A 219,152-nucleotide genomic window follows, 5' to 3' on the forward strand; every position below is an offset into this window, starting at 1 on the left:
CGGTTCTGAGAGAGCCTGGGGGTGAAATCCCCCTGGGCTACTCACCAGAATAAATGACGAGGTTCGGGGTTGGTGGTTGCGGGTTGGTAAGAACAAAATATCAGTTGCAAGATGCAAGAATAAACGACGAGGTTGGGGGTTGGTGGTTGCAGGTTGGTAAGAGCGAGTGAAAAAGGATCACCGCTGAATGGTTATCCGTTCTCCGAATAAAAAAACCTTTTGTTCGTTCCAGAGCGAAGAGCAGTTCTTCGTTCCGACGCTGCGCATTCAGGTTACAGGAAAAACCAAGATCAGAAGGTTGAGGCGGGAGATTTACGCGAGGGGCAAGACGTTCGCTGCGCTCATGAGAAGACGAGAGCGAAAATAGGGACTGACGATTCTCCTCACGTCTGCCCCTTTTTCGCGAGGGATAGGGATCCTGACCACGAGCATTGTCAGGATGACGCGATGCAAGAGAAGGCTCTCATCACTAGCCACTCGTACAAACTACTTACTTCAGCACCCGTAAGGCTGCCCGAAATGTCTCTTTTTTGGGCTTACGTTAAGGGTCATCACGAACTTGTTTCGGGATCTGCTCTTGAACCGATCGAAGATGCGGGTTAGATGTTTCTGATTGAAGAAAACCTTGAGAGCGTAATTCTGAATCAAGTTCAGATGATAGTATGTGACGTTCTTGGAAAGTCCACATTTATTCCTTTCTACCGAAGCCGAGCATGAATCCCCGATGCTTCTGTTAGCTTTTCGACTTCGTTATTGAGAAAACAGCATTTTGCTATAATCTAGTGGAGTCGAGGAGGTGTAAATGTGGTCGATAATGATCTTAATCTATTACTGGATCAGATTGTTCAGCTGGCGTCTCCCTTAAGAGTACTGCTGTTTGGCTCGCGCGCCAGGGGCGAGGGTTCAGTCACGAGCGATTATGATCTCCTGGTTATTGTGAAGGATGGGGAAGGCCGCAGGAGAACGGCACAGATGCTGTACAGAGAAATCAAAGGTGTAAAAACTCCTTTCGACCTCATTGTAGCTACCGAGAGCGATATCGCAAATTACGCAGACAATCCCTTCATGGTTTTCAATAGTGCCCTGAAGGAAGGAATAGAGCTATATGCATCTTGACGAAGAGAATCGTGGTATTTCGAGAACATGGCTCAGTTACGCTGAAAGTGACCTTTCTTTGGCTTCCATAAAACCGGAAGGCGCGATTCTGCCGGGTACCCTGTGTTTTCTCGCACAACAGGCTTGTGAGAAGTCTCTCAAGGCACTGCTGATTTACTGCGGAATCCAGTTTCCGAGAACCCACAATATCAACGTTCTCATTCAGCATATACCCGACAGCATACAAATTCCGGAAGAAGTGTTTGAAGCGGCTAAGCTTACAGACTATGCTGTCTCTTCTCGATATCCCGGAATCGTTGAACCTGTTACCGAATCTGAATACAGAATGGCTCTCGAATCAGCCAAGTTCGTTTTCGAATGGGTTTCTGATTCGATTATGAGTTCAGAGTATTGATTGAGACCAGATCCGGGATCGAGTTCGGGATGACCTTTAACAGAGGCTCGAACAGGAGCCCAACAGGAGACCCCAAACAGGACCCCTGAACAAGAGCATTTCAGGGCAGGCTCATTGGTGCAGGCTTCAGGGCAGGTTCCGTGTAATGACAACGAATGCTTGTTCCGAAAGCGTAATAATTCGTCATGAACTTGTTTCAGCATCTCGATCCTGAGAGCCGCTGAGCGCTGCGAGGAGCTGTTCACCGTTGACCGTCCCAGATCATGAATCCGTTCACCTATAAGATCAAAGATTAGATCCTGATCAAGATCACATTAGGATGGCAAATTGAGTTGGTTCAAACAAGTTGATATTCTTCCGCGGGGTGATTGCTGTCTTCTCTTCCTTTAGCTCCAACCAACCACCAACCACGGCTCTTAGAACAGTTCTCAGTTCCAAGTTGCAAGTGCAAGAATTGCCCTAAGATAATTCTTATAGACTCGAGAATTAGGATGCCTTGTGATTTGCGACTTCTTGTTGGCTGTTTCCTTCCTTTTCCAAAGATAGAGTAATGGAATTTCCGCAAGCATTAACTGTCGATCGAAAATGCTCATATAGAAAGTTTAGAGGGACCGACTTTCTTCGGTCCCCCTCAAGCTTCAAAATTCAGAGAAATTTACCCTTTTATGAAATCTCTCCAATAACCATCTCATCTTCATCGAGTGCCGGTTTCCCTTGACCGGGACCGTTTCCCTCGCAGGAATCGTCTGGTGCTCCATAACCCGCATCGTCATCAGGGCCATCGGGCACACCGTCGCCCGGACCGCTGCCATTGATTGAAAGAGCGATTCCAAAGGCAAGTAACAAGAAAAGGACAATTGCGGTAATTCGTTTCATTTTCATCACCCCCGTTGTATTCAAATGATTAGATCCTATTTCTTACCTCATTAAAGAGTGATTAAAGACTTCGCTAATTGAACTGTCTGACCGTCTCGATAACGGAAGCTTCAGGAAGACAAGGCAGATTTTGAAACGACTCCACTCTTATCTTAAAGCAGACTCTCTATCCCGGGGGGGTTGACGCACCCTAATTTGCCTGCGCTCTATGATGCGGCTCGATGTTCAACAGTGACTACACATAAAAGAAAAGGCCGCCGCTGTCCTGGTAATACGGTAGCGGCGGTTTAGACTAGGAGTAAACAGGGGTAATAGGTTTTTATTTTGCTGAGAGAGCGGTACGCACTCTAAAGAGATTTCTCAACATGTTTCTGATCATTTCGACCAATCTATTCATTGAGCGGACAAGAACAGGCTCAGAACTCACGGTTTCTGCCTCCAGATTTTCCAGCAGCAATGTCGTGCTGCCTCCAGAGTCGACTTTACCAGCGCCGGGACCTTCTCCCTTTCCTGTTCCTGGAGAACCAAAACCTGCCCCGGGCTCCTGCCCATCGGGAATGCCATCACCGGGACCCTTGCCGTTATTTGCCAGGGTCAAGCCAAATATCATGGAGACGAACAGTAAAATCAGTAGAGTTTTTCTCATTACGATTCCCCCCTTCTCATATATTAGCATATTAGAGTATTCCTGATTAAAGAGAGATTAATGGTGAAGAACCTTCTGGGAAGCCGGCTATGCAGAATCGGTTGAGGAGGACTCTCCGATAAAATCAGGAATGAAATGAACAAAGGGAGGTACTGATCTTGCAATGTGAAGTCGACAGAAATCTTGAGAAATGCAACTGCACCTACCCGGGCTGCCCAAGAAAGGGAAAGTGCTGCGAGTGCATCGCTTATCACCGTAGAAACGGAGAACTTCCGGCCTGTTACTTCACTGAAGAACAGGAGAAAACCTGGGACAGAAGCATTGAGTACTTTGTGAAGGTCCACAGCAAAAGATAACATTCGGATAGTAATGAAGTCTTCAAGTAGCGGGCCAGAATTCCTCCTCCAGATGAGATGCATTATTAGATGCTAAAATGGAGTAGTTATAAATTGCCCAATCTCGATTTGGGATCGAGATTTCTCTGGAGGAAAAGTTGAATCAGAAGTTCTATAAGCGCTTCTTTACTATTAAGGAGTCTTACAAAATTCTCTTCGATGCGATGAGAACAATGAAATACATGAACCGTGCAAAGAGAAGCAAAGAGCTTAGCACCGAGTTGATCGAAAAGGTGATGCTTACCGTAACCGAAATAAACGGCTGCGAGGTCTGTACAGTCTTCCACAACAAGGTTGCCGAAAAAGAGGGAATAAAGGAAGAAGAGATTCAGATGCTCTTTGTGGCTGACGTTGAAGAGATCCCTCAGGAGGACGCTCCGGCTATTCTATTCTCGCGAGAATACGCAAACTCTTCGGGAAACCCTTCCGAGGATTCATGGAATTCTCTTAAGACCTTCTATGGGGAATCAAAGGCTAAGGGAATACTTGGTGCTGTCCGGACAATCATGATGGGAAATGCCCTCGGAATAGTGTGGGGCGCATTAGTAAACCGTATTAAGGGAAAGCCAGTTGAGGGGAGCAGCCTATGGTACGAAATCAGTATGCTTGTCTCTTTCATCTTCCTCATCCCCGTGGCGCTTGTACATGCCCTGCTCGTAAGTCTTTTCAAGAAGCCCATAATAACTTTCCAGGCGCAGGAAAGTCTTGGATAGAAGCCTTTTTTACGTGGGTTTAGGGTCTCGGGTCTAGGGTTTGGTGAACATAAGCAGTTGAATCATCATGCTCCTCAGTGTTGCTGAGGATGTCATCCAATAAGGACTTCTCGCAACCACTTATGTTGTCGTCCCGAAGTTGATCCGGGATCTGGTTCTAAAAATGAACAACGTGGACGCGGAGTGTCGGAACGAAGAACCGGTATTTTTCTCGGAGAACCTTTGATGGTGAACCTGAGAAGGCTTCCTGCCGAAGGCAGTATTGCGTCAACTGATGGTCTTCAGTGCATTGCGTCCCGGCACGATCTTTACCGGCATTGCGCGACCGCCGATCTTTTTCGGCGCTTTGCGTCTGATTGTAGTAACATCACTTCCGCGCGCTAGCGAGCCTTACTTCCAGCGATGCCCTTTGCCTCATCAATCTTTAAGGCAATATATTTACCTGGAGAAATTTGACTTAACCTAACGGTGCTAGAATTGGCTTGACTACCACGAGGAGGTGTTGACAGTGAAAAAGGGTAAATTCCTTTTACTGGTTGTTTTGCTTCTTTCAATCCTTTCGTTCTCAACGACCATCAAGATGTATCTCGTAACCGATTATCACTCCCACGCACTTCCCTTCTATTCTGAGGGACAACACGGGTTCGGGGGGATTGCCAAGATAATCGCTTTTCTGAAAGAGAAAGCCGGCGATGAAGACACTCTCGTTTTTGGCGGCGGAGACATGATAAACCTCGGGACCCCTGCGTGGTCCGACAAGTTCCACGCCATAGAGATGCCCTGGTTCAACAACATCTTCGATGCCATGGCTTACGGCAATCACGACTCGGAATACGGACCGGCAGATTTTCAGGAAGTATGGAAAAATGTCACTTATCCGATTCTTGGCGCCAACGTTCTCGATGCGAGTGGAGTACCTGTATTCCAGTACTTCGGGAAGAGGTATTTGATCCTAGAAGTTGAAGGCAAGAAAATCGGTGTCTTTGCTCTTGCAGGATCGGATTTCGATAGCCTTGTCAAGCCAGCTGCGAGGCCCGTCGAAGGAGCGACTTTCGGAGATTTTATGACGACTGCGGGTGAGATCGTTGACGAAATGGAGGCAGAGGGAGTCGATCTTATCGTTTTCATTGGACATGCAGAGTACGAGGAGACACTGAAATTGGCAAGAGAGATCGAAGGCATAGACCTGATCTTCGGTACACACAGCCATCTCAAGATCCCTCTTACAAAGATCGAGGGAACTGAAACATACTTCATTTCGCCTTACCAGTATGGGACATATGCGGCGGAAGTAGTGGTTTACTTTGGAGCCGACGGTCAGAAATCCGTCTCGGGGTCGCTAATACCCATGGATGATTCCATGCCAGAGGATCCAGTCATTGCGGATAAGGTAGAAAAACTTCAATACGAATTGGAAAGCGATCCTGAGTTCGCTCACCTGTTCGAATGGATCGGGGATGTTGAAACCGAACTATCTGTAGCTAATGTGAACACGGGAGAATCGGTGCTAGGCAATTTCGTGATGGACATCATTAGAGAGAAATCAGGGGCAAACGTCGCCCTTTCTACTTCGAGCAGCTTCAGGGCATCTATTGCACCGGGATCGACTGTTTACGAGGATCTGAAGAACGCCCTTCCTTATGTCAACACAATCTATGTCTACGAGGTAAAGGGAGAAACGCTTGAGAAGATTCTGAACCATTCAGTTAGCCAGAGCGGTACCGGGTTCTTCTCTCAGGTCTCCGGTGTGCGATTTATAATCAGCAACGGAAAGGCGACGTCAATTGAGGTCCAGGAAGACCCGGAATGCCCGGACAGCTTTGCTTTGCTGAATCCCGAGGCAACCTATCTGGTGGCCACAACGAATTATCAGGGCCTCTTCGCTCCCGGTTACAAGGATCTCTTTGCGGGGCTTCCATACACCGATACTGGACTGGATGTACAGAAGATAGTCAAGGAATACATGCAGAACAACAGTCCGGTAAGCGCCAGACTTGACGGAAGAATTAGGTAATAGATAACCGCAAGTACAAACCCCCACTCAGGTGGGGGTTTTCTCTTGTGCAAGAAATATAATCTCCCGAACTTCTGACCCGTTTCAGTTTAACTAACTGTCTCGTCCAGCGCAGATTTTCTATCCGCCGCGGCCTTCTTCCTTTTCTGGAGATTCCTGACTCTCCAGAGGAACAGTGATCCGCCGACCGAAACAAGCCCCATTACTAGATAAACGGAAATTGCGCCTGCCCTGTCCAGCCCCAACCCGATTAGCGGCGAAAAGACTGCAAAGGAGAGGCTGGCGGTTAGACTCACTATCGAGATTATCGTCGCCCTGAAGGCATCTTCTATCTGCCTGTTGATATAGAATCTCATGATGGGCTGGTATAGAGCCCTGACTATCTGACCAAGCGCTAGAAATGCAAGCGAACCGACGTTCAGAAGAATCAGAGGGATTAGATACGCGCCTCCCATAAGTAACCCAAGGAATGTCAGCGATTTTCTCGGTCTGACATTTTCGAAGAGCTTCATTAGATACCTTGACGAAAGCGCACAAACTACGTTGAACCCGGCAAAGACAACCCCGTAGAGGGCAATATCCAGCCTGACAAGTTTAAAGTACGGCTCATACAGCCAGAAGCTTGCCCTCAGCATCACTCCCATCAGCGCTGAGAAGTACAGGGCCCATCTGACTCTCGGCTTCTTTACGGCATCGCCGAAAGACCTAGCAACGTGAACCAGATACGACTCTCTTGATCTTTCTCCATGGTCAGGCTCTGTGAAGAAGAGGGAATAGCCGCTCGATAGAAACAGCATCCCCAGAGATATCCAGAAGGGAATGTAAGGTGAAACTGAATATAGAAGCCCGCTTGCTATCGATCCAACGGCCTGACCTACGAAGATATTTGACATGGCCTTCGCTTCTATCTTGCTGTATTCCTTCTCTCTTTCCATTCTTGAAAGACTCTCGAAAAGTATAGCCGAGTCCGCACCTGAGCTGAAAGTCATTCCAAGCCCAAAGAGCAGCTCTGCAAGGGCAAAGGCCAGAAAGCTTTCGCAGACAATATACAGAGACAGTCCGAAGGCCGTTATTACCGATGAAATCACGAGGGAGAACTTTCTTGAAACCCTGTCGGCTATCGAACCGGTCGGCACTTCGAAGAGAACAACTGCCACTGCCGAGATCGACTGCAGGAACATCATCTCCGAATAACTCAGCCCCTTGAAAAGCATATAAGGAACAAGAACCGGACCAATGATGAGCATGTTCTGTGAAAACTTGAAACGGTAGTAAACTGAGATGTTTCGATTCATCTTCTCCCTCATGAGATCATCTCCTAAACAAAAAGGGTGGCTCCCTGGCCACCCTCTCTTCGGTATTTTGAGATTTCTACAGTTTGTATTTTCTCAGTAGATCATCCAGCGCTTCCCGTAAGAGTGATGACTCGGTTCTGTTCAACAGTGCAGTTAGTTTTGCCAGTCCGTCGAGCTGCGATCTCAAGTAGTAGTTGGATTTCATAACCATCTTCGATTCCTTTTCAAGCGGTGCAAAGATTATCTGTGCTCTCCCTGTGACCTTTGCCTTTCTCATTCCCTCCGAAAGCAGGTTCAGCAGTTTCTCGATCGTCGACGCGTTCCTTGGAAACTCTCCTACCGCACCGCTGACGGTAAACCTAACCGTCTTTCCCTTGCATTCAAATGAGAGCTTCGAGATAGTCTGGGTCAAATCCTGCATCTCCATAAACAGAGTCTCAAGGGTGTACTCGCTGCTGTAGACAAAAAACTCGTCTCCAAATCTGACAAACGAGAGCTTCTCCGGGAGATTCTCCTTCAGCGTCTTGTCGAGAATCTCGAAGACCCTGTCTCCGCATTCTCTTCCATACTCCTTGTTCACAAGTGAAAACTTGTCGATATCTATATCTGCAATAGCAAAGGGGCCTTCGTTTGAGAGTTTTTCGAGCTCTTCTTTCCACTGGTCAAAAGTCATAAATACCCTCCTATATATAGTCATATATGTACGTCCCTATATTATCATGCAATATATGTATATTCCATTTTCGGAAGGTTAAATCCTGCAAGCCAGACGCGGGCAGATGATGAAAACGAGGTCAGTGGTTGGGGGAACGGGGTAGGTAGATCAAAGGCCGGAGTCAGAGGTTTGAGGATAGATGTAGGAAGATCCGGTCTGCCGTTGAATGGTTCTCCGTTCTCAGAAAAGAACGGTTGCAAGTTCCTAGATGCAAGTTGTGAGAAGAAGAAAGAAAACCTTTTTCTTAAGGGCTATTAAGTAAACTCATTACTGACACTCAAGAAGAGAGCATCGAGATTCTGAATCAAGTTCAGAATGACGGAATGTTGTGTTCTTAAGAATTACAGGACGCTGTCACGGAATGTGATGTTTTCGGTAAGCCTGCCGGGATGCTGAAGCACGAGCATGACCGATTGAGACGTTTTCGAAATAACCAGCGCTATCATTCCCGTCATCACTTCTCAGTCGTCCCTCTCATTGTCATCCCGAACTTGTTTCGGGATCCGGTTTTGATTTTATCAGCGCTGCGGCTCATGGGTATGAGACCCCGTACAGAAGCACTACGGGGTGGCAGCATGGGGGAATCACGGGATGACGCCGCTAAACGTCATCCTGACAATGCTCCTGGTCAGGATCCCTGCCCCTCGCGAAAAATGGGACCATGGGAGCCGGTCAGTCCCTATTTTCGCTTACAGCGATTAGCGGGTCTTCGTACTTAAGCGAATAGCGGTTCTTAGAACGGGATGCTGAAACACGAGCATGACCGATTGAGACGTTTTCGAAATAACCAGTGCTATCATTCCCGTCATCACTTCTCAGTCGTCCCTCTCATTGTCATCCCGATCTTGTTTCGGGATCTTGGTGTTGATCTTATCCAAAGACCGGTCCATGATTTGGGACGAGAAACGCTGGACAGGTCTTGTAAGCGTCCGTCGGATTTTTGATACTAGATCCCGGGCAGATCCCCTGAACAGAATCTTTTCAGGCCAGGCTCTCCCATCGCGTCATCCTGACAATGCTCCTGGTCAGGATCCCTATCCCTCGCGAAAAAGGCACAGACGTGAGGAGAATCGTCAGTCCCTATTTTCGTTCCCGTCATCACTTCTCAGTCGTCCCTCTCATTGTCATCCCGAACTTGTTTCGGGATCCGGTTTTGATTTTATCAGCGCTGCGGCTCATGGGTATGAGACCCCGTACAGAAGCACTACGGGGTGGCAGCATGGGGGAATCACGGGATGACGCCGCTAAACGTCATCCTGACAATGCTCCTGGTCAGGATCCCTATCCCTCGCGAAAAATGGGACCATGGGAGCCGGTCAGTCCCTATTTTCGCTTACAGCGATTAGCGGGTCTTCGTACTTAAGCGAATAGCGGTTCTTAGAACGGGATGCTGAAACAAGTTCAGCATGACAAATTATCGTGTTTTCAGAATTAGCAAACGCTGTCATACCCGTCATGACTTCTTGGATGTCCCTCACCTTGTCATCCCGGACTTGTTTCGGGATCTTGGTGTTGATCTTATCCAAAGACCGGTCCATGATTTGGGACGAGAAACGCTGGACAGGTCTTGTAAGCGTCCGTCGGATTTTTGATACTAGATCCCGGGCAGATCCCCTGAACAGAATCTTTTCAGGCCAGGCTCTCCCATCGCGTCATCCTGACAATGCTCCTGGTCAGGATCCCTGCCCCTCGTGAAAAATGGGACCATGGGAGCCGGTCAGTCCCTATTTTCGCTTACAGCGATTAGCGGGTCTTCGTACTTAAGCGAATAGCGGTTCTTAGAACGGGATGCTGAAACACGAGCATGACCGATTGAGACGTTTTCGAAATAACCAGTGCTATCATTCCCGTCATCACTTCTCAGTCGTCCCTCTCATTGTCATCCCGAACTTGTTTCGGGATCCGGGCTTTTGAAGGCCGTGGCCGGGGGTTGGGAGTTGGAAAGACCAGAGTGAAACCGTTGACGGCAAGTGCTTGACCAGTAACGAAGAACCTGAATGCGCAGCGTCGGAACGAAGAACCGGTATTTTTCTCGGACGGAGAACCTTTGACGGTGGACCTGAGAAGGCTTCCTGCCGAAGGCAGCATTGCCTCTTATGCCCCTTCTTCCTTAGTTGGCAGACCGTTCTTTTCCAAGAAAGTTAAGAAATGTTATGGCAGTTTCAAGTCATCGTAATGGTATAATTTCTACAAGTCATAAAATTCATCCTACTTTCATCTGAATCAACACTGGCAAACGTTTTCCAAAACCACACATCTTTCAAGGAGGTTTGTTTGCATGAGAAGATTTCTTATTTTGTTTACTATCATCTGCGCTGCCTTTTCGGTAACCCTTCTTGCCGCTGACTCTTTTACCGTTTACACTACTCTCGAGGAGCTTGCGGCAAAGCAGCTGTTTGACAAGTACGAGGAAGTAACCGGCATAAGGGTTGACTGGGTAAGACTTTCCGGTGGAGAGGCCGAGGCGAGAATGGAAGCGGAAAAGCTGAATCCACAAGCTTCCATATGGGTTGGAGGAGTGGGACTGAATCACATAAGCGCCAAGCTCAAAGGTCTCACCACACCTTATTTCTCCAGAGCCGCTGCAAACACGCCGGACCAGTACAAGGACCCTGAAGGCTACTGGATAGGACTTTATCTTGGGCCTCTGGCATTTGCGACTCACAATGGCCGAGCAGCCGAACTCGGTCTAGAACCCCCGAAAGGCTGGTTCGATATAATCGATTCCAAGTACAAGGGTTTGATAAGGGTTGCAAATCCAAATACGTCTGGAACGGCTTACAACCTCATAACCTGCATGATTTCCCTCTTCGGTCGTGATGAAGACCTCGCTTTCCTCTATCTGAAGAAGCTGGACGAGAACATCGAGATGTACACAAGGTCCGGCTCTGCGGGCGGTAAGAGCGTTGCGATTGGAGAGATCCCGTTCGCAATCGGTTATGCCCATGACATGGTAAAGCTTAAGGCCGAAGGTGCAGATATCACGATTACCGTTCCCGAGGAAGGTACGGGCTTCGAGATTGCATCTATGTCTTTGATAAAGGGCGGCCCGGATCCCGTAAATGCCAAGAAGCTGTACGACTGGATACTCACCGAAGAGGCACAGGCAATCATCGCAAGCTGGTACGTAATACCGGTTTCCAAGATCGCCCCAAAGCATCCGCTCTCATTCAGCATGGACGAAATCAAGACGGTTCATCAGGATTATGTCTGGGATGCTGAAAACAAGGAAAGACTGCTCGACCGCTGGACGAAAGAGATCGGCGGCGCTGCGGAATAAGTAATTGATTAGAGCAGGAGCCAGTCTCCTGCTCTTCTTCATTCTGCCTTCGACAATCAAGGTTACTCTTGGGGTGTGATCAAATTGTATTCCTGGAGAAAGCTCTTATCGTTCGGGTTCATAAGTATCGCTGTCTTCATTGCACTATTCTGGATCTTTGATACACTGAAGAACTCGTTTTTTGACGTTGTCAGAGAAAACCAGAGGCAGCTTGTCACAGTCATCGCGGAATCTGCACCAAGAGACGTGGAAACGGTGAAGGACTGGATAGTGGCCGTGAACGAGGAGTTCACAGAAGCCGAGATATTATATATAAATGGTGTTCCCGGCTGGGATGAACTGCAGGTTTATGCGCCTAACGAACAGCTGAAAGTCTTCTACGAATCCATCAGCAGCTCAGAGGACTTCGAAAAGGGGCTTGAAAGCGTTTATTACCTGGAAAACTATTACTCCTCCCTCGACTACACATTCGAGGAAAGGAATGTTTCGCTGGTGCTTGCACCACTAATAGATGAAACGCGTTACAATATGACCGGGTTCCTGGTTTTTCTAATGTCTGCGGAGGCCAGTGAGAACTACGCGAATCTACTGAACATCTTTATGTTTGGCGCTTTTGCTATCTTCGCGATCGTATTCTTTATTTCTAAGTTCTTCAGAGACCCGGTAATGGGATACATTATCCTCGGTCTCTTCCTTATGGTAGCTATATTCGTTGCTTATCCACTCTTTGAAGCCGTCAGGTTGACCTTTCTGGCAGACGGAAAATTCTCTATGCAGACCTGGGTGACGATTCTTTCGTCAAAGCAATACCTCAGTGCGCTATGGGGAAGCGTGAAGCTCGGTATCCTTACTGCCTCATTCTCGACGATCATCGGATTCATATTTGCCTTTGTGATAAACAGGACTGCCACGAGGGGAAAGAAGTTTCTCAGTACTATGGGCCTTCTGCCTGTAATCTCTCCTCCATTTTCGCTGTCTCTGTCGCTTATTCTTCTCTTCGGTAGTAACGGCCTAATTACCAAACAGATACTCGGGCTGAAGGACTTCACCATTTACGGGCTTGGAGGCCTAACGGCCGTACAGACTATCGGCATGTTCCCTATAGCATTCATGACTCTTTCGGGCGTCCTGCAGGCCATAGACTCAACTCTGGAGGAGGCCTCTCTCGACCTCAACGGAAGCCGGTGGAGAACATTCTCAAAGGTTACGTTCCCTCTCGCGATTCCTGGGGTTCTGAGTTCCTGGCTGCTCGTTTTTACAAACTCGCTGGCCGACTTCGCAAATCCCCTGCTTCTTGCAGGCTCGTACAAGGTTCTTTCAGTCGAGGCATATATTGAAGTTACAGGAAGAAACAGACTTGGCCACGGAGCAGCTCTTTCAATACTCCTGCTCATGCCCACGCTGACGGCCTTCTTAATTCAGAGATTCTGGGTGAGTAGAAAGTCCTACGTAACTGTAACCGGAAAACCCTCTTCAAGACTGAGCGATTTGGTTTCAAAGCCTGTGAAATTCGGTCTCATAACGTTTATTGTTATCTTGATCGTCTTTATCCTCGGACTTTATGGAACGATAGTGGCCGGCTGCTTCGTCGCCAACTGGGGTATAGACTACTCCTTTACCCTTAAGAACATTACCGAAGCGCTGCAGAGGGGAAGGGATGCAATAGTAGACACTTTCACACTGTCAGCGGTAGCGACACCAATTGCAGGGATTATCGCGATGATGGCGGCTCTGGTCATTGTGAGAAAAAAGTTTGCAGGAAAGAGGGTGCTTGAAGGGCTTATTCTTGCCCCGTTCGCTATACCGGGGACGCTTATAGGTATTTCGTATGTCCTGGCCTTCAACAAACCGCCCTTAATCCTGGTCGGTACTGGAGCGATAATCGTGATCAACTACATAATCAGAGAGCTTCCAGTTGGGGTTGAGGGGGGCGTAGCAACTCTACGGCAGATAGATCCAGCAATAGAAGAGGCCGCGCAGGATCTCGGCGCGGATTCAACCACGGTCTTCAGGACTATCGTCTTGCCTCTAATACGCCCGGCCTTCATTTCCGGAATGTCATACACCTTTGTCCGGTCAATGACTGCCGTTAGCGCAATCATATTCTTGATATCTGCGCAATGGTATCACATGACAGTCCTGATATACAACTTCTCCGAATCTATCAGGTTCGGCCTTGCCAGCGTTCTTTCCACGGTCCTAATAATCATTGTCTTTGGGGCATTCGGGCTGATGAGGGTTCTTGTTAGAAAGAACGAATACATGGAAAAGAACGTAACTCTTAACTGACACTAGGTTTGTGAGGTGGTTTGATGTCAAAGACTTCCGTCTCGGTTCGAATAGAAAACGTAACCAAAGTCTTCAAAGACGTAAAAGGAAAGGCAGATGTTATTGCCGTCAACAATGCCAGTTTCGAAATAGAACCGGGAGAGCTGGTAACCCTTCTCGGGCCTTCGGGATGTGGAAAGACCACTACCCTGAGAATGATCGGGGGATTCGAACTCCCCACAAAGGGAAAGATCTATCTAGGCAATGAGGATATAACTTATCTACCGCCCAATAAAAGAGATACAGCAACTGTCTTTCAGAGTTACGGGCTTTTCCCTCACATGAACGTTTTTGACAATGTGGCGTACGGCCTCAAGCTGAGAAAACTCCCCTCGAAACAGATAAAGGAAAAGGTAATGAGCACACTAGACCTCGTCGGCTTGAAGGATCTTGCCCAGAGAGCTCCCTCGAAGCTGTCCGGCGGCCAGCAACAACGAGTCGCACTTGCGAGAAGCTTGATCGTGGAACCTTCCGTATTGCTTCTAGACGAGCCTCTTTCAAATCTGGACGCCCTGCTGAGGGAACAGATGCGAGTCGAAATAAAGCGCATCCAGAAGGCACTGGGAATCACAACGATATACGTGACCCACGATAGGGTAGAGGCAATGAGTCTCTCTGACAGGATAATCGTCATGAAGAACGGGTTTATTAGACAGATCGGCTCGCCGAACGAGATTTACGAAGACCCGAACTCCAAGTTCGTTTCAGGATTCGTTGGAAAAGTCGCCTTCCTTCCAGTCGAAGTTCTGGAAATGAACGGCAAATGCAAGGTCAGATTCGAAGACAAAACCGTGGAGGTTGGAAAGTACTCTTCCGAGTTGTCTCCAGGAGAATCGGCCGTAATAATGGCGAGGCCTGAATCCCTCAAGCTGCTCGATCCCGGAGAAGGCATGATAGAAGGACAGGTGACAACTAATATCTATCTGGGCGGAAGCCTCGAGTCCTTCGTTACAACCGGCCACGGAGAGATACTGGTGCAGATAGACAACCCCGCCGAAAAAAAGGTCTATGCCGAAGGAGAAAAAGTCTCAATCGGAATCATCCCTAACCTGGCCAAAGTTCTGCCAGACAACGATGAATAACAGTTGTTGGAATCGTGGAAGCCCTTGATTGGTAGGCATTGCAAGCGAGGTTCGGGGTTGGTGGTTGCGGGTTGGTAAGAGCAAGAGTAGAAGTGATGCTGCCTCCGGCAGGAGGCGAGGCCGCCTTCGTCGGGAAGTGATGCCCGGAAGAACATCCGGGGAAGTGATGCCGCTTCCGCGGGAGGAATTCAGAAGCCAGTCTACTTTCGCAGGCCAGCTCCCACTATGTCAGGCGAAACGACTGCTGTTTGCTTGAAAGAAAGTGCTTCACGCAGTGAAAAACAGTCCATGCCCCGGATCAAGGGAGGATCCTCTAGAAACTGTTTGAGCTTCTGAATAAGGATTTTAATCCTCCCTTGAGGGAGCTCATCATTAACCATGAGTTAGGTAGTTAAATTCCATTAATATGCTGTTTCTCGTGCGAATGCTGTGTTTAACACTCGATGATCCTGATCTTAAGTCCTCCCTTGAGGGAGGAGGGCCACGAAGTGACGGAGGGTGTGAGTCTCCAACGTTTGGAAAAGTTGCTATCCTGACATAGTCCCCTGAGACGGTGGTTCGATGTTCATTCCTTGTTGCTTCTATGAGCATACCTATGGATCACAGACCAAACAACGTTAAGAGTGAATTTGTAGTTCAGTTGCGAAAAGGCCAACCTATTCTAAACGTTGTTCAAGGAGTACACTCCCCAACGCAAGCGGTCTCCCCCGCTCAAGCGGGGATTTAAGATCAAGAGCATTAAAAGCCGTCCTCCGTTGACCGTTCAAGAGCTAGGACCCGTTCGCCGAAAACAGCAGCCGAGAAAGTGCGTTGTCGAGACGTTCACTGCGCTCACGAGAAAGCGGAACTGGCCGCACGCAGTGCGCCGGTCCTGACGTTCTGCATCACTTGCGTTTCTTGGTTGTTCTCGCCACTGCTTGCAGTGACTGGCCTCAGCTTGAAGCTGAGACTGGCGCCAAGAAGTGGTACTGGCGAAGGCGGAGCCTTCACTGGCGGCGATGATTCTCGCCTTTTGACTGGTCTGCGAAAGCAGACTGGCTGTTCTTCCCTCACATTGCCTTGACTGAGTTTCCATAACACAGTAGAATGATCTCAGCGAAGTATTTTGCCGGGTTACGGAGGCGATCTGGATGTTTGTTTTAGCCCACAGGGGTATGGGGAAGGGCAGATACGAGAATACACTTAAATCTTTCAGAGAAGGGCTATCTTACGGTGCACATGGAGTAGAGCTCGATGTTAGGCTTACAAGGGATGGCGTGGTCATCTTGAATCACGATCCCGATCTCAAAAGGACCATGGGACTGGACGTAAAGATCTCGGAAAAGACGTTTGCCGAACTCGAAGAGATGGGGCTTGTTGGATTCGATGCCCTGAGCACTTTAGAAGAGATATACCGGGAGCTGCCCAAAGACATATTTGTGAATGTTGAGATCAAAGCCGTAGAGGCTGTACCTGAAGTGATTAAGATTGTCAAGAGATTCGACGCCCTCGAAAGGACTATGTTTTCTTCCTTCCATCATGATTGCCTTCAGGAGTTCAAAGAGGAGTTATGCTGCCCTATGGTAGCCCCTATAATAGATAAGGAGCTTCTTCGACCGGGTGGTGAAGAGTTCCTGTACAAAGTGATCGAGAGATACAGGCCTTATTCTGTTAATCTCAACAAGGATCTCTTCGAAAACATGGGCTTGGAGAAGGGGCTTTCATTGCTTCGAAAGATCCGCGAAGAAGGAACGAGAGTGGCTTTGTGGACGTTAAACGATTCGGACCTATTTCTCAAGGTCAGAGATGTGTGCGATTTTTTGATTACTGACCGCTCTGATGTGATGATGGAGGTAGTATGAAATTTGACAGCCGAAAGAGTCTGATAGTGGTTCTTGTTAATTTAGCCTTGCTGACAATTCTTGCCGTTTCCTCCTGTGGCGAGAAGCCCAATCCAGCCGAGGAAAAACTCACACTTTCCAGAGAGGAGATTCTCGCCCTTTGCGGACTGGAAGAAAGCGAGATAAGTTTCACCAAGATCAAGCTTGACGTTTCTGGAAAACCCCTGTTGACCGTGGCTGCCTACGACGGAGAGGGTAGACAGATCTTCTCGAAAGACTTTCCTCAGAGCGAAGTCAAGGGGGGATATGTGACGGTTGCTGTGATCAAATCAGAGATAATCGACGCGCTGAGATTTCTCTATGCCGTGACCGACTCGAAAGGTAGCGTTTTCTCTTTCGTTCAGGATCTCCCTTACTTCCAGTATCAGGAGGTAAAGGTCGAGAACGGCGACTATTCGCACATCTCTTCCAAAGGGGAATTCAGGTTGACAAGCGTCACATTTGGACAGGACAAGCAGGATATTTTCTTCAATGTGAAATAGACTGAACAATGGGGAGGGATTGAAATCAAAAGACTGATACTGGTGGTGATCATGATGGCCTCTTTCACGACATTTGGGGCAAGTTTACCAAGGGAACGGATCCAGAACGCCCTGGGCGTTCTTCAAGAGCTCACGCAAACGGAAGACAGCGGTTCTTTTGTTGAGTTGTTGAGCAAGTCAAACGGGATAGTTATTTACCCCGAAATGGTGAAGGCCGCGCTAGGTTTTGGCGGGCAGTTTGGAGAGGGCTTTCTGCTGAAGAGAGCAGAGGATGGGCGCTGGTACGGACCTCTTTTTCTGAAGTTATACGGTATCAGTTATGGATTTCAGGCCGGTGTTCAGAAGAGCGGGCTTGTACTCGTCATAATGAATGAGAAAGGTATAGAAGGTTTCCTGAGCAACAACGTTACCCTCGGCGGAAGCGCCTCTATCTCGGCCGGACCTACCGGAAAGACTCTCTCCGCCGACACCGATTACAAACTCGAAGCGGCTATCTACTCTTACTCTGTCAGCAACGGTATGTTCGCCGGTGTTTCCCTTGGAGGATCTATAATCCGGCAGGATTCGGATACGAACAGGGAGTATTACGGGCTGTCTTTGACTCCTCAGGAGATTATCGAGAAGGAAGCAATCGGAGACGATATAAATGAACTGATAAACTTTCTCGAATCTCTTATTGTTCGGTTGAACTAATCGTGTAATTGTTACGGAAACACCATTTATCTATTGAGATGCAACTGGAGCTCACGGAAAGCAATCTAATCTGTGAGCTCCTGTTCTTATGATATCCGACCTTTGCGTAATATAATCTCTTTGAGACTAGGTCACATTTCTTAACGTGAAGGAGAGATTAGGTTTTGAGGCTCGTGTTGATTGTCTTTGTGGTTATCGCATCTGTTGGTTTGTCTGTCGATATCCACCAGATCGAACCACTTATAGACAGCTATTCCGAATTGACTTCTAGACGGTACGAAATGGAAGACGGCAGTTTCACCACCGTAACCGCGATTCCATTCTATGCAATATCCGACCTCGATTTCCCGATAAAGGATGTTGTCGGTTTGTTATTCTTCGAGCTGCCGGAAGGAGCGACACGCGTATCGTTCCTGAATGTGGCCGTTACGGGGAAGTGTAAGCGCGGAGAACCCGTTGAAGGAGTCTGGGCCGATCTCTACATAATTGGTGAGGAATATATCTTCCAGACGGTGAGACATGATCCATATATTGCTACCGGCTCAGAGGGCCTGCTAATCGCGTTCTGTGTCTATCTCGATACGTCCATTTACTACTCCGTAACTCTCGAGGGTAGAATCATGGACGTACACTGGGAATTCAACGTCGGCAAATGATATTATGAGGCAGTCTTGTCCAATTGAGGAGGCAGAGTCATTTTATGAGAAAACTAAGTAGAAAGATATCGCTACAGTTTCTGCTCTTCGTCCTGGCAGTCTTGACTGTCCTTGTGGCTCTGCTTTCCGTTACATTTGTCCACACAGCGACCGACGAATACAAGAATTATCTAAGCTCAAAGAAGCAATCCGTCTTTCAGTGGTTCATCGACTTGCGCAAGGATATGAAGGTTTTTGTCGACGGTTATTCGCTTGAGGGAGTTATTGATGATGGTTGCGATATTCTCGTTCGACTTGGAGACGAGCGAAAGATAATTCTTAACAGGCCAGCCATCTCAGAAGGGCAGTTAAACGAAATCCAAGAAGCAGAAAACGGATTCAAAATGCTCGAGGGACAGCTCGTCTACTTCTCGACTGTAGAGAGCAACGAATCGCAATACGTTGCCGGAATTGTCTTCGACAATGAAGATGTGGAAGAACTGTCGGCATTCCTTGGGCAGGACGGAATCGCCTTCCTTCTGATCGATGATCACTTCGTAATCCCGAGAGAGTTCTCGGATTCCGGCCTCTATGTGAGAACCGTGCTGGATGAGGAGAGGTGGTCAAGTGAAATCCCATTCACCGTGAGCGAACCGAGGCCCGCCTTCTCCCTCTTCTCCTCGGGATCGCTGTTCTTGGCCGACAAGGTTTCGATTGGCGGAGCCGACATCTATGTGTTGCAGTCTGAGGGTCTAATGGTGATGCTCAGGAATAGGCTACTCCCAATACTCAGCATTGTGTTACTCGGGGTATTCGGCTTTTCCTTCGTGCTGTCCTTCACTCTCAACGCCCATATATCCAAGGCCCTGTCGGAGCTGCTGAAGGGTTTCGAGTCGATAAAGAAGGGCTCCTTTGTCAGGGTTAAACTCAATTCTAATGACGAGCTGGGCGAGATCGCCTCCGAACTGAACAACACGATGGTCTTCATTGAAAAGACGCTTGACAGACTGAAGAATTCGAATGAAATGCTCAGGAAGGTTTCGAAGGAGGCACAGCAGGCCAGCAAGATGAAATCGGAGTTTCTGGCAAACATGTCGCACGAGATGCGCACCCCTATGAATGCGATTCTCGGTTTTGCCGAGCTTTTGATGAACGATGAGACAAATCTGGAAAAGATGAAGTATCTCAAGACAATATACAGGAGCGGGGAACATCTTCTCAGTCTCATAAACGATGTTCTAGACCTCTCAAAGATCGAAGCAGCGAGATTCGATCTGATAATTTCCCCGTACAGCCCTGCAAAGCTGGTGAAAGAGATCACCGAAACATATCTGCCCATGGCGTATTCGAAGGGATTGCATTTCGCAAACAGCATTACAGAAAGGGTTCCAGAATACGTCGATGGAGACGAATTTAGGATGAGACAGGTCTTGACCAATCTGGTATCCAACGGACTCAAGTTTACTGACAAAGGTTACGTTTCAGTGCTTCTCGATTACGATGGCCACCACCTGATATACACGGTTCAGGATACAGGTTCGGGAGTCTCCAGAGAAGAGATAGACAAGATCTTCGAGCCCTTTATTCAGGCCGATGGTACGATGTCGAGGAAGTTTGGCGGAACGGGACTCGGTTTAACCATAACGAAGAAGATCGTTGAACTGATGGGCGGATCAATACGCTTCGAGAGCAAAGTTGGCGAGGGTTCGAAAGTCACAGTTAGGATTCCTTCTCACGTTTCTAAGGAAGTACCGAAGCAAAAGGAGAAACCCGAATTGCCGCCAACGGGAAAGGTTGTTGTTGCCTCTGACGACGAGGACTTCCTGACAATCGTCGGCGCGATGCTCAAGAGAAATGGAGTGCACTACGAATCTGTGAAAAACCTTTCGAATCTCTCGAGAGCTGTAAGGGAATTAGGTGCGTCCCTTGCAGTGGTAGACGCGCCAAAGAATGCCGATGATGCCCTTGCCGCGCTAGATGGGATCAGCGAAGCTGCCGTCATTGTGATCACAGATGCCACCGAGAACGAAATCCATTTCGGGAAGAAAGTAAACGAAATAATTCAGAAGCCCGTGAAGGAAGACGAGCTCATGAGCAAGATCAGCAACTACTTCGATCTCGGCCCCAGGCAGGACAACGTCAAATACAGGATATTGCTAACGGAAGACAACGAAGCCAATCAGCTGCTTATAAAAGAAGTTCTCGAAAAGGCCGGTTACTCTGTCGACCTTGCCGGAAATGGCAAGCAGGCGATCGAAATGGTGAGAAACTTCAACCAGTACAATCTCATCCTTATGGATATGCAAATGCCGATCATGGACGGATATGAAGCCACAAAGGCCCTTAGACAAGAGGGTTACAAGATACCAATCGTTGCCCTGACCGCACATACGATGCAGGGAGACGAGGAGAAGACGATCGAGGCCGGTTGTGACGGCTTTTTGGGAAAGCCGGTCAAGCAGTCGGATCTTCTCGAGATCGTGCGATACCACCTGGGCATATTCGGGAAGACCGGTAACAAGAGATCCGGAGTCCGTCCAGTTCAGCGAGATAGAAAGCATTCACCGGACAATATCACAGTCTTCGCGAAGGATATGGGGCTCTCTATGGAAGAGGCCTCGGCCATGTTCGAGGAGTACGGGAAACACATCGACAAGACAGTGGCTACTCTCGAAAGCGCTCTTGAAAGGAAAGACATGGGTTCGATCGCAAGAGAAGGCCACAGTCTTAAGGGTTCCGGCAGAATGTATGGCGTTGAAGAGATTTCCGAGGTGGGCTTCAAAATCGAGACGGCCGGGAAGAACGGCGATGAAAACCAGATATCAGACGGGATAGTAGAGCTAAAGAGAATTTATCGTAAGCTCTGGGAGTGAGGAGCGGCGACTGCAACAGAAGGTCTCTCACTTTTACCTGGGTTTTCAAGGATCGTCAATACTCCCTGAATTTTCTCAGCGAGATGATCCCATACAAATCTTTAGAATGCAATTTACTTCGCTAGAATCCGGTCTATGAAGAACCCTGAACCTCAGCTAGCAGAAATTCTCCGTTTAGAGAAGTACTGGAATTTTCGATATGATAACATTGAGATTATTGTCTCTAACGCCGAAAAACCTGTCCTGACTGGAAAGTTCTAGAACGTAGGCACTGGAACAGTCCCAGGCGAAAATCCTTTGGAAAGAGAGGGGAATAGTATGAGCAAGGTCTTCTTTACAAACATGGAGACGACTCCCGAAATGGGACTTCTGAAAAAAGTCGAGGCCTTACTTAAGAGAGCCGGACTTGAAGATGTGGTCCAGAAGGATAAACTTGTCGCCATCAAGCTTCACTTCGGGGAGTACGGAAATCTCGCATACATCCGGCCAAACTATCTGAGGGTGATCGCCGATCAGATCAAGAAACTGGGCGCCGTTCCCTTCCTCACTGATGCGAACACTCTTTACAAAGGGAGCAGATCAAACGCAGTCGATCATATCACAACCGCCTCCCTGAACGGGTTCACAATGGAGTCGGTGGGCGTTCCCGTGGTGATCGCCGACGGCTTGAGAGGTTCCGATGAAATAGATGTGGAAATTGAGGGAGATTACATAAAGAAGGCTAAGATCGCATCGGCCATAGCTCTCGCCGACTCGCTTGTAGTAGTCAGCCACTTCAAAGGGCACGAACAAACGGGCTTTGGAGGCGCTCTGAAGAATATCGGAATGGGTTCGGCGTCGAGGGCAGGAAAGATGGAGCAACACTCGGAATCGAAACCCGTAGTAAGAGAGAAGAACTGTGTAGCCTGCGGGATGTGTGAAAAGAACTGCCCTACGGGTGCTATTACTGTCGATAGGGTCGCAAGAATAGATTATGAGGTCTGTATCGGATGCGGCCAGTGTATAGCCATGTGCAATTATGGCGCGATGAGTGCAGGTGCCGGAGGAACGCCGGAATCTCTAAGCAAGAAGATCGCCGAGTACGCTCTGGCGGCCTCAAAGGGAAAGAATGCTTTATATATCTCCTTCATAAACAACGTATCGCCAGACTGCGACTGCTGGCACATAAACAGGCCTCCAGTCGTGGAAGACATCGGCATAGTGGCGGGCAGAGATCCCGTAGCGGTGGACAAGGCTTGCATAGATCTGGTAATTGGAAGGCTCGGATACGACCCCTTCGAAAGGGCCCATCCCGGAATTAGCTGGCACCACCAGCTTGAACACGCCGAAAAGATCGGCCTGGGCAAAAGGAGCTACAAACTCGAGAAAGTAGCCTGCTTCGGCAGATAGAAACTTGGATTCGCGTTAGCCTGATTACTTAGTCTAAACCAGATCGGTTATCAATCCCTTTACTATGTCGCCCAGCGTCTCGAGGCTGAACTTTTCTCTTCCTATCTGGAAGTTTTTCTCCGCGGTTTCTTCGTATTTCTCTCTGTCGAAGAGGAGTTCCGTGATCTCTTTAACGGCGCTACGGATAGTCTGCTCCGGCATTTCTGCCAGTCCGTCGCTGTAGATATACCTATCCCCCAGATCTACGAAAGAGATCCCGCTGTTCTGTATATCGCTCTTGAATACGCTGTATCTGAAGAGGGCGAGTGGCTTCCTGTACACAAGCGCCTCCAGAAGCTGGTTGCCCCAGCCCTCGAATACGGTTGGATATATAACGATGTCTGCGACGCCGTACGATTCGAAGAAGGCCGCCTGGCTCAAGGAGGATGAAGAGGAGATGTCGATCGCTTTTACTCCGAGCCGGTTCGCAAGTTCATCTAGCTTTTTCCTGTAGTCCATTGACTGCCTTTCGGTCAATCCGGAATACACGAGGACGGCCCTCCCGGTAAACGGCTCCCCGTTGTAAAGCTTTTTCCCCTTCAAAGATCCCGCGATATCATTGAAAGCTGCGATTAGCCTTATAGAGATCTCAACCGCCTTTCTCTCCGTTATCCTGGTTGCCTGGAGAAAGACGATATCCCCCTTCTCTATCCCGGCCTCGCTTCTGAGCGTTCGAATGCGCTCATCGGAGATAGAGACGGGCCCGCTGAAGTCCATCACATTCGGCACCACGGTAGCCCTGATACCCCTCCTCTCGAAGAGATCGGAAGCGGAGATCGAGTTGATCGTGAGATTCTTGACGTTTGGGAGATCGGGAGGAAAGTAGTTTTCCAGGAGCTCCATGACGCTTCGATAGGGACTGCTGTAATAGGGGCGGTCCCACCAGAAGTCATGGTTGTGAGAGATAAACGGCTTACCCGACTCCTCCGCGAAGTCATGCAGGGCCAGTCCCGCAGGTATAGACCATCCAAGCGACCAGATGTTGTTCGGTATAAGAAGATCGAAGTCGGAGAGAACAGATCTGAAGCTGCCTAGAATCTCGGCGGTTCTGATGGAGAGTTCATCGAGCAGTTCGCTCTCCGATGAAGGCGTCCTGCCGTAGAGCTTCGAATTCAGGATTTCATTTTTCTCGTCGTTGTATTCTATCTCCGGAATCACAATGTCGACACCGGGAGCGTTGTTTCCCGCAATGATCTCCACCGAGTGACCCATTCTCGAGAGAACCTTGCGCCACTTTTCCATTTCAAGGGAGACACCGTCCATCAGTCCGGCCCTGTAATGAATCAAACCCACTCTCACAAGAACACCCCCTTGCCGAATCGTCACAGGAACTCACTACTAATATCCAATAATCTTGCCGGCATGTCAATAGTTCAGATAAGCCATACATTAACGAGCCGTTTGGAACGGGGGGCAAAGATGATAAAATCCATTAATATTTCTATTTTCCTAAGGAAAGACGACTCTTGATGCTTCTATAAGGAGGGACCGAATTGAAGTGTGGAGTAGTGCTTACGGGTTGTGGCTCTGAGGATGGAACGGCCGTTGACGAGGCCATAATGACCTTCCTCGCCCTGGATAAGGCAGGGGTTGAAGTTGTTTCTCTGGCGCTGGACAAGGATCAATACGAGGTTATTAACCACCAGACAGGAAAACCGGCTGAACTTGAACAGAAGCGAAACCAGCTCGTAGAATCTGCAAGACTGCTCAGTAGACCGGTAAACAGCATCGATACCTTCACTGGGGAGGATCTGGACCTGCTCGTCATTCCCGGCGGGAAGGGAGTCTTGAAGAGCCTATCTACTTTTGAAGACGAAGAGGATCACTACAGAGTTAATAAGAGCCTTGAAAGGCTTATCGTGAACTGCTTCTTCGGTAAGAAGCCTTTGGGAGCGATCGGAGAAGGTGTTTTAATACTTGCAAGGGCTCTCGAGAACGTAGCCTCAAATCTTACCGTCACCGCTTCGGGCAATCCCGAAGATAGGATGACCGTCGTCGAAAAGCTGGCCATAGATCATGTCCCCTGTGAAGTCGGTGAAATGTGCGTCGATAAGACAAACAAAGTTGTAACTGCTCCGCTTCTTGTTCGAGAAGATGGCCTCATGAAAAAGAATGAGAGCGTCGAAACCTTCGTCAAGAGGCTGTTCGACCTGCTGCCAGGTTGAATCCTACCATAACGGTTCTCCACTAGGCCTTTTCAGAACGTCTGTAAAGGAGTTCGCTGGCCGTAAAAGAAATTATTGCGATAATGAAGGGAACTAGGTAGAAGATTATTCTGTAGAGTATCAACGCCGCCACAAGAATATCTGGCTTTAAGGAGGGCGAGAAAATTACTACTGTAAGCGCCTCAAAGACTCCCAGGCCTCCGGGAACCTGACTCGACAGACCCGCAAACTGCGACAGAAGGAAGACGCCCAGAACCTCAAGATAACCGATCTCCGGGGGAAGGAGCATGAAGAGAACTCCTGCGGAAAGCAGCCAGTCGAGAATGGATATACCAGTCTGGACCAGCGTGAAAGACTTCCCAGGAAGAGTGAAGCTCCTTCCCTTTATTCTGAACGGCCGTTTCCTGAAGCTAACCACTATCACGTAGAGAACATAGATCCCGGCAGAGGCAATTCCGATAGCCTTCAGTGATCCAAAGGGTACCGTTACGGCACTCTGAAGAACGGGCGGCCATAGTATGAACAATATGCCTGAAAGGGCGAAGAAACCAAGCCAGAAAGTCAGATAGTTGAGGATTATTATTGCGAGAATCTTACCTCCTGCAACACCCCACTTTCCGTATAACCTGAAGCGGACGCTTGTACCCGAAAGAAACGTGAAACCGATATTCTTGCTGAAAGTGTATCCAACGAAAGAAACAAGAGCGGTCGACGTAAATTTCAGTTTGACTCCCGCCCTTCTGGAAGCGATCAGATCATAGAGACTGAGATTGAGGTAAGTCAGAAAGGTCAGGAAGACTGCGATTACAAGCCTCGAAGCTGGAACCTCCCCGACCTTTGCAATGATATCATTTACAGTGTAGCGACTCAGCTCTCGAACGAGAACGTAGATCGAGACGCTGAACAGGATTATACCAAGAAAGGGCAGAAGCCTTCTTAAAGAGAGGAATACTTTTCTTATGTCTATCACTAGAGAATCTCTTTCGGCACTCTAACTCGCACAGTCACCAGTGGATTCACCACCTGGCTTATCATTAGGTCGCATGTGATGCTTGTCAGCATATAGGCTCTTTCAGCGGGGATAGACTTCCAGTCGGCGATGAATTCGATGGCCCTCTTCACCGCCCCGCGGCTCGCCTCTTCCAGAGTCTTCGCACTGAACAAGAGGTAGAAAGCCTCTTCGGTTTCGACGGTGGGACTTTCAACGGGCATCTTATCAATATCTACACTGAGTCTCACCAGGGCTCTTATCTCAACGCCTGTACCGCCGACTTCACCATCCCCCATCCTCGCATGAACGTCGCCGAGGGAGAGATTCCCTCCCTTCACGAAGACCGGAAGATATACTCTTGAACCGGTCGTTATATTTTTCGTGTCGAGGTTTCCGCCATGACTTCCCGGAGTCGTGCAGGAAACGGAACCTTCGGCCGGAGCGTTTCCGATTACACCTATCATAGGCTTTATTTCGATGCGCTCTCCCAGAAACGACATGAAATTGCCGTCAATCTTGACGATCTCGGTGACGCACTCCTTGGAAACGTTGCTGACCGGGCCCCAGAACGGGCAGGTCTCGACAACGCCCTGACTGTCCAGCTCTATCCTCTCTATACTGACTACTATCGTGTCACCCGGCATCGCTCCTTTTACGGCGATGGGTCCGGTGGCCGGATTTACATGAGTGAAGTCGAAGTCTCCTCCGACGGTCTGAGACTCTGAGACGATCCTGTGGCAGAAGCAGTCCTCCGTCTCCACTATTACAGTATCCCCCGGGCTCACTTCCAGAACGGGCTTGTGTTCAGGCGACATATCGTAAACTAATCTGTCTCTTCCAATTCTGTGTAACACGGGACGCACCTCCAATGACTGATATTGTTTCAATACTACCGCGATGTTGTTTTAATCCAAAGAGACATCATATGTTTATTATAATAAGGGAAATCAGCACCATGCCCAAGGAAATCATCTCGAGCTTCTTGAGCTTTTCACCGAAGAACAGCAGGCTTCCAAGACTTATCATCACAACGCTTCCGGCACTGTAAACGGGAAAGACCACGGAACCCTTCATTTCTTCGAGGGCCATTATGAGAAAGAAGGATGAGAAGAGGTTTGGCAGTCCCACGATCAGCCCTACGATTGCTTCCCTCTTATGGAAAGATTTACCGGACCTTTTCAGAAAGAACGCGCTTATCGCGAAAGCGCTTGCAAAGACGCTGAAGAGAAAGACATTCTTGTATCCGCTGACGGTGTAGTTCTGGAACAACTTGTTCATGAATTCGGCCAGTCCGCCGGTGATGAACAACATGATTAAAGCGGCTTTGAAATTCTGCCTCCCCGATCCGAAAGGGTTGTTTACGAGTACGATCGAGAAGATGGCAAGGCCGATCCCGACCCACTGCAGTGCTTCCGGATACTCCTTCCAGACTAGCAAAGAAAGAATCATAGGTATGAGAATCCCGAGCTTTCCGAAAGCTCCGGAAAGGCTTGCCCCACTTTCCCTGACGCTCTTCTGATAAAAGATAAAGGACAGAAAGAAGAAGAGACCGGAAACGAGTCCCAAAGACAAGCCCCAGACTACGCTGCTGGTGAGGCTGAAAAGACGCTCTCCCTTCACTATGACTTCGGCCAGAGATCCTCCCCCTGGACCTACGGCCGGTCTTTCAATCCCTATCATGACGAGCGCTACTAAAAACGCGCTCAGGTAATTGAACGTCGTAACCGCGAGCCTGTTGTAGCTTCTTCCCTCCGTTACCTTGAAAATCATTGCTATAGAGGAACTGGAAAGTATCGCCAGCAAAAGATAGAACACTCCGACCTCCCTGATCCGATGCCTTCTCTTCTTATTTGCAGGTGTAATATATTCTTGGCGACCAAAACAATTATGCCACAGTCTCTCTACGGGATGGTGATTAGATGGCCGAAAGACTGATAGAAGTATTCTCAGGTTCCGACCCCGAAAAAGACCTGAAGGAAATGCTGGAAGAGAAACAGATGATCGGCTACTGGACGGTTAAGACATCGGAAGAGCTTTGGCAGACGAAGATACTGGCGCTTGCCGAGAACAGCGAAAAGATCCTCGACTCTCTCGAGCAGCGCTTCACCCAGGATGAATCCTTCAGGGCAATACTCTTTCAAGTGGAAGCCTCGCTTCCAAGAGCTCAAGAAGAGGAGAAAGAAGAAAAAAATCAGGCCACAGAAGAGGAGAAGAAGCCCAAGAAGGGAATCTTCAAGCGAATAAGCAGAGAAGAGCTGTATCACGACATCTCGGAGATGATCTCGAACGACGCGGTAGACATAGCGATGATAGTATTGTCGGCCATCGTAGCCACGATAGGCCTGGTGAGAAACAGCCCCGCAATAATCATCGGGGCGATGGTGATCGCTCCGATGCTCGGACCAAACGTCGCGCAGTCCTTTGCGACGACGCTCGGAGATTTCGGGCTTCTCGCAAAGTCAGTGAGAACGAATCTTATCCGTATCGGACTGGGCTTTGCCTTCGCTCTTGTCTTCGGACTGCTGTTCAGACTAGATTACACTACTCACGAGATAACCAGTCGAACGGTGGCCAACCTGGGCGACATTGTACTGGCGTTCGCATCGGGAACGGCGGCAGCCCTGTCGATCACTTCGGGTGTTTCCACTTCGCTCATAGGGGTTATGGTAGCGGTTTCGCTTATGCCCCCTCTCGCTGCGGCGGGAATGCTGCTTGGAAGCGGAAATATAGAGGGATTTTCCGGAGCTATACTCCTGTTCTTTGTCAACATTGTCTGTATAAACCTCGCTTCAATCATAACGTTCAGACTTCAGGGGATAGAACCGCGCTCCTGGTGGGAAGCGAATAAGGCGGGCAAGGCAGTGAGGGTTACGATAATTGGCTGGGTAGTCGTTCTCGGACTTCTTGCGCTCTCGCTATTCCTGAGCGAACTTCTCTAGCACGGTAACATATGTTACCGATCGGGGCTCTTCGGTTTGCTAACATAGTACTAGCATTAAATACGAGGTGATGAAGTTGGTGAAGAGTTCAATCGAAAAGGGCAAGGTTGCACTTGACAGACCCGGACTAAAGGGACGGATAATCTACGACAGAGAGAATGCGCAGGCGGTCGTCATTGACATAGGCGAAGGAATGGAATTGGCCGAGCACAAGACACCGGTCGATGTTTTCATACTGGTGCTCGCCGGTAGAGGGATAATCACAGTCGGCGGAGATAAGCATGAAGTTATGAAAGATGACATTATAGACAGTCCAAAAATGATTCCGCACGGAATAGTCAACACCGGAGAGGAGACGATGCGGGTTCTTGTAGTGAAGGCGCCTCATCCATAGAGATTAAGGCCGGGTCTTAGCCTTTCCGACCCGGCCTCTCATTTACTAAGTCTTCAGTTCATCCGAAAAAAGAATTTTCAAGTTATATCGTCGGAGTTCTTATTATAGGTCTGATTCCTCTATTTATGCTGTTCTTCTCATAGATCATTATCTCAAAGGGGATCCTGAAACTGAGAGGGCCCACCGTACCCTTCATACTCCCGAGGCTTCTGTCCCTCGAGAAGTTGATCAGCGTTATGCCCTCTTCCCAGGCGCATCTATGGATCTTACTTACAATCCTTCTGGCACTTCGGATATCGTCCCAGCCGAAATGAAGGACATCCCAGGACCTCAATCGCTCATTCATTCTCGGGATCCTCACCAGAGGTGAAAGAGTCCCCTGAGCGAGCAGTTGAAATGCCCTCAATCCCTTTGGAAGGCGTGTGATTCCGAAGTCCTGCTCGCCGCTCGTATCGAGGACCAGGGCGAATGCTCCTTCCGTCTTGAATAACCTCAATCTCCTCTCTGTAACCATCACCTCGAAGGCCTTCGTACCTTGAAGGAGGAGGTCATGATCCTTCTCGAGAGGTTTGTACAGGTCCAATATCGTTTCGAGGTCTACCTCCCTTTCCACAAAAACCGACTTCTCCTGGGAGGTCTTCCTTACCGGACAGGCATAGAAGTCCAGTGTCGCCGTCGTGGAGAAACCCATGTGCTCGAGAATCTTCTTCGAGGCAATGTTGTCGGCTTTAACCGACGCATATCCGAAATCGAAATCCGTGGGGCCGAGCAGATTCTGCAGTTCCTGAATGATCGATTTCAGCCAGCGGGCGACTTTCAGCCTGTATTGCGGGTTCGTCCGAAGCCCAAAGAGATAGATGGCCTTTTTGATCTCTCCGTTTACGATCAGGTTGTCGATTCCAACACCGATACATCCGATGATGTCATAGGCGTCTTCGGCAATCATAATGAAACCCTCTTCGAAGTACTTCAGTCTTCCAAAGAAGTCCTCTCTGAAGGCGACTAGCCAGATACTCCCCTCCTGAGCCGACTCTCGCTCGATCTTGAGGAGCTTTTCGTTGTCATCGATTGTGGCGAATCTTACATGGATGTTTCCTGCCTTCTTGTCTTCCATCAACGGCTCATGTCTTCAGATGGGAATCGAACCATTCCAGTATTGCCCTTAAACGCTTTTCCCTGTGAATGGGAAGGCCACCTCTGGAAAGCTCGTGGTTCTCTTTCGGGAAGAGCACCATTTTGGCCTCTTTGCCGAGATACCTCAACGCCGTGAAGAACTGCATCGCTTCGGGAACCCAGCATCTGTAGTCTTCAAGGGAGTGAATGAAAAGAATCGGAGTGACGACGTTGGGCGCCGACATTAGAGGGGACTGTCTGAGATAACCCTCGAGGTTGTCGAAGAAATCTCCCCCGGTCTGATCGTTGGCAAAGTAATATCCTATATCCGTCGTGCCAAAGAAGGAAATCCAGCTCGAGATAGACCTCTGGGAGACGGCAGCCTTGAAGGCGTCAGTATGTCCCACAATCCAGTTTGTCATGAAGCCGCCGTATGAGCCCCCGGTGACACCGAGCCTCTCTTCGTCGACGAAATCGTATTCATTTATGACGTACTCGACGATCTCCATTATGTCTTCGAAATCCCTTTCCCCGTAGTGACCCCTTATATCGGCGAAGTCGGTTCCGTAACCGGCGCTTCCCCTCGGGTTACAGTAGATAACTGCATATCCTTCGGAGGCCAGAGACTGAAACTCATGTATATATCCGCCGCCGTATGCAGTCTTTGGCCCTCCGTGGATCTCCACTACGGCCGGGTATTTCTTCCCTTCCTCGAAGTCTACCGGCCTCATTATCCAGCCTTCGATCTTTTGCCCGTCAGAGGCCTCCACTTCGAAGCCCTCCGGTTTTGATAGCTTGATACCCTTCATCCACGAGTTGAAGCTCGTGAGTTTCTTCTTCTTGCCTTTGACAAGGGAGTAGATCTCCAGTGGCTCTGTCGTGGTCATCTCTGAAAGGAGAAGCTCCTCGCCTGCAACATCGAAGCAGTCTATGCTCCCCGAAGAGACAACGATTTCCTCTACCTTTCCTTCTTTATCCATAGAAATGAGTTTTATCTGCGACCCGGCAGTTACCAGCGAAAAGAGCTTTCCTTCTACAACCTTCATGGAAGTGTTTGGCGAGACACCCCTCACATCGCTGTTCAGGCTGTTGCCGAAGTACAGGTCCATTTCTCTGGCGATAGTAGTAAGAGTGAGGGATTCCAGATCAACGTGGACTATGAAGGGATTGGTTGGGAAGCCCTTTTTGAAGTCTGTCGCGACGGCGAAGAGTTCGCTATCGTCTGACCACTCGCAATGATAGAAAGAGAGACTGTCGTCTCCGATTCTCTTCGCAGTTCCGCTTTGTAAATCGAGGACGTATAGACTGCTCCATATCGGCCTCTTCTCCCTGTCTTCGGTTGTTATTACCGCGACGCTCTTTCTCTCGGGAGATAGAACGATGCTTTCGATATCGCCTCCGACGGCCGTAATCGGTTCCATCTTTCCACTTTCGAGTTTCATCTTATATAGATGGCCCACTCTGTTCTCGGTGAATCCAGCGCCGTTAGAGACAAATGGTATTCTGTCTATTTCGTAAACCTTCTTCTCTGGCGGGTCGTCTTCTTCGATCTTCTCGGGATCTTCCCCGGGGGCATGCTTCGTTATGAATAGAACCGTCTCCGAATCGATCCACGAGACAGAGGAGAATCCTCCTTTAAGAGTCTTCACCAGTCTGCTTTCACCGCCCTCAAGAGGCAGAAGATAAAGCCCGGTTCCTTTAGCCTCCTTGTCTCTTTTCGAGACAAAGAGAATGCTCTTGCCGTCTGGACTGACTACGGGAGAACCATCCTTCCCGCCCCGGGTCAGCTGACGGACTTCTTCATTCTTCATGTTGCCGAACCAGATGTTGCTTTCGTACTGGTTCTCCTTCTTGTTCATCATCTTTCTTACAAAGACAAAGTTTTCCCCGTCGGGAAAGATGTGAAGATCGCCCACAGCGGAGTATTTGTAGAGATCCTCAAGCTTCAGCTTCTTCAACTAGATCACCCCTTTCAGAATCATTCTACCAGAATGCGCGGCCTTTCATTCTCGACTTCCTTATGATGCTAAAATTATAGGGAATGAGAGGTGTAAAAGATGATACTCGTGACCCATTTCGACCCCTTCGGGGGAAGTAAAATAAACGCTTCGCAGATAGTCGTGGAGCTTCTAGCGGATATCAGGGAAGACATCGAGCTCATGAGCCTCCCGACGGTCTTCGACGACTGCTTTTCTCGACTGAGGCTGCGGCTTCTAGACAACGTCCCGGAGGCGTTGATCATGGTCGGCCAGGCGGCAGGAAGATCTCTCGTTACTCCAGAGAAGATTGCGATCAATTGGAAGGAATCCGCGACTCCAGACAACAACGGATTTATTGCGACCGGTGAGAAGATAATTCCTGCCTCTCCCGACGCATACTTTTCGAGGCTTCCGGTCGACGGGATCGTCTCGAAACTTAAGGACGAGGGTCTTCCCATCGAGAAATCTTTTTCAGCCGGCGCGTTTGTCTGTAACTACCTCTTTTACAGATGTATGGACTTTCTCACGAAGAGAGCCATAAACATCCCCGCCGGGTTCGTACACATACCGTGCATTCCCGAACAGATAGGTCCGGGAGAAAACAAACCTGCGATAGAGGCGGAAGTTTCGGCAAGCGTCCTTTCAAGGATAATTGATCTTGCAGTGGAGGAGAAAAGATGAAAATAGGGGGCGTTCCTCTCAACATAGTATGGGAGTCTCCAGAGATCAACATGAAGATAATCGAAAGAGTTTTCGCCGGGGCATCGGCAGCCGGTGTTGAGCTAATTGTCTTTCCCGAAACTACCTTGAGCGGGTTCACTAATAACGCCGAAAGAGCTTACGTGAAAGATGCGTGTGGTTTCTTCAGAAAGCAGGTAGATAACCAGGGTATTCCTGCAGTTTACGGCTTTATAGACAGAAGAGGCTCGAAGTTCTACAATTGCGCGGCTTTTCTCGCCCCGGGTTCGGAGCCTTTGATTTACCGGAAGAGAAAGTTATTTTCGTATGGAGGGGAGAATAACGTTTACAGCCCCGGTGACACTAATCTCTCCTTCGAGATGAAAGAGATACTGTTCTCCCTGAACATCTGTTACGATCTTCGTTTTCCGGAGCTCTTCAGGGCCAACTTGCCTGCAGAGGTCATGATAGTGATAGCCAACTGGCCGGAAAAGAGGGCCAATCACTGGCAGGCTCTTCTCAAAGCGAGGGCGATCGAGAACCAGTCATTTGTTCTGGGGCTAAACAGGACTGGGGTCGACGGTAACGGCATAGAATACGATGAGGCCTTTTCAGTACTCTTCGATCAAGATGGTAACGAAGTGGCCTTTGAAGCCGAGAAAGGATTGCTTCTCTGGGAACTGGACTATGAGAAAATGAGTATTCTAAGAAACTGGCGGGAGAGATTCCCCGCCCTAAAGGACATATGAGGCTCTAAACCTTATTAGAAGGTCTGATCCGATCCGCGTTTCAACACCTCTCTCATGAAGAAGTCGTCGACATTTTATATCGAGATCCTGGTGAATCTCTTCTCGTCTGAGTCAACGAAAACTCCGTCGCAACACGGTCCCGTACAATGGGGAGACTTTACAGTAGTAAGATTGCCTGAGCCATGTTCACTAACCAAATCCATAAGCTCCTTACTGACCTCGGAAGAGCATTACATAAGGCACACGCTTCCAGTGCAAACTTCGATAATCAAGGGCAATCTTCCGTTTATCACTCCTTCCACAACAAATTACAAACTTACAGAAGATGAAGCCTAAATCTAACTCAAAGGGAGGTGTTCTTAATCTCCTTCATCTCGACTTTAAGTAAATTCTATTTTGATGCATTAACTCTTTTGAGTAGACTTAATCATGATGCACTTCACCTGTGCAGAAGTTTTTTGGAAGATGATCTTCCGCAGCTTTCTCGAAGATTTCACACTTCTGCTGGTATGATTTCATAGTGGAGGAGAAGAGATGAAGATTCTGATTGTTGAAGACGAGCGTAGTCTGGGCAAATTGCTTAAGGAGTCTCTCGAAAGAGAGGGCTTTGTAGCCGAACTTGCAGTCGACGGGGAAGAGGGGCTTTATATGGCTCTCAACGGTCCATTTGACGTTATTGTCCTGGACATTCTTCTCCCCAAACTCACCGGCTGGCAGGTTCTTGAAAAGATCAGAGATTCGGGAAGCAGAATACCCGTACTGATGCTTACAGCTCTGGATAGCATCGAAGACAAAGTCCGGGGCTTCGACTTAGGAGCCGACGACTATCTTCCGAAGCCATTCGATATCCGGGAACTTGTCGTCAGGATTCAGTCTCTTTTGAGAAGGGCCCAGTTCGGCGGAACTCCTTCAAGGGTTCTTAGAGTAGGAGATCTGGAGCTTGATATGTCGCTAAAGACCGCCAGCAGGGGAAACGAGAAGATAGAACTTAGAAAGAAGGAGTACCAGATCCTTGAATATCTAATGTTAAACAGCGGCAGGGTCGTTCCGAAGAGCGAGCTCGAGGAACATCTCTGGAACGAAGACGACGAACTGTGGTCGGACGTAATCAGAAGCCACATAAAGAACATCCGCAAGAAAATAGACGGAGGGCGAAGAAAGAAGTTAATAAAAACGGTTAGGGGAATGGGCTATGAAATCAGTGACAGGTGAAGGGCTGTCATTCAGAAAGGCAAAGAGGAGATGGACGCTATTCTTCACGCTCATAGTCGTCTCTCTCGTCTCTCTTTTGAGTCTCTTCATTTTCGTCCTCTCCCTCAGGCTTGAAAGAGGGGCAGAGATAACCGCCCTCAACAGAGTTGCGGACAGGATCGAGACCAGAATCGGAAGGGCGCCCTTGATGGCCCTGGAGAGAATGCTCAGAAACTATTCCGGAAATTTAGACCTCTTCACCGCGGAGAATGAGATCCTCGAGTTCGTCACTCCTGACGGAGAGAGCGTTCTTCAGCTCGGAGGAAGAATAAAGAGCAGTGTGCCGTTAGTTGAGGGGACTTCGAAGGCAAAGGTCGTTGATTACAACGACTCAGAACTCGAGTACAACATTCTTACCAGAGCGATTAGAAACATGGCTGGACAGCCGGTCTTCTTTCTTCGCGTTGGAAGATCAACCGAAGGACTGAGCGAAAAATCTACTAGTCTTCTCTTTTCGCTTATTCTACTTATAGTGCTCGTTGCCGCAATCTCCTGGATAGTCGGTCTGGCTCTTGCCGGATACGTTCTCACACCTCTGAGAGAAAGCTACGATAGGCTTCAACGCTTCACCGCGGACGCCTCTCACGAGTTAAAGACGCCCCTTACAGTTATGAGGCTGAGCGTAGATCTACTCAAGAGCAGGCCACTGGAAGGGGAAGCGAGAGATAAGATCGATGCGATTGACGGTGCAACCCGAAATATGCAGAATGTTGTCAATCAACTCCTGCTACAGGCAAAGGCACACAACGATAGCACAGCGGTAATGTCTTCGCAGGATGTGAAACTGCTAGAGTTTCTCGAAGAGATGAAAGAGTATCACAGAACCTTCGCCGAGTCGAAAGATGTCCGAATAATCGTTGAGACAGATGAAGATCTCGTCGTCAAGACTTATCTAGACAAACTTAAAGTGGCGGTTGCGGCCGTGCTCGAAAATGCGATCAAGTTCACCGATGAGAAGAGCGATGTCATTGTTAGGGCTTTTGAGAGAGAAGGTTCACTCCTCATTCAGATCAGCGATTCGGGCCCCGGAATAGCTGACCCGGAAAAGGAAAGGATATTTGACAGATTCTACAAGATAGACGAATCTCACAATAGTTCGGGAAGCGGCATGGGTCTATCCATAGCGAAAGAAATGGTTGGCTCGCTGGAGGGTGAAATAACGGTCGAGAACCGCCCTGGCGGAGGAAGCGTATTTGAAATACGGATACCTTTAAGAAAGCACAAATAGGCTCTTCCTTCGCTGTGCGTGAATGATGCGGTTCGGGGTAGGTGGTTGCGGGTTGGTAAGAGCAAGAGTAGAAGTGATGCTGCCTCCGGCAGGAGGCGAGGCCGCCTTCGTCGGGAAGTGATGCCCGGAAGAACATCCGGGGAAGTGATGCCGCTTCCGCGGGAGGAATTCAGAAGCCAGTCTGCTTTCGCTGGCAAGTCTGGCTTCGCCTGGCCTGCTCCGTCAGACTTAGAAGATAAGAGTCACTTCGGGCTGCCAACGACGTTGTCCACAAACCAGTCCATGGTCAACAGCTCTTCATCGGTAGGTTTCTCGCCCTCTGAATATCTTAGTTTTCCGTCTTGATCTTGCAAAGGCCCTTCAAAGGGATGATAATCGTCCTCAATTATCCGGCTTCTTTCTTCACTGACAAGTTGCTGAAGATTGGCGGGAACTAGATTACTCATCACTATGTCGACTACACCGTCCTCTATTCCGCCCCAGTATTGATAGCTGGTCCACTTTCCCTCCATTACTTCTTTTACGACTCTCTCGTAAAAGACTCCCCAGTTCCACACGGGAGAAGTCAGAAAAGTGTCTGGACTGAAGGCACTCATATCGGTGTTGTAACCAATAGCGTAAGCGCCCCGTTGTCCGGCCGCCTGAACTGCAGCTGGCGAATCCTGGCTCTGAGCGATTACATCGGCTCCAAGATCCAGGAGGGCGTCGGCCGCCTCCTCTTCGGAAGAGGGATCGAACCAGGTCTCGGTCCAAATGACGTGCACGCGCGCATCGGGATTGACCTTTGCGATTCCAATCGCAAAAGCATTTATCCCCCTGATAACTTCCGGAATCTTGAATGTCGCTACATAGCCGATTATGTTGCTCTTTGTCATCTCCCCAGCGATGAGACCGGTCAAGTAGGCTGGCTCATATATCCTTCCGAAGTAGGTCCCGACATTTTCGGCAGTCTTATATCCCGAACAATGCATGAAGATCGTATCGGGATAGTTCTTCGCTATCTCCATCACATCGTCCATAAAGCCAAAGCTTGTACTGAAAAGGAGTTTGACGTTACGGTCGGCATAACTTCTAAGAACCTCCAGGTCCTGTTCTCCTTCAGTCACGTTTTCTATGAATGAAGTCTCGATTTGACTTCCAAACGTCTTTTCGAGATACCGCCTGCCCTCATCGTGTTTCTCTGTCCAGCCGCCATCATCGGCCGAACCGACATAGATAAAGCCTATGCTTAGAGGCTCTGAAGCCAGAATAACTGCGCACAGCATGAATAAAACGGTAATTATCCCTTTCATGAGACACCTCCGTAGGTAGCTCGATAGCTGAATAAGAGCATCTTAATGGCCTTCCAATTGCAAGACCGATGGAATTCCGGTCCTATGAATCCCATTATATCCCACACTTTTGCCGAATTCTCTCGCATATTACTTTCTATAATATTACTGAAACTAGATCTCAGAGACTTCTAAGGAGTTGAAGAAATGTTAGTCACAAGCCATGAGAAGCGATATTCAGATAAGACGGAAATGACTTTGGACGACCTTATCCAGAAGCTCAAGGACCTGGGCCTGCATTCTCTGAAGAGAGTTGTGGTAAGCGAAATCGAAGGAACTGAAACGCATCTCGTAACCGATAACCGCGTGATCGACCCTGACGATCTGGAGGAAACACTGCGTTCCTGGGAAGAGGAATCGATTGCGGAAGTAATGCTGCTCGATATGACACCGGTTCACAAGCATCACAACACATTCCCGTCTGCCGCGGAAGTTATCTACGAACCCCCCGAGTTCTCGATTCAGGTTACAAGGGTGAGCAATGGAGTTGAGACAATAGTTGTGGCAGTTAAGAGCGTTGATCCCGGTTAAGTTTCTATAAAGCTCTTAAACAAAGAACAGCGTGAACAATAGCAGAGCTACGATGACAGTCTGACATAGATTACTGGAACCGCCCCATTCGGTACGTGTAAAGGAGCGTGATAATCTGAGAACGGCAATAGATAGTGGCGAAGACTGTGCAGCATGTGATAGTGTTTTGTTGGTTACTCAGAAAAGGTAGTTCTTTGGAAAGGCCGGACTGCAATATTGAAAATGAGACATATCCTTGCAGTCCGGTTTATTGGTTAGTAATTCACAGAGTAATCTATTATTATTGAATGAGGCGGAAGTCACAGAGGTGTGATTCATGGGAACAAGGATAAATCTTGTTGAAGACGAGAAAAATCTGAACAGCGTGCTGACTTCCTATCTTGAAAAGGAAGGATGGGAAGTAAAGTCGTTCAAGAACGGCAGCGATGCATTCGATGAAATCGATGACTCTCCCGATATCTGGATTCTAGACATAATGCTGCCGGGAATCGATGGCTTCGAGCTCCTCAGAGAAATAAGAAAGAGGGATTCGATGATACCGGTGATCTTTATTTCAGCAAGGGACAAGGACATCGATAGAGTGATCGGACTGGAGATGGGAAGCGACGACTACTTGCCAAAACCCTTTCTTCCAAGGGAACTCGTCATTCGGGTCAAGAAGATTCTTGAACGCGTCCACCATTCCGGTGGAATCATATCCGTTCCACCATACAAGATCGACGAAGCGCGAAGAACGGTTACCGAAGAAATCGACGAGAATCAGTCAAAACTGATTGAGCTCACTTCTATGGAGTTCGATCTTCTCCTGCTATTTATCAGTGGCAAAGGCAAACCTTTTTCAAGAGACCAGATACTCGATAGAGTCTGGGGTTACGACCACTACGGAAGCGACAGGGCAGTTGACGATCTTGTACGGAGACTTAGAAAGAAGATGCCACATTTCAAGATTGAGACCGTCTACGGTTTCGGCTATAAGAGCGTGAACATATGAGATCATGGAGCCTGTCCGACAAGCTCTGGTTACTATTCGCAGCCGTTCTTTCAATCCTCTTCCTTCTTCTCGGTATAGTCTTCAGATGGTCTATAAGAGACTTCTTCACAACCGAAGCTTACAGAACGATAGAGTACGCTCAGGAAGTAAGGGTAATCGAATTGCAGGGAGGGTTCATCCCCTTCGAGGATATCGACCTCAACAGTCTTAGAAATGTCAGAGACGTTGGACACATAATCGTCTTTGACAGGGAGTTTGACCTAATAGATTATTACCTGAACAGATTTGGAACCCAGGATAGCTCAGACAAGATTTCCCCGTCTCCGGATTCCACTTCCAGGGACATCCTAATTAGCGGAACGATTATCCCCGAAATACTTCCTGCTATTCAATCCATTAGAGAAAACGCAGAAAAGCAAACGTCATCTTCTGAGAGGTACGAAACACTGCTTTCCGGCCGGAGTCTTTTCTATGTGATTCGCAATGAAGAGATTTCGGGAAGAGACGTCACGATGATTTCCTATATGTGGGATACGTACATGAACACTCTTTCATCGACTTTGTTCTCCAGACTGCTGCTCGTAATGGCTATAATGACAGTGGTCAGTCTAGTTTTCATAATAGTCTTTTCTAGATACCTGACTAAACCTCTCAAAAAGCTTTCAGAGGACGTGAGAATGATCTCAAAGAGAAACTGGGACAGGCCGATTTCTTTGAATAGAAGCGACGAGATCGGAGAGCTAGCCGATTCAATCGAGAACATGAGAAAGAGCCTCAGCGAGCAGGACAGAGAACAGCAGTCGATGCTCCAGTTTATCTCCCATGAACTAAAGACACCTGTCATGGTTATCCGAAGTTACGCACAGGCAATCAAGGACGGCATATATCCGGCGGGTGACCTGGATAGCGCTATAGACGTCATAGATAAAGAGATTCAGAGAATGGATCTGAGGGTAAAGGATCTCCTCTTCATAACCAGACTCGAATACCTGTCGCGTCACGACCTCGAAAAAGAGGAAGTCAATCTCTCAGAGCTCCTTGAAGACACAGTCGGGCGATTTTCTTTCCAGAGAGACGACATAGACTGGAATCTGAATCTTAAAGACTTCAAGACCGAGGTCAATGAAGAACAACTGGCGATAGCCATTGAAAACATACTTTCAAACCAGATCCGGTATGCGAAGAGCAGGATAGAGGTAACTATGGAAGTAAACGAGAGAGAAGAGAGTCTTTTGATACGATTCGCAAACGATGGAGAGAAAGTTGCCGAAACCAAACTGGAAGAGCTCTTCAAACCCTTCAACAAGGGGGTCGGAGGAGAAAACGGACTTGGCCTGAGCATAACGAGAAGGATTATCGAATTGCACGGTGGGGCTATTTCAATAGTTAATGAAGGTGAGTTCGTAGCAACGATCGTCACGCTACCTATTTAGAATTCTTTGTTGTTTCCGGAAAAACCAACAGTTAACCACTTTCTGAATTCAAAATGATCGAGACAAAACAAGAGGGCGCAAATCGTGCCCTCTTGTATTTCCGGCCAGTTAAGGCCAGCCTTCCATTTTCCGGAATCTCTCGTGCAAAACCGAGAAAGGGATCGAACTCCAGTTAGGCAGACAACTTCATTCAGCTCACTCTTTTCTTTTCTACTCCTTGCTGAGCCAACTAATAGCCTGATGCCAGAATTTTCCGTAGTACTCCCACTTCACGAAGTCTGTTCCCCAGTGGGGTGCAAGATCTGACGTGAAGGCCATCGATCTGCCCTTTCCAGAGTCACCAACTATTATGAACGGATCGCCGTCGATTTCGGCGAGAACTTCGGAACCTTCCTTTGGAAAGACCTTCTGATAGCCCAGGAATCTCGGCCACTTGGTATCTATGCCCTTCAGAATCTGATGATTCGGGTTCAATACTTTAACCGAGGCTCCCTGAGTTGCTTCTACCCTGTCGTCAGTCTCCATCATGTTGACAGGCATTACTTTCTCGATCGAGCTGCCGTGGTAGTTCCCCTTGCCCTGGAAGCCTTGGAAGTCAACGTATCCGCCCGTCATTATGAGCGATCCGCCTTTGACAACGTAGTCCGACAACATCTCGACCTTGTTCGGGCCCATAGGTACTTTGAACATATCGGGGTACATTGTAAGGGTGTTTCTTCCGCAGTCGCTTATGATTACTACGTTGAACTTTGCCAGCTCTTCTGCGGTCGACGGAAACATGCTGAGCACCTGATGATTGGGGATGTGTGTCACTTCTATGTCCTCAAAGGCCTTCATAGGCTCTTTGAAATACACAGAGTAATCATCGAAACCTCCGAGCTCCACAACATCAAACCCTTTTGTGTGAATCTTTGTTACTGTCCATGTTTCTCCAAGAAGCAGTACCTTTTTCTTCACGCTAACACCTCCATTTTCAATCGTTTATAATCAGTCTTCTAGCCTTTTACCGAACCCATAAGTAGCCCTTTCACAATTAACTTCAAGAAGAATATGTACACGATCATCACGGGTAGAACAGAGATCAACATCCCGGCCATCTGAATATTCCACGATGCGACAGTCGTCCCTTTCAGATTGCTTATCGCAACCGTAAGCGGCTGCGAGTCGGCCCCTCTAGTGAGGATCAGCCCGAAAAGGAATTCATTCCAGATATTTGTGAACTGAAAAATTGCAACAACCGCAAAACCTGGCAGTGACAGCGGAAGCGCAATCCTGAAGAAGGTGCCTATGTAGCTGCATCCATCTATTCGCGCACTGTCAACAACCTCGGTGGGTAGAGATTCGAAATAGTTCCTGAAAAGCAATGTCGTAATTGGAACCCCATAAGCAGTATGTGTAAGTATCAACCCCCAGTAAGAGTTGTACAAACCGATACTTCCAATGAATCGCAACAACGGTATGAGGATCGATTGGGGAGCTATATAGAATCCTAGAACGAGAATCAGAAAGAGAACGGAACTTCCCTTGAATTTAAGTTTGGAGTATCCGAAGCCTCCCCAGGCTCCAAGCGCGGAGGATATTGCCGTTGCAACCATAGTTATCACAAAGCTATTCCACATCGGTTTGTCTATCTCGGAAAAGGCCTTGAGATAATTCGCAAATTCGGGATTTCTGACTATACTGACGGGACCGTAGGCCAGCTCTTCATTGCTCTTCAGCGAAGTGTTAACCGCAGTGTATATCGGGAAGAGATAGAAAAAGGCAGCAGCTAGGAGCAACAGATAGATGATACCCTTCTTTGTTATATCTTTGACTCCTGAAATCGATTTCGATCTCGCCCTACTCATACTCGCTTCTCCTCAGTCTCGTGAAGAAGGGAATGACAATCAAGATCGATATGGCAAACATCACGATCCCGACGGCCGCCCCATATCCGAATCTATTTCTGTTGAAGGCAGTTCTGAACATGAAGGTCGAAAGTATCTCAGTAGAACTGCCCGGTCCTCCGCCGGTCATTAGCCAGACTAGATCGAATACTCTCAGTGAATACATGAGAAGAATCATAAGAACGGTCAAGGTTGCAGGCCTCTGCATCGGAATTATGACCTTCATGTACCTCTGAAAGGTTGAAGCTCCATCGATCTTCGCAGCTTCGCTTATCTCGGGCGCAACTCCGCTTATCCCCGCGTAGTATACCAGCGTTGAAAAGCCTGAAAACTGCCATACATAGGCTATTGCAATGCAGATCAATGCCTGTCTGTCAGATGTGATCCACGGCTGAGTAAGAGAATCCAGTCCGATTGCCCGAAGCAAGGCATTGACCGAGCCTATCTCCGGAGAGAACATCCAAGTCCACATTGATGCCGAGGCAACAAAGGAAAAGGATAGCGGGAGCAGAAATATCAGTCTAAACAACTGTTTTCCCTTCAAATTGAGGTCCAGAAGCACCGCAAGGAAGAGACCGAGCGGGATAGTTACGCCGATGAAAACCAGTGTAAGCTTGAGAGTGTTCACAAGCGAGGCTTTGAAAACCCGGTCCCTTGAAAACAGCCTTATATAGTTGTCCAGCCCTACAAAGTCTCCCGCAGATCCTACGTCTCGCCAGTTTGTCAATGATACCTGAAATGTCCATGCCGTAAAACCATAGACGAACAGACCGACAAGGATCAAACCTGGTAAAATGAAAAGTAGTATTTGTACTCTCTTGCTCAAATAATCCAACTCCTTAGTTTCGAAAAACATTTGAGCGCGAACGGCCGGCAGGTGCCCTCACACCTGCCGGTCTGTTTTAGAACAGGAAAACCTCTTCGTAAGCGTAATCAAAATTGCCGAGTGTGTTCTCGTTGATCTCGGGTGCATTGAAAAACTCACTAAAGGCCGTTCCAAAAATGTCGAGATACGATTCGGGCGGTGCTCCAAACTGGGAGAGCACTTTTGCAACTCCGTCATCACGGAAGTAGCCAAGGATCTCCTTTGTAATGTCATCATAGACATCGAGAGGAGCATCGAGAACAAATGGTGCCGCACCTTTGATAGGGCAGAACGTATTTGCTGCTTTGACTGTCGTTAGGAACTGGATCCAGTCCTTGGCGATCTTTCTGTCGACACCAATCGGAAGAACAAAACAGTCTGCGTGCCCGATGAAAACGTCGTCCGTTCCCGGGAAGGGCTGATAACCAAAATCTACGTTGGGAACCATGTTCATTGAAGTGAAATGGCCCTTTGCCCAGTCTCCCATGACGTAGAAGACGGCCTTTCCAGTAGCCATAAGATCGGAAGCCTGGTCCCATGTTAGAGCCGACCAGTCATTGTTTACGAATCCGTTAACGATAAGGGTTCTGAGAACTTTGAGAGTTTCAATGAAGACTTCGGATTCGGAAGGCATCGTCTTGCCGGCATAGTAATCGACTAAGAAATCCGCACCTCCGCCGGGAAGGGCGCTGTTTACTGCTTCGAAAAGGGTTCCAAGCCAGAATTGCTGTCCCATGCCAGCTCCAACTGCAAGAGGAATGTAGCCTTCGGCCTTTATTCTCGCACAGACTCCGAGGAATTCGTCAAGACTCTTGATAGGCATCTCGATCCCGAGCTCCTCGACGAGGTCGACATTGTACCAGAGGCAGTTGTTCTGCATCAGATTCAGAGGCACCCCGTACATGACTCCATCGACTCTTCCCCATTCGTAAACGTCCTCGGGGATGTTGTAACCCTTGATCAGATCATCGATCGGTTGGAGAACACTGACGAAGGAGCTTATCATACCGTGTCCGTAAGTAATCTGGAAAGTGTCTGGTGGATTTCCGGCCATGATCATCGTCTTGATCTGCGCGCGGAGAATACCACCGCCGCCTCCCGCTACCGGGTTCTGAACAATAGAATACTCAGGGTGCTCATCGATGAATGCTTCGAAGAGTGCATCGATTGCCTCTTTCTCTCCACCGGCAGTCCACCAGTGGTAAACAACCAGCTCGTTTGCAGAGCTGCCGAAAGCCGTTGCCCCGGCAAAGAGCAAGCAAAGTACCGTCAAAAGCACTACTCCACGTTTCAACTGTCATCACCTCTCTTCAAATTCGGGCTATAAGACGCCCGTTTCTATATCTAGATACTTTCTCAAAGCCATCAACGCTCCCCCGAAAATGGGCCCCTCTCTGTCATCAAGAGCGGATTTCATAATCTCCATAGAGGATTGATCAAAGAGAGCAATGCTTTTCAGCTTCGCTCTCAAAGACGGCAGCACTCTATCCCAGTATTCTTCGAGGGCACCACTGATTACCACTAGATTGGGATCGAGACCGTTGACTATGTTCATGAGGCCGACCGAGAAAAGCTCAATGTAATCCTCCAGGCGATTTTCGCGGACGAAGCCGTCCAGTTCTCTCGAGCCGACCATCGTCAGCCAGCAGCCTTTTCTTCCGCAGGAACATTCCGGACCATTGGGATCTATTGACATGTGGCCGAACTCGCCCGCAATATGATTGCTTCCCACGTACAGACTTCCATTTATGTAGAGACCAACACCAACCCCCTCCTTTACTAGAACATAAACGATGTTGGAGAAACTATCGGGAATGTCCTGATTCAGCGCAACTTCGGCAAGAACCCCCAGCTTCGCATCGTTGTTTATCGAAACTCCGCAAACAATACCGTTCAGCCTGAGCCGTTCCTCTACGAGTTCCGCGAGAGGGAGATCGGTCCAGTGGAGCAACGGGACGTTTATAGCAGTTCTGAGATCACTTCTAACGAGTCCGGGAACGGAGATTACCACCGAGACAGGCGATTCTTTCCCCGTTCCGCAGAAATCCGAAAGACAGTCCACCAGTTCAGAGGCGAATCTCTCGGGACTCTTTGATGTCGTTATCTCACACTTGTCAGTCATCTTCATCGAAAGATCTACCTTTGCTACGATCGTTGTCGCCAGTCCAACATCTACGGAAATGACGAAGGCCTTCTCGGGATTGAATGAAAGAAGCTCCTGCCTCTTGCCCAGCCCCGAAGAGGTCTTACCCGTCTTCACAATGTAGTTTTCGCTCATGAGTAATCCCACAAGCTTGCTCACGGTCGGCTTGCTTATCCCGGTCAATCGCGAAATGCTTGTTCTCGATACTGGCTGGTATCTAAACACTACGTCTATAATTGTCTTCAAATTTCTTTCTCTGAGTTCGGAAGGAACTCCCGCTGATCTTCTCTCAGTAAATGACAATGAATGCCTCCATATTAGTTAGTTTCTGAACCTAAATTATTCTAGCAAATTCCACGGTCTTTTCGAAAACACTCTTTTGGATAGAACGGATTAAACATCGGGAAATAAGGGAAGTTCATCGGGCGAGATCGCATCTCAGGAAGTCTGTTGAGGGATAAGAAACTATAAACTGAAGTTCCCGAACTAGATAAAGGAGAAAGCACTATCTGAAAGGATTTCAGAGAAATGAAGCGGTTATTTCTGTCTACGTTTGCTGAGTTGTTTCAATCCGACAAGTTCAAGAGCTTTCCTCTGTACCTCGTTGGGAGTTGTGATTATCGTGAATGAAGGTATCTCCGGTACAGCAGGTACCCTCGCATCGTTACAGACAATCGTACTCATTTCAGATAGAAGAGTCTGAAAGCTGTGTACCGGTGTTCCGTCACTCAGCTTCTTCTTTCTCGTCTTCTCAAGAGCGCTTTCGGATCTTGTAGCCTGTAGTACATGTTCTCTATCGGTATATTCGTCAGTGAAGATCATGCTCTTCCATGACTCTCTCAAATGCCATTCAACATAATACGCTAGCATGCAGAGAAATATGTGGGCCCTTACTCTCTTCTCAAGCCAGTGGTGTATTGGTCGTATCTTCAGATCCACTCCCTTTAGCGTCCTGAATGCCCTCTCAACTAATGAAACGGCGATTTTCTTGGAGAGATTGCCATTCGATCTGTCCAGAAAAAAGCAAGTCACCTCTAAGCAGGCGAGACTTTCTCAGAAGAATGAAGAGCAATTATTTGCGACAAACCCAGGAGGGCCATCGACTTTTCGTATTAGGAAATACTCTAGATTAACTCTCCACAAATATACATTGCAGTGCTGAAGCCTACCCCTTACGCAATAAGTATGACTTTATCGCCCTCGCCGAGCGTTTGCCGGCTCCCATCGCTTCTATTACCGTTGCAGAGCCCGTAACGATGTCTCCGCCGGCAAAGATGCCTTCGTCAACCCTGCCGCTGGCTTCATCGGCATCGATGTTGCCCCATTTGTTCAGTCTTATAGTTGGGAAACCGGCCTTCAAAATGGCATTTGGAGTCTGACCGATTGCTTCGATGACCATGTCAACTTCCATAATGAATTCCGATCCTTCAACCTGTATCGGTCTTCTTCTCCCCGAATCGTCCGGTTCTCCCAGAGTCATCTTTACGCACTTCATCCCGGTGACGTTGTTGTTTATATCTCCTATGTACTCAACGGGAAGGGTTAGCCAGTGGAACACGATTCCCTCTTCTACGGCATGGTGATACTCCTCTATTCTCGCGGGCATCTCTTCTTCGCTTCTCCTGTAGACCACATGGACCTCTTTGGCTCCGAGCCTCTTTGCAGTTCTTGCAGCGTCCATCGTCACATTTCCGGCTCCAATCACGGCCACTCTGTCTTTTATTTTTACTGGTGTGTCGTACATCGGAAAGAGATAGGCCTTCATCAGGTTTGTCCTCGTGAGATATTCGGAAGAGGAAAATATGTTGTTGAGATTCGATCCCGGAATCCCCATGAATCTCGGGGCGCCTGCGCCGATACCTATGAAGACGGCATCATATTCGTTTTTGATCTCTTCGAATGGAATCGTTCGGCCGACGATCTGGTTGAAACGGAATTCAACTCCCAGGCTCTTCACAAATTCGACTTCCTTTGCGACGATCTCTTTAGGGAGCCTGAATTCGGGAATACCATAAACAAGCACACCTCCCGCCGTATGGAAGGCTTCGAAGACTGTAACCGAAAAACCCTCTTTCGCGAGATCGGCGGCGGCCGTCAATCCGGCCGGACCTGCACCGATTACAGCAACTCTCTTGTTTACAGACGGCTTCACGGTGGTCTCGAGTGAAATATTCTGATCGGCAACGAATCTCTCCAGTCTCCCTATTGCAATGGGCTCGCTGCCGGGAATCTTTCCTACGACGCAGGCCAGTTCGCACTGCTTCTCCTGAGGGCAGACTCGTCCACAGATGGCCGGAAGGTTGTTCGCATGTTTCAAGATTCTCGTGCTCTTCTCGATGTCACCCTCTCTAAGGGCCTTGATAAAACCGGGAATATCTATTCCAACAGGGCAACCGGCCACACAGGGTTTGTGTTTGCACTGGAGACATCTATTTGCCTCAGCGATTGCCTCTTCCTTAGTGTAGCCGAGGGCAACCTCCTTGAAGTTGTTAACTCTCTCCGAAGGGTCGAGTTCTCTCATTCTTACTTTGAACTTCTCAACCATCCTTCTCACCCAATTCACGTACGTATTTCTCAAGAGCAAGCCGTTCCTCTTCTCTGTACTGATACTGCCTTTTGATCAGCTCGTCCCAGTTAACCAATCGGCCGTCAAACTCCGGCCCATGAACGCAGGCGAACTTCATCTCGCCTCCGACCTCAACCCTGCAGGCGCCACACATTCCCGTGCCATCAACCATTATCGGATTGAGAGACACCCAGCAAGGTATGTCATTCTGGGAAGCGAGAAGAGAGACGAACTTCATCATAACCATCGGACCGATTGCCCATATCGTTGCTGGCGTATAATCTGCGATTACCTCTTTGAGCGGGTTCGTAACGGTTCCCTTAACTCCGGCAGAGCCGTCATCTGTAGAGAGGTAAAGCCTGTCAAGAAAGGGTTTAAACTCGTCGACCATAATCAGATGATCCTTGTTCGCCGCACCCAGTATACCGATTACCTCGTTTCCGGCAGATTTGAGAGCCCTTGCAACGGGAAACAAAGGAGCTATTCCCACTCCTCCACCAACAACACAGACCGTTCCAAGTTTCTCGATCTCGCTGGGATTTCCAAGGGGGCCGACTATATCGGCTACGGATTCTCCTTCGTGCATTGCACAGAGTTTATAGGTGCTCTTTCCAACGGCCTTCACTATCACCCTTACCCTGTCTTTTTCTGCCGACGCTATCGTGAGAGGAATCCTCTCACCAAACTCGTCTATCCTTATTATCAGGAACTGACCTGGTTTTGCGTATCTGTAGATATCTGGATGAGAAAGCCAGATATCATACGTATCGGGAGCGATTCTTTTCTTTGAGAGAACTGCGTGCATTCAATCACCTCATCTTAATGATATCAGAATCCTTATCACAATATAGAAGTTATTAAACCTAACTAAAACTCTGAACTGGGGGAGATCCAGTAATTGAACTACCATCTCTACTTCCCTAAGAAGAAGTCAGCATAATGTCATGTCAGAATCATTAAAAGTAGGAATATCTAACGGTCTTGATTCTCCGATCGAACTCTTTTTTCTCTTTACAGCGCTTTCTCTAATTCAAAGTTGATTGTACTTCCATAAACTTAACCGCTAGATTGCCGAGAACCTAATTTAAAGCCTGCCCAACGTTGTACGCTCTTCGGTATTATCAAGGCAGGAGAAAAACATGGAAAAAGATCGAAGAAGAAAGTCAAACTCACTGCGCTGTCCCTATTTCTTGGGATAGCGAAAATAATTCTTCCTTTGCTGCCAACAACTCACTTTTTGTTGTTGACGGCATTTTGTTAATCTAGGAGCTCTGAAAAGCTTTATAGATGGCTGATCTGTCACAGGCTCTTCGGCGCATACATCTACAGCTATCTTCATTTCCGCGCAGTAAGGAGGAGAGGAAGGAACCTTGCCTTTCTATTGCTTTGGTCTACTCTCACCTTGACAATGATACTGATATCCAATACTGCCGTCACACTTATCCTCGTCGGAGTTGGCTCGGCCGTATCCATTCATCCGTTGAAACTGAAGATACTGACGGGCGAGATCCTTGAAAAAGTTAGGGAGGGCCTTAAGAATCCAGAGATGATCGACAAATACCCCGGCTCAAATGACTGAGGCAACTCCAAAACGCCGGTGTTTTTTCATATCTGAAAGGTCTTCTAGACATTTGAAAGCTTTTGAGGTCTTCAAAATGGGTCAGGCATATACTGTCTGATCAATTTCCAGATAACAAGGGTCTTTCAAATCAACATTACTCTCCGGAATCACGAATCTCTTCGAGAGTTCTACCGGTCTTTACCGAATCGGGTTCGGTGGCTGTCGGATTTCTCCGCGCATCGGCCTCCTCATCATTCATCTTTACGAGAAGCCATCTCGCTTTGCTACCTTTACCTGTTCTTATGAGAGCGTAACCGCCTCTAAGTTTCCGGCCTTCGAGCCATATTGTAATATGCCCGTCTTCTATCTGCTTTGAAATAGGATTCGATTCAGGGTCTTCCTTCAGATTTCTGTAGGTTCCCCGGTCCCATAGAAGGACCGTGCCGCCTCCGTACTCGCCTTCGGGGATATTTCCCTCGAAATCGCCGTATTCAAGGGGATGGTCTTCCGTGGGAACGGCCAGCCTCTTTTCCGATGGATCCGTTGAAGGTCCTTTGGGAACGGCCCATGACTTGAGAACCCCGTCGACTTCTATTCTAAAATCGTAGTGAAGTCTTGAAGCATCATGCTTCTGAATGACGAATACCGGCCTCTTTTTTACCATTCAATAGAGGCCTCTCTTCCATCGGGTTCCGATGTCTTGGTGAAATCTCTCTTTTTCGCGTATTTATCTAGTTTCTCTTCTCTTTCGCTCATAGTTCACCTCCCGATCTGGTGACTTACCTGAAAGTTCAAGTACCAAACCATTGAACAGAGGATATTCGGCCCAATTATACCAGCCGGAGATCGGCGGTTTCCAAAAGCTGAAGCTCAAACGGCTCATTGATTAAGGATTTTCGGCCTTTGAAAAGACTTATGGAACAAGATCTCTGATCTTCCCGTCGTCTTTCATCTTTCTGGCGAGATAAATGAACGGTGTGTCTAGAACGGCAACGACCCATTTCAGAATATAAGTGGACCAGAATATCTGCCACCAGACATCGGCCGAAAAGACCCCTGCAAAGGCTATGGTAGTGAAGATTGCCGTATCTATTAACTGGGAGACCATAGTGCTTGCGTTGTTTCTGATCCAAATGTGGCGCTTATGAGGAAACCTGTTTCTCCAAAACTCATATGCCCAGACATCATGCAGCTGAGAACACCAGTATGCGGCAAGGCTTGCAAGAGCGATACGGGGAAGGAAACCAAATACCACAGAAAGGTGTTCTTGCGAAAAGTCTGAAGGGTGGGGCTCGAAGGCGAGCGCAATCTGCATTATCACCGTAACGGATATTAGGGAGAAGAATCCCACGTAAACGGCCTTCCTGGCCTCTTTCTTTCCGTGGTTTTCCGATAGGATGTCTGTAGCGAGAAAAGATGTCGCATATACGATATTGCCGAGCGTGGCGGCCATCCAGAAGAGAGAGACTGTCTTGATAACCTGAACGTTAGCTATTATCGCGGCAATGGCTACCCATACGTAAAGACCCGTCTTTCCCCACCATCTGTATGCTACGGTAATCAAAGCGAAGTTCACTACCAGCATTAAGAACCAGAGAATCTCATTCATCTATATCTCCTTCTTCTCGTGATCTTGGAAACCTCAAAGCTCCCTTTCGCATTTTATCGCATAAAAGATCTTGAAACCACTGCTGTGAATCTTGGTTGAAATAAGAGCGAAAAGACGGGATTGCATTCACAGTGGAAGGAAAAACGTCACTAGAAGCGGGAAGCGCTTACTAAGACTATGCCAAGAAGCGGCCGGATCGGGTCGTCAAGAAAACACCGTACCCATGAGAACTTCGCGTGTTCAAGTGTATTCCTCAATAAATCGCTACCGGATGAGCAATTCAGTTGCGGTCGACGAGATCCGACGATTTAGGCTCATCCAAGATCTCCTCGATTTCTTCCAGTTTTTCGTTTACCTCGGCAAGTGCTTCTATCTCCCTGACTTTGGGTAGCAGTCTGCTTTCAAAGGAGCCCACCCCATCATTGTAGGCCTTTACGGCGTTTTTGAGATGGCCCTGTAATCTGCTGTAATGGGAAAAAAAGACCCGAAATCTTTCATAGAGTTCCTTAGAGGCTTGAACGAGACGCTCGGCATTTTCTGTAAGACTGTACTGCTGCCATCCATATGCAACGGACTTGAGCAATGCAACTAGATTGACGGGAGAGGCGATCAGGATCTTTCTTGAAACGGCATATTCGAAAAGTTCAGGATCTGCGAGAAAGGCGGCGTTGATTGCCGATTCCAGAGGAACGAACATGACAACAAAATCGGCCGTTCTACTGAAGGCCTCCGAGTATTTTTTACCGGCAAGCCTGTTGACGGTATCGCGGACATTCTTCGCGTAGTTACCCATGAGATGCTTTCTAAGAGATTCGTCTTCTTCTTCCAGCGCGGTCAAATAACTGTCCAGCGGCACTTTGGCATCGACGGGAATGAAGGCGTTATTGGGCAGCTTCACTATCATGTCCGGTCTACCGTTATCGATAGACTCCTGTTCCACAAAGTCAACATGTTCGGTCATCCCGCTGAGCTCAACAATGCGGCGAAGCTCTATCTCGCCCCAACGGCCGCGTGTCGATCTGTTCCTCAAGGCGCTCTTGAGATCCGTTACGCCCTGTCTGAGGTCGGTGTTGGCTTCGGAAAGCATTTTCAGCTGCTCTTCAAGAGCTTTATAAGCTCCTTCCCTTTTTGATTCAAGCTCATTAACATTTTTCTCGAGCTTTTCAAGATTGTCTCTTACCGGGCTGACAAGGCTCTCAAAATCCTTTTTCTGACTTCCCCAGTCTTCTTTCTGGAGTTTCAGTAGGCCAGAGAACTTGTCGTTTGCCTGTCGAATGAAGTTTTCAGTACTGGAATTCAAAACGTCCGAGGAAATAGCCTTGAAAGTCTCTTCAAGTTCCTCCTTGGCAGAAGTCAACCACTGGAGCTTCTCATCTCTATCCGAGACATCCCTTTCGAGATCCTTAAGGCTGAGTTGTAGCTCCTGGTTCTTCTTGATGCTCCGGGATAATCTTCTTATAGATGCAATTGCGAAGAGAAAGGAGATCAGTGTAACTATCGACAGAATTATCAGGGCGATAAGCATACTTAACCCTCCATCCGTAACGAGACGGTCTATCCGCCATCAAATAAAAACGTACAAAACAAATAAACGAATGAATACCTAAATATTATAGCAATTCACCTAGCTGCAGTCAAAACAGGCAAAAAGCTTGAAAGAGATAGAAGCGGGAAATCTCTCTTATTTTTCGTCTTCCCAACCTGTTAACTGTCGATCCTCATCAAGAAAAGAAACCAATGAACCACTCAAGAAACGAGTCTTCTTGCCAGTTCGACCGCTCCCGAGCTGTCTGGAGAATAGCCGTCTGCCCCAATCTCCTCGGCATAGGTCTGGCTGACAGGGGCCCCGCCTATCAAGACCTTCACACAGTCCCGAATACCTGCCTTCTTAAGTTCTTCGATAACTCTGGGCATATTCAGCATGGTGGTTGTCAACAGGGCTGAAACAACAAGAATATCGGGCTTTGCATCTCTGGCTGCCTCAACGAACTCTTCGGGCTTCACATCAACGCCGAGATCGATTATCTCGAAGCCCGCTCCCTTGAGCATCATACAGACGAGGTTCTTTCCAATATCATGGAGATCTCCTTCTATGGTACCGGCGACTACCTTCCCGATCTTCTTGACTCCCCCGCTTACAAGAAGCGGCTCGATAAGGTTCATGCACTGGTTCATCGCTTTGGCGGCAACAAGTACCTCGGGAACGAAATACTCGCCCTCCCTGAAGAGCTTCCCGACTTCGTCCATGCCCGGGATAAGTGCACCATCCAGGATTTCCTTCGCGCTGAGGCCTTCAGCCAGAGCCTCTTCAGTGGCCACCCCGGCCTCTGCCGGCATTGTCTCGATTATCGCGTTCCTTATCTTCTCCAGACTTTTCATTTTCAACCTCCCGTACATTTATCTATGATCAAAGAGCTTGTATCAAAAAACGCAGTGAAAAGAATCGCTTCAACGCTTTTCTCCAAACAGTCTATCTATTACCTTTTTCACGGTAGTGATACCGCTTATTCTGTGTACCTCGCTTCCGCAAAAGGCGAACCCGTTTTCGAGATCTCCCTTGCACGCATTCATAAGTGCCTCAGCAATGCAATAAGGCGCTTCTCTGTAATTACATGTCTTTATGCATTGAAAAGCACATTTGAAGGGCTTTCTTTTCCCCTCCTCGACATCTTCTATGAACTTGTTCCTGATCGCTCTTCCGGGCATTCCCACGGGACTCTTGATAATCGTGATATCTTCGCTGCGCGCATCGACGAATGCCTGTTTGAACCTGTAGTCTGCATCGCACTCTTCCGTTGCCACAAAGGCAGTTCCCACTTGAACGGCAGAAGCTCCCAGCTTGAAGACTCTCTCGACATCATCTCTGTCAAATATTCCCCCGGCCGCTATCACAGGTATGTTCTTCCCGGTATCCCGTTTCACTTGATCCACAAACCTTCTAATTTCGGGTACTGTCTTCTCGAGCGAACTCTCTTCAGAGAAAATCTCCTCGACTCTGTATCCGAGGTGGCCGCCCGCCTTTGGTCCCTCCACAACGAAACCGTCGGGGATGTACTTGTACCTGCTAAACCATCTCTTGAATATTACAGTCGCAGACTTCAGAGATGAGACTACAGGAATGATAGCCGTTTCCGATCCTTCCTCGAGATAAGAGGGAAGATCTAGAGGCAGTCCTGCGCCAGAAATGATTATGTCTATCTTCTCCTTCACGGCCGTTGCCACCATCTCTGCGTAGTTTGTGAGGGCCACCATTATGTTTACTCCCAGAACCCCTTTAGTCTTCTCCCTTGCCCTTCTTATTGTATTCTTCAGACCATCGATGCTTGCCTGCCTGAAATTTTTTCTGTAACCGTCAACCGTCATACCGATACCTGCCGTCCCAATAACCCCTATTCCACCTTCAGAAGCAACGGAAGCGGCAAGGTTGTCCAGAGATATCCCTACGGCCATTCCACCCTGAATAAGGGGTAGAGATGCCTCATGATTCTTTATCCTGAAAATCTCTATGTCGTCACATCCTCTCGATGCCAAAAACTGTGCATGATTCATAATAACCTAATTTGATGACCAAACTATTCTACTTTGAAAAGAATTCGATTAAGAACCTGCCGAATACTCTTTTTTCCATTTGACTCATCCCTGTTCCGATGAAAGATCGCAGAGAAACCTGTGAATCTCCACCATCGCCAGTGTATCCATCTTGCAGTATTCCAGCATATCTCTTCTTATTTTCTCTATCTCTGACTCTCTGTAATTTCCCAGAGCCATATTTACGAAAACATACCTGGCATCGTCACCGTTGTGGATAAACAGCCCTTCATAACCAACACCTTCCACAAGTGCAGGAAGAAGTTTTTTGATCGAGAAGCTGCCCCCGAAGTCGGGATGATATATGTGGTTTTTCACAAGGAGTTCTGAATCTACAAATATTTCCGAGAAGGATATGAGCTGTTCTGAAAGCTCTGGGAAATCCTTGTATCTGTTAGACAGCCATCTGAGAATATTCCTCTCGACGGAAGCATGGTGTGCCATAAGTGTTCTGCAGTCCTTCAGGTCCTCAACAAGCCTTTCGGCCAGCAGAAGACTCTCATCTCTCGAAGGATTGTTGAAGAGAAACTCCCTGTGTTCCAGGACGCCCGAGACTTCCCTTCGAATGTGCAGTGAATACTGATACGGAATCCCCTCGTAGGGAGCCAGTCCATCGTACAGGGGGATAACCGAGGCGGCAGTCTCGAAATCGAGATAACCTATCGGATACTTGAGACTGTTCAGCTTTTCACGCAGTTCTTCGGGTTCGTCAAAGACTATCCTTCCCGACTTGGCTCCGCGAAAGACTCTTTGCAGGAGTGGTTTGTCACCGAGTACCTCCTGAGGAAGCTCTTCTAGATAGAAGTATCCCTTCTCGATCAAAGCATCTGTCTTGTCGGCACCCAGTCTGGGAAGCTCAAAGATGCTTTGTTTCCTTTCCAGGCCGAAGCATCTTCGAAGATGCTCGCAGTCCCTGCATTTGTATCCCAGTGAGCCAGAAGGGATCAATGTTGAAGTCAGGATAGCTGAGGCAGATTCGAGTTTGGCCTTTATCTCGATTTTCTGCTCCGAGACCTCGCCAGTTACGTCTATTATCTCAAAAAGCTTCCGGTCGTCATCGCCCTTGCGATACATCCTTGAGATCATTATCAAACATGCTTTCTTGACTCTGTAACCCAAGTTTTCTATGACAGATACCGTGTAAGAGAGATCCCTTATGTAGTCCTTTGTGTTAGATGAACCGGCAAGGCTGGACTTGACCTCGAAGACATCCAGTGCCTCGCCCTCTTTTCTCACAACATCGGCCCTGGAGACGAAATCGCCACTGATAAAAGCAGGTTCGAAAAGAGTTACGGACCGCCTGTCACCGATAATCCGTTCGGTTATGAAGGAGGCCTCAAATGGATCCGGTTCTTCTATCAGAATGCCTTCAGGAAAGAGACTTCTCGCCCTTCTCCCGACATCGAGGCCTTCCTTCATCCTGAAATCCTCTGCGATGGTCGGCGTGAATTCCCGAGGTTCATTCCTCTCGATCCATCCCCTGACGGGGCAATAGTCGTACTCAAGAAACATCTTCTTAGTAATGAGTCTCATCTGGCTTCACCTCGAGGCATGAAGAGAGTTGAATGCGGGGCATCAGACTCATCTCATGATGATTATAACAGTACTGATCGGTACGGTTCTTAGGCTTTCTTTCGTAAGTTGATTATTCCCGTAAATGCAGGTACGCATCCGTCGAGGCCGTAATGCTTCATAATTAAATCCACTCAAGCGAGAGGCTTCATTTGAGATGTGAATTGATGCTAGAATGTTTTTGATGAATACTCGATATACTTGAATCCGATCGCAGCTTGAGAAGTTTTGAGCCTTTGGAAAAAATGGGGAGGGATCTACTTGAAACCGGCACCCGATTTCACAGTGATTCTGGACGTCTTCAGGCGTAACGGAGAACCTTGCAGAGTTCCTTTCTTTGAGCTCTTTGCCGACGATGAAATAATGGAAGAAGTGATGGGCTACAAACTTGCAAAAGTAGAAGAGGATCCCGACAGATACTTCGACCAGCTGGTCGGTTTCTATAAGGAAATGGGATATGACTACGTTCCCTTCTATCAGGCTCCGCGCTTTCCAACTCCCGATTACATCCATGGTGAAGACACGGCCACATACAGGAGAGAAAGCAGAAAGTGGATGAATGAAAAGGGTGGCCCTATCAAGACCCTGAAAGATCTCCAGGAAGCTGACTGGCCGAAGCCAGAGGAAGCTGTTGATTTCGACCTTTTCCGTAAGCTGGGAGACCACCTTCCCGAAGGAATGAAAGTAGTTGGAGGTGCTTCCGGTGGGCCATTTGAGCACTCCAGCTTCCTGATGGGTGTCGAAAATCTCTCCATGGCCGTTTACGAGGATCCCGAGCTGGTCAACACTCTCAACGAAAAGATCGGCAATGTTCTGGTCGGAGCCGCGAAGATAATCTCTTCGATGGACTGCGTGGGAGCATACTGTTTTGGAGACGATCTGGGATACAAGACATCGACCATCTTCTCTCCGAGACATCTCAGAAGACTTGTTTTCCCGTGGTACAAAGAGATAGCCAGTGTGGTACATGCAAACGGTAAACCCTTCGTCCTTCATAGTTGCGGAAACTTAACCACTGTGATGGACGATATAATAGACGCCGGAGTCGATGCAAAACACTCCTTTGAAGACCAGATAATGCCTGTTCCCGAAGTGAAGCGAAGATGGGGCAAGAGAATTTCGATCCTCGGAGGAATAGATGTTGATTTTCTATGCCATGCCTCCGTCGAGCAAGTGAGGAGTCGAACCCTCGCTACTCTTGAGCAATGCGCTCCGGGAGGCGGGTATGCTTTAGGCACCGGCAACACCGTCGCCAACTACATCCCGGTGAAAAACTATCTCGCAATGCTGGAGGCCGGAAATGAATTCAACTCTCGCTAGATACTTTGAACCGGTTTCCGATTCGGTTGGTTCATGGTAGAACGCGAGAAAAACGTCTCGGTTTTGAAAGGCATACCTTTCGAAATAAATGAGGCTTCGCTTGGTGAAAGCCTGCGTATCAGAGCCGGTTCTGAGGAAGAGGCTGCTTTCAAAGAGCTCGTCGAGAAAGCCCGTGAGACTGCAAACCCAAAGGCAATCTACAGAACCTGCTTCGTCGACAGCGTTAACGGCGACGAAGTTACGATAGACGGGGTTCGCTTCGAGAGCCGTCTCCTGTCGAAAAAACTCCATTCGGTGGGCAGAGTCTTCCCATTCGTCATAACTTCCGGACGAGAACTTTACGAGTACCCGCTCGATCGTGCAGACTTTCTCAAGATCTTTCTCTGGGATAGCTTGCTGGAGCACGTACTCCATGAGGCAGCCGGATTCATGAGAAGGGAGATTTCAAGGAACAACCTGATCGAGAATCTAGTCTGGATGTCTCCGGGTTCGGGAGATGCGGAAATCTGGCCTTTGCAGCAGCAGAAGGAGTTGTTTTCCTTGATTGGAAATGTGAAGGATGAAATTGGGGTCGAGCTGAAGGAATCTCTTCTCATGATTCCGACGAAGTCGATTTCGGGGATCGCCTTTCGATCCGAGAAGGATTACAGGAGCTGCATGGTTTGCAGAAGGGTTAACTGTCATTACAGAAGTGCCCCATATGATGAGAAGCTGAGGAACTCTTTTGAATAGAATAGCCAAATCTCGCCGCCAGGAAAGAGCCCGCTGCAATGGAGCTATCGAGTAAAGGGATAGGCCATATGGAATCGAGGATACCGATGAGGAGAGAAGATAGACAATGAAAGAAGCTGTGCATAAGGTCATATTCCTGCCTTCGCAAAGAACAGTGACGGCAAAGAGAGGCGAGATTCTGCTCGATGTTTTGAGAAGGGAGTCTCAGCCCATAAGTGCAGTATGCGGAGGAAGGGGAAACTGCGGAAAGTGCAAGGTCCTTTTAGATGAAGGAAGCGAGGCCTTCCCGCCGACCCTTACCGAGGCAAGACTTCTGACCCGAGACGAGATTGCGGCCGGATACAGGCTGAGCTGCCAGTTCAAAGTCATGACCGATGTCAGAGTCAAAACGGAGGATCCGGAAGTGGATTCTGCAGTTTCCAAGCCGGCTCTTCCGAAGATCATGATACGAGAGATATCCCCACAGGTTAGGCTCGAAGAGTTTTCTCTTTCAAAGCCGGATATCCATGACCAGGCTTCAGACTACTCAAGACTGATCAGTGCTCTCGTTACAGAAAGACCACGGATTGACAGACTGAATCTTCTTAGAAACCTTCCCCGCATCATAAGGGAGATAGATTACAGAGGCCGGGCCGTCATGTACGGAAGTGAAGTAATAGACATACTACCGTTCTCTGACGAAAGTGGAATCTTCGGTGTCGCTATCGACATCGGCACGACAACTCTCGCAGTTTACCTGGCGGATCTCAAGTCGGGAGAGATTCTTGCTGTTCGATCTGCCCCAAATCCCCAGTCTTTATATGGCCAGGATGTCATTTCCAGGATAGATTACACTATGAAGAGAGCCAAAGGAATCGATGAACTGAGAGCGGCAGTTCTTACCACACTGAACAAGCTGATCGACGATCTTTGTAGAGAAAGCGCAGTATCGAAGGAAAGGATCTACGACACTTCGATAGTGGGAAACACTACGATGATCCATATTCTTCTCGGAATAAGCCCCGAGAGAATCGCCTCCTCACCTTTCATACCGGCATTCACCGGAGGAAAGGTATTCGAATCACGGGAACTCGACCTAGAAGAGTCCATTCCAAATTCGAAAATCTACATAATGCCTGGAATCTCTGCCTACGTAGGCTCGGATATAACGGCCGGTATTCTCTCGTCGGGATTCGTCGAAGATTCCGGCAACGTTCTCCTCGTAGACATCGGAACCAACGGAGAGATGGCCCTCAAAAGGGGTGACCGAATCTTCACCTGCTCCACCGCGGCAGGTCCGGCATTCGAAGGAGGCAACATAAGTCAGGGGACTATTGCCAGGTCGGGAGCGGTCGATCATGTGTGGCTCAACGGAAGAGATATCGGGTTCAGTACGGTGAATGGGTCGAAGGTCTCTGGAATCTGTGGTTCGGGATTGATAGACGCGATTGCCGTGATGATAGGTGCGGGTATTCTTAGCGAATCGGGACGAATCAAAGGAGAGTACTTCGAGCTTGAAGGCCCTGCGGGCATAGTGCGTATAAACAAGAGAGATATTCGTGAAGTGCAACTTGCAAAGGCAGCCATTCGAGCGGGAGCATCCGTCTTGATGGACCGGGCCGGCATCGAGACGCGAGACATCGACAGGATCTTGCTTGCCGGAGCCTTCGGGAACTACATCGATCCCGAGAACGCTCTGCGAATAGGCATGCTTCCCAATGTCCCAGTCGAAAGAGTCTTGCCCGTCGGAAATGCGGCCGGTCTTGGGGCAGTTCTGGCAGTTCTGGACAGCGGAATTCGAGAGAGAGCGGAAGATCTTAGCTGCAGCATATACTATGTTGAACTATCTGGCAGAAAGGACTTCAACGAGATTTTCGTTGACAATCTTGCCTTGAGGGAGGGATGAGAAATGGCTTTCGATAGATCAATCATACCTTTGCTCGGCGCACCGGGCGCAAGACTGACGGGAACGAAGCTCAAAGAGAATCTCACAAATGCGAAAATCCAGTTTAACTCTCTTGCCAAGATTATGGAGGAGTTTCAGCCAGACGGGATCTTCTTCATGATGGACCTGACGGTCGAGGCCGAGGCGTTGGGACTGGAAGTCGGTTTCCCCGAGGATGACAATCCCTACGTGAAGGAACATCCAATAAAGGGCCCGGACGAGCTTTCCTCAGTGGCGAACTCCTGGAGGGGAGTATCCGGGAGAATGGGGGTCTTCGCAGAGATCGCAGATAAAATGGCAAGAGAATTGCCGGTAAAGAGGGGCAGCTACGTTATCGGTCCGCTCAGCCTAGCAGGAGAACTCGTTGGGGTTACAGACCTCTGTATGAAACTGATAGAAGATCCGGCTTTTGCAGAGAGCGTAATAGATTTCTGCTCAAGGGTTGTAAGTGAATACTCGAGAGCGCTAATCGACCACGGCGCAGATATGATAGCCGTGCTTGAACCGACGGCGGTGCTTTTGTCTAAGAGACAGTTTAAACGTTTCGTACTTCCATATTTTGAAAGGCTAAGATCCGACCTTTCAAAACCTTTGATTTATCACATCTGTGGAGACACGGAACACATAGTAGAGCCTATGGGCGCAAGCGGCGCCTACGGATTGAGCCTTGACAGCATGGTGGACCTGAGGGCTGCAGCGGAGAGAGTTCCCGAAGATGTTTTTCTTATAGGCAACATAGATCCGGTTAAGGTCTTTCTTCAGTCAAATGAAGAGGAAGTCGAAAGAGAGACTGCAATACTTCTCGAGAAAATGAAGGATGTTCCCAACTTCATCTTGAGTTCAGGCTGCGACATCCCACTGGAGACCCCTCCAGAGAACATCTCCGCCTTCTTCAGAGCCGGCAGGAATTATCGTTCGTAACAGAACGTCTCAAGTCTAGAACAAGAGCAGTTTCTTCAGCGGGTATTATCGGAACCGTATTCGTATGCGCACTCGAAAACTCTGAAGATCTTCTCGGGTGGCACTTCGGCCTGAATATTGTGGATGGGAGAAAAAACGAAGCCTCCCCCAGGAGAAAAAATGTCGATGCGGCGGCGAATATCGTCCTCAAGGTCCTTTAGTGTTCCGAAAGGCAGGACGTGCTGTGTATCGCATCCCCCTCCCCAGAAGACGATATCTCTTCCAAATTCATTCTTGAGCCTTTCCGGCTCCATATTCTTCGCGTTGGTCTGAACCGGATTCAGTATCTGAACACCGACTTCTATGAAATCTGGTATGAAGGTATAGACAGACCCGCAGGAGTGAAGAAAGATGAAAAGATCGGGTTTCTTCCTATGAATGAAGTCGCACAGGGTCTTAAGTCTAGGTTTGAAGATAGATCTGAAAATTCGTGGCGATATCGCGGTGTTCTCCTGGGTGCCGTAATCGTCGCCGATCTGAATAATATCTATATCGTCTCCCAGGGCAGAGAGATACTTCTCCAGATCTACAAGATAGGTCTCTAGAAGACGGTCAAGAAAGAACTCCATCAGAGGCCGATCGGTAATGAGCCTCTCCATGAACTCCTGGTACCCGAACATTGAATGGCCGGCCTCAAGGAAGTTCCCCCCGAAAGCCCCGATCACGGCGCAGTCTGTCGATTCGCGTATTCCCGTGAGCTGAGCCTTCAAAAACGCGATTTCCTCGCCGGTCAATCTTGGCAAAACAAGGGCCGAGATCTCCTCTTTTCTCCCGGCATGGGCCAGGGGAAAGTAACTCCTGTCGAAGTAGTGGCCGCCTCTGGGCATTGTCGCGACTTCGACACCGTCCCTCTCGATTACGAGCGAACCGTCCTCCTTCGCTTTCGGGTCGAATCCATCTGGAAAGAGGTATCTCGACCCATCATCGAAGATGTCTCGCCCTTTCCAGGAATCGATTCGAGTTCCAAAGCCTCCATTCAGTCTCTTGAGTTCAATCGCATCGGAATGGACTTCTCTCCTGATCTCCTCATCCACAAAGGCAAGCATCTGATGAACATCGAAAACCCTTACTGGAAGATCACAGTAACCAAGATAGTCGGCGAGTTTTCTGTAAGCCTTGACATGAATGCCGGTCGACCTCATTCCTCCCAGATCGATTGGAACACGATCAGGTTCGCAGTGTTTCAACGTTTTCAACACTCTATCTCGTGAAGTCATCTGGTTCCTCTCCTTTTAAATCTTTGTCCCCCTGAGATTCCACGAATCAATTATGCCTGAGATAGACTATATTGCGTCACTACTCCAGGATATACAAGGAGGGTTCATCTCTAAGCGCATAGTAGCAGGAACGAATGAGCGGTCAGTTTCTGAGACATCTTCTGAAGAACGTACAGCAACTCCCTGATTATTGCAAATCGACCCTAGCAGCTCAAATCTAAATAGAAAAGCAATATAGTGATTTTGATCAATTTGGCCAAGCTCAGCCGATCAAGTATAGCGAAGGCTCTATCAGTCTCTTCTCGCTCTTTTTGGCAATAGCTGGAGTCGTCTCAAAATATCATTCGCTATTCGGTGATGTACATGTCGATTTGCTTTTAATTTCAAACTTATTTAGTTAACCTAGTGGGTTTATTAACGAAATACATGTGACTCTTCCGAAGCAAATTCAGCTCACATTCTTATTCTTCTTAATCTTCTAATCGAAAGATAATGTCGTTCAGTCGTGAAGTAGACTCAAACAATAGAGATGCTGACTTCATATGCCACTGGAATGGCAAAGCATGGCGGTGTTCAAAATGCTTTTGAAAAAGAACCGTTTTGTCTTGCTGCCAGCAGTTTTCCTTATCCTTTTGCTTTCTGCGTGTCCATTCAACCCGCCAAACAAAGTTCCTGTTTGGTTTCTTCCGATAGGAGATCAGATTGTGGAAGAAACCAAGACTCTGGAAATTCTGCTTACAGACCACATTTCAGATGAAGATGGCGATATTTTAAGCTTCTCGGTAACTGGAAAGGGAAGTGTTGTTGGCGCTCTATATTCCTATACTCCGGACATCGGCGAATCTGCACTTGAATTCGAGGAAGAAGCGGTATATCCAGTTACGATCACTGCAGACGACGGAAAGGGCGGAACGGCAAGTGAAAGCTTCAACGTCACCGTTATGTCCACGAACAGACCTCCAAACTGGATAACGATTCCAAATAAAACTGTGCAGGAAGGTTCCACTCTTACAGTTCTGCTTACAACCTACGCCAGTGACCCAGATGGAGATGTTCTTACATTCGATATTCTTGAAGGTCCCGGTGAGATCAACGGAAACAACTATGAGTACTCTCCCTCCTATGAAGAAGCCGCGGTGAGGTTTGAGGAAGCAGCAGTCTATAGTGTTGTGCTAAGAGCTGTTGACACAAAAGGAGCAGAGGCGACGACAAGTTTTTCAGTAACCGTTACCAATAATAACAGAGTTCCCGTATTATCGATCCCTTCCCCGCAATATGTTACAGCCGGAACGACATTAACTCTGGACATCGCCACATTCGCAAGTGATCCCGATGGAGATTCGCTTACCTTCTCCAAAGTTGCTGGTGTTGGAGCTGTGGCCGGTAGCACCTTCACTTATTCTCCGTTGTTAAGTGACTCAGGAACAAGAAACGCGACGATCAGAGCAAATGATGGAAATGGAGGCCAAACCGACCAAACATTCGATATAATCATCAATCCAAGTGGAATAAACAACCCACCGAATACCCCTTTGAATCCCAACCCTGCCAGTGGGGCACTTACACAGCCAGCCAATCTTACACTCTCTTGGATCGGCGGAGATCCAGACGGCGATGTGGTTACATATGACGTGTATTTCGGTACCTCTCCAACGTCTCTTGTGTTCAAAACAAACAGGAGTACGACTACTTACCCTACCGGTGCACTGAGCAGTTCAACTTATTACTACTGGCGGATTGTTGCGATAGACAGTAAAGGAGCCACAAAGACCGGCCCTGTCTGGAGTTTTCGTACTGCGCCAACAAAAGCCTTTGAAGAGACTTTTGAGACATATTCTACAGGAACTATTACAGGTTCATTCGGGAAATGGCACTACATTGAGTCTGGTAGTGTGCCCAATCCTTTCATTACAACGATTAGCAGTCACGGCAAAGTCATCGGCTTCTACGGTGGAACCGGGGGTTACTCCGTGGTCTACACTTCATCGGTGAAACCCATAAAGCTTGGCTATCTAGAATACGACATCAGGTTGAGTTCCTCCACAGCACCCAAATGGGGCTGGATTGCGCCAAACAACACTAATGCATTCACAGGAATAGGATACTTAGGAGGAAGCCAGGCAATAATCTGCTGGACAAATTCAGGTGGTTCTTACCATTCCGAGAAAGTGATGAATATCTCACCTGGAGTTTGGTACAAAGTGAAGGTTGTCTTCAATCACACAACGGGAAATGCGGCAGTATATGTAGATGGCACATATAAAAGGAGTTTCGTCTATGGCACAGTATCTGCCGGAACAAATGGAGTCAGGATGACAACGAGCAATGGTTTCCTGTCATATATAATGTTCGACAATATTAGCCTGTGGGCAACGGATGCAGGGTATGTGCCATGACGAGAAACCCTCTTCTACTGATGCGAGGTGAAATAGCGAATTCCCAAGATAGACTCTAAATGATCTCCTCGCTCTTGAGAAGATAAAGGTAGTTTCTTATGAGTTCTCTGGAATTCTTTGCTATGCAAAATGGGTCTCTGGTTTTCCACATCTTGGTTGCCAGGACAGGATATCGTTCTGGCAACTTTCTGAACTTGAAACTCTCCTGCAGCCCTTCGAAGTAGTCATGGTTCACGTGCGTGCAATTCAAAAGGCAAAGAGCGATTTTCATTTCTAGCAGGGTCTCTATCACTGCGCAGTAAATATCCTCGTATCTCTTCCTTGCGATGCAGGAGAAGATTCTCCCGCTCGACTCGAATACGAGCTCCGAGAGATTCTCCTTCAAGGCCCTCCTGAACTTCTCTTCACGAACCCGGCGAGCGAGATCATAATACTGTTCGGGCTTCGATGCATCGCCCTCCAGTACGACAAGGTTCTTTACGAGTCCAGCATAGAATGGCCATTCAACTCCCGGTTCCTCGAGTATTCCGCAGAGTCTCTTTTCAGTTATCGAATTTGTAGTGACCGGGACCAAGCCTTTCAGAAAGGTTTTCTTTGGGACCTCTTCTTTGGTAATCATAAGCATTTCTAGATCGGACCAGAGAGTATCGGTCCCTCTTTAGGTAGAACCAACAGCCAGAAGCAAATCAGATTGCCCTTCATCTCTCTTGAAAGCTTTCCGGAAATCTCCAGAGCCAGGTTGAACCTCTCCTCATGTGTCAAATAATCTCCACACTTCTTATTCTCCAAAAAGGTATTTGCTGAGACTGCTTCACAGATCAAAGATTGTTAAGGAGGATTTCTTTCGGATTGTCATGGAGAAGCCGTTCGGCAATTCTTACCGCCTGTGAAACAGTAAGAGTTCTATCTCCTATCTTATCCGCAAGAACCCGGGCGATGTTTTCTCTCGCGATCTTGAGATGGCCGTAGATCGCGTCAACGATTGCATAGTCCCCGCCAAAACCGGATATCTTGTTGAACGGTACCGCATCCAGAAAATCGCTCAAAGCGTTCCGCGCAGAAACTGGCGATATGATGTGAGACCAGCACATGTCGATGAAGACGTTTGGATAGGTCTTGGCAAGAGCCGCAGTGACTCCCCAGTAAGGATATCCTATGTGAAAGAGATCGAATTTCACGCGCGGATATTTTGAAAAGAGATTTTCTAGTAGTTCGGGATTAGAATTGCTCAGTATTCCACGATTACCTTCGAGAAGCCCGGTGTGAAACTGAATGAAAAGACCCCGTTCATTTGCCACGGAAAGTATGTAATGCATCACATAATCCTGCACTATTTCGGGAATCAAGAGGCCTCTGTTACGATCGGGACTTCTTCTTCCCCTTTCTTCAAGGGCCTTACGAAATGCAGTTGCGGCATCGTCTAGACTTACTTCTTCGAATCTAATCGGCCTATGATACGCCAGAACGCTCTTCAGACCGACGATGCCGTTCGAAATATTCTCGTCTAGCTCCATTTCGAAGACTTTGAGCCAGTCGTTGAGCGATCTGATTTCTACGGCGTAGGTCTCCTCCAGCCAACCTACTATATCGAATTCCGGTGGCATGGGAATTATATAGTTTTGTGGTTGCCAGACCCTTCTGAAAAGGCTCCTGTCGGACTCGAATCAACCGGTCCATGGATCAATTATCGCGAGTTCTATGTTACATAAATCCTTCAGGATTTCTCTCATGTGCCCCGGTCTGTTTGCCTCCCTGAACTTTTTTCCTAGCTCCTCTATTGTTGAACCCCTTATTCCGTCGATCCCGTATATCTCTCTTATCGAATCATCTAGAGCCCTAGCGTAGCCGGTGTGCCTGCAGAACTCCCAGTAATCTTCAATTAGCTTCCATCGGTAAACGACATCTCTCTCACTATCTCTAGCGATTGCCAGGACCTCCGGGTCGAGCCCCGAAGAGATCAGGTCGGAGCTCATGTAGTGAATGAGAAACTCTTGAAGAACATCGTCGCGCCCCTGGAGCAAATCTTCCGAATGGACCAGGTGTTCATGTGTGTCGATCACCGGGATCTGCCTTACGTAATCTAGGATCTCTTCATATTCTTCCATCTCATTCCCCGAGTCCATATCTACGGATTGCTGAAGTAACGATCCTGTAAATGAGATCACCATAGCTCCACCCTCTGGCTTCGGCCATCTTAACGATATCGGAGTAGTCCGGAACAAGAAGAGGAAGAGAATTGACCTCCAGGAAGTAGATCTTACCTTCGTCGTCGATCTTCAAATCGATACGACAATAGTCCTTTAGATCGAGCACCTGGAAGACTCTCATCGATAACTCTCTTATAACTGTTTCCTCTCTCCGCGAGATCTTCGCGGGACAGATGTAGTTCGTCTCGTCACCGTGGAACTGTTTCACCCTGTAGGAATAGAAGGTTTCAAGGTGATCTGGCAGTGACGAGAAATCTATCTCCATGATTGGAAGAACTTCATTGCCAACAATCCCGACGGTGAACTCCCTTCCTTCAATGAATCTCTCAACGAGAGCGGGCTGTTGAAATCTCTCGTGAATACGTGAAACCGCTCTCTGCATGTCATCAACGCTTTCCACAACCGAGTCCTCCCAGATACCCTTTGCGCCTCCTTCCTTGACGGGTTTGACGATCGCCGGACTGAACGGAAGGTTGTCGGCAGTTTCTCCGGGACGTACCGAAAAGAATTCGGGAGTGGATATTCCATAGGCCTTCATGATTAACTTTGTGAGCGTCTTGTTTATACAAAGAGCGTTGGCCGTAGTGCCCGAGCCGGTGAAGGGTATGCCCAGAAGATCCAGCACGGCCGGAAGATGGACCTGCCTCTCGGTATTGCCCATGGCGGTAGTGAGATTGAATACGAGATCAGTGCCTCTAAGTCTGCCCACAGCATCGATCTCAAATGGTCTCGAATCAACTTCGAAACTCTTCTCGAGCGAGCTCACGACACTATTGACCATCTCTTGATGATGAAGATCGAGCGGCGTGTCATGAACGACAGTAATTCTCATAACATTCCTCCTTGGTATATCTTAGAAGTATCACCACAAAAGAATTGTACATACTCCAGATTTTTGACTTTTAAAATGAGTATCAGTGGAAGGGAAAAACCAGTCTAGAAAGTATGTTAGACTTTTATATATGTTGCTGATAATGCGCATCGCCTTAAGTCGTAACGTTTAGTATCTCTTCCCTGTCGAATTCTCTGGCAACGGCAAGCGCCCTTCCTCCGTACCATATGGAAGATCTCCCCTGCGCCCTGTCTCTGCCGACAATTCCAGTCGCCATTGGATTTACAAGATAGCGAATCTTCTCCCTACCTGATGTTGCTTTGATCGGCCCATCACGAAACCATATCCTCTCCTGCGTCGAGTCACTCAGTCTTCCCTTCCACAAGGCAAAGTTGCATGATGGAACAAGAACTGTATCACAGCCCGCGGCATCCAGTTTCTCTATTTCGCTCTGAAAGAACATGTCGTAACAGATTGCAATACCAATCACTCCTATCTCCGTGTGCACGACGTTAAGCTCTTGCTCTCCTCTGGAAAAGATAATGGAACTCTCGGCCTTGGTTAAATTGTGCTTGAAAGCCCTTGCTACAACCTTTCCCGAAGGGTTGAAGAAGTAGGCGAGGTTGTATAGCTTATCGCCCCAGATGAATCTCCCTTTCTCCGATTCCGTGTCGACAATCGGAAGCAGTATCGAAGGCGCAAGAAGATAGGCTCCAAATTCCTTTGCCACGCTTTGAAAGACATCATGATAGTAGGCTTCGATCACAAGAGCGTCCCTCAGAAAAGCCTTCTTGAGGGGGTTGAAGGAAAGTCCCATGTTCTTGATCGCATATAAGGCAAGAGTCTTTGCCGTCGTCTCCTCGAAACTCAGCTTCCTGAAGGATGGGTAAAGAAAGGTCGCAAAAAACTCGGGGAAGACCACAATGTGTTTCGTTCCCTTCCATAACAGAGAAGCCTCGGCCACATAGTCTCTCATCTTTCTGCGAAATGCCTCTTCTCCAAATGAATCCTGATCAAACCAGACCTGTATTGCAGTAAAATCAGTGTCTTTCATGACGCAAGTTTAACAATGACCAGTATTAGACCAACAACCAATAAGATCGGCAAGAAGAAAACAACAAGACCTGCCATGGCAAAAATCACTATCATTACCACTCCTACGCCGGCTACAATCATTATCAGCGCAGGGAAGAACCTAATTGCAAGATAAAGCAGGAACAATGCGCCAACAATGGCTAGAAAAGTGTTCAAGAGATCACCTCCGTTCACTAGTCATTGACAGTATAACGCATAAACTATATGATTCTCTAGGCAATGAAGCTTGCCTTCGAGAACAATCCTCCAGAACCGCCACCAGCTAATAGCTTCTACCAAAATTCCCAGCCTGGTTTTGCTTGACTCTGGAGGAGCATATGATTCTAAGCATCTCCCTTATAGTGATTCTCTCGATCGCAGTTCTTTCACTCTTTGAAAGAGTTCGTCCTCCCGGTCTGATAGGCCTGGTCTCGCTTGAGATAGCTTTGGGACCTGGTGGAATGAATCTCATAGACCCATCATTGCTCTCAATTTCCGATGAAGTCCGGCTGCTCGCACTGATAGTCATACTTATGCGTGCCGGTCTCGGATTGAACCGGAGAATTATCAAGAAGATAGGGCCCCTGGCTCTTCGTCTTAGTTTTCTTCCGGGCCTCTTCGAAGGTTTCTCAATTATGATAATGGCTCACTTCTTCCTGAAACTCAGCCTCATTCAAGGCGGAATGCTAGGCTTCATTATTGCGGCGGTGTCGCATGCGGTAGTAGGTCCCGAGATGCTAAGACTGAAAGAAAGGGACTTCGGAAAGAGAAACGAAATACCTTCTACAATTCTTGCGGCAGCTTCAATAGACGACGTTGTGGCCATTATACTCTTTACAGTGTTTTTGGGAATTGAAGGAGGACAGGACGTCGGTATCGGAATGTCCTTTCTTATGGTGCCGGTAGAGGTTATTCTCGGCATATCTCTTGGCGCGATAATTGGGTTCCTCTTCAGCTTGTTATTCAAGAGATTCCATATTAGGGGCACTAAGAAGGTTCTCTTGATCCTATCTGTTGCATTCGTTTTCCATAAACTCGAGGAAGTACTCCCTGTAGCGACTCTCCTGGGAGTGATGGCGATAGGTTTTGTACTTCGAGAGAGACTTCCGGTAACCGCCGACACGATTGCGGGGAAGATGGAGAGAATCTGGGTTGTCGCAGAAATATTCTTATTCGTTCTGGTTGGCGCAAGTGTCAACGTACGTGCGATAGGCGACTCATGGCTTATGGGACTGCTCGTAATTCTTCTTGGACTAACATTTAGAAGCGCAGGCATTCTGGCCGCCACTCTCGGTTCGCAAATGGATCTTCGCGAAAGGCTCTTCTGCATGATTTCTTATCTGCCAAAGGCCACAGTTCAGACTGCAGTTGGAGGAATACCCTTAGCAATGGGAGTAGCTTACGGAGATGTGATACTTTCGATTTCAGTACTCTCGATCCTAACAACGGCCCCTCTTGGCGCCATTGGTATAAGACTCGCTGCAAGAAGGTTTGCGAAAAACCAGTTGGGAATCGACTCAGTTTTCTCTTCGACTCTCTTTCTCGTTGTATGCAAATGTAAAGGCTGTTCTAGATTCGTCAGAAGCCGTCGGCTATCCTTTACCTAGTTACCATTTCAAGCCCAAAATAGAATTGAGTGGGTTCCCTTCAGTTTTCTTTTCTTCGCCGCGTCTTTCTGCCGGAACGATTCTGCTCGAAAAAAATCTCTTGCATTTCTATTCGGTGATAGGGCGGGGTCACGGCCAGTAAAGAACCCACAGCAACACGATGTGAATTTTCAGAGCGGTATTCGAATTTATCGAGCGGAATTATCTTCTGAGACTCCCCTGTTCTTCCAGTTGACAACGACAATACCAGCCGAAACCAATACGAGGGCAAATGCCATATACGAATTTAGCGCCTCTCCCGGAATAAAGGCTGCCGAGAGAAAGACACCGGCCACCGGGATCACGAAACGAAACATAGTGATCTCACCGGCTTTGTGAAAGCTGAGAATCGCGTACCATAAGGAAAAGGCTATGGCCGAAAGAAGCATAGAATATACCAGAAGGAGATCTCCCTTGAGCGTGAAAACAAGCGAATCCCCCTTCAACCCGGGAAAGCCGGCAATCAGGAGAAGAAAGCCGCCGATCGAAAGCTGCCATCCCGACACGAGAAAGGGAGATCGCCTAGATGACATCCATTTGGCATACATGGTGCCGAATGCACCGATTGTCGCCGCGATCAACATGAATCCGTCGCCCAGAAATACGAAGCTCAGAGTAAAGCCGACTTCAAAATTTGCAAGGAAAACACCGGCGAATCCCAGTATCATACCAAGCGTCTTTTTCCAGCTCAAACGGTCATTCTTGTATATGTAATGGGCAAGAAGAATTACGAGAAAGTTCTCTCCCGCCATTATTATCGAAGACTTCATACCCGTTGTGTAGCTCAGCCCGTTATAGAAGAAGAAATATAGCAGAAAAGTCTGCAGTATCCCGAGCGCCAGCAAATGGAGGTAGTCCTTCTTCGCGAATCTCGTTCTACCCTTTCTACCAAGGGGTATTGAAAGCATAAGCACCATGATGCCGGCCCCCAGAAACCGAATTCCCGCAAAGACAAGTTTGGCTGAAACGTCGTCCGGAGTGATAGACATTTCCTCGTAACTCAGTTTCAGCACCGGAAAAGCACTGCCCCAAAGAACAGAGCAGAATACTGCGGTCAAGGCCGCCATCCACTTCTTCTTCAAAATATCCATGAAATTAGTCTACACTAAAAATGTAGGTGAACTACAAAATGAGTGGGGCTAAACATGAACAATCATTGAGATGGTCACGAAAATTCTTTAGTGACACCCATCATATGAAATTCAAGATCCCGGTTTACGCAGCAATAAGGGCTTCGATGATATACTGCAGCACATGCATGAAGTTAGGGAAAGCTTTGCTGAAGTGTCATTTGATATCTGTTTTGCGTCGTTTTCTGCACTAGGCAAGTAAGAACTGTGATAGTTTGCCAACACGCATAACTATGCAATCAATTCCAAAGGCTGTCTCGCAACCACAGCAAAGAGGACCCTTGTTCAGACCTCTGCAGGATTTGCAGTAAGAGTTATGAGATGCTGATTCTTTTTTACACAAGAAGATAAGATCAAGAGTATTACCAGCAGTGTGATAATCAGTATGCGCTTCGTCATGCTTATCCCCCCTCAACCGTCCAGAAAGCCCAACAACCGTTTATGATAACTGGTTTTCCTGGCGATCTGGCAGACAAATATGACCTTGAAGGTTTTCATTCGAGGGATCGGAATAGAAGAACTGGAAAAAATAAGGCCTTTGCTGAATTTTATGATTTGATTATATCAGCACGGGAACCTCATCCAAAGAAAGCTCTTTTGAGTTTCTTATGTTTTGGAGAGCTTCTACCTTTTTATTTGGGCTTTGAAAAAGAACTACTCGGGGTTTTTCTGCCAATGAAGATACCTTCCCCTAACAAAAATACCCGGAGAGAAAATCATTTGTTTCCCTTGATGCAGTCCTGAGCTTTTCTCTACAAAGAAGGAAAGAAAATAAGCATTAAAGTCAAACGAATGCATAAGCATAAACGATACAGTTATTGGTTCTAAATGTTCTAAATTAGTTTTTGATAATCACTATCAACTGCAGTATAATGATAATGTTTCTGCCAGGTTCATCCGTTCTAGTTAATGCAGAAAAGAAGTGTGTGTTTTGCGGCTTTAAGCCGTTTTAGTTTTCTAAAAAGCTGTCTGGGTGATTCATTGTGAAGAAGAGAGATCGCGGGGCAATAAGCGTTGCATATGCCCGCAGAAAGGAAAAGGCTTACAAATACTTTACGGCCGCAGGTGTCATAGTTGGTTTGCTTTCGATAGTTTTGATAGTCACGGCAAACCAAATGTCGACTAACATTGTGCAAGATGCCGACTCGATTAGGCCTATCTTCATCGCAGGAATAGTGTTCGCGCCTATTTCGTTTTTTATTTACGTTTTTGCTTTGATAACTTCACTGAGCGCGGGAATAAGGAATTGGAATCTCGTTCTAGGATTCCTGTCTTCCTTTCAAGCCGTAGTCTCCCTGATTTTCGCAAGAGATATCCTTCTGCTGGACTCTTCTCTGAAGCTGAGCCTCCAGACTCCCAACTGGTCGTCATGCATTCTCTGGTCAATTCTAGTAGCCTCTCTCTTGCTCACATTCTTTGTAGGAGTCTTCTCAAGGAAGAGTGTATGAATCGGTAATTTCGCCGAAGATGAGCGAATGATAGGAATTATCGCCATAGAATGTGCTGGCTATACTACCATTCAGAGCTAAAGGCGTCAACGCTTCCTTTGAAACAACGCGACACTCCAGAACTTTGTCAGCCTCATCTACTACGACTATTGAAGGTGACAACCCCTCTCGAGCAGTCAATCCGGTTTCCTTGAACTTGTCGAAATACTTTCCGCTTCTTGTTCCACAGAAGTCCAAAGCCTCCTGCCACTTTGCTGACATGAAATTGACCGAGAATCCGTCGCTGCTTCTGAAAAAATCGTGCGTGAATCTGCTCGGCCTTATCATGGCAATGAAGACAGGTCGATTCCATGTGTAACCCAGGAAACCCCAGCCAACGGTTATCAAGTTCGTTTCAACGCCATCTGTCACTCCGATCAGAACTCTCCCGTCCCTCAGGGTTTCAAGAAGCTCCGTCGAGTGCTCCGGAAAGCTGAATTCTGTCATGCTAACCTCCTGTAACAAAGACGATTAGGGTTATCCCCCCATCGCTAAATCTTCTTAAGATGATTCGAAATTTCTGTGTAATCTGGCTCAACTCTGGGATCGTCTGAAACCCATGTGTAGGAAATTTTCCCGTCTTTATTCACAATGAATACGGCTCTCTTTGAAACAGTGAGACCCCTGACGCCGGCAAAGTCCTGATGCACGCCGCCGTACTTTCCGGATACTTCTCCTCCTATATCTGAGAGAAGCTGAAAAGAAAGGGAATTTTGCTCCTTGAAAGCTTTGTTGGCAAAAGGGCTGTCCATACTTATCCCGAGAATTGTAGCGTTAAGGCTCTCAAAGTTCGCAAGAGAATCTCTGAATGTACATAGTTCCTTTTGACATACACTCGTAAACGCACCGGGGTAGAAAACCAGTACAACTTTCTTTCCTAGATATTCGTTGAGTTTGTATTCCTTAAGATCCGAACCGAATAGTGAGAAGTCTATCGCCTTTTCTCCTTTTAGTAACATCCCATGTACCTCCTAAAACCGTCTATTATTGTCATATTAATTCTAGCAGATGATTAGGTGCGATACATAGAAGAAGAAACACCATGCATCCTTCATCGACATTCCCGACCTGGCCGCATTTGCCTTCCGGCTCAGACTGAGCAACCCCACGGCACACGGGAGCGCTCGCTTATGGCTGCTTCCTCCCGGACCTGACCAGGTTCGCAAGTTCCCGTTGCGCAGGACTCAATCCTCAACACCTTTAGACAAACCGACACCAAACCGGCAAAGCCTCAAAAGGCATTCGGCCCCGCGTATGGCGGATTTCGGGTACAGGGAACCGCCAGCTCCCCACCTAGCATGGTGTATATACATTATATATTCTGCTTTCTTAGCTTTCAAGTGATCTCTAGTTGTTCAGTCTGGTGAAGTCTATTCCAAGCACTAGAATGCTTCTGTTCGAATAGGTCCTTTTTGTGCCGGGAAGGATTATCTGTCTAACCCCGGAGGCAAGTATTCTTATTATCAGGTCGTCGGTCAAATCATTGTCAGAAGCCATTACAGAATCCCTCAAATCGTGACTGGCGAAATCGTAACTCTGAAGTTCTTCGTAACTCAAACCACTTTTTAGAAGCAGACTTTCACCGTCTTTGAAAACCGAGAAATTGTTCGCCCTGTTCACACGTGAACAATAAATAGCGAGCCTTCCGTCCGTATCAAGGTCATACTTCTTCATCTCGAATGTGAGTTCTCTTACAAAATAGTTGCCAAAGCCCGAATACGTTTCCTTCGATAGTGTCACCGCTTCATGGACCGGTACGGTCAGTATCATGATATCTCTCTCTCTTGCAGTGCGTATGGCATCGCGATCGAAAACGCCTCCAAAAGCTTCTACGCCATCGTCACTCAGTCTTTTCAAAGTATCACCATCGATGGCAAAGGTCGAAGCAAACATCGTATCGGGACCGCCCGTGGAAAAATCGTCCGGTACCTTGCCCGAAAAGACTTTTATGATCTTACCTTTATCAAGGAAAAGCGAAATGTTGTCGCTGTAGTAATAAAGCTCCATGAAAACATTAATGTTTCTAAGCTGAGACTTCTTGAGTCCAATGGCGGGATTACCGATCTGAACCTCATCAAGCAGACCAGGTTCCTTCGAAAGCTTTAGCAAATGAGCCTTCTGAGAGGGGTTATCCCCGTAAAGCAGCTGCATAACGTGTTCCATGACCGTATAGTCGTATTTCTCGGAAGCAAAAATCTGCGATAACGCCTTATGAATGGAAGAATTGTAAAGCAAAGCAGCGTAGATCGCCTTAAGAGCGTATCTTCTTCTTTTAAGAAGGGGAACATCTCCACAGTCCTCTAAACTGTCAATCACTTCATCATAATCCATAGGATCGGATATGACTACAATGTCCCTGTGGTTCTTGGCGCCCGCCATCAGCAGGGCCGGTCCACTGATATCGATCTCTTTTGAGAGATTAGACTCATCCGGTGATTCCTTTACAGCGGACTCGAAAGGCTTGAGATTCATAACTATCATGTCGAAAGGCAGAATCGAATGTTCCCTCATTTCCTCAATATGGGCAGGAAGATCCTGGATCGCAAGAATTCCACCTATAATCTTTGGGTGGATAGCTTTCAGCCTTCCGTCGAATATCGAAGGAAACCCAGTGTAATCAGCGACCTTTATTGCCTCGACACCATGATCTATAAGATATTCCGCAGTGTGATCAGTGGCGATGATTTCTACACCGTTCGAAACCAGATATCCAGCGATCTTTTCCACTCTTGACTTGTCATGTACGCTGACAAAGGCACGCTTTATGTTCATCAGGCACCTCCATGTGATTAGTTTATCATCAATCAATCCCTGAGAAATCCAACCAATGATTTATAATGTTATCAGTTTGGCGTATACTTTAGTATCTCATGCCCTTGGGTCGGGCAAGGATAGCGGGGGAGTAACATGACTGAAAAAGAATTGATTCAGAAATGCGAATCTGGGGAAATTGGTTTTGTCAGGCTTCAGATAACCGATATAAACGGTATGCTGAAGAATGTGGAAGTTCCTGCAAGAATGCTGCCTACAATTCTGGAAAAGGGTGCAATGTTCGACGGATCTTCAATCGACGGCTTTGTGCGAATCGAGGAGTCCGACATGTATCTACGGCCGGATCTTTCGACTTTCGCCTTTCTTCCCTGGGACAACTGTCAGGGAAAAACTATAAGACTCATCTGTGATGTCTACAAACCTGACGGTACACCATTTGAGGGAGATCCAAGATATGTTTTGAAGAGAGTCATCCAACGAGCCAAGAGTATGGGGTTCGAGACTTACGCCGGTCCTGAACCAGAATTCTTTATAGTCAAGAGAGACCATGACCGTGGAAAACCGATCGGAGCGTTTCTGGATACGGGAAGTTATTTCGACCTCCTTCCAGTTGACGGAGGTGAGGAGGTAAGAAAACAGATCGTGCTTTCTCTTCAGGAAATGGGGTTTGAAGTTGAGGCGGCACATCATGAGGTGGCCCCTTCACAACACGAAATTGACTTCAGATACACTGACATACTGAAGACCGCAGATAATATTCAGACATTCAAATGGGTTGTAAAGACAATAGCTATAGCCGACGGATTTCATGCCACGTTTATGCCGAAGCCCTTTTCGGGAGTCAACGGATCGGGAATGCATATCCACATGAGCCTCTTCTCGGACGGCAACAATGCCTTTTACGATTCCTCAAAAGATCACGGGTTAAGTGAAACCGCTCTGAGTTTCGTCGGGGGAATCATCTCACACGCAAAAGAGATTACCGCCGTCACAAATCCAACTATAAATAGTTATAAGAGACTTACACCTGGATACGAGGCCCCCGTGAATATCTCTTGGGCGCTGGGAAACAGGAGCGCAATGATCAGAATACCCAGCACGAGGGGAGAAGGAACAAGGCTGGAATTCAGAAGTCCCGATCCCACGTGCAATCCTTATCTTGCGTTAGCATTGACTCTTGCCGCCGGTCTGGACGGTGTTGAGAAGAGGATCGACCCGCCTAATCCAGTCGATGAGAATATTTTCAAGATGAAAGGTTCGAGAAGAAAGGAACTGATGATAGAAAACCTTCCAGGGACTCTGATCAATGCTCTTGAGTTTACCAGAAACAGCGAATTCGTGAAATCGACGCTAGGCGATCATATATTCAACACCTTTGTCAGATCAAAAGAGGGCGAATGGAGCGAATTCTGCGCTTCGGTCACCGACTGGGAGATCAGTAAGTATCTGGAGCTGTATTGAGGAAAGTCTCACCAAGAGGTTGGAAGGATAAAAGCAGTCTAACTTTTCTCGATGAATTTAGATTTTCAGTCAAATTATCCTGAAGTCAAGTGAATTCATTCGGATTTACTGAAACAGAAGTGCCCGGGCAGATTATCCGGGCACTTAAATGTCCGAAAGAATCAGTGTCCGCAGGTTGAACAGCTTCCGCCGGAGCATGAGCCGCAGCTATCGGAACTCGAGGATGATCCGAAGCTCGAAATATTAGTTATCTGCTTTGAGAGAATCCCCCCGCATTTTTCACAGGGAGGCACCGTAGCGCTCATCCCCAAAAGAAGACTCTCTTCGTGACCACATTTTTCGCAGACAAACCTGTATAAGGGCAAAAGAATCACCTCCGTAATTATTCAGAAGCCACATCGATCTCATCTATTAAGACCGAAGGAGAACTCACACGATAGATAGATGAAACCGAGTCGCTGCCAACTTCTAAAATGCCACTATAGACCTTCAATATGTTCGAAGATATCGTAAATTGCTCTATGGGATTACTTATCTTCCCGTCCTTCACGAAAAAGCCGCTCGCTCCAAGCGAAAATTCGCCCGAAACCTGATTCGTGCCGGAATGAAGACCGGTAAGATCAGTGACCAGAATGCCTTCGCCCATACTTTCGAGGAGTGCATCGAAACTCAAGTCTCCCGATCTAACAACAGTGTTCACTGGGGCTATTGAAGGCTTTGATCTGTAAGTACCCCTTACGGAGTTCCCCGTGGACTTCGTACCGTCTTTCGCGGCCGTTCTCAAGTCATACAGGAAAGTCTTCAACTCGCCTTTCTCAACAAGCGCTTTTTTACGCGTCGGCACTCCTTCGTCGTCAAATGGCTTACTGTAAGGACTCTCGGAAAGGAAGGGATCATCGTACACCGTAAGCTTGCTTGATCCAATTACGGTCCCCATTTTTCCTTTCAAGACGGAAAGGCCTCTTTGAACGTTGTCCGCCGAGTACATAGAGGTGAAAGTTCCGAAAAGCTGCCCGAAAACGTCGTTCCTGAAAACGACTCTGTACTTTCCACTCTTCACATTTCTCGCGCCAAGTTGATCTATGGCTCTTTTTGAAGCCTCTTCAGCGACTCCTTTCACATCCAGCTCTTCAGGCGTTCTGACAAGAGAGAAACTGAAACCCGTCTTCTTGGATTTCTCATCGCCTGCAAGACTCACGACAACTGCAAATCCGCCGTCGCTCTTGTACCGCCTATTCAGTCCAAGTGTATTGATTATGGTTACTTCCGACCAGGTATCGGCAGTCCTGCATGTCGGAACCATCACGATCCTTTTGTCGTATTCGAGAGCCAGCTTCTCCAGAGATACCACGGTATCGATCTTTTCCTTCACGGTCTTTTTCTGGAAGGCTCCTGAATAACCTTCAAAGTCACGGTACTCACCAGTTCCGTCATGGAAGATATAGACATCCTCTCCGCTCGCTATTGAGCAGTTCTCAAAAGCCTCTTCGACCAGCAGTGTCGCCGCCTCTTCGCTTAGAATCTCTGAAAATGCCGTGCCGATCTTTCCGTTCTTGAGGCCTCTGAAGTAAACCTCTATCGAACTGGCATCCGTGTATGAATCGATTTCTCCATTCAGAGAGCTTAACTGAAATTCTCCACCTTTCGAGTAATAGATCTCGGCTTCATCAAAGCCCTTTTCTTTGGAGATTTTGAAAGCCTTGTCGGCAAAGGTATTGAAATCCATCAATTTCGCCCCCCAACAATCAGTTCAGAAACTCTTACGGTTGGCTGGCCCACATCGGCCGGGATCGAACCCGAGATCGACCCGCACATACCCTGCCCCCGTTCGAGATCGTTGCCAACCATATCAATCTTCGTAAGGACCTCATTGCCCTTTCCGATAAGTGTCGCACCCCTTACCGCTCTGGTTATCCTTCCCTTCTCTATCATGTATCCTTCCTTTACCGCAAAGTTGAATTCACCCGTGGAAGGCATAACCGATCCCCCACCGAGAGACTTCGCGTAGAGACCGTAGTCTGTGGCAGCTATTATCTCCTCGGGATAGTACTCTCCGGGAAGAAGGAACGTATTGCTCATTCTCGATGTCGGCGCAAACGTGTAATCCTGTCTTCTTGCGCTTCCAGTAGGTTTCATTTTCATCTTTATTCCACCAAGGCGATCGATCATGTAGCTTTTTAGAACTCCTTTATCGATCAGTAAGTTTCTCCTTGTCGGAGTACCTTCATCGTCAACATTTGCCGATCCCCAGGCATTGGGAATTGTTGGATCGTCTACAGCAGACACACATTCATTTGCTATCTTCTGACCGAGCTTACCGGCAAATACAGATGCGCCTTTGGCTACTCCCGTAGCTTCGAGCGCATGGCCGCAGGCCTCGTGAAATATTACTCCTCCAAACTCGTTGGAGATTATCACAGGCATTCGTCCAGCAGGAGCAAACTCCGCCCTTACCATTCTGTCTGCGATTCTTGCGGCCCTTTCTCCGGCGGCCCTGGGATCGACCATATTAAACAACTCAAAGCCCATTGCTGCTCCCGGTCCGTAGAAACCACTTTCCATTTGTCCGTCTTTTGTGGCGACAGCCGATATCGCTAGTCTCGTCCTTACACGGCGATCATGCGCCTTCACGCCTTCGGAATTGTAGATCCAGACGTTCTGATCGTATTCAACGAAATTCACGACAACCTGAGATATTGTCGAAGCGAAGGTCGATGCTCCTTCATGGGCAAGTTGCATAACTCTTACCTTCTCTTTTTTCGGTACATTATTCGGTGAAAAGAGAACTGGACAGACGTCAACAAACTCTTCATTTCTAAAATCAATAACTGAATCCGCGACCCTATCCTGACTTATAACGGCCCTCAGCCTTTCTGCAACTTTCATGAGACCATCGAGCGAAAGTTCGTTTGTGTAAGCATAGATGCTTCTAGTACCTTTAAAGGCACGTAACCCCGCTCCGAATAATTTCCCCGACACGCTACCTTCTACTTCACCTTGAACCATGTTTATACTTCCCGTATATCTCTCTTCTAAAAAGATCTCTGCAAAATCCGCTCCGCCAGACAGTATCTTGTTGATAACTGCGGAGTATGCTTCATCTGAATGCATGATGCACCTCCAATCTTGTTAGGTATTCTTACAATTCTACAACATTTTCGAGATTTGGGTCTTAACAAAGGAAATGAAATATAAGGTTAGGTGGAATTTCTCCTTCTGGATCTCCTGGGAACTCCATATTTAAGAAAAATCGGTCTGCCGGCGAGATTTCTAAGAACAAACCTAATCGTAATGGCACCTATGACTACGGCTCCTCCAATCATGGGAAGCCTACCGGGAATCTCTCCCATGAACAAAAAGACCCAAACGGGACTGAGAATGGGCTCAATCATGAGAATCAAAATGGCCTCGAGGGCTGTGGAATGTTTGATTGCCTCAGAGTAGAAAACATACGATAATCCCAGTTGTGCCACGCCCAAAATAAAGAGGCTGATCCATCCGGAAGGACTCGGTAGAGATCCCACAATGAAAGGCACTCCGATCGCAGCCGTCAGTATGTTCCCCAGAAGCACTGACTCCAAAGGCGAACCATCCTTCTGAAGTCTCATGAAGATGTTGAAAAGAGCGAAGGTAACTCCACTTGCAACCGCCAGAATATTTCCCGCCATTCCCCTGCTGTCCAGGCTTTCAAAGAAGAAGAGGGCCATACCGCCAAATACCGCATTAATGGTGATCCAGTCGAGAAGCTTCGCCCTCTCCTTCAATATCCATACACTCAACAGAGCAACATATATAGGCGCAGTCGATTGAAGCAGAATAGCATTTGCAGCCGTTGTCATCTTGTTTGCCGAAACAAAGAGAATCACCGTGGCCGAGTAAGAGAGAGCAGAGGCTATCTGTGACAAGGACCATGTGAATTTCGGTCTTCCAAGGGCAATGAGTATTACCAGGGATGCAATCATGCTCCTGATCCCCGATATCGCAAGAGGGTTTGAGTCGACGTTCTTGATCAAGAGACCTCCGGTACTCCAAAGAAGACCGGTAAGAATCAATAAGATCACAGACTTTGTTCCAGAAGACTTCTCTTTACTCCGGTTCATAATTCACCTGCCGATTCTGCTTCAATCCCCATGGAAGAAGAATACATCAGATGATAGCAGTAGACAAGCATCCAGACCGTTAAGAGAAAGCGAGGTTAGAGGTTAGTCGTCAGAGGTTGGAAGAGCAGAAAATTAGCTGCAAGATGCAAGTTCCAAGTTGCAAGAATAAGAACCAAAACCTGAACGCTAGACCTAGATGCTGAAACAAGTTCAAAGAAAGACGAGGTTAGAGGTTAGTCGTCAGAGGTTGGAAGAGCAGAAAATTAGTTGCAAGATGCAAGTTCCAAGTTGCAAGAATAAGAACCAAAACCAGAATGCTAGACCTGGATGCTGAAACAAGTTCAGACGAATTATTTCGCTTTCGGAATCAGCAAAGGCTGTCATTCCAATCTCGCCTTCTCGCGTGTCTCTCACGTTGTCATCCCGGACTTGATCCGGGATCTGCACTTCTGAAGGCGTGGCTGGGGGTAGCGGGTTGGGGGTTGGAAGAGCAAGAGAAACGGTTGACCGTTGAGCGGTTCTCCGTTCTCAGAGAAGAACGGTTGCAAGTTCCTAGATGCAAGTTGTGAGAAGAAGAAAGAAAACCTTTTTCTTAAGGGCTATTAAGTAAGCTCGTTACTGACATTCAAGAAGAGAGCACCGAGATTCTGAATCAAGTTCAGAATGACAGGTTGTTGTGTTCTTAAGAATTACAGGATGCTGTCAAGGGATGTGATGCTTTCGGTAAGCCTGCCTGGATGCTGAAACAAGTTCAGATGACGCGGAGCGCAGGGTATCGATTACAGGGTCTGGGGTCTAGTGAAGAGAACCGGCAATCAGTTCAGGGTTTCAATACAACTGAGAAAGTTGTCCGGGCGGTTTGTGAAAGCCTCTCACTCTGTCATCCCGGACTTGATCCGGGATCTGCACTTCTGAAGAAGACGTGGCCGGGGGTAGCGGGTTGGGGGTTGGAAGAGCAAGTAATCAGTTCCATGTTGCAAGTTGTGAGTTGTGAGAGCAAAGGCCGGGGTCAGAGGTTTGAAGATAGATGCAGGAAGATCAAATCAGACCGGTCTGCCGTTGAATGGTTCTCCGTTCACCGAATGAAAAACCTGTTCTTCGTTCCAGAGCGAGGATCTGTCTTTGTTCTTGGTCAAGCGATAAAGCAAGAGCATCCAGATTCCGACCAGGAGCTTTGTCGGAATGACGGAATCTGGCCTTTTCGCAATAACCATTAATTGTCATCCCAAACTTGTTTGGGGATCTGGTCCCGAAGAACCAAGAACCTGGATGCGTAGCGTCGGAACGAAGAACCGTTCTTCTCCGAAGGACCAAGGACGGCTCTTTGCAGCGTTCAGCGGGTTATCCGCTTTTAAGCCCACAGCGGTTCTTTTGCTTGCAACTTGGAACAAGCAACTTGTAACTGCCCTTCATGAAGGACCAAGGACGGCTTTCCCCAGCGACCAGCGGGTTCTTGCTCTTAAGCGTACAGCGGATCTTTGGATCGAGATGCTGAAACAAGTTCATGACGATGTGTGCTTGACAAGAACGAACAACCTAGACGCGTAGCGTCGGAACAAAGAACCGTTCTTCTCAAGGGACGGTGAGACCACTGACGGGTAACGACTATCAATTCTCTTCTTCTGAAATCGGCACTACCTTCGCTGGGCGGAGCCGCTGCATTTGATACTATTTCGGACTATAATAGTTGAATGCGCAACCATCTGTGAGGTGAGTTATGGCAAAAGACATACACAAGATGCTTGGTGAAGAAAAGATTGGGAGGCTTCTTCTAAGTCTCTCTTTGCCTGCCACTATTGGGATGCTTGTCCAGGCTATGTATAACTTTGTTGACACAATCTTTGTTGGAAAAGGTGTCGGATCGATGGGAATCGCAGGCATCTCGATCTCCTTGCCTGTTCAAATATTCGTTATGGCATTCGCTCAAATGTTCGGAATCGGTGGCGCTTCCGTGATATCGAGGTCGCTGGGTGAAAGGGACCACGAAAAGGCGAGACGAGCCGCCGGAAACGTAATGGTCTTCTCGCTCGCCTTCGGATTGGTAATGACTCTCCTAGGACAGTTCTTTTTAGATCAGCTGCTTATAATGCTCGGTGCTAGTGAAGCCATAATTCCGTATGCAAGAGAATACCTGGGTATAATACTTCTTGGAAGCGCTTTCTTTTCTTTCGGCATGGCTATGAATCATGTGGTGAGGGCCGAAGGAAAACCGAAAATAGCAATGGCCGCAATGCTGATCTCTGCCGTTCTCAATATTATACTTGACCCGATTTTTATATTCTCTCTAAATATGGGAATAAGGGGCGCGGCTTTGGCGACCGTTCTGTCTCAAGCTGCCACTTCAATCTATGTTCTCTTCTACTTCTTAAGTGGGAAAAGCCTACTGAGAGTCTCTTTAAGATCGCTGATCCCCGAATGGAGAATAATGAGAGAGACTGTCTCGGTTGGACTCTCCGCCTTTTCAAGGCAGGTAGCCGGCAGCCTTCTGGCCGTGGTTCTCAACAATTCGCTGGTTTTCTACGGAGGAGATATTGCCGTTGCAGTTTATGGAGTGATCAACCGACCTCTGATGGTTTTTATCATGCCCATGTTCGGCGTAAACCAGGGATTTCTTCCAATTGTCGGATACAACTATGGTGCCAGAAAAATGAGACGGGCGAGAGAGTCTGTCAAACTTGCATCTGCAGTTACTACAATGATTGCTCTTTTCTCATCAATAGTCATGTTTCTGTTCGCGAGACAACTCATATCAATTTTCACCGATGAAACAGAGCTTATTGAGTCCACCATTTTTGCACTCAGAATAGTTATCCTTGCCACCCCCACGATAGGAGTTCAGGTTATTGCATCTGGAATGTTCCAGGCTCTCGGAAAGGCTTTACCAGCACTTTTCTTATCCCTCCTCAGGCAGATAATCATACTTATCCCTCTGATTTTAGTTATCCCGCGCTTCCTTGGGATTAACGGCATCTGGATATCCTTCCCTCTTGCCGATTTGATTGCTTTCGCAATCTCGCTGGTTTTCTACCTCAGAGAGTTGAAAATATTCCGTTCAGGCGAGCTCAATGTTGAGGAGGAATAACGGATGTCTCATGATCTATCCTTCAATGGGGAAGGGTACATAAGTCGCTGGATATACTGCATTTCACGCAGTGCAAACGTCTACTTCAGCAGGGAAATGCAGAAATATGGATTGGGAAGCGGGCACTTCTTCTTTTTGAGAGTTCTTATGTCAAAAGAAGGAATCAGCCAGAACGAACTTAGCGATATTCTGGGTGTTGACAAAGCCACAACCGCAAAGGCCATGAGCAAACTAACTGAAGCGGGTTACGTTAAGAGAGACATCGATTCTTTGGACACCCGGGTTTACAGGCTTTTTCTTACCGATAACGGGAAGAAGATCGGACAGAAACTCCGAAAACTTGGCTCGGAGCTTGAAGAGATACTAACGGAAGGCTTTTCAGACGACGAAAAGCAGCAACTGCTATCCCTTCTTGAGAGAGCAGCCACTAATGCGAAAAAGGCAAAGTAAGTTCATAACTATCTCCGGGTCCCTTCTCAGGCAATCAAAAAACACGGTCTCCGCAAACGCAGAGGCCATGTTTGTGGGACATATCGAAAAGCTTATCTGAATCTTCAGTAAAGAGTCTTCAAGAACTCTTTTATTTCTTCGGAAGCCGCGTAATCCTCTGGGGTCTTATCGGAGTTGTCCTTGACATTTGCTAGAAGGCCGAAACTGTTTAGAATTGTCAACATTTCGATTCCGTCCCATTCGTCCTGAACCGCATAATGAGCGGGTGTCATACCGGCATGGTCCCTATGATTTACGTTGGCCCCCTTCTCTCCGAGATGGGATATCGCCTCCATGTTGTAGTCTACAACAGCATAGAAAATTGGGGTTCTGCCTTCGTCATCTTCGGCGTCGATATTTGCCCCACTTTCCAGCAAGTAATCAACCATCTCCAGACTCCCATAACTACCCACCGCTGCATGGATTGGCTGAAGACCTCCCTGTGCTTTTATCGAGACGTCTGCTCCTTTCTGGATCAAAAGCTTTGCAATGTCAGTTTTTCCATATGCTGCAGCGATATGAAGCGGAGAGATCCCGGTCTCGACTTCGTTATTGTCTACGCTGATTCCTGCCGAAAGCAACTGCTCGATAACTTCTACATCTTCTTCATACACGGCTAGATGCAGATGGAACGGTAAATAGTTGTTGTTGTCCCTTGCCAGGACGTCCGCTCCAAGAGAGATCAACAGCTTGACATTCTTGAGGTGATCATCTTCGGCAGCGATATGGAGAGGTGTCTTTCCCTCGGTGTTTCTAGCGTTTATATCGATCCCAAGCTTGACAAACATTTCTATGTTTTTTGTGGAACCTTTTCCGGCAGCACGATGGAGGAGAGTATTCCCATCCTCATCTACAGCCCAGTAGTCCGCTCCAAACTCAATCAGCTTAATAGCGACATCGTTTTTCGACTTAGATACAGCCAGCTGAAGCGGCGTGTAGTACTCGTTTCCTACAGACACATCGGCCCCGTATTCCAGAAGAGCCTCTATGCCCTCAATTGGGAGACCTTCCGATATAGCTAGGTATAGCGGCGTTCTGCCGTCTTTGGCCGGTTTATTTGGATCGGCGCCGCTTTCCAGAAGGAATTTTACGGTGTTTGTCCCCTTCGAAAAGATCGCGGCGATCAGCGGAGACCGGAAAGCATATTCAACTCTCTCAAGATCGGCCCCCTTCTCTACAAGATACTTCACAACTTCCAGAGTAACGTCGTTCTTGGAGTTGTTGCATGCGAGGATCAAGGGCGTATAGCCTTCATAAAACATCGAACTTGCTGGATGAGCGTTTATATCCGCCCCTCTTTCAAGCAGTATCTTCACAACCTCGAGGAGGCCCTTTCTCGCCGCGTAATGAAGAGCGGTATAACCGTTGTCGTCAACAATGGAGATGTCTGCTCCGGATTCGATTAGAAAAACCGCAATATCCGAGTGGCCGGAATCTGCAGCAACCATAAGGGCCGATTTGTTTGCGTAACCCAGCTCATTGATGTCACCACCACTGTTCAAGGCTTCCTTAACTCCCTGCAGGTCACCGTTGGACGCACTGTTGTAAACGTTTGAAAATAAGACTACTGATAACAGCAATACAGACAAAAGCACTGACAAGATTTTTCTCATACTTGAATCCTCCTTCATGGATGTAAGCAATTTCAGTTATTTAAAATAGCTAATGATCTCCGCGAATGACAGTATCCAGCTGAAGTATTCCATTAACCTGTCGAGATCCATACAAGAGTGATCTTGAATCTAACACCAGGTTGAACTAATCGGTCAGAAACAGCCTCGCTTGTTCAATAAGCGACCTATTGCAGCATACGAAACTGTGAACGATCTACTATTCGCAGTCTCGAATCACGAAAGTGCATGTTCAACGGCCGCCCGGGCGTGAATGGCCGTCGTATCGAAAACGGGAATGTCCACGTCGGACTCTTTTATCAAAAGAGGTATTTCGGTGCAACCAAGGATCACTCCCTCTGCTCCGTTCATTTGCAACCCGTTAATTATTTTCTTATATGCCGACTTTGATTCTTCTCTAAAGATTCCTTTGCACAGCTCCTCGAAGATGATCCTATCTACTACTGCCCTTTCTTCTTCCGAGGGAACGATAACACTTATCCCAAATCCCGCCAATGTATCCCTATAGTAAGCTCTTTCCATGGTGAATCTTGTTCCGAGGAGTCCAACGGTTTTAAGTCCTCTTCGCTCGATCTCCTCACCGACAGCAATGCCTATTTCGATGACCTCGAGTCCGGATGCCTTTTCAATTTCCCTTGCTATGAGGTGCATTGTGTTCGTACAGATGATCAGAAAATCCGCACCCGCTCTCTTAAGATCTTGGGCAGCCTCGGAAAGGACTCTCTCTATGTCCTTCCAGTCATCCATCTTCATCATGTCCGAGACCGGTCCGAAGTCAACGGAAGCCATTATGCATTCCGCGGAATGCAATCCCCCAAGCCTGTTCTTAACCATCTCATTAAGCAATCTGTAGTACTCGAGCGATGACTCCCAGCTCATTCCTCCAAGTAAACCTATGCGCTTCATGTCTACGCTCCGAAGACCTCATCCAACCAGTCAAGAAGAACTGAATTGGACAAGGGAAGATTTGTAACCTGACAGTGGGAATCTGCGCCTTCTTCTCTAGTGAAGATCCTCATTGTTGACTTTCCCGAAACGCTATCAGAAGCTTCCTTCGCCTGGGAAAGCGCCTCTTCTCCTTCTCCCTCACTAACCATTGCAAGGAAGGGAACCTGGATATTCTTTATGCTATCACCGACCACAAAGTCCTTCATTCTCTCGAAAGCCTTGAACATTGAATGCCTTCCATATTTAAGCATTATGTTAACGAGCTGCAGTTTTTGGGCCTTCGATAGATACTCGGTCGGCACAAGATCGACTGTCTCAAGTGTAATGTCTTCGGGAGAATTGATCGCTTCTCCGGCAAATGCAGACATGTACTTGTACATATCAGTAATTGGCGAGTTAGAAATCAGGGCCCTTATTCTGGAATCGTTTGCCGCCGCCCTAAGCGAGAAGTATCCTCCCAGACTTATGCCGTACAGCGCAAGTTTAGAAGGGTCGACATCCTCCTTCGACAGGGCATAATCGACAACTTTGGAGATCGGGACTTCGTAGTCGGGACGCAACGGAGTCTCTGGCGAGAACCTTCTCATTCCCACCTGACCGGGACCATCGAAGAGAACAACCGCGTAACCCCTTTGCAAAGCGGCCGAGCCCGCCTGGAAATACATTTCTTCCGACGTCCCGTCAAAACCACTCATCATCATTATCGTCTTCTTCTTGCCGCCTGTTGTCGGAGCAATCCAGTACGCCGGAATAAAATCCTCGCCGTACGGTATCCTCTCCGCTTCAAATTGAATATCGGTGGTCCTGAAAGCATATACAAAGCAATCTCTGCTTTCCATTCCGAGGTATCTTGTCTTCGAGTCTCTGGGATCGCCAAAGTACTCGGCAGCTCTGAAATAATTTGCAGCCCTCAAAAACTCCTGTCTCGCGCTCTCGTTATTGCCTTTCTGAAGAACTATAAGGGCGTGATTTTTCAGCTTCGTCGCGAGCTCTTTGAATGACTTCACCCACGAGTCGGGATCGTCGCAATTTATATGTGGTACAAGAGAGAGGATCTCCCCAACCGTTCCCCCTTCGTAGGAAACCGCTCCGAGAGACCTGTAAAGTTGAAAATCGAATTCGACATCACGCAGTATTCTCACATCTAGCAAACCTCTTGAGACTCTCTTTGAATTGTCCCCCATTTCGCACCTCCTTTAACGCCTTTTCTCAATAATACTATCAGAAAAGAGTTCTAATACCGAAAGCGAAACGCTCTTGAGAAGGTAATAATGCAACATGAAATCTGATATTATCAGACTGGAGGTGATCACATGAAAAGAGTGACGGTGATTCTTATACTGCTTGTGACTGCGTTTGCTTTTTCGTGGTCGGGGCATGACGCGCTTACTTATATCATTGTTTCGCAGTATGAGGATGATTTCGATGAGTTTGTCCAAATTACCCCTTATACGTACGCCGATGTAGATACTCAGGAGTACAATCCGGCCATAGAGGGTTTCTACGATTATCTCGGTGAAAACTATCTGCCTGAAGAAGACCTCGATCTTTACACCTCGATCTTCCCAAACCCCAAACCCGTTGACAACTTGGCGCCCCTGTGGCAGATCCTTTCTGTCTATTCTTACGAGCCCGATCTAGGTATGGACAAGGGGCTTGAACTTAAAGGAATAGAGACACTCCTCGGAGACAGCCAGGGGTTGAGACACATGGAATACAGAATGCTTTTCTTCATTAGAATTGGTAAGGCGACCGACGTGGTTCAGTATTTCAGTGATCTCGCCGAGATTGCTTATTCGAGAGGAGACCGTTACTGGGCATACCGGTTTATGGGAAGAGCCATTCACTATCTTGAAGACGTCGGTCAGCCATTTCATACTTTCCCGGCGCCGTTTTTCGAGCTGGTGAAGCTACCATTCAATATAGCCAAGTGGCAGACTGTTTTTGCAAACTTTCATTTCGCATATGATTTCTACGGAGGATACCTGCTCTGGGAAGAATACGAACCGCTCGTTGAGGCGATCAAAGAGGTTTCACCCAAAGAGATTAAGGATCCGAAGCAAGCGGCCGTTAGTTTGCGAAGATACTCCAGAAATAAGCTGAGTTCAGTATATTACGAACTTAAGCGTACAATGGGAGACGAACTGGAAAATCCCGAGGCAGTCTGGCTAGGAAAAGCTTATTTCGACGATCTTCAAAACACAGGAGAAACGGCGAAGCTCGATGCGCTTTCAGTAGAGATTTTAAGAGAAACTGCCTCCTATGTAAAGGGTTACATAAACTATATGCTTGCGAGATTCGCCGAGATAGATTCCGAATCCTAGAAGAGCTGCTCTTAAAATCAAAACGGCGATAGTCAGAGGTATAATCTATCGCCGTTTTTGCTGGTTTAATGAAGTGGCCGGACTAATCGGCGTCCTTGCCGCTTCGATCATGTGTTCGAGAGGCAATCTCGTAGAACTTCTTGAGCCTGTCAACGACAAGTCGATTGAAACTGCCTGAAGAGTACTGCCCGTTCTTTCCGATTTTCCCCGGTTTCATTCCCGTGAGAATTTCTATAGCCTCGTCCACGGTTTCGATAGTCCAGACGTTGAATCTACCTTCTTTAATCGCTCCTATTATTTCGTCGTTTAGAATCACGTTATCGGAGTTCGCTTCGGGCACTATCACTCCCTGCTGGCCGTTGAAGCCCTTAATTTTGCAGAGATCATAAAAGCCCTGAATCTTGTATTGGACACCACCTACCGGCTGAACTCGTCCGCTCTGGTTTATTGAACCTGTTACGGCTATCGACTGTTTTATTGGAACTTCAGCAATTGCAGAAAGGAAGGCTATCGTTTCGGCAACCGAAGCGCTATCTCCTTCAACCGCCGAGTAAACCTGCTCGAAACTTATCGAGCCATTTAGGCTTAGCGGGAACTGCTGCGCGTATTTCGAGCTCATATATCCTTGAATGGTCAGACTGGCCTTATTGTGAATATGTCCACTAAGCTCGGATTCCTTCTGTATATCGACGATTCCGCTGTTGCCAGGTCCGACTTTGGCGGTAATCTTCACCGGTATTCCGAAAGAAAGATCTTCAGTCTGGATCACTGTCAAGCCGTTTATTTCGCCGACAAGTTCCCCCTCTGTTTGAACCATTAAAGTCGAGTTCTGGAACATCTCTTTAATCTTATCTTGATAGAGCGAAACCCTTTTGTGCATTTCTTCCCATGCAGTCGATACGTCATCGGCCTGTACCATCTCGTGACCACTGACTTCCGCGACGGCCGAGCTTTCGAGAAGGATCTGTTCAAGTGCACCGAACTGTGTAGAAACCTTCTTTCTACTCCCAGAAAGGAAGATCGCTCTTTTGATGACCTCTATTATTCCTTCTCTCCCTAGTGGCCTTAAGGAGTTCTCCTTAACAATATTGCACATGAGTCCGCAGAGCTTGTCTACAGTATCATTCTGTACAGTCATTTCCCAGTCGAACTCTGCCTTTACTTTGAAGAGCTTCTTAAAATCGGTGTCAAGGGTGCTAAGCATACTGTATATCCAGGGCTCTCCGATCATGACGATCTTTATGTCAAGTGGAATCGGCTCCGGCTTCAGACTCACAGTCGAAAGCAGGCCGATCTTATGTTCAAGATTCTCGATTCCCTCCAGGCCCGAAAAGAGAACCTGTTTCAGTGTTTGCCAAACATACGGTTCACTTAGCACGTTTTTAGCATCTAGAACAAGGTATCCGCCATTGGAACTGTGTATCGCTCCTGGTCTTATCATTGTGTGATCGGTATCGAGCATTCCCATCTTCGCTACGTACTCGATTCTTCCAAAGAGGGAAGAGTAATTGGCGTTTGTTACCTCTACAACCGGTTTTCCCTCTATTCCAGAATTGTCGACAAATAGGTTTACTGCGTATCTCTTGCCAAAAAAGGCCTTCGAATCGATCTCCTGGCTGAAGAAGACTCCAAGATTGTCAAGAAGATCCTTCTTCATGCTCTCAATAAAGTCCACAACCTCTTTACTTTCGCTGAATCTATCCTTCATCTCCCTTATGTGGCCTTCAACGGCAAATGAGGCTACTTTTCTGTTCAGTTCCTTATACTTTTCGCCGAAGTCTTTTTCCATCTTGCTCAGTTTCAGAAGATAGGAATTAACCAGCTCACGAACCTCTTCGCCCTTCTTCGTAATCTGCTTCTGATAATCTTCGGGAAGAGCCTCATATACTTCCTGCGTAAGTGGTTTTCCGTTCCATATAGGAATTGTTGCGACTCCGGTCTGGTTTATTTGAACGGTGTAGTCTTTCTCTTTGGCCTTCTCAACGAGTTCCTTCAGCATGTTTGAACGTTTCTCCGACTGTTCATTCTGTAAGGATGTAACTTTCTGCTGATAGTCCTCGCTTTGAAAGCTCTCACCAATGGAGTTTATAGCGATCTCTACAAAGTCATTCATTTCCTTCTGAAATATCTTTCCCGTTCCCGCTTCAAGGGATATTGAGTTTGGAGACCTTGGGTCGTCGAAATTGTAGACGTATATCCAGTCTCCGGGGGTTTTAGTGCCCTCGACTTTCTTTTTGAGATAGCGACTTACAAAGGTCCTTCTGCCAGTGTTGGTAGTACCCGAAACGAACACATTGTAACCCTTCGCATCTATGTGAAGTCCAGTCTCAAGTGCCCTTATGGCTCTTTCCTGACCTATAAACTCTTCCAGTTCGCCAATACACTCAGTAGATTTCACGTCTTCCGGTAGCGCAATCTTCAGATCTATGTCCTTCCAGCCAACTTTTCTCATGCATCTACCTCCTTCTTTGGATAAATTATAACAAACAGGTAATCTGGTAGCTGGATTTCTAGTTGTTTACCCTTTGAGAAGGGATTGTAAGAGCCAGATACAGGTCAATCTTTCTTCGACTGGCTGGCGAGCTTCAGCTTCTTCCTGACAACTATCCCTTCGTCGGGAACCTCTTCGAGTATGGTCAGATTGTCTATTGTAAACTCGTGATGAAAATCCCTGAAGGCAAGTCTCTCCATAACAGGACCTATGTTGGATCGTTTAAGATCATCTCCAAAAACAACTGTAATATGAGGTATCCAGTGGTCTTCATCATAAGCGATCGCTCTGTTGTTTACCGAATCGCGGAGTTCGGTCCATAAAGCATGGTGGAGAGATGCTAAACGCGAATTCCTTGCGAGTCCAATGAAGATCACGGGTTTCTCACCGGAGAAGACTCCTAGATACTCCGTTCTGGCCATCAAAGGAGGCGTACTGGAAGCTATGACCTCGATCAAAGGGTCGATTCCAGTCTCCTCCTCTTCCACAATGCAGAAGGTTATATGAGGAAAAGGGGTTAGAAAAACTGAATAAAAACCAAACTCTGTCTTCAGTTCGTCCCATATCCCTCTGACGAAACGATCCAAATCCTCTGGGAGAAGAGAAACAAGTGCCTTCAGAACCACGCACCTCCAGTTGATTATTATAAGAATTATATCAGTCGGAGTCTTTGCCCCTGCTCAAAAACCTTTCACTCCTCGATGCGATTTCGGGGAGAAGTATTAGGGTAAGAACCATTCCCACAGCTAGCCCGCTTACCATAAGTTTCGCAACATCCACATAAAGCAGTAATGGTGTGAGGAGCAAAACCGAGAAACCCGCTACAAGACTTATACCATTTGTAAGAATTGCCCTAGCCGTTTGTTCATAAGCCTTATGTGAATCACCAAATCTCCTAAACCAGATCGTGAAATGGATAGCGTAGTCGATTACCAGTCCCATCAACATCCCCGAAATAAGAGCTGTAGAAATGCTTAGGGGGATCCTGAAAACGGCCATAAAGACGAAGTTGAACAGTGCTGTCAGCAGAATTGGAATAGTAGCTATTATGGTTGATTTCAAGCTCCTGAATATAGAAAACAGAAGCAATATGATTAGCCCAAATGAGACAATTAGACTTTGAATCTGGTTCTTGACTACCGATGAATTGACGCTCTCCCATATGAGAGTTGTTCCAGCCAGAGTGAATTCGAAGTTCTTGTTCATTTCAGGGAATTTTCTTATGGCCTTTTCGACTGCGGCTTTCAATCTCTCAGCACTCAGGCTGTCGCTCTGAGATGAAAAGATGTTGAAACGGATCGCATTGTCACTGACCAGAAGTGAAGTAGAATCACCAAATGCCTCTGTAGAGTTGAGCACTCTGATCATCAAAGGTAAAGGTACGTTGGTCTCTCTCGAAAGGTCAAAGAGACTCAAAACCTTTGAAACTCCTTCAATCCCCTTCAGCTCCTGTTCGAAAGCTTCTAGATTCTCAACCTGGTCACCTGTGAATGAAATGCTTGCTCCCTTAACAGGTTCAACCATGAGAGTGTAATTCGTCAACCAACCGAAGGCTTCCTTCATCGTTCTTGCGCTTTCTCTGATCTCTGAATCCTCCTTGAAAAAATTATACTGATCAATCGTCATTGGAATAGTGATGATAAGAAAGGGAGAGGCGATGCTTGTGGCAACGACAACCCAGATAACCGCTCTTTTAACTAATGGATGAACATCCCTCGGTGGCAAAACCTCGCGTTTAGTGCCCACCTTAGGAGTAACAAGCCCCGGAAGGACAGTGATAGTAAAAATCGCCGATAAAAAGATCCCGGAGCAGACGAATATCCCCATTTCCTGAAAGGCCTTCATATCGAGTAGGATGTATGAAGAAAAGCCCGCCATAGTTGTAAGAGCAGAAAAGAGTATAGGCACTCTCTCTTCGTGGATGGTCCTTCTGACGGCATTCTTCATATGGATGTTTTCTTCAAATCTCGATAGAAAATGCATCCCGTAAGCACTGCCAATTATAATTATGAACGAAGGTATCATAACCGTAAGACTGTTTATTGAAAGTTTGAGCAGTCCCATTATTCCTACTATCACCATTACTGCAGCCAAAGGTGGTACAAGGGTTAAAAGTGATAGCGATATTCTTCTGAACTTGATCATGTAAACTGCCATGATGGCAAGCAGTATGAAGGGTGGATACTTGAAGGTGAGATCAAAGATCGACCTGAAGGTTTCGAAATTAGCAACACTTTCTCCGATCAATTTGTAGCTTTCTACGCCGGAAGAGTCCAGTACCGAACGCAGTTCCGGGATCATCATGTCACTTTTCAGCTCGTTCCCCTCTGCTATGGTAATCATGATCGCATAGTACCTGCCATCGGAAGAAACGATCAGATTGCTGTAAACGGGATCCGTGAGCAGTTCTTCATTAAGAACCAGTCGGCCCTCATCTTCATAAACGTAGCTTTCCGATGGAATACTCATCGTAAAAAGATTGAAGCTTCCCAGCTTAACGGCCTCGGTGGGAGACAAAGCGGATTTCACCCAGTCAAGAGAATTGATCTTCTCGGTGATGCTTTTCAAGAGCTCCAAAGAGGTTTGAGAAGCTTCAAGAATCAAAACTATCGATCCGGTATCGCCGAAAACTTCCGCGATCTTGTTGAACGCCTCAAGCTCCGAATCGTCGTCGCTCAAAAAGGCAGCAGGCGAGGGGTCGAAGCTAAACCCGTTTATTCCGGACAACAGAATCACGACTACTACGGCCAATATGATAAAGGATATCGCTCTTCTCATATTCACACCTCATGAACTCAGCCCATTATATCATCTGACTTTACGATTCATCGCCTATGTAGAGATTGAACGCCTCGCAGATGAATTGGAATCGTAATTTGAAATGCTTTGACTCTTGTCGTAAAATTGGGGCATATGAACAAACTGGCCGACATTTAGCAATAGAGTCTGGAGGGATCCAAATGATCAGCTGTAAAAAGCTTACCAAGGTCTTCGACAAAGACCCTGTAGTGAATGAGATAGATCTGTCTATTAGTTCAGGGGAGATATACGGCTTTCTTGGACCGAACGGGGCCGGAAAAACAACTACCATAAGAATGTTGACGGGCACTTTGAAACCCACTTCGGGAGAAGTGAAAATACTCGATATGGACTTTTCCAGAAACGAACTGCTTATCAAGAGCAGGATTGGCGTTGTACCCGATGAGCCAAGAATCTACTCTTACTTCACGGGTGCGGAGTTTCTGGAGTTCATAATGGACGTCTTCCCTGACAAGAAGCAAGAAGCGAAGAAAAGAGTCGGGGAGCTATGCGAAGCCTTTGGAATCGATTATCTAGGTAAGATGATCTCCGAGATGTCCCACGGTATGAAACAAAAGATAATGGTCATATCCGTTCTGATGAGACGGCCCGAAGTGATATTCCTGGACGAACCCACAGTCGGCCTCGATGCAAGAAGCGCAAAAATCCTGAAGATGCTTCTGGAGAAGTACAAGAATGAGGGATCTACGATTTTTATGACGACCCACGTGCTTGAAATCGCTGAAAAGATGTGTGACAGGATAGGAATAATCAACAAGGGGAAGTTGATTTCGGAAGGCACAATGAATGAATTGAGAAGGAAGGCCGGTGCCGATGAAAGGGAAACTCTCGAAAACCTCTTCCTTCAGTTAACCGGTGAGGATGAAGACATCCAGGAAATAGTAAGTGCACTGTGAGGTGACCCCTTTGAATGATCTAAAGCTATTCTTCAAACACAAGCTGTTTCTCTTCCCAGGCAAGAGAGGCAATAGGGGTGGCCTTTCCGGTCAATTATTTATTTTCGCCGTATTTGCGATTATGATCGGCACGTTTCTTTGGGAGGTATATGGATCTACTGCAGGGGTCTCTATCGAGGGAGTTGCTCTCGGAAAGGTTATGGCAGGTTTCTTCCTAACTATCTCAGGGTTCTTCTTCCTGATTTCTTTCTCTGCGACCTCATCATATCTCTTCATGAGAAATGAGGAGATAGATATGCTTCTCGTTCTTCCCGTGAAAAGAGTCAGCATAATAGCCTATCAAATAATGATATCGACTGTATATCAGGGTCTTACCTTATCCGTCTTCATCGGAATAGCTCTTCCTTTTCATCTGAGAGTCGATCCCAGTCCATGGATTGGGATTCCCGCGCTCGTTCTGGTAGTAATAGACACTGTGCTCTTGGCCTCCATAGTTTCAGTGGCTTTCGGAAAGTTCATGTCAAGGGCGGCAGCGCGAAAAGTGATGTTCGTTGTTCAGATAACCGCTGGTTTCATGTTTTTTATTATCGTTCAGCTGGTTCCGAGAAGCACGGACAATATACCGCTGTACTTGCAGAAGCTGGCGTCCGCATGGGGAGTTCTTTCGAATCCCATGAACGTTTTTACCTGGAGTGTGAAAGCTTCGGAGCAGCCGATTTACCTTCTTGTTGGCATTGGGGCAATTCCGGTTTTGGGATACATATTTTTCAGAGTAGCTTCATCTATTAAGTTCGAACCGGTTTCCTATACAAAAAGCAGGACGAAAACGGTCTCCTTTAATGGGAGATCGCGAGGGGTGTTGCTGAGAAGAGAGCTAAAAATCTATAAGCGTTATGAGCAACTTATATACTATCTTTTCTACCCCGTAGTGTTCGGTCTGATTTTCGGACTCATTTCAGATGACGCTGTTGCTTCGATATTTACTACGGTGCTCATAAGCACTATTTTTACAACAATTCAATCTGCATTTCTTATGGGAAGAGAGTTCCCTTTCATTGAAACGACAAAGACACTTCCCATCTCTCTGGGAAGAATGATAGCTCTGAAGGCAACCTTGCCCGTTCTGCTGGGGTCAGTTCTCTTCGTCGGGGTTCTCACAACCAGCATACTCGTGAAGGGCGAGTCATTCGGCTATTTTGTTGTAGTTCCCATAGTCTTCGTCCTATATATTACCTCTTCTCTATTAGGAATCAGGGGTGTCCTGGTATCCCCACCGGATCAGATGGATAATCCGAATACTTTTATGAGAACAAAGTTTGTCCTTCTGAACCAGGTGATCTGCATGGGCCTCAGCTTTGGTGCAATAATGCCACTAACAACAATACTGAGTGGCGCTTCAGAGAGCAATTCAAATATCTGGCTCATCCTGATTTCTCTAGCGTCGCTTGCGGTAGCTATCTTGATTTCTATCTTCAGCTACAAAAAGGTGAAGCTGGTAATCAACGAGATCTAAACAAGTTCATTGCTCACGATACTCTTAAACATTTGGACCAGTTTCGGGTCAAACTGGGTACCTGAGCAGTTCACTATTTCTTCAACTGCCTCTTCTTTGCTTATCGCCCTACTGTAAGGCCTGTCGTTTGTCATAGCATCAAAGGCATCGACAATCGAGAGAATCCGGCATTCTATTGGAATGTCTTCACCGCTTATGCCCAGCGGGTAACCCCTTCCATCCCATCTTTCGTGATGCTTGAGAATCAAATCCGCAACTGAAGAGAGGTCGGGAGATGAGATCGCTATCCTATATCCCTTTTCAGGATGTAGCTTCATTATCCTCCATTCATCAGCGGTCAAAGGACCTGGTTTAAACAGAATGCTGTCTGGAATTCCCACCTTTCCGAGATCGTGCACCTGTGCGAACAATGCAAGGTCGCTCAACTGCCTCGTGCTAAGTCTGGCTCTTCTTCCAAGTTCAAGGCAGAGTTTCTGAAGTCTCTTCGCATGCCCTCCTGAGATCTGGTCTTTTTCGGCTAGAGTTACAAGGAGTGTGTTGACCATCTGACTTCTAACGCTCGAACTTCTGTAAAGTTTATCGCGGTACATCAAGTCATCGGCTTGCTTAAGTGTTTCAACAAGTTCTTGTTCAGGGCCATTGCTCGTAGCAATACCCATCGAAACACTTAGAGGCGGTCCGGAGTTGTTCATGTTGAATTTTTCCACAATCCTTCTTACCCGCAGAGCGATCTTTTCTGTAATCTCCTCGTCCGTCTTGATCAATATTATTGCGAATTCATCTCCCCCAAATCTCGCCACAACATCCGTCTTTCTGAAGCAAGATCTCAATATCTGCGAAAGCTCGATGAGTATCTGGTCTCCTCTTGAATGACCCATCGTATCGTTGATCAACTTCAGTCCATCGATATCTGCCGAAACAATTGAGATGGGGTAGAATCTAGAGCCTTCAAGTCTTTTAAGCTCTTCCTCGAAGTACAACCTGTTGTAAAGGTCGGTAAGTTTATCGTGAAGAGACATGTAATTCATGCGCTCCTCTGTTTCAATCCTCACAATCGCTTCGCGGGCATGAGACATCAGGAGTTCAGCAAGACGCAACTCCTGTTCGCCAAAGATCGCCTTTTTCACGGACATTGCCTGAAAGACTCCGACATCTCCAACCGGTACACTGAGTCCAGCTCTATATATATCGTTTGTTCTAAGAGCACCGGGAAACTCCTGGATATCGTCGATTACATATGACTTCTTCTCTCTATAAGTCCTTCCTACAATGCCCTTATCGATCGACATTTCCAGGGGATCCCGTGGATTCAGGTTGGAAGACGCCTTTATTACGAGATTTTCTTCTTCCCTTACGCATATGAAGCAAATGTCGAATTCGAGAATCTCTTTTGCCGCTTCGATGACAAGGTCGTAGACGCTCTGCAGTTCACTGCACCTTTCGAGATTGAGAGCCGCCTCGTGGAGCCGTTCGATCCTGAACTTGTCTCTTTCAAGAATCTCAAAACTTTTTAAGCGGTCAGAAATATCCCGCGCAAACGTGAATTCATATTCTCTTCCATCGTACTTAAAATAGTTTCTGTTGATTTCAACGGGGAAAGTGGAACCATCCTTTCTCAGATGGTATGCCTCGAAATTGTCTTTCCCGTTTGATTTGAGCCTCTCCCAGCTGCTTTTTCTGTCATCAGCTTCTAGAGATTTGTCAAGATCATTGACCTTCATTGCAGTTATCTCTTCTCTCGAATACCCGAGACTCTTGCAAGCAGCGCTGTTTGCGTAGAGAATCGATCCGTCAGGGGCAATCCAGAAAGCCTCATCGTTTGCGTTGTCGAGCCCGAACTGGATGAGCTCTATTCTTCTGAGAGCCTTGCGTTCATCCGTTACGTCACATGCAGAGCAGACTACGGATTTTATATTACCGTTTTCATCGATTTCCGGAGTCTTGGTAACAATCAGAGTTCTAAGCTCGCCTTTCGAATTCCTGGTATCTTGCTCGTAAATGTGCTCCTCTTTGCCAGCAAAGACTAGTTTATTGGTTTCAATACTTGTTGAGAGGTCTTCTCCCGAAAAGATCTCGCGAATCTTCCTTCCTTCGATATCTTCCGGACGCATGCCAAAGAACTCCGCAAATGACTTGTTTACGATCCCGAAAGTCTCGGAATCTTTGAAGTACCAGATAAGTGTTGGGATGTGGTTTAGAAGCAACAGCATCTCGTTGTTCTTGGATGCTATAGACCTTTTGCCTTCCAAACGCTGAACAATCATAGTGAATGAAAGCGACATCAGGAAAACGAGACTCACAGTAGCATAATTGGCGGGAGACCACTTTCTGATAATAGAAAGTGAGATACCTTCGAACACGGAAGTCCCTTCTACACTCGATAATCTGTAGTCTTCAGTAGTCAATAATCTTAGAATCTCGTCTAGATTAAGTTTCAGAATAGCATATGAGTCTTTCAGACTCTCCAAGCCGGTGCTATCGGTAACTCTCATCGTCGCCAATAAGTCCTCTCCATTTGGAAAGATCTCGTAGAAGGCCGAAGCTCCAATCGTGTGATCTCTAAGAGTCTGAAAGCTTTCACCGGCAGATACGAATTCCTCGTTGCGGTACACGACAACGACACCCTCAATTAGGCTATTGTTCTTCAGCAGATCTTCTAGATTGTAGATAACGAAGTCGGCATCACCTGACTCCAAAGCCTCGTACATCGAATCCCAGTGGAAGTAACCGAGGAAGGCGGTCTTTGCGTTATTCTCCGTGATTATCCTGGCGGAGTTTGCGATGTGATTCTCTATTTTGGAATACCTTACTTCTGTCATCGCGAAAATTATGACAGCGGCGAAAACTGTAGCAATTGCAGCTAGGAAAAGAGAGATTAGCCGGTTCTTCATAAATACTCCAGTGTGAGACAATGTTTACTATAAAGTCTATCATCTTTGATATGAAGATCGGCAGTAACTCAATGACCTTCCCATGCTGAAGTTTTAGTGGATCTTCTGGGTCGTTCATTCAGAAGAGATCTTCATTGTCACTTCTACATTTCTAGCATTATCTATTCTTCTCTTCCTCACTGTAAACAAAGATATGTGGGTCGTGTAGAATTCTCCTATGGCGTATCCAACATTCGATCATCAGTGGGTGATGAAATGAAATCAGTCCTCTCTTTTCAATAATCCGGCGTCTGGGATAGCAGGTTCGAAAGAGCTGAAATTAGTTGCAAGATGCAAGTTCCAAGTTGCAAGAATAAGAACCAAGACCAGAATGCTAGACCTAGATGCTGAAACAAGTTCATGACGCGAAGAGCAGAGTATCGTTTACAGGGTCTGGGGTCTCGTGAAGAGAACCGGCAATCAGTTCAGGGTTTCAATGCAACTGAGGAAGTTGTCCGGGCGCTTTGTGAAAGCCTCTCACTCTGTCATCCCGGACTTGATCCGGGATCTTGCTTTTGATCTTATCCAAAGGACTGGACTTATCTTGCATCCCCTGCCTCTCTTATTCTAACAAACGACAACGAAGAACCAAGGACGGCTCTTCACAGCGATCAGCGGGTTCTCCGCTTTTAAGCGCTCAGCGGCTCTCATAACCGGGATGCTGAAACAAGTTCATGACAGATTGAGACGCTTTCGGAATAAGCATTCTTTGTCATTCCACGGAGCCTGCCCTGAAATGCTCTTGTTCAGGGTCATCCCGAACTTGTTTCTGGATCTGGTTTTGATCTTATCCAAGGACGGCTTTCTCTCAAACACGGCGAGATACGATTTTTGATCTTGATTTTCTAACCTCTATCCTCACACTACTAAACTCTTTGCGCATAACGTTTTCAAAGAACCTCCAAGATCATGCCACCGATGATTGCAATCATCACGCTAGCCAGTGTCCCGATAAGATAGTACTCGGCAAAGTCTTTGTTATCGAAGTTCTTGAATCTTGCCAGAGATTTCGCGGCAATGACAATTGTTATGGAAGCCACGTTTCCCGTGAGGTAAAGTGTTAGAACTAGAAGTCTTTCGAAGATGCCGATCGCTTTTCCCGTTCTCACATTATCTAGAGAGGAGCTGTTTCCAACGATTCTCTCAAGGTAGTCCGGCTGGTTCTTGTATATCAGGTCGAAAAGCTTTCTTATGAATACCGCTCCCGCAAAGAGAACATATAGATAGACAATAAGTACGGAAAGCATTTTACTAACCGGAAGTACGGCTAAATCTAGTCCTGTATGAAAATCTATCCAAACTATAAAGGCAGAAAAGCTTCTGGCTATTGTAAAACTGGAAATCGGAACAAGAAAGACGATCAACATTAGATGAAGAAGTTGGTCAATAATAAACATCGAAAACCTGGTAGCCGGGCCACGTTTACTTTCAATGCTGGACTTGAAGACGTCCAGAAGTATGTGGAACAGTGAAAGGACTACACAATACAGAAGCACATCCATGAGTCCGAAGGGCATCATCAAGACTAAAAGCGTCAAGAAAACAACGATCCAGTGTTTCAGGAAGCCTTTTGCCTGTTGCTCGCTTTTTTCCTTTGCAGTGTTGTCTGTTTGGAACAAGAAATCGGCGAGTACATGAGCCAAGATCGAAAGAGCTAAAGGTATCATGAATCCATTCATATTTGCCTCCATCCAGTTCCAGAAAGATACTCACTAATCATGATAAACACCGGGGTTAAACTTAACCGCTTTATTTAACTGAGATAAAGATAATTAACTTTAGTGTACACATATAAATCTATATAGGTTTATATTTTCAACGAAAGAGAGATCAATCTCGCCAGTTCCTTTTCCGCCACCCTGACCACGTTCCAGCCAGCTTTATCACAATGCTGCTGCACGGCCGGAGCAGTAACTCCCAGAACCCTGGCCGCCTTCTCGTAGGTCCCCTCCCTTTCATATACATGAACGGCCTGCCACTGCTTTTCAGTCCAGCCGCTTTCAATAGTCTCCAGTAGAGAAAGAGACGTGTTCAGTGCAGTGGATAAAAGTTCATCACTGCAAAGAAAGAACGTGTTAGAAACCCTTGATTTCTTTGCCATGTCAAGAGCGTCTCTTGCGCTGAAGAAAACCTCTCCGCTCAAATCCCACGAAGTGCCAGCCTTTTTAAGTTTGTCATCTTCTATTTCGCCGATGCTCATCCCCACCCTAAGGGCTAAAGGCCACATAACGTATCTTAACCTTCGCACCAGCGATACGATGACACTTAGATCAGATACTACGCCTTGAATTTCGTCGCCTCTTGACAGTGCGAACGACTTGACGAGATGCTCTCCTGCGAAGGAAGCAAGAGTCTGCTCAATTCTCTCAAATGGAAGCACCTGCTTTCTGGACTGAATAATGTCGGCGGTAATGACCGCATAAAGGCCCATTTATTTCACACTCCATTTATCGAAGAACGGATCCAAACTGATTGTAGCACAGTAGTCTCCAAGACCTGTACAGGAACGCTTCAATTGGGAAACTGGGTTCTCAGAGAAAAACCTGCTACGTAACGCTCACTCATGACTTTTTCGAGATATGGATCAGCAATCTAGAACCACCTAACATGACGACTGACAGACAGTGTATCTGCTGCCCAAAATTGTGAAAGCGTATGACAATCCGTAAAATTCATGCATAGAACCGCGTTGAACAGTTTACTTGAGGTTTCTAGTCTTCCCACCAATTTCATTTAGTGGACACGTAAAAACCTTCGCTCTTGAACTATTCGCGACAGGTACGCTTTCGATTTCTTGACTTCAATAACCCAAAGATCTTTAGTTTCCGAAGAAACGCCCGACCTTTCAAGAGATGTTGAGTATCCGGCGCAGGCCATAGTATCCCCTTCTGAAAAAGCGGAGAGAGTTAGATCGTCACCCGAACCCCCAGAAGTCATGGATATAGGAGAATTTTCTATAGAGAAGATTTACTGTATAATACGCCATATACTGTCAGGCCATTCTGAATGCCTTCTAATTTGGCCAGAAAGGTGTCTCAAATGAAGAAATCACTCAAGTTCTGGGATCTTGTTGCTTTAGAAGTAGGTATGACTATTGGTGCAGGCATATTTGTCTATATGCCGATAGCTTACAAAAGTGCCGGGATTGGGACCATCGTTGCCTTTATCTTTGCCTTTCTTCCTATGGCGATAATAATGATAAACGTCATGTTGCTTGGATCGACACTTCCCACGACCGGTGGAACCTTCAAGTACGGCGCTTTCCTCTTTTCACCCAAAGTTGCATTCCTTGGTCTCTGGGCCTATCTCTTCGGTGCATTTGTGGGACTTTTTCCGTTGAATGCTCTGGCACTGGCATCCTACATGAAAGGAATTTGGAATGGAATTTCTGTCGTACCTGTCGCTTTGATAATTCTCACATTCTTCTATGTAGTCAATCTGCTCGGGCTGAAAACGGCTTCTATAGTAGAGATAGTATTTGTTGCTCTCCTCTTTGTAGCGATTGCCATTTACACCGTTCCGGGCGTTGCAAAAATCGACCCGAGAAACCTTGAAGGACTCTTTTCAACGGGATTGGGTCCAATGATTTACGCTTCTGCGCTCCTTACATTTACTTTCGCCGGTTCAAATGCCGTAATAGAGCTGGGCGGAGAAGTGGAGAATCCCAGAAAAAATCTCCCGCTTTCAGTTATGTTATCTCTTTCAATTGTTCTGATCTGCTATCTTTTGATGGCAATAGTCTCTTTTGGAGTGGGAGAAGAGGTAATGGCTAACGGCACTCTTAATGATGTAGCTTCGAATTACCTTAGCGGATTTCTTTTCTACGTCTTTGCATTCGGCGGTCCGATACTCGCTATCGCCACAACGATAAACGCTACATACATGTGGGGTACTAGATCTTTGCTTGCGCTGTGCAAACTTCGAGTATTCCCCTCGAAACTCGGACTGGTCAACAAGAGAGGAACACCATGGGTTTTGCTGACAATTATTTGGCTTCTCTCTTCCATTATGCTGATTTCAGTCGGCGAATCCGGCCTAAACCTATTTGCAGCCTTCGCTTCGATTGGAGGAATCGCGGTGATTATTCCCACGATGTTTGCGGTTTTCAAACTGAAGAAAAATGAAACGCTTAGAAAAACGGCTCCTGCAATTGTTAAGAAGAAATGGTTCATCTTCATTCCCATTCTCGGTGTGGTGTTTTCAATACTTATTATGCTTATTCTTCTCTACCAGGTCGGAGTGGACTTTAGCACGTCTTTCTTCCTGTTCTTTATCGTCTGGGAAGTAATCGGAATGATATACTTCATCTTCAGACTGAAATACCTGGACCGTACTGAGAAGAATGTATTCTCCAGAAATGACCTTTCGGTCTTTGATGATTGAGCTGTTGGATTTCGCTACCCCAAACTTGATTCGGGATCCGAGCTTCTGAGGAACCGTGGTTGGGGTTAGCGGGTAAGGGGTCGGAAAGAGCAAAAGAACTGATACTTCGTTGAACGGTTCTCAGTTGATCGATAAGAAGAATCGAGATTCTGAATCAAGTTCAGATGAAGGATTGTGATGTCTTCTTGATTGATAGACGCCGTCATCAAAGAAGTGATTTCTCGAGGTAGAGTAATCTTTTGTAAAAAGCACCGGCAAAGATTTCCACCTTTGCCGGTGTTTTTGCGCGTCTTGCTCTGATAGCCGATTCAGTTTCCGCAGTATCTTAACGTTTCCATTATTCTTTCCAGTACAGGCTCGTACTGAGTCCAGAAGCCTGTCTTCGCAGCAAAACCGACTGAAAGACAGTATCCATCGTTTCCCGGTTCGTAGACGTGAGAGTAGATAGATCTCTCAACATTCCATTGCGCAGCCGTAAGCTCTATCCATATTCCCGGCTCCCCGGCGATTAGCCTTTCGAATTCTTCGACAACTTCCATGTTGAGTCTTGTTTCCTCTTCTTCTTTTTCGAGGAACTCCGGTTTCACTTTAGCGATGACGAAGAAGATGTTCTCTGAGCCGGGTTCAGCATCAAACCATCTGCTTACCGGCTTCGAATTCTCATCGCCCTCCAGTTCGAGTCTGTACCCCTCCGAATCATCGAACCAGGAAGAAGGTACTTCATAGCACAGTCCGTCCGAAGAGACTTCTATCCATTCCGCAACAACGGTCTCTTGAACTACCTCTTGAGCATTCTCAGAGGGCACTTCCTCACTTTCGGACTCATTCATGAGCTCTTCCTTTCCTATCCATGGATCGAATGATACATTGTCGCTAACGGGATTTCCTGTTCCCCGGTTGTTCAGAGAAGGATGATGCGGCCCCGATATATCGCCCCACCAGCAATCGACGGCGACGGCTTCAACCGGGCTATCGTTTCTAATACCATAAACGACGTTTCCCTCGAAGACGCAATCAACAAATTCCAGAGGAACTGTCTGCTGAGATGAGATACCCACTCCTGTCGAGTTTTCCAGGAATGATAAGCCGGAGACTTCCAGATGGCCCGAACTACTGCTTACCAGAAGACCATCACCGGCAATTCGAGAGATCACTGAATTTCTTAAGATTAGAGATCCTGAACCTGTCTTGAAGACACCTGCCTTGTCTCCGTAGCCTGCATACATTATTCTGGCCCATTCGAGTTCTGCGCTGCCCTCTTCCTGTATGTAGATCGACCTCCACCAACCGGGTTCAGGAAGCGAGGCATCACCATCATGATTTGCGTCTCCTCCCGTAGAATCGTCGCGCCAGTCGGTAAGTGTTATCGGTGCCTGTTCAGTTCCTAACATCTTAAGACTTCCCGAAATCCTTAGTCCCCTATTGGCGGCAAACTTTAGGACCGTTCCGGGTCTTATCTCGAGAACTGCCCCTTTTGTGAGAGTCAGTTCTCCAGAGATGTAGAATGAATAATCACTACTCAAGCCGAAAACAACATTACTGTTTATCTCGCCTCCATCTACGTACACATCGGTACCGTTTTCTTCAAATGCGGCGAGAGTGTCATCGAAAGAAACGTTTGTAGCCAATCGAACTGCAGCGCCATTTCTAAGGAACACGTTGTTTGACAGCTCCAGATAGGAGTATCCCGAAAGAAGCTTGAGTGCTTCTCCAGAAACATCATGGATATTGGAGTTGGTCAGTGTGAATGATCCCGAACCGGCTCTGACAATACCATTCTGCGAATAGCCGATATCGACGAAGTCCAATTCAGCCGATCCGGATTCTCTAATATTTATAGAGTTCCACCAGCCCTTGACCGGCAAGGTTGCATCTGCATCTCTATTTGAGTCGCCGCCTGCGGAATCATCACGATAATCAGTGAAGAAGACGGGTTCTTCTCCAGTTCCAAGCGCGATGAGCTCCCCATCGACAGTGATCAGAGAGTTTTGAGCCATCTTAACTACAGTTCCCGGCTTGATCTCAAGTCTCGCTCCCACTGAGATTGAGGTGCTGCCGCTGAGAAGTAAGGAGAGGTGCTTAGGGACTCTCCAGACAACACTACCGCTAATAGTTGCCGCTTCTACATAAATGTCTTTGTTGTTTTCAGAGAAGTAGGTTTCGTCATCTAAAATCAGAGAAGCGTTTGCGACTGTCCTTACACCAGTATCATTGGATAGGAAGACGGATTCTTCTACCGAAACCCCGTCCGTCCTGCAGTTCAATCCGGCTTCGGAGTTTTCAGAGAAAGTCGATCTGCCGATCTTCACTCCTCCGGCAGCATTATCTGCTCTGAAGCCATCCCCTGCAACCTTCTCAATTACCGTATCTGTCATCGAAACCGCGCCAGTACTGCTCTTTAGAACCCCAGATCGATCACCGTATCCGGCGAATCGAATCACACAATGTTCGAAAGTCGCCGTGCCGTCAGTCATAATACCTATCGATCTCCACCAGCCAGGAGCGGGGGTAGTTTCTCCACCATCTCTGTTCGCGTCTCCACCAACAAGATCATCCCTCAAGTCGGTGAAGTAGATTGGCAAATCCGCTTCTCCCAATGCCTGGAGACTTCCGTAAACAAGGATTCTGTTGTTCTGTCTGAATTTGATCACAGTTCCCGGAAGAATACTTAGCGAGGCACCGGCCGAGATGCTCACATCGCCTGTTATTACCATGGAGTAATCGCCATCCGATCCCCACGAAACTGTACCGGTTATGGCGCCACCGTCCAATTGAATATCAGTGGAGTTGCCTTCGAACCTTGTTGTTACATCGGCAAATGAAGCGTTTATGCCCAACCTGACTCCAATTGTGTTGTAAGAATACTCGTTCTGAAAGTGCTCAAAGGACGAATAACCCGAAGATAGGCGTAGACCATCTCCAGAAGTGTGCGACAGAACAGAATTCGATATTCTTAGAGAGCCTGCACCGCTCTTCAATATCGCAGCCCCGTCGGAACGACCGGCATATGCAATTGTGCACCAGTCGAAAATGGCCTTACCTTCATTACGTATGTTGATAGACCTCCACCAGCCCGCTTCTGGCAAAGAACCATCACCCGACAACGCCCCTCCAACCGAGTTGTCACGAGTCTCAGTGAAAAAGATCGGGTTATCCTCGGTTCCGCTCGCCATTAGTTCTCCATCTACTGCAAGGAATGCGTTCTGAGCTATCTTGATTACGCTGCCAGGCCTAATGGTAAGGCTTGCCCCCGATGCAACCGAAACACTGCCGTTCATCAATATGGATATATTACTGGGTGCCCCCCACGTTACTCTGCCTGAAATTGCGGCAGGATCGATCTGTATTGCAATATCGTTCCCATCAAAATAGGTCTGTTCATCAACCTCGACCGAACAGCCCGCCGGGAGTCTTATCCCAATTCCGTTGGAAGATATGGTCAGCGCCTCAATGTGGACGCCGTCGGTTTTGTAGTACAGTCCAGCACCGGTATTATAAGATAGTGTCGAATACTTCACTTCCGCACTTCCTGCGGAATTGTCAATCCTCAATCCGTCACCGGTAACGTCGTGAATCGTGCTGTTGAGAATAGAAAAGGTGCCAGTGCTGCTCTTTATCACTCCTGCCATGTCACTTACTCCAAGATACCCGATTGTACAATGCTCAAAGTTCGCGGTACCTTCTGTAAGCAGGCTTATGCTGCGCCACCAGCCGCTTGCAGGAACGGTGGCTTCGCCGTCTCTGTTTGCGTCCCCTCCGACAAGATCATTTCGAAAGTCTGTGAAGTATATGGGGGCGCTTTCTTGACCGGCTGCCTCAAGATGACCGTAGACGAGGATTCTGTTGTTCTGCCTAAGCTTGATTACAGTTCCGGGCATGACTTTCAGTGAAGCTCCCGCAGCGACAACTACGTCGCCGCCCGTTACCATTGAATACTCGCTGCTTGCACCCCATACCACACTGGAGCTAATCGTCCCGCCGTCAAGATGAACATCGAGATCGTTACTTTCAAAACGGGAAGTGAAATCAGAGAAAGATGAATTTATTCCCAATCGAATACCAATCGAGTTATACCCGAAATAGTTGTCCGAAGATTCAAATAGAGAGTACCCTGCAGCTACCCTTAGCCCGTCCCCGGAGCTTCTTACAATCGCTGAATTGGATATCCTGATAGAACCCGTCCCGCTCTTGAGCAGAGTTGCACCATCCGATCTACCTCCGTATGCAAGAGTACACCATTCAAGAACTGCCGAGCCTTCATTCTGGATGTTGATAGATCTCCACCATCCCTCTTCAGCGATCGTCTCACTGCCATCTCTATTAGCATCCCCTCCGACAGTATCATCGCGCAAATCGGTGAAGTAGATCTGCTGATCTTCTTTTCCTCTTGCCTGAAGTTGACCGTAAACCAAAAACCTGTTGTTCTGTCTCAGTTTGACAACCGTTCCCGGAGCTACTTCTAGCGATGCTCCTGCGTTTATAGAAATATCTCCGGTAACCGTCATGGAGTAATCACTACTGGCTCCCCATTTTACGATCCCAGTGATCGCTCCGCCGTCAAGATGGATGTCAACCTGGTTCGAAATAAAGGTCGAACTCTGATCAGAGTAAGATGCATTTATTCCGAGCCTAACCCCGTTTGTGTTATACATGAAGGTATTGTTGATACTCTCAAACGAGGAGTACCCTGCCGAAATCCGAAGGCCATCTCCCATAACCCTTCTAACAACGGAATTGACGAGTCTCAGAGAACCCGATCCCGCTTTGAGAATGCCGGCCCCCGTTGACGCTCCTGCAAAGGAGACTTCGCACCACTCAAGAAATGCCGAACCTTCTCCCTGAATGTTTATCGATCTCCACCAACCTGGTACCTGAGCAGTACCTGTGAAAACAATCGGGTTTGCCTCGTTGCCAACGGCCCTCAGTGTACCGTTAACGATGAAATCCTGATTCTGAACTATGAGGACTTCCACGCCGGGCTCTATTGTGAGGATCACATTTGGAGAAATCGTTATTGTCGCCCTAACCAGGTACGGGCTACGATCGATTGTCCAGACCGTGTCCTCGGCTATAGTCCCGGAAACCTCTGTGGGAGGTTTGTAATTGTCAGCAGGTGTTTCCATGTTCTCTGAGAAAAGTAATCCAAAAGGGATTAGAAGCATTATCAGCAGCCAAGATCTAACGGACTTTAAAACGTGCACAAAAACCTTCTTCATGCGGCACCTCCGAGATGTCCCTGGCTCTGTCGAGCTTTGATCGGAGAGCGACTGTATTCCTGCCAAAGCCATCGTATGAACAGATTATACATTCGTCTTGAAGCAATACCTTGCAGAAGTGAACAGATAAAACAACGCATGAAAGAAACTACAGAAGAAAGTTTTGCTGATAGCAAATGAAGCCAGACCCTCTGACTCAATCTCATTGCCACGTTCTTCTCTGCAGACTCGTTGAAAGGGAAATCGTAGTTCTATGGCGAAGCAATACTGATTCCGAAGAACCTGTGAATTCGTAATATTGAAACTCTACAGAAAGAATGCTTCTGTAGACATCCTCAATGCTCAGTACTGCCGCAAATTGAGAAGCTGATGTTAATCAAAGAGAACCGTTGAAATTATCGTCGTAACCAACTATTGTGTTTGCGTGATTAGTATCGGGATAAATGTAAGTTGATGTGTTCCAGACGTCTTTCTCTGTAAGGTTCTTGTACTGATTGGCGTCTACTGAAACAGATACCAGATAACCCGCGGCGAGATAGGACTTGATAGTCAGTATGTCCTGATCCGTCCTTACGGTCAAGTAGCTAATTACATTCATACCGTTCCTGTATCTTGGAGCTTCTCTCCATGCAGATTCGGAAGGCCATGAAGTGTGATCGCTCGTATCGTAAGGCATTTCTTCCCAGCTGCTGACTCCAACTCTCGACAACAGCTTCTGAGCATCGAGGTATGATGACCCCCCGTCCTCGCCATCATTTATCTGATGATAGATGAAGTCAGGACTGAATATTCTGTTCTGATACGAAGGAGTAGGTTCTCCTCCATCTGTCCAGTCTGCGCCGCTGAGATCCCAGCCTCTATCCCTGGCTTCATAGAAAGTGGAAATATAATACCCATTTGAAAAGGCTACACACGAGCCCTCGCCGCCCTGATCTCCCACGGGAGGAAAGTACATCGAAACGGAATGGTCTAAAGTCGATGGTAAGCTTCCCTGGACTGAGAAGCCGTCCATCAGATGCCAGGTCCTGGCGATTTCATCCCAATCGTCTTCAGAAGGAGGACGCAAACCAGTACCGTGTCCGTCAATAATCTCGTTGTAATTTCTTCCTTCTTCGAGGACGCCTAGGTCTGCTTTTAGAAGTTCGAGCATTTCCCGTGACAAACCCTGCCTTATGCTTGAAAGGTAGTATGAAGAGCCCTGTGCTGCGACAACATTATGAATCTGCACGTTTACGAATGAGTTGTTTACGGTATTCTTCGGTGTCTCGGTCGAAGTGTATATCGCCACAGGAGTTCCAGATTGATAATTGTCGAATACTTCCACGGAAAAGAACTCTATGCTTCCCGTGGTGAAGTCATTGAAGGAATCAAATACCTTCAGGAATAATGTCTCATCTTCAAAGGGTAGGAGATCGGTGATATCCAGCACCATCTTGTTGTCAGGGAAAGGATGCTGCCCTCCTCTATAGCTATAGTCATCGAATCTCTTTTCTCTTATGGGAGAAGAAGGGTTGCCTACCCCAACCGTTATCTCGCAATCATCTCTTATTCCATGCGAGATTTCGAATACTGCAATTGCTCTCGGTTCGTAGTCCTCTCTTGGGTCTATAGTGAAGCAGCGGACCTGGTTTTCCTTCATTGCTTCGTATGTAATGTACAGGAAGCCGTCCGGAACGTTCTCCCAACCACCGACTCCCCACGAATTCACGACCTTGAAGGCCCCCATTTCCTGCGGGGGAATACTGTATGTAAAACTCCAGAGAGCCTCTTCGGAATACGCACCCCTATCGTCCCGTCCTCTGACTCTGAATGAGTGGCTTCCCTCTGAGTAACCACTCCACGTATAGTTCGTCCCGAGTCCAAAATCGACCCAATCACCGTTGTCTTTGCTGTATTCATACTTTGCTATCGTGCCATCTGAGTCGCTGCCTGTCCATGAAAACGAGTTGCTTGACACGTGTATATCGCCTTCAAGACCGCCAGTCTTTGTAATCACCGGGGGCTGATTCGCATAGCTGTAAGTGAATGACCAGATAACTATCTGCGAATACGCGCCTCCATCATCCAGAGCGCGAACCTCGAAGACATGATTTCCTTCTGAGTATCCCCTCCACGTATAACTCAAGTCAGTACCTACACTTATCCAGTCACCGCGGTCCTTTCTGTATTCATACCGTTCAATCGATCCATCTGAATCGCTTCCGGTCCAAGTGAATGTATTGAGGTACCTGGTCGTATCGCCTTCAATTCCACCGGTCTTTGTTACTGTAGGAGCATTATTGTGCAGTACATATTCGAAATTCCAGACAAGAGTTGGAGAATATGATCCTTCATCGTCTCTAGCCCTAACCTCAAAAGAGTGATTCCCGATAGAGTAGCCGCTCCAGACGTATTCGTTTTCCATTCCGATGTTAGTCCAGACCCCTGCGTCTTTTCTGTATTCGTATTCAACTATTGTGCCATCGGGATCATTACCCGACCATGAAAAGACATTTGAGGCGTTATCTGTCTCTCCTTCAAGACCACCGGTCTTTGTCACTGCTGGTGGCACATTGGGAGGGTCGTAGTTGAACGACCACACGATTGTCTCCGAATAGGCCCCTTCATTGTCGAGAGCCCTTACTTCAAATGTATGCTCGCCTTCGGAATAACCGTTCCATGTGTATTCATCGGAAAGCTCTGTATCGATCCACTCTCCCGAGTCTTTTCTCAGTTCGAATCGCACTATTTCACCATCTGGATCGTTTCCGTTCCACGAGAAAGTGTTACTCGACTCTTCCGTTTCTCTTTCGACTCCTCCGGTCTTTGTTACTACTGGGGGCACGTTGGGAGGGTCGTAATTGAAGATCCAGATAGTAATTTCCGAATAGGCCCCTTCATTGTCGAGCGCCCTCACTTCAAACGTGTGTTCGCCTTCGGAATAACCGTTCCATGTGTATTCATCGGAAAGCTCTGTATCGATCCACTCTCCCGAGTCTTTTCTCAGTTCGAATCGCACTATTTCACCATCTGGATCGTTTCCGTTCCACGAGAAAGTGTTACTCGACTCTTCCGTTTCTCCTTCAACTCCTCCGGTCTTTGTCACTGCTGGAGGCACGTTGGGAGGGTCGTAATTGAAGATCCAGATAATAATTTCCGAATAGGCCCCTTCATTGTCCTGAGCCCTTACTTCAAATGTGTGTTCGCCTTCAGAGTATTCGCTCCAGGTATACACGGTTTCGTTTCCGTTGCTCTCCCAGTCAGCGGAGTCCTTTCTATACTCATATCTGATAATTGAACCGTCGGTGTCACTTCCCGACCACAGGAATGTACAGCTGCTTGTTGTCACTTTGCCGTTAGCTCCATCGAGCTTTACAACTTCTGGCGATTTGTTCACGGCCGGGCATCCGAACAGCAGGAAAATCAAAGACAAAGACAGAACGAATAGGATATATTTTTTCAAGTTGCTCTCCCCCTATTAAATGCTCCAAACAGAGCTGGCTAAATAACAAGTCTGCACATTCAAGAAACAGGTGAGGTAAATCCAATCGTTAATTACATAACATGACAGATGCAATACGAAAGAACCGTCAGAACGATTTCATATGAGTAGTTTATCATCTGAAGCATTCAACGGGTCTTCTCGAAATGTCATTTCAGCTACCGGTAGTTATCCGCCGTCGTTCTTGACGAAGGAATCCTCGCGTAGCTCCCTGAAAGCAAGTTCAAGTTCCTCATTTGTGTTCATAAATATGGGGCCTCCCCATGCAATGGGCTCTTTCAAAGGCTTCCCTGACAAAAGAAGAAACCTAATTCCCTCTGTCCCTGCTTTGATCCAAAATTGCTCACCCTCACCGAAGAGAACCGCGTTTTCGTTGGCTTCAGATTGGCCAGGATCAAAACTCCCACTACCTTGAAGAATACATATGAAAAGAGTGGTGCGATTCTCAGACTCGTATAACCATTCCTTCCCTGCATCGACCCGCACGTCAAGATATGTGGCTTTCACGTACCAGCCTTCAAAAGCTCCTGCCGATTCCTTTTAAGACCCGCCTATTACTAGTATTCTTACGCCTTCTTCAGTTACAATCGAACGTTTTCACTTCTTATATCACCGTATCTCTGGTCAGTAATCTTATCTTTTGTCGGAAGATTCAACCACAACTGAACCCCAAGCATCCTCTCAGCTGACTCAGGCATCTCCTGATGGATAATTCTCGAACCTGCCGTCATCCACTGACAGTCAACATCTAGTATCTCTCCTTTGTTACCAAGGCTGTCACCGTGTTCGATAATCTCGCTAATAAGATAAGTTACGGTCTCGATACCCCCTGTGAAGATGCCAAGGGAAGCCCTTGACATAATCCTCCGGATCAGTGGAATCAAAGGCATTCAGTAACAAAAAAAAGGTCGAAATCCTCGACATCTCTATGACCCAAAACCCTAACGAGTTTTACTCCGGCCCCATCAACGACAGCTTTCCCAGTCACGATCTTGCCAATTCTCCGTTTTCTATTCACTGGCATTCTCCTCTTTACTTCGCAACGGATTCTCATACATCAATACTCAGAAGCCTGTCGCAAAAATGGTATCTGAAGATCCCCAGTCATAAATGACTTCCATCTGAACCCCATGATCTATTATCCTAGATAAGCCTGCAAGAATATCCTTGTTTATCAGATCAAAGACAATAGGAAGACCGGACCTTGTTTTTTGGCCCGGCTTTAAGGGATGGGGGTGAGAAAGGTAATGAAGGTTTCCTCTGTCATTTCTGCGCCTGGTAATTAGTTGTCGCTAACTGTACTTCTATGTTTCATACTCGCCTTAGAGTTCTTCAGTTCATCTTCAAACAGATTATAAGAAAGGATTTTGGGAGTATTGTCGCAGAAGTATGGGAAAAGATGAGAGATAACCTGAAGTTGTTTTCTTTTCTCGGCAAACCTCGTTGAAACAGCACGGCATGCCCAGAAAGGGGAGATTGAGAAATCTGCAGATCACTGAGTGCATAATGATTCGATCTCTTTGGATTCACAGGAGATGATGATAGAATTCCGGTGTGCACTAAATATCTAGGATCAATTTTCCAAGGAAGATGAACCGGTCGGAAAGGTTCGTTGCCGGAGGTCATAGGCACCATCCGGATGCAGTTAATGCGAGTTGGTATTCGGCAACAGTTGCGATCTGCGAATTCTCTTCTGTTCAAACGTTATCCTTTCAGCGCTTTCATGAATCATATCCACTTACGTCGTTACTTGCCAAGAAGTTACTCGAAGTCCGTACGAAATCTCCTTTTGCTCAACGATTTTCTCTTTACCTTCTAGAAAACGAGATGTTTATGGAGAATCATCTGTTGAGAACAAAGAAAAAAGTACAGTTAACTATGAGCCGAACTTGCAGAGTATATTTTGAGATCGGTTGATAGTCTCGAAAACTTCGAGGAAGTATAAATATAAAACATTTCTTGGTCCTTCTTTTCGTAGTGCTTTCGGCGATAGTTTACTGCGACGACCCCTACTCCACCGAGGATAATGTAAACACATTAATCGAACAGCTCGAATCGTAAGGGTTCATCGTACTGCAAGTTACATTCTGCTCATTCGATATGCCCTATCTATTCTCAAACTACATTACGCCCAGGTGTTACGAAAACAATGTCGATACGCCTCGCTCTGTTTACTATATGCCGCCAGATCCCTCTCAAAGTACCAAGAATACCTTCCCTTTCACTTTCGGACTTAAGGAAGATCAAGTTGTCTTTACGGGGTAGGTGGGAGCGGGCTCGGGGTTGGAAAGAGCAAAGGCGCAGTTACAAGAAGCAAGTTGTCATTTGCAAGAATAGGAACCAAAGTCAGAATGGAAGACCTGGATTCTGAAACAAGTTCAGATCACGAAATGTGATTTTCATAATTTTCAAAGCTCTTTCCTCGCACCTCTACACCTTTTTTTGACGGGCAACGGAGCTCGTTGTTTTTCAAAGCATTAAGGACTTTTTCTAAAGCAGAATTTGGGCTTGTTCTTTGGTATCTCGATGGACAAATCTAAGATATACTAAATTATGTAACAAAATGAGTGATTGAATTACTATTTGGAATGAATCAAAATAAACAATTTTTTATGTTCACTGTGTTGAATAGCTAGAAGAATCGCAACTATATTCTTGTGGGTGACCGATGGGTGAAAAGAAGATAGTCTCGTCTATATTGTTCATTGCTGTGATCCTTTCGCTGGGTCTTGCTTTGACAAACTACATGGATCCCACGGGATATCCGGCAGCATGGCCAGATAATCCAAGCCCCGCACTGGCATCCTTTGAATTTTCCACAACAGCCGATTTGTTTGACTATCAACCCGCAGAAGCCTGGAGTGTGTGCGGTGGTTTACTGAACATAACAAGTAACGGACAGAGTAAAGCTATTCTTAATGGTAGTGAAGCATGGACTGATTACTCTTTAAAGGTTCTTGCAAGGGTGGTCGGTGAAGAGGCGGCGGGAGAGTCCAGCTACAAGGTATTTGCTCGTACAACTGGAGGAGCCAGTAGTTTGAATGGATACGCTTTCGAAATAGACACGAACTACTCAAATCGATTCGCCATAAAGAGAATTGTAAATGGAATAGAGTCGACAACCCTAATTACATCGGTAACCTCGACGGGTTTCGACTGGAATCAGTGGCAGGAAATCTCGGTAACCGTTATCGGAAATGAATTCGGCATGCATATCAACGGTATTGAGGTTCTCAGATACACCGATATGGAAGACCCCTATTTAAGCGGAAACGTAGGCCTCGGCTGTGACGGATTTATTCAGTTAGAGTTCGACTACGCAAGAGTTTACAAGGCAAGTGTTGACCTAAGAGAGTGGATCCCTTACACCTACTCAGGAGATCCGGTGTATGATAAATCAGGTAGTGTAGATAGTTCCAGTGGTGGATCTGTAAACCCGTCACACGTAGATATCGTCAGCACGCCTTCTCTCCCCTCTGTAATGGTCTACTTCGACTCCGGAGTAATGATGTTCAGAATAGTACTGGGCGGAAATCCTCTTTCATTATTCGGGAGGGGCACTCCATATACATCTTCAACCTGGGTGATTCTTATTGACTTTGACGGAGACGGATACAGAGACTTTGCGGTCGAACTTGACGGAACGGATTCAGGAAGCGCTCCTGATGATATAAGGGTCTTCTACGGAGATATCAACAACCAGTATCTTTATGACGGTGATATGCTCTGGAAGCAGGACAGCGCAAGGCACAGATACAATCCTACGGACAGCGACGGCGAGCCCGAAAGACCTGCGAACTGGGATGTAGATCCATCACCTTCTGTGTGGGATTTTTCGAGGACCAGGGTTACGGAATACAGTGATCCTTCCGCGGGAAAGGTGTACATTCTCGATATTCAGGTTCCTCTTTCGGCGCTTGACGCAACCGCAGTCGGCGGACCGAAGCTTACAACTAGCTCAGTCTTTCAGCTTGCTTTCACCACAAGCGCAAATACAAACAACCCAGTTCAAAAGGACCTGGCTTATCAGGGAATTTACAACATGGAGACAAATAGCCCTGTTCTATTTGGCGACCCTATAAACACTTCCGGGCAGATAAGTCAGATTCCTCTGACATCAAAGATTACTGTTACGGGATGCGGACCTTCTCTAGTCGAGGCCTTGGTACAGGATGCCAGTATTCTGGTCGATGGCCAGGTACGATCATCTGTTACGGGCGTGGAGTTCTTTTATTACTTCGATTTCAACGAAAACGGACTTGCGGATGACGGATTTGACTGGATATCAATTGGCAACGCTACGTCCGTTGATGGATTCAATCCATGGAGATTTAGCTGGGACACTTCACAGATTCCCAGGGGAAACTACTTAGTAAAGGCCGTGGTTGTCGATTATCAGGGGAACACAATGGATTCATATCTTCAGTACACTGACGGTGATCTGAGGCAGATAGCCCTCTTCGAAAACGTTTGCAGCAGCCTGAGCCTTTCGATTTCAGGGACTGTCTTTGAGGATTCACAGGCCGACGGCTACCCATTCTCCGCTGGCACCGATCTACCAAAAGAAGGAGTTCGCGTCAGACTGTACAGAGAACTCGACGACAATTTCATTCTTAGCAGCGGCGATTCTTTTCTTGGAGAAACTACCACCGATAGCAGCGGGCTGTACACATTCGGTTTTCTGCCTCCTTACAGATACTACGTTGTAGTCAACTCGAGAGATGTCTCTCCTTCGGGAATAAACTCTGGCTTCGCTGGAGATGTCGTCTGGGCCGAACAGACCTACAAGCGTGAGTTTTTCGACGGTGTCTATCTCGATTTGCAGGCCTTCGGCGGTATAGATCCAGAGGCATCTGATGCTTTTTCGATTAGCTCCACGGCTGTTGATGACAGCAACTTCGAGCATCTCTCCATTGTAGATATTACGGGAGTGACTGAAACTGTGTACGGAATCGACCACGGCTTTTCCTTCAACGTTGTCGTGAATAACGGAGATACAGGAGTTAATGATCCAGGAACAGAGGGAAACCAGGGAAGCCTCAGGCAGTTCGTATTGAATTCTAACGCGATTGCGGGAGAAAACACGATAAGGTTCGTATTGATGACCCCGCAGAACTCCTTTTCTGGTGAGAGTTCCTGGTGGACATTAAGACTGCTTTCGGTTCTTCCGGAGATTGTTGACACCGGTACTATTGTAGATGGCACTGTATTCAGCATTACTGGCGAAACCATTGACACTAACCTATCCTCATTCGGAGGCGGAGTGGCTGGAACGGACGGGATTGCTGTGCCGGCGGTCGCAGGTACTGAAGTTGAAATCGACTGCAACGATCTGGCTTATTGCTTCAAGACGATGTCGACAGCTTCGGGTTTCGAGCTTAGAGATGTCTCTTTCTTCAACGGAGGCGGTGCTCTGGGTGACCAATCGGCTCCAGTAATTATTGCAGGTCCTGACACGGATTTGAGTGGACTCGTGATTGGTTCCAGAGCAGACGGGGCGAGACCTCTGGATGACTACCTGAACAAGCGGTTTGGCATTGTATTTGGAAGCAACGGGAATCTCTCGAATTCGTACATCGCACACAATGGGTCGGGTCTCCTGTTGACAGGCAGCAACATAATTGTCACAAACATTCATACATATGACAACGCCATAGGTCCCTCCGGTACTGACGGAAATGGCATAACGATTCTGTTGCCAGCGAATCAGATAACAATAAGAAACTCGATTGTAGATCTGAACGGAGGAAGTCACTCTGGTGTTTCACATGGAAACGGTATATATACATCGGGTGATTCTTCTATTGCGATAGAGAATCTCACTGTAAGCAACTCATCGTCTTGCGGAGTATCGCTTAATCTCTCGGCCGGTGCAGAAGTTTATCGTACCGTAATCCACGGCTCTCTTTCAGGCCCAGGTATAAGGGTAAGCAACGATTCTTCAGAGGGGCAATTCGCCGAGAACTCTTATTACGAAAACAGAGGTCTTGCGATAGATCTTCTTAGAGATCCTTCGACTTCAGTTATTGAAGGAGTTAACGAAAATGACGGGCTTCTCAATTCGGGCTTCGGAAATGAGGGCATCGATCACCCTGTAATTACAGGTGCAAGCTACTCCGGCAGTTTACTTACCATAGAAGGATACGTTGGAGACGGTACCGGGAGTAGTGTTTTCTCGGGAGCTACAGTAGAAATCTACAGCGCACTGGCCGGCGAGGGAGATGCTCACCTCGGAGCATCTTACGGCGAAGGGTTAAAATACGTTGGTTCAGTCCTGGCAGATGCAAACGGAACCTTTAGCGGCACAATTGACACCGGTTCACAGGAGACTGTGATTAACGGAATCACGATACTTGGAAACTCTACTTCGGAATTCGGTCCAAACAAGCAGATTGGCGAGGGTCTCGCGATAGAAGGTTTTGTATTTGAAGACTCCAACAACAACAGGGTTTTGGACCCGGGCGAATCGGGAATAGCCGGCGTAAGAGTCGAGTTGTGGAAATACGAATCCGGTGCATGGTCGATGAGTGATTATGCAGAAACTGAATCGGATGGTTCCTATGGATTTTCCGTGAGCCAGGGATCATACAGAGTCGTTGAAGATGCTCAGAATCTCTATGACTCTTCTACGGGAGGCTCCGATCCATCTGGATATATCTCGACTACTCCGAACTGGATCGAGGTAATCGTTGATAGTAAGAATGGATCGGCCAGTTTCGGAGATTATGAGGGGTTCATCATGAATGGATTCGTTTTCGATGATTCGGGAGATGGCCTTCTTGGGAACGCGAACAATGCAGTCAAGGATCAGGGTGAATCAGGAATCGCAGGAGCTAAAATAGTCCTGACGAACGGCTTTGATTCCTACACAAGATACACCGATGAGGAAGGTTATTACAGATTCTTCGTCTCAGGCAGTCCAGATTATCCCATTACGATCACAGAATTAGATCCAGCCTCCTGCACATCGACCGGTGACTTCGATAGCAACGGTTCCGATCCTTACGATGAGCGAAATAGAATTTCGATTGGCTCGGGAATCGACTCAGATTTAGATTACAACTTTGCCGATGTGAGAAGACTCCTTCTTTCGGGAATCAATAGTTCTTCGGGAAGACCAAACTCAGTTGTTTTTTTCGATCACTTTTTAACTGTCTCCACTCCGGGTAGTGTATATCTTGAAGCTATCTCGGCCCAGGCTTTCGAAACAACTATCTACGAAGCCGATCAGTTCGGAGGGATTATTGAAGAGTGGGATCAGTCTGAAATCAGGAATCCGGGAATGTATTACATGAGAGTCGGCGTGACCGTTCCCTTAGATGTGGATAACGGAACTGTTGACAGCATTATTCTGAGAGCTTTGCAGAGCTGGGCGAACTCTTCCGGGACGGACAGCGCTGTGACATCCGATACGTTGACCGTCGGTTTTGATGGACTTGTGATATCCAAGGAGACAAGAAATTTCACTTTAGACTCACCATGGTCGTTATTCTCTGAAGGAAAACCAGGCGATACCATCGAATACAGGATCTCCTTCTCAAATAACGGAAGCGCTCCGATTAACTCGCTGAAGATCACCGATCCTCTCGACAGAAATCTTCTTCTTTTGCAGAACGGCTACACGATCGGTGAGTTTGAAGGAAACGTTCTGTTGTGCATCGGAGAAGACGATCATCTCCTGTTTGCGGAAGAGGGGGAAGATGCGAATCTCGACTACGCTTTTCTCAATGATGGCGTTCTTTTTATAGAAGTTAGTAGGATAGTTGGGGCACTTCAACCTGGCAGTTCAGTCTCTATTTTGTTCAAGGTCAGGATTAATGAGTAAGATCTGGGAGGGTTTTAAATGAAAAGGATATTGGTACTTGTTCTCGTTCTATTTTGCTTCGTAGGAGTAGTCGGTCTCTCGAATCAAGAACCTGTGAAAGTATCGATTGAGAGCTACAAGGTCTGGGATTCGAGAACGGCTACGGAGACACTGGAAATTCTTCAGGAGGTCTTCCCCGGTGATGAGATAATGTACATCCTTACCTATGAAAATGTTTCGGAATCCACTTTTGGGGGACTCCAGATGGTAGGGATGATACCGGAAGAAACCTTCTACATAAAGGGAAGCGCTACTGGAGAGAAGAGGAAACATGAAGAATGGGAGGCAAAGGATATCGAACTTCGTTTCAGCATCGACGGCGGTATATCTTTCTCCAAACCGCCTCTCTTTACAGAAGAAGTTGTCGGAGGAATAACTGTCAAGAAACTCGTAAATCCGATTACTTACACCAACATCCTGTGGATCTACTCCAAAGATTTCAAGCCTTTTGATATTTTGAAAGTATGTTACAGAGTGAAGGTATCCGAATGAAAACTCAGGAGGTGATTCTTATGAGAAGAAAACTACTTCTGGTTCTTATCGTGGCATTGGCTATGGCAGCCGCGATTGCCGTGCCACCCGCTGCTGGCACACAGATAAAGAACCAGGCTGCGGCAACGTACATCGACAACTCGGGCGTTGAAAGAACGATACTCTCAAACCAGGTGATCACTACGGTCTTGCCGGTCTACTCGGTCCAGGTAACACCGGACCTAATTGAACAGCCGGCCGCTGCCGGACAGACTTTGAACTTCCAGTTCAGAATCGACAATCTGGCAAACACGTCAGATAGTTTCAATGCGACACCCGTTATTGACGACGTGAACTCAACTTTCTTGCCGATCACTCCCGAAGTCTACTACGATGAGAATGCCAACGGACTGGTTGATCCTGGAGAGGTTCTCTGGAGCGCGGGTATCGTTATACCTTCAAATGACTTCAGGTACGCAATCTTAAGGTACAGAGTCCCTAGCGCGACGACTGCAGGGGCAACGGCAACCGTATGGTTAAACGTCGATTCGGCTAGCGATCCTGTAAGCGCTTATGATTACAACAACGCCGCAAACGCTACCGTCTACAACGATGCAGTAGTAAATCTCTACAAGTCAGTCGTTCCACAAGATGTAAGCGCAGGGGACACTGTCACTTATGTGATTTCCGGAAACAACTCCGGAAACAAAAGCGCCTTCAACATTGTAATAACCGATATTCTTGATGGAAACCTTACTTTCGTAAGCTCCGCTGACGCTCGACTTGAACATACGGCCGGTACGATAACTATAACTATCGGTGAGCTGCCTCCAGCAAACCAATTCCGCGTTGAGTTTCAGGTCACAATCAACGCCGATACTCAGTCCGGAATGATTGAGAATATCGCCACTATGCAATACGACACTAGTACTAGCGGATCCGTCAGTAGAAGCTCAAATGTCTCGGCTATAATGGTCGGCGGGCCCGGTTATGAAACCACCATGGTCTGGATCGGCCCCTCCGGAGACCCCCGGGCTCTAGTAGAGACTACGGACAGGTCTACAGAGTCGGGTGTTGCGGGCACTCTGGTCTCTTTTGTAAACACAGTGGAGAACGCAGGCCTCTCAGTTGATGTTATTGACGTGACGGTAGATGAAATCATACCTGCCGATCTCGAAGGAGTTGTGGCAATAGCCTTCTTCGCAGAAAACCTTACTCCGCTTCCGGACTCAAACAACAACGGAATGCAGGACTCCGGACCTCTCGCTCCCGGAGAGACCTTTGACGTTGTTGTCAAAGTTTTCGTCCCTTCGAGCATCTCTACGCCGGACGCATCGATAACGGCGATAGTCAGGGCGATTTCTTCGATCTCCAGTTCGGCTTCCGATACAACTCTTGACATAGTCCATCCTATAACTACACCGGAAATCGCCATAGGAAACGCTTCTGAAACTGCATTAGACAATATCTATGACAAAACTCCCGTTAACCTTACGGGCGACCCTGGAGCATACGTTTACTTCCCTCTGGACGTCGTAAACGAGTCTCAAGGGAGCGACACCTTCACTCTTTCCGCCGTTACACCAGCGGGATGGACAGTCAGATTCCACATCGATGAAAATGGAGACGGCATCCTGGATCCCGAAGAGATGTCTTCGGTGACGAATACCGGTGAAATCGGTCCAAACGCTGGAAAGAGAATCATAGCGAGGGTACTGATACCGGAAGGGACTCTCTGGACAGGTACTCCAGTACCGGTGAAATTCCATGCGACATCTCTGCACAACCCGACTGTCTCCGATTATCAGGAAAACAGTATTACTGTGAACAAGGTCTACAGCATTCTCTTGCAGCCTTCCAGAAATGGTTCGGCCGCCCCAAATTCTCATATAGACTACGAGCACACCCTGACAAACACCGGAAACGTTGCCGTTACCGTGATGCTATATCCTGATTCTTCCCGCAACTGGTCGTACGTATTCGAAGTGGGTGGAAACACTTTGCCTCTCGACTCTGCGTTCCCTCTGGAACCTGGTCAGAGCATCACGGGAATCTTCAGGTTGTTCGTACCGGGAGAACCCCTGGGAGTAATCGACGTATCTACTCTTAAAGCAGTGGTACAGGAAGACACATCAGTAACAGCTAAGATTATCGACGTAACGGTCGTTGTAAGTGCAAACATAAGGATTTCGAAGACCGTTGACAAGACAGAGGCAGAACCCGGAGAAGTACTGATATACACGGTCTCATACTCCAACATCGGCACGGAACCAGTGGCCTCCTTCACGGTCTACGATTCGATTCCATTCTACACGAAGCTCCACGAATCAATAACGGACGGGACCTTCAGTCCGCTTCCAACGGGAGTGAGCTACGACTTTGGAGCAACTTGGGAAACATTCGCGGACGCCGTCTTTGGAGATGTTACGACACTCAGATGGGAACTTAGCACATTAGATGCAGGTGAAAGCGGTACTGTGAGCTTCCCCGTCGTGATTGACGGATACGACAACTAAGAATCTCTCTAGCCATGGCCTTCGGGCCATGGCCTTCAGCTCTGCGATCACTTCCCCTGATCGTAGAGCCGAGGAAGTCGATGAGGTGGTTCGGTGAATAAGAGAGTACTCATTTCTATCATATTAATTGTCACGTCTGGAATTGCGCTGGCCTTAACACCGGCCGGTACAAAGATCGAGAATATTGCCTCGGCGAGATTTCACAACAGTGATGGCAACATGCTAACTGTCTTCTCTGAAAAGGTCTTTACAACTGTCATGCCTGTCTACGGTTTCACAATAAAACCGGACGGGACCTTCGAAAACCCCGGTCAGGAAATAGATGGTGTGGTGGGGAAGTTGGTCAACGCACACTTCACAGTGACAAATTACGGGAACAGCCCAACTGTGATTTCCCTTGCGGCTCTGCAGGTCTTCCGGGATGATGTTGAAGAAGAGATCCAGTTAGTGGCGGCCGATACCTCGAAAAAACCAGTTCTTAGATTCGAAGGGATCTATTACGATGAAAATGAGAATGGCTCCGTGGATAGTAACGAACCACTCATAGAAGAGATTGAGCTTGAAACGGGCGAATCGGCAAGGATAATTGCCGAGTTCGTCGTCGAGAGTGTTGGTGAAGAATACAACTCTTGTTTCTTGAATGTCATTGGAAGTGATCTGGCAGGAAATAAGGATGAGGACAACATTGTGAGAGTAAATGTTCGCGAGGAACAGCTCGTATCTGCCTCCAAATACCTTTCACAGGAGGAAGTTGTCCCGGGTACCACACAGTCCTACACGATAGAGTTCACGAACGGATACGACATAGATCTCCATTGGGTAAAGTTCACGGATTACATTGACTTCATAGGCCTTTCTCTGGATGGCATTCTCCTTCCAGACTCCATTTCTTCCAATCTCCAGTTCACAGCTCGATTCTTCGACGGTGAAAACTGGTCGGATACGCTTCCTGAAAGAGATGAGGACATTAAGGGATTCGAGCTGACATTCATTGATGTCCCGGCAAAAGGAAAGATAACGGCTGAATTTGATGTAATCTTTCCCCCGGGAGCCGAACCGGGCAACAGATCCAATGAAGGGACAATTGAATACTCTGTGCTCGGTGAAACGAGACAGATCGAAACCAACGAGGTTGAATTCGTAATTGTACCATTTCAATTACCCCTAATAGGCCCGCTCAACTACCCTGAAGCCGCAGAGATGACAGACGAAGACACTACCATCAGTACCGAAACGGTATATGAGGGCCAGTCGGTCATCTTTCTTCACACTGTCAAAAACGGAGGAAACGTTCCCGGTGTAATGGATCTTCTCGTCGGGAGCAGGAATTTCGAAGATACGGATTGGTCTTTTGTATTCTATGATGTTTCGGGAGAGCCCCTGAAGGACAGTGACAACAACGGTTTTGTGGATGTTGGAATAGTTCTGCCGGGAGACGAAGTTGACGTAAAACTGGAAGTAGTGGTTCCGACCGGTCTCACTGGAGACAATGACGGAAATACGTTTAAATTCCTTCCCGAGACGCGAGTCGGTGAGAAGGCAAACAGAACGATAGATATTATCCCAGTCTTGCTGGGAGCCGATTCGATTGATATAGAAAAGTCTTTGATATCTGGATCTCTAGTACTTCCCGGAGAGGAAGTTCATTATTCATTATCTGTACTCAATGAGAGCAATCGAAGTAGTGGGAAAATTGTGGTAACGGATCAGATCTCCGATATGTTGTCAGATCCGTTTGATATAGAGGTCACTACGGAAGCGACGGTTTCTTTCGACAACTCGAGCAGAACTTTGATCGTTGAATTCGAATCCCTTGACCCGCTTGAGAATGTTTCGATCTCCTTCAAATGCAGGACAATGGAAGATCTACCCGAAGGTTCAATAATCGAGAACTCTGCTTCGGCATTCGGAAAGGGTACAGAAGTAGTTTCAGGTACTGTGAGCGCAAAGGTTTATCACGGAAGGCTGGAACTGATAAAGTCTGTTTCGCCTTCCGTTGTGGAACTAGGTTCGGAGCTTACTTACAGGATCGAAATTTCGAACCCCAGTTCCATAGCCACAATCACTGAGCTCAAAATAACGGACGATATTCCAGAAGGAACGAAATATGTAATAGGAAGCACCACAATCGGCGGGGTCTCTTCCGAACCTGCAGTAACCGGCAATCGACTTATTTTCGATAGTCTTGGTTCTCTGGGACCCGGAGAAACGATCATCATTATCTACAAGTTGAAGCTCGAGGAGTTTTTTGGAGAGTCTCTGAAAAACAGGGTGACCGCTACCGGAAAGATGTTTTCGGAGGAGTTCGTCTCGGAGGTAGAGACAGAACCGGTCGTCTCTGAAGCGACCGTACTAAGACCTATGAATCAGGGCTCGGGTATTGTGGGCAGATTGTATCTTGACAACAACGGAAATGGATTTTACGATTCAGAGGACACGGCCCCTTCACCAACGAGGATCTTCCTTGAAGACGGTTCCTTCGTCCTCTCCGATGAAGAAGGGCTGTTCCATTTTGAAAGACTGAAACCGGGAACACACTCTATGAAGGTTGACATCGACGTTACTAATTACGAGCTTTCGACGATTCAGGACGGGCGTTCGTTACGTAACGAAAGATCTTTCATCTTCCAGTCTTTACCGGGTATCTATTCAATAATTGACATTCCTCTTGTAACGAAGCAAGTCCCGCTCGAATCAATAGATATTAAGGACCCCACGCTTCTGAAGGGAATCGATGGAAGGTCTGCCATAATCTCCTCTGTGATCTCTTCTGAGATAGTCGATGGTTCAGGTGACGGGTATATCTTCTATCCGGTGGATGGACAGGAATTTGTCGGTTCGGAGAGAATTCCTGTAGAAATCGCGGTCCCTTCTGAAAGCAGCTTCTCGCTTTATGCAAACGATGTGCTAATTCCGGAAAGCCAGGTTGGCCAGAGGGCCACCGATAAGCTGCAGGAATGGCTGTTTGTGAAGTACTACAACGTGAAGCTAATTCCCGGAACGAATTCTCTCAGAGTTGAATGGAAGGACAGAAACTACGAGGATAGCCACGAGATTCAGATCTACCTTTCGGGAAAACCTCAAAGAATAGAGATAGTAACTGAGCCAGGGATAATTACTGCCGACGGAATAACCGAAGCGGTATTGACTATCTCCCTTGTGGACGAGAAGGGAGTTCCTTCCTCAGTAGGCGGCACACTGATAATCGAAGGACTCGAAGCCGAGGAGGCAGTTGAGGAAAGCGGTGGCTGGGATGGTAGAGTTCTGAGACTGGAGAACGGTGTTGCCACTCTTAAACTTAAGCCCAGGTCAAAGGCGGGTTTATTGGAATTTACTGTCAAATATTCCGACCTCTCGGCCGATGCAAGTATAGAGTACCGGGTAGAAGAAAGACCCCCACTAGTAACTGGATTCACAGACCTGCAATACACACTTTCGACCGGCAAGATCGCGTTGAAAGGAAGTCTTTTCGGCCGTTTGAATTTGGGGGACTCCCTGCTAACCTTCAGAATAGGTGAAGAGGCGTCGGGAGATTTCGACTCGTACTTAACTCACGGAAACAAATCAGAGGCAGGAACTCTGGCTTCCTCAAACAAATGGTATTTCTTCCGTTTCGAAAAGGGCCTTTTCAATTTACAGCTCGGAGATTATTCTTTCGACGATCTGGCGGACTTCGGTCTCTCTTCCAGAGGCAACGGACTCTCAAGCGAGTATCACGGAGAGAGCCTATCATATTCATTCTTCGCAAACCCCGTCTTCGGAGAGGTGAAAAAGGAGGTATTCAGGGGCGAGGGAATAAGAGGCCCTTACTATCTGGAGGAATCTCCAATACAGAGCAGCGAAACAATAATGGTCGTCACCAGAGACAGGGACGGCGAAGTGATAAATAGCGAGCTCATGAAAAGCGGCAGAGACTACGTCCTCTACAATAGCGGGATGTTAATCTTCAGCAGTCCAGTGCCGTATTTTGACATCGATTTCAATCCAGTATTCATTGAAATCGAATACTATGTTGAATCTTCGCTGCCAGGCGATTTAGATTTGATGGGAAGAATGAATTATGAACTTGACGAATGGGAATTTGAAGTAGCGGGCATGGTCGAAGGATTAAGATCTGGACATCGGTTTGTGGTGCTTGACGTTTCAAAACCTATTTCAGAAACTATGCAAATGGATATGAACATGCAGCTTGCCTTCGATGACGGTAATGCGGGATTTAGAACCGATTCCTCTTTGAGATTTGGCAATGAATTTCTCGACGGGAGCCTTGCAGCCCATCTCGACAGAGAATTTGTTGCTCCAGGAAGCTCGAAGGAATCTTCCGGCTTTGGAATTGATTTATCACTGGCTCCGAAAGTTCTGGGATTGAAGATACTGTCAGGATACAACTATGATAAGAAGACCTCGCTCGGAACGCTCTCTTTTGAATTGCTAAAGGATTTCGTTCTTGGAGAAACGCTTCTTGAAACTTCTCTAAAAGAGACTTTGATACACCGTGATGGGAATATGGATAACGAAATCAGGGCAATCATGAAGCCAGTGTTCTCCGGAAAGGATTTCAAGTTCAGGGGTGAGGTCAGCATTGGACTGAAGAATCTCGATCCAATCATGGGAATGATTCTGGGGGCGGACTTCGGAGTGAATGAGACGCTCTTTGCCGGAGGAGATCTCGTCTTTGACTATTCAAGCGGAGAAGAAAACAGATTATCCCTTTCTCCCTATTTACTGAAGAGATTCGACGAGGTTTCACTGGTTGCCCGGGAGAAAATTGAGATCCTCCCTTCGCTTGAGTTTTCGACCGTCATAGGTTTTGGGTTAAATATGGATCACGGCAAATTCGATATTGAAGCAACCCTCGCCGAAAAGCTGTCAATAGGCGCGGGATATACGGCTTCTTTTTCTCCAGACATTGTAGATATCGAGCTTCTTCTCCAGGCTAATCACACGCTGGGTGGTACAGAAACCGAGAACTTCTACTCAATTCATTTCGGCGTTGAAAACAGGGAAATTGAAGATCTGAAGCTAGCCTTCGACGCAGACTTAAAACTCGATGGAAGCCTTAGCTTTGCGAGAATGCTTTTCGAGAGCAGCGGGGAGTACTCGGGATTCGAAAGACTAAGACCCGCTTACCATATGCTTTACTCAAACAGCCCTGCCGTTGAGACAAGCAGATTTGAAGCCCAGGCGGAGCTTGCCTATGTGCCCGATCTCAGAAGACCTCTAGTTCTACTCTTCCAGGCCGATTACTATTCCCAAACAAGAGAGGGGATAAAGGACACAGAGGGAAGCCTATCAATCGATTCCGCATTCTGGATGGACAAAACAATGAATTTTTCGCTTACTGGAGAGTTGTACCTGAAGAAGAGCTCACTCTACATGATCGGCGGCCTAAGGATAGAAAAGACACTCATGGATCTGCTTTCTATCTCCGGTTCGGGGTATCTTGTACTGGACAAATCAGGTAGACTCTACAACCGATACATAGTTGAAATGGGGATAACTCCCCTCCCCGACACACAGATTTATGCAGGATATGGCTGGGGCTCTCTAGAAGAAAGTTTCATAGGGAATCTCCAAAAGAACGGCTTCTATTTCGGAATGAGATTCAAATTCGATGACAGCTGGTTCTTCAAGAAGAAGAAGGAAGGAAGGTTGAACCTATACTTCTTCGAGGACAGAAACCTTGATCAAATCATGGAAACCAGCGAAAAACCCGTTCCAGTAAGAGTCAAAATCGGAGATACGGAATATCAAAGCGATGAGAGAGGCTTAATAGAGATCGATCTTCCCGCCGGTCTCCATACCGTAGAGTTGATCGAATACCCTTCGGGAATGATTTCTCTTGTCAGCGGCCCTTTAGAGATCAGCGTTCCCGAGTCAGGTGTCAGGAATTTTTACTGGCCCTTCATGAAATCTCCGGCATACTTGAACGTAGCGGTATTTGTGGATTCCAACACTTCAGGCCAGTTTGAAGAAGGAGAGGAATACATTGAAAGTTTTTCAGTAAGCGTTGGCGAGGAATCGATATTCACAACTTCGGGAACACTGACGGTGCCGATTACTCCTGGAGAGATGAAACTTTCACTCGATCTGGCTTCATTTGGAGAAGGAGTGAGCATCACTACTGGAGCAGTTGATATTAATGTAGAGCTTGAAGCCGGGGAGATAGAGAGCGTTCGTTTTGGAATCGCGTACGAGAGAAGGATGGAAGTCACGTTATTTGATGATCTCAATGGAAACGGCACAAGAGAATTGGAGGAACCTCTTCTCGATGCCTCGGGAGTACTTACGATCGGCGGCCGTCCCTTCAGAGTGAATTCGCAGACCATTCTAGAAGGAGTCCCTTCGGGAAAAAGCCAGGTGGTCCTTTCAATGGAGAAGGGATTCGAGCGGCTTTACTCACGCACGACGGAAATCGAGACAGTCGAAGTAGACGAAAAAGGCGATACTCGACTGGAAATTGGTTTCGCAAAACGAAGCTCGCTAAACATTTCCATAATTGACGAGTCTGGAGATTATCTGTACGAAGTCGTTAGCCTAAACGTCGATGGAGTCGAATTCCAGGTCTTCGGATTTATAGAACTTGTAGGACTTGTATTCGGGGAACATTTAGTTGAAGTAATCGACTTGCCTAAGGGATATGTAGTCTCGGACAATTTCAGGACTGTATGGCTCGAACCTGGTTCAAAGGGAGATCTATCCATCTCAGTCGAGAAAGAGTGAAGCTAACCTCTTTCTAAAAGCTTAAGTCATACACTTATCTAAATCAAAAACATGTCGGTGTACAGAATGATCGGTTTATAGACAGATGAAGAACATTGTAAATGAAAATCTTCAGCATGCGACAATGGTCTGAGTAAAAAAAATTCGCGATTTGTCACAATTGTTGCACTGTGCAAATCATTGCAGAGCAGCGTCCAAAAAAACCTGAATACTATGCTTTAATTGCTTTCCATAAGTGCTTCACTACAAAACCTTTCAGGAGCGAAACTCAAAAAGTCGCTAACTTAATGAAGAAAGAGCGTTGTCTATGATAATCAAAATTCTGAAACTAAGGATAGTACTTCGGAAAAACTTACTCCAATTATTGTCACTGAATTTCTGCGATTGGGCAAATGAATGGTTCTTTTGAAAGAGATGACTTCGAATACTTGCAGCAAGAAAATTCTATAATCATTCGTAAAAATCAACTCATGGGCAACACTCGAAAATCCCTTGTCCGCTTCCTGTGCTTCCCCAGCTGCTGACTTCGACGTCGAATTGCTCCGTATCTGGATTCCAGTCGATGCTTATTGAACCGGTAGGCGTCCTGTAGGCCCAGGCATAGTGAAGCGTGCAGCACTCCTCACCCTTAACTAGCTTTGTCTCAATGCGGGCTTCACCGGAGGCGATCTTTGCCTCTGAAGTATAACTGCATGCCAGTGGAGGACCACTACATTCAAGACTCCAGGTGATCTTGCCTCTCTCTGTTCCCCAGAGCCACTTGATGATAACGCTGCCAGACTGCTCTCCAGCAACAGGAGAGAATTCCTCTTCTTCTATAACAACGCTGCCGATTACGGAATCCCAGACCACATTGTCTTCATTGACGAGGGCAACGGTTGTGAATTCTGACCCAGAAGAGATTATCTTCCAGTTCAGTCTTATTCTATGTTGGCCAAGTTCAACAAGCTTCTCAACCGCTTCGGAAAAGTCGTCCTGGTCAGCAGAAGGAATTGAAGAGAGAAGAACTACGGATGCAAAAGAAGGATCTGTGATGTCTATCTGGAAAAGCCGAACGGAATCGTGATCAGTAAGCAGTTCAACCGTCTCCTTAAGGTCGTTATCATCGGCTATCGTTCCATGGTAATCCCAGGAGATCAGTTCCAACGAATTTGAGAACAACTGATTCCACTTATCCGAAACAGCTTCGACGTAATTTCTAACGTTCTCGGGAGTCTTTTCGGGTTTGAAACACCCGGCAAAGGCCGTAAGAACGATTAACGCCGCCACAGCCCCAAAGAGGTATCTCTTCATACCAAACGCCTCCTATATGCCGATAATCTTTCTCGTATTTTAGTCTACCATTACTCCGTTCGTTCTGCTTCTCAATTGCCGAGTCTGTATAAGGTGATCATCATGACCTTCACATAATCCATAACTCTCATGAAAAGACAATATGATGATTCTTGTCAATCCTCTTTTGCATCCCTGCCTAGAATATCTTTGTTCATCAGAACAGGGAGTGTCGAAGATCGGCTTGCAGGATCATCAAACAAGGAAGCAGCAGACTTTGAAGTTCGCTCTCTAGACTTCTTCAACCTCATATATCTCATCATAAAACAAACATCGACCGCAATGACTGTCGATTTTTGCTGCGTTGTGAAGAGAGAAGCATACTATCCATTCGCTTTCACATGAACAGCAAATCTTTCAAACAGACCTACCTCTCTCAACTTTTATTGCTTTTCTTGTCAAAAGTCGAATAGAATTCAAGTATGAAGAATCCAGCGCTGAAAGTAGCTTTTCTATACATATTGTTCGGAATCCTATGGATACTGTTGTCGGATATGGTTGTAGACTGGATGTTCGTTGAGAGAAGCACCTCAACGCACGCACAGACTTACAAGGGTTGGGCCTTCGTCCTTTTCAGCGGTCTTCTATTCTACTTTCTTATTTACCGTGAGTTCAAAGAGAAAAACAAGACACAACTCGAACTGGCAAAACAGAAAGACTTTTCCGACGCAGTTCTCGACACGGCAGGAGTTTTCGTTGCGGTCTTTGATAGTGAAGGGGTCATTGTCTTCACAAATGAGACTTTTGAGGAGATTCTTTCACTCAAATCGGAGGATATAATTGGAAAGAACTGCTCCGAAGTCTTCGCATCCCCTGATCTAGCAAACTGGATCGAGAACACCGCAAGCAAGACACTGGATAGAGAGATAGAGAACTTCTATGAGGCCGATTTAGAAACCTCGTCGACTACTCTACACATCCGATGGGCACTGAGCAATCTTACAAGCTGGAGAGGGGAACATGATTACTTCGTTTTGACAGGTGTAGATATAACTCAACTGGTAGAATCAGAAAGAAGCGCAACGCATAGACTGGCAAATATTCGCGCACTGCACGAAATAGATATGGCCGTCAGCTATCACCTCGAACTTGAAAAGATGCTGGATGTCTTTCTCGAAAGATTGATCTCGAGGCTTGGCGTAGATGGCGCCGATGTCTTCTTAATTGACGAAGAAAGAAGTGTTCTGAGATTCGCTCATGGAAAGGGAATAGTCACTGGAGAAATGGACTTCAGAGAGCTTCCAATGGAAGGAACTATACCTAGTTCGGTTGCTTCGTCGGGAAAGCCTTACTCCGGTCCGTTGGACACCTCTAGCAATCCCGAATGCCCGAGGCTCAAGAACCTGATAGATATGAAAGTGAAGGACTATCATGCCGTACCCCTTGAAACGAGAGGAAAAATTCTGGGAGTCCTTGAAACATTCGACATGATGCAAATTCACAGAGACAGTGAATGGAATGATTTTCTGCAGATGCTTGCGGCACAAGCTTCACTAGCGATAGATGTTGCTCTGATGATAGATAATTTGAAAGACAGCAACAGGAAGATCGCAGAAGCTTACGATCAGACTTTGGAAGTTCTTGCAGGAACACTGGAAATGAGAGACATGAACACCAAGAAACACTCAAGGAGAGTAGCCGATCTTACAGTTTGGCTTGCCGAGAAAATGGGGGCATCGGAAGAAGAAATAGAAAACATGTACAGAGGCGCCCTGCTGCACGACATTGGGAAGATTTCTATTCCGGACAGCGTGTTACTGAAGGAAGGACCTCTATCTGAAGACGAATGGAAGGTAATGAAAACTCATCCGACAACGGCGTATGAAGTGTTGTCGCAAGTCGAGTACCTTAGACCTTCGCTGGATATTCCTTACTGTCACCATGAACGCTGGGACGGAAGCGGATATCCCCGCGGACTCAAAGGAGAAGAGATCCCTCTCGCAGCGAGGATATTCGCAGTTGTAGATGTATACGACGCACTGACTTCTGATCGACCCTACCGAAAGGCCTGGAGCAAAGAAAAAACGATTGAATACCTTCTTGAGAACTCAGGATCTCAGTTTGACAGGCACGTCGTGAAAGAATTCCTCGAAATCCTTGAAAGTTATCCTCCACTATGATCTTCTACTACCAGGATCTCAATTTCACTCCTGATGAACCCCTCCACAATTACACCTAAAAGTGGCGATTGCAATAGTGTCCCATTCAAGAGTTATCGTTATGTCGGCAACCTCATAGGTAGTGCCATCAACAAGCCAATCTTCAAAATGATACCCGGCATCAGGCGTTGCGCTCAAATTGACCTCAGCACCCTTATCATAGAAATATATTCCGACATCGGGACTAACGGTTCCCCTTCCGGACTTATAGATTTCTAGAGTAACTTTTTCCACCTCTTGCACAAACGTGGCCGAAACTGACTTATCACGGTCCATAACAACTGAAACGTTCTGGCTATCTGAGTAATTAGAACCATCTAAGTACCACGCTTCAAAACCCCATCCTTCTGCGGGAGTAGCCGAAAGCAGGACGGTGGTTCCCTCTATGTAGTTGTGATTTCCGACTGAAGGACTAACGGAACCCTGACCGGTTGGTTGAGCCATTGTCAAGGTGAAAATCGTTGGAGGCTCTTCAATGAAGAAAGCCCTTGCCGTCTTGCTGGCATTCATTGTGATTGTTATCTGCTCAGAACCTGAGAAGAATTCCCCATCTATCTGCCAGAAATCAAAGTCCCAGCCGTCGGACGGTGTTGCAGCAAGGGAAACCTCGGAGCCCTCTTCATAAACACTGTTCCCGACGGCAGGTTCGACATCTCCACTACCTGAAGGTTCAAGCATTGTAAGTGTGTGAGTCTTACGAACAAAAACGGCCCTTACGTTTCTATCAGTGTTCATTGTAAGTTCGGCTTCATGTTCAGTGGAATAGACTGCATCTTCGACAAGCCAGTGTTCAAAGAGCCACCCTTCTGCCGGTGTCGCTTGAAGTGTTAAAGACTTTCCTGCATCATACTTGTGATCTCCGACAGCCGGAGCAACCGCTCCCTGACCAATTGGTTCGTGCATAGATAGAGTGACCGAAGCCACAGGCTCCTCGTTAAAGAACGCCTCTACTATCTTATCTGCGTCCATAGACAATTCCGTCTCTTCTTCACTCGAATAGAAAACGCCGTCAACCTGCCATCGGTCGAATTCCCAGCCTTCTGTCGGAGTAGCTGAAAGACCGACCAGGGTAGAATAATCAAACTGATACTCTCCCGGTACCGGTGAAATACTTCCCTCTCCTTCTTCATCTTCCATAGTTAAGGTAACCGGTTGTCTCGAGAAAAAAGCTTTGATTGTCTTTTCGGAATCCATTTCCAGTTTCGTCTCTTTCTCATTTGAATAGAATTCCTCATCTACCTCCCATCGGTCGAAGTCCCACCCGTCGTCCGGCACTGCCAGAAGATCTACAGACGTGTTGATCAAGTGTTTATGATTTCCGGGAAGGGGCTGAACCTCTCCTCCCTCATCTGGCTCGAGCATAGTTAGAGTTACGGTCTTGAAGATACACCCAGTAGATAGGAAGACAAAAGAAATTGCTGCAACGAAGATCATAAGTTTGTGAAACCTGAGTTTTCCATTCCTGTAGGTTCTCATAAAAAACCTCCGAAATACATATTTATGTTGCTCGGTTCATGGTCTTCTCTCAAACGTATTATATTCCCGAGCATTTGTGAAAAAATCATTATCAACAGTCATTCAGTCATTGGTTGCCCTTATCCATTAGTGGTTGCAATCCAATCTGTTCATAAATGCTCACGGGAAAGAGAAGAACGTCAGCGTCCACGCATGCTTTTGTAGAAGTCTTATAATGAAGGCAATCACAAGATATTTTAAGTTGAGAAGAAAGATAGGAGTTGATGCTCAGTTCTTTGTGGAATCTACCTCGGAAGAGAGAACCGATGTGCGTTTAGTTAGACTTTCATCCATTTTTTTTGATGAAGCAAGCCTCTTACAAAACTCTCTAATAGATCACTGCAGATATCTGATACTATGGAGGCTCGAACGAAGAATTATTGGCAATCAAGATTGTAGTAGGTGCGTTTGCTCGAACTCAGAACGGATTGGAAAACTGAGACCTCCAAAAGACTCGGGACGATCAATTTGTTGCGCCGGAGCGATTATCAAATCCACCAAGAGAAAGGATCGTCAGTCTATCCAGCTAGTACTGCAGGCTAATAACTGATTCTGATAGGGGCAATAGCTCGGGAAAATTCTGTTATAGCCTGAATATGGTGGATGTTGCCAGTGGTTGGAGTATCGTTGCACCGATAAGGAACAAGGCTCAAAGATGGACTCTCGAAGCTATAATTGCATTGAGAGAGTTACTTCCTTTTCCTCTTTTGGGAATTCATTCCGACAATGGCTCGGAGTTCATTAACGCTCATTTGTATAAGTATTGTTTGGATGAAAGATTGGTCTTTACCAGAAGCCGGAGTTACAACAAGAACGACAATCCTCATGTGGAACAAAAGAACTGGTCTTTGGTCAGAAGGGCCGTTGGCTATTACAGATATGACACTTTGGAGGAACTGAGTATCTTGAATGAGCTATATGAAAGCTTGAATCTCTACAACAACCATTTCCAGCCTACTCAAAAGATGATTGAAAAGACCAGAGATGGTACAAGGATAGTGAAGAAATACGACAAGTTCGCTACTCCTTATGAAAGAGTGCTTAACTCTCCCTGGATTGACTGTACAAAAAAAGATGAGCTTCGTAAGGTTCACGAAGCCCTAGATTTATACAAACTCAAGAGTAATATAGCACATTCTCAAGAATCACTGGTTGACATACAGATAATGAAGTCCAAATCTAACTCAAAGGGAGGTGTTCTTAATCTCCTTCATCTCGACTTCGAGTAGATTTTATTTTGATGCATTAACTCTCTCTTGAGTAGATTTAATTATGATGCATTACCTCATTGCTGTAATCCATGCCCAAGTGCTGAAGAGATCCTTGACACAACCTTCTTGAGGAGATCGGAGTATTTCTTCATAACTTCCTCTTCCATTCGGAAGATAGGACCGGATATGCTTATCGACGCTACAACTACGCCCGATGAATCAAATATTGGAGCTCCGACACATGCAATACCGTCTTCATTCTCCCCCTTATCGAAGGCCGTTCCTCTTGATCTTATCCTTTCCAGTTCTTCCCTGAGCTTGGCTTTGTCTGTTATTGTCTTCGAAGTCTGGGGAATAAGGTCAAGAGTGTCAATAAGCCCTTCGCGATCAGCCTCGGGAAGAAAGGCAAGTATCGCCTTTCCCACGGCGGTACAGTAGAGAGGCGCACGTTTTCCTATGTATAACTTGGTGTGGAGCGACTTAAAGCTTTCGAAGCCTTCAATCGAGACAACCTCCGTTCCGTCGAGTATGCCCATGTGTATCGTTTCTCCAGTCTGAAGGTGGAGTTTCTCCATTTCGGCAAAGGCCACATCCTTCAGTTTCATTGAAGAGAGATAAAGACTTCCCAGCTCAAAAAGCTTGATCCCTATTCTATATGTGGGAGTCTGGCTATCCTTTTCAAGAACATGTTCTTTGCAGAGGGCCTCCGCGATTCGATACACGGTTGCCTTGGGCAAACCGCTCTTTTTAGTCAGATCATCAAGACTCAGTCTCGATTCTTCAAGACTGAATGAACTGAGAATTTTGACGATCCTTTCAACACTCTGCATATAAACCCCTCGACTATGATCTGACCTTAATGCGCATACCCAAGCAATCTTGGAAGCCACAAAACGAAATCGGACCAGTAAGTAATTATTACAAGTCCCATAACTTCTATCGGTATCCAATATTTTAGCATCTCTTTGAAGACCTTTCCGACGGGAGTTTTGCTGATAGCACTAGTTATGAAACCGGTTTGTCCGTAAGGAGGCGTATCCAGCGCAAGCATAAGGTTGAAAGTGGTTACGATTCCGAAATGAACGGGGTCTATCCCTGCAGCCCTCACAAGTGGAAAGACGATCGGTATAATTACCAGCTGTATGACCGATACGTCGAAGAACATTCCAAGGATGAAGAAGAGAACATTAACACTCAAAAGAAGCACCCAGGCACTTGACAGAAGGCCCATATCCACGAATGCATTAGTGAGCAACAGCGGTATCTCTTCTCTTGCTAGGACATATTTCACAACAAAGGCGCCGGCAATCATGAAGCTTATTGCGCCAACGTTGTACACTGTCTTTAGCATTATCTTTCGTAGCTTCTTCAATCCAAGCGTGCGATAAATGAAGATGCTAACGAGAATTGAATATGCAGCCAGTACCGCCGCCGATTCAGTCGGTGTGAATATGCCGCCATATATTCCAGCAAGCAAAATGACTGGGGCGAGCAAAGCCGGGAACGACCTAACGAAACTCCTGGCAATTACCTTGAGTGGGTATCTCTGCCCTTTGGGATAGTTCCTTTTCTTTGAGAGGTACAAAGCCATACCGGCCTCGATAAAACCCAGAAAGAGCCCCGGAACAATTCCCGCCAGAAATAGGTATCCGAGCGAAGTCCCTGTCAGCATAGCATAGATAACCATGGGGATACTGGGAGGGATCAGCGGCGAAATCGTTGCCGAAGCGCACGTTACCGCGCAGGAGAATGGACCGTCATAACCATCGTCCATCATCGCTTTTATCTCTATTGTTCCGAGACCTGAAACATCAGCTATTTCCGATCCGCTCATTCCCGCAAAGATAATGCTGGCGCCAATGTTTGCGTACGCAAGTCCACCCCTTACACCTCCCAAGAGTTGCTTCAAAAAGCCAAAAAGCCTGTCAGTAATCTCAGTATCATTCATAACGTTCGCGGCAAATATGAACATGGGAACCGCAAGGAGAACGTCCTGGGCCCTCAGTTCGATTGCCATTATGTCTAGGAAGATTCCCAGATCCATTCCGGAAGTAATGAAGTAGGCAAAGCCCCCCATGATCATCCCAAAGGCTATCGGATACCCCAGAGCGAAGGTTGCACCAAATATAATAAAAAAGAGTATCAATCCCATGGTTCAACCTCCTTAGCAAATGTCTTCCCGGAAATGAGTTCCAGGAAGCTCTTCACTATCCAGATCACGTTGTGAATGAACGTCAATACCATGAAAATCGGAAAGCACATGAAGAGATATGTCCAGGGTATTCTGAGAACCTCTGATTTTATTATTTTGTAAAAGATCACATCGCCAAGCACTGGCCCCAGAGAGACCAGAAGGACTATGCAGAAGAAAAGGTCGAACACTATCTGGAGTATCAGCTGCACCTTCCTGGAAAACCTAAGGAAGAGAATATCGAACTTTATATGAGCATCGAACTTTCTTGCGTAAGGGGCGCCTAGGAATATCGTCCAGATGAAACTATATTGCGCTATCTCGAATAGCTCCGGGGAGGGACTGCTGAATACATACCTCAAAATCACCTGGAAGAAAATGCTGAGGAACAGAAGCCCGAGAAAAATAGTCCCGCCCCAAGATTCAATTAGATTCAGCAGAATTTGTAATGTCTTCAAAAGCGACAAGAATATCTTTTTCATGACAACCCCCAAAACGATACCCCGGACCGGTTGTCTTCCCGGTCCAGGGTAACTAGCTCATCTTTCTAGTTCAGAGGATACGACTGGATCGTCTCATACATTCCTTCGCCCCAGGCTTTGTCAAACTTCTCATCTGAGTAGAAATCCCTCGCCAGATTCATAAAGGCTTCTTTGTCGGGCACGATTATCTCCATGTTGTATTCATCTACAAACTGCTTCAGAAGCTTTGATTCCTGCTCCAGAACAAGATAGTTCATGTAGTAGCGGGCAACTTCAAGCGCTTTAATAATGTAAGTCTTGTACTCGAAAGGCAGAGACTGCCAGAACTTCTCGTTAATCACAGGGTTGATCATTCCTATAGAATGATCTGTTAGGATTATGTACTTCGTTACCTCAACAAACATTGCCGAGAGATCGGTGGGAAGCGGATTGTCTTGCCCGTCGATAGTACCTAACTTGAGTGCTAGATATACTTCTCCGAAGCCCATTGGAGTAGGATTGCTTCCGATTGCACGTCCCATGTCCATGAAGGCCTCGTTATTGGGCATTCTGATCTTCATGCCTTTGAGATCTTCCGGCTTGTAAACGGGACCCGCCTTTTCGGTCGTGTTGAGCTGCCTCATACCGAGATACCATGTATCCAGAACCCTCATTCCGGTGTTCGAGGCCAGTTCATCGAACCATCCCTTTACCATCGGACTGTTCATAACGGAATACATGTGGTCAAGGCTCTTGAAAATGTAAGCTGCATTAAGCACTCCCATCTTCGGCATATTGCCAAGATCGGCGAACCACGATGGCGCTCCATCGCCGGCCATCTCGAGGTCTCCTCTCATAACTGCCAGCAAGGATGTCTGTTGATCTCCAAGCTGGCCTGAATGGAAGACCTTCACAACTATTTTGCCTCCGCTAAGATTCTCGACAACTTCGGCAAACTTATTCATTGCAAGGACTTGCGGTTGAGTCGGTGCAGCTACCGTATTGAAGCGAATTGTATAGGTCTCCTCAACGGCAAAGCAAACGAACACTGTTAGCAGAAGAAAAACTACGATAAATGCCTTTTTCATCGCCAAACCCCCTTTCGGTTTTTTTGTTCCTGAAAGTCAGGAGATCTTTCCAAACTTTCTGAGTGTATCTTTCAATACTGCCACTTCATCTTCTTCGATTTCCATTAGTGGCGGTCTTACACGTGCGACATCTAGCCCGGAGTGCAAAGCAAATGCCTTCTTAACCGCCGGCAATGGATTCGTCAAACGCCTGTTCCTTCCAAAAAATGCGCTGAACAGCGAATACAACTCTTTGAAACTGCCGGTTGCCTTCGTGGCGTCGCCTGAAAGAAATTCTTCGATCAGATTTCTCATCATATCGCCGATAACGTGAGAGCCTCCGCTTATTACACCAATTCCTCCCTGGCTCATGACAGAGAGGATCATAAGATCATCACCGGAATAGACAACTATCTTTCCCTCCGTTGCCTTCAAGAAGGCAGAGGTTTGTAGAGGATTTATTCCCGCTTCATCCTTGACCGCCACGATATTCTCAAATTCGGTGAGTTTTGCAAGGGTAGAAGGATCAATATTCGAAGCAGTGAAGAGCGGGATATTATAGACCATTATGGGAAGGTCCGTGTTCTTGCATATCTGAGAAAAGTGATAATAAATTCCTTCCTGTGTAGGGTGACAGTAATAAGGCACAACAACCATAGCTGCATCATAACCGAGTCTCGCCGCTTCTTTTGTCAACTCAATTGTTTCGTGAGTGTTAGCAGTGCCCGTACCGGCTATAAGCGGCACTCTTTCTCCGACCTCTTGTTTAACCTCTGCGAAGAGTCTAACCTTCTCTTCAAAACTCATCGAGTAGAATTCCCCATTTGTTCCGGCTATCACCAGAGAATCGCAATAGTTCTTACTGATCAAATAACTGGCTATTCTTCTTGTCATTGGATAGTCAATGGAATAGTCAGCTGCAAATGCGGTGCTCATTGGTATGAGTATCCTTCCAAACTTGCCAACAACGTCCATAAATATGGCTCCCAAGATTTCATTTAATGAAACATGATTTCTTTCAATGAAATTTTATCCCCTTGTGGGTCATTTTTCTAAACTCGTTGAGGTCTATTCTGGACTGACTAGAATCGCAGGCGATCGATTAATCACAAAAGTTGTCGAATTCCTTTCCAGAGGCAGTCTTTTGTGATCGTTTTTTCATTCGAATAGAGCCTTTTCAACTCTTCGCGCTATTCACAGGAAGTTCAGTTTAAGAAACGTAAATCGAGGCACTGTTAGTTTTCTCAGTACCAAAAGTTGACTAGGCGAAATCAGTTTGCTCTAAATGAAGGACCGGCGTTTATGTGGAAATTTGTCGAAGGAATGGTTGCGGATCTGGTAAAGAGGTACAAAGAATTTCTTAGCTAGAGTGAAGCAGATATATACTTCCTGTCTTGTTTCTCCTGGAAGAAGGCTTTCTTCGAGTTCGACACGTCGCAAGATCTAAAAGACATGAAAACGACTACGGACTCCAATATGAAGATTGAGAGAGAAATTTATATGGAAGACATCGGGCTGCGTCTTTATCCAGCAACCAGACTAATCTGCCTTTCTCGAGAGAAATCTTTGAGACCGGCAGTTCGGAATCCTCGTCAAGAAAGACCTTCTTGACGATATCAGCCTTCGAGACTCCCGTGCCCAAAACGATGACATTCCTGGACTGATTCAGTACTCGAAGACCGAGAGTAATCCTTTTTGAAGGCCTTTCGTCATAAGTTCCTTCAGTGGGAAGAACAAGGGAACGGGCATCGCTAATTTCCTTCGACACGGGGAAGAAGCCCAGTGTGCCCATCCTCTCCAAACCCTAGTATGACAAGATCAAAACTTACGTCAACCCTCTGAAGTAGCTTATCAGCTCGTTTCTATATTCGGAGACAGCCTCTTATTGAGAGAGTTCATCTCTGATCCTGTGGATGTTTTCGTTGGAAATACAGATACTTCTCAGCAAGAGTTCATTTACTGCCGACATTCCCGGAAATTATAACGAGGGTGATTTCACCCCCAGCTTGGCATAGATCTCCTTCTGCTTTTTAGTGACTTCTCCGATCATGCGGCCGTGTTCGGGAGACTCAAACCTTTCAATGGTGTCCAGTTCGTCGAGGAGACCCTGCAATGTCCAGTTCTCGAAGAGACAGGTGTCCTGCATCTTCTTCTTTATGTAGAAAAGATAGATCAAGGCAACAAACTCAACAAACAGCTTGCCGTTTAGCGATAGTTCAGATGAAACCTGCATTCTACGGAAATTCAATCGGTCTTTTAGGTTCCCGAACCCCTTTTCCACTATGTCTTTACTGCGATAGAGAGATAAGGCCTCGAAGGGATCGTTGACTTCATTGGAAAGCAGTGCGAAATAGCCATAGTTTCTTGCCGCTTCACGCATCGCCTCTTCATTCGGTGTGATTTCCCTGGATTTACTGGTAACAGTAAAGTATTTGTCGTAGTCCTTCATGCGGTATTCTTCACGTGTGTTGTTCTTAAGGTCATTGTATAGTATGGTCAGATAATCGTTCATCTCTGCCTGATCTTTGGCTGCCTTCTCGCCATTGTAGAAAAGATGCAGATATGCTCGTCTTTTCGAGCTGAAAAGGAGATCACCAGATTCTTCAATCCGTGCTAAAACATTCAAAATGATCAATTAGAGATAACCTTGACAAAAAGCCCCAAAAAAGGATTCAACCTCGTCACCCATACTGAATATTGTTTTCAGTTGCTTTGAAGAGCCTTATCACGAATGAGGAATAAGAATGTTAAACCATTTCACATTCCTTCCACTTACAGGTTCTTATAATAGTCTTAGTCTCAAATGGAGGTGACAGAAATGAAGAAGATAGCAGTTCTTTCGATCCTTATGCTGATTTTAGGAGTAGTGGCCACAGCTTCTCCCGGTTTTAGAAATGATATGGACGGGGAGATTTTGGAACTACGTCTGCAAATCCAGATTGCAAATGCAATAAATGCAGCCAACCTCTCTCCTGAACAGCTGGGCCAAGTGTACGATCTCGCAAAATCCACCCGCGACGAACTCGAAGCTCTAAAGGAAAGAGTCACAAATACTCTTGAAGAAACTCTGGAAAAAGCAATCTCAGGCGAAGAAGCGACTTTTCCAGAAATTGATTCAACCAGGACAAGAATGCAGTCGATAGTCGAGAATTATCTGAACGGTCTGAAATCAATTATCACGGTCGAACAGGCCGAGAATCTTGCTGAATACTTCAGAGAAAGGCCATTAGCCAATCGTTCTGAAGTGTATGAGAAAAATGCACCCATTAGAGAGAGAATCGAAGAAAGACTTCCGGAGATTGAGGAACAGATGAGACAGCAGTTCAGAAATCTCCCTCCCGAAGCTCAGGAACGCCTCAAGAATCTCGATGTTGACGAAAGAATGAGAGTCATGAAAGAAAAAATGACCGACAGGCTCAATGCCAGCAAACCTGGCATAGTTGAGCGACCCGTTCAAAACAAATTCACTACTCAAAGACTCGCAATGATGCTTCTGTCTGACGAAGCGCTGGAAGTAATGGAGAAGATGCTCGGCCAGCAATAAAGGAAGATGGTTCCACAATTTGAACCCGGAGACATTGAGTCTTCGGGTTTTGTTTTGGAAAACCCTTTGTGCTGGTTCGTATCGGCGCATTACAGAAGTATGCAACAAAGGACTGTATTTGTTTGACCACTGTCACTTGACCTCTTTTTTACTACTTCTTTCTAAGGATTCTTTACTTTGCTTAATCATTACTCGCTTGAGCACACCGCCTTGACCTTAGCACGACTGATTTTAGCTGATGCGCTTCAAAACACTTTCAGCTTTACAGAGACTCTCTCGCATAAGATTCGCTAGGCCACCAATAAAGATCCTTGATTCTTTCTCATTTGTTGACAACTGATTTTGACTCTTTTCAAATCACATTTCTCTACTTCAATAATCGGCTAAATTCGATCCTAAGCATTAGTAATAGTCGGTAATGGCTCTAAGGAATTGACAAACTCAAATACTAAAATATGGTGAATGGTTGTCTTGTGAGTGGACAACAGATCAAGTTGAGGTGCCAAGCCAAGATGAAAACCAAGAGAAGAACTGCAGTGGATATTGTAAACAAACTGAAGAAGATGATAGTCCTCGAAGGCCTAGATAGATTGCCTGGAGAACTGGAACTGTCAGAACGCCTGGGTGTAAGCAGAGCAGTCGTGAGAGAAGCGCTAAGAGTTCTCGAATATGAAGGCATAACAAGAACCATCCACGGCAGCGGAACTTTCGTTTTGAAGAAAACGAAGCTACGGATTCAGTTCAACGTAAATTTTGAAATTGAGACAGACAGTGCCAAAGATATATTTGACCTGATAGAGGTCCGAAGCACTTTAGAAAAATCTGCGATAGCTCTCGCAATATCTAACTCGAGTCAGAGCGATATTGAAGAATTTTCTCATTGCATGGAAAAACTCTCAGAGGCAATCAAAACAAGGATTGAGCTTTCCAGCACAGATGCGAGATTCCATAAGAAGATCTTTGAAATATCACACAACCGTTTTCTGAAAGAGGTCTTTGACGTGGTGTTTGATGGTCTGGAAGTTCTATGGAAATCCCCTCTTGGACTGGAAACTTTTGGTGATGCTGGTCTACCGCTTCACAAAGATCTGTACGAAGCTATCAAATCCCGGGATCTGGAAAGAGCTTTCAAAGTTTATGATCGCATCATTGAAATAGACAGAGAAGATATATACGATCTTACCGGTTATGGCCGAAAACTCCTTCACGACTGTCAAGACAATAATGGGAGGAATGCCAATGAAGATTGATGTTCTTAAAATGCTCGAAAGAGATGACAAATGGTATTTGGGTGGTGGAAATAGACTTTTGTGGACCCCGCCATTTCCATTACACCTTGATAATCCAGGGGCGTGGGATTTTTTGAGCTATTTCGACATGAGAATTGATCCTGGGTACACAATCAGTGCCGTGATAGACGGTATTCCAATCGATTTCAAATGTACCGGCAGAACATGGAATCCAGCCGTTCTCAGGAGTAGTTTTTCAGCCAAGAATGTAGAAATGATTGAAGAAAAGTGCATGCTAGAACAGGATTTCCTTGTATCTAAAGTCAGTATCAAAAATAGCAGCAGAAAGCCAATTGAGATGGATCTCATAGTTTGGACAGCGCATAATTGTTCAGAGAATGATAGTGAGACTGACATCAAGTCTGTTGAACCAGTAGACGGAGGAGTTTTATTCAGGAAGAAGCTCATTAAGCCACATAGAAAGCCAATTGAAGCAGAAATGCTTATTGCACTTGGAGGAATGGAAAGCTACAATGTCACATTTTCTGAAAGAACGGCAAACATTCCGAATTTTAGGATGACCCCTTTCTATGAAAAATTGAATAGTAGGGGTCTTTTGATGGAAATAACAAACGCAGGAATTAATCGTGAAGGTCTTTTGTACATAGGAATTCAAAGAAGAATCAGCATCCCTCCTCTCGGTGAATCATTTATCGTTTGCGGTCTTGGAGCCGCTGAAAGCAAGAATGAGATTCTCAGTAACTGGGATAGTCTAATTAACGAAGACCCTGTAGAATGCAGTATCAACAATTGGAACAATTACTTTTCGTCACTCCCTCAGTTTAAAATAAGCGACCCATTTCTTCAGACTTATTACTACTATAGGTGGTACGGTCTTAGACTATTCAAGAACCAAGGCGGTGAATCATTTATGAAACACCCTGCAATATCTGAGGGACTCGATTATTTCAGGGCACTTATTACATATAGCGCTCAGTGTCACATGCTTGAAACGCGTTGGTCAAACACTCTGGAAATCGGTCAGGGTAGCTTGCTGAACTTTGTCGATAACCAGAAGGAGGATGGGTCCTTTGTAGGCCACATTTACGTTAACCAGATCCAGGAGAATGGATTTTATCACGCCGACTGGGGAAGAGCGGTTAAGGATCTTTTTATGGTTCATCCGGATATGAGTTTTATTGGAAAGATATTTGGACCCTTAAAAAGGTATCTTAAATATTTCGATGCGGAAAGAGATCCCGAAGAATCAGGTCTGTACGATGTGGTAGATCAATTTGAGACTGGCCAGGAATTCATGAGCAGATATACAGCAGTGGATCCGATGGCCGACCGCTATGGCTGGACTAACAGCATAAGATTGAAGGGTGTAGATGCGACTGTTTATATTTATAGTCTGAAGAAGGCGCTGTCCTGGATGGCACGGCTACTCGATTTTGAAGAAGAAGCAGCTCTGTTTGATCAAAGTGCAGAAAAAACGAAGAAGGCTGTTCTGAGTTTCATGTGGGATCCTCAAGAAGAAATATTTTCCGATGTCAACCCTGTTAATTTCAAAAGAACTGGAGTGAAAGCAGCAACTTGTTTCTATCCGTACCTAACAGATATTGTAGACGAATCACACCTTCCAGGACTTAAAAGGCATCTACTTAACAGTGAGGAATTCTGGACGAAGTTTCCTGTCCCAGCAACAAGCCTTGATGATCACCTATTCAGTCAGTGGGCCGAATGGAAAGGAAAGAGACACAATTGCCCCTGGAATGGCAGAGTTTGGCCAATGACTAACAGCCATATTATTGATGTTCTGGGTATATGCTCTAGACGATTCAAAGATTCTCTTCTTCGCGAGAAGACTGTCGAGCTTATACTCAAATTCGTTAGAATGATGTTCTTTGAAGGCGATCCAAAAAGGCCAAATTGCTTTGAACACTACAATCCCTTCAATGGAAAGGCAAGCGTTTACAGGGGTGTCGATGATTACCAGCATTCATGGGTAATTGATCTTCTCTTTAAGTACCTGGCAGGTATTAATGTCTCAGAAGATGGAATAGATTTCGATCCCTTTCCCTTCGACCTCGATTTCGAGATCGACAACTTGAAGCTTGCAGGAAAATCACTGAAAGTCGTTTCACGTCAAGGCGTCTTCAGAGCTAACTATAACGGGGAGCTAACGGTCAAAACTTACAACTCCGCTTCAAAAGCGGACAGGTAAAAAGAATGGAGGTGGAACTATGCGTCGGGCAAGATATTTGAAAGCGTTTCTGGTGATTGCTGTCATTCTGCTTTCTTCACTTGCGGTCGGAGTAACCAAGCTAAGAGTCACAACCTGGGCAGGAGCTGAAGAGGCTGCTCTTGACGAAGAGATTATTGCAGAATTCATGAGACTCAATCCGGAGTACGAGGTAACTTACGAACCAGTTCCCGGAGACTATTATCAGAAGATTCTTACTGACATTGGAGCTGGTACCCCACCTGATGTGATCCTTCTGGATGCAGAGATGATACCCGCTTTTGTGGAAGGCAACTACCTGACAGACATCAACCCTTTCATTAGCAGGCTAAACAGAGATGGTGCGAGTGGCACTGATCTCACGGAGTATTTTCCAGTGCTCGTTGACATATTCAGATCAGGTAGGAGCCTATACGCCCTTCCTAAGGATACAAGCCCGATAGGAATCTTCTACAACAAGAAAGTGTTCGATGAGCTGGGGGTTCCTTATCCCCCGCAGGACGGATGGACCCTGGAGGAATTTGCGGAAACCGCCAGGCTCTTGAGCAAAGACACTGATGGAGACGGAAAAAACGACGTTTGGGGATTTGCCTTCCCATCATGGGTTGGAGTCGTTGTACCACTCCTATGGGCAGGCGGTGGTGAAGTCTTCAGCCCAGACTTCACACAAACCTCGGGATATCTGAACAGTGATCTCAACGTTAAGAACTATCAATTCTTCATGGATCTTCTCTCGAAAGGATACGCACCATCACCTCAAGAAGCCAGTTCTCTCGGAGGAACTTCAGCGCTTTTCTACACAGGTAAGGTTGGCATGACAATAACAGGTAGGTGGTTCAACGTATCAATCAAAGGACAGATCGCGAAGGGTGCCGACCTTGATGTCGGAGCCGCACCAATTCCATACGCAGCACCCGAAAATAAGGCGACTGTTACGTATGCCTCTGGCTGGGCGGTTCCGGCAAATGCAGCTGACAAGTCAGGTGCAACTAAGCTCGCAGCGTTTCTGTCAAGCGAATATGCACAGAAAAAACGTTGTTTGGAAGGTGGGTTGGCAATATCAGCAATCAAGGAAATTGCCGAACTGCAGGCAGAGCGGGACGAACTTGACGCGGTTTTCATAAAGATGCTTGATTTTGCAAGAGTACCGGTCGGTTCTCAAACAAAGTATTACAGACCTCTGTTTGAAGACACCTGGGCTGAGGCTTTCGACAGAATGAACGTAGGTGGAGAAACTGTAAAACAAGCAATGGACTGGGCAGCCGAGACAATTGATAAGTACATTGAAGAAAGAGAGAACTGACCTGGAATGAAGAGGGGGGCAGTCTCGGCTGCCCCCCTTATCCCTAGGGAGGAATAACTTTGAGGCGGCACAAGACACTAGTTGGTTTGATTGTTTTTGCTGGTCTTCTAATTTTGTTAACATTTGCTATTCTAAGCATTTACGCGAAAAGTAGCTTCGAAAACTTCACAGCAGAGAGTGAAGCGGCTTTGCTTAATAGTTTCAAGCTCAATTACCAGAACCTTATGGCTGAAATCGATATGAGACTGGACATATTAGTTGACAACCCTGAACTCGTTAATGATGTAATCCAAAGTCTTTCAGATGAAATAGAGTACGTAGGTTTGTTCGACTACTCCGGCAACTTACTACATGACTTCGGTTATGCCTCTCCGGCCCATCTGTCATCCTCTGTATTTTTTGAGAACCTCACTTTTTCAAGTGGCTATCCAAAGACCGAGATGGGGTTGATTGATGGAAGACCATATATTCAGACGGGAATTCTTATGCTAAATGACACGATTCTTTTGGTCGTTCTAGATAGATTTGATGAAATAACGGACAAAGCGGATAGTATCTATGGGAGAACGCTCAATGTGTACTTCGGAAATGAAGATGATTTCACTTCTTTTAATGCTTATCCAGCGCTTGATTATGAGACTTTGAACGCACTTTTCACGAAGACAGTGAACAGCCAAAAACCTGAAACCGAGGAGATATCTATAGAAAATGAAAAGGCCATGGTGAATGCCGTTGCTGTTTACGACTCTGACAATTGGGATGTAATCGGATTCTTTACGACTATAACTAAGTCTTCGGAATGGTTTGAAGAAAGTCGTTCGTTGTTGTTATTTCTCTGGATTTCCGCTTTTTCGTCATCGGCTTTTGCTATGTTCTTTCTTTATTTGCTTTTCAAGAGATCACGTTCCTCAGTGAAAATTGGTAAACCTATTCGTTTTCTCTTTGGATTTATTGCGTATCTACCAGCTATTATCTTGCTTGGTTTATTTGCTTTCTCTTTTTTCGGGAACTCACTTAGCAAGGTTAGCAGCGAGGCGGCTCTCAAAAACGCAAAGGGTTGGTTCAGCGACGCAGATTCCTTATTAGAATACGAAAGCGAAAAATCGATAAAGGAATTCGTTGACAGATCTAAACTAGCCTTGACTGCCAGTTTCATAATACGGAAAGGAGACGACATTGTCGCTTCGAACTTGAGTGAGAAAAGAATTTCAAATTTGAAAATAATAACTTCTTCCACCAAGAATGATATGGAAAGCGGAAAGGCGAAGGTGAACGATGTAGTTCACACTTATGTGAAGAAGAACATTGATGGTTTTGAATTCACGATCTTGTTTGAGGAAACTTCTCGAGAGAACTCCATTCTCTCAATACAGTTCTTTGCGATAGGAGCTATTCTCGTACTTCTCGTAATGGTTGTAGTGAGCACCTTCATCATTTCAAACATAGAATCTAGAACACTCATAAATAGAACTTTCATTGGTTACGCATTTCTTCTCCCTGCGCTTGTCCATTTAGTGTGGTGGGCCGTTGGCCCCATGGGATTCGCACTGTTCTTAGCTTTTAGAAGATGGAGCATTGTAGATGCAGCTAAGCCTTTTGTTGGTCTTGAGAATTTCATCGAGCTCTTTTCGGACTTCAAATTCTGGAACGCAATGAAGAATACCGCCGTCTATTCAATCTATGTTCCTATTGGTATGTTCATATCTCTGCTCCTAGCAATCGCCGTCAACAAACTAGGAAAGCTTTCTATTGTATTGAGGGTTCTCTACTATCTTCCCGTCGTAACGGCTGGGGTAGCAACTACTATCGTATGGCGGTGGATTTTCAATCGAGACTTTGGTGTCCTGAATTTCATTCTTGGCCTTGTCGGTATTAAGCCGATAGCATGGCTTGAATCGCCTCAGTATGCGCTTGTCTCAATGATGATAATCGGTATTTGGTCGTCAATAGGAAGTCAGTTGCTAATCTTCTTGGCCGGTCTTCAAGGGATACCAAAGGACTTCTATGATGCGGCCGCAGTCGATGGTGCTAGCAAGTCAAGGATTTTTTGGAAAATCACTCTTCCACTGTTAAAACCGACCAGTCTCTTTGTTCTTGTTACTAGTGTAATTGGATCATTCCAGGTCTTCACTCCAATTTACGTTTTGACGCAGGGAGGCCCTCTTAGGTCAACCGATGTCGTCTTCTATCACATTTGGCAGTCTGCCTGGGTAGATATGAGAATGGGGTACGCGGCCGCACAATCGTGGATCTTGTTCCTGCTGCTGGCCGTGCTGACTTTGGTAGAGTTCAAGCTCTTTGGCAAAGAGAGCTGGCAGGCTTACTTCTAGAGAGGAGATGATGAGATGAACAAAAGAATCTTCTCCATTTTCATCAAAGTACTGATTATGACTTTGCTCATTCTTCTTGGGCTATCCACACTACTTCCTTATATTCTCATGATCTCCTTCTCTTTCATGGCGGAGTTTGAAATGTACAGACTTCCTCCGAAGCTGATCCCAGATGTCCTGCGTTGGGAGAATTACGTGGAAATGTGGCAGTCGCAACCTTGGGGCAGATATATCTTCAACACTTTGTTCGTAACAATCGCAGTTCTTATCGGCCAGATAATCCTAGTTTCTATGGGAGGATATGCTCTTTCAAGACTATACTTTCCTGGCAGAGATTTCATGTTCAAACTCTTCATAACTTTCATGTTGCTCCCGGGGGTTGTCACACTGATTCCGGGCTTTATAATACTCCACTCGCTAAACTGGGTAGATACATATTGGGCGATGATAATTCCTGCACTTGGAAACATATGGGGAATGTTTCTAATGAGGCAGTATATGCTCAGTCTTCCAAGCAGCATAGAAGACGCAGCCAGAATAGATGGAGCCTCATCGTGGCAGATATTCTGGAAGGTCATCATGCCACTGTGCAAACCGGTTATAGCTACTGTTGGAACATTTACTTTTCTGGGACAGTGGCGTTCCTTCTTCTGGCCATTGATTGTCACAAGAAGCAAAGAAATGAGGGTCATAGAAGTCGGTGTTGCAATGTTTTCGTCCCAGTACGTTACAAATTATCCGGCACAAATGGCTGCGGCCGCTCTTTCGTCAATTCCAATGATACTGATCTATATCTTTGCTCAAAAGTGGATTGTTCAAGGAATAAGGCTAACATCCGGTTATGAGAAATAGATAGACGTTGGTGACGGAGACTACTGGTAAACCGGGAGGTGATTTGATTGTATTTTTTGTTTGATGAAATTTACGAGCTCAGAAACGAGCTGTCCAGATCTATTTCAGCTGAAAATCCAGATGGAAGAGTCTCTGGTGCCGCTCTCGAGGACCCTTCTGGAATTGGACCCGCAAGGAGACTAGGAAAAGGTTGGAAGGTTAGGCCATGTATAGAGCTTCAACCGAACGCAAAAGTTGAACTGGCAAAAATCAAAGGGCCCGGTACTATAAGACATATTTGGATAACGGTTGATAGCGAGGCATATAGAAGCTGCCTAATAAGATTCTTTTGGGACAACGAGCTGTACCCTTCTGTCGAAGTACCTCTCGGTGACTTCTTTGCCTGCACACATGGTTTGAGGTATCGCATAAATTCACTCCCCGTATCAGTAAATCCATCCGGAGGATTCAACTGCTATTGGTCAATGCCTTTCAGAAGTGAAGCAAGAATCGAAATTGAAAACCTCTCTTCAAGATCATTCAAAGGCTTTTTCTATCAAATAGACTACTCTCTTGGACAAGTACCGGCCTCGGCAGCATATTTTCATGCGTCATGGAGAAGAACAATGACAACCCGGGACAATCCAGAACATGTAATCCTTGATAATGTGAAAGGCAAGGGCCACTATGTCGGTACAGTAGCAGCCTGGACTCAGTTCTCAAACGGATGGTGGGGTGAAGGAGAAGTCAAGTTCTTCCTTGAAGGAGAAGACACTCCCACTATTTGCACAACGGGGACCGAAGACTACTTTGGCGGCGCGTGGTGTTTTGGCGAAACCTTTTCCTCCCCCTTTTGCGGCTATCCACTCTGGAGCAAGGGAGAGGGTGAAGTTCCAAGACATGGGCTCTACCGTTGGCACATACCGGATCCAATTAGATTTAACAGCTCAATAAAAGTTACTGTTCAGGCTCTAGGTTGGTATAAAGACGGAACCTTTCAACCGCTAACGGACGATATTGCAACCGTTGCTTACTGGTATCAGGATGAACCTCACTCGAACTTCTCAAAAGTATATTCACAGGATGAGCTATGGGCAAGATGACCGCAGATCACATAATCTGTGTTTTAGAAAGAGAAGGAAAGAGGCTTTCAGATACCATTGAGAAGATCGGATATAGAACTGGGAATGATCTTCATTGCAAAAAGAACAGACTACTGATAATAGATGACTTTATTCCTGAAAGAAGAGATGTCTTAGCCGCGATCAGAGAATTACCGACCATTCTTATTGGAAAAGCAGTGAAAATCGTTGAGCTCATTGGACTTGACGAACCCGGGAAAATCGATAGACGGTTAACAATCTTAGGTGATTCTCCGTGGGACAAGAGGGGGTTTCAATGCTATAAGAACCATCCATTGTTTGAGGGTCTACATGGAGGTTTCTACAGCATTTATCTCAATGAATTTGAGAAGATGCCCGAAGTTTTCTACTATCTTGGCAGGAAAGCAAAAGTAATTGCAGTTGAGAAGCGCTATATCAGTTATTTGAGGAGCAACAAGCTCATCTGGTTTTATGAATCGGAGAACCATTCAATCTTGTCCATCGGAGGCTATCTTCCAGTTGGAAAAATCGACAATCCATATAAGGCAGAACTCGAAAAGTTCTTGGAGAATGCAATCAGTTGGATGCTTTCCGAGAATAAGACTGGAAACTACTGGAAAGACTCAGAATCAATATTCATTGAGGATTCGAACATGCAAGACATCATGTTGCCAATCATGTCTCCGGTTGAGGAATGGCCCTCTCCCTCGATGGAAATCACAGACGCTACTGGCTACATTAACTCAAGTGGCAGAAGAATACTTGCAAATGCTTCCTGCAGAAGAGTTGACGAGGTATGGGTGCATCCATTCAGGGTCTTAAGATACGTGGAAATTTCTATCGATGGGAAGGCTCTTTCATCATTGTCAAAGAAGATTTCTTATTCTCCCGAGAAGATAGTCTATACATTTGATAATGGGGAAGTCTTTGTTTTTTGCAGTTTGAACAAGCCCAACCTGTTCTTTCAATTTCATTTCTCGGATGGTGAAATACACGATATCGAAATTGGTTTTGAATCAGATCTGAGAATCATGTGGCCCATGGATGATTCCTTCAACGGATGCAAGACCTTCTGCAAACTAGAAAACGGATTTAGACTTAAGACAGAAGATGAACAGATAAGAACATTAATGGTCTTTTCTAGTCCAGTTTCAGCAACCGTTGAAAAGATTGATGAGCGAATTCGAGTTTCTTTCACAAGCAGGGTAACAGACCTCGCAACATTTTCGGTGCTTTCCAGTATAGAGAGCGAAGAATTTCCTACTGTGATCAATATGCAAGAGGAAATACGTGAGGCCAGAGAGTTCTATTCGAAATATCTTGAGAGAAGTCCCATCCTGACAGACAACGCAAGACTAAATGAAGCTCTCAATCTTGCAAAAGTATCAACAGTGAAGTTCAGAGTTTCAACACCAAGTATTGGCACTGGTATCATGGCAGGATATGCGTCAAGCAGACCAGGATGGTTCAGCGCAAGGCCGGGATACGCATGGTATTTCGGACGGGATAGCCTCTGGTGTTCGCTTGCATTATTGGATATTGGCGACTACGATACAGTCAAAGAGAATCTAGAATTACTAATAAATTATCAAAGAATCGATGGGAAGATATATCATGAACTCACTACCAGCAACGTTGTTCACTATGACGCTGCAGATTCGACTCCCCTCTTTCTTTACACAATGTATAGGTATTGCAAGCAAAGTGGTGATATAGGATTTGCCAGGAAAAACTGGGACAAAATCGAGAAAGCTCTAGACTTTTGCTCAAAAACCGATTCAGATGGTGACGGCCTTATTGAAAACACCATTGCTGGCCACGGCTGGATCGAAGGAGGAAAGCTGTACGGCGCAAAGGCCTCATTTTATTTGAACTGCATATGGATTGCAGCTCTTAGGGGCATAAGAATACTTTCCAGTTATCTTGGAGAGGAGAAGGTTAAGTCTCTTTCGTCAGATTTGCAAAAACGATGCTTGATTGGCCTCGAAAAACTATACGATCCCGATATAGGTTATGTTCTGGGAATAGATGAATCGGGAAAGCAAATGAAGTTCAGAACGATTATGTCTTCAATGGGTACGATATTTGACATCATTTCTCCAGAAAGAATAGTAGACCAGGTGAAGGAGTTTGCGAGTGACGACTTTTCATCTGACTGGGGAACTAGGATTATCGGGAAGAATTCCGGCATATACAATCCTACCGGTTATCATGAAGGCAGCGTTTGGCCTCTGTTTACAGGATGGGCATCGTTGGCCCAGTTCAAGCATGGAGCCGATCTCGACGCTTTCAATCATGTCCTGGCAAATCTTTATACTTGCAAAGACTTCTCATCGGGGTTCATTCCGGAAGTTATAAACGGTGAAGTTTATGAACTTTCAGGAGTTTGCGCTCATCAGGCCTGGTCTGAGACGATGGGCTTGCAGCCGTTTTATGAAGGTGTTTTGGGTGTTGAACCCGACATGATTAATGGTATCCTGAGTTTGAACCCATCAATTCCGCTATCAATAAAGTCTATTGAAGCTCCATCGTTGCCCTTAGGAAAGAGCAATTTTGAGTTTCATTACAACTGTACAGTTGAATATTGTGACTTGATTGAAGTGACCCAGTATTTCAAGATTCGTACTAACAGACAGGTTCCTGTACATTTCGCATCATGGGTACCTATTTATTCCCGTGATATTGAAATCAGCTCCAATGGTAATCGGCTGGCTATAAGAACTGAAAATGGTATCACATCAAAGAGAGTCGAGGTGATCGGTTCCCTTTCGGGTTTCACTCTAGATATTCGGATAAAATATAGGTCTCCTTTCTTATTACTTCCAATAGAGCCTTCGATGTATAAAGGAAAAGAGAGTTCACAGCCAAGAATTATGGGTATTGAAGAGCAGAGCCGTGGTTGCTGGAAACTTCATGTACGGGTGCGTGGTAAACAGTGCCAGATTCCCTTCATTGCTTCTAGACAAATCAAAGTGGAAAATTCAATTCTTGAAGAAGGTTTTCTCAAAATCCGAGGACACGGGACTGAGCGTTATGGGTCCGTATTCGTTCTGTTAAAAGAAAAAATTTCAGATTCGTAAGTTCATTTTCGATAATCAAGGTGTTGTGGCTAAGTGTGGTTTGATCTGTCCAGTTGATGCACAAGTTCTAACCTAAGGATATGTCCACCCTGCTGTCGATCTCGTGGAAAAGCAGTTTATCAACGAACTGAGAAGAGGGTTGATGCTTCTGCTATTAGTCATGCGTCCCATTAGCTTGAAAATGACCTTGTCATCAAAAGTTGAAAGAATGCAGAAAGTTAAATCCCTACAGCTCAGTTATACTGACGAACTATCAGATCGATAGGAACCCAGGAGCTTGAAGTAGCTGCAGCGACTGCTTATTGCGTTGACAGCTTCTCCAACTCTCTTTTCCGATACACTTCCTTCGAAATCAACGAAGAAGAGATAGTGCCACATTTCCTTCGTAAATGGCCTTGATTCTATCTTAGTCAAGTTCAAATTGCGATCCGACAATTCTCCAAGAACTTTGAACAAAGCTCCCGGCTTGTGCTCCGTGGTAAATATCATTGAAGTCTTGCACCTGCCCTCGCACTTTCCGGCTTCTCTTCCCATCAAGAAGAATCTCGTCGTGTTCGTATCAAGGTCCTCGAAACCCCTTCTAAGGATTTCCAGCCCATATGTTTTGGCCGCCAATTCGCTGGCTATTGCAGCCGTAAATGGCATCTTTAAAGCGGCCAAGTCCCTTGCCGCGCCAGCAGTGTCATAATACTCTTTCGCCTCAAAACCCTCCTCTTCAATATGCCTCATGCACTGTGACAAAGCCTGATGATGGGAGATCACGTATCTTATGTCCTCAATTTTTACCCCTTCTGGTGCCATCAGACAGTGCTCAATTCTAAGCATGACTTCTGCCTGAACAAATAGTTCGCTTTCTATGAGCGCATCATATGCTGGAATCACAGTGCCAGCAAGGGAGTTTTCGACCGGCAGCATTGCGTAGTCTACCTTTTCTTCGCTTACAAGTTTCAGCATCTCCCGAAAAGATCTGCATGGAGTAGTAATTGGTGATTCCCCGAACAATTTTCTTATAGCCTGTTCTGAATAAGCTCCGTGTTCGCCCTGAAAAGCGATACTCCTCTTCAAAGAACTCCCCTGTTCATAAGGCAAATCCAATGCCTGAATATATTCTGTTATTCATGATCCGATCTTTTAAATATGGATCATGCTTATAGCAGCTTCTGCGAAAGGTCGCGCAATCAGAAGCAAATCACACAATTATAGCTCTTCAATTGCAACGCTAAGATGAATTAGCCTGAACAAACTGGTCGCAACGCCTTCTGGTCAGGAGTTAGGAGTACCTCCTGAATTGTTTCTCACCTTGCATAGACAAAAGGCAAATCGAGGAGACCATTGGAAGCTTTCGAACCTATCTCAACAGCTAGCTTTGCTCTTGTTTGAAACTGTTCGATTCATTCGATAGTACCCATGATCATAGGTAACCAGTTTCATCACCGACACTTTCGGTCCATTCTTTGGATTGCCTGTCTGCGTACTACTGCATTGCTCTTGAAAGAAACTCCGATAACCTTTTACCGTACTTATCTATGTTTGCTTTGAACCGATCATCCATTACATACATGTTGCCTAGAGCAGCAAAAGATTCAAGGCTATAGTAATGTCCAAAGCTTTCGTTAAAGACCCTACACATTCTCTCCATTTCTTCTTTTGCAAGGTCTGAATCGGGATCTTCATCCCAATCTCTGCTAGTCCTCAAAAAAGCTCATCTAATATCTTCTCATGTCCTTCCTCTCCCGTTCGCTCTTCGAAGCGATAGAATCGTTACTTTTTTCGACTGTCTCATCACCCCAAAGTTGTCTCGCTTCTTCTTCATATGGGTTGTAAGAGAAATCGAATCCTTTGAACTTTTCTCTTTGACTCATCGAATCTTCTCCTTCCATAGTTTTGAGCGTCCTTTCCAGTGAGATGAGCATAGCTTCGATTCTCTCTTTCTCAAGAATCAAGTGTTTCTTCTGAAGCTCGAAGACCTTTGCTCTATCGAACCTTGGGTTGCTGAGAAGCTTCTTGATCCTACCCAGAGAGAAACCGCATTGTTTGAAAAAGAGAATCTGCTGAAGCTTGTCGAGATCGGCTTCTGAATACTCTCTGTATCCATTCTTAACATTACACTGGGACCTCAAAAGCCCAATCTCGTCGAAGTGATGAAGCGCCCTTACAGAAAGACCTGAAAGCTCGGCAGCCTGTTTTGCGTTCAAGAAATCAACTTCCATAATCACAAGGATATACTATTACGATGCTTAATAGTCAAGCCGCTTGATCATTGCATCGATTCTGGATTCCTTGAACGTATAAAAGTGACTCAAGAAGTTTACTATTACTTTTGTGCTGTCCTGATGTAAGTAAAGACTTCACTGTATTGTCACAGAAGGCCTCCGCGTACTGTAACCGTATATGAAAGCCTGTTTGGAAATCAAAGAGATGAGTTTGTTGGGGGATTGTCTTTCTGATCGAGAATAAAAGCAAACCCTTTCTTTCAATGGACAGTCAGACAAATTATAGTTCATATCTTACAAGTATCTTTTGCTGAGGTTTAAGCCCTTTGAACTCACTGACTATTGTAGGTTCAAAACCGGGAACCCAGAATAGCCATCGAAGAGCGGTTACGAGAGGAGATTGAGAAATGGGTATGAAAAAGTCACTGACATTAATATCTATGATTCTGGTTTTCGCTGTCATTATTGGTGCAGAATCGACTTCGGTAACAAGCAACTACGAAGAAGCAAGGGAAGTTGCAAGGCAAGCGTATATTTTCGCTTTTCCAATGCTTGAGAACTACAGAACTATGGTTCTCCAGGCAGTGATTCCAAATTCATTCAACGAGTTTGAACATCTTCAAGGATTACTGGGGCCGGAGTTCAGAGAAATAGCAAGACCAAACAACGATATGTTGTTCTCGGCTGCATGGCTTGATCTGAGGAACGAACCGGTAATAATAGAGATTCCAAGCATCTGTGAAAGATATTTCTCAGTCCAGTTCATCGACATGTACACACATAACTTCGCATACGCAGGAACGAGAACCACCGGTTGCAGGAAATTGACAGTAATGATCAGTGGCCCGTCCTCTTTCGTTGAGATTCCCAACGAAATCGATGAGGTATTCACCAGCGAAGGGAATTTCGTCTTCTGCATAGTAAGAATTTCCGTAAATCCTGAGTTAGAAGGTGATATCGATGCCGTTGCAAAGATTCAAGACAGCTTCAAAATCAGACCTTTTGGAACTTTCCGCGGTGGTCAAACTTCTTCAGCTGTCGAACCGATAGCCTTTCCGCCGTTCAGTCAGGAAAAAGCTGAATCGGCAGGCTTCATTTCGTATTTGAACTTCCTTCTTGGACAGCTTGAGATACATCCTTCTGAAAAGGCTCTCATTGAGCGTTTTGGTCTAATCGGCATAGGCCCAAACCTTCCATTTAGTGAGAACGACTTGCAACCTGAGATGATCATCGCAATTGAAAACGGAATCGAAGATGCGATGAGGATCATATTCCGGCCGTCCGAGAAGATGGGAGTTACAAAGAACGGGTGGAATTTGACGAAACGGATATTCGGTAGTCGTCAGCAAATGCAGGGAAAATACGAAATCAGGGCGGCAGCAGCATATATGGGTCTGTATGGAAATGATCTCGAAGAAGCATATTACCCCACAAGTTACGTCGATGCCGACAATGAAGCATATGACGGCTCAAAGTACGATTACAGGATTCATTTCGAAAGCCATGAAATACCTCCCACAGAACCCGGTGGGTTCTGGTCGATTACAGTGTACGGTGATGACGAGTTCATGGTTCCCAACCCGATAAACAGATATTCTATTGGTAATCGGTCGAGATTGTCATACAACGATGATGGATCTCTCGACATCTATATCCAGCATGATTCGCCCGGCATTGATCTCGAAAGCAACTGGCTCCCCGCCCCCAATGGACCTTTTTCTTTGTCCTTGAGAATGTACCTGCCTTCACCAAGAGCTCTTGATCCTCTGTACTGCCCTCCAGGAGTGGAGAAAGGAAGACCTCGAGATTAGTCTGGTGTGTCTTAATCCGAATATCCTAATGATATAGAGAATTCGAATCTTCGAATAAGAGGAGAAATGTGGAGACCTGAAATGAAACAGATAACCTGGTTAACACCACGAAATCTACGAAATCGTCTTCATTGGAATCCATTTTTTTGAAGATTAACCTTCTTGCAATAAAGTCCACTTAAAAAACTGTAAATCACATAGCGGAAGATTTTTGCGATCCTGAAATACAATAATCTCTGTCTATGCTATCATTGGACTGTTTAATGGTTTGAGGTGAACTTCTTGAATAGAATCGGACTTTGCATAGGCTCAAGCACTATTTCTTGGTATGATGGGCAATCACCCAGGCGACTCCTGCACGAAGGAAATCCACTGAAAGTACTCAAGGGCTTTCTTCCAGAGATTCTTGAAACAGGTTTGGTTGTAGCAACAGGAAAGAAGGGAAGAAAACTGTTGAATCTCCCCCAGATCCCCGAAGTTGAAGCTACTGAATTTGCCTACAAAGAACTGAAAAGCAAGTACGGAGATCATGAAGCGATTATGAGCGTGGGTGGGGAGAATTTTACCCTGTATAAGCTAAACGACAAGGGAAACATTACTGCCGTATTTACAGGCAGCAAATGTGCTTCAGGAACTGGCGAGTTCTTCCTCCAGCAAATGAAGCGAATGGATATCGACCTTGATGATGCAAACGCCGTTGAAACAGACGAGATTTACGAGCTTTCATCAAGGTGCACCGTATTCTGCAAGAGCGACTGTACACATGCTCTCAATAAGGGAACACCAAAAGAATCGGTCCTCAACGGTCTTGGAAAGGTCATGTCTGACAAGATCGGCGAACTCATGCACAGAGCTGGAGTAAAAAAGATACTTTTGGTTGGTGGAGTAACAAAAAACCGCCTTATGTTGAACCATCTGAAAGAAATCGCCGAAATTACCATACCGGATGAGGCTCTCTTCTTTGAGGCCTTCGGCGCTTATCTATATGCTAATACTCTCGAAGAAATCGAGATAGATAAAGAAAGTGTCTTCAAGGAAGGAGTAATGACTTTCCCAAAGAATGAACCTCTTTCGAAGTTCGTAAACATGGTTGATTTCAAGGATATGCCTTTCAAAACAGCTGAAAGCGGCGATTCTTGCATTCTCGGTGTGGACGTTGGCTCGACTACCACCAAGGCGGTTGTTATGAGAGCCAGAGACAATGCCATTCTAGCGAGTTCATATCTCAGGACTATGGGAGATCCTATAAAAGCTACTCGACAGTGCCTTGACGAAATCCGCAATTCACTAGATGTTCCCGTCGAGATAATTGGTCTTGGGGTCACCGGTTCCGGAAGGAAGATAGTCGGTCTTTATTGCGAGACGAGTGCCGTTTACAATGAGATTATGGCTCACGCAAGGGCTGCCTCATTCTTCGATAGAGAAGTCGATACTATATTTGAAATTGGCGGCCAGGATGCCAAGTACACTTTCTTATCCAATGGCGTTGCCCTAGACTACGCAATGAACGAAGCCTGTTCTGCAGGTACGGGTTCATTTCTCGAAGAGTCTGCAAAGGAATCTCTAAACATAGATTACAGAGAAATTGGAGAGTATGCGCTTAAAGGTCAATCTCCCCCAAACTTCAGTGATCAGTGTGCAGCCTTTATCAGTAGCGACATAAAGACTGCAATCAACGAGGGCATCTCCAGAGAAGATATCTGCGCCGGCCTGGTTTACTCTATCTGTCTGAACTACACAAATAGAGTAAAGGCCATGAGACCGGTTGGGAAAAAAGTCTTCATGCAGGGAGGTGTATGTCTCAATCATGCTGTCCCCGTGGCAATGGCGGCAGTTACTGGAAAGGAGATAATTGTTCCTCCTCACCCTGGACTCATGGGTGCATTTGGTGTATCACTCATGGTTAAGGAAAAGCTTCAAGAGGGTCAACTGGAAGAGGAGCGCTTCGAGCTAGGAGCCTTGATCTCAAAAGAAGTGCGCTATCTCAACACGTTCATTTGTAACGGTGGAGCAGAGAAATGCGACAGGAAGTGTCCAATCCGAATAATTGAAGTTGGAGGAAAGAAGTTTCCCTTCGGCGGCGCTTGCAACAAGTACGAAAATGTTCGTCTTAACCTTCCCATAAACAGAAACGAATACATATATACCACCGATAGGGAGAAGATAGTCTTTGAACTGCCAGAAGAAAAGGGCCTTGAGACTATAGGAATCAGCAAGTCTCTCTCAATGAATACTCTCTTTCCTTTGTTCTCGAATTTCTTCAGCAGTCTCGGGTTCAGAATTGTCGTACCGGAAAAGTCCGACCCCAGGGGCTGGGACAGAAAGAAATCCGAATTCTGTTTTCCAGTTGAACTGTCTCATGGTTATATTTATGATCTTCTGGAGAAGAATCCCGACTATTTCTTCATTCCAGCAGTCAAGGGCTTAGAGGTTGCGAACTCCGTTGAAAACTCGGTGTTCTGTCCATTTGTCCAGAGCGAACCGGACTGGCTCATGGGGAGTTTTGAGGAACTCAAATCGAAAAGAATTTTGACAGATTTCTTCGATTTCTCACTGGGCCTTGAGAAAGAGAAGGAGAAGTTCGTCTCGCTTGCGAAGTCACTGGGAAGGAATCGCAAAGAAGCTTTGACTGCCTTTTCTAATGGAGTAAGATCCTACGAAGACAGCGTAAGAAGGATTAAAGAAATAGGAGACAGATTTCTTGAGAACCTAGAGAAATCGGATTTCGGTGTCGTTATCTTCGGCCGAGCCTACAATGCCTTTTCCAGTGATGCAAATATGGGGATCCCAGAGAAACTCGCTTCACGTGGAATCCCGGTGGTAACTTTTGACGCTCTTCCTTATGAAAACGAAAGATCGTATGAGAAGATGTACTGGGCCTGGGGCGAGATGAACTTGAAAGCGGCCAGATATGTAAGAAGCAATCCAAAGCTATTCGCACTTTACATAACTAACTTCAGCTGCGGGCCTGATTCGTTCTTGATCTCCTTCTTCAGAGACATTATGGGGAAAAAGCCATCTCTGATTCTGGAACTGGATAGTCATACGTCAGACGCCGGAGTGGAGACAAGGATAGAAGCCTTCGCCGATGTCGTCAGAAGCTCCCTCGAAAGAAAGACGAATTTGGGCGAGAACAACAGGGCGAAACGGCCAAAACTGTTGACGAACAACGGGACTTTCAGTATAGAACTGCAGGACGGAAGACACATACCCATTACAGATCCTTCGGTCAAAGTAATCGTTCCCACCATGGGCGAGTTTGCGGCTCGGCTTATGGCGGCAGCATTCGAAAAAGTCGGTATAAACACTCACGTTCTCCCCAGGCCAACCGAACTGGAGTTTCAACTGGGAAAATCCAACTCATTATCCAAGGAGTGTTTGCCTTTTCACCTGACTTTGGGAAGCCTTATTCGTTACCTCGAGGAAAACAAGGACGACGAAAGCATACTTATGTACTTCATGCCCGATACTCGCGGACCTTGCCGATTTGGACAGTACAGCACTTACATAGATCTTTGGCTAGACAAGAACAACGCGAGCAATGTTCTCCTTTTCTCTCTCAATTCTGAAAATGGTTATGCAGGCATTGGACTCAAGGCAAAACTGAGAATCTGGGCGAGCATGATTATCGCAGACGAATTCTGCAACGTTGAAAATGCCTTGCTTACACTGGCATCCGACAGAGATGAGGCAGTCAAAGCGACCAAAGAGGCCCGCAAAATCATACTTGAGAGTGTTAGACGAGACTCCTTTAGTGAGATGACCAAGAAACTGGAGGAGATTTGCGAGAGTATCTCTCACATTCCTCTAAAGAGCGATTTCGAAAGTGCACCGAAAGTCCTTCTCTCGGGAGAAATTTACGTCAGAAATGACGAATTCTCAAGAAAGTCTCTGGAGCTATTTTTTGCCGACAACGGAATAATCATGCATGCCTCTCCAATTGAAGAATGGATATATTATCTCGACTACATTCTGCTGAAGAAATACGTTCCGACCGAACTCGGTCCACTCAAGAGGGGAACGAAACACGTTGAAATCCTTGTAAAACAGGCATTTGAAAAAAGAATCAAGAAGATTCTTGAAAAAAGTGGACTGTACAAATCACACTTTGTCGACATAGAATCCATGGTAAACACTTCGAAGGACTTCTTGAATCCGAAGCTTACCGGAGAGGCAATACTTACTCTTGGGGCCGTTTTGTTCGAATCGATAGATACTTACGATGGAGTTATTTCTATAGGCCCATTTGGGTGTATGCCTACAAGGATTGCCGAAGCTGTTGCTGAAAGAGGTCTGGAACACCTGAGAGAAAACTCCAGCAAGCTCAAGAGGGAGATCTTCAAGATCGCTGGCAACATTCCGATTCTGTTCTTTGAGTCCGATGGAAACCCGTTCACTCCGACGGTAGAAAGCCGACTTGAATCTTTTGTAGTACAGGTGAAGAGAGTCAAATCACTTTCGATGGAACTGGAAAGCCAGGAATTCAAATAACACTTAAGAGATCAGGAGTCGCATCGCAACATGAATGATCCATGATTCGAAAACCGAGTTTCCGGACGATACTTCCCACAAACGCATCGAGACTAAGGTCACACAAAGTTGTCGCGTGAATCAGATGAAACGGTTTTTTCTCTGAATTGAGTTGATTATCTTTGATATATCTTTAGCGATCATTCGGTTCCCATCTCCTTTTGGATTCTGTCTATAATGAACAAAATGTAAAGCAAGTACAGGAGCACCACCCCATTAGCAGCCAAAACCACGCCAACAACCAGTCCCGGCAAGAGATGAGAGATCAACATAGATAAACCGAATGCAATCGCAAGAACGTTCAGAATCAGCTGAGAGACGTTCAACTTCACCAGTATCTTTGGAATCTTACCTTTGTGTTGATCGGCACTGCTCGCCCGCTGTCCAAGGAACTTGCCAATTGAAATCGCTCCGCCTAGAATGTTTAGAACCCCAACAAGAACGGTCAGAGGATACACTAGAACCTCTGGGATGATGCACGACACAGTTCCCAGGGCAGCGAATACAAACCCTATAAGGATTACAGGTAGCGACCTTGGAAAGACCCCTATCGGGGTGCTTCCCGAAGCAATCATCTGGATTGCAAAAATCATCATCAGAAGGCCAAGCTGGGCACTTCCTGAGAACGGTAAGAGACCTAGATTTACCGGTATCAACAGGACGCCCAGAATAATCATAAAAACACTTGTAAATAGAATCATAGCCCTGTCGATGGGGAGTTCGACTTCTCCATCCTTTCTTTTCTGTTCTTGCGGGTAACTACTGTATATCTTTCTTAGGACAAACGAAAGATATGCGATAGCTGCCCCATAGATCAGAACAAAGATCGCCATCATCTGTACACTCAATAGGCTCTGATTCCAAAGAAGTATTGATATGAGAATCGATGAAACATATGCCACCGTGCATCCGGCAATCAAGTGTTTGAAGATTCCACCGTATTCAAACCAGGCTTTGAGCTTATCCTTCGACAGGATCATTTGAAGAAGCAATAGAGCTCCTCCCGGGCCGAAGAAAAAGAATAGCATAAATCTGGGAATATCGCTGAAGGCATCGGGAACAAAACAAGTTATCGTTCCAATCCCCCCAACGACAAGTCCCGCAAGCAAGACTAGCTTCGATCGTTTCAAGTCGCCAAAGGGAGTTTTCCCCATTGAGATGATCTGCAGGGAGAACATGACCAGAAGAAGTCCGTAAAGACCATTCTCATAATAGGGAAGTCCTCCGGTAGCCACAGGAAAGAGCAGTATCCCTGTAATAAGTAGGATGAGTCCGGCAATCATCAAGATTACTACTTCCAGAGACAGCTCCGATTCATCAAAAACCTTTGTCAGATTCATGGGCATCAGACCTTATCAATAATAAGTTCCTTTGGTTCTGTAGTTCTCCCGTCTTTCAACTGCCAAATTGAAAGCAAATTCATCAAATTTTTCTCTGTCTGTTCGATAAAGCTCGTCGAAATCGCGCATTTTCTGGGGGAAGACTATCAACAGATCTCCTTTCTCCATTTTTTCGACTATGTAATTCACCGCTTCTTCAACGGATACTGAGTCCGGTGGAGGAGTAAGCCCTCCGAAGATAGCCGTTCTAACATTTCCGGGGCATACAACGCTGAATTTCAATCCTTCATTGAAAAGCTCATAATAGAGGCTTTCAGTCATAGTTTTAACCGCGCTCTTTGAGCATGCATACAGCGCCTGATATGGGACCGGAACCAATCCAGTGATGGAAGCTGTATTAATTATGTGGCCCGACTTCTGCTCCCTCATAATCGGTATGGCGTGGTATGTTCCGTAGATCACTCCCCAGAGATTGATATCTATCACTTTCTTCCAGATCTCGAGAGTCACCATCTCAGTTGGAATAGTCATACCTATTCCGGCATTGTTGAAGACAAAGTCAAGATGGCCTTCGTACTTCCTTGCTGATTTGATGAGCTTCTCTACCTGCTCTTCTTTTGTCACATCGGTAAGGAATGGTACTGCTTCCCCTTCATACTTTGAACTCAGTCTTTCCGATTCTCTATCGAGATTTTCCTGACTTACATCTGCCATAAATACAGCCTTCGCGCCCCTCGAGAGCATCTCCTCGGTCAAACCGAGTCCGATTCCCGAAGCCGCTCCAGTAACAACCGCAACCTTATTTTCAAAGTATTCGTTCATCTCTTCCTCCTCCGGTAATTCATGGAAGTATCCTGGAATCGCCGACATTCAACTTCACAATTCCTTTTGCCATACTTGCCGATGTAACCCTTCTGATCGGCAAAGCCTCCAGTGACGTTATGATCCTTGTCTGCAACGGATGTTGCTCATAAGACAGGCCAGTCCACTCCACAGAGCCTGTACCATTCCACATTTTTTTCAGCACCATCTCTTGAGGATACAGAGTAGCATGGCTCAGAGTAGCACCACCCTTTCCCAAATTAGGCAGATATCTCCACCCAAACAGATTGATCTTCGGATCCTTGTTTAGCTCCGACAGATCCTCTTCACTTACCTCATCACCTCTCTGAAGATCGATTTTTAGGAATGTGAACTGCTCGTAGCTGGCCGCCACAAACCAGTGATTCTCCAGATGACGCTCAGACGAAATGTCTGCGAACACCTTCGGCACTCCATCCTCTTCACGTCCCCCGATTATCGGGCAGGTCTTGTTTTCCCACACTACAAGTGCGTAGACTCCTTCAAGACCCTCTGAGTTTCCAACATACTTTACAGGTGTCGTCACCTGAATGAGCCTGTACTCTCCCCCAATCATCCAGTCCACATCCCGACAATTGGTATACTGGACACTGACAACCGGCTCCTTAAGTTCGAAGTCCTCGGGAATGTAGCTTAATAGAGCATTTTCGTCTGTTTCATAGTCAACAGAGATAACTGTATTATCACCGTAGACAACTCTAACCGGGTAGAATGGGGCCCCACCGAAATGCACCGGCATCTTGTAGATAAAGTCCGCGTTAAACACGAATTTCCCTTTTTTCCCAGACACTTCACTTCCTCCTCTCATCATTATGGATGATGGAACTCAATATCCTGCCGCACGCATATTCTTCTAGATCGACAAGATTCTGGAAATCATCTCGGAGAATTTGCTCTATCATTGACCTTTAATGAATCTAAAACCGTCTGGCAATCGTCGAAAAACTGGTAGATGAAGTCAGGATGAATAGGGATTGTATGGGAAGCCCGGCCTCTAATTCATGTTAATTAGATCACAATATCTAATGAACTTCCAAGCAAAAATGAATCCATCACAACATGAGCAATAAGCGTAATGTTCAAGTAATATCAGCATAAATTATGTCGCTTCCACATGATATTGTCTCCGAGGCCTCTGCTTCATAGTTTCTTTTTAACTACACGGAATTGCTATATTTGATCAGTAGTGCTATCGTCTTTTCTCATAGAAAATCGCTGTTCAGCAGCGACGAAGATTCCCCTTTCAAAGCTTAATTCACTGTATAATTGGAGCAAATTCGCGCTCTTTGTAGATTCCGTAGTTAGCCCAAGAAAGAATGTGCTTTTTACACGGAGGGGATGGAGAATGAAGAAAAGCTTTTTGACCGCACTCTCGATATTGGCGATAATCTTCCTTGCATCTGGGTGTCTGTTCTTTGAACTTCCTAATTTGAATGGAAGCTGGGATGTTGTAATGACTTATTCTGGTGGAGCCTCGAAGACAGCTACTTTTCATATCGAGCAGCACATAATCTATAACTACAGGGGAAAATTCTGTCTTGATTCAACCTGTAAAGAGCTTTTTGGGATGATCTCCAACGATCATAAGGTAAATATCAACACCTGGACCTCTGAAAGCAAAATAGATTTCGCTGGAGTCGCTGAGAAAGGAACAATGTCGGGAACCTTCACTAGATTCGAACCTTCAGCCGAAGGAACATGGGAGGCAACTAGGCGTTAGGCCGACATATTCGTAAAATCAGCAAGAGGACAAGAGTTATCTTTCTAAAACTGCCTTAGAATCCATATATTCATCTCACATATTGACCTCTGGAACCCAAGTCTTATCAAAACGGGTCGAGCACTCTGAGTTATCGCATAATACTCTGTGAGTTTTGACCAAAAAACCTTCAGACCAAATCTGTTATCATCTTCTTGAGTAACTTCACGGAGGCAAAAAATGACAACAATATATCTCATGCGCCACGGCCAGAGTCAGGCAAATATAGAAAGGATATTCGCAAATGGCGATGAAGGATTTCCGCTTACAAAAGAGGGGATACGGCAGGCAGAAATGGCCGCACGCTATCTGCGTCTGAAAAATATATGCAGGATATATTCCTCACCTATATTGAGAGCAATGGAAACATCGAGTATAGTCTCTTCTGAATTGGAAATTGAGGTCAAGCCCATGGACGAAATCAGGGAGTTTCACGTCGGTGAACTTGAGGGCAAGTTGATTGAAGGCGAAGCAGCGGGCGCATTCCTAAAGCTTGTCAGAGACTGGATCGGCGGCAAGGAAGACATGCGAATTCCCGAGGGTGAGAGTCACAGACAAGTGATCGGACGGTTCTGGAAAGCAATTAATACTATCATAGATGAATGTCCAGAGGGAGAGGTTCTGGCCGTGAGTCACGGAGGCTTTCTGTCAATGACACTTCCCTTCGTCTGCAGCGGGATCGACCCTAAGAGTTTCTTCTCAAGATCCGGTATCTCGATAACCAACTGCGCCATTACCACGGTGAAGGCATGCAGATGTGGCGATTCGATTTCTCTGGAGCTTCTAGACTGGGCAAACACATCGCATATGGAACTGGATTTTGAAAAGGAACCGATAGAGAATATCTGGAACTCAGAAGATTGAATGAAAGATAATTTCGAAGGAGGCGACAGTAGTGAAGATTGGAATAATTGCCTATTCAAAGACCGGAAATACGCTGTACGTTGCCGAAAAACTAAGAGACAGGCTGATTTCTGCAGGAAAAGAAGCATCTGTGATAAGACTGAGATCGGAAACCCCCGATCTCGAAAGATACGAGGGCCTTATCTTTTGCTCTCCAGTTAATGGTGGAGCACCCGCTGATCCCATGAAGAGTTATCTTGCCAAAATGAAGTCCCTCCAGGGCAAAAAAGTTGCCCTTATGGCTACTGGTCTCTTTCCGGCCTCAATGGGAAGAAAACAGACATTAAAATACATGAAGAGCATCTGCAAAGACAAGGGCGCCGAAATAGTTGGACAGGGAAGCGTTGGCTGGTGGAGCTTCGGAAGAGAGAAGAAAATTGAGAAATTGGTTGAAGACCTTTCTTCTTTTTTTCTATGATAAATGCCGATCTTAGTGTGAGAACGAAAAGGAATCAAGATGCTTTACAGTTCAGCAAAAAAAAAGCCAGAAATCTCACTTGTGTAAACGGTATCTCCTGCTTCTTCTAACAAAGACGATTTTCTCAGGAGAATCCCAATGTATAGACTATTCGCGACATTCATAATTGCTCTTCTCGCCGCTTCTTTAAGCGCTTCAATGCCGGAACATATTCTTGTCAACGGCGGAAGCTTTCTCATCTGAACCACATGGAGAGAGGAAGGCGTTGATTATGAGCCGGTTCGACAAATTCATTTGAATTACGATTTCTACATCGGGAAGTTTGAAGTCACCTTCGAAGAATATGAGGCTTTCTGTGATGAAACGGGAAGAATACTTCCCGACGACTCCGGTTGGGGAAAAGGCGCCAGACCAGTTATGAACGTGAGCTGGTCGGATGCGATAGCTTATTGCAACTGGTTTAGCAATAAGCAGGGGATACCCCTTGCCCACGATTCCGAGGGCAATCTGCTTGATGTAAGTGGCGAAAGAACAACTGATCCCTCCGAAGTAGAGGATTTCAGGCTTCTGACTGATGCTGAATGGGAATTTGCGGTGAGAGGCGGTAACGCGAGTGAAGGCTACACAAGATCGTGAGGAAACTCAGTTGACCTGGTAGCGTGGTACAAATCTAACTCAGAGAACTTGACCCATCCGGTCGGAACCAAAGCTCCAAACGAACTGGGAATCTTCGATATGTCTGGAAATGTCTGGGAATGGGTTAGTGACTATCACACAGACTACTCCTCTTCAGAAGAAACGAATCCATATGTTGACAGCTTCTCAGCTTACAGAGTTAAGAGAGGTGCCAGCTGGATAGACTGCCCCGTCGGTCTCAGTATCGATGTGAGATCTAAGGGTTTGCCAGGTCACGCCATCACAAATGTCGGCTTCAGAATCTCTAGAACAGCAAAGTGAAGGCTTCTACAACAATCTTCATTCCATAATAGAACCGTGTCCCGAATCATCTGGTGTCAAAGCTAACCCATAACTTGATTATCTGCTGCAGCAGAAAAGAACGGAAATTGAACAGTAGCACACCTTCATGGGTCAAAACGCCGAAACCAATTTCACTCCTATTCCTAATTGTTCACCCAAAATAAAACTGCCAAATCCTTTGCTTCTGTTTTGTTTTCCTAAAGGAATGTACTATAATCTAGGTACATATGTTCTGAACAAATGATAGGAGAGATGTCATGACGGGAAAACTGATTAGAATGAACCGGATACTCAGAGAAGACGGAAAGACGGTGATCGTTGCTATGGATCACGGGCAGTTCCAGGGTCCGATAGAAGGCATCAAGGATGTCAGGAGGACATTAAGCAACATAGTCGCTGGCCGGCCCGATGCAATGATTCTAAATCCGGGCGTAATCGAAAAGAACGGAGATTTGCTTGGAGGAAAGGTTTCGATTCTATGCAGAATAACGGGGGCCTCTACTAACTACTCCACAAAGTTTGACTACCACAGAATCACTACTTCCGTCGAACATGCGTTGTCAATAGGAGCTGACGGTGTGGTTGTTATGGGATTCATGGGTGGAGACGGTGAAAACGCGTCGCTTGAAATTATCGGAAAAGTGGCAGAAGAATGCAGCAAGCTAGGAATGCCCTTGATTGCAGAAATGCTTCCTCAGGCCATGGACCACTTTACTGATCCGGAGTATATTGCACTGGGAACGAGAGTAGCGTATGAGCTGGGTGCCGATCTTGTAAAAGTCTATTATACGGGCTTTGAGTCATTCACGAAGGTTCTGGAATCAGTCCCTGTACCCGTCGTGATTGCCGGGGGACCGAAGGGAAAGGATGCCTTCGAAATGGCAAGGGAGGCTCTGGAGCTCGGCGCAAAGGGGGTTGCTTACGGCAGGAATGTATTTCAAGCCGATGACCAGACTGAATATGTCGAAAAGCTTCTGAAAACTGTTCACGGCTAGTCTGAAAAGAGGGGGCGTTTATGAAGAAAGCACTCTTGCTGGTTTTCTTATTTCTTTTTCTCGGCACTGTTTTCGGAATTGAGGGCCATGTGTTTGTTGATCTGAACTCAAACGGGATACTCGACTCGGAAGATCAGACCCTTCAGGGTTGCCTTATTTCAAACGGAGTTGAGATAGTCTCTTCAGACAGTGAGGGGGTCTATAGTATTCCCGGTTCAGATGGTTATGTATTCTTGATCAAACCTGACGGATATTTGTGCAGCGAATGGTATGTTAAGGGGCTTGAGAATCACGATTTCTTGCTGATGCCATCTGTGGAGAATGGTATCTTTGCCGTTGTAAACGATATTCACTACGCGGATGACCCCGACCTCTTCTATGAATCTCTAGGTGACAGAGAGATGATTGACAGTCCAGATGAATACATGACCAAGCTTGTTTCGATTCTCGAGACAGTCAAGCCCGATTTCATCGTATGCAACGGAGACATGGGAGCAAGCATCAAAGATATCGACGACGAAGTTGCAACCAGATGGGCTACAAAGGTTAAAGACTATCTAACCATCTCGAATATCCCTGTATATTACTCCGTTGGAAATCACGAGACAAACAAGAAGAAGGCCGATCCGTACGACATTTTTCACAACGTCTACGGGCCCGCGTATTACTCTTTCAACAGCTTTGGAACACACTACATAGTTCTTAACACTCACAACATCGTCGAAGGCAGTTTCGTTTACGAAGTCGATTCTGAGCAGCTTGAATGGTTGAAGAAGGACATTGAGCTAGTTGATAATAATAATAGAATCGTGATCTTTTCACATGAACCGGTGTTCAGTCTAGCCAAGACCGATAACTACTACGAACTGATGCAGATTTTTGCTGATGATTGTTCATACCACATTACCGGTCACAAGCACACAATGATTGAGTACTTCGATGCTCCATTTGTGGAACTAACCTGTGGTGCCGTTTCTGGAGCATGGTGGGAAGGCCCCTCTCCAACTGGTGATGAATATGGGTTCACACTTTTTGAGATGAAGAGAAGCGATTTGAATTACTGTTTCGTAACTCTTGCAGATGATAATTCCGGCTGGTTCGACATGAGCAGAGAGGCCCCCTATTCCGGAGTCGAGTACGTCAGATTCTGCACGTTTCCTTCAACAGAAGATATCGTAGTACTTCTCAATGACCGTATCGTGGAATGCGATGTTTTGAAGAAAGATATGAGATTCTGGAGCGAGTACTACTTCAATGTCAATCTTTCTTCCTGTGACGATGGGCTGAATGAGATAGTTGTTCGCTCTGGAGATAGAGAGTTCAGAAAGAAGCTCTTCGTTAGAAGCGCCCCGGTAGATATCAAATCTATGAAAACCAATCCAGAATACTTCGAGGGATCACTTGTGCTTGTTTCGAATTGTTCCAATACCGGTCAGTGGGGTAAAAGCTACACATTTAACGATGGTAGTGATACTTTCATGGTTCAAATAACCAATCTGGACGTTCCCTTCACCATTTCAAAAGACTATAAATACTCTCTGTACGGGATATTTAGAAACAGCGAGAGAGTGGTTGATCCGATCGAGCTGTTGGTCGCCGAGGGAATTGTTCAGGAAGAATAAGGAGGGGAAATACGTATGAAGAAAGCCTTACTGGTTGTTCTTGCGGCAATGCTTCTCATTTCTGCTGCGGTAATCGCAGATCCTGTAATCAAAATAAGTGGCGTGATCGCATTGAGAAATGAGGAAGGTGTCTGGCAACTCACGCTGGATGAGTTCAAAGAACTGCCCCAAACCGAGTTCTTTGTAACCGATCCGTGGATGGGAGACAAGACATATGTTGGAGTGACTCTCGCCGATCTTTTGAAGTTCGTGGGAGTTCCTTCCGGAACAAAGAATGTTGTTTTGGTATGCTCTGATGAAAAGGAATTTGCAATCTCTTACGAAGATGCATTGAAGTATCCGATAATGCTGACTCACTCGACCAGATCGGGCGAAAACCTCAGGGCTCTCCCTGCGAGCCAAGGCGGCCCCATAAAGCTTGCATATCCGATCAACGACTTCCCGGAGATCACCGACAAGTACCCGTCTGACAACTGGGCATGGTACGTAATCGAAGTTAGGGTTGAGATGTGATTTCGTGATGGGGGAGGCAACTCCCCCATTATCTGGGATAAGAGGTGGTTAATTTGAAGGCAGCAATCTACAAGGGCATCGGGAAGATCGAAATCGATGATATTAGCAAGCCCATTATCCAGGCAGATGAAGGTCTCGTGAAGATAGGTATGGTTGGCGTCTGCGGTACAGACATAAAGACATTCAACAAAGGGCATCACATGTTCAAACCGCCTTGCATTCTAGGGCATGAGTTCACCGGAAAGATAGTTGAAAAGGGAGCGTCGGTAGACTTCGATTTCGGTGATGCTAACTACGTGATAGCTCCGTACATAGAGTGCGGCAAATGTGAAATGTGTCAGAAGGGAGTTCCCGAGCTCTGTTCAAAGAAACATTGGGTTGAAGGAGCATTTACCGAGTATGTGAAAGTGCCCTTAGAGATCCTGAAAAGGGCAACTCTTGAGATCCCAGATCATGTCCCCGAGAGTACTGCAACCCTGACGGAACCGCTGGCCTGTGCAATTCATGGTATAGACAAAGCCAGGATAATCCCCGAAGATAGAGTCTTGGTTGTTGGAAGCGGTCCTATGGGGTTACTCCTTGGAAACGCTCTGAAAAACTTGAAATGTGAGACATACATTTCCGATATTGATAAGAACAGGCTATCTATGGCTGAGAACTGTGGTCTTAAAACGATAGACTTCAGTGAGTCTGGTTTCGAAAGCTTCAAGAACAGTGATCCTCGCTTCGATTCAATCATCCTTGCAAATGATAGAAAGGAACTTGTCAACTCGCTTCTGCCTTTCGTCCATCCAGGCGGAACATTTGAGTTGTTTGGCGGAATGTCGAGAGACACGGTCCTAGAGATAGATCCTTACTTCATTCACTATAGAGAGGTGGACCTCGTCGGCGCTTTTGGTTTTTCCGAGAAGGATTTTAAGAAGGCCTTCGGCTTCATCACCAGTGATCCAGATTCTTTTTCTAAACTGATTTCCAAAGTATGGGACCTCGATAATATCGTAGAAGCGTTCAAAGACGCCACAGACAAGACCAAAATCAAGATTGTCGTTAAGGTCTCAAGCTAGGAGGGATTTGAGTGAAGAAGATATTTATAATCTCACTACTTCTAATAATCACTTCGGCGGTCTTCGCCGTTACTCTGGACTTTTACTGTCTTGCCTGGCAACCTGCAACGGTTGACAAGATATACGATCTGGTCGATTTATGGAACATAAAGAATCCAGATATTCAGGTGAACATTATCTGGGGCACCTGGGAGTCTTCAGACCAGTATCTGCTGACAAGTTTTCAAGGTGGAAACGCGCCGGACATCTTCCACACTGACGCCGAGAAATTCCGAGAATATGGAATGATGGGGTATGCGGCCCCCCTTAACAGTTACGTCACTGACGATATGATTGGTGATATTCCGGCCCATATATTCGAAGACTGCTATGATTTTGCCGGAAATCTTTATGGGATCCCCTGGTGCCAGGAAACGCAAGTGATCTTCTACAACAAGGATACATTCGAAGAAAACGGAATTAGATTACCTCTCGACAGAATGATTTCGTGGGAAGAGCTGCTTGATATCGCGCAAAGAGTTACAAGGAAAGATGAGAACGGAAATGTAATAACCTGGGGAATCCTTGCTCCTCTAATGGAAAGGTTTCACTGGACCTTGATCGCTCAGAAAGATGGAACGATACTTACAAAGGACAGCAATCATAAATGGAAGGTTGAGATTAATGAGGGAGCTAGAGAAGCTATTGAGTTCTACCTCTCACTAATAACGGAACATGGTGTAATGCCAAAAGATGTTATAAGTATAGACTACACCTCTCTTATGCAGGGATTCATAAACGGAAAGTACGCAATGGTTACCTTTGGCTGCTGGAACAGACGTTTTTTGCTTCAGAATAAAGGCTTCAACTGGGGTATGCTTCTTGTCAAGAACGGAGATAACAAGGTCAATGCATCTGATCCTCAGGCTCTTGGTATCTCGAAACTCTCCAAACATAAGGATGAAGCTTTTGCATTCATAGAATTCATGACGAATACCGAGAACTCAGCAGAGATAAGTTTCAGCGACTATCTTTTCCCGGTAAGGGAATCGGCAATTGCTGACGCGCGATTTGATTCACCTGAGAACGAATGGGACATAGCAAAAGCCTGGCTCCAATACTCAGACAACGTTAAACCCGGAATGCCTGGATTCTATACTTTCGAATGGAAACTGTTTGTTCCCAATCTGGAAAAGGTGATTCTTGGGAGTATGAGTTTGGATGAAGCTCTAAAGGATACAGTCACTGAGGGAAACAAAATGCTGAAAAAGCTCGGGCTTCAGTGATTTGTTGCAACTGCAGTAAAATGAAAGAAATACCCTAAAAAGCCCTTTGCAACGCAGCTAGAGTTATTTGAGACGTTCATTTCACGTTTCCATATAACTGGAGTGTGGTCGCCAGTGTCCAGTAATACTGGCAATCGATGAGATACATAATACCGATTCACTCGGTAACTGCTGGGAGTGATGACCAATCAGAAAGAGCGAAACAGCGAAAGCACTGCCATATATACTGCCTGTACTGATAGTAGTAGCGCTAATAAGTGTATACCCATTTGTCAACGGGATATACAACAGTTTCTTCTCCGACGCTGTCTTCGGAGGAGGAAAGTACTTCTCCGGCCTTGATAATTTCAAAGACATGGTGTCAGACAATCTGTTCTGGACCGGGCTCAAAAATAACCTTGTGTGGTCTGCTGCATGTGTCGGATTTGAGCTTGTTCTAGGCATGTTGATAGCTCTGCTACTCAATCTGCCATACATAAGGCTAAGAGGTCTATACAGAGCACTGATCCTTCTGCCCTGGGCGACAACCCCCGTTGTATCGGCACTTATTTGGAGATACATCTTCGGAGTTATGGGACCACTTAATTCCTTTCTGAAAACGTTGGGCTTTGCAAATCCTCCTAATTGGCTGGTGACTCCCGGTTATTCTCTCTTCGCCTGTATAGTCGCAAACATCTGGATAGGCCTCCCGTTCGTTATCGTTACTCTCTTGGCGGGACTGCAGTCCCTACCTTCTGATGTGTACGAGGCTGCCGAGATAGATGGCGCCGGAGTATTCAAGAGATTCTTTTATCTCACTCTACCTTTAATGAAAAGTCTGATTCTTATCCTTGTTACACTGAATACGATCTGGACCTTCAACATGTTCGACATAGTCTACTCAATGACCAACGGCGGACCGGGGAACTCTTCAATGCTACTGTCACTATATTCTTATCAAAATGCTTTCGCGTATTTTCAGCAAGGATACGCCTCTGCAATCGGCGTCATATGTTTGCTTATACTCCTTCTACCTGTTGCCTTCTATATAAGGGAGGTAAGAAATGAGGCCTAAGAGAAGCGTAGTAATTACAATGAACATAGTAGCGTTTTTGGTGGTTTTGCTGATCCTTTCTCCTCTCTTAATGCTAATACTTAACTCTTTCAGAGAAACCACCGACATTTATCAGAATCCTTTGAAGCTTCCGGAGAAATTCTATCTGGGAAACTACGCGAAGATCTTCCATGAAACCAGTTTCGGCAGGAACTTCGCAAACAGTATGACGGTTACCCTCGTCACTGTTCTGCTCTGCATAATTATCACCACACTGGCAGGGTATGCGATGTCCAGATTTAATTTCAAGGGCAAGAATCTTTTGATACTATGGCTTCTAGCTTCTCAGGCCTTCCCAGGAATTCTTATGATTATCGGTCTCTTTTCTCTCCTGAACCGATATTCCCTTCAGAACAACCCTTTGGGCCTGATTATTCTATACACTACCTTTACTATTCCATTCTGTAGCTGGTTGCTAAAGGGATACTTCGATGAGATTCCCAAGGCACTTGAGGAAGCTGCAATGATAGATGGCTGTAATCGATTTCAGGCAATGAGGAAGATAATTGTGCCAATGGCAGTTCCGGGGATAGTCGCCGTTGGAACGTTTGCGTTTCTTCTCTCTTGGAATGAGTTCTTTTTTGCGCTTGTGATCATGAGAGAGAATGCTAATTATACCCTCCCCGTTTTCCTCTCGAGGTTCGTTGGAACTGGGGGTGCCGTAGAGTGGGGTACTCTGTCGGCCGGCGCCCTCATCACTGCTCTTCCTCCAATCCTTCTGTTTCTCCTATCACAGAAGTATTTAATCGGAGGCCTTACGAGAGGTGCGATCAAATGAGAGTCGCTGTTATCGGAGCCGCTTCTATCGACAGGTATGTGATTCTCGATTCATTTCCAGAAAGAGACTCTATGGTATTTGCAAGAAGCACACATGATTTCATCGGAGGCTCAGGAGCAAACATAGCTTTGAATCTCTCGCGTTGCGTTGAAACGGATTTCTACTTCGGAACGGGAAATGATCTATCTTCGAAGCAGATTCTAGAGAAGCTCTCTTTGTCAAGCATGAATCTTCGTTACGTCGTGGAAAATGGATCTGGCGCTGAGGCTTTAGTAATGCTGGATTCACATGGAGAGAGAAGAATCATATCCCTTGGAGGTCATGCTCTCTTTCGTGGTGTAATCGACGAAAAGAAATACAGTGCGATTTGCGTGGCGGACAGTTTCAGAGAAGTCGCACTTGATGCGTTCCGAAAGTCAGCCGAATCTCTGAAAGTCTATGTACCAGGTGGATGTGGTCTGTACTTTGGAGCCGATTCCGTTGTTGAGGTAGCTTGTTTATCGGATTTCACTATTTTGTCGGAAGGAGAAGCAGAGAACCTTCAGACAAGGATCAGTGAGATCTCTTCGAATATTATAATAACCAGAGGATCCGCTGCAACGATCTGGATAGACAGAAACAAGAATAGCCGCTCCTTCGAGGTTGAAGAAATCGCTGAAGAAATCCTGGATACTACGGGTGCCGGTGATGCTTTTGCCGCAGGATTTATTGAAAAGTTCACGAAGTGCGGTGATCCTGTCCAGAGTATCAATTACGGCCACAAGAAGGCGGCAGAAGCGGTTTCTGCAATTGGACCCAACCTCGTAGAAGGGAGGAAAGATTTAAGATGAAGGGGCTTATGGCCAATAGAGACACAATGATGAAAGTATGCAAACTCTACTATATTGAGGATAAGACGCAGAGCGAAATCGCCAGATTGGTTGGAATATCCAGACCCCAAGTCAGCAGGCTGCTCACTAAAGCCAAAAATGAAGGAGTCGTTAGGATAGAGATTGATTCGGGAAAAGTGGAAAATCTCGAAGAGATTTCGATAGAAATGAAAGAGAGATTCGGACTGAAGAACGTCATCGTTGCGGACGAAGCAGCAGATGGAGGGACTATCGCCTCAATTGCAGTTTCTGCAGCGAAATTTCTTTCAGATTACGTTAAGAATGGACAACTTGTGGGCATCTCCTGGGGTCGAACTCTGTACGAAACAGTTGAAAGAGTCGTATTCAATGGGGAGCTTCCAAACACAACATTCATACCCCTAATCGGCGGCGTAGGCCAGTTGCGTCATGAGTATCAGATGAATTCAATTGTTGAGAAGATTGCGAATTCCTTTCACAGTAACCGTTACTACCTTTTCGCTCCAGCCTTCATAGAAAACGCGAAAACTCTAAATATGATGCTTGAAGACAGTTCGATAAGATTCATGTCGGAGATGTGGAAGCGGTTAGATCTGGCCATTGTCGGAATAGGGGAACCCATATCTCTGTCAAATGCCTTCAAGAACATCTACGACAAGGAGTTCCTTGCTAACCTTATGAAACACGAGGCGGTTGGCGACATAGCAGCAAGATTCTTCAACGCGGACGGAGCGCCGTGCGTTTCCGGAAATGAGAATATCCTCGGGATATCTCTTGATCAGCTGAAGGAAGTACCCGAGGTTATTGGGATTGCAGGAGGCAAGGAGAAAGCTCAGGCGATTCATGCGTCAATAAAGGCCGGATATATCAATTCAATCGTAACGGATAGGAGTACTGCTCTTCAAATACTCCGAATGCAGAAGTAGTATGAGAATCGGATTAGTCTACAATCCAAACTCTGGTAAGCGAGAGAAAGATCTTGATCTCATGAAGACTCTTGCCAAGAAGCTTGAGGGATTGCGCCTATTCTGTACGAAATCTACCCATCTTTACCTGAAAGAGTATTTCAATCTAGAAGTAATCGGATCGGGGACGACCCACAACGATTACAGAGACACCGTAAACGCCGGTAACGCCCTTTCGAAAATGAATCTGGTGATATCGATCGGAGGGGATGGAACCGCATCCGATGTTGTCGCCGGCATGCGTCAGACCGGAAGGCTTGCGCCAGTTGCAGGTGTGGCTTCAGGAACAGCCAATTGCGGACCACTAATTGCTATCAGATCGGTTGCTGACATAGTAGACTTTGACTTCCTTAATATAAGGCCAAAATGGGTAATCGGACTAGACGTATTCGAAGAAGAATACATAAGTTCGGCATTCAACGATGTGGTCATTTCCGAAACTCTGATTTCGACAGTAGAAGGAAAGAGCTTAACAATCGACGCTTCGAACTTCTTCTACAGGAATGAGAGAACACCAAGAGAACCTGTATCAATCGCTTCAGAAGCAAGCAGATTGGAGATCAACGGAGAGGAGGTTTCACCTCATTTTCGTACATCACAAATCATTATCTCTCCATTTCCCAAAGACACAAAGGGATTGTTCGCCTATAAAGCAGTGAGCGGCCTCCTTTGCTGGCTGCCTTACTCGAGCTGTGACTCGGCAATGATTGTCTCTTCAAGACCGATAATAACTATGGTTGAACCGGACGAGACAGTCTCTGCGGATATCAAGCAGTTCATTCTAACTAACAGTGATACAGTAAGATTATCTGGCTTCGAAGCTTTCTGCGTGATCGATGGAAATCCAAGGGTAGATCTTTCAGCATCCGAGGGAATCGAAGTGAAAACAAATGGAAGGGCAGGACTTGGCGTGAAAAGACGTGATGAAGAATGAACAGGATTTTCAGGGCACTTGAAGCATTCACCGTTGGCGATGCGATGGGAATGGTAACGGAATTCATGACCCGCCGGCAAATCTCTACCAGGTTCGACTTCGTAAGTGATTTGCTAGAACCGGAACACTCGCTTATCCATAAGAATCTAGCAAGAGGTCAGATAACTGACGACACAGAGCAGGTGCTTTACTTAATAAAGCTCTACAATGAGAAAAGAAACTTCTCACAAGAGACGGTCAAGGAAGCTCTTTGCAGGTGGGTCGACGAGTGTGATCCTGTTGGGAAGGGTTACATAGGGCCAAGCACTAAGAGAGCAATCGAAGCCTTCAAGAACAAAGAGGAATTCGAGAGTCTGGGCACTACCAGTGGGGCCCCAATGAGAGTGCTTGCTCCAGTCTTATGCAGCCTCAACAAAAGTGAAAAGCATCTAGTTGAAGTAATAAGAGAGTGTACAGTTCCTACTCATAACACGAATCTCGCTCTCGAAGCTTCCCTCTCAGTCGGATTCGCCTACTACTATGCAGCAAATGGGCTGGGTCCCAACGGGATTATCGAGGCTGCTATCAGAGGCTCGAGATTGTCTGAAAGACTCTCCTGCGCCGAATTTGTGGGACCTTCAGTCGGGGAAAGACTATCTGTGATCAGAGATCACATCGGCGGCGAACTGCCTGACCATTTTCTCGACAGAATCTACTATCTGTTTGGCACAACTATGGAGGCGGTAGACGTAGCAGTTGCAGCGATTGCCATCGGGCTTTTCTGCAGAGATGATGTGTGGCAAGCAATAAGGATGGGTGCATCAATCGGCGGAGACACCGATACCATTGCAGCAATAGCAGGCGCACTGTCTTCTCTCCAAGGCGAAACTAACAATATCCCTCATTTCATAACTCAGAAAGTATCGAAAACAAACGAAAATCTTGATCTGCAGAAGTATGTAAGATACGTAGAGGAAACGAGTGATATAGATGATTAAACTATTGTCAGGAAGTGCCTCTGTGGGGATTATCTACGGGATCTTCAATTTCGTTCTAATACCGTATCTCAATGGCAAGTTTCACTCAACTGCTCTGGCTGGAAACCTGGTTTCAGCAGGAATGATTATAACGATCTTCACCGGAATGCTAATTGGCTATCTAGGCGACCGAAACAGGAAATACCTGTTCTTCATTAAAGGTCTCTTCATCATCGCAATTGCCAGCATGTTTATGCTTAGCACAGGCAATGAAATCTTGTTGGGAGTTGCTGCCGTCGTTTTCACCATGTCAATATTCAGTCTTCTTACTCCATACTCTGCCCTTGTCAGCAACGTGAGTAACCCCGGCAAAAAGGACAGAAACTATGGATTCATGATGGGTGTTATGAATATAGCAACCTTTCTCTGCTCCCTGTTCATTGGAGTTGCCCTTTCAAGAAGCGAAGAGACCACATTTGTGATTTTTTCGATTTCTGCAGCTGTCCTGGTTATTCCGATTTTCTTCTTTCGTTCTGGTTCTCAAGTAGGTGATGCCACTGTAGGTATTAGGGAAGAAGACTTGAGATTCAAAATTAATAGGAAGATAGTCTTTGTGATGATCTCTCAGTTTGGCTTATGGTTTTCCATGGGTGGGATACTTCCTTACCTGACCTCTTTCATCAGCAGTGATATTGGTGTGTCTCTTGGCACTGCATCGTCGATTATGGGAATATCAACTCTTGTAAGTGGCGTGACTTCTATAATGACTGGCACACTGAGCAGAAGGCTCGGACAGAAAAGGCTGCACATTACAGCGCTTTCTATCTTAACCGGCGTTTTCATGTTAGTGAGTATCTTCTACTCTGGATTCCTCGATCTTGGCCCATTTCTGATGCTGATCGTGTTGATTCTCTTTAGCTTTGCTTTAGGAATCGTTCTCGCCCTTAACGTGACAATAGTCTCAGATACGGTTTCCCTTGCAAATCAGGGAAAGATCTTTGGCCTGAATAACATAGTAATGGTGCTCTCTCAATCTCTTGCCTTAAGTCTCATAGGTTCTTTGATAGCCCTGAGTGGCTACAATCTGGCATTTGTTTTTGTGGCAGGAGGCTTTGCGGTCGCCATATTATTCTTCGTAATAAGCACGCTTGATTATCAAAGACCACTAAACGAACAAAAGGCAGGCAAGACCTAGAAACAGACCAAGCTATAAAACTAAACTAATCGTCCGGAAGGGTATTCACTACGTACTACTTTGCATCGGCTTCAACTCTTCGTGAAGACGTTCGCATCTTTCGTACCAGAGCATTCTGTAATCCTCGTGGATAATTATTCTGCAAACAAAGTCATAATGCGAAAATCCCTTTCTGTAGGCACCAATTCATACATTTCTTATTTGCCTCAAGGTCCTGCTTCTCATCTGTTATCTCGACGACCATCGAATCCTGACCTTCGATGATTGTTGTTGCCGCAACGGTTCTTGTATTCCCATGGGCCATAGCAAGTCTTTCATCAATATAAATGATCGGAAATGGAACACTTTTCACTCTAAATAGCTCTAAGTTTGGTAAACGATATATAAAGCTGACTGGGCTGCAAACCCCTGTTCGAATCATAAATCTTCTTGACATGACTACCCCATATAATTAATTCACAGCCGACAGACTTCACGACTTTCATGAGCATGGCGCTAGAGTGAGCCCTCCCCAACAGATACTAACTCCATAAAACACATCTTCAAGAAGGTGGAAGTGCTATTATTCTATTGTCTTTATCTATAGAGCTCATACTTATAGAGACGATATGAACAGGATGCCCAGGATTCGTTCCATAGAATGCGACTACAGATTTCAACTATCCCCAAGACAACCCTTCATGGCATCGACAATTAGTCTTGTAGAGTGAATTCAAAGGAGGAGAAAATGAATAGGAAGATACTGATAGCATTTGTAGGTCTTCTGGAGATTCTATTTCTTGTGAGCAGCTGCATCCCTTTTCCCAAAATGAAGAATTACCGCGCATAGGTAGTGGGGCAGACAGACTCAAACGGAATCGCAATGCTTTACTTCTCGGACGATTCCGGTGAAACGTGGACACGCCAGGCAATCGACACCCTGCCTGAAGGTAAGAGTTTGGAGGACGTTCTTTCCGTAGACCAGAATATAGTCTGGGCTTGCGGTTCAGACGGGTTATTGCTGAAAACGACTAACGGCGGCTCCGACTGGGAGATAGTTGGAGTATCGGAAGTTGCCACTGATTCTTTTTTCTCTTTCCTTTCGACTTTTGAAGATAGAATTTGGGTAAGCGGTGACGAAGGACTTGTAATCTTCTCTGATGACGACGGTGGAAGCTGGACAGTATGTGACCTTCCAGAAATGGCTTCAGAGTAAATTATTCAAGGAATCCATGCAATAAACGAGGACGTGATTTATGCTGTTGGAAACAAATCAACTCCCAGAGCCGGCATAGTTCTGAAGAGCGAAGACGGTGGCCAGACCTAGGAAGAGATTGAACTGCCAAACAATTACAATGACAATGGATGGATAGGTGTAAAGGCCACAGATGAAAACCACATAGTTATCCACGGTGGCCAAGGCCATTATGTGGTAACCGCGAATGGTGGGAAACAATGGGTTACGGGAGGTCCTCTTTTCGCTAAAGACCTAAACTCTCTGGTAATGCTGGATAGTTCAACTTACTGGGCAGCCTGCGATTTCGATACGATAATCCTTACTGAAAACAGTGGAATAAGTTGGGAGGAGCAGCCTCCGGCAGGAACGAGCAATTCCTTTCTGTTAGGAATAGATGCTCTCGACAGGAATAACGCGTTGGTTGTCGGCTCATCGGCCGGATACCCGCAGTTCGGAAAGATACTGCGCACAAAAGACGGAGGAAAGAACTGGGAAGTAGTTCTTAGTGCAGAGGAATGTCCAGTTACTTTAACTCATGTTTCGATAGCCGAAAAGAGAATGTGAAAACCAAGATTAGTTCCAAGATGCAAGTTGTGAGTTGTAAGACCGGCGTCGGGGGCTGGGAAATCAAGAGAAACTGGTTGAGCGTTCAGCGGTTCTCCGTTCTCAGAAAAGAACGGTTGCAAGTTCCAAGATGCAAGTTGTAAGGAGAAGAAGAAAACCTTTTTCTAAAGGACGATGAAGTAAGCTCGTTACTGACATTCAAGAAGAGAGCATCGAGATTCTGAAACAAGTTCAGAATGACGGTTTGGTGTGTTCTTAAGAATTACAGGACGCTGTCACGGTATGTGACGTTTTCGGAAAGCCCGCCGGGATGCTGAAACGAGTTCATGACGGAATTCTGGACAAAGAACCAGGAACCTGGATGCACAGCGTGGGAACGAATAACCGTTCTTCCCGAAGGACGGGTTTCTTGAGGATGACGGTATGTGACGTTTTCGTAATCGCCTAACACTGTCATCCCGAACTTGTTTCGGGATCTGGTGTTGATCCTCTCGGCGGCGGGGACGGAGGACCGTTGACGGACAACGTTGTCTTCACAGCGATCAGCGGGTTTTCCGCTTTTAAGGGCACAGCGGTTCTTATCCTTGCAACTTGGAACAGATAACTTACAACTGCTCTTTCGAAGGACGGGTCCACGATCTTGGACGGTTAACGAAAAACGGTTCTTCACAGCGTTCAGCGGTATTTTCCCCGCAAAGCGGGCATTGCGAACGCCAATGCTTTCCGGCGCACTGCGTCTAATGTTTTGTTCTTCCTCGCGCCAGCGAGCATCACTTCCCGACGAAGTCGGCCTCACTTCCCCGGATTTTCTTCCGGGCATCACTTCTTGAAATGTTCTTGCCCAGCCTTACTTCCACTGTGGTCTTGGGCTAGGAAGCAGTGATGGCTCCTTCTTCAGCATGAAAGATTGCAGATTCCCGTCCTCCTATTTCATTAATTCTTAACCCACATGATACTATCATGTTATTAGAATACTGTGTATCATACTATATGCTATTATCAACATAGTACAGAGGTGATGTTATGGACATAGGCAAACTGGCAACTGAAATGAACAGAGGCTTTATTCAACTCTTAGTCATGGTTATGCTTGACGAACCAATGTACGGCTACGATATCGTGAAAACACTTGGAGAGAGGAACTTCTCAATCGACGAAAACACTTTGTATCCCCTCCTAAGAAGGCTTGAGGAAAGAGAGATTCTTTCGAGCGAGTGGAGAGTCGAGGAGAACAAACCCAGGAAATACTATTTCGTATCGGAAACTGGACGACAGGTGAGAAAGGAATTGCTGAGAATTTGGAATGAGCAGGAACAACTTCTAAAAAGCTTCGTTGGGGAGGAATGAAAATGGAAAGACTGAAAAAGTATCTTGACGATGTGCGAACGTTCTTACCGGGAACCAATCCAAGAAAAGCGGATGAGATTCTTAGAGATATTGAAAGTCATGTACTGGAAAGAGCAGAGAGGGAACACGGAGAAATTAACGTCACTGCAGTCGCGATGTCGATCAAAGAATACGGTTCACCAGAAGAAGTTGCGGCAAGGTATTATGAAGGCGGTCCGATCATCGCCCCTCATCTTAAGAACTATCTCTTCATGTACACGGGAATTCTTTTCGCAATTCATCTTGGACTCATCTTATCGCTTTCGTTTTAGCGAGAATGGCGCAATCTTTGATTTCAGGGGAACGGACCTACTGAGCCTTCTCTCACAGCTTCCAGTGACTTTCATATTTGACTTCGGACTTGTCAGCTTGATTCTTTACTTCGTGACGCAGGCAAAGGCTACGGCAAAGCTTCCCCACTTCACATATTTCATAAGAGAAGAAAAGACACCCTCAATGGGCAAGAGAATAGGAGTGCTAATTGGCTCTCTTGTTGGGGCCGGGATAACCTTTCTTGCTTTCACTTATGGACCATTCTATTTCGGCGGCGGAGAGCTCACGGAGATCGCGATCATCGCGTTAGATTCCTTCAAGTTTGCACTATTCCTTGCTTTTGGGCTGCTCGTCATAGATTCAGTATCCAGCTTAATCAACATATTCAATTACTCTCGGTTCAGCAAAATCGTCTCGAATACTCTTGGCCTTGTCTTTCTATTCCTGGCCGTTTCACCTGATTACAAACCAGACATTGCGTCCTATCTGAGTTTGAACCCGGCAAGTATAGATCACCCACTTCTGGTAGCTATTCTATTCTTGATGGCGATTGTAGTAATTGTTGATCTGGTCTTTGAGACGATAAAGTTCTGGGTCAGCAGGATAGTACGAACAGACTGATTAGGCTCCTTTAGAAACTGGGAAGGGTGATACCTCTCCCTTTTTTCTACTGTTTTTAGAAACAAAACATACAGGCTATGAAGATTAGACGTTCACTCTTTCTAAGGCTTTTCCGTCACTGTCTTTCCAGTTCAGAATGAGGTTGTTTGGATAAGTCCACTTGTGATATCAACGGACTTCCGTCCTGCGCTTTAAATATACTGACACCCTCTCCTTGATGCTAAAATCATAATTGCGCTTCTAATCTAGCGGGAATGTCTTTGCTCAAAAGACGTGAAGTTGCAATTCAACTCTTTGATAAGTTGTTTTCCAAAACTAGGAGGGTCGATGTGGCCACTTTCATTATCAGAAGGCTTATGTTCCTGCCGCTTGTCGCCTTTGTAGTCACGCTTGTCGTCTTTGCAGTGATCTGGTCTATGGGGCCTGATGTCCTTCTTAGAGCCTATATGACGGGGAACGCCTCGAAATCACCAAACGCCGAGCAGAGAATAATTGAAAAGTACGGGCTTGACAGGCCCGCAGTAGTTATGTACTTCAAGTGGTTCGGAAACACTCTCAGAGGCGATATGGGTTACTCTCTTACTGCCGGCTCAAGAGTCTCTGAAGCGATCCTTGTAAGGCTTCCGGCAAGCCTCGAACTACTGATACTGGCCCTGATTCCCATAATACTCTTCGGTTCGAGACTTGGAATAAGGGCCGCAATGCATCCCGATGGATTTACGGATTCTGTATTCGGATTCCTTTCGATAATCGGATGGGCAACTCCCGATTATGTAATGGCGCTCCTCATTCTAGTCGGCAGTTTCACAATATTCGGATGGCTTCCCATTGGCAACCTGACCACTTCTCTTATCAAAGACTGGAACACTTACAGCAACTCTTTGATAATCGACTCAATACTTAATCTACGTCTAGATATCCTGCTGGCTCAGCTAGTCAATCTAATCCAACCTGTTTTGACTCTGTTCATTGTACATTCTGCTTATGTCTTTCAGATAAGCCGGGCAACTGCACTGGAAGTGAAGAAGAAAGACTTCATAAGGGCTGCTAGATCACGAGGTGTGAGCGAAAGGACCATCATGCTGACTCACGTAAGAAGGAATGCGCTTATTCCTGTAGTTACAGTGGGAGGAGAGCTCTTCGCTTCGCTTTTCGCAGGGCTCGCATTTGTTGAGACTATTTTTGCAAGGCCCGGCATCGGACGGCTGCTTACGGAAGCAGCAATAAGCTTTGAAGTTCTCACGCTCTCTGGTCTTGTTCTTCTTATTGCTGCCGTAATGCTGCTCGCGAGTATTGTCGTTGATATTATTTACTCTTATTTAGATCCCAGAATTCTTCTCTGGGATAATGGTAAGAGCACACGGGCACATTGATAGTATTAGAGCTTCATGTAGAATTCCCTTCAGCGAAGCAAACAGTCTGAAAATCAGATTCTTTTCTTGCATAGTGGACGTACAATGAACTTTAGGGGGTGAGATCTATGAAGAAAGTCGCTCTAGTCCTGTGTCTTTTGCTCGCCGGGTCCTTATTACTTGGAAATCTTTCTTTAGGATTGATAAATGTCGCAGCCAAAACTGAATCCCTTTCAAATACTCCTCTTTCCGGCTTCGTAGGAGTAGATGTGCTAGGTATTGACCTGCGCTATGATGTAGGACTTTTGTACCTTGGAGTGGCGACTCCGTTTCTCATGTTCACTCTTTCGGAAGATACAGGAGTGAAGTCTTCATTAATAATTCCCGGAATTGCATGGTATGGTTACATTGGATTGAAACTCGATTTTGGTGTTTTCTATTTTAAGGGGGATATCGGTCACACATTTGCTTTCGGCGAACAGCTACAGCTGGGTTTTTCTCCTCTAAGACTTGGGTTTGGAATGAACTTCAGTCCCAGTTACTACATAGAGCTAAGCGTCGATACTGTTCTGCAGAAATTCAACGAGACGGTCGGGAAGATCTTTGACTTTAAGATAGGTTACAGATTCTAGAAGATCAAAAGAGGTGTTCAGAGATGAAGAGATCTATTGCAACGGCCATTTTGGTAACTGTGCTGGCAATCTCTTGTCTTTCCAGAAATCCAACGATTGAGGCTTACAGAAATCATATCTACTCGATCAACTTCATGGATGTAGAAAACCTAAGTGTAAAACTTACTGCAGAAAAAATCGATATCTCGAGGAATGAGAAACGAATGCTCAAAGATGGCGATATTCTCGTCTACCTTACCAATGAAGATAGGCTTGGAAAGATGGTAATACTGGAGCTTGACAAGAATGAGAGCGGCATGCTCTTGTTTGATTTTGTCACGTATGATAAGGATGGAAAGGTCTTCGTTGAAAAGAAAGATGTCAAATTTCACTCCTCATATGTTTTTGATTTCGACAAAGGCATATTCCCTAAAGAGATAGAAGGGGTCAAACTGTGGTGGCACAGCATTGATGATATTGAAATGTATCTTGTCCCATGGGCCCCTACTAAGCTCTTGAAGTATCCCAATGCTGAAATGAACTGACCAGCGGGACATTAGTTCGAGAAGACATTTCATAGGGTCAGTAGATTCGTTCTAGAATTCAAGCTGAATGAGAAATGTCGGCACCAGCTTCATGGTAGCGTCAACAAAGAAGTCGCCAGGCAGGCTTATTGGAAGCCCCAGTTCTCCACCCACGAGAACTCTGCCGAAATCAGTCTTAAATCCATAACTAGCACCGGCACCGGCAAGCATTAGACATTCCATCTCTCCAAGATGAATCAAACCCTCGACGCCACCGTGAACTCTCCACGAAGCAATGTCTTTGTAGAGGTAGAGACCGGGAACTAGTACGATCGAATCTGTAGCAAAGATCACTCCTGCCTTCACCTGAAATCCAAGAAGCCATGTATCAAAATTTACGGCCGCAAAAGGCTCAAAATGGCCATGAATCTTCACTCCCACACTGAAATCTACACCGATCATCGACACCGCAAGGATCAATACTAAGAACACACAGATTATCTTCATCAATCCGATCACCTCCATAACAACCAATTCTACCTTAAGCTACGGAGATAATTTTCAGAGGTCGCTGAGTCAATATTCACCAATAGCGCTGAAAAGCGAGCATGTTCAAATTGGAGTGGTAGAATTGGCCTGAAGCCCGGGAGCTTCGATAAGTTCACTTTTCAACAATGCAGAGGAATTGGGTTTCCGGTTTTTTTGATTCTCGAGGTGGTGCAAATGTCGAAAATCGCAATTATAGGTAGTGGAATTGGGGGGCTTGCTGCAGGATGTTATGCCCGGATGAATGGTCTTGAATCGGTGATACTTGAAAAGGCCGATAAGCCGGGAGGACTTTGTACATCGTGGGGCAAGGGTGATTATATATTTGACGGCTGCATACGTCATCTTGCGGGGCTTAAGCCAGGCACCCCACTTAACAATATGTGGAAAGACATTGGAGCGATGCCTTCCGATATCTACTTTCCCGAAGAACTGGTGAAGGCGGTAGACGAAAAGGGTAACGAACTGACAGTCTTCTACGATCTGGAAAAGCTTGAGGCCGAAATGAAGAGAATCTCACCAGAGGATTCTAAGCCAATATAAGACTACATAAGGGCTATACGCAGGCTTTCCAACACCGATCTTATGGAGGTAGGCTTCTGGAGCTTCCGAGACTGGTTGAGGAATATCTCCGTATTGATTAAGAATAGAAAGGTTTCGAAATACTCCATGCTTTCATTCGCGCAGAGGTTCAAGAGTCCTGTTTTGAGAGCGTTCTTCCCGGTAATCCAGTACGGGTGGGCAAACATTCCACTAACTCTGAATCTAGGAGTGATGGCGGGATCGGCGGGCAAGAGATATGGACGATATCTCGGCGGTTCGGCCGAATTCATAAAGTCGGTGGCGGACAGATATACTTCGCTTGGAGGCGAGATACTTTACAACTCCGCCGTGGAGAGAGTCATAGAAGATAGTGGAAAGGTTGTCGGAGTGAGACTTGAAAATGGTACGGAGATCTCCGCCAATTATGTAATTTCAGACGCGTACGGGTATGACACTTTCATGAAAATGATAGATGAACGACACCTCACCGATCGGCTGCGCTCGATGTATTCGAAGCCAATTGACAGGATGATGATGGCTTTGCATGTATCTTTCGGTGTGAACATGGATCTTTCAGACAAACCAAACGCCATTTCCTTCTTCCTTGACAAACCGATCGAAATTGCAGGCGACAACTGCTCTATAATCAACGTTCTTAACTACAGCTATGACAAGAAACTGGCACCGAAAGGGAAGACCAGTATTAAAGTGATGTATGATACCTACTATTCTTACTGGGAAGAGCTATCGAAGGATCAGAAGAAATATGAGGAAGAGAAGGCGATGATCGCCAGTCGAACAATCGAGGCCATTGAAAGATTCATTCCCGGTATCGGAGAAGCCGTCGAAGTGACCGATGTGGCAACACCTATTACTACACAGAGATTCACGTCAAACGCCCGGGGATACGGGAGTAAAGAGGATTTTCGATTGAGAGACACCCTCAAAGGATTCCTCAACAAACCGATGACGCTGAAAAGCCTCAAGAACTTCTTTGTGATAGGACACTCCATAGGTGGAACAAATCTCTACGGCTGTGCGGCAATGGGCAGGAATACTATCAAAGGGATCTGTAAGAAGGAGAGAAGAAATTTCACTGCTTCCTGAGATTAAACTCCATTACCTAAAGCTTTTCATAAGAAATAAAACACCTTGATGTTCCTCAACCTCATAAGACACCGCTAAGAGATGAAAAAAGTATGGATCATGAATTGTCTTTGTGAACCTTTTGCTCTCTATGATCAAGTGAGAGCCTTAAACTGTCCGTTTTAAGCTCCTCGAACAGACGATCTGCAATATAGACAGATCTGTGTTTGCCGCCCGTGCAGCCAACAGCTATCTTCATGAAGTTTCTGCCGCTTCCGGCGAAACCTTCAATCGTCATCCTGCAGAGTTTCAAAACGGTCGAGAAGTAGGTTTCTATCTCAGGGTAGGTCTCCAGATAATCCTTCACTTTCTTGTCCATTCCTGTCAGTTCAATGAGATCCTCATAATAGTATGGGTTAGGAAGGAATCTCACATCGAAGATCAGGTTAGCATCGTGAGGAATCCCTTCACTGTATGAGAAACTCTCTATCTCAACCCTCATCGGAGGCAGTTTGTAACCCTTCCCTCTGATAATAGAGACGATTGCCTCCTTCATTTCTTTTATATCCATTCTTGACGTATCTATCACATGATCACAGTTCTTTTTGAATGGATCCATAATGCTTCTTTCCTTCTGAATTGCTTCTTCGAGACCTGTCTCTTCCTGCAGGGGATGGGCTCTACGGGTCTTCTGGTATCTGTAGTAAAGTACATCATCTTCTGCATCGAGGAATATTGAAACAATACCCAGTCCTTTTTGCTTCAGTGAGCTGAGGCTTTGATTCACTTCATCAATACCGCCAAATTTCTTGGCCGTACGGATATCGATAACAACCGCACTCTTGTCGATTTCTTGTGCACCGATAATGTTTACAAGTTCCTCGATTATTGAAGGTGGAACATTGTCCATACAAAAGAACCCGAAATCTTCAAGTACATCGATTGCCGATGACTTTCCGGCTCCGGACATACCGGTTACAACAAATATGTTTGAAGACATTCGTAGCATCACCGCCCAAATGGCAAATACTAATGAAGAAAGAGATAATGTTTACATTAATCAAATTATACAATAATCTGGAAGAATTCTACTTTAGAGATCAATGTCGAAGGGGCTGTCTCTTGTGAAGACCGGGGTTGCGGGTAGCAGTTTGGGGTTGGTCAGGAGCAAAAAAGAGATTGACCCAGTCCTCAAGAAGCAATTCAAAGCCATCTGATCAGAAACAACTTATTTCGTCATCCTGAAGCGCTCCTGTTCAGGATCTGGTCTTTCGAGAAGCCGTGGTTGGGGTCGGAAGATCAAGAGAAACTGGTTGAGCGTTGAGCGGTTCTCCGTTCTCAGAAAAGAACGGTTGCAAGTTCCAAGATGCAAGTTGTAAGGAGAAGAAGAAAACCTTTTTCTAAAGGACGATGAAGTAAGCTCGTTACTGACATTCAAGAAGAGAGCATCGAGATTCTGAAACAAGTTCAGAATGACGGTTTGGTGTGTTCTTAAGAATTACAGGACGCTGTCACGGAATGTGATGTTTTCGGTAAGCCTGCCGGGATGCTGAAACGAGTTCATGACGGAATTCTGGACAAAGAACCAGGAACCTAGGTGCACAGCGTGGGAACGAATAACCGTTCTTCCCGAAGGACGGGTTTCTTGAGGATGACGGTATGTGACGTTTTCGTAATCGCCTAACACTGTCATCCCGAATTTGTTTCGGGATCTGGTGCTTTCCGTGGTTGGGGATAGCGGGTTGGGGGTTGGATAGAGCAAAGGGACTGGTTGGCCGTTGAATGGTTCTCCGTGAGAGCCAACAGCAAATGCAAGATGCACTAGGGGGGGACACCGGAAAACCTGTCCCCACGTTTCGGGTAATCTTCTCGGAGGAAGGAGGACCGTGGACGGGCAACGTAGTCTTCGGCTTCAACGGTTTCTTTAAAGAGGCTCTTCTGCCCGCGAAACAGGCCTTGCGTCTTTGAGAGGGCTTCCTCTTCGGGCGAACCGCCGTTCGCCCCTACAGAATCACCTAAGATTGTCATCCCGTAGAGCCTGCCCTGAAATGCTCTTGTTCAGGGCTCCTGTTTGGGGTCTCTGTTCAGGGTCATCCCGAACTTGTTTCGGGATCTGGGCGTACGCAAGTGGTCGGAGGTAGGAGGTTGGGGGTTGGTCAGGAGCAAAAAAGAGATTGACCCAGTCCTAAAGAAGCAATTCAAAGCCATCTGATCAGAACCAACTTATTTCGTCATCCTGAAGCGCTCCTGTTAAGGATCTGGGTTTTTTCAGGAACCGTGGTTGGTGGTAGGAGGTTAGTGGTCGGAAAGATCGAAGTGAAACCGGTTCTCCGTTGGACGGTTAACCGTCCTCCAAATAAAACATCTTCGTTCTTGGTCAAAACGAAAAAACGAGAGATTCTGAATCAAGTTCAGAATGACGGGATGCGACGTTTTGAAATCTCCATACACTGTCATCCCGAAATTGTTTCGGGATCTGGTTTTGATCCTCTCGGTGGACGGAATCCCTGACGAAGAACCAAGAACCTGGACGCGTAGCGTCAGAACGAAGAACCGTTTTCTCAAAGGACGGCTCTTATACCCGGCAGGGCGGTATGCTCTCTTAACTCAGTCAAGCGTGAAATCGTGTCCGCAGTTCTTGCAGAATCGATTCTCTTTCTTATTCAGCATGTAGCAAAGACTGCATTTCTTGTAACCTACAAGAGAAGCGCCGCAGTTCGAGCATTTGGTTGCATTGTCCTCATTTTCCGCACCGCATTCGGGACATCTGGAATAACTCTTGCTCTTGGTCTTCTCAATTCTCGCTTCTCTATCTGAGACAAATGTGTAGTCATAGGTCTTATCTTCCTTAAGCTCTCGACCTCTAACCGGTTCCTGTTCACTTACGGGGCCGGAGAAGCTCTTTGTCTTCGCCATTGCAAGAAGCATTCTCCCCAGTGTCGTCGCAATGAAACCCAGTACCAGAAACACAATCACGCCACCGAAGACCAGACTCAAGTAAGGAGCAAGAAAGAAACTGGCAAAACTGAATATTATCAAACCTATTCCAACAACATACACTATTCCACCGACAATTTTTATTATTGTTCTCACTGGATCACCAGAGCGGATATACATTTTATCACCGTCCTTTATATTCAATTTTACAATGCCTTTCAGTACTTGCAGAACAGATCAATCTTAACCCCTTCTCTGAGCACCTGGGAAATTGTAGAATTGATTGACAGAAATCTGAAGGGAGAGAAATGATTTGGAAATTACTACTGTTTTGTTGTTGTTGGCGCTTTTCTTTGGTTTGGTCTCGGTCCTTGTAATACTTTTCAAGATTTGAAGAAGCATTGTTCGGATACCATTACAACGTCTGATGCTTTTCTTTGGAAAAGGCGACAACACTGGCATTAGTTGCGCAGACAAGGTCAGTCGGTCTCAACCAGATCTGAAGACCTCGTTTGCCAGCACTCACGGATATCTTTTCTTCATTCAAAACTTCTTTATCAACGAGAATCTTGAAGCTCTTCTTCATCCCGAGAGGCGACACTCCTCCCCTCACATATCCTGTAAGCGTCAGGAGACTTTCTGAAGAAACCGTCTCGATATTCCTGTCACCCGTGATCTCTGGAAGCTTCTTCATATCGATCTCTCTATGACCGCCGAGACAACAGACAAAGACCCCGCTTCTGTCACCCTTCAAGACAATAGTTTTCACGGTTCGCGAAGGGGACAAGCCCAGCTTCGATGCAACATTCTCGGCACTCAGATCGTGTTCGTCGACTTCGTATTCTAGAATCTCATATTCAATCCCAAGCCCATCCAAGATTCTAGTGGCATTTGTCTTTAAAGGCTTTTTGCTTTTCATTCGATTCTCCATTGGAACTGAAGTTGTTTTAACCGATCAGTTTCTTGTGAAGTAATTCCAGCCGCTTGTTTATATCTGCAGCGGAAAGTTCCGTCACGAGCTCGTCGAGATCTCCGTCCATCACATAAAGAAGTCTGTAGCTTGTAAAATTTATCCTGTGATCAGTTACCCTGTTTTGAGGGAAGTTGTAAGTTCTTATCTTTTCGCTTCGTTCACCGGTACCGATTTGCGTCCTTCTTGCCTCAGTAATCTCATTCTCTGCTTTAGAACTGTACATTTCATACAGCCTTGCACGTAGAATCTCGAGCGCTCTAGCTTTATTCTGATGCTGAGATCTCTCTTTCTGCACGGCAACCACTATTCCTGTAGGCTCATGGACTATCCTTACGGCGGAATCGGTCTTGTTTACGTGCTGGCCTCCGGCGCCTGAAGAGCGATACGTGTCGATTCTGAGATCGGCAGGGTCGATTTTGACCTCTGTTTCGCTTACTTCTGGAAGCACCGCTACCGTCGCAGTAGACGTGTGGATTCTTCCCCCCGATTCAGTCGTCGGCACTCTCTGGACTCTGTGGACTCCGCTTTCATACTTCAGTTTACTGAATACGCTTCTGCCTCTTATCTGAAAGATGACTTCCTTGAATCCACCGATATCCGTCTCATTTGAATCGATTATCTCCGATTTCCAGTTGTTTCGTTCTGCATATCTGGTGTACATTCGGAAGAGATCGGCAGCGAACAACGCAGCCTCTTCTCCACCTGTACCGGCCCTTATCTCAATAATAATATTCCTCTCATCTGCTAGATCGGGGACGAGAAGTCCCTTTAGATTAAGCTCCTTTCTTGCGATTCTGTTCTCGAGATCGGATATTGTATTCGCGATCACTTCCTGTTCGTTCTCTTCTGCGGTAGCCTTCATTTCATGCCATTCCTCAAGTTCGCCCTTCATCGAGTCTATTTCGCTATAAAGATTAATGATCTCAGAGAGCTCTGCATGTTTCTTCCCGTATTCCATAAGCTTGTCCGGGTCTGAAGCAACTTCGGGTTTTGAGAGTTCCTTCTCGACCTCCTTGAATCTCTCCCTGAAGACTTCCATTATCTTGCCTAAATCCATTAGAAGGCCCTCCTGAGCATTGCATTGGGGTCCCTTGCGTAATCCTGAAGCTGGTCCTTGTCGATTATTCCCTTTTTGAAAACATCCATCAACGCATCATCAAAGGTGACCATTCCATACTTTATCCCGGCCTGCATCATAGATTCTATTTGGTGGAATTTCTGCTCCCTTATAAGATTTCGGATAGCCTGGTTCACTACCATTATCTCGATAACCGCGATTCTTCCTTTACCGTCCCTCCTCCTGAGCAATCTTTGGTATATTACCGCCAGCAGAGTATTGGCAAGCTGCATAGCTACCTGGTTCTGCTGATGAGGCGGAAAGACTCCCACTATTCTTTCGGGTGTGGTAGCGGCGGAATTTGTATGGATTGTCGAGAATACAAGATGGCCTGTCTCAGCAGCAGTCATGGCAAGTTCCATCGTTTCGCTGTCTCTCATCTCTCCAACGAGAATGACATCGGGGTCCTGCCTCAATGCATATTTCAGTCCATTATAGAACGATTTCGTATCCGATCCGAGTTCCCTCTGATGGATCAGGGCATTTTTTGGTTCGAAAACGTATTCTACCGGATCTTCTATGGTGATCAAATGAACATGTCTCGTTCTGTTGATGTTTTCAAGCATTGCGGCAAGAGTAGTCGATTTTCCACTTCCGGTCGGTCCTGCAACAAGCACGAGGCCCTTATCTGGTTTACAGAATTCCTTGAACAACGGCGGATAACCCAGATCTTCAAGAGTCTTGATTGTTTTCGGGATTAACCTCAGAGCGACTACGGGAAGCTTATTTGAATAGAAGTAGTTTCCTCTTACCCTTAAAGAGCTGAACCCAAAAGAAAAGTCAATCTCCTTACTTTCCGAATCCTGTAACTTAATCTCTGATATCTCTTGAAGTTCTGTCGTTATCTTCTTCATCATTATTTCGTCGGTCAACAGTTTGTCTTGAATCAACTCACCGTCGACCCTGTATATGACGTTTTCACCTGAGGTTAAGTGTATGTCGCTTGCATTCATCTGTTCACCTTTACTCAGAATTTCCTTTATCAGCATCTAGCCACACCTCCCGGAACAGAGAAGATTTTAACACAATGCACTGTCCGATAACTATGGTAAGATCTATGATTCAAGGGGAAACAATAGTTCTCGTAAGTCAGTCCAATTACTCGGCCGACTAATTCGGGAGGGATTCGAGTGTTTTACGAACTCTATCTGAGGTCATTCTGTGACGGCAATGGCGATGGAATTGGTGATTTTATCGGAGCCGAGCGGAAGCTCGACTATCTTGCGGATTTAGGTATTGAAGGAATCTGGCTTTTGCCGATTCTTCATTCGCCATCTTACCATGGCTACAGTGTCATCGATTTCTTTAGTGTCAACCCAATCTATGGAACTCTGAAGGATTTGAGAAACTTTCTGGCATCAGCGCACAAACTAGATTTGAAGGTCATACTGGATCTTCCGATGAATCACACCTCTCCAAATCATGAATGGTTCTTGAAGGCCTTGGATGGAGAAAAACCATACAGAGACTGGTATCTCTTTCTGAAAGACGAACAGTGGCTGAAGGCTAGGAGACATTGGGACGGAGAGCAGGTATGGACAAACTACTCGGGACAGTGGGTCTACACATTGTTCGGACCTGGAAGTCCTGATCTCAACTATGAGTCTTCTTCCCTGTGGCAGCAGATGAAGGAGGTCCTTACATTCTGGTTATCCGTAGGATTCGATGGATTCCGATTCGATGCTGCAAAGCACATTTTCGATTTTTCTCTTGAAAAAGGCATCTGCGAGTACCAGCACAGCAGAAACATCGCTTTCTGGAAGGAGATGACGGCACACTGCAGATCGATTTCTCCAAATTCGATATTTGTGAGTGAAGTGTGGGACGATGCGCAAATAGTAGACCTGTACTCCGCGATCTTTGGAATTGGATTCAATTTTCCCCTTGCCGAGAACTTGAAAACTTCCGTTGCGACAAGAGACCCAGAACTCCTAGTGAAGTCTTTGAGGACTGATCTCAATAGATCTTTCAGGTCGAAGCGTAGCTATGAGTCTGGAGTTTTCCTGACAAATCATGACATGAGTCGTCTCGTATCGGTTATGGACGGTGACGAGAAACTCTCTCTTCTGGCAATGTCGGTCTTGTTGTCTCTTCCCGGAGTGCCATTCTTCTATTATGGCGAAGAACTTGGAATGGAAGGGGTCTACAATACGTATTTCAACGAAGAGCAACTTGAACCCTTCCTGTGGTTCGAGAACGGCTACGGTCCAGGTCAAACCGAATGGAAAGCGCTCGGGAAGAATCATCCTCACAGCGGCAGGTCTCTGGAAGCACAAAAAGCTGTAGATGGGAGCTACTTCGAGAGATTCAGGGCTATACTTGAATTCAGGAAGAACAACTCCTGGCTGAGGTTGGCAACTATGAGAGGCTTGAAACGAAGAGAAAACCTGGTAATCTTAAGAGTCGTTGGAGAAAGCCGGAGCGCGTACATTTATCACAATCTCGGGAAAAGACGTGTCGCTTTAGAAGACGTTTCTAATCTTCAGATCATCAACGGCTCTTTGGGTAGGTATCGCGGCAAGAGATACCTTGGAGGTTTCTCGAGCGCAATCGAGGTGACTGAATGACCGAAGACAGAATGGTGCTTTCAAGAAGAGGCTCAATAATAGGGGTGACCGGAAATGCAGCGCTCGCGGTGCTGAAGGTTCTTACCGGTTTCTTCACCGGAAGTATGGCTATTTTGGCCGACGGAGTAGATTCGACTACGGATATTTTGACCTCGGTTATTACCTGGATCTCTACGTCCGTATCAAACAAGCCGCCTGATGCGCAGCACCCGTACGGTCACGAAAGGGCAGACGCCGTTGCCTCAAAAATCGTATCCATGGTTATTTTCTTTGCCGGAGCACAACTGGCCGTTAGTTCCATTCAGAAGCTCTTCAGCGGCGGATCCTCTGTTGAGAATATCGCTCTGGTAATTGTGGTGGCAGCCATCTCCTCTGCTGCGAAGTATTTTCTATATCGTTATAAGCTGGGAATAGGAAAGAAGATTGATTCATCGGTCTTCATAGCCGATGCAACGAACATGAAACTGGACATCGTCATCTCGCTATCTGTACTGGGAGGCTCGATCTTCGTGGGAATTACTGGCCTGCAGATAGTGGATTCGATCGTAGGGTTGGCAGTATCTGCTCTGGTAATCAAGACCTCCATAGAGGTCTTTTGGGAGACCAATTACGAGCTGATGGACGGGCTCAAACCTGGAGACGACATTTACAAGGTAGTTTTCGATTCGATAGAAAGGGTTCAGGGTGTTCAAAATCCTCATAAAGTCAGAGTGAGAAAAATGGGTTATAAGTACCTCGTAGATCTAGATATTGAAGTAGACCCGGATATGTCGGTAAAGAAGGCACATTCTCTTGCAAAAAAAGTCGAGGCCTCTATAAAAGAAGATCACAAAAATGTCTACGATGTCCATGTCCATGTAGAACCCTCTGGCAATGTCGAAGACGAGAACTTCGGGATCGACTCCTCTAAGGAATTTAATGAAAGCCTGAATAACAAAGACGAGAAATCGGAATAGGCCGCTATGAACAGAAACCTTTAACTCATCATTTTTAGAGAAATTCGTGATTGTAATCAAATCTGTACTATAATTGTTTTGAAAAAGCTCTTCGTCAGGTCATCAATCAACTATCAATACTCGGTACCTCATCCAATATTCGGGGGTGAAATTGTGAATCTCAAAGGCTCAGAGACTGTTGAAAATCTCATGAAGGCATTTGCCGGTGAATCACAGGCTAGAAACAGATACACTTTCTATGCATCTGTGGCGAAGAAAGAAGGCTTTGAACAGATATCGACAATCTTCAAGGAAACCGCCGACAACGAGAAGGAACATGCGGAAGTCTTTTTCAAACACATTATCGACGGTATGAAAGACGAATTACCCGTTATGGTACATGTCGACGCCGACTATCCAGTGGATCTACGAGGAACAAAAGAAAACCTAAAGGCGGCCGCCGCTGGAGAAAACGAGGAATGGACCAAACTCTACCCAACTTTCGCCGATGTCGCAGAAAAGGAAGGCTTCTTGGATGTCGCTAATAGCTTCAGACAAATAGCAAAAGTAGAGAGCAGACACGAGGCCCGTTATCTAAAACTACTGGAAAACGTCGAAACCGGTAAGGTATTCAAGAGAGAAGAAAAGGTTCTCTGGAAGTGTGGAAACTGCGGCTACATTCTCGAAGCTAAGGAAGCTCCGGAGCAGTGCCCGGCTTGTAAACACCCAAAGGCTTACTTCGAACTTTTCGTTGAGAACTACTAGATCTAAACCCTTAAGCTAGTGAGGTCCGGCAAAACCGGACCTTTTTCATCTAGTCATTGAGATTGGTTAATGACAAGAACCCTTCCCGAAACACATTGAATTCACGGTCTTCAAGACTTTCTAGATCCGAGTTTTTCACGAGAAATTCAAGGAAGTTCAGTATGCTTTCACAGGAAATATCGTTGTAGTTTCTTCCTTCAACTCCAACGTTACGACTTGAGAGAATCTCCTTTGTAAAGCTGTAGAGGGAATAAAGATCAAGCCTCTCCAGTTCAAGATAACGCGCAAGGTCTTCTAGCAGTCGTACCCATGTTTCAACAGGATTGAAGATACCAAAGTGATCCTGAAGAACCGGCATGAGCTGGCCGTAATAGAAATGGTGAGTAGATTCGCTCTGCCACGGTTCAACTCCAAAGATCACCCTGGCCTCCTCTTTCTTCTTCTTAGGAAGAGAAAACAGCGCACGCGCAATTGCGTCATGCTTGGCGAAGACGAAGTACTCCTCGCCGTTCAAATATCCCAGCTCATCTAGACAATCAAGATATCCTTCTCTCATGAAGTTTCTTGCGATATCAGGGTCGAAATCGAGAACGTCTCCATAGAACTCGCGCGGCTTGATAACCAGATACTTTACTTCCTCCAATCTCTTAAGCGAAGTGAGGGTAAGCACATCCCTTATTCTCTTTGGACCAAGATCCACAATGATAATCTCTTTGAAGCCTCTGCTAAGAGCCATGTTTACAGGGATATTCCTGTATATTCCTCCGTCGATGAATTTCTCTGAACCAATTTCTTCTCTCTTGAAGACCGGATGATTTGCGCTGGCAAGTATATAATCTTCTAACTTTCCTTCTGGAATATCGTCTAGGAATAGCTCCTTGGGTTGCATATTGCTAAGAGAATAGGTGACGATTCCAACATCGATTTTCGCCTTTCGTACTAATTCTTCTTTAAGAAGTCGACCAAAGTTCTCTCTGAGAGGTGCAGGATCGAAACCACGGCTCTTCAAGGCAGCGAGGGCTTTTTCGATTAGGTTTCCGTCGGGGCCGTCTTTCACAACTTTGTCAAAATCGATTTTCAGCCACAGTTGCCTTGCATCTTCGAAATTGTCCATGGCAATAGCCATGGAATTTATCGCGCCAACGGAGGTTCCGTAAACTCCCCCAATTTCGATCCCACAGTCTTTCAAGGCCTTCCATACTCCGATCTGATAAGCGCCACGCGCTCCTCCCCCCGAAAGAACGAGCCCTATCTTTTCTTCGAACTTAACCCTTTTGCTCATCGGTATTAGCAGGTCCGACAGATTCAACTTTGCCATTTTAGTCACCTCACTGCAATTCTATATTAGACTAAACGGTAATTCCAGAGATTGTCTCCCTTAAACACACTTCGGATATAATGCCTAAGGGAGGTGTTCGTGAATCTTTGAGAAACGGCTTTGCCAATATGGTGGCCAAACAGGAAGAGGTTGTTGCATAAGCAAGATACCGGGCCTGTCATGTAGAATTCGCTTCGGAGAAACTGTCGATCCTGCCTCTTATGGCATCACGAACCTCAGCAATCCACTGAAAGTGAATGAGGACACTTTCTTCCAGATTACCTCTATAACTAAGAGGTTCGGCGTTCTTGCAGTAATTAGATTGGTAGACCGCGGCAGACTTGATCTTGACAGACCTTTACGCGATTATTAACCCAACTTCAAGCTCTCGGACGGAGAGGCCGAAAAGAGTTTGACAATGAGGCATCTTCTTACACAATCATCGGGGGAAGGGAGATTACTTCAAGGATTTCCGTTTTGGCAAAAATGTTATGGGAAACATGGTTAACAGCATATTGACACTTCCACAGATCAATCCCCCCGGAAATGATTCTTTCCTACTGCAATTCCGGTTTCTATGTCGCAGGCAGGGTCATCGAAGTGGTTACCGGAAAGCCCTTCGAATAAGCCATCAATGAATTGGTTTCAAAACCTCTCGATCTCGATAAGATCCGTTTCTCTCCCGAATAGGTCATTACCGAACGGTTTGCCGTCGGCCATCATGTCAAGAAGGAGAAGATATCTGTTGCACAACCTTGGCATATAGACAGAGCTATGCATCCGGCAGGTGGAATCGTTACCAACGCCGAGAATTTGCTTAAGTATTCTGCATTTTACTTTGCTGAATCGTCCCCCAAAAGACTGGAATCATAAGTGAAGACTCATTTGAGGCCCTGACCACGGGAAGAATCGACGCTTCTCCAGCCTCCAGAGTTGCTCTAGGATGGTTCGTTGAGGAGATTGAAGGCGTCAAAGTCTGCAGCATGGGTGCCGGGCCAACGGTCAGATTTCCTTGCTGATAATACTTCTCGATCTAAACCTTTCGGCGGCTATCCTTACCAATAGCAATGAAGGCAGCAAACCAACTTCTATCTTCACCAGAATTGTGATCGAAAAACTTCTGGGAATGAGCCCAATCATTTTGGTCCCAGCCAGCGATGCACTTGAGAACAGAAAGGATCGTTGGGAAGTATTTGGGAAAAGTCCGACCTGGATATCTTCAAAAAAGACTGCAAGCCGTTCATAAGAAAGATACCTTGCGGAGGATTCCCAGAAGAAGACTTGGAACCGGCCCCACCATTTCTTCCTCAAGAGATGTCAATATCCGAGGAAGGATTCCTGATCAGCCAGAGCGAACCTGATCCGTCAAGCGCGGGAGAGTTCATGCCCGATCGTACGGGTGAAGTTGCAGAGCTTAGAATACGGCTTCGCACGTACAAAAAGGCAATGCGTCAATAAAGTCTCTGAATTCTATGGACATTCTTGCAACCTCTTCCTCTGATAGAATAATAGTGCGGTCAAGTCTTTTTCACACGATAAGATGATTGGAGGGTTATTATGAGCCAGCTCGTTGTTATGGGAAACACAAGTCTCAAAGGCGAGATAAAGGCAAGCGGCTCCAAGAATTCAGTTTTGCCTATTCTGGCAGCGACTGTCATGATCGAAGAACCGGTAGTAATAAAAAATGTCCCTGAACTGCGCGATGTTCAAACAATGATTTCCATACTTCAGCAGATTGGAAAGACAGTCTCATTCGAAAACGAGACGGTAACGGTAATGCCAGGGGAAATACTAGTGGGAAACGTTCCGTATGAGCTTGTAAAGAAAATGAGGGCCTCATTCAATATAATTGGCCCTCTTACCATGATCTGCGGGTGGGCAAAGGTAGGAAAACCCGGTGGCTGCAACATCGGTCAGCGTCCCGTCGACTTTCATCTGAAGGGTCTCGAGGCCTTTGGTTTCAGAATAACGGAGGAACATGGAGACGTCATGGCCGTCATTCCCAACAGTTTTGAAAAAGAGATTGTCTATGCGCTCCCCTTTCCCAGTGTTGGTGCAACCGAGCAGCTCATGACCACGGCGGCTCTAATGGAGGGAAGCAAGATAACGATTGAGAATGCTGCCCGCGAGCCAGAAATATCGGATCTCCAGAACTTCCTTAATGCGTGTGGCGCACAGATTGCCGGTGCCTCGACACCTACCATAAAGATTACCGGAGTTAGAAATCTCCATGGATCGGAATACTCGGTTATTCCCGACAGAATTGAAACGGGCACTTATCTCCTTGGAACAATTGCCACCAAAGGCGACGTAAAGATTCACGGAACAAGGTCGGACCACCTGATTTCTCTCCTGAGTATTCTTGAGGAGATGGGAGCAGGTATAGAGAAAGACCAAGACTATTTGCACGCCTTCTGGAAGGGACCGCTGAAGCCGGTAAGAATATCGTCGGAACCATACCCTGGATTTCCTACTGACCTCCAGCCGATAATAACTGCCGTGCTGGCAACGGTCGAAGGCACATCCGTTATAGAGGAGAACGTCTTTGAAAACAGATTTGGATACGTAGATGAACTAAATCGAATGGGAGCAAGAATCAAAGTATCGAGTAGCCACGCTAACATATGCGGCGTCGATAAACTCAGTGGAGCAGAGGTCGTAGCCCCTGACATAAGAGCCGGCGCTGCACTTGTGATAGCAGGACTGGCGGCCGATGGAGAAACAATAATTAACAACGTTACCCATCTCTTCAGAGGGTATGAGAGGTTTCAGGAGAAATTGAGAACACTGGGAGCGAAGATAACCTTCTATCCCGACGAAGAATGAAGACCGGAGTTGCGGGTAGCAGTGGGGATAGGAAGACCAAAGGATCAGTTCCAAGTTGCAAGCTGTGAGTTGTAAAGGCCGGGGTTTGAGGATGGTGGTTGGAGGTCGGAAGAGCAAAAAACCAGTTGCAAGTTCCAAGTTGTGAGTTGTAAGAAGAAAACACAAAAACGAGGTTAGGGGTTGGTGGTTGGAGGTCGGAAGAGAAAGAAAACCGGTTCTCCGTTGAGCGGTTCACCGTTCTCCGAGAAGAACGGTTGTGAGTTCCTAGATGCAAGTTGCAAGAAAAAGAAAGGAGACCTGTTCTAATGGCAATGAAGTAAGCTCGTTACTGACATTCAACAAGAGAACATCATCGAGATTCTGAATCAAGTTCAGACGGATTCTTTGGTTCAGCGCTCAGCGGGTTCTCCCCTTTTAAGCGCACAGCGGTTCTTGGGGGCGCAATGCTGAAACAAGTTCAGATTAAGGGGTGTAAGACTCTCAGGACGAGTTAGATTGGTTGTGCGTTATGGGTTGATGGTTAGGCGAACTTGTTCGAAGTGTTCCTTTTCTCTTCCATAGCCCAAACGCAATCTCAGTTACCGTAGACTCGAATTTGCGTGACTAATCTCAGCTGACGGTCTTCCGTCAACTCTCAAGAGTGAAGAAAAGGAATGGGTTGGATGGATTCAAACGCAGAAAGACTTGTCAAAGTGCAAAAAGCAATAGAAAACACTCGTGAAAGGCTGCACTCGTGTGACCTGTGCCCCAAGAAGTGTCGTATAAACAGGTTCGAGGTTCCTGGTTTCTGCATGCAAAGGATCGAACCAAGAGTCTCGGCAACTGTTCTCCACTTCGGGGAAGAACCACCTTTGGTGAAGGAAGGCGGTGCAGGTGCGATCTTTTTCAGTGGCTGTTCAATGAGCTGCCTCTACTGTCAAAACTTCGCCTTCAGTCAGAAGAATTCAGGCAAGGTCTTTTCTTTTGAAGAGCTATCACGACACTTTATGAAGATTCAGGAGGAAGGGGCCGCTTGCATCGATCTCGTCACTCCGACTCCAAATCTGTATGGCTTTCTCAAAGCTTACGAACTTGCTCTTAAGGAGGGCTTTTCTCTTCCGGTAGTGTTCAACACAAGCGGCTATGAAGAAGTGAGTACACTGCTGCTTCTCGATGGAATCGTGGACATATACCTCACAGACATAAGATACACCGACGATGAGGTTGGAAAGAAATACTCCCTTGTTCCCGACTACTGGACTGTCACAAAGAAGGCAGTTAAGGAGATGTTCAGGCAAACAGGCTCTTTCAGAGAAGAAAACATGCGAGGAGTTATCGTCAGACATCTTGTTCTACCTGAAGGAATAGCAGGCACTGAAGAAATGGCGGAGTTTGTTGCTTTTGAATTATCTTCATCCGTTCCCATATCGCTTATGTCACAGTATCGACCTGTTTACAGGGCGAGAGAATACTATGAGCTATCGAGAAGAATTTCGGAAGAAGAGTACGATCACGCGCTGAACGTGATAGATGCGTTTGGCCTCACCGGTTGGATGCAGCACTTCGAGTCGAATGAAGGCTACAGGGCGAAACCTCTGAGGTGGGACTAGATGATTTTCACAATCTCTTTCTTTTTGTGGATCACTTTTTTTGGCAGATTCACTCTGGCCTCAGTAGTTTCGGGAGTGTTAGTTTCCGTTCTTCCTCAATATATATCATCTAGACTCATTCGTTCCGGCCCCGTTTTTGCCACGGCTTTCAAGATTATTCTTGCCTTGCCAATAGCCGTATTTCAAGCGTTCAGACTTATCTTCTCAAGACCCGTCTTCACGGTCAGGAGTGAGAAATCTCCGGAAAACAGAATTGTGGAGTTTGGCAAGATCATCTCTATAACGATGACCCCTGAGGAAATAGTCATCTCGAAAGACAGGGAAGGATTGCTGATTCATGAGGTGAAGAAGTGACTTTTTACATCACCATGGCTGCAACTATCTCCTCCATTGTAATGCTTGTGTGGTTCGCCGCAGGCAGTAATCCCTGGAGGCTTCTTGTGGCTTATTCTGCTATCTCCACAAGACTTCTAATAGGTATAATTTTCATTGAGATGGTAACAAGCGTCGATTTCATCTCGAGTGTTGCTCTTCTATTCCTTATACTCAACACAAGCGGAACGATTATCGCAGCTTATTATATGGGAGTGCGCAGATGATGAAAATAATCGCCTACATAATTCTGATCCCTGGGCTTTTCTTCGTTGTTGCCGGTACTCTCAGGGCGGTTTTTGCACACACGATAATTGGTACACTTCATTTCCTGACCATAGCCGATACGGTTGGCCTGATATTCCTAGTGATCTCGGCGTTTTTCTTCGGTCTCCTGACGATAATTGAAATGCTCGCGTTCATAGTTGCTCTAATGGTTACGGGACCTCTCGTGACACACGTTATTGCAAGAGCTTTCATAAACTCAGGGGGAAGAGAGAAATGAGCTTTGTCATAGTCGCAATCAGCTCTTTATATATTGTCAGTGCGATAATAGTCCTTTCATCGAAAACCAATTTCCAAAGCGTAATCTGGTTTGGGATTGTCGGTTCTCTGTCAGCCATAATAATGATGATAATTGGAGCACCGGATGTTGCCATGACTCAATTTTCGGTCGGGGTAGCCCTTGTTCTGATCGTCTACATAATGGCGCTCAAGAAGCAGCGCCGTGTTCGTCTCGGCATTGTCGAGGTACCGTCGATGATTGAAGAGACACCCTCTGGATTCAGGGGTCTGGAGTGGGAGATAATCCAGCTTGTCGATGAGAAAGAGGGTTATCATCTCGAACCTGTGAAGTTTTCCAGCAAGGAAGAGGCATTGATAGCGATAGAGAACCATGATATAGATTTGATTTGCGGAGCGCTTACAGAAGACGATGTTACCGGCAGGACGAAGGGCATTCCCTATTTGGAAACTTCGATCTTCCTGTGCAATGGAGAGGAAATCGATTTTGTGAGACTGAAGCACTTGAGCAGAAACTCCCTTTCTCCAACGCCTGAGTTTCTGAGAAAGAGCAGCTATGTCTTTGTCGTATCGACGAATTCACCTGATCTCGAAAAGGATATCCTTGAAGGACTGGAGTTCATAAGATCTTCGGGAAACATTGAGGAGATTGTGGGGCGGTATCTGTGAAGATCGCGGGAATCATAGCTCTGATAACCATCTTCATGATCGTTCTTTTTTCCTTTGATCCGTTCGGCAGTATTCCAGAGCCGATCGAAGAAATAGTGAATCGAGTAAACGTGCCCAATTTAGTCACAAGCGTTTATCTTGAAACAAGACTCTATGACACTATTTTCGAGATAATAGTCTTCACGATAACTGCATTTGGTGTTGCAAGCCTTTTTACTTCGCTTCCCGTTAATAGCGACGAGGGTCAGCAGGTATTCGGAACGGTTACTGTTTACAGCGGTGGACTGGCTGCACTGTCCATAACGCTCTTCCTATATGTTGTGATAAACGGTCACATAAGCCCCGGTGGAGGATTTGTTGGTGGAGTAGTTCTCGCAACGGGCGTTGTCACCTATGGACTCACTTCGAGTTTCAGGAGAGCGAGTCTTCATTATGAGATCTTCAAGGTAAATATACTGGAGAACGTAAGCCTTATTCTTATTTTTGCGTTTTCATGTTTCATCATAATCTTTCCGGAGGTTCACGCACAAATACTATCTGAGGCTGGATTCGGTTCGGTTTTCAGCGGTGGACTAATACCTATGATGAATATATTGATAGGAATCAAAGTATATGCAGGCGCCTGGAAGATGTCCAGCGAGTTCATAAACAGACGGGGAACATTATGACGGGAATTCTCGTAATCTATTTCTCGATAATTGGAATGCTGGTCGGAGCAGTGGGCATGATTCTCTCGAAAAACATAATAAAGAAAATCTTGTCCCTTGGTATAGTAGAGACTTCCGTAAATCTTATGTATACCGGAATTTCGGCCAGAGGAGGGATAATTCCCCCCATAATCAGCGGTGACTTTTCTAATGCAGTCTATGCAGACCCCATTCCCCAGGCCGTAATAATTACCGGAATCGTAATTTCATTTGCATTGCTCTGTCTTTCGCTCGTATTTGCGATCATAATTTACAACAAGTATCACACAATGAATGTCGAGACTATCGAAATGATTTTCGAGAGGGAGGAAAAATGATAGCATTAGTCTTCCTGCCCGTTCTCGGAGGCGTTATCTGCCTTGTATTGAAGAAGAGAAAGAACGTCAGCCTGATCATTGCCATTGTTACGGCTTTAGTCGGTGGAAGCGTCCTTCCATTTGTTATCTTTGACAACGCTTCGATAGACATAGGGAACTGGGGTTCACTTGGAATTGAACTTGCGATAGATGAATTAGCAATCCCCTTTCTGCTATCGACTTTTGTCGTTATGCTCGCGGTGATTTTGAATTCTATCAAGAAGGGTTATGACGGTTTTTTCTATGCCTTGATCCTCATACTTTACGGAACTCTAAATTCAATATTCCTTTCGAGAGACCTTTTCAGTATTTTCGTAACCGTTGAACTCGCATCGATAATTTCCTTTATCCTAATTTCCTACGAGAAGAAGCCCCGTCAGGCCTGGGCCAGTCTGAAGTATCTGCTCCTCTCTTCACTAGGTCTGAACTTCTATCTACTAGGAATCGGAATCGTCTATATGGAAACGGGTTCATTTGCGATGGATAGTCTCGAACAGGTTTCGACTATCGCAACAGTTCTGATCTTTGGGGGGCTGGCCGTCAAGTCCGGTCTTTTCTTTTTCTCAATGTGGCTTCCGGATGCTCATTCCAATGCGCCAATCGAAGTGTCTCCAATACTATCCGGTCTTATTGTCAAACTTGATGTCTATTTATCGATAAGGTTCATAACCTATTCCTCTTTCGGCTGGATGAGAGATACCTATATGTTCATAGGAATCGTAAGCGCAATTGTCGGCGTCGTATTCGCAGTCAATTCAAAGAACGCCAAGAGGGTGCTAGCATATCACACTATCTCTCAAGTTGGATTCATGCTTGTGAATTGTGACAAGTCCTCTGCCTGGCACGGCTTCAGCCATGCAATATTCAAAACGCTCCTTTTTCTGGTCGTCGGAAATATTTCGGAAAGACTCGGTACAAAGGAGTATACAAAGTGGTCGGGGAAGATCACGAGGGTCGAGTACGCTTTTCTGTTGATCGGTTCGCTCGCAATCGCGGGATTTCCAATGACATCCGGATGTGTGACGAAGGAGATCATCATACACGGCGCTTGTTGTCCCTCGTTGAAGATACTGCTCCTCATTGCTTCCGTTGGAACGGCCATGAGCTTCTCGAAATTCATCTTTCTCAAACCCGGAAAATCTTCCTCGCGGCCTGCCGCGAATACCGTTGCGGCTTACTCCATTTTGTCCGGAGTCATAATCGTACACGGGATTATCGGTTTCGAAATATATATGTTCGAATCATTATTTGCCGTTATTGCGGGAGTAGCCGCATATCTTCTGCTTCGCAAGTTTCTCAAACCTCTGCCGGTTTATTTCGAGAGGATCGATTCGGCTCTCTCTTCCTATCTCGTTCTATTTCTAATTTCGATCGTGCTGGCAATTATCCTCTCCTCTTGAAAAGGAGTATTGATTCCGCTATAATCGTCTTTGTAGGCGAGTAGCTCAATTGGCAGAGCGACGGTCTCCAAAATCGTAGGTCGGGGGTTCGAGGCCCTCCTCGCCTGCCAGAAAAGAGAGGAAGTTTCCTCTCTTTTTTATTTCCCCCCTATATGCTTTGCCATATTCAAGCTGGTAACTTCATACCCCATCTTCCTATATAGAGCAACCGCCACGGTGTTATGTGCGAAAACATGGAGCGAAAGGTCTTCCACTCCTAGTTTTGAAGCATATTCCTCAAGCGCCTTCAAGCTCTCTTTCCCGTAGCTTTTTCCCCTGAATGCCTCATCGATTACGAAATCATAGATGAATCCCTTCTTCTCCATTCCCGGGAAGATATGTAGCCAGACACAGCCGATCTTCTTGCCTGTATCCTTTTCCTTAAGATTCAGCAGTTCGTGGTTCTCTGTGTTCAGTCCGTCAGTCAGCAATGAATCGACCTCTCTCTTCGATTTTTCTAGTGCGCTTTTCTCTTCCCATCTTCCGGATTTCACATTCTCTACCGCGTAGTTTTCAACAAGTTTTCTCAGATATACGCTAAACTCATCTGACCTCATTTTCTCTATAACTATCATTCTGTCCCTCCTCTATAGATCATATCCAACAGAAATCTCTTGAAGAGTACCTTGATTGAAAAGTAATCGTCGACGTACTCTGATGACCGAAAACTTCAGGACAACAACCAGTCTTAGAAAGAGCAACAAGAAAGTACACTTCCTTGATTAATGAAAACCACTACTGCTTAAAGTGATCAAGTACACTTTCTGCTGATAAAATTGTTTTATACATGATATTCTAAATCACAAGGGGAGAAATCACAGTTTGAGAACCATCGAGATAATTATTCAGGGAAGAGTTCAGAAGGTCGGCATGAGAAACTTCATAAGGCGTCTGGCTACGAGACATGGGATTACTGGTTATGTAGAGAACCTCGACGATGGCTCGGTGAGAGTAGTAGCTCAGGGCAGCAAAGCACAGCTAAATGCATTCCTTACGAAGATCGAGAAGGGATCGATTTCGATAAAGCTTTCCGGAGGAAACATCAAGAGGGTTACTGAACGGCCATCCATGGAACACGGGTTCATGGACTTTGAAAAAAGGTAATTCCTACTGGAGGAGAAAAATGACAGTGATAATATTGGTGCTGATCGTTGTAGGATTTCTGGGCATCGTCGGTGCCGTTTTTGCCAACAAGGTCACGAAACCGCGGCAAATCCCGTACGAAGAGACCTACCGCATCGAAGTCGAAAACGGCAGAATGGATCCGGAGTGGTTCGAAAAGATCGAAAAGGAGGAGGTCTGGATTGATTCTCCGTATGGATACAAACTTCACGGGTTACTCATTCCGAACGACAATTCCGAAAGAGCTGTAATTATCTGCCACGGTATCACTTATTCGCTGTTCGGTTCCATAAAGTACGCGAAAATTTTTCACAAGCTAGGCTTTAACATCATCGTATATGACCACAGAAATCACGGAAAGAGCGGAGGCACGAATACGACTCTGGGCTATTACGAGAAACATGATCTTGCTGCGGTGAAAAACTGGGTCCTGGATAGACTGGGCAAGAAGACCAGAATAGGTCTGCATGGGGAATCGATGGGTGCCGCAATCGCAATTCAGTATCTTTCTCTAGATGATGAGATCGACTTCTGCGTCGCCGACTGTGGTTTTTCGGACCTCGAAGAATTGCTCTCGATAAGGTTGAGAGAGGACTTTCATCTGCCAAGAGTTCCATTCATCTGGCTCGCCCGTCTCTTCGCTAGGATAATGACTGGAGCCGATCTCAAGGAAGTCAGCCCGATCAGATCAGTAAGAGAGACTTCCATTCCTATCATGTTTGCTCACGGTGGAGAAGACCACTACGTCCCTACCTTTATGAGCGAAAAGATGTACAGTGAAAGACAATCAAACAAACATCTACTTATAGTTCCCGATGCTGGCCATGCGATGGCCCTTGTTAGCGATCCAGCGAAATACGAAAAAGAGATAGAATGGTTTCTTCGTAGTAATGATCTCCTTTGATTCAGCTCTTTATTTCCGCCCTCACTATTGAATAATTTGCCTTAAGAATTAAAATCCATTGTTGGAATTATTCATTACCTTGCCGAACTATATCGATAATTTGCTTTTGGATAGTTTAATTTATTGATTTGCACGCTAATTCATATTGAAATAATCAATCACTACAACTAATTAATTATTTTTCCATTAATTATTGAAGCAAAGAGCTTGACATTCTTGGAATTATTGTGTTAGACTTCGTAATGCTTTGATAATCTTTTTCTTTTTATCGAAGTAATTAAATTATCGATTACTTTTTGCACTATAGTTCTGTCCAGAATTATAATTATGCGATTATAATGAAAATTTCTTACTGATATACAACTGAATATTCTGTGCAAAGGCACAGAACTAAATGAAAAAGGGGGCGAAAGAAATTGAGTAAGAGACTTACCGTAATCCTTCTCGCATCGATGATTGTTCTCTGTGGCGGTGTTTTTGCAACCGAGAAGGGACCAATCTCCGACGTCATCTACTTCAACGTTAAGATGTCTCAAGAACTCGGTCTCAGAGACGTTGCCGAAGGACTCACCGACATTTTCATGGAAGGCGTCTCCGGTCCTACGTTAATGGGGATGGATAAGGCAACACGAGACAAAATGGATATCTACTCTGTTCCAGCGCTAACCTATGCTCTTTTCGTAAACCCATATCCGAACGAAGCTCCTTACTTCGCAAATGTAGACGGAAAGGACTTCTTCAACGTAATGGCGATAAACGAATTCAGGTATGCTCTCAACGACTTGATCAACAGGCAGTACATAGTTGACGAGATACTTGGAGGCGCTGGAGGACCGATGTTGTCTATGGCAACCCCCGGTCAACCCGGTACCTACAGATACGGTCTGGTCGCAAACAAACTTGGGTTAAGCTTTGAAGGCAACGAGACAAGAGCTCTCGAAGCTATGAAGAAAGCTCTTGAGGATGCCGCAAAGATTCCTGAGAATCAGGGTAGACTGGTAAACAGTAACGGCAAATGGTATTTCGATAATGAGCCATTGACGGTTAAATTCGTTATTAGGGCTGATGACCCCAACGTTAGAGTCAAGATGGCCGAATACGTCTCCCTTCAACTTGAAAAGGCCGGGGTAACAGTGGACAGACTGGTCTGGGAAAGATCCAAAGCTAGCAACACAGCTTATGGTAGCGATCCTGCAGACCTGATCTGGAACCTCTACACCGAAGCATGGAGCGCAGGCGCCACAAGAGCCTTCTGGGAACACATAGTACGCCAGATGTATGCTTCCGGTGGATCCTACATGCCCGGCCGTGGGACAGAAGGGTTCTGGAATTTCAGAAACGAAAAGCTGGACGATCTCATAGATAGGGCCTACACAGGAAACTTCTTAACTGAAGAGGAGTACTGGGACCTTTCTCTTACGGCTCTGGAGATGGGACTTAAAGACGCAGTTAGAATTTATGTCTGCTATCAGGACGGCTTCTATACGGCCAATTCGGCGAGGCTTCTCGACAGATTCGCATACGGACTCGGAGACGGAGTTAATGACTGGTCACTCAAAACGGCCGTCACCGATGACAAGGTGCTTTTTGTCACACAGTACTCATCCGTTGGAGCTCTCTTCATGTCCAACTGGGATCCTGTAGGACCTGACGGAATCTCAGACACGTACAGTGCAAATGTCGTAACGATTCTCTCTGATCCCAGCTCTTTTGAGAGCCCGGCGTCTGCTATAAACACCCCTTACAGAGTTAACTGGACACATGACGACATAGTCACGAAGGTCGAGCGAAACTCGGAAGGTGACGTCGTTGGTACAATAGACGTTCCCGAAAATGCGATAAGATTCGACAGCAAGACCAAGCAGTGGAAGGAAGTCGGCCCGGGCGTCAAGTCAATGTCGATGGGAACATATACCCTCCTCGGAGGCAACATGCACCAGGGCCAGCCCATAACAGTCAACGACTATCTCTACGCCTTCGCATTCATTGATGAATGGATATCGAGAGACGGAGAGAATGACAAGTACTACGAAGCTTCGTACGAGAATTACATGAGAAGCGGACAAGACACGATAAAGGGATATATTGTAAACGATGACGGGACAATCACTACCTACTTCGATTACAACTTCCCTGCAAGCGTCGACAGAACCGCACAGTGGGGAGCACCTTTCCTTGGAGTCCACAGACAGCCATTTGTAATAGTCTCCTGGGAAATATACGAGGCCCTCGCGGAAATCGTTGCCAACGGCAGCCAATCTGGAACGGTCTATGCCTTCAGGAACGATCCCGCTGTCACTCAGATCGATGTCCTTGTACCGAACCACGTGAAAGACATAAGAGCGAAACTTGTCGAGCTAATAGAAGAGGGACATGTTCCTAACTCTCTTAAGGGCCTGATAACTGTCGAAGAGGCTCAGTCAAGATACCAGGCCGCAATCGACTTCATAGACAAGTATGGACATGCGTATATAAGCAATGGACCATACTACCTTTCAAAATACGACCCAACTGCGAACTATGCGGAATGCAGGGCCTTTAGAGATCCTTCCTATCCATATGAACCGTACTACTGGAAGGAAATGTTGAAAACCGTAAGGCTTTCAATCGACTCTATAGACGTACCGGCCATAATTATGAAGGGAATGGATACGACTGTCAAGGTAGTAGTCGCAGAGGTTGCCTATCCATCTGAAGAGGTATCCAAGGCATCCAGGGGAAGCGTTGTCGTGACACTTATAACTCCGGATAAAGAGATGACTTTCGACGCCATCTTGATCGAACCGGGACTTTTCGAAGCTGTAATAAACGCTGAAGCTATCGAAGATCTCGAACCTGGCTCATACAACGTTCTGGCAATCGCTTCACTCGAAGGTGCGGTGCCGGCATCGTCCGTCACTTCCACCATAGTTTACTGATGTCTGCAGAGCGGTACCCGAAAGGGTGCCGCTTTCATTATTGAGGTGGAATATGTTCTGGAAATACATGTTGAAACGTGTCTTCTACGGCATCTTTATCTACATCATACTGATTTTCGTCTTTTCTGCGCTTTTCAACACCGTCATGGAACAGACCTTGCGAGGACAGATCGATGAGGAAATTAGAGGAGAGTTGATGGCCCTAGATAACCGAAGCTCCCAACAGATTCAAGACTTCATCGAAATGAGAAGGGCAGAAAAGTATGCCCTTTACAGACTGGACAAGCCCATCTTCGAAAGGATAGTGTGGCGAACCTGGTCAACCCTGACCTTCAACCTTGGAAAATCGAGTTCCATACGCTCTGCAGCAGGCGATCGGGATGTCTGGTCGATAGTCTCCGAGAAGATACCAAGAACCCTTGTTCTTTTCAGCACAGCGATGCTCGTCGACATCTTTATTGGAATATGGCTTGGCCTGAAGAAGGCTCAAAAGGCCGGAGGGTTACTGGACAAAAGTACTTCAGTAGGAACCATGGTGGTCTTCGGTATGCCGTCGTGGTGGTTGGGCATGATACTGATCATGTTCTTCGCATACACACTAAAAGTATTTCCTTCTGGTGGACTTCACGCTACGCCTCCTCCAGAGGGAATAGCATTCTTCTTAGATGCTCTCTATCATTTGGCGCTTCCAGTGATGACTCTTGTCGTAATTGGATTTTGGGGGCGCGCCTTCCTTACTCGAAATATCGTTCTCGGAGTTCTTCAGGACGACTATATAATGGCGGCAAGAGCAAGGGGCATTCCCGAAAGGAAGGTTCTCTACGGACACACAATGAGAACATCGGCCCCACCAATCGTCACCATGTCGCTTCTTGCACTGCTTGCCTCTGTGTCAGGAAATATTGTCTTTGAAGGTATCTTCAACTGGCCCGGAATGGGGAATCTCTTCTGGTTCGCCCTTCAGCAGAACGATGTTCCGGTCCTTATGGGAAATCTCGCGATAACCACAGGATTGTATATTTGTGGTCTTGTTCTCCTCGATCTGGTGTACGGTCTTCTTGATCCCAGGATCAAGGTTGGTGGCAGAATATGAGAATTGGAGATATGAAATCATCGTTCAACGAGTTCTGGCAAGAATTTAGAAGGGTCAAATCGGGGATGATAGGCCTCGTCTTTCTTGGATTGTTTCTAATGGTTTTGTTTTTTGAACCTCTGCTTCTCCCTTTTGAAGGAGCAAACCAACGGTGGAAGGACATAACCTACTGGGAGGATAATCCGGCCAGTGCCGCACCTCAGTGGACAAACCTATTCTCCTCAAAGAAGAGCGCAGTATCCATAGCTCTTGAGTCAGCAAAAAAGGAAGAGAAAAACGCCGGCCCGATAAGAATTATAGAGGAGACCTTCGTATATGACTTCCAGTATGATGTCGCTCCCTCCGACATAATATTCAGAGCCTCTGGTAAGGCGAATCCGACAGCAATCATATCCATCGAAAGACCTGATGGAAGAAAGATCGACTTGCTGAGAAAGCCTTTGGAAGTTACTGAAGGAAACGACTTGAGAATCGCGATTGACAAGACCTCATTGAATGAAGCGTACAATTTCCTCAAGAGGCTTGACGCTGCAACAGGCATTTCGAAGCAGACCATGAAAACTACAGACATCATATTCTCCAAAGTAGAGGATTCGGTTCCATTCAAACCGGAGGCCCTGAAAGGCGAGTATAGAATAATGGTCTCGCTGATTCTCCAGAAGGAAACAGACCTGATCGATTCCACAGAAATGAAAATTGCGGGCAGGGTGCATGGAATTCTGGGAACGGACAACTCGAAGAGAGATATCTGGAGTGGAGTAATAGCTGGAGTGAAATGGGCCATGCTGATCGGGCTCCTTACGGCTCTTGTTTCGGTTTCCATAGGTGTCGTTTACGGTGTCATCAGTGCTTATGTTGGAGGCTGGAAGGATTCTTTAATGCAGCGTATATTCGAGATATTCATAAGCGTTCCCATGCTTCCCGTACTCATTGTAATGAGCGCTGTCTTTAAGCCTAATATCTGGGTGATGATTGGAATAATGTGCATCTTCTACTGGGTAGGACCGGTGAAGACCGTCAGGAGCATGGGACTCCAGATCAAGGAAGAGACTTATATTGAGGCCTCCAGGGCTCTTGGAGCCTCCAATACGAGAATAATCTTCAAGCATATGGTTCCTCTGCTTATCCCCTACGCCTTCGCTTCAATGGCCCTCAACGTACCGGGAGCAATTGTCGTAGAAGCCACGATAAGTCTTTTGGGCCTTGGAGATGCGA

General features: G+C 46.3%; 173 protein-coding genes, 1 tRNA gene, 1 other RNA gene, 6 pseudogenes and 1 riboswitch. Of the genes and pseudogenes, 100 read left to right on the forward strand and 81 right to left on the reverse strand.

Features of this window, described 5'->3' with window-relative positions:
- The first annotated feature begins 804 nt into the window (after nt 1-804).
- The gene (locus V513_RS09235) at nt 805-1,116 is read left to right on the forward strand and encodes a nucleotidyltransferase domain-containing protein (RefSeq protein WP_180274869.1); all 312 of its coding nucleotides are present in this window, start codon (nt 805-807) and stop codon (nt 1,114-1,116) included.
- Complete coding sequence (locus V513_RS09240; RefSeq protein WP_099772511.1) at nt 1,106-1,510, forward strand: HEPN domain-containing protein; 405 nt, start codon at nt 1,106-1,108, stop codon at nt 1,508-1,510. The genes V513_RS09235 and V513_RS09240 overlap by 11 nt, the downstream gene beginning before the upstream one ends.
- A 663-nt stretch (nt 1,511-2,173) precedes the next feature.
- Here V513_RS09240 and V513_RS09245 read toward each other — a convergent pair.
- Both V513_RS09245 and V513_RS09250 read right to left on the reverse strand, forming a co-directional pair.
- Nucleotides 2,174-2,386, reverse strand: a complete 213-nt coding sequence (locus V513_RS09245) for a hypothetical protein (protein WP_099772512.1) — start codon at nt 2,384-2,386, stop codon at nt 2,174-2,176.
- A 319-nt stretch (nt 2,387-2,705) separates the two neighbouring features.
- Entirely contained in the window at nt 2,706-3,032 is a 327-nt protein-coding gene (locus V513_RS09250; protein ID WP_099772513.1) for a hypothetical protein, read from the reverse strand.
- A 158-nt stretch (nt 3,033-3,190) separates the two neighbouring features.
- On the opposite strand from V513_RS09250, the gene V513_RS09255 reads away from it, so the two are divergent.
- The 3 genes from V513_RS09255 (at nt 3,191) to V513_RS09265 (ending at nt 6,154) form a co-directional block, all read left to right on the forward strand.
- Complete coding sequence (locus V513_RS09255; protein ID WP_099772514.1) at nt 3,191-3,388, forward strand: DUF6485 family protein; 198 nt, start codon at nt 3,191-3,193, stop codon at nt 3,386-3,388.
- Between the two features lie 137 nt (nt 3,389-3,525).
- Complete coding sequence (locus tag V513_RS09260) at nt 3,526-4,140, forward strand: carboxymuconolactone decarboxylase family protein (protein ID WP_099772515.1); 615 nt, start codon at nt 3,526-3,528, stop codon at nt 4,138-4,140.
- Nucleotides 4,141-4,648: 508 nt separating this feature from the next.
- On the forward strand, nt 4,649-6,154 hold the full coding sequence (locus V513_RS09265; RefSeq protein WP_099772516.1) for a bifunctional metallophosphatase/5'-nucleotidase: 1,506 nt from the start codon (nt 4,649-4,651) through the stop codon (nt 6,152-6,154).
- Between the two features lie 89 nt (nt 6,155-6,243).
- Here the strand turns inward: V513_RS09265 and V513_RS09270 are convergent, their stop codons facing one another.
- The gene (locus V513_RS09270; protein WP_099772517.1) at nt 6,244-7,461 is read right to left on the reverse strand and encodes an MFS transporter; all 1,218 of its coding nucleotides are present in this window, start codon (nt 7,459-7,461) and stop codon (nt 6,244-6,246) included.
- 64 nt (nt 7,462-7,525) lie between these two features.
- Complete coding sequence (locus tag V513_RS09275) at nt 7,526-8,146, reverse strand: GGDEF domain-containing protein (RefSeq protein ID WP_257212045.1); 621 nt, start codon at nt 8,144-8,146, stop codon at nt 7,526-7,528.
- Between the two features lie 2,296 nt (nt 8,147-10,442).
- Here V513_RS09275 and V513_RS09280 point away from each other — a divergent pair.
- From V513_RS09280 to V513_RS09325, 9 genes are all read left to right on the forward strand, one after another.
- Nucleotides 10,443-11,444: an ABC transporter substrate-binding protein gene (locus tag V513_RS09280; RefSeq protein WP_099772519.1), complete on the forward strand. Its 1,002-nt coding sequence runs from the start codon at nt 10,443-10,445 to the stop codon at nt 11,442-11,444.
- A 75-nt stretch (nt 11,445-11,519) separates the two neighbouring features.
- Nucleotides 11,520-13,733 (forward strand): ABC transporter permease, encoded by a 2,214-nt coding sequence (locus V513_RS09285; protein ID WP_099772520.1) that lies wholly within the window; start codon nt 11,520-11,522, stop codon nt 13,731-13,733.
- A gap of 23 nt (nt 13,734-13,756) precedes the next feature.
- Nucleotides 13,757-14,854, forward strand: a complete 1,098-nt coding sequence (locus V513_RS09290) for an ABC transporter ATP-binding protein (protein WP_099772521.1) — start codon at nt 13,757-13,759, stop codon at nt 14,852-14,854.
- Nucleotides 14,855-15,984: 1,130 nt separating this feature from the next.
- Nucleotides 15,985-16,695 carry a glycerophosphodiester phosphodiesterase family protein gene (locus tag V513_RS09300; RefSeq protein ID WP_099772523.1) on the forward strand — a complete coding sequence of 237 codons (711 nt, stop codon included), beginning with the start codon at nt 15,985-15,987 and terminating at the stop codon, nt 16,693-16,695.
- Nucleotides 16,692-17,216: a hypothetical protein gene (locus V513_RS09305; RefSeq protein ID WP_099772524.1), complete on the forward strand. Its 525-nt coding sequence runs from the start codon at nt 16,692-16,694 to the stop codon at nt 17,214-17,216. The genes V513_RS09300 and V513_RS09305 overlap by 4 nt, the downstream gene beginning before the upstream one ends.
- A gap of 51 nt (nt 17,217-17,267) precedes the next feature.
- Nucleotides 17,268-17,909, forward strand: coding sequence for a lipid-binding SYLF domain-containing protein (locus tag V513_RS09310; protein WP_257212046.1), 642 nt, complete (start codon nt 17,268-17,270; stop codon nt 17,907-17,909).
- A 173-nt stretch (nt 17,910-18,082) separates the two neighbouring features.
- Complete coding sequence (locus tag V513_RS09315) at nt 18,083-18,565, forward strand: hypothetical protein (RefSeq protein WP_257212067.1); 483 nt, start codon at nt 18,083-18,085, stop codon at nt 18,563-18,565.
- 44 nt (nt 18,566-18,609) lie between these two features.
- The gene (locus tag V513_RS09320) at nt 18,610-21,417 is read left to right on the forward strand and encodes a hybrid sensor histidine kinase/response regulator (protein ID WP_099772527.1); all 2,808 of its coding nucleotides are present in this window, start codon (nt 18,610-18,612) and stop codon (nt 21,415-21,417) included.
- A gap of 318 nt (nt 21,418-21,735) precedes the next feature.
- Nucleotides 21,736-22,806 carry a DUF362 domain-containing protein gene (locus tag V513_RS09325; RefSeq protein ID WP_099772528.1) on the forward strand — a complete coding sequence of 357 codons (1,071 nt, stop codon included), beginning with the start codon at nt 21,736-21,738 and terminating at the stop codon, nt 22,804-22,806.
- Between the two features lie 33 nt (nt 22,807-22,839).
- Here V513_RS09325 and mggS read toward each other — a convergent pair whose 3' ends face one another.
- Entirely contained in the window at nt 22,840-24,144 is a 1,305-nt protein-coding gene (gene mggS / locus V513_RS09330) for a mannosylglucosylglycerate synthase (RefSeq protein ID WP_099772529.1), read from the reverse strand.
- 194 nt (nt 24,145-24,338) lie between these two features.
- Here mggS and V513_RS09335 point away from each other — a divergent pair, with 194 nt between their 5' ends.
- Nucleotides 24,339-25,010, forward strand: a complete 672-nt coding sequence (locus V513_RS09335; RefSeq protein WP_099772530.1) for a DJ-1/PfpI family protein — start codon at nt 24,339-24,341, stop codon at nt 25,008-25,010.
- Between the two features lie 22 nt (nt 25,011-25,032).
- On the opposite strand, the gene V513_RS09340 is transcribed toward V513_RS09335, so the two are convergent.
- The 3 genes from V513_RS09340 to V513_RS09350 all read right to left on the reverse strand — a co-directional run bounded on the left by V513_RS09340 (nt 25,033) and on the right by V513_RS09350 (nt 27,816).
- Nucleotides 25,033-25,980: a lysylphosphatidylglycerol synthase domain-containing protein gene (locus V513_RS09340; RefSeq protein WP_099772531.1), complete on the reverse strand. Its 948-nt coding sequence runs from the start codon at nt 25,978-25,980 to the stop codon at nt 25,033-25,035.
- Nucleotides 25,980-26,855, reverse strand: coding sequence for an acetamidase/formamidase family protein (locus tag V513_RS09345; protein WP_099772532.1), 876 nt, complete (start codon nt 26,853-26,855; stop codon nt 25,980-25,982). The genes V513_RS09340 and V513_RS09345 overlap by 1 nt, the downstream gene beginning before the upstream one ends.
- Nucleotides 26,856-26,922: 67 nt before the next feature.
- Nucleotides 26,923-27,816 (reverse strand): DMT family transporter, encoded by an 894-nt coding sequence (locus tag V513_RS09350; RefSeq protein WP_099772533.1) that lies wholly within the window; start codon nt 27,814-27,816, stop codon nt 26,923-26,925.
- A 104-nt stretch (nt 27,817-27,920) separates the two neighbouring features.
- On the opposite strand from V513_RS09350, the gene V513_RS09355 reads away from it, so the two are divergent.
- Both V513_RS09355 and V513_RS09360 read left to right on the forward strand, forming a co-directional pair.
- On the forward strand, nt 27,921-28,940 hold the full coding sequence (locus tag V513_RS09355; RefSeq protein WP_099772534.1) for a TIGR00341 family protein: 1,020 nt from the start codon (nt 27,921-27,923) through the stop codon (nt 28,938-28,940).
- A 70-nt stretch (nt 28,941-29,010) separates the two neighbouring features.
- Nucleotides 29,011-29,334, forward strand: a complete 324-nt coding sequence (locus V513_RS09360; RefSeq protein WP_099772535.1) for a cupin domain-containing protein — start codon at nt 29,011-29,013, stop codon at nt 29,332-29,334.
- Nucleotides 29,335-29,416: 82 nt separating this feature from the next.
- Here the strand turns inward: V513_RS09360 and V513_RS09365 are convergent, their stop codons facing one another.
- Complete coding sequence (locus V513_RS09365) at nt 29,417-30,448, reverse strand: GNAT family N-acetyltransferase (RefSeq protein WP_099772654.1); 1,032 nt, start codon at nt 30,446-30,448, stop codon at nt 29,417-29,419.
- Nucleotides 30,449-30,455: 7 nt separating this feature from the next.
- Nucleotides 30,456-32,405, reverse strand: coding sequence for a S9 family peptidase (locus V513_RS09370; RefSeq protein WP_099772536.1), 1,950 nt, complete (start codon nt 32,403-32,405; stop codon nt 30,456-30,458).
- A gap of 99 nt (nt 32,406-32,504) precedes the next feature.
- Here V513_RS09370 and V513_RS09375 point away from each other — a divergent pair, with 99 nt between their 5' ends.
- The 4 genes from V513_RS09375 (at nt 32,505) to V513_RS09390 (ending at nt 36,332) form a co-directional block, all read left to right on the forward strand.
- Nucleotides 32,505-33,107 carry a pyroglutamyl-peptidase I family protein gene (locus tag V513_RS09375; RefSeq protein WP_099772537.1) on the forward strand — a complete coding sequence of 201 codons (603 nt, stop codon included), beginning with the start codon at nt 32,505-32,507 and terminating at the stop codon, nt 33,105-33,107.
- The gene (locus V513_RS09380) at nt 33,104-33,853 is read left to right on the forward strand and encodes a nitrilase-related carbon-nitrogen hydrolase (protein WP_099772538.1); all 750 of its coding nucleotides are present in this window, start codon (nt 33,104-33,106) and stop codon (nt 33,851-33,853) included. Before V513_RS09375 ends, V513_RS09380 begins: the two co-directional genes overlap by 4 nt.
- A gap of 534 nt (nt 33,854-34,387) precedes the next feature.
- Complete coding sequence (locus V513_RS09385) at nt 34,388-35,065, forward strand: response regulator transcription factor (RefSeq protein WP_099772539.1); 678 nt, start codon at nt 34,388-34,390, stop codon at nt 35,063-35,065.
- Nucleotides 35,046-36,332, forward strand: a complete 1,287-nt coding sequence (locus V513_RS09390) for a sensor histidine kinase (RefSeq protein ID WP_099772540.1) — start codon at nt 35,046-35,048, stop codon at nt 36,330-36,332. The genes V513_RS09385 and V513_RS09390 overlap by 20 nt, the downstream gene beginning before the upstream one ends.
- 242 nt (nt 36,333-36,574) lie before the next feature.
- Here the strand turns inward: V513_RS09390 and V513_RS09395 are convergent, their stop codons facing one another.
- Nucleotides 36,575-37,624, reverse strand: a complete 1,050-nt coding sequence (locus V513_RS09395; RefSeq protein ID WP_099772541.1) for a BMP family ABC transporter substrate-binding protein — start codon at nt 37,622-37,624, stop codon at nt 36,575-36,577.
- Between the two features lie 186 nt (nt 37,625-37,810).
- On the opposite strand from V513_RS09395, the gene V513_RS09400 reads away from it, so the two are divergent.
- The 3 genes from V513_RS09400 (at nt 37,811) to V513_RS09410 (ending at nt 40,618) form a co-directional block, all read left to right on the forward strand.
- Nucleotides 37,811-38,194, forward strand: a complete 384-nt coding sequence (locus V513_RS09400; RefSeq protein WP_099772542.1) for a hypothetical protein — start codon at nt 37,811-37,813, stop codon at nt 38,192-38,194.
- Between the two features lie 316 nt (nt 38,195-38,510).
- A complete protein-coding gene (locus tag V513_RS09405) occupies nt 38,511-39,185 on the forward strand; it encodes a response regulator transcription factor (RefSeq protein WP_006490142.1) in 675 nt (224 codons plus the stop codon).
- Nucleotides 39,182-40,618 carry a sensor histidine kinase gene (locus tag V513_RS09410; RefSeq protein WP_099772543.1) on the forward strand — a complete coding sequence of 479 codons (1,437 nt, stop codon included), beginning with the start codon at nt 39,182-39,184 and terminating at the stop codon, nt 40,616-40,618. Before V513_RS09405 ends, V513_RS09410 begins: the two co-directional genes overlap by 4 nt.
- A 210-nt stretch (nt 40,619-40,828) precedes the next feature.
- Here V513_RS09410 and V513_RS09415 read toward each other — a convergent pair whose 3' ends face one another.
- From V513_RS09415 to V513_RS09450, 8 genes are all read right to left on the reverse strand, one after another.
- Nucleotides 40,829-41,575, reverse strand: a complete 747-nt coding sequence (locus V513_RS09415; RefSeq protein WP_180274870.1) for a glutamine amidotransferase — start codon at nt 41,573-41,575, stop codon at nt 40,829-40,831.
- A gap of 38 nt (nt 41,576-41,613) precedes the next feature.
- Entirely contained in the window at nt 41,614-42,465 is an 852-nt protein-coding gene (locus tag V513_RS09420; RefSeq protein WP_099772545.1) for a carbohydrate ABC transporter permease, read from the reverse strand.
- A complete protein-coding gene (locus V513_RS09425; RefSeq protein WP_180274871.1) occupies nt 42,458-43,330 on the reverse strand; it encodes a carbohydrate ABC transporter permease in 873 nt (290 codons plus the stop codon). The genes V513_RS09420 and V513_RS09425 overlap by 8 nt, the downstream gene beginning before the upstream one ends.
- A gap of 76 nt (nt 43,331-43,406) precedes the next feature.
- Complete coding sequence (locus tag V513_RS09430) at nt 43,407-44,663, reverse strand: ABC transporter substrate-binding protein (protein WP_099772547.1); 1,257 nt, start codon at nt 44,661-44,663, stop codon at nt 43,407-43,409.
- Between the two features lie 27 nt (nt 44,664-44,690).
- Nucleotides 44,691-45,815, reverse strand: a complete 1,125-nt coding sequence (locus tag V513_RS09435) for an ROK family transcriptional regulator (RefSeq protein ID WP_099772548.1) — start codon at nt 45,813-45,815, stop codon at nt 44,691-44,693.
- A 234-nt stretch (nt 45,816-46,049) separates the two neighbouring features.
- Complete coding sequence (locus V513_RS09440) at nt 46,050-46,451, reverse strand: hypothetical protein (RefSeq protein WP_180274872.1); 402 nt, start codon at nt 46,449-46,451, stop codon at nt 46,050-46,052.
- A gap of 226 nt (nt 46,452-46,677) precedes the next feature.
- Nucleotides 46,678-48,057, reverse strand: a complete 1,380-nt coding sequence (gene gltA, locus V513_RS09445; RefSeq protein WP_099772549.1) for an NADPH-dependent glutamate synthase — start codon at nt 48,055-48,057, stop codon at nt 46,678-46,680.
- Complete coding sequence (locus tag V513_RS09450) at nt 48,050-48,883, reverse strand: sulfide/dihydroorotate dehydrogenase-like FAD/NAD-binding protein (protein WP_099772550.1); 834 nt, start codon at nt 48,881-48,883, stop codon at nt 48,050-48,052. The genes gltA and V513_RS09450 overlap by 8 nt, the downstream gene beginning before the upstream one ends.
- A 468-nt stretch (nt 48,884-49,351) precedes the next feature.
- Between V513_RS09450 and V513_RS09455 the strand changes: the two are divergent.
- Nucleotides 49,352-49,657, forward strand: a pseudogene (locus tag V513_RS09455) (DUF454 family protein); the annotation flags it as partial.
- Between the two features lie 136 nt (nt 49,658-49,793).
- On the opposite strand, the pseudogene V513_RS09460 reads toward V513_RS09455, so the two are convergent.
- The 6 genes and pseudogenes from V513_RS09460 to V513_RS09485 all read right to left on the reverse strand — a co-directional run bounded on the left by V513_RS09460 (nt 49,794) and on the right by V513_RS09485 (nt 56,369).
- Nucleotides 49,794-50,395 (reverse strand): annotated as a pseudogene (locus V513_RS09460) (DNA polymerase ligase N-terminal domain-containing protein).
- 157 nt (nt 50,396-50,552) lie between these two features.
- Nucleotides 50,553-51,248: a queuosine precursor transporter gene (locus tag V513_RS09465; protein WP_099772552.1), complete on the reverse strand. Its 696-nt coding sequence runs from the start codon at nt 51,246-51,248 to the stop codon at nt 50,553-50,555.
- 280 nt (nt 51,249-51,528) lie between these two features.
- Nucleotides 51,529-52,773: a DNA recombination protein RmuC gene (gene rmuC / locus V513_RS09470; RefSeq protein WP_099772553.1), complete on the reverse strand. Its 1,245-nt coding sequence runs from the start codon at nt 52,771-52,773 to the stop codon at nt 51,529-51,531.
- Between the two features lie 221 nt (nt 52,774-52,994).
- Nucleotides 52,995-53,627, reverse strand: coding sequence for a corrinoid protein (locus tag V513_RS09475; RefSeq protein WP_099772554.1), 633 nt, complete (start codon nt 53,625-53,627; stop codon nt 52,995-52,997).
- Nucleotides 53,628-53,696: 69 nt separating this feature from the next.
- Nucleotides 53,697-54,797 carry an NAD(P)H-dependent flavin oxidoreductase gene (locus tag V513_RS09480; protein WP_180274873.1) on the reverse strand — a complete coding sequence of 367 codons (1,101 nt, stop codon included), beginning with the start codon at nt 54,795-54,797 and terminating at the stop codon, nt 53,697-53,699.
- Nucleotides 54,798-54,881: 84 nt separating this feature from the next.
- Complete coding sequence (locus tag V513_RS09485; protein WP_099772555.1) at nt 54,882-56,369, reverse strand: DUF2779 domain-containing protein; 1,488 nt, start codon at nt 56,367-56,369, stop codon at nt 54,882-54,884.
- A 300-nt stretch (nt 56,370-56,669) separates the two neighbouring features.
- Between V513_RS09485 and V513_RS09490 the strand changes: the two genes are divergently transcribed.
- The 4 genes from V513_RS09490 to V513_RS09505 all read left to right on the forward strand — a co-directional run bounded on the left by V513_RS09490 (nt 56,670) and on the right by V513_RS09505 (nt 61,305).
- Nucleotides 56,670-57,728 carry a uroporphyrinogen decarboxylase family protein gene (locus V513_RS09490; protein ID WP_099772556.1) on the forward strand — a complete coding sequence of 353 codons (1,059 nt, stop codon included), beginning with the start codon at nt 56,670-56,672 and terminating at the stop codon, nt 57,726-57,728.
- Between the two features lie 33 nt (nt 57,729-57,761).
- On the forward strand, nt 57,762-58,460 hold the full coding sequence (locus V513_RS09495) for a vitamin B12 dependent-methionine synthase activation domain-containing protein (protein ID WP_099772557.1): 699 nt from the start codon (nt 57,762-57,764) through the stop codon (nt 58,458-58,460).
- 106 nt (nt 58,461-58,566) lie between these two features.
- Nucleotides 58,567-60,345, forward strand: a complete 1,779-nt coding sequence (locus tag V513_RS09500) for an ASKHA domain-containing protein (RefSeq protein WP_099772558.1) — start codon at nt 58,567-58,569, stop codon at nt 60,343-60,345.
- 3 nt (nt 60,346-60,348) lie between these two features.
- Nucleotides 60,349-61,305, forward strand: a complete 957-nt coding sequence (locus V513_RS09505; protein ID WP_099772559.1) for a uroporphyrinogen decarboxylase family protein — start codon at nt 60,349-60,351, stop codon at nt 61,303-61,305.
- Between the two features lie 35 nt (nt 61,306-61,340).
- On the opposite strand, the gene V513_RS09510 is transcribed toward V513_RS09505, so the two are convergent.
- Nucleotides 61,341-62,561 carry a uroporphyrinogen decarboxylase family protein gene (locus V513_RS09510; protein ID WP_099772560.1) on the reverse strand — a complete coding sequence of 407 codons (1,221 nt, stop codon included), beginning with the start codon at nt 62,559-62,561 and terminating at the stop codon, nt 61,341-61,343.
- Nucleotides 62,562-63,139: 578 nt separating this feature from the next.
- On the opposite strand from V513_RS09510, the gene V513_RS09515 reads away from it, so the two are divergent.
- On the forward strand, nt 63,140-64,957 hold the full coding sequence (locus V513_RS09515) for an Ig-like domain-containing protein (protein ID WP_099772561.1): 1,818 nt from the start codon (nt 63,140-63,142) through the stop codon (nt 64,955-64,957).
- Between the two features lie 55 nt (nt 64,958-65,012).
- Here V513_RS09515 and V513_RS09520 read toward each other — a convergent pair whose 3' ends face one another.
- The 6 genes from V513_RS09520 to V513_RS09540 all read right to left on the reverse strand — a co-directional run bounded on the left by V513_RS09520 (nt 65,013) and on the right by V513_RS09540 (nt 69,247).
- Nucleotides 65,013-65,576: a hypothetical protein gene (locus tag V513_RS09520; protein ID WP_257212049.1), complete on the reverse strand. Its 564-nt coding sequence runs from the start codon at nt 65,574-65,576 to the stop codon at nt 65,013-65,015.
- 199 nt (nt 65,577-65,775) lie between these two features.
- Entirely contained in the window at nt 65,776-66,561 is a 786-nt protein-coding gene (locus tag V513_RS14225; RefSeq protein ID WP_257212050.1) for an amidohydrolase family protein, read from the reverse strand.
- Nucleotides 66,562-66,621: 60 nt separating this feature from the next.
- Nucleotides 66,622-67,125 carry a hypothetical protein gene (locus tag V513_RS14230; RefSeq protein ID WP_257212069.1) on the reverse strand — a complete coding sequence of 168 codons (504 nt, stop codon included), beginning with the start codon at nt 67,123-67,125 and terminating at the stop codon, nt 66,622-66,624.
- Nucleotides 67,064-67,996, reverse strand: a complete 933-nt coding sequence (locus V513_RS09530; RefSeq protein WP_099772562.1) for a D-alanine--D-alanine ligase family protein — start codon at nt 67,994-67,996, stop codon at nt 67,064-67,066. Before V513_RS09530 ends, V513_RS14230 begins: the two co-directional genes overlap by 62 nt.
- A 154-nt stretch (nt 67,997-68,150) precedes the next feature.
- The gene (locus V513_RS09535) at nt 68,151-69,050 is read right to left on the reverse strand and encodes a nitrilase-related carbon-nitrogen hydrolase (protein ID WP_099772563.1); all 900 of its coding nucleotides are present in this window, start codon (nt 69,048-69,050) and stop codon (nt 68,151-68,153) included.
- Nucleotides 69,047-69,247, reverse strand: a complete 201-nt coding sequence (locus V513_RS09540) for a hypothetical protein (protein ID WP_099772564.1) — start codon at nt 69,245-69,247, stop codon at nt 69,047-69,049. Before V513_RS09540 ends, V513_RS09535 begins: the two co-directional genes overlap by 4 nt.
- Nucleotides 69,248-69,297: 50 nt before the next feature.
- Nucleotides 69,298-69,373, forward strand: a riboswitch (Fluoride riboswitch).
- Between the two features lie 35 nt (nt 69,374-69,408).
- On the opposite strand from V513_RS09540, the gene V513_RS09545 reads away from it, so the two are divergent.
- Complete coding sequence (locus tag V513_RS09545) at nt 69,409-70,677, forward strand: cation:proton antiporter (protein WP_099772565.1); 1,269 nt, start codon at nt 69,409-69,411, stop codon at nt 70,675-70,677.
- Nucleotides 70,678-70,865: 188 nt separating this feature from the next.
- On the opposite strand, the gene V513_RS09550 is transcribed toward V513_RS09545, so the two are convergent.
- A complete protein-coding gene (locus V513_RS09550; protein WP_099772566.1) occupies nt 70,866-71,807 on the reverse strand; it encodes a DMT family transporter in 942 nt (313 codons plus the stop codon).
- 1,022 nt (nt 71,808-72,829) lie between these two features.
- Here V513_RS09550 and V513_RS09555 point away from each other — a divergent pair.
- Nucleotides 72,830-73,294, forward strand: coding sequence for a hypothetical protein (locus V513_RS09555; protein ID WP_099772567.1), 465 nt, complete (start codon nt 72,830-72,832; stop codon nt 73,292-73,294).
- Here V513_RS09555 and V513_RS09560 read toward each other — a convergent pair.
- From V513_RS09560 to V513_RS09575, 4 genes are all read right to left on the reverse strand, one after another.
- Complete coding sequence (locus V513_RS09560; RefSeq protein ID WP_006490088.1) at nt 73,277-73,780, reverse strand: flavin reductase family protein; 504 nt, start codon at nt 73,778-73,780, stop codon at nt 73,277-73,279. The two genes, V513_RS09555 and V513_RS09560, sit on opposite strands and share 18 nt — an antisense overlap.
- Nucleotides 73,781-73,824: 44 nt before the next feature.
- Nucleotides 73,825-74,292 carry a peroxiredoxin gene (locus V513_RS09565; protein WP_014729978.1) on the reverse strand — a complete coding sequence of 156 codons (468 nt, stop codon included), beginning with the start codon at nt 74,290-74,292 and terminating at the stop codon, nt 73,825-73,827.
- 81 nt (nt 74,293-74,373) lie between these two features.
- An RNA gene (gene ffs / locus V513_RS09570) (signal recognition particle sRNA large type) lies at nt 74,374-74,635 on the reverse strand.
- A gap of 45 nt (nt 74,636-74,680) precedes the next feature.
- Nucleotides 74,681-76,105 (reverse strand): phosphoribosylaminoimidazolecarboxamide formyltransferase, encoded by a 1,425-nt coding sequence (locus tag V513_RS09575; RefSeq protein WP_099772568.1) that lies wholly within the window; start codon nt 76,103-76,105, stop codon nt 74,681-74,683.
- A 135-nt stretch (nt 76,106-76,240) separates the two neighbouring features.
- Here V513_RS09575 and glnA point away from each other — a divergent pair, with 135 nt between their 5' ends.
- Entirely contained in the window at nt 76,241-77,566 is a 1,326-nt protein-coding gene (glnA, locus tag V513_RS09580) for a type I glutamate--ammonia ligase (RefSeq protein WP_099772569.1), read from the forward strand.
- A 161-nt stretch (nt 77,567-77,727) separates the two neighbouring features.
- Here glnA and V513_RS14340 read toward each other — a convergent pair whose 3' ends face one another.
- The 5 genes from V513_RS14340 to V513_RS13875 form a co-directional block, all read right to left on the reverse strand.
- Nucleotides 77,728-77,940 (reverse strand): FmdB family zinc ribbon protein, encoded by a 213-nt coding sequence (locus V513_RS14340; RefSeq protein ID WP_373561615.1) that lies wholly within the window; start codon nt 77,938-77,940, stop codon nt 77,728-77,730.
- An 8-nt stretch (nt 77,941-77,948) separates the two neighbouring features.
- Nucleotides 77,949-79,292, reverse strand: a complete 1,344-nt coding sequence (locus V513_RS09590; protein WP_014729975.1) for a TldD/PmbA family protein — start codon at nt 79,290-79,292, stop codon at nt 77,949-77,951.
- Complete coding sequence (locus tag V513_RS09595; protein WP_099772572.1) at nt 79,292-80,677, reverse strand: TldD/PmbA family protein; 1,386 nt, start codon at nt 80,675-80,677, stop codon at nt 79,292-79,294. Before V513_RS09595 ends, V513_RS09590 begins: the two co-directional genes overlap by 1 nt.
- Nucleotides 80,678-80,763: 86 nt before the next feature.
- Complete coding sequence (locus V513_RS09600; protein ID WP_099772573.1) at nt 80,764-81,666, reverse strand: DMT family transporter; 903 nt, start codon at nt 81,664-81,666, stop codon at nt 80,764-80,766.
- Nucleotides 81,667-82,709: 1,043 nt separating this feature from the next.
- Nucleotides 82,710-82,880, reverse strand: coding sequence for a hypothetical protein (locus V513_RS13875; protein ID WP_158309312.1), 171 nt, complete (start codon nt 82,878-82,880; stop codon nt 82,710-82,712).
- Nucleotides 82,881-83,383: 503 nt separating this feature from the next.
- Here V513_RS13875 and V513_RS09620 point away from each other — a divergent pair.
- Nucleotides 83,384-84,748 carry an MATE family efflux transporter gene (locus V513_RS09620; RefSeq protein ID WP_099772575.1) on the forward strand — a complete coding sequence of 455 codons (1,365 nt, stop codon included), beginning with the start codon at nt 83,384-83,386 and terminating at the stop codon, nt 84,746-84,748.
- A 3-nt stretch (nt 84,749-84,751) separates the two neighbouring features.
- Nucleotides 84,752-85,198, forward strand: a complete 447-nt coding sequence (locus tag V513_RS09625) for a MarR family winged helix-turn-helix transcriptional regulator (protein WP_099772576.1) — start codon at nt 84,752-84,754, stop codon at nt 85,196-85,198.
- Between the two features lie 104 nt (nt 85,199-85,302).
- Here V513_RS09625 and V513_RS09630 read toward each other — a convergent pair whose 3' ends face one another.
- From V513_RS09630 to V513_RS09640, 3 genes are all read right to left on the reverse strand, one after another.
- Nucleotides 85,303-86,850: an ankyrin repeat domain-containing protein gene (locus tag V513_RS09630; protein ID WP_099772577.1), complete on the reverse strand. Its 1,548-nt coding sequence runs from the start codon at nt 86,848-86,850 to the stop codon at nt 85,303-85,305.
- A gap of 234 nt (nt 86,851-87,084) precedes the next feature.
- Nucleotides 87,085-87,774: an aspartate/glutamate racemase family protein gene (locus V513_RS09635; protein ID WP_099772578.1), complete on the reverse strand. Its 690-nt coding sequence runs from the start codon at nt 87,772-87,774 to the stop codon at nt 87,085-87,087.
- A gap of 2 nt (nt 87,775-87,776) precedes the next feature.
- Nucleotides 87,777-89,000, reverse strand: coding sequence for an alpha/beta hydrolase family protein (locus tag V513_RS09640; protein ID WP_099772579.1), 1,224 nt, complete (start codon nt 88,998-89,000; stop codon nt 87,777-87,779).
- Between the two features lie 129 nt (nt 89,001-89,129).
- Here V513_RS09640 and V513_RS09645 point away from each other — a divergent pair, with 129 nt between their 5' ends.
- Nucleotides 89,130-90,140, forward strand: coding sequence for a phospholipase (locus V513_RS09645; protein ID WP_099772580.1), 1,011 nt, complete (start codon nt 89,130-89,132; stop codon nt 90,138-90,140).
- Between the two features lie 82 nt (nt 90,141-90,222).
- Here the strand turns inward: V513_RS09645 and V513_RS09650 are convergent, their stop codons facing one another.
- The 3 genes from V513_RS09650 to V513_RS09660 form a co-directional block, all read right to left on the reverse strand.
- The gene (locus tag V513_RS09650) at nt 90,223-92,592 is read right to left on the reverse strand and encodes a Lon protease family protein (protein ID WP_099772581.1); all 2,370 of its coding nucleotides are present in this window, start codon (nt 92,590-92,592) and stop codon (nt 90,223-90,225) included.
- A 104-nt stretch (nt 92,593-92,696) separates the two neighbouring features.
- Nucleotides 92,697-93,257, reverse strand: coding sequence for a 2'-5' RNA ligase family protein (locus V513_RS09655; RefSeq protein ID WP_099772582.1), 561 nt, complete (start codon nt 93,255-93,257; stop codon nt 92,697-92,699).
- Between the two features lie 31 nt (nt 93,258-93,288).
- Entirely contained in the window at nt 93,289-95,409 is a 2,121-nt protein-coding gene (locus V513_RS09660; protein ID WP_099772583.1) for an efflux RND transporter permease subunit, read from the reverse strand.
- 182 nt (nt 95,410-95,591) lie between these two features.
- On the opposite strand from V513_RS09660, the gene V513_RS09665 reads away from it, so the two are divergent.
- Together V513_RS09665 and V513_RS09670 are read left to right on the forward strand one after the other, a co-directional pair.
- Entirely contained in the window at nt 95,592-96,347 is a 756-nt protein-coding gene (locus V513_RS09665; protein ID WP_014731720.1) for an ABC transporter ATP-binding protein, read from the forward strand.
- Between the two features lies 1 nt (nt 96,348).
- The gene (locus V513_RS09670; RefSeq protein ID WP_099772656.1) at nt 96,349-97,860 is read left to right on the forward strand and encodes a hypothetical protein; all 1,512 of its coding nucleotides are present in this window, start codon (nt 96,349-96,351) and stop codon (nt 97,858-97,860) included.
- Here the strand turns inward: V513_RS09670 and V513_RS09675 are convergent.
- From V513_RS09675 to V513_RS09685, 3 genes are all read right to left on the reverse strand, one after another.
- The gene (locus V513_RS09675; RefSeq protein WP_099772584.1) at nt 97,857-100,751 is read right to left on the reverse strand and encodes a diguanylate cyclase; all 2,895 of its coding nucleotides are present in this window, start codon (nt 100,749-100,751) and stop codon (nt 97,857-97,859) included. The genes V513_RS09670 and V513_RS09675 overlap by 4 nt on opposite strands.
- A 929-nt stretch (nt 100,752-101,680) precedes the next feature.
- Complete coding sequence (locus tag V513_RS09680) at nt 101,681-102,469, reverse strand: DUF3307 domain-containing protein (protein ID WP_006490054.1); 789 nt, start codon at nt 102,467-102,469, stop codon at nt 101,681-101,683.
- Nucleotides 102,470-102,597: 128 nt separating this feature from the next.
- Complete coding sequence (locus tag V513_RS09685; protein WP_006490052.1) at nt 102,598-103,221, reverse strand: SatD family protein; 624 nt, start codon at nt 103,219-103,221, stop codon at nt 102,598-102,600.
- Between the two features lie 608 nt (nt 103,222-103,829).
- Between V513_RS09685 and V513_RS09690 the strand changes: the two genes are divergently transcribed.
- A complete protein-coding gene (locus tag V513_RS09690) occupies nt 103,830-105,173 on the forward strand; it encodes an APC family permease (protein ID WP_236609158.1) in 1,344 nt (447 codons plus the stop codon).
- A 308-nt stretch (nt 105,174-105,481) separates the two neighbouring features.
- Here V513_RS09690 and V513_RS09695 read toward each other — a convergent pair whose 3' ends face one another.
- The 3 genes and pseudogenes from V513_RS09695 to V513_RS14345 form a co-directional block, all read right to left on the reverse strand.
- Nucleotides 105,482-110,389 (reverse strand): right-handed parallel beta-helix repeat-containing protein, encoded by a 4,908-nt coding sequence (locus V513_RS09695; RefSeq protein WP_099772585.1) that lies wholly within the window; start codon nt 110,387-110,389, stop codon nt 105,482-105,484.
- A gap of 376 nt (nt 110,390-110,765) precedes the next feature.
- Nucleotides 110,766-113,831, reverse strand: coding sequence for a Two component regulator three Y domain protein (locus V513_RS09700; protein ID WP_099772586.1), 3,066 nt, complete (start codon nt 113,829-113,831; stop codon nt 110,766-110,768).
- A 207-nt stretch (nt 113,832-114,038) separates the two neighbouring features.
- Nucleotides 114,039-114,894: pseudogene (locus V513_RS14345) on the reverse strand (pirin family protein).
- Between the two features lie 1,644 nt (nt 114,895-116,538).
- On the opposite strand from V513_RS14345, the gene V513_RS09715 reads away from it, so the two are divergent.
- The 4 genes from V513_RS09715 (at nt 116,539) to V513_RS09730 (ending at nt 131,444) form a co-directional block, all read left to right on the forward strand.
- Nucleotides 116,539-121,695, forward strand: coding sequence for an SdrD B-like domain-containing protein (locus tag V513_RS09715; protein ID WP_099772588.1), 5,157 nt, complete (start codon nt 116,539-116,541; stop codon nt 121,693-121,695).
- A gap of 18 nt (nt 121,696-121,713) precedes the next feature.
- Nucleotides 121,714-122,226, forward strand: coding sequence for a hypothetical protein (locus tag V513_RS09720; RefSeq protein ID WP_099772589.1), 513 nt, complete (start codon nt 121,714-121,716; stop codon nt 122,224-122,226).
- 20 nt (nt 122,227-122,246) lie between these two features.
- A complete protein-coding gene (locus V513_RS09725; protein ID WP_180274874.1) occupies nt 122,247-124,721 on the forward strand; it encodes a DUF11 domain-containing protein in 2,475 nt (824 codons plus the stop codon).
- Nucleotides 124,722-124,814: 93 nt separating this feature from the next.
- The gene (locus tag V513_RS09730; protein WP_099772591.1) at nt 124,815-131,444 is read left to right on the forward strand and encodes a DUF11 domain-containing protein; all 6,630 of its coding nucleotides are present in this window, start codon (nt 124,815-124,817) and stop codon (nt 131,442-131,444) included.
- Nucleotides 131,445-131,912: 468 nt separating this feature from the next.
- On the opposite strand, the gene V513_RS09735 is transcribed toward V513_RS09730, so the two are convergent.
- A complete protein-coding gene (locus V513_RS09735) occupies nt 131,913-132,737 on the reverse strand; it encodes a hypothetical protein (protein ID WP_099772592.1) in 825 nt (274 codons plus the stop codon).
- A gap of 461 nt (nt 132,738-133,198) precedes the next feature.
- On the opposite strand from V513_RS09735, the gene V513_RS09745 reads away from it, so the two are divergent.
- Nucleotides 133,199-134,896, forward strand: coding sequence for an HD domain-containing phosphohydrolase (locus V513_RS09745; RefSeq protein WP_099772594.1), 1,698 nt, complete (start codon nt 133,199-133,201; stop codon nt 134,894-134,896).
- 24 nt (nt 134,897-134,920) lie between these two features.
- Here the strand turns inward: V513_RS09745 and V513_RS09750 are convergent, their stop codons facing one another.
- A complete protein-coding gene (locus V513_RS09750; RefSeq protein ID WP_099772595.1) occupies nt 134,921-136,411 on the reverse strand; it encodes an InlB B-repeat-containing protein in 1,491 nt (496 codons plus the stop codon).
- 593 nt (nt 136,412-137,004) lie between these two features.
- Between V513_RS09750 and V513_RS09760 the strand changes: the two are divergent.
- Nucleotides 137,005-137,679: pseudogene (locus V513_RS09760) on the forward strand (ISNCY family transposase); the annotation flags it as partial.
- 56 nt (nt 137,680-137,735) lie between these two features.
- Here V513_RS09760 and V513_RS09765 read toward each other — a convergent pair.
- The 7 genes and pseudogenes from V513_RS09765 to V513_RS09795 form a co-directional block, all read right to left on the reverse strand.
- Nucleotides 137,736-138,491: an IclR family transcriptional regulator gene (locus tag V513_RS09765; protein ID WP_099772597.1), complete on the reverse strand. Its 756-nt coding sequence runs from the start codon at nt 138,489-138,491 to the stop codon at nt 137,736-137,738.
- 26 nt (nt 138,492-138,517) lie between these two features.
- Nucleotides 138,518-139,813, reverse strand: a complete 1,296-nt coding sequence (locus V513_RS09770) for a TRAP transporter large permease (RefSeq protein WP_014731729.1) — start codon at nt 139,811-139,813, stop codon at nt 138,518-138,520.
- Nucleotides 139,804-140,334, reverse strand: coding sequence for a TRAP transporter small permease (locus V513_RS09775; protein ID WP_014731730.1), 531 nt, complete (start codon nt 140,332-140,334; stop codon nt 139,804-139,806). Before V513_RS09775 ends, V513_RS09770 begins: the two co-directional genes overlap by 10 nt.
- Nucleotides 140,335-140,399: 65 nt before the next feature.
- A complete protein-coding gene (locus V513_RS09780; RefSeq protein WP_099772599.1) occupies nt 140,400-141,401 on the reverse strand; it encodes a DctP family TRAP transporter solute-binding subunit in 1,002 nt (333 codons plus the stop codon).
- Nucleotides 141,402-141,437: 36 nt separating this feature from the next.
- On the reverse strand, nt 141,438-142,355 hold the full coding sequence (gene dapA, locus V513_RS09785; RefSeq protein WP_099772600.1) for a 4-hydroxy-tetrahydrodipicolinate synthase: 918 nt from the start codon (nt 142,353-142,355) through the stop codon (nt 141,438-141,440).
- A 487-nt stretch (nt 142,356-142,842) separates the two neighbouring features.
- Nucleotides 142,843-143,172, reverse strand: a complete 330-nt coding sequence (locus V513_RS09790) for a 6-phosphogluconolactonase (protein ID WP_143752426.1) — start codon at nt 143,170-143,172, stop codon at nt 142,843-142,845.
- 186 nt (nt 143,173-143,358) lie between these two features.
- A pseudogene (locus V513_RS09795) lies at nt 143,359-143,976 on the reverse strand (IS1634 family transposase); the annotation flags it as partial.
- A gap of 222 nt (nt 143,977-144,198) precedes the next feature.
- On the opposite strand from V513_RS09795, the gene V513_RS09800 reads away from it, so the two are divergent.
- The 8 genes from V513_RS09800 to V513_RS09835 all read left to right on the forward strand — a co-directional run bounded on the left by V513_RS09800 (nt 144,199) and on the right by V513_RS09835 (nt 157,045).
- Entirely contained in the window at nt 144,199-144,924 is a 726-nt protein-coding gene (locus V513_RS09800) for a hypothetical protein (RefSeq protein ID WP_099772602.1), read from the forward strand.
- 512 nt (nt 144,925-145,436) lie between these two features.
- Nucleotides 145,437-146,174: a FadR/GntR family transcriptional regulator gene (locus V513_RS09805; RefSeq protein ID WP_180274875.1), complete on the forward strand. Its 738-nt coding sequence runs from the start codon at nt 145,437-145,439 to the stop codon at nt 146,172-146,174.
- Complete coding sequence (locus tag V513_RS09810; RefSeq protein ID WP_099772604.1) at nt 146,164-148,380, forward strand: MGH1-like glycoside hydrolase domain-containing protein; 2,217 nt, start codon at nt 146,164-146,166, stop codon at nt 148,378-148,380. Before V513_RS09805 ends, V513_RS09810 begins: the two co-directional genes overlap by 11 nt.
- Before the next feature lie 19 nt (nt 148,381-148,399).
- Nucleotides 148,400-149,701, forward strand: a complete 1,302-nt coding sequence (locus V513_RS09815; RefSeq protein WP_099772605.1) for an ABC transporter substrate-binding protein — start codon at nt 148,400-148,402, stop codon at nt 149,699-149,701.
- Nucleotides 149,702-149,760: 59 nt separating this feature from the next.
- The gene (locus V513_RS09820; RefSeq protein ID WP_099772606.1) at nt 149,761-152,031 is read left to right on the forward strand and encodes a carbohydrate ABC transporter permease; all 2,271 of its coding nucleotides are present in this window, start codon (nt 149,761-149,763) and stop codon (nt 152,029-152,031) included.
- A gap of 15 nt (nt 152,032-152,046) precedes the next feature.
- Nucleotides 152,047-152,883, forward strand: coding sequence for a carbohydrate ABC transporter permease (locus tag V513_RS09825; protein ID WP_099772607.1), 837 nt, complete (start codon nt 152,047-152,049; stop codon nt 152,881-152,883).
- Nucleotides 152,884-152,930: 47 nt separating this feature from the next.
- Nucleotides 152,931-153,965: a glycoside hydrolase family 172 protein gene (locus V513_RS09830; RefSeq protein ID WP_099772608.1), complete on the forward strand. Its 1,035-nt coding sequence runs from the start codon at nt 152,931-152,933 to the stop codon at nt 153,963-153,965.
- Nucleotides 153,953-157,045 (forward strand): amylo-alpha-1,6-glucosidase, encoded by a 3,093-nt coding sequence (locus tag V513_RS09835; RefSeq protein WP_099772609.1) that lies wholly within the window; start codon nt 153,953-153,955, stop codon nt 157,043-157,045. The genes V513_RS09830 and V513_RS09835 overlap by 13 nt, the downstream gene beginning before the upstream one ends.
- 237 nt (nt 157,046-157,282) lie before the next feature.
- On the opposite strand, the gene pheA is transcribed toward V513_RS09835, so the two are convergent.
- From pheA to V513_RS09845, 3 genes are all read right to left on the reverse strand, one after another.
- Nucleotides 157,283-158,110 carry a prephenate dehydratase gene (gene pheA / locus V513_RS09840; protein ID WP_257212055.1) on the reverse strand — a complete coding sequence of 276 codons (828 nt, stop codon included), beginning with the start codon at nt 158,108-158,110 and terminating at the stop codon, nt 157,283-157,285.
- A gap of 409 nt (nt 158,111-158,519) precedes the next feature.
- The gene (locus V513_RS14000; RefSeq protein ID WP_218962707.1) at nt 158,520-158,741 is read right to left on the reverse strand and encodes a TipAS antibiotic-recognition domain-containing protein; all 222 of its coding nucleotides are present in this window, start codon (nt 158,739-158,741) and stop codon (nt 158,520-158,522) included.
- 10 nt (nt 158,742-158,751) lie between these two features.
- Complete coding sequence (locus tag V513_RS09845) at nt 158,752-159,240, reverse strand: MerR family transcriptional regulator (RefSeq protein ID WP_218962708.1); 489 nt, start codon at nt 159,238-159,240, stop codon at nt 158,752-158,754.
- Nucleotides 159,241-159,665: 425 nt separating this feature from the next.
- Here V513_RS09845 and V513_RS09850 point away from each other — a divergent pair, with 425 nt between their 5' ends.
- Nucleotides 159,666-161,069 (forward strand): DUF1254 domain-containing protein, encoded by a 1,404-nt coding sequence (locus V513_RS09850; protein ID WP_099772611.1) that lies wholly within the window; start codon nt 159,666-159,668, stop codon nt 161,067-161,069.
- A gap of 282 nt (nt 161,070-161,351) precedes the next feature.
- On the forward strand, nt 161,352-165,560 hold the full coding sequence (locus V513_RS09855; RefSeq protein ID WP_099772612.1) for an acyl-CoA dehydratase activase: 4,209 nt from the start codon (nt 161,352-161,354) through the stop codon (nt 165,558-165,560).
- Between the two features lie 179 nt (nt 165,561-165,739).
- On the opposite strand, the gene V513_RS09860 is transcribed toward V513_RS09855, so the two are convergent.
- From V513_RS09860 to V513_RS09870, 3 genes are read right to left on the reverse strand one after another with little or no spacing between them, the layout of a single operon-like run.
- Nucleotides 165,740-166,939, reverse strand: coding sequence for a hypothetical protein (locus tag V513_RS09860; protein ID WP_257212057.1), 1,200 nt, complete (start codon nt 166,937-166,939; stop codon nt 165,740-165,742).
- A gap of 15 nt (nt 166,940-166,954) precedes the next feature.
- A complete protein-coding gene (locus V513_RS09865) occupies nt 166,955-167,761 on the reverse strand; it encodes an SDR family NAD(P)-dependent oxidoreductase (protein WP_099772614.1) in 807 nt (268 codons plus the stop codon).
- A 19-nt stretch (nt 167,762-167,780) separates the two neighbouring features.
- Complete coding sequence (locus V513_RS09870; protein ID WP_099772615.1) at nt 167,781-168,590, reverse strand: acetoacetate decarboxylase family protein; 810 nt, start codon at nt 168,588-168,590, stop codon at nt 167,781-167,783.
- Nucleotides 168,591-169,145: 555 nt separating this feature from the next.
- On the opposite strand from V513_RS09870, the gene V513_RS09875 reads away from it, so the two are divergent.
- The 3 genes from V513_RS09875 to V513_RS09885 all read left to right on the forward strand — a co-directional run bounded on the left by V513_RS09875 (nt 169,146) and on the right by V513_RS09885 (nt 170,880).
- Nucleotides 169,146-169,520, forward strand: coding sequence for a hypothetical protein (locus tag V513_RS09875; RefSeq protein ID WP_099772616.1), 375 nt, complete (start codon nt 169,146-169,148; stop codon nt 169,518-169,520).
- Nucleotides 169,521-169,739: 219 nt separating this feature from the next.
- Entirely contained in the window at nt 169,740-170,423 is a 684-nt protein-coding gene (locus V513_RS09880; protein ID WP_006489993.1) for a histidine phosphatase family protein, read from the forward strand.
- Nucleotides 170,424-170,454: 31 nt separating this feature from the next.
- Nucleotides 170,455-170,880: a flavodoxin family protein gene (locus tag V513_RS09885; RefSeq protein ID WP_006489991.1), complete on the forward strand. Its 426-nt coding sequence runs from the start codon at nt 170,455-170,457 to the stop codon at nt 170,878-170,880.
- A gap of 44 nt (nt 170,881-170,924) precedes the next feature.
- On the opposite strand, the gene V513_RS09890 is transcribed toward V513_RS09885, so the two are convergent.
- On the reverse strand, nt 170,925-171,119 hold the full coding sequence (locus V513_RS09890) for a hypothetical protein (RefSeq protein WP_099772617.1): 195 nt from the start codon (nt 171,117-171,119) through the stop codon (nt 170,925-170,927).
- A gap of 46 nt (nt 171,120-171,165) precedes the next feature.
- Here V513_RS09890 and V513_RS09895 point away from each other — a divergent pair.
- The 13 genes and pseudogenes from V513_RS09895 to V513_RS09955 all read left to right on the forward strand — a co-directional run.
- A pseudogene (locus V513_RS09895) lies at nt 171,166-171,837 on the forward strand (formylglycine-generating enzyme family protein); the annotation flags it as partial.
- A 278-nt stretch (nt 171,838-172,115) separates the two neighbouring features.
- Nucleotides 172,116-172,853 carry a class I fructose-bisphosphate aldolase gene (locus tag V513_RS09900; RefSeq protein ID WP_099772618.1) on the forward strand — a complete coding sequence of 246 codons (738 nt, stop codon included), beginning with the start codon at nt 172,116-172,118 and terminating at the stop codon, nt 172,851-172,853.
- A gap of 20 nt (nt 172,854-172,873) precedes the next feature.
- Nucleotides 172,874-174,475, forward strand: a complete 1,602-nt coding sequence (locus V513_RS09905; RefSeq protein ID WP_099772619.1) for a metallophosphoesterase — start codon at nt 172,874-172,876, stop codon at nt 174,473-174,475.
- Between the two features lie 15 nt (nt 174,476-174,490).
- On the forward strand, nt 174,491-174,988 hold the full coding sequence (locus tag V513_RS09910) for a molybdopterin-dependent oxidoreductase (protein WP_099772620.1): 498 nt from the start codon (nt 174,491-174,493) through the stop codon (nt 174,986-174,988).
- Nucleotides 174,989-175,041: 53 nt separating this feature from the next.
- Nucleotides 175,042-176,052 carry an alcohol dehydrogenase catalytic domain-containing protein gene (locus V513_RS09915; RefSeq protein WP_099772621.1) on the forward strand — a complete coding sequence of 337 codons (1,011 nt, stop codon included), beginning with the start codon at nt 175,042-175,044 and terminating at the stop codon, nt 176,050-176,052.
- 11 nt (nt 176,053-176,063) lie between these two features.
- On the forward strand, nt 176,064-177,317 hold the full coding sequence (locus V513_RS09920) for an ABC transporter substrate-binding protein (RefSeq protein WP_099772622.1): 1,254 nt from the start codon (nt 176,064-176,066) through the stop codon (nt 177,315-177,317).
- Between the two features lie 442 nt (nt 177,318-177,759).
- Nucleotides 177,760-178,371 (forward strand): carbohydrate ABC transporter permease, encoded by a 612-nt coding sequence (locus V513_RS09925; RefSeq protein ID WP_180274876.1) that lies wholly within the window; start codon nt 177,760-177,762, stop codon nt 178,369-178,371.
- Nucleotides 178,361-179,188, forward strand: a complete 828-nt coding sequence (locus V513_RS09930; protein WP_099772624.1) for a carbohydrate ABC transporter permease — start codon at nt 178,361-178,363, stop codon at nt 179,186-179,188. The genes V513_RS09925 and V513_RS09930 overlap by 11 nt, the downstream gene beginning before the upstream one ends.
- Nucleotides 179,185-180,018: a PfkB family carbohydrate kinase gene (locus V513_RS09935; RefSeq protein WP_099772625.1), complete on the forward strand. Its 834-nt coding sequence runs from the start codon at nt 179,185-179,187 to the stop codon at nt 180,016-180,018. Before V513_RS09930 ends, V513_RS09935 begins: the two co-directional genes overlap by 4 nt.
- Nucleotides 180,015-180,962, forward strand: coding sequence for a sugar-binding transcriptional regulator (locus tag V513_RS09940; protein ID WP_099772626.1), 948 nt, complete (start codon nt 180,015-180,017; stop codon nt 180,960-180,962). The genes V513_RS09935 and V513_RS09940 overlap by 4 nt, the downstream gene beginning before the upstream one ends.
- A 1-nt stretch (nt 180,963) precedes the next feature.
- A complete protein-coding gene (locus V513_RS09945) occupies nt 180,964-181,935 on the forward strand; it encodes a diacylglycerol kinase family protein (protein WP_099772627.1) in 972 nt (323 codons plus the stop codon).
- On the forward strand, nt 181,932-182,912 hold the full coding sequence (locus tag V513_RS09950; RefSeq protein WP_099772628.1) for an ADP-ribosylglycohydrolase family protein: 981 nt from the start codon (nt 181,932-181,934) through the stop codon (nt 182,910-182,912). The genes V513_RS09945 and V513_RS09950 overlap by 4 nt, the downstream gene beginning before the upstream one ends.
- Nucleotides 182,905-184,086 (forward strand): MFS transporter, encoded by a 1,182-nt coding sequence (locus V513_RS09955; RefSeq protein WP_099772629.1) that lies wholly within the window; start codon nt 182,905-182,907, stop codon nt 184,084-184,086. The genes V513_RS09950 and V513_RS09955 overlap by 8 nt, the downstream gene beginning before the upstream one ends.
- Nucleotides 184,087-184,237: 151 nt before the next feature.
- On the opposite strand, the gene V513_RS09960 is transcribed toward V513_RS09955, so the two are convergent.
- The gene (locus V513_RS09960; RefSeq protein WP_099772630.1) at nt 184,238-184,438 is read right to left on the reverse strand and encodes a hypothetical protein; all 201 of its coding nucleotides are present in this window, start codon (nt 184,436-184,438) and stop codon (nt 184,238-184,240) included.
- Nucleotides 184,439-184,948: 510 nt separating this feature from the next.
- Between V513_RS09960 and V513_RS14235 the strand changes: the two genes are divergently transcribed.
- On the forward strand, nt 184,949-185,281 hold the full coding sequence (locus V513_RS14235; RefSeq protein WP_257212058.1) for a WD40/YVTN/BNR-like repeat-containing protein: 333 nt from the start codon (nt 184,949-184,951) through the stop codon (nt 185,279-185,281).
- 57 nt (nt 185,282-185,338) lie between these two features.
- On the opposite strand, the gene V513_RS14240 is transcribed toward V513_RS14235, so the two are convergent.
- Nucleotides 185,339-185,491 carry a hypothetical protein gene (locus V513_RS14240; protein ID WP_257212059.1) on the reverse strand — a complete coding sequence of 51 codons (153 nt, stop codon included), beginning with the start codon at nt 185,489-185,491 and terminating at the stop codon, nt 185,339-185,341.
- A gap of 3 nt (nt 185,492-185,494) precedes the next feature.
- Between V513_RS14240 and V513_RS14245 the strand changes: the two genes are divergently transcribed.
- The 7 genes from V513_RS14245 (at nt 185,495) to V513_RS09990 (ending at nt 190,654) form a co-directional block, all read left to right on the forward strand.
- Nucleotides 185,495-185,866: a WD40/YVTN/BNR-like repeat-containing protein gene (locus V513_RS14245; protein ID WP_257212060.1), complete on the forward strand. Its 372-nt coding sequence runs from the start codon at nt 185,495-185,497 to the stop codon at nt 185,864-185,866.
- A gap of 1,023 nt (nt 185,867-186,889) precedes the next feature.
- Nucleotides 186,890-187,213: a PadR family transcriptional regulator gene (locus tag V513_RS09970; RefSeq protein ID WP_006489979.1), complete on the forward strand. Its 324-nt coding sequence runs from the start codon at nt 186,890-186,892 to the stop codon at nt 187,211-187,213.
- A 2-nt stretch (nt 187,214-187,215) separates the two neighbouring features.
- A complete protein-coding gene (locus V513_RS14250) occupies nt 187,216-187,524 on the forward strand; it encodes an HAAS signaling domain-containing protein (protein WP_257212061.1) in 309 nt (102 codons plus the stop codon).
- 97 nt (nt 187,525-187,621) lie between these two features.
- Nucleotides 187,622-188,146, forward strand: coding sequence for a hypothetical protein (locus V513_RS14255; protein WP_257212062.1), 525 nt, complete (start codon nt 187,622-187,624; stop codon nt 188,144-188,146).
- Nucleotides 188,147-188,475: 329 nt separating this feature from the next.
- Complete coding sequence (locus tag V513_RS09980) at nt 188,476-189,519, forward strand: ABC transporter permease (RefSeq protein ID WP_099772631.1); 1,044 nt, start codon at nt 188,476-188,478, stop codon at nt 189,517-189,519.
- 107 nt (nt 189,520-189,626) lie between these two features.
- The gene (locus tag V513_RS09985; protein ID WP_099772632.1) at nt 189,627-190,130 is read left to right on the forward strand and encodes a hypothetical protein; all 504 of its coding nucleotides are present in this window, start codon (nt 189,627-189,629) and stop codon (nt 190,128-190,130) included.
- A 23-nt stretch (nt 190,131-190,153) separates the two neighbouring features.
- Nucleotides 190,154-190,654, forward strand: coding sequence for a hypothetical protein (locus tag V513_RS09990; protein WP_099772633.1), 501 nt, complete (start codon nt 190,154-190,156; stop codon nt 190,652-190,654).
- A 51-nt stretch (nt 190,655-190,705) separates the two neighbouring features.
- Here the strand turns inward: V513_RS09990 and V513_RS09995 are convergent, their stop codons facing one another.
- The gene (locus V513_RS09995; protein ID WP_257212068.1) at nt 190,706-191,140 is read right to left on the reverse strand and encodes a hypothetical protein; all 435 of its coding nucleotides are present in this window, start codon (nt 191,138-191,140) and stop codon (nt 190,706-190,708) included.
- Between the two features lie 216 nt (nt 191,141-191,356).
- On the opposite strand from V513_RS09995, the gene V513_RS14260 reads away from it, so the two are divergent.
- Together V513_RS14260 and V513_RS10000 are read left to right on the forward strand one after the other, a co-directional pair.
- Nucleotides 191,357-191,722, forward strand: a complete 366-nt coding sequence (locus V513_RS14260) for an NAD(P)-binding protein (RefSeq protein WP_257212063.1) — start codon at nt 191,357-191,359, stop codon at nt 191,720-191,722.
- A 93-nt stretch (nt 191,723-191,815) separates the two neighbouring features.
- Nucleotides 191,816-192,829, forward strand: a complete 1,014-nt coding sequence (locus tag V513_RS10000) for a phytoene desaturase family protein (protein ID WP_257212064.1) — start codon at nt 191,816-191,818, stop codon at nt 192,827-192,829.
- A 97-nt stretch (nt 192,830-192,926) separates the two neighbouring features.
- Here V513_RS10000 and rapZ read toward each other — a convergent pair whose 3' ends face one another.
- The 5 genes from rapZ to V513_RS10035 form a co-directional block, all read right to left on the reverse strand.
- Nucleotides 192,927-193,808, reverse strand: coding sequence for an RNase adapter RapZ (gene rapZ, locus V513_RS10005; RefSeq protein ID WP_099772634.1), 882 nt, complete (start codon nt 193,806-193,808; stop codon nt 192,927-192,929).
- 1,607 nt (nt 193,809-195,415) lie between these two features.
- Nucleotides 195,416-195,925, reverse strand: a complete 510-nt coding sequence (locus tag V513_RS10020; RefSeq protein WP_099772637.1) for a zinc ribbon domain-containing protein — start codon at nt 195,923-195,925, stop codon at nt 195,416-195,418.
- 235 nt (nt 195,926-196,160) lie between these two features.
- A complete protein-coding gene (gene ybaK, locus V513_RS10025) occupies nt 196,161-196,664 on the reverse strand; it encodes a Cys-tRNA(Pro) deacylase (protein WP_257212065.1) in 504 nt (167 codons plus the stop codon).
- 28 nt (nt 196,665-196,692) lie between these two features.
- Complete coding sequence (prfA, locus tag V513_RS10030; protein WP_014731755.1) at nt 196,693-197,775, reverse strand: peptide chain release factor 1; 1,083 nt, start codon at nt 197,773-197,775, stop codon at nt 196,693-196,695.
- Entirely contained in the window at nt 197,775-198,824 is a 1,050-nt protein-coding gene (locus tag V513_RS10035; protein WP_014731756.1) for a type IV pilus twitching motility protein PilT, read from the reverse strand. Before V513_RS10035 ends, prfA begins: the two co-directional genes overlap by 1 nt.
- Before the next feature lie 141 nt (nt 198,825-198,965).
- On the opposite strand from V513_RS10035, the gene V513_RS10040 reads away from it, so the two are divergent.
- The 3 genes from V513_RS10040 (at nt 198,966) to rbr (ending at nt 202,102) form a co-directional block, all read left to right on the forward strand.
- A complete protein-coding gene (locus V513_RS10040; protein ID WP_099772639.1) occupies nt 198,966-200,402 on the forward strand; it encodes an alpha-amylase family glycosyl hydrolase in 1,437 nt (478 codons plus the stop codon).
- Nucleotides 200,399-201,358, forward strand: a complete 960-nt coding sequence (locus V513_RS10045) for a cation diffusion facilitator family transporter (protein WP_014731758.1) — start codon at nt 200,399-200,401, stop codon at nt 201,356-201,358. Before V513_RS10040 ends, V513_RS10045 begins: the two co-directional genes overlap by 4 nt.
- Nucleotides 201,359-201,511: 153 nt before the next feature.
- The gene (gene rbr, locus V513_RS10050) at nt 201,512-202,102 is read left to right on the forward strand and encodes a rubrerythrin (RefSeq protein WP_099772640.1); all 591 of its coding nucleotides are present in this window, start codon (nt 201,512-201,514) and stop codon (nt 202,100-202,102) included.
- A gap of 49 nt (nt 202,103-202,151) precedes the next feature.
- Here rbr and V513_RS10055 read toward each other — a convergent pair whose 3' ends face one another.
- Nucleotides 202,152-203,420: a patatin-like phospholipase family protein gene (locus tag V513_RS10055; RefSeq protein ID WP_099772641.1), complete on the reverse strand. Its 1,269-nt coding sequence runs from the start codon at nt 203,418-203,420 to the stop codon at nt 202,152-202,154.
- 175 nt (nt 203,421-203,595) lie between these two features.
- Here V513_RS10055 and V513_RS14350 point away from each other — a divergent pair, with 175 nt between their 5' ends.
- Nucleotides 203,596-203,793, forward strand: a complete 198-nt coding sequence (locus V513_RS14350) for a serine hydrolase domain-containing protein (protein ID WP_373561616.1) — start codon at nt 203,596-203,598, stop codon at nt 203,791-203,793.
- 629 nt (nt 203,794-204,422) lie between these two features.
- On the opposite strand, the gene V513_RS13880 is transcribed toward V513_RS14350, so the two are convergent.
- A complete protein-coding gene (locus V513_RS13880; protein WP_158309314.1) occupies nt 204,423-204,560 on the reverse strand; it encodes a hypothetical protein in 138 nt (45 codons plus the stop codon).
- A 417-nt stretch (nt 204,561-204,977) separates the two neighbouring features.
- Between V513_RS13880 and murA the strand changes: the two genes are divergently transcribed.
- From murA to V513_RS10115, 10 genes are all read left to right on the forward strand, one after another.
- Nucleotides 204,978-206,246 carry a UDP-N-acetylglucosamine 1-carboxyvinyltransferase gene (murA, locus tag V513_RS10070; RefSeq protein ID WP_099772643.1) on the forward strand — a complete coding sequence of 423 codons (1,269 nt, stop codon included), beginning with the start codon at nt 204,978-204,980 and terminating at the stop codon, nt 206,244-206,246.
- Nucleotides 206,247-207,037: 791 nt separating this feature from the next.
- Nucleotides 207,038-207,835, forward strand: a complete 798-nt coding sequence (locus V513_RS10075; protein ID WP_236609163.1) for a radical SAM protein — start codon at nt 207,038-207,040, stop codon at nt 207,833-207,835.
- Nucleotides 207,836-208,189, forward strand: coding sequence for a hypothetical protein (locus V513_RS10080; protein WP_014731763.1), 354 nt, complete (start codon nt 207,836-207,838; stop codon nt 208,187-208,189). It abuts the gene before it with no gap.
- Nucleotides 208,186-208,434 carry a hypothetical protein gene (locus V513_RS10085; protein ID WP_099772644.1) on the forward strand — a complete coding sequence of 83 codons (249 nt, stop codon included), beginning with the start codon at nt 208,186-208,188 and terminating at the stop codon, nt 208,432-208,434. The genes V513_RS10080 and V513_RS10085 overlap by 4 nt, the downstream gene beginning before the upstream one ends.
- Entirely contained in the window at nt 208,431-208,712 is a 282-nt protein-coding gene (locus V513_RS10090; RefSeq protein ID WP_099772645.1) for a monovalent cation/H(+) antiporter subunit G, read from the forward strand. Before V513_RS10085 ends, V513_RS10090 begins: the two co-directional genes overlap by 4 nt.
- Nucleotides 208,709-209,398: a hydrogenase subunit MbhD domain-containing protein gene (locus V513_RS10095; protein WP_099772646.1), complete on the forward strand. Its 690-nt coding sequence runs from the start codon at nt 208,709-208,711 to the stop codon at nt 209,396-209,398. The genes V513_RS10090 and V513_RS10095 overlap by 4 nt, the downstream gene beginning before the upstream one ends.
- Nucleotides 209,395-210,066: an MnhB domain-containing protein gene (locus tag V513_RS10100; RefSeq protein WP_099772647.1), complete on the forward strand. Its 672-nt coding sequence runs from the start codon at nt 209,395-209,397 to the stop codon at nt 210,064-210,066. Before V513_RS10095 ends, V513_RS10100 begins: the two co-directional genes overlap by 4 nt.
- The gene (locus tag V513_RS10105) at nt 210,063-210,422 is read left to right on the forward strand and encodes a sodium:proton antiporter (RefSeq protein WP_014731767.1); all 360 of its coding nucleotides are present in this window, start codon (nt 210,063-210,065) and stop codon (nt 210,420-210,422) included. Before V513_RS10100 ends, V513_RS10105 begins: the two co-directional genes overlap by 4 nt.
- Nucleotides 210,419-211,861, forward strand: coding sequence for a proton-conducting transporter transmembrane domain-containing protein (locus V513_RS10110; protein ID WP_099772648.1), 1,443 nt, complete (start codon nt 210,419-210,421; stop codon nt 211,859-211,861). Before V513_RS10105 ends, V513_RS10110 begins: the two co-directional genes overlap by 4 nt.
- 34 nt (nt 211,862-211,895) lie before the next feature.
- Nucleotides 211,896-211,971: transfer RNA gene (locus V513_RS10115), tRNA-Trp, on the forward strand.
- Nucleotides 211,972-211,998: 27 nt separating this feature from the next.
- Here the strand turns inward: V513_RS10115 and V513_RS10120 are convergent.
- Nucleotides 211,999-212,475: a GNAT family N-acetyltransferase gene (locus V513_RS10120; RefSeq protein WP_006489927.1), complete on the reverse strand. Its 477-nt coding sequence runs from the start codon at nt 212,473-212,475 to the stop codon at nt 211,999-212,001.
- Nucleotides 212,476-212,722: 247 nt separating this feature from the next.
- Here V513_RS10120 and V513_RS10125 point away from each other — a divergent pair, with 247 nt between their 5' ends.
- The 5 genes from V513_RS10125 to V513_RS10145 form a co-directional block, all read left to right on the forward strand.
- Entirely contained in the window at nt 212,723-213,004 is a 282-nt protein-coding gene (locus V513_RS10125) for an acylphosphatase (protein WP_099772649.1), read from the forward strand.
- 19 nt (nt 213,005-213,023) lie between these two features.
- Complete coding sequence (locus tag V513_RS10130; protein WP_099772650.1) at nt 213,024-213,926, forward strand: alpha/beta hydrolase; 903 nt, start codon at nt 213,024-213,026, stop codon at nt 213,924-213,926.
- 416 nt (nt 213,927-214,342) lie between these two features.
- The gene (locus V513_RS10135; RefSeq protein ID WP_099772651.1) at nt 214,343-216,844 is read left to right on the forward strand and encodes an ABC transporter substrate-binding protein; all 2,502 of its coding nucleotides are present in this window, start codon (nt 214,343-214,345) and stop codon (nt 216,842-216,844) included.
- Between the two features lie 52 nt (nt 216,845-216,896).
- Complete coding sequence (locus V513_RS10140; protein WP_014731772.1) at nt 216,897-217,937, forward strand: ABC transporter permease; 1,041 nt, start codon at nt 216,897-216,899, stop codon at nt 217,935-217,937.
- Nucleotides 217,934-219,152: ABC transporter permease (locus tag V513_RS10145; protein WP_099772652.1), on the forward strand; the 1,219-nt coding region annotated here is incomplete at its 3' end. The genes V513_RS10140 and V513_RS10145, both read left to right, overlap by 4 nt.

It is taken from the genome of Mesotoga sp. H07.pep.5.3 (assembly GCF_002752615.1).
GTDB lineage: Bacteria > Thermotogota > Thermotogae > Petrotogales > Kosmotogaceae > Mesotoga > Mesotoga prima.

What these genes read in the sequence shown, in the direction of transcription:
- V513_RS09465 (WP_099772552.1), bottom strand. Translation starts at nt 51,248, where the DNA reads ATGAATGAGATTCTCTGGTTCTTAATGCTGGTAGTGAACTTCGCTTTG.
- V513_RS09720 (WP_099772589.1), top strand. Translation starts at nt 121,714, where the DNA reads ATGAAAAGGATATTGGTACTTGTTCTCGTTCTATTTTGCTTCGTAGGA.
- V513_RS14225 (WP_257212050.1), bottom strand. Translation starts at nt 66,561, where the DNA reads ATGCCACCGGAATTCGATATAGTAGGTTGGCTGGAGGAGACCTACGCC.
- V513_RS10130 (WP_099772650.1), top strand. Translation starts at nt 213,024, where the DNA reads ATGACAGTGATAATATTGGTGCTGATCGTTGTAGGATTTCTGGGCATC.
- V513_RS09880 (WP_006489993.1), top strand. Translation starts at nt 169,740, where the DNA reads ATGACAACAATATATCTCATGCGCCACGGCCAGAGTCAGGCAAATATA.
- V513_RS09765 (WP_099772597.1), bottom strand. Translation starts at nt 138,491, where the DNA reads ATGCAGAGTGTTGAAAGGATCGTCAAAATTCTCAGTTCATTCAGTCTT.
- V513_RS09850 (WP_099772611.1), top strand. Translation starts at nt 159,666, where the DNA reads ATGGGTATGAAAAAGTCACTGACATTAATATCTATGATTCTGGTTTTC.
- V513_RS09495 (WP_099772557.1), top strand. Translation starts at nt 57,762, where the DNA reads ATGGTAGAACGCGAGAAAAACGTCTCGGTTTTGAAAGGCATACCTTTC.
- V513_RS09810 (WP_099772604.1), top strand. Translation starts at nt 146,164, where the DNA reads ATGAAGATTGATGTTCTTAAAATGCTCGAAAGAGATGACAAATGGTAT.
- V513_RS09520 (WP_257212049.1), bottom strand. Translation starts at nt 65,576, where the DNA reads ATGATTACCAAAGAAGAGGTCCCAAAGAAAACCTTTCTGAAAGGCTTG.
- V513_RS09575 (WP_099772568.1), bottom strand. Translation starts at nt 76,105, where the DNA reads ATGAACATAAAGCGTGCCTTTGTCAGCGTACATGACAAGTCAAGAGTG.
- V513_RS09530 (WP_099772562.1), bottom strand. Translation starts at nt 67,996, where the DNA reads ATGAGAATTACTGTCGTTCATGACACGCCGCTCGATCTTCATCATCAA.
- V513_RS09545 (WP_099772565.1), top strand. Translation starts at nt 69,409, where the DNA reads ATGATTCTAAGCATCTCCCTTATAGTGATTCTCTCGATCGCAGTTCTT.
- V513_RS09860 (WP_257212057.1), bottom strand. Translation starts at nt 166,939, where the DNA reads ATGAATCTGACAAAGGTTTTTGATGAATCGGAGCTGTCTCTGGAAGTA.
- V513_RS09995 (WP_257212068.1), bottom strand. Translation starts at nt 191,140, where the DNA reads ATGAAGATAATCTGTGTGTTCTTAGTATTGATCCTTGCGGTGTCGATG.
- V513_RS13880 (WP_158309314.1), bottom strand. Translation starts at nt 204,560, where the DNA reads ATGATTGGGCTCATTCCCAGAAGTTTTTCGATCACAATTCTGGTGAAG.
- V513_RS09305 (WP_099772524.1), top strand. Translation starts at nt 16,692, where the DNA reads ATGAAATTTGACAGCCGAAAGAGTCTGATAGTGGTTCTTGTTAATTTA.
- V513_RS14240 (WP_257212059.1), bottom strand. Translation starts at nt 185,491, where the DNA reads ATGGCCTTGGCCACCGTGGATAACTATGTGGTTTTCATCTGTGGCCTT.
- V513_RS09390 (WP_099772540.1), top strand. Translation starts at nt 35,046, where the DNA reads ATGAAATCAGTGACAGGTGAAGGGCTGTCATTCAGAAAGGCAAAGAGG.
- murA (WP_099772643.1), top strand. Translation starts at nt 204,978, where the DNA reads ATGAGCCAGCTCGTTGTTATGGGAAACACAAGTCTCAAAGGCGAGATA.
- V513_RS09590 (WP_014729975.1), bottom strand. Translation starts at nt 79,292, where the DNA reads ATGGATTTCAATACCTTTGCCGACAAGGCTTTCAAAATCTCCAAAGAA.
- V513_RS09750 (WP_099772595.1), bottom strand. Translation starts at nt 136,411, where the DNA reads ATGAGAACCTACAGGAATGGAAAACTCAGGTTTCACAAACTTATGATC.
- V513_RS09735 (WP_099772592.1), bottom strand. Translation starts at nt 132,737, where the DNA reads ATGAAGAGATACCTCTTTGGGGCTGTGGCGGCGTTAATCGTTCTTACG.
- V513_RS09650 (WP_099772581.1), bottom strand. Translation starts at nt 92,592, where the DNA reads ATGAGAAAAGTTGGCTGGAAGGACATAGATCTGAAGATTGCGCTACCG.
- V513_RS09910 (WP_099772620.1), top strand. Translation starts at nt 174,491, where the DNA reads ATGAAGAAAGCCTTACTGGTTGTTCTTGCGGCAATGCTTCTCATTTCT.
- V513_RS09485 (WP_099772555.1), bottom strand. Translation starts at nt 56,369, where the DNA reads ATGAGACTCATTACTAAGAAGATGTTTCTTGAGTACGACTATTGCCCC.
- V513_RS10045 (WP_014731758.1), top strand. Translation starts at nt 200,399, where the DNA reads ATGACCGAAGACAGAATGGTGCTTTCAAGAAGAGGCTCAATAATAGGG.
- V513_RS09680 (WP_006490054.1), bottom strand. Translation starts at nt 102,469, where the DNA reads ATGAATGGATTCATGATACCTTTAGCTCTTTCGATCTTGGCTCATGTA.
- V513_RS09560 (WP_006490088.1), bottom strand. Translation starts at nt 73,780, where the DNA reads ATGACAGAATTCAGCTTTCCGGAGCACTCGACGGAGCTTCTTGAAACC.
- V513_RS09770 (WP_014731729.1), bottom strand. Translation starts at nt 139,813, where the DNA reads ATGGGATTGATACTCTTTTTTATTATATTTGGTGCAACCTTCGCTCTG.
- V513_RS09240 (WP_099772511.1), top strand. Translation starts at nt 1,106, where the DNA reads ATGCATCTTGACGAAGAGAATCGTGGTATTTCGAGAACATGGCTCAGT.
- V513_RS09875 (WP_099772616.1), top strand. Translation starts at nt 169,146, where the DNA reads ATGAAGAAAAGCTTTTTGACCGCACTCTCGATATTGGCGATAATCTTC.
- V513_RS09410 (WP_099772543.1), top strand. Translation starts at nt 39,182, where the DNA reads ATGAGATCATGGAGCCTGTCCGACAAGCTCTGGTTACTATTCGCAGCC.
- V513_RS09475 (WP_099772554.1), bottom strand. Translation starts at nt 53,627, where the DNA reads ATGAAAAGTCTGGAGAAGATAAGGAACGCGATAATCGAGACAATGCCG.
- V513_RS09955 (WP_099772629.1), top strand. Translation starts at nt 182,905, where the DNA reads ATGATTAAACTATTGTCAGGAAGTGCCTCTGTGGGGATTATCTACGGG.
- V513_RS09635 (WP_099772578.1), bottom strand. Translation starts at nt 87,774, where the DNA reads ATGAAGCGCATAGGTTTACTTGGAGGAATGAGCTGGGAGTCATCGCTC.
- V513_RS09825 (WP_099772607.1), top strand. Translation starts at nt 152,047, where the DNA reads ATGAACAAAAGAATCTTCTCCATTTTCATCAAAGTACTGATTATGACT.
- V513_RS09935 (WP_099772625.1), top strand. Translation starts at nt 179,185, where the DNA reads ATGAGAGTCGCTGTTATCGGAGCCGCTTCTATCGACAGGTATGTGATT.
- V513_RS10035 (WP_014731756.1), bottom strand. Translation starts at nt 198,824, where the DNA reads ATGCTGATAAAGGAAATTCTGAGTAAAGGTGAACAGATGAATGCAAGC.
- V513_RS09360 (WP_099772535.1), top strand. Translation starts at nt 29,011, where the DNA reads ATGAAGTTGGTGAAGAGTTCAATCGAAAAGGGCAAGGTTGCACTTGAC.
- V513_RS13875 (WP_158309312.1), bottom strand. Translation starts at nt 82,880, where the DNA reads ATGGTTATTGCGAAAAGGCCAGATTCCGTCATTCCGACAAAGCTCCTG.
- V513_RS09270 (WP_099772517.1), bottom strand. Translation starts at nt 7,461, where the DNA reads ATGAGGGAGAAGATGAATCGAAACATCTCAGTTTACTACCGTTTCAAG.
- V513_RS10090 (WP_099772645.1), top strand. Translation starts at nt 208,431, where the DNA reads ATGATGAAAATAATCGCCTACATAATTCTGATCCCTGGGCTTTTCTTC.
- V513_RS09865 (WP_099772614.1), bottom strand. Translation starts at nt 167,761, where the DNA reads ATGAACGAATACTTTGAAAATAAGGTTGCGGTTGTTACTGGAGCGGCT.
- V513_RS09725 (WP_180274874.1), top strand. Translation starts at nt 122,247, where the DNA reads ATGAGAAGAAAACTACTTCTGGTTCTTATCGTGGCATTGGCTATGGCA.
- prfA (WP_014731755.1), bottom strand. Translation starts at nt 197,775, where the DNA reads ATGGATTTAGGCAAGATAATGGAAGTCTTCAGGGAGAGATTCAAGGAG.
- V513_RS10080 (WP_014731763.1), top strand. Translation starts at nt 207,836, where the DNA reads ATGATTTTCACAATCTCTTTCTTTTTGTGGATCACTTTTTTTGGCAGA.
- V513_RS10105 (WP_014731767.1), top strand. Translation starts at nt 210,063, where the DNA reads ATGACGGGAATTCTCGTAATCTATTTCTCGATAATTGGAATGCTGGTC.
- V513_RS09900 (WP_099772618.1), top strand. Translation starts at nt 172,116, where the DNA reads ATGACGGGAAAACTGATTAGAATGAACCGGATACTCAGAGAAGACGGA.
- V513_RS09620 (WP_099772575.1), top strand. Translation starts at nt 83,384, where the DNA reads ATGGCAAAAGACATACACAAGATGCTTGGTGAAGAAAAGATTGGGAGG.
- V513_RS09480 (WP_180274873.1), bottom strand. Translation starts at nt 54,797, where the DNA reads ATGAATCATGCACAGTTTTTGGCATCGAGAGGATGTGACGACATAGAG.
- V513_RS09420 (WP_099772545.1), bottom strand. Translation starts at nt 42,465, where the DNA reads ATGAGTAGGGCGAGATCGAAATCGATTTCAGGAGTCAAAGATATAACA.
- V513_RS09805 (WP_180274875.1), top strand. Translation starts at nt 145,437, where the DNA reads ATGAAAACCAAGAGAAGAACTGCAGTGGATATTGTAAACAAACTGAAG.
- V513_RS14230 (WP_257212069.1), bottom strand. Translation starts at nt 67,125, where the DNA reads ATGGTGATCTCATTTACAGGATCGTTACTTCAGCAATCCGTAGATATG.
- V513_RS09905 (WP_099772619.1), top strand. Translation starts at nt 172,874, where the DNA reads ATGAAGAAAGCACTCTTGCTGGTTTTCTTATTTCTTTTTCTCGGCACT.
- V513_RS09715 (WP_099772588.1), top strand. Translation starts at nt 116,539, where the DNA reads ATGGGTGAAAAGAAGATAGTCTCGTCTATATTGTTCATTGCTGTGATC.
- V513_RS09595 (WP_099772572.1), bottom strand. Translation starts at nt 80,677, where the DNA reads ATGCATTCAGATGAAGCATACTCCGCAGTTATCAACAAGATACTGTCT.
- V513_RS09500 (WP_099772558.1), top strand. Translation starts at nt 58,567, where the DNA reads ATGAAAGAAGCTGTGCATAAGGTCATATTCCTGCCTTCGCAAAGAACA.
- V513_RS09320 (WP_099772527.1), top strand. Translation starts at nt 18,610, where the DNA reads ATGAGAAAACTAAGTAGAAAGATATCGCTACAGTTTCTGCTCTTCGTC.
- V513_RS09835 (WP_099772609.1), top strand. Translation starts at nt 153,953, where the DNA reads ATGGGCAAGATGACCGCAGATCACATAATCTGTGTTTTAGAAAGAGAA.
- V513_RS09970 (WP_006489979.1), top strand. Translation starts at nt 186,890, where the DNA reads ATGGACATAGGCAAACTGGCAACTGAAATGAACAGAGGCTTTATTCAA.
- V513_RS09625 (WP_099772576.1), top strand. Translation starts at nt 84,752, where the DNA reads ATGTCTCATGATCTATCCTTCAATGGGGAAGGGTACATAAGTCGCTGG.
- V513_RS09535 (WP_099772563.1), bottom strand. Translation starts at nt 69,050, where the DNA reads ATGAAAGACACTGATTTTACTGCAATACAGGTCTGGTTTGATCAGGAT.
- V513_RS09300 (WP_099772523.1), top strand. Translation starts at nt 15,985, where the DNA reads ATGTTTGTTTTAGCCCACAGGGGTATGGGGAAGGGCAGATACGAGAAT.
- ybaK (WP_257212065.1), bottom strand. Translation starts at nt 196,664, where the DNA reads ATGAAAAGCAAAAAGCCTTTAAAGACAAATGCCACTAGAATCTTGGAT.
- V513_RS09940 (WP_099772626.1), top strand. Translation starts at nt 180,015, where the DNA reads ATGAAGGGGCTTATGGCCAATAGAGACACAATGATGAAAGTATGCAAA.
- rapZ (WP_099772634.1), bottom strand. Translation starts at nt 193,808, where the DNA reads ATGTCTTCAAACATATTTGTTGTAACCGGTATGTCCGGAGCCGGAAAG.
- V513_RS09505 (WP_099772559.1), top strand. Translation starts at nt 60,349, where the DNA reads ATGGCTTTCGATAGATCAATCATACCTTTGCTCGGCGCACCGGGCGCA.
- V513_RS09250 (WP_099772513.1), bottom strand. Translation starts at nt 3,032, where the DNA reads ATGAGAAAAACTCTACTGATTTTACTGTTCGTCTCCATGATATTTGGC.
- V513_RS09890 (WP_099772617.1), bottom strand. Translation starts at nt 171,119, where the DNA reads ATGAGAAAGCTTCCGCCGTTGACAAGAATATGTTCCGGCATTGAAGCG.
- V513_RS09450 (WP_099772550.1), bottom strand. Translation starts at nt 48,883, where the DNA reads ATGCACGCAGTTCTCTCAAAGAAAAGAATCGCTCCCGATACGTATGAT.
- V513_RS09515 (WP_099772561.1), top strand. Translation starts at nt 63,140, where the DNA reads ATGCTTTTGAAAAAGAACCGTTTTGTCTTGCTGCCAGCAGTTTTCCTT.
- V513_RS10095 (WP_099772646.1), top strand. Translation starts at nt 208,709, where the DNA reads ATGAGCTTTGTCATAGTCGCAATCAGCTCTTTATATATTGTCAGTGCG.
- V513_RS09400 (WP_099772542.1), top strand. Translation starts at nt 37,811, where the DNA reads ATGTTAGTCACAAGCCATGAGAAGCGATATTCAGATAAGACGGAAATG.
- V513_RS09780 (WP_099772599.1), bottom strand. Translation starts at nt 141,401, where the DNA reads ATGAAAAAGGCATTTATCGTAGTTTTTCTTCTGCTAACAGTGTTCGTT.
- V513_RS09685 (WP_006490052.1), bottom strand. Translation starts at nt 103,221, where the DNA reads ATGGGCCTTTATGCGGTCATTACCGCCGACATTATTCAGTCCAGAAAG.
- V513_RS09790 (WP_143752426.1), bottom strand. Translation starts at nt 143,172, where the DNA reads ATGGGCACACTGGGCTTCTTCCCCGTGTCGAAGGAAATTAGCGATGCC.
- V513_RS09675 (WP_099772584.1), bottom strand. Translation starts at nt 100,751, where the DNA reads ATGAAGAACCGGCTAATCTCTCTTTTCCTAGCTGCAATTGCTACAGTT.
- V513_RS10020 (WP_099772637.1), bottom strand. Translation starts at nt 195,925, where the DNA reads ATGTATATCCGCTCTGGTGATCCAGTGAGAACAATAATAAAAATTGTC.
- V513_RS09365 (WP_099772654.1), bottom strand. Translation starts at nt 30,448, where the DNA reads ATGGAAGACAAGAAGGCAGGAAACATCCATGTAAGATTCGCCACAATC.
- V513_RS09990 (WP_099772633.1), top strand. Translation starts at nt 190,154, where the DNA reads ATGAAGAGATCTATTGCAACGGCCATTTTGGTAACTGTGCTGGCAATC.
- V513_RS14260 (WP_257212063.1), top strand. Translation starts at nt 191,357, where the DNA reads ATGTCGAAAATCGCAATTATAGGTAGTGGAATTGGGGGGCTTGCTGCA.
- V513_RS09280 (WP_099772519.1), top strand. Translation starts at nt 10,443, where the DNA reads ATGAGAAGATTTCTTATTTTGTTTACTATCATCTGCGCTGCCTTTTCG.
- gltA (WP_099772549.1), bottom strand. Translation starts at nt 48,057, where the DNA reads ATGGTTGAGAAGTTCAAAGTAAGAATGAGAGAACTCGACCCTTCGGAG.
- V513_RS09630 (WP_099772577.1), bottom strand. Translation starts at nt 86,850, where the DNA reads ATGAGAAAAATCTTGTCAGTGCTTTTGTCTGTATTGCTGTTATCAGTA.
- V513_RS09385 (WP_099772539.1), top strand. Translation starts at nt 34,388, where the DNA reads ATGAAGATTCTGATTGTTGAAGACGAGCGTAGTCTGGGCAAATTGCTT.
- V513_RS09925 (WP_180274876.1), top strand. Translation starts at nt 177,760, where the DNA reads ATGTTGATAGCTCTGCTACTCAATCTGCCATACATAAGGCTAAGAGGT.
- V513_RS09660 (WP_099772583.1), bottom strand. Translation starts at nt 95,409, where the DNA reads ATGAGAAGAGCGATATCCTTTATCATATTGGCCGTAGTAGTCGTGATT.
- V513_RS09930 (WP_099772624.1), top strand. Translation starts at nt 178,361, where the DNA reads ATGAGGCCTAAGAGAAGCGTAGTAATTACAATGAACATAGTAGCGTTT.
- V513_RS09275 (WP_257212045.1), bottom strand. Translation starts at nt 8,146, where the DNA reads ATGACTATATATAGGAGGGTATTTATGACTTTTGACCAGTGGAAAGAA.
- V513_RS09310 (WP_257212046.1), top strand. Translation starts at nt 17,268, where the DNA reads ATGATGGCCTCTTTCACGACATTTGGGGCAAGTTTACCAAGGGAACGG.
- V513_RS10055 (WP_099772641.1), bottom strand. Translation starts at nt 203,420, where the DNA reads ATGGCAAAGTTGAATCTGTCGGACCTGCTAATACCGATGAGCAAAAGG.
- V513_RS09380 (WP_099772538.1), top strand. Translation starts at nt 33,104, where the DNA reads ATGAAAATAGGGGGCGTTCCTCTCAACATAGTATGGGAGTCTCCAGAG.
- V513_RS09565 (WP_014729978.1), bottom strand. Translation starts at nt 74,292, where the DNA reads ATGTTACTAAAAGGAGAAAAGGCGATAGACTTCTCACTATTCGGTTCG.
- V513_RS10110 (WP_099772648.1), top strand. Translation starts at nt 210,419, where the DNA reads ATGATAGCATTAGTCTTCCTGCCCGTTCTCGGAGGCGTTATCTGCCTT.
- V513_RS10120 (WP_006489927.1), bottom strand. Translation starts at nt 212,475, where the DNA reads ATGATAGTTATAGAGAAAATGAGGTCAGATGAGTTTAGCGTATATCTG.
- V513_RS09600 (WP_099772573.1), bottom strand. Translation starts at nt 81,666, where the DNA reads ATGAACCGGAGTAAAGAGAAGTCTTCTGGAACAAAGTCTGTGATCTTA.
- V513_RS09775 (WP_014731730.1), bottom strand. Translation starts at nt 140,334, where the DNA reads ATGAAAAAGATATTCTTGTCGCTTTTGAAGACATTACAAATTCTGCTG.
- V513_RS09375 (WP_099772537.1), top strand. Translation starts at nt 32,505, where the DNA reads ATGATACTCGTGACCCATTTCGACCCCTTCGGGGGAAGTAAAATAAAC.
- V513_RS14235 (WP_257212058.1), top strand. Translation starts at nt 184,949, where the DNA reads ATGCTTTACTTCTCGGACGATTCCGGTGAAACGTGGACACGCCAGGCA.
- V513_RS09950 (WP_099772628.1), top strand. Translation starts at nt 181,932, where the DNA reads ATGAACAGGATTTTCAGGGCACTTGAAGCATTCACCGTTGGCGATGCG.
- V513_RS10075 (WP_236609163.1), top strand. Translation starts at nt 207,038, where the DNA reads ATGCAAAGGATCGAACCAAGAGTCTCGGCAACTGTTCTCCACTTCGGG.
- V513_RS09550 (WP_099772566.1), bottom strand. Translation starts at nt 71,807, where the DNA reads ATGGATATTTTGAAGAAGAAGTGGATGGCGGCCTTGACCGCAGTATTC.
- V513_RS09290 (WP_099772521.1), top strand. Translation starts at nt 13,757, where the DNA reads ATGTCAAAGACTTCCGTCTCGGTTCGAATAGAAAACGTAACCAAAGTC.
- V513_RS09355 (WP_099772534.1), top strand. Translation starts at nt 27,921, where the DNA reads ATGGCCGAAAGACTGATAGAAGTATTCTCAGGTTCCGACCCCGAAAAA.
- V513_RS09745 (WP_099772594.1), top strand. Translation starts at nt 133,199, where the DNA reads ATGAAGAATCCAGCGCTGAAAGTAGCTTTTCTATACATATTGTTCGGA.
- V513_RS09945 (WP_099772627.1), top strand. Translation starts at nt 180,964, where the DNA reads ATGAGAATCGGATTAGTCTACAATCCAAACTCTGGTAAGCGAGAGAAA.
- V513_RS09815 (WP_099772605.1), top strand. Translation starts at nt 148,400, where the DNA reads ATGCGTCGGGCAAGATATTTGAAAGCGTTTCTGGTGATTGCTGTCATT.
- V513_RS09325 (WP_099772528.1), top strand. Translation starts at nt 21,736, where the DNA reads ATGAGCAAGGTCTTCTTTACAAACATGGAGACGACTCCCGAAATGGGA.
- glnA (WP_099772569.1), top strand. Translation starts at nt 76,241, where the DNA reads ATGACTGAAAAAGAATTGATTCAGAAATGCGAATCTGGGGAAATTGGT.
- V513_RS09985 (WP_099772632.1), top strand. Translation starts at nt 189,627, where the DNA reads ATGAAGAAAGTCGCTCTAGTCCTGTGTCTTTTGCTCGCCGGGTCCTTA.
- V513_RS09665 (WP_014731720.1), top strand. Translation starts at nt 95,592, where the DNA reads ATGATCAGCTGTAAAAAGCTTACCAAGGTCTTCGACAAAGACCCTGTA.
- V513_RS14250 (WP_257212061.1), top strand. Translation starts at nt 187,216, where the DNA reads ATGGAAAGACTGAAAAAGTATCTTGACGATGTGCGAACGTTCTTACCG.
- V513_RS09395 (WP_099772541.1), bottom strand. Translation starts at nt 37,624, where the DNA reads ATGAAAGGGATAATTACCGTTTTATTCATGCTGTGCGCAGTTATTCTG.
- V513_RS09690 (WP_236609158.1), top strand. Translation starts at nt 103,830, where the DNA reads ATGAAGAAATCACTCAAGTTCTGGGATCTTGTTGCTTTAGAAGTAGGT.
- V513_RS09645 (WP_099772580.1), top strand. Translation starts at nt 89,130, where the DNA reads ATGAAAAGAGTGACGGTGATTCTTATACTGCTTGTGACTGCGTTTGCT.
- V513_RS09405 (WP_006490142.1), top strand. Translation starts at nt 38,511, where the DNA reads ATGGGAACAAGGATAAATCTTGTTGAAGACGAGAAAAATCTGAACAGC.
- dapA (WP_099772600.1), bottom strand. Translation starts at nt 142,355, where the DNA reads ATGGACGTTGTTGGCAAGTTTGGAAGGATACTCATACCAATGAGCACC.
- V513_RS09245 (WP_099772512.1), bottom strand. Translation starts at nt 2,386, where the DNA reads ATGAAACGAATTACCGCAATTGTCCTTTTCTTGTTACTTGCCTTTGGA.
- V513_RS09510 (WP_099772560.1), bottom strand. Translation starts at nt 62,561, where the DNA reads ATGACTTCACGAGATAGAGTGTTGAAAACGTTGAAACACTGCGAACCT.
- V513_RS09640 (WP_099772579.1), bottom strand. Translation starts at nt 89,000, where the DNA reads ATGGGGGACAATTCAAAGAGAGTCTCAAGAGGTTTGCTAGATGTGAGA.
- V513_RS10140 (WP_014731772.1), top strand. Translation starts at nt 216,897, where the DNA reads ATGTTCTGGAAATACATGTTGAAACGTGTCTTCTACGGCATCTTTATC.
- rmuC (WP_099772553.1), bottom strand. Translation starts at nt 52,773, where the DNA reads ATGCTTATCGCCCTGATAATTCTGTCGATAGTTACACTGATCTCCTTT.
- V513_RS09695 (WP_099772585.1), bottom strand. Translation starts at nt 110,389, where the DNA reads ATGAAGAAGGTTTTTGTGCACGTTTTAAAGTCCGTTAGATCTTGGCTG.
- V513_RS09800 (WP_099772602.1), top strand. Translation starts at nt 144,199, where the DNA reads ATGAAGAAGATAGCAGTTCTTTCGATCCTTATGCTGATTTTAGGAGTA.